We start from the raw sequence: 226,058 nt of genomic DNA, 5'->3' as shown, positions 1-226,058 counted from the left end.
CTGCTCGACCGGTTCGGCCTGACCGTGGAGGTCGCCGCGCCGCGCGACCCCTGGACGCGGGTCGAGGTCGTCCGCCGCCGCCTGGCGTTCGAGGAGGACCCGGAGGCGTTCGCCGCCCGGTTCGCCCCGGCCGAGCGGGAGCTGACCCGCCGGATCGCCGGGGCGCGGGAGCTGCTGGCGAAGGTCGAGCTCGGCGACGCGGCGCTGTTCAAGATCGCCGAGGTGTGCGCGGCGTTCGAGGTGGACGGCATGCGCGCCGACCTGGTCACGGCCCGCGCCGCCGCCGCCCACGCCGCCTGGCGCGGGCGGACGTCCGTCACCCGCGCCGACATCCGGGCCGCCGCCCGGCTGTCGCTCCCCCACCGGCGCCGCCGCAACCCGTTCGACGCCCCCGGCCTGGACGAGGAGCTGCTCGACCGGATCCTCGGCTCGGACGAACTCCCCCCGGAGCCGCCCGCGCCGCCGTCCCCGCGCGATTCGCCCGAGGACGGGCAGGGCGAGCAGGGCGGGCAGGCCCCCGACGCCGATCCGACGGCATCGCCGCCGGAGGGACGGGACGCGGCTCCCGACGGCGGGCCGGACACGTCGCGGGAGGGCGGGGCCCACGCCGAGAACGGACCGCGCGGCACGGCACCCGACGGCGGGCCGGACGCGACGCGGGAGGACGGGGCCCGGAACGGGCCGCGGGACGCGGACGGAGCGCAAGAGAACGCCGCGCCGCAGGACACCGGGTCTTCGCAGGACGGCGCCGCCCCGTCCGACGACGGTGCTTCCGCCGACGTCGTCGCGCCCGAGGCCCCGTACCGGCCGAAGACCTTCCGTGTCGCCGGTGTCGGGACGGGCGAGGCCGGACGCCGCTCCCCCGCCTTCACCCGCACCGGCCGCCGCGTCGGCGCCCGCAAGCCGGACGGGAGCGCCGGGTCGCTCCACCTGCTGGAGACGCTCCGCGCCGCCGCCCCGCACCAGCGGGCCCGCGGCCGGGAGGGCACACCGCTGGTGCTGCGCGCCGAGGACGTGCGGCTCGCCGTCGTCCAGGGCCGCGAGGCGAACCTCATCCTGTTCTGTGTGGACGCCTCGGGCTCCATGGCGGCCCGCCGCCGCATGGCCCAGGTCAAGACCGCGATCCTCTCGCTCCTCCTCGACGCCTACCGCCGCCGCGACAAGGTCGGCCTGGTGACGTTCCGCCGGTCCGGCGCGCGGGTCGTGCTCCCCCCGACGTCGTCGCTCGACATCGCCGCCACCCTCCTGCGCGACCTGCCCGCGGGCGGCCGCACGCCGCTGGCCGAAGGCCTGCTCGCCGCCGCCGGCGTGCTGCGCGTGGAGCGCCTGCGCGACCCGCGGCGGCGGCCGCTGCTCGTCGTCGTCACCGACGGCCGCGCCACCTCCGGCCCGGACGCCGTCGCCCGCTCCCGCCGCGCCGACGCGCTGCTGGCCGAGGCGAACGTCACCACCCTGGTCGTCGACTGCGAGACCGGCCGCTTCCGGCTCGGCCTGGCCCGTGAGCTCAGCACCGTGCTCCGCGCCGAACACCTGCCCCTGGGCGAGGTGGCCGCCGACGCCCTGACCGACACCGTCCGCCGACGCGTCGCCTGACACCGCGCGACCCGGCCGCCGGTGCCCCGCGGCCGTCGGTGCCACGGCCACCTGTGCCCCACGGCCACCGGCGCCCTGCGGTCACCCGCGTCCTCCGCCGGAGACGGCCCGCGCGCCCGCCGGGACTCCGGCAGACGTGTCCGCCCCGAAACGTCCGTACCCACCTGAAGGAGAGCCGCCCGATGCCGCAAGGACAACCGACGAACGTGCCCGTGGACGGGCTGACCACGAGGCAGCGGCGGAACCGGCCGCTGCTGATGGTGCACACCGGGGAGGGGAAGGGGAAGTCGACGGCCGCGTTCGGGCTGGCCATGCGCGGATGGAACCAGGGCTGGAACATCGGGGTGTTCCAGTTCGTGAAGTCCGCGAAGTGGCGCATCGGCGAGCAGACGGTGCTGGAGCGGCTCGGGCGGCTGCACGCCGAGACGGGCGAGGGCGGGCCCGTGGAGTGGCACAAGATGGGTTCGGGCTGGTCGTGGTCGCGCAAGCAGGGGGACGAGGCCGACCACGCGGCCGACGCCGCCGAGGGCTGGGCGGAGGTCAAGCGCCGCCTGGCCGCCGAGGCGCACGACCTGTACCTGCTCGACGAGTTCACCTACCCGATCGCCTGGGGGTGGGTGGACGCCGCGGACGTCGCCGAGACGCTGCGGAACCGGCCCGGCCACCAGCACGTGGTGGTGACGGGGCGGCGGGCCCACCCCCTCCTGCTGGAGGCCGCCGACCTGGTGACCGAGATGACGAAGGTCAAGCACCCGATGGACGAGGGGCAGAAGGGCCAGCGGGGCATCGAATGGTAGAGCTGCCCCGGCTCGTCATCGCCGCTCCCGCCTCCGGACACGGCAAGACCACCGTGGCGACCGGGCTCATGGCGGCGCTGCGGGCGGCCGGCCACACCGTCTCGGGGCACAAGGTCGGGCCCGACTACATCGACCCCGGCTACCACGCGCTGGCGACGGGACGGCCGGGACGCAACCTCGACCCCCACCTCGTCGGCGAGGACCTGCTCGCCCCCCTGCTCCTGGCCGGGGCGCGGGGTGCGGGCATCGCCGTCGTCGAAGGCGTCATGGGCCTGTACGACGGGCGGATCGGCGGCGACGGGTTCGCCTCCACCGCCCACGTCGCCGCCGCCACCGGCTCCCCCGTCCTGCTCGTCGTCGACGTCTCGCACGCCTCCCGCACGATCGCGGCGGTCGTGCAGGGGATGGTGGCCTACGGTCCCGAGCTCGACGTCGCCGGGGTGGTCCTGAACAAGGCGGGTTCGGAGCGGCACGCCGGGGAGGTGCGCCGGGCGCTGGAGCCGACGGGCGTCCCGGTCCTGGGCGTGCTGTACCGGGACGACGAGATCTCGGCCCCGTCCCGGCATCTCGGGCTCGTCCCGGCCGCCGAACGGCCGGACGCCGTCCGCGCCCTGGACCGGCTCGCGTCCCGGGTCGCCGAGCGCATCGACCTGCGGCGCCTCGTCGCCCTGGCCCGCCAGGCCCCGCCGCTGCCCGCCGCCCCGTGGTCGCCCGAACGGCAGGTCACTCCCCGACAGGGCGCGTCCCGGCCGGACGAACGACGGGACGCGTCCCGGCCGGGAGAGCGGCCGGTCGTCGCGGTCGCGGGCGGGCGGGCTTTCACCTTCCGGTACGCCGAGACCGAGGAGCTGCTCCGGGCGGCCGGGTGCGAGGTCGCCCACTTCGATCCCCTCACCGATCCGGGGCTGCCCGACGGGACGGCCGGGCTGTATCTCGGAGGGGGCTTCCCCGAGGTGCACGCCGGGGACCTCGCCGCGAACTCCGCGCTGCTGACGGCGTTGAGGCGGGCGGTGAACGGCGGCGTCCCCACGGTCGCCGAGTGCGCCGGGCTGCTCTACCTGTGCCGGACGCTGGACGGCGCGCCGATGGTGGGGGCGCTGGAGGCCCAGGCGCGGATGTCACCGCGCCTGACGCTGGGCTACCGCGACGCCGTCGCGCCGCGGGACACCCTGCTGGCCGCGGCGGGCGAGCGCGCCACGGGGCACGAGTTCCACCGGACGGTGGTGGAGCCGCGCGCGGGCGATACGGCGGTCTGGGAGTTCGGCGGCTCGCCGGAGGGCTTCGGCGCCGACCCGGCCCGCACCGGCTTCCCGACCGTGCACGCCTCCTACCTGCACACGCACTGGGCGGGGCACCCCGGCATGGCCCGGCGCTTCGCCGCGGCGGCGCGCCGCTTCGCCGCGGCGCGCCGCTCCCGGTGACCTCCCGGGTGCCGGCGGACGGCGCGGCTCACGGTCCGGTCCTCCGCTGCGCGCCGCCGAGCAGGAGTTCGACGACCATGTGGGTGAAGTCCTTCTCGGCCACGCGGCCGTCCAGGACGGACCAGGAGCAGGAGACGACGAGGCCGAGGACGCCGGCGCAGAGCCAGGCGGGGGTGAGGTCGATGCGGAACTCGCCCCGCTCCTGGCCCCGCCGGAAGAGGGCTTCGACGCGGTTCTCCAGGCGGGTCCAGCCCTCGTTGAGCTCGTCGCCCTCGAAGAGCTGGTTCTCGGAGTAGAGGAAGGCGAGCAGTTCGGCGGATCCCCGTATCTCGGCGACCAGCCGGCGGACCGCCTCGGCGGCGGGGCCTTCGGTGAGGGCGGCGCGGTCGAGGGCGGCGTCCAGCTCGCGGATGCCGAGGTCCTCCAGGGCGCGGACGAGCGCGTCGCGGCCCGCGAAGTGGCGGTGCAGCGTCGCGCGGCCGATGCCCGCCGCCGCGGCGACCTCGCCCATGGTCGCCGTCGACCTGCGGGAGAGCAGGGCGGCGGCGGCACGGAGTACCCGGTCGCGATCAGTGGCCATAACGCCATACTACCTCTTTTGAGACAATAGAGTCTCACACCCGAGGCGCCGGCGCTTTTTCGAGAGGCCACCGCGATCAATTACCCGGGAGAAAACACACTCCCGAGATATTGACCCGAATATCGCGTAGCATGTAACGTTTTTGCTAACCGTCCGCGAGGAAGTCGGTGGGATTCCGACGCAGTCGCGCTACTGTGACGCCGTTTCACGGCGGAGCCAGACCCTTCGGGCGGGGTTCTCATCCAACGGGACGCCGCATCCCCTGACGGAGGTTCTCATGTCGCATGTTTCCGTGTCCGAGCCCGGACTCGACGTTCCCGCGCTCCCCCTCTCCCAGCTCGCCCCCTGGGCCTTCTTCGGCGTGCTCCTCGCCGCCGTCGCCGTCTTCTTCGTCGGCGCCGAGCAGGGCGCCTTCTCCCTCTTCACCGGGACCGCCGTCCACGAGTGGGTGCACGACGCGCGCCACCTGCTCGGCTACCCCTGCCACTGAGCCGCGGGCCGGACGGCCCTTAGCCCCCCTTTCTCCACCAGCGCCCAGAAGCGCTTTTTCATCCTGCCCCCGGGCACGCGGGAGTCAAGACATGAGTCCTCGGGCTTTTCTCATCAATGGCCTGATCGCAGGCCTGATCGCGGGATTGTTCGCCTTCGGCGCCGCTTATTTCATCGGCGAACCGCATATCGACACCGCCATCGCCCTCGAAGAGGGCGGCTCCCATTCCCACGGCGACGACCATTCCCACGGGGACGGCCGAGCGCACGCCGAAGAGGCCGCCCCCGCCGAGGAGGAAGAGGGCGGCATCAGCCGGGACCGGCAGTCGACCTTCGGGCTCGCCACCGGCACGGTCGTCATCGGCCTCGCCCTGGGCGGAATCGTCGGCGTCGCCGCCGCCTTCGCCCTCGGCCGCCTCGGACGGCTGCGCCCCGCCGCCTCCACCGCGCTGATCGCCGGTGTCGGCTTCGTCGCGTTCGCCCTCGCCGCCTGGGTGAAGTACCCGCCGAACCCGCCCGCCGTGGGCAGCGGCGACACCATCGGCGCCCGCACCGCCGCCTACTTCGGCTTCCAGGGCCTGTCGGTGCTCCTGGCCGTCGCGGCGGTCGTCCTGGCCGCCCGCCTCGCCTCCCGCGGCGACGGATGGCTCGCCACGGCCGTCCCGGTCGTCGGCTGGGCCGTCCTCATCACGGCCGCCGGCCTGGCGCTCCCGGCGGCGGACCCGGTCCCCGCCGAGTTCCCCGCCGAACCCCTGTGGGGCTTCCGCCTCTCCTCCCTGGTCACCCAGGCCGTCCTGTGGGGCGTCCTCGCCCTCGTCCTCAGCGGCCTCGTCCACCGCACCGCCCGCGCCGAGGAGGCCCGCCGCTCCCTCGCCGCCGGCGTCCGCGCCTGACCCGGAACGCGCCCGGCCCTCCCGTCCTTCACTCGGGAGGGCCGTTCCCGTCTCCAGGACCTCGCCCCGGACCGGAGAACGTCCTCCGCCCCGTCCCGGAGGACGGGGGAACGCCCCGGGTCAGGCCAGGCCGCGGGCGGTGAGCCAGGCCGCGGTGGTGCGGGGATCGGGCTGGACCTCGACGGCGGAGGGGCGGCCGGCGCGGCGGATGACGACGACGGGGACGCCGAGTTCGGCGGCCGCGGCCATCTTGGGCCAGGTGTGGGCGCCGCCGGAGTCCTTGGTGACCAGGACGTCGCAGGCGTGGCGGCGCAGGAGGGCGCGTTCGCCGTCCAGGGTGTAGGGGCCGCGGCTGGTCAGGAGGGTCCAGGGGGCGGGGAGCGCGACGTCGGGCGGGTCGACGACGCGGACGAGCACGGTGTGCTCGGCCAGGGGCTCCAGGAAGTGCGCGAGCGACTGGCGGCCCGTGGTCAGGAACGGGGCGCGGCCCAGGCGGGCGGCGGCCGCGGCGGCCTCGGCGTGGGAGCCGACCCAGGTCCAGGCGTCGCTGCCGGGGGCGGCCTCCCAGCCGGGGCGCTCCAGGCGGACCAGGGGCGTGCCCGTCGCGGCGCAGGCGGCGGCGGCGTTGCGGGAGATGCCCGTGGCGAACGGGTGGGTGGCGTCGACGACGGCGGTGACGCCGTGCTCGCGGAGATGGGCCGCGAGGCCCTCGGCACCGCCGAAACCGCCGACGCGCACCTCGCCCACGGGGAGCCGGGGGCGTGCCACGCGGCCGGCCAGGGACGACGTGAAGGACGCGCCGCGCTCCTGGAGCAGCAGGGCGAGCTCACGCGCCTCGGCCGTCCCGCCGAGGATCAATACCGTCATCGCGACATTCCGTTCATCGGGACGATGGTATTTCCCCTGCCCTCCCGACCGCGCTCCCGCCCCGCCAGGCGAACGCGCCGGGCAGGACCGGGAGCCAGAAGGACAGGACGCGGTGGACGACGACCGCCACGACCGTCTCCGTGACGCCGCCGCCCAGAGCCACGAGGACGAGCACCAGAACGGGCTCGACCAGGCCGATACCGGCGGGCAGCGGGCCCAGGAGGCGCAGCGGGATCGCCGCGAGGAAGGCCGCGGCCAGCGCGCCGGGGCCGACCGCCACGCCGAGGGCCTGCGCGGTGGCCAGGAAGGCCAGCACGGAACTGGCGGTGACGGCCGTGCTCCCGGCCAGCAGGGCGGCCGCGCGCAGCGGCTTGCGCAGCCCGCCGGACAGCGACGGGAAGGCGGCGCGCAGCCTGCCGGGGAAGGAGCGCTGGGCTCTGAGCTGGAGCAGCAGGCCCACCACGGCCAGGGCGCCCGCGGCGGCCGGCAGGAGCGGCCATTCCGGGAAGGCGAGCGGGCGGGGGTTCTCGACGAGCGCCGCGGCGACCGCCAGGACGAAGGCGGCGGCGTGCACGAGGGCGCCGACCAGCCGGGTGGTCGCGACGGCGTCCTCGGCTCTGTTCCTGGACGCTCCCGACGCCTGGAGGTAGTCGGCCAGGACGGCTCCCGAGCCCAGGCCCGGCAGGTGCTGGCGGGAGGAGTAGGCGGCGGCCAGCTGCTCGCGGCAGGTCCGCAGGAACGGCAGGCGCCGCCCGTAAGCGCCCATGAGCGCGGCGGCGCCCGCCGCGTACGAGACGGCGATCAGCACGACGGCGGTCACCAGCCAGCGCGCGTCGGCGTCCTCGAGTACGTCGAAAAAGTTGTGCATCTCCGGCAGGCCGGACAGTCCGACGGCCGTCACGACCGTGCCGAGCAGCGCCAGGAGCAGCACCCACGCGCGGGACGGCAGCCGGGAGAGCCGGATCTCCTCGGGCTCCTCGGCCCCGGTGGTCCGCTTGATCTCGTCCTTCAGCTCGTCCAGGAGGTCGGGGTGCTCGCGCAGGGCCTTGCGGGTCGCGCTGCCGAACGCCAAAGGCTGCAGGAGCGGGATCGCGGCGGCCAGCTCTTCCGGTTCCAGGACGTTCGCAGCGGCGCGTACCGTCCGTTCCGGGCCGGTGAGCATGGCGGTGGAGCACAGCAGCTCGGCGACGTCTTGGGCGAGTTTGCGGTCGCTGGCACCGTCTTCGGCGAACCCGAAGTCGACGAGGACGGGTCGGTCTTCGGCATCGACAAGGATGTTCGCGGCCCGCAGGTCGCGGTGGGCGATCCGCGTCCGGTGGAGTTTGCGGGCTTCTTCCCATAGAGCGCGCAGGAAGTCATCGGTGAGTTCGGGCAGGTCGGTGAGCTCCCGCGCGTCCTCGATCGCCTCTTCGGCCAGCAGATAGGTGCCTCCTCCGCACGGGGCCAGGCCTGCGAACGCCGGGACGCGTACGCCCGCGCCCTGCGCGCGCATCACCAGGCATGCCTCGTGCTGGAGCTGGCGGCGCGGGGTGGCGAAGGGGCTCTCGTCCTCGACGCCGCGCAGGGTCAGCAGCCGGGCGAACTTGAACAGCAGGTCGGCGTCCCGGTGGTCGCGGCTGACGGCCTTGATGAACAGGCCCTTGCCGTCGCGTTCGCGTTCGGCCAGGTAGGGAACGGAGCCGCGCGCGTCCGCGTGCAGTTTCCGAACATTGGTGACGTTCCCGACGGCCAGGCGCAGCCCGCGGGAGATGTCCTCGTCGGAGGGCAGGATCGAGGGCGTGCCCCACAGCAGGTGGAAGGCGCCGCCGATGACCAGGCCCAGTCCCAGGCCCGCGACGACGTCCAGCGGGAAGTGCGCGCCGACGTACACGCGGCTGACGGCCACGACCACCGCCCACGCCCAGAAGACGCGGCGGAGCCTGCGCGGCACGTGGGCGGAGGCGATGGTGGCGAGGGTCGCGGCGACGGCGGCGTGGCCGGAGATGAAGCCGAGGCCGTTCTCGTGGGCTCCGCGCAGGACGACTTCTTCCAGGAGCGCTCCGGGGCGTCCCCGGTCGGTCATCTCCTTGAGGAACTTCGCCAGGAACCAGGCGAGCGTCCCGCCGGCGGCGAGTTCGGCGGCGAGCCGGAAGCGGCGGAAGACCAGTGCCACGGCGGCGGCCCCGCCCACGGCGCCGAGGGCTCCGGCCTGCATGAGGATCACCAGCGGCCAGGAGAACCAGTCCGGAAGGCTGTTGACCAGCCGGAAGGTGTTGCTCTCGGCGGACAGCAGGAATCCGTCGGCGGCGTAAAGGGCCAGGAACGTCACCAGGAACAGGCCGACGATGATGCGGACGACGTCTCCGGGGTGGCGTGCGGTGTGCGGGCCCGTCCTGTTCCAGCGCCTCTTGCGCTTCGGCAGGGTGAAGTCCGGCTCGCCGGCGCGTTCCCGTGCGGCTTTGGCGCGTTCGTCGCCGACGAGTTCCGCAGTGACGGCCTGCAGCTGGTCGCGGTCCAGCTGCAACGCCTTGGCGGGGGCTTGGGAGCGGGCTCGGCCGAAGCCCGTCAGGTACGGGAGTCCTTCGGCGTCGATGATGATGTTCTCGACGTTCAGCTCTCTGTGCGCGATACGGGCTTCGCCCAGCACTCCGAGCTGCACCCACAGCTCGTCCAAGAGCTCGTCGCTGATGTTGTTGTGCAGGGAGATCGCGTTCCCGTCGATGAGTTCCATCGCCAGGAAGCAGTCACCGGACGGCTTGCCCACGAAGCGTTCGACGTTCGGTACGCGTACGCCCCAGTGCTTGGCGAGTTGCAGAACGTACTCTTCGTGCTCCAGCTGCCGTCTCGCCGTGGTGAAGGGCGCGCCCGGACTTTCGCGCAAGGAGCGCACGCGGTCGAAGAAGTCGGCGTCGCGCTGGTCGCGGCCTATCGCCTTGAAGAACAGTTTCCGGGCTTGGGCGCGGTAGACGACGGCGCGGCGAATGTCGGTGCGTAGCGGTTCCAGGGCGACGGAAGGCGGGAGCAGGTCGGGGAAGACGGCTCGTAGGCGCGGGATTCCGGGGATGTGCGCCGGGGTTCCGTAGGCGAAGAGGACCGCCGAGCCGACGCCCCAGCCGAACGCGAGGCCGCCGACGACGTCCAAAGGCAGATGCGCGCCGACGTACACGCGGGCGAAAGCGACCGCGATGACCAGCCCCCACAGTGTCCGGCGGTAGGCGCGCGGAAGGTACGCGGACAAGACGGTGGCCAGCGCAGCGGCGACAGAAGCGTGTCCGGCGATGAAGCCGACGCCTTCGGCATGGACGTCCCCGCGCAGGTGCACCTGTTCCAGGATCGCTCCCGGACGTTCGCGGCCGGCCATCCACTTGACGACCTTGGCCAGTCCCCAGGCCGCGCCGCCCGCCGTCACCAGTGCGAGGGCGAGTGCTCTGCGGTGTGCGAGCAGTGCCAGAACGCCGCTGAGGACGACGGTCCCGATCCATCCGGCCTGCATGACCACCCACACGGGCGCGAACAGGACGTCCGGGAGGTCGTTCGCGAGCCGGAACAGGCTTGTCTCAAGGCTTCCGGGAGCATGCACGGCGAAGATCGCGCAGACGCCCGTCAGCGCGAGGGCGAACAGCGCCCGGACGCCGTCGCCGGGGTGGCGGAAGACCGTGGGCTGCTCCTGGTCCTCCTTGTTGACCGCCCACTGCCACCACACCCACATCACCGCGCCCGCCGGAAGGTAGAGCAGGAAGGTGAAGAAGCGGAACAGGAGGACGCCCGCGGCCAGCTTCGGCAGCTCGCCTCCGGTCAGTCCGAGCCCGCCGATGAGGGCGAGCTCGATGACGCCGGCGCTGCCCGGGGTGAGCGGGATGGCCGTCACCTGCCGGGCCACCGCGTAAACCGCGAACGTCTCGATGACGCCCGCCTCGGTGACCCCCACGGCCAGCAGCGACAGGTACAGGATGCCGAACGTCGCCAGGTGGTAGAGGAGCGTCGTCACCGTCAGCGAACCCCAGCGCGACTTGACGACCTCCCGCACCTCGGCCCGGAAGACCTGCAGCTTCTCGGCTTTGACCTCGGGCTTCTTGGGCAGGATCCGTGCCGCCTTCGTGAGGAGGCGCGCCAGTTTCTCCGCCGGGAACGTCCCCCAGAACAGCCACGCGGTGAGTCCGAGGATCACGACGGCCAGACCGAGTCCGAGCACCCCCGCCCCGCGCACCCCCGAAGGCACCTCGGAGACCGTGAGCGCCACCCCGAGCGCCGTCAACGGCAGCACGAGCCGCGCCACGAGGTTCCACACGCCCGTCGCGAGCGCCTGCGTGGCGATCTCCTGCAGGGAGAAGCCGACCTTGCGCTGCATGGTGATGTTCAGCGCCGCTCCCGCCGCGCCTCCCGCGGGCAGCCCGTACGAGACCGCGGTCGTCACGACGTTCACCGCGCACGCGTCACGGAACCTCAGGCCCGGCAGCCCCGCCATCAGCGCCCCCGCGGAGGCCGCGACGGACGCCAGCGTCAGCACCACCAGCCCGGCCATCTCCACCGCGCTGACCTTGCCGCCGAGGATCTCCCCGACCTCCCGCAGGTCCACCAGCCGGGGCAGCACCGCGCCGAACAGCACACCCGCGAGCACGATGCCCAGCACCGCGCTGACCACCCGCCGCGAGGGCAGTTTCCAGGCGAAGCCACGACTTCGGGGTTTTTCAGCCGTCTCGGGATGCATCGTCGTGGCTCTTCTCTGCCGGGGGGTGTTTTCACGAGCTCCCTCAAGATTTCCGTTGCGGCCGCCACCAAACAGTCACCACCACGTGGCAAAGGTCCCACTGTCCGCGACAGGCAAGCACCCGTTGACAATCACGAAAAGGCAATCAAAACTTGCCTCATGGCTCTTCCCGACCTGGACGAACTGATCGCGGAGGTCGACCGGACCTGCGCCCGCGCCCACCGCCCCGACCGGCCGCAGCCCGACTGGCTGGAGCTGCTCCGCACCGGCGCCGACCTGGCCGAACGGCTCCGGGGCCTGGCCGACGACCTCGTGGAGGACTACGTCGAGCACTGCCGCCTGCACGGCGTCTCCTGGTCCGACATCGGCACCGCCCTGGGCGTCACCCGCCAGGCCGCCCAGCAGCGCTTCCTCGCCCCGCACGTCAAGTACGAGCAGTCGGAGTTCGCCGAGGAGCTCCGCACCGCGATGGCCCACATGAAGAAGGCGGCCGTCCAGCACCGCAACAACTACATCGGCACCGAGCACGTCCTGTGGGGGCTGCTCGCCGAGGACAACACCGCCACCCGGCTCCTGCGCCACCTGGGGCTCTCCCCCGGCGCCCTGCGCCGCGACCTGGAGCCGCGCCTCACGCCGGGCGCCTCCCAGGCCGCCGAGCGCATCGCCTGGACCCCCTACACCCGCCGCGCCCTGGCCGCCGCCCGCGACCTCGCCCGCGCCGAAGGGCTCGCCGAGATCGGCTGCGACCACCTCCTCGCCGGGCTCGCCTCCGTGGCCCGGGGCGTCGCCGCCGACGTCCTCGGACCGCTGGACGTCGACGGGGAGACGGTCGCCGCCGCTCGCGACCGGAAAGGTGAGAACATGGGGAGCCGTCCCGGGGACGGGTGAAAGGAGTGATCTTTCCTGCTTCCGGGGGAGACCATGGGAGGCGGGCCGATCCGCCATCGTTCGACGCCGGGAGTGCCATGACGCACGAGGAAGTGCTGAAGGAATGCAGGAGGGTCCTGGAGGAGGGACGGGTCACCGCTCCGCTCCGTCCCACCCCCGCACTCGGGACATTTCCCCTGAATTGTGACATCGCGGAGGACATCGCGGTCGTCACGTTCCTCACCTCGATGCCCGACGAGAAGAGCTACTGCAGCGAGCAGTACGTCTTCGAACTGGCCGACGGCGTCTGGGAGTACCTGGGCGGCGGCTCGGCCTCGATGGACTCGCCGTGCCCGGTCCGGCTGCCCCGGACGGGGCTGGGCGGCGCGCACCTGAGGCTGACCGGGCACGGGCTGACGCGGAGGCGCAGCCCCGGACCGTACCCGGAGCGGCGCTGGATCGTGACGGCCGAGCTCCAGCTCTGCGACGAGGCCGAGACCCTCCTCCTGGACGAGCGGCCCGTGGCCGTCCCCGACCACGGGATCGTCTCGGCCGTCTGGCCCACCCTGCGGCCCGCCACGGCCACCGCCCTCGCCGCCGACGGGCGCACCCTGTCCTCCCTCCTCCTGGAGCCGCGCACCTGGTTCCACGCCCCGGAGTGACTCCGGGCCGGCTCAGGCCGGCGCGTCCGGCCTGCGGCCCCAGCAGGAGACGGTGGCGGAGGCGAAGCCGGAGAAAGCGGGGTCGTCGAGCGCGCGCAGGGCTTCGTCCAAGGCCTCGGGGGCGGCCAGGCCCAGTTCGAGGATGCGGGGGCGCATCTGCGCGAGGGTCAGGGACCAGCACCGGGTGGAGGCGTTGCGGCCGCCGGTGGCCGGGACGTGCGCCTCGGCTCCGACGCCGGTCAGGCCCCGGGCCGCCAGGGGGGCGGGGAAGGTCCAGGGCCAGTCGGTGTCGGTGCCGATCGTGCGGGCGAGGGTGCCCATCAGGGCGTCCATGGCCGCGCGGAGCGCCGGGTCCTGCCCCGGGACGGGCAGGCGGGCGAACGCCTCGACGACGAGCAGGCCGCCCGGGGCGAGCCAGGAGACCATGCGGTCCAGCACGTCCTCCCGCTCCCGCAGGTGCTCCAGGACGAACCTCGCGTGCACGAGGTCGAACGCGGCCTCCGGCAGCGGGTCGCACGCCGCGTCGTGCCGGAGCACGGCCAGGTTCGGGGACTCCAGGCCCTCCAGGTAGCGCGGGTCGAGGTCCGTGGCCGTCACGTGCCCGGCGCGTCCGGCCAGCCACGCGGCGACCGTCCCGCCGCCCGCGCCGACCTCCAGGCACCGCCACGAGGCGTCGAGCCCGAGCCGTTCGAGCAGGGCGAACGTCCCCGGATCGCTCACCTCGGCCATCGCGGCGAGCCGCTCGCCCTCCTCGCCCCACGCGGGGCTGAGCAGTCTCTGCCCGTACCGTTCCATGCGGGCCATGATCGTCACTGCGGGCGCCGGGGGAAAGTTGTGGATTCCACAAGAAATCCGTACCGCTCTTGTCGCCGACGCGATCCGGGGATCTTCCCATTTCCCGGGGATATAGCGTTGTCCGTTATGAAAGTGCTCGTGGCGGGGTTCGCGGTGGGGGTGGGCGTCGCCTGCGTCGGGGGCGGGGTCCTGGCGGTCCAGCGGGGAGGCAGCGGAGGCTGGCTCTTCTTCCTCGGCCTGTGGTTCCTGCTGGGGACGGCGGGCGCGTTCCTGCTGCGGCGGCTCGCGTTCCCGCGGGAGCGCCGGGCGGGCTGGCCCGGTTTCCGGAGGATGGGACGCTTCCTCGGGATGTTCGTCGTGGCGCTCCTGCTGGGAGAGGCCATCGGGTACGGCGCCTACGCGATGCTGCGGGGCGAGCTCCTGAAGACGGCGTGGACGCTGCCCGCCGACAGCGTGGAGCCGAAGGCGTTCTGGGGGACCGCCGACGCGCTCGTGCGGGTGCGTTCGGACGGGGTCGCCTCGTACGGGACGCGGGATGGGAAACCGCTCTGGTCCCGCGGCCTCTCCGTGTGCCGGGCGAGCCGGAACGCCGGCGAAGGGGTGGGGCTCGTCTCCTTCTCCTCCGCCGGAAAGGCCTGCGACCGGCTGACGGCACTCGATCTGAGCACCGGGCAATCGTTGTGGACGGCGAAGACGGGCGCGGCCGGCCGCTCCTTCGGCTGGGAGACGGGGTCCGGAATCGCGGTCCGGCCGTCCCGCGCCGGGCTGAAGGTCTTCGACCTGCGGACCGGCGCTCCCCGGCGCGCCCCGCGCCCGCCCGCGAAGTGCGTGTTCAACGCGCGTTCCTCCGTCCAGGCCGACGGCGGCCGCCTGGCCGCGACCGCCTTCTGCAAGAACGGCTCCACCCGTCTCGTCATGGCCGACCCCGAGGGCAGGACCCTCTGGACGGCCCCGCTGAAGACCGAGCGGCCCACCGTCCTGTCCGCCGCCCCTCCGGTGCTCCGGCGCGAACGTGAACTCCTCGTCTTCGACCCGCACGACGGCACGCCCACCGGCACGATCCCCGCGCCTTCCCCGGCGGACGCCCCCATCCTGATCGGCAACGGCCGGATCCACGTCATGGACGGCAAGTCCACCATCCGCACCCACGCGCCGAACGGCGACCTCCTGTGGTCGGCCACCGTCGGCTCCCCGCTCCGCGGCGTCCACCTCGCCGATTCCACCCTCTACGCCGTCTACGACTCCGGCTTCTCCGCCCCGACCACCCTCACCGCCCTCGACGCCCGCTCCGGCGCCAAGACCCAGGAGGCCACCGTCCCCTACCCGGCCGAGAACTCCCCGGCCCTCCACACCACCCCGGACCGCGTGCTCTTCCTCCCCCGGTCCCAGCCGGACAAGAGCACCCCCGCCGTACACGCATTCATCCGCTGACATCCGATCCCGGCGGCGTCACGGTCTACATTTCGTTCCCCCGGCGGCACCACGTGCGGATGGAGTGTTTGTAGCCCTCGGGCATGGTGAGGGAGTCGATTTCCTCGGGTGGGAAGAGGGCTATTTCCTGGTGTTCGTGGCTGAGTCGGGGAGGGGGGCTGTTCTCGGGGAGGCGGCAGCCGTAGGTCACGATGAGCACCTTGGCGCCGGGGAGGGGTTCGTAGACCCAGGTGTCCAGGAGGGGGCCGGCTTCGGCGGTCCAGCCGGACTCCTCGGAGATCTCGCGGACGACGCACTGCTCGGGGGTCTCCGTCTCCTCCAGACGGCCGCCGGGGAGTTCCCATTCCCGGCGTTCGTTCCGGAGGAGCAGGACGCGCTTCTCGGCGTCGAGGACGACGCCTTTGACGGAGACCGGCCAGAGCTTGCCCATCACCCACCCCGTTTCGGGTCCTCGCCTTCGGTGCCGGAACCATGGTGGCCGACGGCCGTCACGGGGCGGTCACGGCGGTTCCGTGGTTCCGGCGGCGGCGAGGGGCGGGTCAGGCGGGGTTCTCCTGTTCGGCTTCCACGGCGGCGTTCCATTCGGTCTTGCTGGCCTGCCAGCCGTCCTCGTCGTGGCCCAGGCGCCAGTATCCGGAGACGGAGAGGAGTTCGCGCGGGACGCCGTGGTCGACGCGCAGCCAGCGGCGCAGGTCCTTGACGAAGCCGGCCTCGCCGTGCACGAAGGCGTGGGGGGTTCCGGCCGGGAAGTCCATGCCGCGGACCGTCTCGGTCAGCGCCTCGCCGGGACGGCGGCCGTTCCGGTGGATCCAGGTGACGTTCCCGATGCCGGACTGCTCCTCGTCGGGGCCCGCGACCTCGACGAACGCCCGGACGTCGGCGTTCTCGGGCATGCGCTCCAGGGCCGCGGAGATCGCGGGGAGCGCCGACTCGTCGCCCGCCAGCAGGTGCCAGTCCGCGTCGGGGGACGGCGCGTAGGCGCCGCCGGGGCCCACGAAGTGGATCACGTCGCCCGGTTCGGCCGCGGCGGCCCACGGGCCCGCGATCCCCTCGGTGCCGTGCACGACGAAGTCGACGGTCAGCTCACCGGCTTCGGCGTCCCAGCGCCGCACCGTGTACGTCCGGGTGACCGGCCAGTCCTCCCGGGGCAGTTCCTCCCGGATGCGCCCCATGTCGAAGGGCTCCGGATAGGCCACGCCCTCCCGCGGAAAGAGGATCTTGATGTAGTGGTCGGTCCACTCCCCCGCCGGGAATCCCGCCAGTCCGTCACCGCCCAGCACGACGCGGCGCATCCCGGGCGTCACCCACTCGCCGCGGACCACCACACCCCGCCGGGCCTGCTGTACCCGTCGTTCCCGCCGTGCTTCCGCCATAGGTCACTCCTCCGAGCACACCGACCGCATCCCCCCTTGAGGACACGTCTTTCTCGCCAGTCTGCCAGCCCGAAAACCGAAACCGTTCCATCGAACCGCGAAACAGAAGGAAACGAACACTCGTCATCATTCACCAGAGCCGAGGATCTCCATCCACGTAGATTTCCTTTGAAATCGGCAGCCGCCCCCGGAGTCGCGCGGACCCTCAGACGCGCATGCCCAGGGAGCGCCTCAGCTCTTCGGGAACGGGATAGACCCTCTCCGGAGGAAGGAGCGCACGGGCCTTGTCGGCCCTCCCCTGGCGCAGCAGGTCATGGATCTTCCGGACGGTGGGCGTCAGATCGGTGATGTCCACCGTCCAATCGTCGGCGTACTCGTCGATGATGCGGCGGCCGAGTCCCACCTGGATGCTGCGGGCGTCGAGGTGCGCGCCTTTCAGGGTGCGCTCCGGATCCCACTGGACGCGCACGGGCGCGGTCCTCATGCGTTCGCGCCAGACGGAGCCGTCGGCGTACACGCGGCGGTCCGGACTGGTGAGGACCGCCTCGCGCAGCGCCTTCTCCCAGCCTTCACGGGTGATGCGGACGGCCAGCACCATCTCCTGGCCCGGCTTCCGCGCCCAGCCGCTGCGGCCCATCAGCCACAGGAACGAAGGCTTGATCCAGGTCATCCTGTCGCGGGAGAACGGAGGCACGAACCGGCCCGCGGCCACGGCGGGCTCCCCTATCGCCCGGCCGTACGCCTGGTAGACGACGATGCCGTCCCGGTCGTAGTCGGCCCGGATCTCGAAGATCTCCATCCCGGCACGCTCCCGTACCGCCCCCTTCCCGAACAACCGGATTTTTCAGGGAGGCATCGAATGCGTCAGTTGCGACATCAGGCCCGGACCGGGACGGCCAGGGCCGCGCGACCTGGACTTCGACGCCGGGGAAGGGCGGGTCAGGTGTCGAGGAGGTGGGGGCGGCCCGCCTTGTAGCGCTGGGCGTCCAGGCGTTTGAGGCCGTCGAGTTCGGGGGGCTGGTAGAGCTTCCAGGTCGCGGCGGGGGCGGCGGGCGAGTCGGCGGCCTCCAGGAGGGCGTTGGCGGCGGCGCGGGCCGACTCGTTCGCCGACTCCATGGTGGCCAGGTCGGTGTCGGTCTGGACGTAGTCGCCCGCGACGAAGAGGTTGGGGATGCCCGTCCGGGGAGCGGGGCGTTTGCTCCAGGTGCCGACGGTGTTGACGGTGAGGGGTTCGTCGTTGGTGTTGCGGCCCTGCTCGGAGTGCCAGGTGATCGCGGGGTCCAGGAACCAGGAGTGCAGGACCGCGTCGGGCAGGACCGAGGCGCCGGTGTCCTCCAGGTGGGCCTTCATCTGGGCCCAGCACTCCCGGGCGATCTGTGCGGGTGAGCAGTGCCTGGCGGGCCTGCCGTAGAGGATGCCGGGGGTGTCCCAGTCGGAGATGTCCAGGGACAGGCAGTCCGCCACCTCTCCGTCGCCGTAGTCGCGGGCGAAGTCGCGGTTCCAGATGCCGCTCTGCAGGACGGCGGTGAGCTGCCACTGCGAGTCCATGAAGCTCAGCAGCTCGCCCAGGCCGTGCGGGGTCTCGCGCAGGTAGAACTGGAGGCCGTTCATCCAGTCGGTGTGCAGGTCCCTGGTGCCGGCCAGTTCCGGGGCGTGGGCCAGGACGTCGCGGGACCACAGCCGGACGGCGCGGTCGGGCGGGACGGCGCAGACGAACCAGTCGGCGTCGATCCGGTGGCGTTCTCCGGCGGCGTCGACGGTGCGGGCCGCGTCGATCCTGCCGTTCTTCACGTCCAGGTGCTCCACGGTCTGCCCCAGGTGTCGATGAGGTTGTCGCGCACCGCGATGTCGCGGCGGGGCGCGGCAAAGGCGGGCAGGGCAGCAGCGCGGGGGTGAGCACGAGGGCCGGCCCGGCCAGCACGCTGCGGCGCGAAGGGCGTTGAACTGTTGATCGGTTGAGTGTTCGCGAGTGGCCATGAGGTTCCTGTGGCATGGGATGGGATGCGGGGTTTCCCGGCCAAGCGCACCACCCGAAGAGTAGTGTTCCGATCACAACCGGCGACCACAGGCTGGTGGGAGAGGGACGGTATGTCGAAGAGTATGGCTGCCGCCCGGATCCCGGACCGGCCGGGCATAGTGGCTGGAGCGGGAAAACCGCTGCGACGGCTTGCTACGCCGTTCGTGGCCGCCCAGCCGCAGGGCGTGTCGATCCGTACCCGTCTCAAGGGCCTCACCCTGCGGGATGAGGAAGTACTGCGACGGGTGGGCGGGCATCTGGGGTCACTGGCGGGCCGTGATCTGGCCGCCCGGTGTGCCGATGGCCTGGCCCACTCCTCCCGGCGATGGGCCGAGCGCAAACGCGAGTTGACGGCGGAGTGTTCGGCGCGGTGGGCGGGCTCGATCACCAGGGCCACGCATGATCAGTGGGCGTTGTCCCGGCGTTCCCAGGCCGCGCATCTCCAGAGCCTGGATGCGGCCGTCGGGGCGATCGGGCACCGTCTGTCCCTGCCGGTGGGTGCCAAGGGCGGCCGGGGTGCCTCGGGTGGGTACCGCTCCCGGGCCGAGTGGTTCGCCAAGTCCCGCCGCCTGGCCGCGCTGGAAGAACGGCGCCGGAGGGTCACCGCCGACTTCACAGCGGGCAGGGTGCGGGTGGTGCGCAGCGGACGCACTCTCGCCCGCACTCGTCACCATCTGAGTGAAGCGGGTCTGTCCCTGCAACAGTGGCGCCAGCGGTGGGAGGCCGCCCGCTGGTTCCTGACCGCCGGTGGAGAGTCGGGCAAGCGGTACGGCAACGAGACCATCCGCATCGCCCCTGACGGGCAGGTGAGCATCAAGCTCCCCGCACCGTTGGCGGGGTTGGCGAATGCTCCGCATGGCCGCTATGTGCTGGCCTCGAGAGTGTCCTTCGCTCACCGGGGGCAGGAGTGGGCGGATCGGGTGGAGGCGAACAGAGCGACGGCCTACCGCCTGCACCTGGATACCGAGCGGGGACGTTGGTATGTGGATGCGGCCTGGCAACGCCCGCCCGTGCACGTCTTGCCGTTGGAGGCGGCGTGTGCGAGCGGGGTGGTGGCGGTGGACACCAACGCCGACCACCTCGCCGCCTGGCGGCTGGACACCAGCGGCAACCCTGTAGGCCGACCCGTCCGCTTCGACTACGACCTGACCGGAACCGCCGAGCATCGGGACGCGCAGCTGCGGCATGCTCTGACCCGGCTGCTGCACTACACCCGCCGCACCGGCGCCAAGGCGATCGCGGTGGAGGACCTGGACTTCACCGACTCCACCACCCGCGAGAAACACGGCCGCAACCGGCGCTTCCGCCAGCTCATCTCCGGTATCCCCACCAGCCGTCTCAAAGCTCGTCTGGCGTCGATGGCCGTCGAGCACGGTCTGGCGCTGGTGGCGGTGGATCCGGCCTACACCAGCCGGTGGGGCGGCCAGCACTGGCAGCAGCCCACCAGCACACCCACCCGCAAGACCAGCCGACACGAGGCCGCCAGCATCGTGATCGGCAGACGCGCCCTGGGCCTGGGTGCCCGGCGACGGACGGCACCGCCCCCACACCACCGGAGCGATGGTGCGGGGCATCGGACCGCCCAGGCCCGGCACCACGGCCCGGGGCGTGAGGGAACCCGCCCCACCCGAACGGCCCCACGGACGCGATCCGTGCGGCCGCCGGATGAGTGAAAGCAGGGGACCAGCCTGTCCAGGACCGTTCGGGACAGGCGCACTGATCACAGGGGGCTCCTCCTGGACAGTGTCAAGGAACGGTCCATGACGTGCGCGTACCACCACCCAGCCCACGAGCCGGGGTGCGGCCCCTCCTCGTCGGACGGCTCGGCTAACTTGCCGGGCACGAGCGTCAGGTCGGAGCGCTTGATGTCGGTGAGCGAAAGTCCGTCGCGTGCGGCGGCGGGGCGGCCAGCAGGGCTGCCAGCGCGGTCGCCGTGCAGGCGAGGGCGGCGAGACGCCGCCGTCGCCTGGTGGCGCGGCGACCACTCCACCGGCCTGGACGAGGAGCGCCGGGCTGGCACCGTCGGCCCCGGCCTGGACTCCCCCACCACCGCGGCCCTGCTCACCTGGATGGTCGAGCGCACCATCTCCATGCACTGCCGCGACGACGACACCTCCGGCGACGCCCAGGTGGCGCGCTCGGTGGGGCGCGCCGTCTGGCTCGCCGTCTACGGCGACGCCCCGTCCGGAAGCTGAGCCGGACGGGGCGCGCGTTCAGGACCGGTCCTCGATCCAGTCCGGCGGCTTCTCCTCGCCGGTGATCCGGGCGTACCGGACGGCGAAGGCGTCGGGGTCCGCGGCGCGGGCCTCCCGCAGGATGCCGACGAAGGCCGGGGTGAGCTCGTCGCGGAGGTGGCCGGGCAGCGCCTCGGTGAGGTCGAGCCCTTCGAGCAGGGGCTCGACGGCCTCGCTGACCTGGCCGCCGACGACCCGGGCGTAGCCCGCCGCCGCCAGGCTGCGGACGAACGTCGGCAGGTAGGCCTCGCGGTCGGCGCGGACGAGTTCGCGGTAGGCGTTGACGGCCTCCTCGGAGACGAAGAGCGCGTCCGCCGGGCGGTCCAGCTCCGCGAGGATCTGGCCCTGGTTGTTCAGCGACATCGCCAGGTACGGGAGGTAGGTGCCGCGGTCGTCCGCCGTGAGCTCGCGGGCGAAGAGCAGCGCCTCCTCCGAGGCGTCGATCGCCTCGGAGCGCAGGCCGCCCTCGGCCAGCCGCACCGAGTGGTTGATCAGGGTGATCATCAGGTCGGGGAGGTAGGTGGCGCGGTCGATCTGCACGAGTTCGCGGTAGAGCGCGATCACCTCGCGCGAGACCGCCAGCGCCTCCTCGTCCCGGCCCCCCTCGGCCAGCCAGAGCACCTGGTTGGTCAGCGTCATCGCCAGATCGGGGAGGTAGGTGTCGCGGTCGACGCCGATGAGCTCCCGGCAGAGCGAGACCGCCTCCTCCGACACCGGCAGCGCCTCGTCCCGGTGCCCGGTCTCGGCCAGCAGCACCGCGTGGTTGTGCAGCGTGGCCGCCAGGTCCAGGAGGTGGGAGTCGCGGTCCTGCTCGGTGAGCTCCCTGCGCAGGCCGACCGCCTTCTCCGAGATCGGGAGCGCCTCGTCCAGCCTCCCCTCCTCCACCAGCCGGTTCGCCTCGTCCCCCAGCGACACCGCCGTGCGCAGCGCCTGCGCCGGGTCGGGATGTGCGTGCTGTGATCCCACCGGCGTCCCCCTTCTCCGCCGGACCGCCGTCGCGGTCCACCTCGCTACAGGCGTGTCCAGCGCCCTCCGCGAGAAACACGAATCGCTACATATCTGGATAAAAGGGGTGAATCACCCCCATCGGGTCGATCCTCCTTGGACCACGCGCGGCCCGGGTTTGACGGACGGGCTCACCCCGCCCGCAGCAGCCCCTCTCCCCGGGGTGACACCTCTTCCTTGTCCGTGGCTTTTGTCCGGATGGTCCATTCACCATGAGGGCATGAGCGCCAGCCCCCAGCCGACCCCCCGCATGAAACGCGGCATGCGCCTGTGCGAGCAGGAGGCCGCGCTGCGCCGGAGGGGGCCCGGCCCCGGGCGACGGGAGCAGCCCGAGACCGTGCGCGCCGCCCTCGACCGGATCTCCGTCGAACGCGAACGCCTCCTCGCCCAGATCGAAGCCGAACTCCTCCCCCTCCGCGCCCGGCAGGCGGAGTACGACCGCGCCCGCGCCGCTTCCAAAGCCCCGCCGCGCCTCAAGCGGATCCAGGTGAGCAAGGCGGAGCAGAGGCTCCGCAGACGCATGGCGGCCCTCCAGCGCGAACGCGCCTACGTCGACGGCACCGTCTACCGCGACCGCGAGTCCGCCGGCCGGTGACGCCGGCTCGCGGGGAGCCCTTCAAAAGCACCCGGGAGGTCTGCGCCGCGTCCCGCCGTTTCTCGAAGGACCGAACCGGGCCGCCATTCCCGCAGGTCCGTCCGACGGAGCCGGAGAGCAGCGGTGCCGAACCCGTCATCGCCTCCGTCCGGCGCCTCGGACAGATCCGGATAGGGCCAGGGAGACAATTTCCGTATTAAGAGCCCCGAGATCTTGTATTTATGGTCCGCCGCCGTGCTGAATTTCCGATGATTTCCCGCGTTCCGGGAACTGGAGGACCGATTCTCGCCATCGAAGGCGAAGGCGACAGGAGAGGTGATGCCGGTGAAGAACGTGGGGGTAATGTGATCGATCTCGGAGCGATCGTGTCCGGACTCCTGGGCGGGTTCGGATCGCAGATCGTCGAGCTCCTCGGGGTGGAGCTCGAGACGCGCGGCGCCCTCAGGGTCGCGCGGGAGAAGGCGCGGCTCGACGAGATCGCCGACGAGCGGCGCGCGGCCACCGCACGCGCGCGCGACGCCGAGCGGCTCCGGCACCGCGTCCTGGTCGAGCGGCACCGGCAGCACGGGCGGTTCTATCCGCTGGGCGTGGTCGGGCGGCTCGCCGAGCAGGTGCGCGGGACGGCTCCCGCGATCCTGGTGTCCCCGGTCGGCGGCGACGGGGAGTTCAGCGGGGAGCGGATCCCCGGGCTGGTCCACGAGGCGCTCCGCACGGTCCCCGGGTTCGACCGGTACGCCGAGCTCATGACCGGCGCGTTCGTGCGGGACGCCGACGGCCGGACGCGCACGATCGCGGGAAGGGTCTCCGCGCGGGAGGTCTGCTCGCTGGAGTTCTCCCGAGTCCCGGCGATCGTCGTCTACTTCGAGGTCGGCGGCGACCACGTGAACGTCTTCGCGCTGCTCGACGCGATGTTCCCCACCACGCGCGGAGAGACCGCCTTCCCCCTGCAGATCGCCCGGTTCGCCAGGGACGGCGGCCGGAGCCCCCACCGGGCCGCGGCGGGCGACCTGCCCACCTGGCAGCACATCGACCTCGACGGCGTGCCGGACGCCGCCGACCAGACCGTGGCGGCGGTGATCGCCTGGTTCCTCCTGTCCTGCCTCGACCTGCACTGGCGGCTGCGCGGGACGGCCCAGGTGAACCTGCGCGGCTCCCTGAGCGGGCTGCCGGCGGGGGCGCTCGCGCCCCTGTCCGGCCCGGAGCCCGACCGGAGCGACGTCTTCGCCTACCGGCTGGAGCGGGAGCTGCGGGAGCTCGCCGAGCTGGGGATGACGCCCGAGGTCACGGGCTTCGGCGACGACCGGATCGCGCTGATCGTCACCACCCGGATCGGCGAGGTCTCCCTGATCGTGGACGCCGCCTACCCGGCGTCGCCGCCGCTGCTCATCGTCCCCGGCCCCGACGGGCCGGTCCCGGTGCCCGTGGACGCCGCCTCCTGGGATCCCCGGCGCACCCTCCGAGAGATCGTGGAGAGCCTCTGACGATGTCCGACACCTACAAGATCCGGATCTTCGAATCGGAACTCGAGACCATCTGCGACGAGACGCACGGATTCCCCGACATCGAGACGGGGGGCGGCCTCTTCGGGCTGTTCAGCCACGGCGCCTCGCCGGTGGTCATGCTGGCCACCCGCCCCCCGGACGGCACCCTGCGGCGCGCCGCCTCGATGTCGCTGGAGCCCGGGGCGTCCACCCTTCTGGAGCGCGGCCTGTGGCACGCCTTCGGCATCCAGAGCCTCGGCATCTGGCACTCCCACCACTGGATCGGGCTCTACGAGCCGAGCGGGGGCGACCTCGACCGCACCCGGCGCTACGCCGAGGGGCACAAGCGTCCTAAATACACCGAGATCCTCGCCAATTTCGAAGGGCGCCGGCCGACCGGCCGCGGCGGGAAGCAGCCCCGCGAGGCGCCGGCCGTCCGCCTCACGCCCTTCCACTACACCGACGCCACGGTGCCGGTGCGGGCGGGAGCCGAGTTCGAGGTCATCCCCGGCGACAGCCCGATCCGCGCCGCCCTCACCGCCTTCGACGTCCCGCCGGCCTGCGCGCCCATGCTGGTGCCGGGCCGGACCGGGCTCCGCCGGAGCTACCGGCTCGCCGCGTCCCGGGAGGCGGCCTTCTCCCTCCCCGCCGCGGCCCCCGAGCCCCCGGCGGCCGTCGCCGCACCGCCCGTACCGGACGAGGAAGAGCCGAGCACCTTCTTCGACGAGCACATCCTCCCGCTGCTGTCCCACATCGGAGAGGGGTTCTCCGTGGTGACCACCGACGACAGCACCGCTCCGGGGCCCGTCGAGCTGGTGATCCAGTTCGACGGAGGGGACGCGGCGCTGTTCAGGCTCGACGCGGGCTGGGACGGCAGGCACCCGGTCGTCCGCAGCGCGAAGATCATCATGGGTGAGCGCGTGAAGTCCACCTGGAGGCCCCGCTTCACCAAGCGCCACGACCTCCGGGCGGCGCTCGACTGGGGCATGAAGCAACTGCGGAGCGAGGCGCGATGACCTGGGACAGGGAGCAACGGATCAGGCTCGGCATGGAGAAGCACGTGCTGAGTCAGGAGTACCCCGGATTCAAGTTCCACGACCCGCTCGGCGAGACCCACGTCCGCGGCTGGTGGACCGCCCAGAGCGGACGCGGCTACGAAGTGGCCGTCTATCCGACCGCCGGTTTCCCCGACGAATGCCCCGAGGTCTACATCACCAGCCCCGCCCCCCTTCGCGGCTACTACAGGGCGATGACGGAGTACGGGAACAGCCACGCCATGCACGTCCTGGAATCCGACAGGCCCGGCTGGACGAAGGTCTGCGTCTACCACGCCGAGAAATGGCACCCGAAGGTCAGCCTCTCCGAAGTCCTGATCAAGACGCTTCTCTGGTTGTGGGCCTTCGACATCCATCGCGACACCGGCGATTCCATCGACGACATCCTCACGGGCAAGAAATAGGAGGAGCTTTGAGCAACGACCGCGAAGAAATGCGCAGGTTCCTGAAGGACTACGCCGAGGGGAAGAAGCCGGGCGGCGAGCGCGGCATGGTCTACAACCACAAGACCAAGCAGTGGGAGATGCGGACCGTCGGCGCGGAGCAGGACGGCGACCAGATCTACGACCTGAAGCAGAGCGACATCGACGTCTTCGGGAGGTCCGGTGGCTGAGCCGGGGCCCCGGCACGTGGTCATCCGCCCCGCCGCCCACACGATGCTCCTGGCCGCGGACCGGCCGCTGCGGCTGGGCTGCGTCCTGCACGACCACGGCGACCTGGCGGTGATCGACGGAAGCCCCGGCCGGGAGGCGGTGCTCCTGCCTCCCGGCTCCCGGGCCGACCTCCGCGCCGAGGACACCTTCCTGGTGTGCGCGTGGGACGGGAGGAGGTTCAGCGCGCACACCCTGGTGGACGGCGAGCCCGGCGCCGAGGTGGACGTCACCGTCGTCCCGGACGGCTCCGACGCGTTCGAACGGGTCAGGGGCATCTTCGAGACCGACCTGCTCGAGGACCGCGCGGTCGCGGTCTTCGGCGTCGGCTCCGGCGGGAGCTTCATCGTCCGCGAACTCGCCAAGGCCGGGGTCGGACGCTTCCTGCTGGTCGACCACGACCGCCTGGAGGTCGGCAACATCTCCCGGCACGAGTGCGGCATGCCCGACGTCGGCAGGCTGAAGGTGAACGCCGTGCGCGACCTGATCCACCGGCACAATCCCGGCGCGCAGGTCGTCACCTGCGCCGAGCGGCTGACCGGAGACTCCCGCGCGCGGATGCGCGGCCTCGTGCGCCGGACGGGCGCGGACCTCCTCATCGGCGCCACCGACACCCGGGAGAGCCGTCTCCTGCTCAACCGGATCGCGCTCCGGGAGAACCTGCCGCTCATCCTCGGCGGCATGCACAGGCGCGCCTACGGGGGCATCGTCCAGCGCGTGGTCCCCGGGCTCACCGCCTGCTACCAGTGCTTCGTCCAGACCCTGCCGCAGGAGGCGGCCGACAACGAGATCAGCAGCGAGGCGGACGCCGCCGCGGCGGGCTACACCGACCGCCTCGTGGCGCCGCAGCCCGGCCTGTCCACCGACATCGTCCCGGTGGCGCTGCACATCGCCAAACTGGCGGTCCTCGACCTCCTCGACGGCGCGTCCCCGGCACTGCGCTCTTTGGACGCCGACCTGGTCGCCAACTTCTACCGCTGGGCCAACCGCCGGGAGGAGATCTACGCGGGCCTGCGGCCCATGCGCGACACCGTGGACGGCATGACGGTGCTGCGCTGGTACGGCGGCGTCCTTCCCCGGCAGGACGACTGCGCGGTCTGCTCACCCGGCGACGACTCCTTCGACGACGGCACCTTCGGAACCGGCTGAGGACGTCCCGTCGCCTGGTCCACCGTACGGGGGCGGGCTATTCTCCACTCGCATGTGCGTATCGATCCTCCCACTGCGATCGCAGGTGAGAGTGCCATCGCCTTTATCACCTCGCATTTGCGTCTGTATGGTGAGGGGCTGCAGCGATGGTTCGCATTCGGTGAAGGAGACCCCCTGGTGTTCAAGCGCATGGTGCGGTGGGCCGCGGTGGCGCCGCTGCTGGCGGTGCTGGTCACGGGCTGCGGCTCGGACGGAGGCTCGCGGGACGGCGAGAGGAAGCTGACGGTGTTCGCCGCGGCGTCGTTGACCGAGACGTTCACCGAGCTCGGGCAGGCCTTCGAGAAGGAGAACTCCGGGGTGAAGGTGGTGTTCAACTTCGGGTCGAGCGCGACCCTGGCGCAGCAGATCACCCAGGGCGCGCCCGCCGACGTCTTCGCCGCGGCCAGTCCGGCGACGATGAAGACCGCCACCGACGCGAAGCCGGCGGACTCCCCCGTGGTGTTCGCGCGCAACAAGCTGCGGATCGCGGTGCCCGCCGGCAACCCCGCGAAGATCGACGCGCTGGGGGACCTGGCCGACGCGAAGGTGAAGGTCGCCCTGTGCGCCGAGCAGGTCCCCTGCGGGGCCGCGGCCGTCAAGGCGCTGGAGGCGGCCGGGGTGAAGGTCACCCCGGTCACCCTGGAGCAGGACGTCAAGGCCACGCTGACGAAGGTCCGGCTCGGCGAGGTCGACGCCGCCCTGGTGTACGCCACCGACGTGCTGTCCGCCGGCGACGAGGTCGAGGGCATCGCCTTCCCGGAGGCCGACGAGGCCGTCAACGACTACCTCATCGCCCCCCTGGGCGAGGCCGTCCTCCCCGCCGAGGCCCGGAAGTTCGTCGACCTGGTCCTCTCCGACCAGGGCCGCGAGACGTTCACCAGGACGGGCTTCCTGGCCCCCTGACGCGTCAGAAGTCCTCGTCGAAGGAGACGGTGCCCTCGACGGCCACTTGGTAGGCGGAGACGCGGCGTTCGAAGAAGTTGGAGAGTTCCTGGACGTCCTGGAGCTCCATGAAGGGGAACGGGTTGGCGGTGCCGTAGCGGCGGGGGAAGCCGAGGCGGGCGAGGCGCTGGTCGGCCACGTACTCCAGGTAGGAGCGCATGTCGGTGGCGCTCATGCCGGGGAGCCCCTCGCCGCAGAGGTCGTGGGCGAAGGCCAGTTCGGCGGCCACGGCCTCTTCCAGCATCTCGGTGACCTGGACGGTGAGCTCGTCGTCGAAGAGGGAGGGTTCTTCGGCCCGGACGGTGTCCACGACGCTGAAGGCGAACTCCATGTGCATGGACTCGTCGCGGAAGACCCAGTTGGTGCCGGAGGCGAGGCCGTTGAGGAGGCCGCGGTCGCGGAGCCAGTAGACGTAGGCGAACGCGCCGTAGAAGAACAGGCCTTCGATGCAGGCGGCGAAGCAGATGAGGTTGAGCAGGAAGGCACGGCGGTCGGCGGCCGTCCGCAGCTCGTCCAGGGACGAGATCGAGCCGATCCACTTGAAGCAGAATTCGCCCTTGGCGCGGATGCTGGGGATGTGCTCGATCGCGGCGAACGCCTGGCGGCGCTCGTCGTCGTCCTGGAGGTAGGTGTCCAGGAGCGTCAGGTAGAACTGGACGTGGACGGCCTCCTCGAAGAGCTGCCGGGACAGGTAGAGGCGGGCCTCCGGAGAGTTCACGTGCTTGTAGAGGTTGAGCACGAGGTTGTTGGCGACGATGGAGTCGCCGGTGGCGAAGAACGCGACGAGGCGTTTGACCAGGTGCAGCTCCTCGGATGTCAGCTTCGCCAGGTCGGCCAGGTCCGAGGCGAGGTCGACCTCCTCGACCGTCCAGGTGTTGCGGATGGCCGCCTTGTAGCGCTCGTAGAAGTCGGGGTAGCGCATGGGCCGCAGGGTCAGGTCCATGCCGGGGTCCAGCAGGGTCCCCTGCTCAACGGTGGTGGTCACTGGCAGGCCTCGCAGATCTCGGGGTTCTCCAGGGAGCAGGCGACCGCGTCGTCGTCGGCGGTCGGCAGGCTCTCGCCCCGGGTGGGGACGGTGGTCTGGGCGATGCGCGTCGCGGGGCGCGAGCGCAGGTAGTAGGTGGTCTTCAGGCCGGCCTTCCACGCGTAGGCGTACATCGACGAGAGCTTGCCGATGGTCGGGGTGGCCATGAAGAGGTTCAGCGACTGGGACTGGTCGATGAACGGGGTGCGGGCGGCGGCCAGGTCGATGAGCGCCTTCTGCGGGATCTCCCACGCGGTGCGGTAGAGCAGCTTGAGGTCGTCGTCGAGGACCGGGATGTCCTGGACGGAGCCTTCGGCGCGCTTGACGGCGTCGCGGATCTCGGGAATCCACAGGCCGCGTTCCCGGAGGTCGGCGACGAGGTACTTGTTGACCTGGAGGAACTCACCGGAGAGGGTCTCGCGCTTGAAGACGTTGGAGACCTGCGGCTCGATGCACTCGTAGCAGCCCGCGATGGAGGCGATGGTCGCGGTCGGGGCGATCGCGGTGAGCAGCGAGTTGCGCAGACCGGTGCGGGCGACGCGCTCGCGCAGCGCGTCCCACTCGGCCTTCCTGGCGTCGCCGATGGTGAAGTGGTCGGGGTGCAGGACGCCGCGGGCGGCGCGCGTCCGGTCGTAGGCGGGGTGGGCGCCGAGCTCTTCGGCGAGGTCGGCGGAGGCCGCGTACGCGGTGAGGGCGATCTCCTCGGCGATGTCGGTGGAGAGCCGCAGCGCCTCCGGGGAGTCGAACGGCAGCCGCAGGGTGAAGAACACGTCGGCCAGACCCATCACGCCCAGGCCGATCGGGCGCCACTTCTTGTTGGCGGCCTCCGCCTCGGGCGTGGGGTAGAAGCCGCGGTCGATCGTGCGGTCGAGGAAGCGCACGGCCGTGCGCACGGTCTCGCGCAGGCGGGCGAAGTCGAAGCCGTCGGTGGTGGCGTGGCGGGCCAGGTTGATCGAGCCGAGGTTGCACACGGCCGTCTCGGCCTGGTTGGTCACCTGGAGGATCTCAGTGCACAGGTTCGACAGGTGGACGACGTTGCCGGGCTCGGCCGTCTGGTTGCAGGTGCGGTTGGAGATGTCCTTGAACGTCATCCAGCCGTTGCCCGTCTGGGCGAGCGTGCGCATCATCCGGCCGTAGATCTGGCGTGCGGGGACCTGCTTGGTGTACTTCCCGGCGGCTTCGGCGGCCCGGTACGCGGCGTCGAACTCCTCTCCCCACAGGTCCACCAGCTCGGGGACCTCCTTGGGGTCGAACAGCGACCACACCGCGTCGGCCTCGACCCGGCGCATGAACTCGTCGGGGATCCAGTTCGCCAGGTTCAGGTTGTGGGTGCGGCGCTGCTCCTCACCGGTGTTGTCGCGCAGCTCCAGGAACTCCTCGACGTCGGCGTGCCACGGCTCCAGGTAGACGCAGGCCGCGCCCTTGCGCCGCCCGCCCTGGTTGACGGCCGCCACGGAGGAGTCGAGGGTGCGCAGCCACGGCACGATCCCGTTGGAGTGGCCGTTCGTCCCGCGGATCAGCGAGCCGCGCGAACGGATCCGCGACCAGGAGATCCCGATGCCTCCGGCGTACTTCGACAGCCGCGCGACCTGCCCGTACCGCTCGTAGATGGACTCCAGCTCGTCCTTCGGCGAGTCCAGCAGGAAGCAGGACGACAGCTGCGCGCGGCGTGCGCCGGAGTTGAACAGCGTCGGCGACGACGGGAGGTACTCCAGCCGCGACATCATCCCGTACAGCTCCGCGGCCTCGGCGACCGTCGCGGCGAGCCCGCACGCGACGCGCAGCATGAAGTACTGCGGGCGTTCGATCACCTTGCGGGTGCGCGGGTGGCGCAGCAGGTACCGGTCGTAGACGGTGCGCAGGCCGAAGTACTCGAACCTGTCATCGGCTCCGTCGTCGGCGAGCGCGTCCAGCTCGGCCGCGTGCGCGGCGACGAACGCGGCGGTGGTGTCGTTCAGCAGCCCCTCGGCGTGCGCGAGGGCGATCGAGCCGGAGAACGAGGCGACTCCTTCGCCCGCGGCCTCGTCGCGGATCAGCTCGGCGAGCAGCCCCGCGGCGACGCGCGACTGCGCCGGGTCGGCACCGACCTTCGCAGCCGCCTCCCGGATGAGGAGCTCCCGGTCGGGTGTGGCGGGTGCGGTGACGGTCATCGGCTCTCCCTCGTGTTCCCGCCTTCCGGGCGCACGGAAGACAGCACACGGGACCCGACGGCACCGCGCCTGCCCACCGGCCTTCCCTCGAGGCTTCATGGACGTCTCGGCGCGCGGGCAGGTCTTCGGACTCAGGGGCGCACGGCACACGCCTACCGGCCGTCGCTTCCCGGGTCCCGCGGGACCCAGTGCTTCGTTGACGGCTTTCGTTCCCCATCACCGCTGCGGGGCAGTCCCGGATTCCCACCGGGTTCCCTCTTGCGCCGCTTCGACCCTGACGGGCCGGAGCGGACCAGCGCTGCGGAAGACTCTACATCTAGTGGCGGCGGCGAATGAACAACCCAGATGTTGTAGGCGTGTTCATCGTGACGCTGACGACGCCGGATCGCGCCACGCCCCGGGGCGGGGAGGTCTCACTCCAGAGACGATCAGGGCATGTGCCATGATGGCGGACGAAAAGGCGAGCGCGGACGAGGAAGCCGGTGCGAATCCGGCGCGGTACCGCCACTGTCATCGGCGAGCGGATCCCGACTGAAGCCACTGCCCCCTCCGGGGCGGGAAGGCCGGGACGAGCGTTCGAGCCGAGAGCCAGGAGACTCACGCGTCTCGCCTCCTCGATGTGACTGGGGCGGATCTCCCCGGAGAGGAAGTGCGTGGCGTGCCCATGGAGCGTGCCCGAAAAGCGCCGTGCCAGGTCACGGTGTGCCGTGGCTGTTGCTGCGGCGGCCCGAAGGTCACCGGTGTGGACCATGGCGAGCAGCTCGCACGGCTGAGGCGGGAGGCGCCCGTCCTGGTGTCGGACTGCCTGGGCGTCTGCGAGCGCGCGAACGTCGTCGTGGTCCGGCCCTCGGCGGCGGGACGCGCCGCCGGAGCCCGGCCCGTCTGGCTCGGCCTGGTCAACGGCCCGGACGCGACCGAGGACGTCGCCGGCTGGATCAGGGCGGGCGGGCCCGTCGTAGTGCCGATCCCCGACATCCTGGACCTTCATGTCTTCGCTCCGCCACGCCGTCCTCCGGCGGTCCGCCCCTCGAAGGTTCGCGGAACACCGCGTGAGAGGAAGACCCCATGACGGGCAGACGCCCTTTGTCCCTGCTGCCGGCGCTGGTCTGCGCCGCGCTGGTCTCGGCCTGCGGCGGCGGCTCCGCCGGGGAGACCGGAACCGAGGCGCCCGCCGCGCGCGGCTTCCCGGTCACCGTGTCGAACTGCGGGGTCACCACAACCTATGAACGGGCTCCGCGGCGGGCCGTGACGATGAACCAGCACGTCACCGAAGTACTGCTGGCGCTGGGTCTGGAGAAGTCGATGGTCGGCACGGCCTTCCTCGACGACGCGATCCTGCCGGAGTACAAGGCGGCCTACGACGGCGTCAAGGCGATCGCCGACGAGTACCCCTCCTACGAGACGCTGCTGGCGGCCGAACCCGACTTCGTCTACGGCGGGTTCACCAGCGCCTTCGACGAGAAGGAGGGCCGCGGCCGGGAGCGGCTGTCCGAAACGGGCATCGACAGCTACCTCGACGTCGAGAGCTGCCCGTCGGGACCGGTGACCATGGCGACCCTGGAGCAGGAGATCCGCAACGTCGCCGGGATCTTCGGTGTCCGGGAGCGGGGCGAGCGGGAGCTGGAGCGCCTGCACGGCGTCCTGGACTCGGTCGCCGGGAGGCTGGAGGGCGTGGATCCGGCCAGGGTCTTCGTCTACGACAGCGGCGACAAGACCGCCTTCACCGCGGGCGGCGCGGGCATCGGCAACGAGATGATCGAACTGGCGGGAGGGGAGAACCTCTTCGCCGACGTCGACAAGGCGTTCGCCGACGTGTCGTTCGAGCAGGTCGCCGAACGCGCCCCCGAGGTCATCGTCATCTACGACTACGGCGGCCAGAGCGTCGAGGACAAGAAGAGGTTCCTGCTGGCCGACCCCGTCCTGAAGGACGTTCCCGCGATCAGGGAACAGCGGTTCGCGGTGCTGCCGCTGTCGTCGGCCGTCCTGGGGGTGAGGGCGCCCGCCGGAGTGGACTCGCTGGCCCGCCAGATCCACCCGGACCGCTTCAGGTGACCGGCGCCGCCCGCGAGGCCGGGGCGGACGCCGCCGCTCCGGCCTCCCCCGCCGTGCCGCGCAGGCTCCCCTACGGGCTGGTGCTGCTGCTGTCCGGCGCGTTCCTGCTCGCCGCCGCGACGGCCGGGGTCGCGGTCGGGTCGATCACCATTCCGGCCGGGCAGGTGTGGGAGATCCTGCTGCACCGGGCGCACCCGGCCCTGGCCGAACCCGCCTGGCCCGCCGTCCGCGAGACCATCGTCATGGACGCCCGGCTGCCCCGGGTGCTGCTGTGCGCGGTGGTCGGAGCCGGGCTGGCGGTGTGCGGCATGGCGCTGCAGGCCGTGGTCCGCAACCCGCTCGCCGACCCGATGCTGCTGGGGGTGTCCTCCGGCGCGACCGTCGGCGCGGTCGTCGTCGTGGTGTTCGGGGTGGCCTGGTTCGGGGTGTTCACCCTGCCCTTTTCGGCGTTCCTCGGGGCGCTCGCGGCACTCGTCGCGGTGTTCCTCCTGGCGCGTTCCGGCGGGCGGATGACCACGGTGCGGCTGGTGCTGGCGGGCGTGGCCACGGCCGAGGTGCTGTCGGCGATCGCCGGTTTCGTCGTCGTCACCTCCGACGACCCGCACGCCGCGCAGTCCGCGCTGCGCTGGATGCTCGGCGGCCTCGCCGGGACCACCTGGGAGATGTTCTGGATCCCGGCGGCCGCGGTGCTGGTGGGCACTCTCGTGCTGCTGGGGGTGTCGCGGCCGCTGAACCTGCTGCTGGCCGGGGAGGAGGCCGCCGCGGCGCTCGGCCTGGACGTGCACCGCTTCCGCGCCGCCCTGTTCGTGCTCGTGGCGATGATGACCGGCACGATCGTGGCGGTCAGCGGCGCGATCGGCTTCGTCGGGCTGATCATGCCGCACGTGGTGCGGCTGCTGGTCGGCGCCGACCACCGGCGCGCGCTGCCCGCCGCGGCACTGCTGGGCGCGGGCTTCCTCATCGCCGCCGACCTGGCCGCCCGCACCCTGGTCAGCCCCGAGGAGATCCCCGTGGGGATTCTGACGGCGCTGGTGGGCGGCCCCTTCTTCCTGTGGCTGATGCGGCGAAAGGCGGCACGGTGACCCGGACCGCTCCCGGAACCCTCTCGGTCCAGCGGGTGTCGGTGGCCGTGGACCGCCGGACCCTGGTGGACGCGGTGTCCCTGGACGTCGCGCCCCGCGAGGTCGTGGGGCTCGTCGGACCCAACGGCGCGGGGAAATCCACCCTTCTGCGCACCCTCTACCGGGCGGTGCGCCCCACGTCGGGGCGGATCCTCCTGGACGGCGACGACGTGTGGCGGATGCCCGGCAGGCGGCTCGCCCGGCGGCTGGCCTGCGTCCTGCAGGAGGCCTCCGGGGAGTTCGAGCTGAGCGTCCACGACGTCGTCGCGATGGGCCGCACCCCGCACAAGCGCGCCTTCGACGGCGACGGCCGCGCCGACCGCGAGATCATCGCGTCCTCGCTGGGCGAGCTCGACGTCGCCCACCTGGCCCGGGCGCCGTTCGAGCGGCTGTCGGGCGGGGAGAAGCAGCGGGTCCTCATCGCCCGCGCGCTCGCCCAGCGCGCGGGAACGATGGTCCTGGACGAGCCGACCAACCACCTCGACCTGCGCCACCGGCTCGACGCACTGCGCCTGGTCCGCCGCCTCGGCGTCACCGCCGTCATCGCCCTGCACGACCTCGACCTGGCCGCCATGTTCTGCGACCGCGTCTGCGTCCTGCACGGCGGCCGCGTCGTCGCGCTCGGGACGCCCGCCGAGGTCCTCACGCCCGAGCTGCTGGCCGAGGTGTACCGCGTCGCCGCCGAGGTGGACGTGAACCCGCATACCGGGACGCCTCGGCTCACCCTGCTCCCCGGCTCCGGTCCCCGGGAAGAAGCGCCTTTCACCTGAGCGGGCCTTCACGGGCTCCGGCCGCGGCTCCGGGGCTCCCCTCACCGGTCCGAGGTTTTTTACGAGACGAGACGGTCCGTCTTGACACAGGGGCCGTCGCCCCGCATACTTCCCTTTATCGAGACGGACCGTCTCGTCTCGATGGACACGACCGAGCGTGCGGAGACCTTCCGCTCGCGCCGACGAAGAGGAGGTGGGGCGCTCTGCGTACCCCCGCGCAACTGACCCTCGACCAGATCACCAAGCGCTACGGGACCCGCGTCGTCCTGGACCGGGTGTCGCTCACCGTCCGGCCCGGCGACCGGATCGGCGTCATCGGCGACAACGGGTCGGGCAAGTCGACGCTGCTCAGGCTCATGGCGGGCGTCGAGCGGCCGGACAACGGCGAGCTCGCGGCCGTCGCGCCCGGCGGCGTCGGACACCTGCCGCAGACGCTCGCGCTGCCGCCGCACGCCACCGTCGCCGACGCCGTCGACCTGGCGCTGGCCGACCTGCGCGAGCTCGAGATCCGGATCCGGGCGGCCGAGCTCTCACTCGACGCGGCGGGCGCGGACCTGGACCGCTACGCGGAGCTCGTGGCGGAGTTCGAGGCGCGGGGCGGCTACGAGGCCGACGTCCGGGTGGAGGTCGCGCTGCACGGCCTGGGGCTGCCCGGACTCGACCGGAACCGCCCGCTGGGCACGCTCTCCGGCGGCGAGCGCGCCAGGCTCGCCCTGGCCGCCACGCTGGCCTCCTCCCCCGAGCTGCTCCTGCTCGACGAGCCGACCAACGACCTCGACGACCAGGCCACGGCCTGGCTCGAGCAGCGCCTGCTCGCCCACCGGGGCACGGTCGTGGCGATCACGCACGACCGGATGTTCCTGGAGCGCGTGACCACCGCCGTCCTGGAGGTCGCCGAGGGCCGGGTGCGCCGCTACGGCGACGGATACTCCGGCTACCTCACCGCCAAGGCCGCCGAACGCGCCGCGCAGGCGCGGGCCCACGAGGAATGGAAGGGGGAGCTGGACCGGCATGCCGCGCTGGTCTCGGCCAACGCGGGCCGGTTGGCCACAATCCCCCGCAAGATGGACAAAGCAGGCATGGGCACCGGCGCCTGGCGGGCGCGCTCCCGCACCCACGGCGCCGCCGGCCGCATCCGCCAGTCCCAGCAGCGCCTCCAATGGCTCACCGCCCACCCCTCGCCGCCCCCGCCCGAGCCCCTGCGCTTCACCACCGTCCCCGCCACCGCGGGCACCGCCCCCGGCGACGACATCGCCGTCCTCGACGACGTGGCGGTCGCGGGCCGGCTCCACCTGGAGTCCCTGACCGTCCGCGCCGGTGAACGCCTGCTCATCACCGGCCCCAACGGCGCGGGCAAGACCACCTTGATGCGCGTCCTCGCCGGAGAACTCCAGCCGGACACCGGCGAGATCCGCCGAACCGGCCGCATCGGATACTTCCGCCAGGACGACCCCGACACCGACCCCGGCAGCCCGCGAGATGCACTCCCCGCCGCCGCTCCCCGGCAGAGCGGCGCGGCACACCGGACCGTGCTGCAGGCATACGCGCACGGAAGGCCGGGAAGCCCGGATGAGCACGCGGACGCGCTACTCGCCCTCGGCCTGTTCCAGCCGTCCGACCTGAGCCTGCACGTCGGAGAACTGTCCTACGGCCAGCGGCGCCGGATCGAGCTGGCCCGGCTGGTGAGCGAGCCCGTGGACCTCCTCCTGCTCGACGAGCCGACCAACCACCTGTCACCCATGCTCGCGGAGCAACTGGAGGAGGCCCTGGCCTCCTACCACGGCGCCCTGGTCGTCGTCACCCACGACCGCCGCCTTCGCGCCACGTTCACCGGCACCCGCCTCGAACTGGCCGAAGGCACGGCCACCGCGTCCTCCAGCCCTGGAGCGGATCACGTTCGTCCGAAGGAACGACACGGCCGCGTCAGCGTTTGTCCAGGTTCTTCGCCATCGCTCGGTTGACAGAAGGGTCTCGGCCCTGCAGATACGGCGGAATCGGCTGGTACCCGCTCTTGCGGTAGAGCTGGAGGGCTTCCTTGTTGCGCGCACCGGTTTCCAGGACGATGCGTCGCGCGCCATGCGCGGCGACGTCCTCTTCCAGTCGGGCGAGCAGCCGTCGTCCCACGCCGAGACCGCGCAGGGAAGGTGCTACGTACATGCGTTTCAGTTCGGCGACGAGGCCGTTGCCGAGAGCGCGCCAACCTCCGCAGGCGACTGGAGAGCCGTTCTCGTGATAGCCCAAGAAGAACGCACCTCGCGGTTCCCGGAACTCATCGACGGCAACGCGGTCGATGAATTCGCCGTCCTCGTCGTCATAGAGGCCATCGTATTCCGCGAGCAGCACGGTGATCAATTTCTGAGCGTCGGGGTGGTCCATCGCCCGGGCGACGAAGACAACGGTTCCCTCGGTCACGCGTACAGATCCGCCTTCTCCCCCAAATTCGGCTGGCGCGAGCGACCGTATCCGTTCCCGGATCTGCGCCGCGCGAGGATCCTGCAGATCATCGAAGATCTCCAGGGCCTCCCGGTAGCACTCTACGGCACGCCGCGAGGCGCTTTCCTCGAGCAGCAACACGGCCCCTAGCCGACACAGGTCCATGGCGGTTCCGTGCCGCTGTCCCAGGGCTCGCCGGATGAGCAGAGCCTCTTCGTAGCAGCGCAGCGCCTCGGCCCTCTCCTCCAGATCGAGGTGGACATCGCCCAGGTGTCCCAACGTGATGGCCGTGCCGTTCTCGTTTCCCACCTCACGTCTGATCTCCAGGGCCGCCCGCAGCACCGAGAGCGCCTTCTGGAACCGCCCCGCACCCTGGTGGGCGACACCCGTGTAGGTGAGCGCCATGCCTTCGCCGTTCAGCGCCCCTTCCGCTCGCCAGATCTCGAGCGAATTCGTGTAGCACGCGATCGCCTCCTCGAACCGGCCGAGTCCGAGATGGCATTCACCCAGATTGTTGAGAGTGGCCGCCTCGCCGAGCGCGTTCCCCAATTCCCGACACAGTGCGAGGGCACGCTGGTGGCAGCCGATCGCCTCCCGGTACTGGCCGGTCTCGCGGAAGGCGTCGCCGAGCCCGTTCAGCGCCCAGCTCTCGCCGTCCGCGCTCCCCGACTCCCGGCTGGCGGACACGCTCGTGGAGTACAGGGATATCCAGTCGATCCAGTGCTTGGAGGTGTCGAAGAAGGCCCACAGCGCCAGGGGAAGACGCCAGGCGATCTCCGGGAACCCCTTTCGCGCCGCCGCCTCGGTGACGGCCGCGATGTTCTGCCGCTCGGTTTCACACCAGCGCAGGGCGGTGCCGCGATCGGGGAAGTCCAGGGGTGGCGGGCCAGGCGGGACGCCGGGCGGCAGACGGCGCCGATGCGGGGAGAGGACGGTGTCGGCGGCGTCCGCCGTGTACAGGTACCACGTGAAAAGACGTTCCAGACAGGTCTTCCGATCGGCGTCGGTCTCTTCGACGGCCGCGCGCTCGGTCGCGTAATGGCGCAGGAGGTCGTGCATGCGATAGCGCTCGTGCCCCACCTGTTCGACCAGGTGCATATCGGTCAATTCGCGCAGCACCCGCGCCGTTCCGGGGTACGTCGCCCCAACCAGGACACCGACCGCGTGGACGTCCATGTCGGCACCCGGGTGGAGGCTCATCCGGCGGAACGCCTCCTGCGCCTCGGCGGAGAGTCCCTCGTAAGACCAGGAGAAGACCGGACGAATACCGCCTTCGTCATCCGAGGCGTCCAGGGCCTCCAAGGGCTGTGCGGCCAGGTCCCGCACCAGCGAGCGCAGCGGGACGCGGTGCTCCCCGGCCGCCACCCGTTCGCCGCCGAGGCAGAGCGCGAGCGGTAGATGCGAGCACAACCGTGCGAGTTCCGCCGCGCTGTCCCCGTCCAGGCGCTCAGAACCGATGAACTTCTCCAGCAGCGCCCGCGACTCTCCGTCGGAGAAGGGGGGCAGGACGATCCGGTGCGCCCCGTACCGCGTCACCAGCCCACCGAGGCTGTTCCTGCCGGTCACCAGGACGGAACACGACGCCGATCCGGGAAGCAGCGGAACGATCTGCTCGACGTATCGCGCGTTGTCCAGAATGACGAGGACACGCCGCTCGTGCAATGTCGTCCGGTAAAGCGCGGACAATTCGTCGAGCTCGGTGGGAATGCTCTCCTTCGCCACGCCAAGCGCGCGCAGGAACGCGTTCAGAACGCCTTCCGGTTCGGCCGTGGGCCGATCGTCATAGCCGTGCAGATCGATGTAGAGCCGTCCGTCGGGAAACCGGTCCCGCTGCCGGTGCGCCCAGTGGACCGCGAGGGTCGTCTTGCCCACGCCCGCCATGCCGATGATGACCGCCACGGATACCGCGTTCGAACCCTCTCCCGCCTCCAGCAGCGCGTCCAGTTCCGCAAGGTGCTTCCTTCTGCCCGTGAAATGGGCGATGTTCCCCGGCAGTTGCTGTGGTCTGGGCGGCTCGCCCCGCCCGCCGATGATCAGTCCCCCGTGAACGTCACGTATCTGAACGACATTTCTCGCATCCCCCGAGAAGTCGTTCCGCATCTCTCCCCCTCGCCGACCCCGCCGGAAAATACTCTCTATTATGGAGCATAATCATCGTGCCGACCAGCCCGAGGACGCCATTTCCCTGCAGGAGCGATCACGACCGATGGCTCGAGTATTTTTCGGTGCGCGATCACGCGAGGGGGAGTCGTCCGAACGACGGGAAGTGCATACCCGTCCGGCGGGTCATGGGGGCCACTGGTCGCAGTATTCGATGTGGATCTCGCGGGCTGCGCCGAGGATGCCGTCGTTGGCGTGGAGTTCGGTGCAGAAGTGCGGATAGTTCGGGTGGATGGGGATGTAGCCGGGGCCGTGGCGGGCGACATCGAGGAAGTGCCGGGTGGTCTCTCTGAAGACTTTCGCGCTGCCGGTCATGAACAGGGTTTCGGCGTGGAGGTGCTGGTGGAAGAGGTCGCGGTTCTCTCGGTGGTGGCGGGCTTCGGAGGGGATCACGGCACCGTCGGGGCGGGGTTCGTCGGGCAGCTTGACGGCCTGCGGGCGACCCGGGCCCAGGCGGCTGCGGACCTCCTTCCAGCGTGCGGGTGCGAACTGGAGGGAGTGGTGCAGCAGGACGAGGTCGAGGCGGCGGGTGCCGACTTCGGACGGGGCGTGGGGCGGGGGCGGGTTGGTGCGCAGGGGCAGGTGGATGAGTGAGCGCGGGGAGGAGGCGGCGAGTTCCCACAGGCCGCCGATGCGCTGTGCGGCGTCCTGGTCGAGGTAGGCGTCGAGGTGCCGGTCGTGGTCGAGGAGCACGGCACGGGTCAGCGGGCGCGCCGGGCGGATCACGGTGAACTCCGCGGGGCCGAGGCGCGCCCGGTGGCGGGTGATGGCGAGGGGCATCGGTCAGGTGAGGTGTTCCAGGATCCAGAGGTGGTGGTCCCAGCCGAGTTCTCGGGAGTCCATGAGGTGCAGGCCCGCCTTTTCGGCGAGGGCGGTGATGTCGGGGACGGGGCGGCGGGCGCTGCCGAAGGCGCAGCGGAGCTGGAGCTGGACCAGGGGGTCGGGGGCGTCGGCGGGGAGGATCTCCTCCACCAGGAGGAGGCGGCCGCCGGCGGGGAGGAGGGCGGCCGTGTCGGCGAGGACCTGCCGGGCGTCCTCGTCGGGGAGCCGGTCGAGCTGGTGGGTGAGCAGGAGGGTGGACTCGCCCGCGGGGGGCAGGAGCGTGCTGGCCGGGAGGAGCTCCACGCGGGGCAGGACGTCGGTGTCGAGGACGGTGTCGCGCAGGGTTCGCAGGCCCGAGGGCAGGGAGGAGATGCGGATGCGGAGCTCGGGGAAGGCCTTGAGGAGGGCGTTGGCGAAGGAGCCCGTGCCGTTGCCCGCGGCGCCGAGGGACGTGACCGAGGACCAGTCGTAGGAGCTCAGCAGGGTGGGGGCGACCCACAGGGCGAGGTCCTCGGCGGCGGCGCGGGCCGAGCCGGCCAGGTGCTCGTCCTCGCGTACGGCGGCGGCCACGGGCAGGCCCGCGGTGGTGCGGTAGGCGGGGCGGCCGGTGCGGAGCGTCTCGTCCAGGCGGGAGAGCGAGAGGTCGAGGGCGGCCTGGATGCCGCTCAGGTGGAACTCCTCGGCGGAGTGTTCGTCCTGGGCCAGCTCCTGGCCGACGGGGGCGAGGGTGTAGCGGCCCTCGGCGGACTCCAGGATCTCGATCCGGGCCAGGTAGTCCAGCAGGGGTTCCAGGACGGACGGGTCGGCTCCGGAGCGCAGGGCCAGCTCGGCGGGGGTGTCGACGCCCTGGTTCAGGAGCTCGATGAGGCCGGCGGTGACGGCGGCGCGGATGGCGAGGCCGGGGCCCAGGTCGGCGAGCTCGTGGAGGCGCTCGTGGGCGATCTCCTCCTCGTCGGACCAGTCGGGGGCCTCGGGCTCGGTGCGGCGCCAGTAGCCGGTGAAGTCGAGGTGGGTCTTGGGGACGCCGCGGTCGCCGACGAGGTGGCGGCGGATCGGCTTGAGGGTGAGGGCCTCGCCGGCCGCCCACACGAAGACGTCGCCGGGGAGCCACTCGAGGCCGCGGACCGCGTCCTCCAGCAGGGTGGTCGTGCCGGCGGGCGCACCGCCGCGCAGCAGCCACACGATGTCGGCGTCGGCCTCGGTGGGCAGGGGGAGGCGGTCGGCCTCGCCGGAGACCTCGACGAACACCTTCGCCCTGGTGCCCGCGGGCATCTCCGACAGCCAGCGGCCGATGGAGGGCAGGGCGGTCTCGTCGCCGAGGACCAGCAGCCAGTCGACGCCCTCGGGGTGGCTGGACGACATCTTCGGGCCGGCGATCCACGCGGACCGCCCCGGCACGGCGTCCATGGCCCAGGCGGAGGCGCGGCCCCCCTCGTGGCGGACGAAGTCGAAGTCGACCTCGCCGGCCTCGGGGTCGAAGCGGTGCGGCGTGTAGTCCTTGGAGATGGGGCGCTCGTCCTCGGGCCATTCGAGGCTGCTGATGTTCTGGCCGGGCAGCACGGGGCGGTCGGCGCCCTCGGCGGGGAAGAAGAACTTGACGTGGTCGTCGAAGCCCTCGGTGGCGAACGCGGGCAGGTCCAGACCGTCGCGGGTGAAGGCGCGCAGCTGCTCGCCGCCCAGGGTGATGCGGCGCAGGTTCGGGGTCACGTCCGTCACGCGCAGGATGGTCAGCTCCCGCAGCACGATGGGGAAGGTGGCGACCTGACGGGGGCTACGGGTGGTCACTCGACCGCTCCTTCTGTTCGGTTTCCCTCGCCCCCGACCCTAGCGGGTTAGGTTAACCTTGCCTAACTTTCGTCGGCGCGGCGGCGGCACGCCCCCGGCCGCGCCTCCGGCGGAAACCGCGACCGGGTATTTGCTTCTTTTGCTAAGCAACAGCGAAAAATTGCACTAATTGGCTAATTGGTGCCCTTCCTGGGGTCCGGCGGTTCGTGTGACGGTCGCGGTATCCGAGCACGAGGAGCACTGCCGTGATCACGAAGTTGCTGGTGGCCAACCGCGGTGAGATAGCCGTGCGCGCCTTCCGCGCCGCGTACGAGCTGGGCATCGCGAGCGTCGCCGTCTACGCCCACGAGGACCGGTTCTCGCTGCACCGGCAGAAGGCCGACGAGGCCTACCTGATCGGCGAGGTCGGGCACCCGGTCCGCGCCTACCTGGACGTCGAGGAGATCGTCCGGACGGCGCTGCGGGTCGGGGCCGACGCCGTCTACCCCGGGTACGGGTTCCTCTCGGAGAGCCCGGAGCTGGCCGAGGCGTGCGAGCGCAACGGGATCGTCTTCGTGGGGCCGCCCTCCCAGGTGCTCCGGCTCGCCGGCAACAAGATCGAGGCGGTCGAGGCGGCGCGCCGCGCGGGGCTGCCCGTCCTGCGTTCGGTGACCCCCCGACCCGGCCGGGAGCTGGAGGCCGCCGACGAGGTGGGGCTGCCGCTCTTCGTCAAGGCCGCGGCGGGCGGAGGCGGACGCGGGCTGCGCCGGGTGGACCGGCGCGAGGACCTCCTCGCCGCGGTCGAAACGGCTCGCCGCGAGGCCGAGAGCGCCTTCGGCGACCCCACCGTCTTCCTGGAGCAGGCCGTCGACCGGCCCCGCCACATCGAGGTGCAGGTCCTCGCCGACGGGGCCGGGCACACCGTCCACCTGCGGGAGCGCGACTGCTCGGTGCAGCGCCGGCACCAGAAGGTCGTGGAGATCGCGCCCGCGCCCCGGCTGGACCCGCTGGTCGTCCAGCGGCTGTGCGCGGACGCGGTGGCGTTCGCCCGGGAGGTCGGCTACGCGGGCGCCGGGACCGTGGAGTTCCTCGTCGACGAGCGCGGCGAGCACGTCTTCATCGAGATGAACCCGCGGATTCAGGTCGAGCACACCGTGACCGAGGAGGTCACCGGGATCGACCTCGTCCAGTCGCAGCTGCGCATCGCGGGCGGGCAGACGCTCGAGGACCTCGGCATCTCCCAGGAGAACGTCACGGTCTCCGGGTTCGCCGTGCAGTGCCGCATCACCACCGAGGACCCCGCGCAGGACTTCCGGCCCGACACCGGGCGCATCTCCGCCTACCGCTCCCCCGGCGGCGCGGGCATCCGGCTCGACACCGGCACCGCCTACGCGGGGGCCGAGGTGTCCCCGCACTTCGACTCGCTGCTGGTGAAGCTGACGACCCGGGGGCGGACCTTCGAGGACGCCGTGCGCCGGGCACGGCGTGCCGTCGCGGAGTTCCGCATCCGCGGGGTCGCCAGCAACATCCCGTTCCTGCGGGCCCTGCTCGATGAGGCGGACTTCCGCGCCGGCGGCGTCACCACCGCCTACATCGCCGAGCACCCGGAGCTGATGACCGCCCGTTCCAGTGGCGACCGCGCCACCCGGCTGGTGCGCTACCTGGCCGACGTGACGGTCAACAAGCCGCACGGGAACGCCCCCACCGAGCTGGACCCGGCCGAGAAGCTGCCGCCGCTGCCCGAGGGGCCGCTCCCCGAGGGCTCCCGCGACCTCCTGCTCGCCCTCGGTCCGCGCGCCTTCGCCGAACGGCTGCGGACCCAGAACGCGCTGGCCGTCACCGACACCACGTTCCGCGACGCCCACCAGTCGCTGCTGGCCACCCGCGTGCGCACGTTCGACCTGCTGCGGGCGGCGCCTCACGTGGCGCAGACCCTGCCGGAGCTGCTGTCCATCGAGGCGTGGGGCGGCGCGACCTACGACGTGGCGCTGCGCTTCCTCGGCGAATCGCCCTGGGACAGGCTCGCCGCGCTGCGCGAGGCCGCCCCGAACACGTGCATCCAGATGCTGCTGCGCGGACGCAACACCGTCGGCTACACGCCCTACCCCGACTCCGTCGCCAAGGCGTTCGTCGCGGAGGCCGCGCGGACCGGCGTGGACGTCTTCCGGATCTTCGACGCGCTCAACGACGTGGAGCGCATGCGCCCGGCCATCGACGCCGTCCTGCACACCCACGCGATCGCCGAGGGCACGCTGTGCTACACCGGCGACCTGTCCTCGCCCGGGGAGCGGCTCTACACCCTCGACTACTACCTGCGCCTGGCCGAGCAGCTCGTCGGGGCAGGCGTGCACGTCCTGTGCGTCAAGGACATGGCGGGGCTGCTGCGGGCGCCCGCCGCGCGGACCCTCGTCACCGCGCTGCGCGAACGCTTCGACCTGCCCGTCCACCTGCACACCCACGACACCGCGGGCGGGCAGCTCGCCACCTACCTCGCCGCGATCGAGGCGGGCGTGGACGCCGTGGACGGCGCGTCCTCGCCGCTGGCGGGCACCACCAGCCAGCCGCCCCTGCAGGCGATCGTCGCGCACACCGACCACACCGAACGGGCCACCGGCCTCGACCTGGACGCCGTCACCGCGCTGGAGCCCTACTGGGAGGCCGTGCGGCGGCTGTACGCGCCGTTCGAGATGGGACTGCCCGCGCCGACCGGCCGGGTGTACCGGCACGAGATCCCCGGCGGGCAGCTGTCGAACCTGCGCCAGCAGGCCGTGGCGCTCGGCCTCGGCGACCGGTTCGAGGAGATCGAACGGCTCTACGAGGCAGCCGACGGCATCCTCGGCAGGCTCGTCAAGGTGACGCCGTCCAGCAAGGTCGTCGGCGACCTCGCGCTGCACCTGGTGGCGGCCGGGGCCGACCCGGCGGAGTTCGCCGCCGAACCCGGCAGGTTCGACATCCCCGACAGCGTCATCGGCTTCCTCTCCGGAGAGCTCGGCGACCCGCCCGGCGGCTGGCCCGAACCCTTCCGGAGCGACGCGCTGCACGCCCGCTCCCACACCCCGCCGCAGGCCGAGCTGTCGGAGGAGGAGGAGAAGGCGCTCGCCGGGCCCGACGTGCGCGCCGTCCTCGACCGGCTCCTCTTCCCCGCCCCCGCCAAGGCCTACGCCGAGTCCCGCGCCTCCTACGGCGACCTGTCGGTGCTGCCCACCGAGGCGTTCCTGTACGGGCTGCGCCATGGCCGCGAGGTCGCCTTCGACCTGGAACCGGGCGTACGGGTGCTCGCCGCGCTGGAGGCCGTCGGCGAGATCGACGAGGCGGGCTGCCGCCAGGTCATCTGCACCGTCAACGGCCAGATGCGCACCCTGGCCGTCCGCGACCGCTCCGTGGCCCTGGACACGCCTCCCGTCGAGCGCGCCGACCCCGCCGACTCCCGTCACGTCGCCGCGCCCTTCTCCGGCACCGTGACCGCCCGCGTCGCCCCCGGCGACCCCGTCGAACCCGGCGACGTCGTCGCCACCATCGAGGCCATGAAGATGGAGGCGTCCATCACCGCCCCCGTCGCCGGCACCGTCCTGCGCGTCCCCGTCCCGGGCCCCGCCCAGGTGGAGGCCGGCGACCTCCTCGTCCTCCTCACCTGACCCTCCTCAACCCCTCCCCTTCCATGCCCCTCCTCCCGGCCGCTCGCCTCCTTCCGCCCCCGGAGGCGAGCGGCCTCACTCCTGCGGTGCTTCGGGGACCTGCCCCCGGGGGCGGGCCGCAGACCGTTACTCCAGGCGACCATGTCGTCACTTCGGCGTGAGGGGGAGCGCCCTGTGGGGGCAGTGTGTCCTCTCGGGCGTGCGGGGACGATCCGGGGCATGGCGAGTTCTTTCCAGCGGGACAAGGTGCGGCTGGTCTTCGACGCGATGGACGGCGACGGCGACGGGACGCTTCGGGAGGCGGACTTCGAGGCTTTGGCCCTGCGCTGGGCGGCGGTCCGGACGGCGGGTGACGAGGAGCGGCTGCTGGCGGTCATGCGCGGCTGGTGGGACACCCTCGCCGCGCACTCCCGCACGGCGGACGCCGTCGCGATCGGCGACGTCCTGGCCGTCGTCGACCTGCTCGCCAGCATGCCCGACGCGGTCACCGCGACCGCCGACGCGATGTTCGAGGCCGTGGACGAGAACCGGGACGGCCGCATCTCCCCCGCCGAGTACCGCCGCATGATCGAGGCCTGGAACGGCGCGCCCGCCGAAACCGGCGAGGCCTTCGCCCTCCTGGACCTCGACGGCGACGGCGCCATCTCCCGTGAGGAGTTCGCCGCCCACTGGTACGAGTTCTGGGCCGGCGACGACCCCGCCGCCCCCGGCAGCCGCATCTTCGGCCGCGCCCCCGGCTGACCGCTCCCGGAGACTCCAGCGCCGTCCGCCCGGTCCCTTGGACCGGGCGGCCGGCGCGTCAACCCGAAGGCCGGACGGCGCGTCACCCGAAGGCCGGGCGTCCAGGGCGCGGTCAGTCCAGGGGCGGGGCGTCCAGGGCGCAGTGGTGGCGGGCGGGGGTGCGGGGGCAGGGGGTGGCGGTGCGGAGGGTGGCGGCGGAGAGGAGGCCGGCGGCGATGCAGAGGGCGGCGGCGATGAGGGAGGCGGTGTGGAAGCCCGCGGAGAAGAGTTCGGGGTGGAGGTAGGCGTCGCCGCTGATGCCGGCGAGGGCGGGGAAGACGGCGACGGCGATGAGGGAGGCGGCGCGTGCCACGTCGTTGTTGACGGCCGAGGCGATTCCGGCGTGGCGGGCGGGGACCGCGGCCAGGACCGTCGCGGTCAGCGGGGCCACGGTGATGGCCAGGCCGAGGCCGAAGACGGAGACGGCCGGGAGCACCTCGGTCAGGTAGGTGCCGGACTCGTCCACGCGGGTGAGCAGGGCGAAGCCGAGGCCGACGACGACCGGGCCGACGCTCATCTGGAGGCGGGGGCCGATCCTCGCGGCCAGCGCGCCGGAGCGCGACGACAGCAGCAGCATGATGACGGTGACGGGGAGCAGCGCGATGCCCGCTTCCAGGGCGGAGTACCCGGAGACCTGCTGGAGCTGGAGCGGGAGCAGGAACAGCGCGCCGCCCAGGGCGCCGTACACGATGAACGTGACGATGTTCGTCACGCTGAACGCGACGGAGCGGAACATGCCCAGCGGGAGCAGCGGGCTCTGCACCCGGCGCTCCCACCAGACGAAGGCGACCAGGAGCAGGCCGAGCGCGGCGACGGGCGTCAGGCCGCGCGCGGGGCCCTCGATCAGGGCGTAGGTCAGGCCGATGAGCCCGCCGGTCACCAGCACCCCGCCGACGACGTCGACGCGGCCGGTCGCCTCGGCGTCCCGGGACTCCGGGACGTGCCGCCAGGTCATCGCGAAGACGAGCGCGGCGAGCGGCAGGTTGATCACGAAGATCAGCCGCCAGGACACGGCGTCCACCAGCCAGCCGCCCAGGAACGGCCCGATCGCCGAGGCCACCCCGCCCAGCCCGGACCAGGCGCCGATCGCCTTGCCCCGGTCGTCGGGATGGAAGGTCGCCTGCAGGATGGCGAGGCTGCCCGGCGTCAGCAGCGCCGCCCCCACCCCCTGGAGCGCCCGCGACCAGATCAGCATCCCGGGCCCGGTCGCGACGGCGCACAGCACGGACGCCGCCGCGAACCACACCACGCCGATCTGGAAGACGAGCCGCCGCCCGTACCGGTCGCCCAGCGCGCCCGCCACCAGCAGCAGCCCGGCGAGCGTCAGCGTGTAGGCGGTCACCACCCACTGCAGGCTCTCCAGGTCGGTGCCGAACTCCCGCCCGATGGCCGGCAGCGCGATCCCCACCACCGTCGCGTCGATCGCCGCGAGCGCCGAACCCAGCACCATCGCGGCCACCACCCACCGCCCGGCCGCACTGCCGTACCGCAAGTCCCCCACCCCGTCCCTCTTCCCCGCCCGCGCGGGTCCAGACCGCCCGACGGACGGAAACCCGGCGGCCCGAAGGGCGCAAGGCCCTTCCCCGCGTCCGGGACGCGGGGAAGGGCCTGCGGTACCGCGGGCCGGAGGTACGGCCGGTCATGCGGGCCGGAGGTACGGCCGGTGCGGGTCGGGTGCGGGGGTCAGGAGGTGAAGCCGGCCTCCACGCGGGGGAGCCAGTCGCGGAGGGAGGCCTCCACGCAGTTGCCGTTGGCGTGGACGCCGGTGCAGCCGGTGCCCCAGGCGGAGCCGTTGCCGTAGTTGACGTAGCGGTAGGTGATGCCTTCGGCGTCGAGGGCGGCCTTGAAGTTGGTGTTGAGGACCGTGGCGCCCTGCTCGATGATGTCGGCGTTGCCGTGGTAGAGGCCGAGGTTGACGTCGGTGAGCTGGTCGGCGTGGAAGGTCGGGTTCTCCTGGTGCCAGATGCCGGGGTCGGGGAACGGGATGAGCGGGCCGAAGATCACGTTGTCGGGCAGGGTCGGGCCGTAGGAGCCGTCGCAGCCGACGACGGCGCTGCACCAGTCCCCGAGGTTGCGCAGGCCGTTCATGACGGCGAGGCGGCCGAGGGTGTCGGCGATGTCGACGGGCCCGGACATCGAGGCCGCGTGCGCGAACAGGTCGGGGTGCTTGAAGGCGTAGTGCATCGCGCCGAAGCCGCCCATCGAGTAGCCGGTGATGGCGCGCTTGTCCCGTGTCGCGAGGGTCCGCAGGTTCGCGTCGATGAACGGGATGACCTGGCCGATATGGAAGGTCTCCCACTTGGCGGCGCCCGCCGCGCTGTTCTGGACCCGCCAGTCGGTGTACCAGCCTCGGTTGCCGCCGTCGACGATGACCGTGATCATCGCCGAGCGGGCGGAGGCGTCGAGGAACGCCGGGAAGGCCCAGCCGGGCTCGCCGCCGCTCGCGGTCGGGTGCGCGCCGTGCAGGAAGTAGTTGACGGGGTAGCGCTTCGCCGGGTTCGCGTCGTAGTCGGCGGGCAGGATGATCCGCATCGTGCGTTCGCCCGCGACGTTCGGCGTCGTCACCTTGAAGGTGAAGTTCGTGTCGGTGCCGGCGGGCGCGCCGGTCACGGTCAGGCCCGCGGCGTCCGTCAGCGCGGGCGGCGCGGCGTGCGCCGGCGCCGACCAGGGCAGGGCCAGCGCCGCGACCATGAAGGCCGCCGCGGTGGTGAACCACTTCTTCACGCGTTCTCCTCTTTCGGGGGGACTGCCGAACGGCCCGGGCGGCGGGGCGGGCCTGTGAGGGTCCGGGGCCGGAGGGCGTTCGGGTCAGAAGGCGTTCGGGTCAGAAGGCGTTCAGGGGTCAGAGGTCGCAGTAGGCGGAGGTGGCGCCGGTCCCCAGGTGGTTCTGGCCGGGGGTGCCGCCGAGGAGGTGGTTCTCGTTGGCGGCGACGGCGACCTGCTTGGAGCCGTTGTCACTGGTGAAGGTGAGGGTGTAGTAGCCGGGCACCGAGCCGTTGTGCCACCACACGTCGCCGCAGCCGACGTCGCTCTTCGCCAGGCCCAGGCCGTAGGAGCCGCCGATCTCGGGGGCCGGGACCGTGGTCTTCAGCTCGGCCAGCTGGGCGGGCGGCAGGAGGGTGCCGTCCAGGAGGGCGCGCTCGAAGGTGTTGACGTCCTCGAGCGTGGAGACGATCGCCCCGGCCGTCCAGGTGGCGGAGACCTTCTGGGTGGTGACGCTCATGTACGTGATCGGGGTCGTGAGGAAGTAGCCCCGCAGGTGCGTGCCCGTCATGGTGTTGGCCGAGGGCAGGCTCGTGTCGGTGAGTCCGAGCGGGGTGAAGATGCGGTCCTGCATGGCCTGGGCCGCGCTGGTGCCGGTGGCCGCCTCGATCACCATGCCGGCGAGGACGTAGTTGGCGTTGGAGTAGTGCCAGGTCTGCCCCGGCGCCCCGATGGGCGTCTTCTTCGTGGCGCCGTTCACGAGCTGCTGCGGGGTCCACTCGGCGCCCCACAGGAAGCCGTCGATGTTCATCGTGTACTGGGGCAGGCCGGAGGTCTGGTTGAGCAGGTGCCGCAGCTTGATCTGCGTCGCGTCGTACCCGGTGCCGCTGACGACGCCGGGCAGCCACTGCTCGACGCTGTCGTCGAGGTCGAGCAGTCCCTCGGCCTCCAGCAGCAGGATCGTCGCCGCCGTGAACGACTTGCTGACACTCCCGATCCGGAACCTGGCCGCGGGGTCGGCCGCGGCGTTCGTCGACCTGTCCCCGACGCCGACGTGCAGGGACTGCTCCTGCCCGCCGTCGCGGACCATCCCGATCACACCCGGATACCCGGCCGCCTGGCCCTGCTGCATCCCGCTCAGCAGGGTCTGCGCGGCGTCCGGGACCGCCGCTTCGGCGGGTGCCGCGACTCCGAGCAGGCCGAGCCCGCACAGAGCCGCGATCGCGGAGAAACGCTTGGCTTTCATGACACTCCTTGAGTCAGGGGTGACTTGACCAAGCGGCAGCCTAACTTTCAAAAAGACATTTTTGGCTTTTCGTAATTGAGGGATGGATCACACCGGACCGTCCCGATGATCATAGATACCGGCCCTCCCCCACCGCGCCCGGGGGGTGAGCAGGACCGGGAGGCAGGAGGCGAGGTAGCCGAAGGCGCAGACCAGGAGGGTGGTCCGGGCCGTGGCGGCCTCGGTGAGGAGGCCGCCGAGGAGGGCTCCGGCGGGCATGACGCCCCAGTTGACGAAGCGGGCGGTGGCGTTGACGCGGCCGAGCAGGCCGGCCGGGGTCAGGACCTGGCGGAGGCTGACCGACGCGACCGCCCACGAGGCGACGAAGAAGCCGTCGACGGCCAGGCCCGCGGCGGCGAGGCCGAGCCGCCAGCCCGGTTCGGCGAACGGTACGAGCAGGAGCGCCAGCCCGGCGAGCACCGCGTTCGCCCAGAGCAGCCGCGCACCGCCGATCACCCGCTGCTGCGCCTCGGTGGTCATCGCGCCGATCACCCCGCCGACGCTCCCCGCCGCCAGGACCATCCCGTACGTACCGAAGTCGACGCCCGTCTCCTGGACGAGGAAGACGGGGAGCATCGCCATCATCGCGGTGCCGAAGAGGTTCGCGACCGCCGAGGAGGCGACCAGCGCGCGCAGGACGTCGTGGCGGGCGAGGAACACCAGGCCCTCGCGCATCTCCGTCCACAGCCCGCGGCGCTCGGCGGCGGGAGCGGGTTCGTCCGCCCTGATCCCCAGGAGGAGCAGGGCGGAGCCGAGGAAGCTGAAGGCGTCCAGGACGATCGCGGCGGGTGCTCCGACGAGGCGCGTCAGCCATCCGCCCAGTCCCGGCCCGGCGACCTCCGCCGCCGTGCCGAGCGTCTGGAGCCGGGTGTTGCCCTCCACCATCCGGTCGGGGGCAATGAGGACCGGAAGGTAGGACTGGTAGGCGACCTGGAAGAACACCGTCGCCAGGCCCGTCACGAGCGCGACGGCGTACAGCTGCGGCAGCCCCAGCCCGCCGAGCAGGTGGGCGACCGGCAGCGACCCGAGCGCGACGGCTCGCACCACGTCGCACACGATCAGGACGGGTTTCTTGGCCATCCGGTCGACCCAGACCCCCGAGGGCAGTCCGACCAGCAGGAATCCGGCGGTCTCGGCGGCGGTGAGCAGGCCGAGCTGCGCGGGCGAGGCGTCCAGGACCGTCAGCGCCAGGAGCGGCAGCGCGACGAGGCTGATCTGGCTGCCGACCTGGCTGACGGCGTGCGCCGAGGCCAGCAGCGCGAACGCGCGGTGCCGCCACAGGCTCGGCCGAGGGGGAGGGGAAGAGGACGGGGGAACGGTGCGCACGGCGCATCCTCCAGCGATGACAGAGGCTCTCATGGGCGGGCGGGAACAGCGCGCGGCCGCGGCGGAGCGATGCTGCGACGCCGCTGGACCGCGGGGTCCACTACCCGAGGAGAGTCGTCATGACGGGAGATCCTAGGGGAAGCGCTCGCGCGCGGCAAAGCCCGGAGTCAGGGGAGGATGCCGCGGCGGCGGGCCGAGACGACGGCCTCGTGGCGGGTGTGGGCGTCCAGTTTGCGCATGGCGCTGCGGAGGTAGGCCTTGACGGTCTCGGGGTGGAGGGAGAGGCGGTCCGCGGCCTCGGCGTTGGTGCAGCCGAGGGCCACCTGGGAGAGGACGTCCAGCTCCCGCGGGGAGAGGGGGTTGGGGGGCGGGGGGTCCTGGGGGGAGGTCAGAGTGGTCAGGCGGCGGGCGGCCGACTGGAGGCGGGCGCGCAGGGCGGGGTCCGCCGCGTCCTGGGCGATGCCCCTCAGTTCGGCGTGGAGGGCGCGGAGCTCTTCGGTGAGCCGGGGATCGGCGGGGGCGGCGGGAAGGGTGCGGGCCAGGCGGAGGCGGCGGTCGACCTCGTCGCGGACGGACAGTTCGGCGGCGAGGCGGTGGGCGGTGTCCGCCAGGAGGCTCTGGGCGCGGCCGCCCAGCGGGTCGGGGCCGCGGTCGGCGGCGTAGAGGACGCCGCGCACCGCGCCCTGGACGGTCACCGGGACGGCGGTGACGGCGCGGATGCCCTCGGCCAGGACGGGGGTGTCGTAGTCGTGGGTGATCGAACCGGCGGTGCCGTAGTCGTTGAGGGTCATGGGGCGGGCGGCGGCCAGGACGCGGCCGCCGAGGCCGGTGCCGGGGGCGACGCGGAGGCCGCGGAGGCCGGACGTGCGGACGCCGAGGAACTGGGCGAGCGTCAAGTTTCCGTCAAGGACCTGGCCGCCGAAGATCACGGGGAGGCCGGAGCGGTCGCGCAGGAGGCGCAGCGCCTGGCGGTAGGCGTCGCCGTCGTCCGGCCGCAGCAGGCCGTCCGGGGCGGAGAGCATGGTGTTCACCCCTTTCCGGGGGTAGTCCCTTCCTGAACTCTCCTCACAAGATAGACGAACGTCACACACCGGCTACAAAAGCCGCCGTGCCCGGGAAAGCGAGGGATCTTCATGGACCGCGTCGAGGAATTGCTCGCCCGCTACGGCTCTCCGCAGGCGTGCGCCGCGGAGCTGCTGTGCGACCGCCACCCGGCCGATCATGTCGCGTTCACCGTCGTCAACGCCGACCTCTCCGCCGAGGACCTCACCTACGGGCGGCTGCGGCGGGACTCGGCGCGGTTCGCGGCGGCGCTGGCCGGGCTGGGCGTGGAGCCGGGCGACGCCGTGGCCACCCTCATGGGCAAGTCCGCCGACCTCGTGGTGGCGCTGCTGGGCATCTGGCGGCGGGGCGCGGTGCACATCCCGCTGTTCACCGCGTTCGCGCCGTCGGCCATCGCGCTGCGGCTGAACGCCGGCGAGGCCAAGATCGTGGTCTCCGACGCCGGGCAGCTGCACAAGCTCGCCCCGGGCGAGGACTTCCCCGCCGAGGCGCCCTGGGAGACGATCGTCGTCGGGGCGGACGCCGCCGGCGGCTTCTCCTTCCACCGGCTGCTCGAGCTCTACAGCGACGACGATCCCGCGGCCGCGCCCGCCGTCATGGGCGGCGACGCCCCGCTCGTGCAGCTGTTCACCTCCGGCACCACCGGCACGCCCAAGGGCGTCCCCGTGCCGGTCAAGGCGCTGGCGTCCTTCCAGGTCTACCTGGAGTGCGGGCTCGACGTGCGGGCCGACGACGTGTTCTGGAACGCCGCCGACCCCGGCTGGGCCTACGGCCTGTACTACGGCATCCTCGCCCCGCTCGTCGCGGGCCGGCGCAACCTGCTGCTGAGCGCCGGGTTCAGCCCGGAGCTCACCTGGCAGGTCCTCCAGCGGTTCGGCGTCACCAACTTCACCTCCGCCCCGACCGTCTACCGCAGCCTGCGCGCCTCCGACGTCCCCGCGCCCGAGGGGATCCGGCTGCGCCGCGCCTCCTCGGCCGGGGAGCCGCTCACCCCCGAGGTCAACGCCTGGTCCCGCGAGGTGCTCGGCACCGCCGTCCGCGACCACTACGGCCAGACCGAGCACGGCATGGTGATCGTGGACGCCTGGGCGGACGGCCTGCGCACCGAGGTCCCTGCGGGCTCGATGGGCAGGGCCCTGCCCGGCTGGTCCGCGGAGGTCCTGCACGACGACCGCGACGAGCCCGCCGGCCCCGGCGTCCTCGGCCGTGTCGCGCTGAACGTCGCGGAGAGCCCGCTGATGTGGTTCCACGGCTACGTCGACGCCCCCGAGAAGACCGCCGAGCGCTTCACCGCCGACGGCCGCTGGTACCTCACCGGCGACTCCGGCACCAGGGACGAGGACGGCTTCTTCCGCTTCTCCTCCCGTGACGACGACGTCATCATCATGGCCGGCTACCGCATCGGCCCCTTCGACGTCGAGAGCGTGCTCGTCCAGCACGAAAGCGTCGCCGAGGCCGCCGCCATCGGCGTCCCCGACCAGCTGCGCGGGGAGGTCCTGGAGGCCTACGTCGTCCTCTTCCCCGGCGTCGCGGAGAGCGACGAACTCGCCGAGGAGCTCCAGCACCTCGTCAAGACGAAGTTCGCCGCCCACGCCTACCCCCGCACCGTCCACTTCGTGGCGGACCTTCCCAAGACCCCCAGCGGCAAGGTCCAGCGCTTCGTCCTCCGCAGGCGGCGCTCCTCGGAGATGCGCACCTCCTGACTCACCGGGCGGCGGGCTCCTCGGCCTTCTGGCGGGAGACCACGAGCCAGCTCGCCCAGCCGATGGGCTGCAGCAGCCAGAAGCTGAAGATCCGGTACAGGAGGGTGGCGGCGATCGCGGGGCCCGTCGGCATGCCGTACAGGACGAGGAGCGCGGCCATGCTCGCCTCGATGACGCCCAGGCTGCCGGGGGTCAGCCGCAGGCTGCCGGGGATCTGGGCGAGCGAGAAGGCCAGCAGCAGCCCGTGCCAGGGCGGGTCGATGTCCATCGCCCACATGCAGGCGAGCAGGCAGGCGACGTCGAAGAGCCAGTTCAGCAGGGCGAGCCCCAGCGGGGGCAGCCACGGCCGGACGCCCGGCTCCAGGCCCCGCACCTGGCTCACCGTGTGCGCCAGGCCCTTCTGGAGCCGTTCGATCCGGCCGTTCCGCCGTCCCAGCCCCGTCCAGGACCGCCGGACCCGGTCGCGCACGGCCGGGGACCGCACGAGAAGGAGGCCCGCTGAAACCGACAGGAAGAGCGCGATCAGCACGCCCGCCACGGGGTGGACGAGGGCGGCGGTCCCCTTCGCGCCGGCGGTGAACAGGCCCAGCACCATCAGGACGCCCAGACTCGCCACCGACAGCAGCCCGGCGACGGCCAGCACGGCAGCCGCGAGGGACCCCTCCACGCCCCTCCGGCGCAGCTGCTCGTAGTTCCAGGCGGTGGCCATGGCCGCCCCGCCGGGAATCGCCCCGGCCATGGCGTTGGCGCCCAGCATGATCGCCGTCCAGCGCCGCAGGCTCCAGCGCGTCCCGCCCGCCAGCAGCAGCCGGCGCTGCACGGCGGCGAGGCAGAGGAGCGACACCGCCTCGCACACCGCGGCGACCGCCAGCCGGGACGGGTCCGCCCTGGCGATGAGGTGCAGCGCCTCCTCCAGCTCCCGCCGCTGGGAGAAGACGAGGAAGACCGTGAGCACCGCGACGAGGACGGTGAGCAGCCACCACGCCCAGCGCGGCCATCGGAAACGGTGCTTTCCGTTCTTCCGGGCTCCCGGCTGCTGGGACATGAACGATCACCGTGCGCGGGCGGCCGGCGGCCGGCGGATCGGGACGGTGTTCTCCACGGTCCTCTTCCTGCCCGCATCACCGCCCGTCGGCACATCGTCACCCCGAGGAGTCGCCCGCGGCTCCCGTGGCGGTTCCCCATTCCTCGGCGAGGAGCTCGAAGGAGCGCAGCCGGTCGGCGTGGTCGTGGGTGATGGTGGTGACGAGGAGCTCGTCGGCACCGGTGACGTGCTGGAGGACCCGCAGGCGCTCGGCGACGGTGTGCGGCGAGCCGACGAACCGGGTGTCGACGCGGTCTGCGACGAGGGCGAGGTCGAGGATGGACAAGGGGATCGTGCCGGGGCCGCTCATGAGGCGGTGGCGTAGCGGTTGGCGGGGCGGGGCAGGCCGAGGCGGGCGCGCAGGGCGGTCTCGGCGTACCGGTCGCGGAAGGCGCCGCGGGACTGGAGTTCGGGGACGAGGGAGCGGGTGATGGCCTTCAGGTCGCGGGGCAGGGCTCCGGGGCGGAGGCGGAAGCCGTCGAGGCCGGCGGAGTGCCGGTCGAGGAGGAGGTCGGCCAGGCGCCGCGGCTCGCCGACGAAGACCTCCGCGTCGAAGGCCGGTTCGGCGCCGTCCAGCTCGTCGAGGATCTGCTTGCGGCCCTTGGCGTCGGGGCCGAGGAAGACGACGAGGTCGGCGAAGACCTTCAAGGGGGCGCCGGTGCGGCCGACCCGGGACTCGGCGTCGCGGACCTGGGCGATGACCTCGGCGGTCTCCTGCCGCGAGTGCGGGGTGATGTACACGACGTCGGCGGAGCGGGCGGCGAACTCGTACGGGAGCACGTCGTGGGCCAGTGCCGTCACGAGCGGCTGCCCCTGCGGCGGGCGGGGGGTGATGGACGGGCCGCGGACGGTGAAGTGCTCGCCCTCGAAGTCGATGTGGTGGAGTTTGCCGCGGTCGATGAAACGGCCGGTCGCGGCGTCGCGGATCTCCGCGTCGTCCTCCCAGCTGTCCCACAGCCGCCGGACGACCTCGACGGCGTCGTTCGCCTCGTCGAACAGCTCCCTGACGAACTCCCTGCCTTCGGGCGCCTCGGAGAAGGCGCGGGTGAAATCGGGGAACTCCCGGCGGCCGAAGTGCCCGGCGTCCGGCCTCCGGCCGGAGACCTGGGGGCGCCAGCCCGCCCGGCCCCCGGTGGCGTGGTCGAGGGAGGCGATGCCGATCGCGACGTGGAACGGCTCGGTGTGCGTCGTGCCGGCCGTCGGGACGAGGCCGAGGTGCGAGGTCGCGGCGGCCAGCCGGGCGGCGACGAGCACCGCGTCAAGGCGGCCGCGCACCTGGTCGGTGCGGTCGTCGGGTCCTTCGGACCGCGACGACTGGAGCGCGAAGGCGTCCTCCAGCGTCACGAAGTCCAGCAGGCCGCGTTCGGCCTCGACGGCCAGGTCGGTCCAGTAGCGGGCGGAGAACAGCTCGTCGGGCCGGGCGAGGAGGTCGCGCCAGGAGGCGGGGTGCCAGCCCGTCCCCTCCAGGGCGACGGCGAGGTGCAGAGCGGTCATCGGGCTTCCTTCCCGAGGGGGCGGGGGGTGGTGAGGCCGAGGTGGTCGCGCAGGGTCGGGCCGGTGTAGTCGGTGCGGAAGACGCCCTTCTCCTGGAGGAGGGGGACGACGTGGTCCACGAAGTCGTCGAGACCGCCGGGGGTGAGATGCGGGACGAGGATGAACCCGTCGGAGCCGTCGTTCTGCACGAACGCGTCGATCTCGTCGGCGACCGAGCGCGGCGTGCCGATGAAGGACTGCCGCCCGGTGACCTCGATGACCAGTTCGCGCAGGCTGAGGCCCTTCTCCTCGGCGATCCGCCGCCACTCGCGGACGACCGCGCCCCGGTCGCCGCGGAACTGCGCACGGCCCCGCGAGACGCCCTCGCCGAGGTCGGGTTCGAGGTCGGGCAGCGGCCCGTCGGGGTCGTGGTCCGACAGGTCGCGGCCCCAGAGGCCTTCGGCGAACGCGATCGCCGTCTGCGGGCCCACCTGTGCCCGGCGGATGCGCGCCGCCCTCTCCGCGGCCTCCTCCTCGGTGCCGCCGAGCACGTACGTCGCCGCCGGGAGGATCTTGAGGTCCTCGGGCCGCCTGCCGTACCTGGCGAGCCGGTCCTTGACGTCCTTGTAGAAGACGCGCGCCTCCTCGAACCCGCTGTACCGGCTGAAGACGACGTCGGCGTCGGAAGCGGCGAACTCCCGCCCCTCGTCGGAGTCGCCCGCCTGGATGATCACCGGGTGCCCCTGCGGGCCGCGCGGGGTGGTGAACCCGCCGGAGATGTCGAAGTGCCGGTCGGCGTAGCGGAATCCGCCCTGGCCGGGACGGACGAACTCGCCCGACGCGCGGTCGGCGAGGATCGCGTCGTCGTCCCAGGAGTCCCACAGCTCGCGCGCCGCCCGCAGCATCGCCTTCGCCCGCTCGTAGCGGTCGGACTCGGCGAGGTAGCCGCCGCGCCGGAAGTTCTCGCCGGTGAAGGCGTCCCAGCTCGTCACCACGTTCCAGGCGGCCCGGCCGTCGCTGAGGTGATCGAGGGTGGCCAGGCGGCGGGCCAGCTCGTAGGGCTCGTTGAAGGTGGAGTTGACGGTCGCCGCCAGCCCGAGGCGGGAGGTGACGCCGGCCAGCGCGGACAGGTAGGTCAGGGACTCGGGTCTGCCGACCACGTCGAGGTCGTGGATCCTTCCCTTGAGCTCGCGCAGCCGCAGCCCTTCGGCGAGGAAGAAGAAGTCGAATCTGCCGCGTTCGGCGGTCCGGGCGAGGTGGACGAACGACGCGAAGTCGATCTGGCTCCGGGATTCGGGGTCGGACCACACGGTGGTGTTGTTGACGCCGGGGAAATGCGCGGCCAGGTGGATCTGCTTGGGCATCAGGTGTCTCCCGGGACGAGGGCGGGAAGGGCGTCGGTGCGGGCTGCGTGCATGGGGGGTCGTGCCTTTCCGGAGGGCGCTCCCATTAACCCACTTAAAAGGTAGGAAAATCAGGTTTGACTGTCAACGGCCTCCGGCGGCCATGGCGCAATGCTTACCGGGACCGGCCGGTCGCTTCAGGCACCGGGGGAAGGAGCCTCAGGGGCGCCGCTGCGGCGTCCGGACGCTCGAAGGGATGTTGGGACATGGAGACGTGGGACGCCGTCCGCGCACGCCGCAACGTGCGCGATTACACCGATCAGCCGATCGCCCGCGAGGCTCTCGAACGCATCCTGGAGGCCGGACGGCGGGCGCCGTCGTCGAAGAACTGGCAGCCCTGGAACTTCGTGGTCGTCACCGAACGCGAGCGGCTCGTCGAACTGGCCAAGGCGTGGGAGCCGGGCGGGAAACACATAGCGCGCTCGGCCGCCACGATCGCGCTGGTCGGCGAGGAGCCCGAGGACGCCCGGCACCGCGACTGGCTGATGTACGACTTCGGCCAGGCGACCGCGAACATGATGCTCACCGCCGTCGACCTCGGCATCGGGTCCGGCCACTCGGCCGTCGCCGACCAGCGGCAGGCGCAGCGCGTGCTGGGCTTCCCCGACGGGTACTTCGCCGCGTTCCTCATCGGTCTGGGCCACCCCGCCGGCCGTCCGCTGCGCCCGATCGACCGGCCCGACCGCCGGCCCTTCGACGACGTCGTGCACTGGGGCGGGTGGTGAGCGCTCCCCCGGCATGCGCGAGGGGCGCGACCGTCAGGTCCGCGCCCCGGGGGGTGAGGTGATGCAGTGTGCCGCCGTCAGCCGTTGGTGATGGCCTTCAGGTCGCCGGTGACGGCATCGACGCCCACGGCGATCGACTTGTCGGTGCCGGGGATGGCGCGCATCCGGTAGAGGGCCCTGGGCAGTCCGGGGACCGTCTCCCACTTGCCGCCCTCGTAGCGGACCAGCTTTCCGCTCGTCTCCAGGAAGGGGACGTACGCGTACGCGATGCCCCAGATCCGTCCTGCAGTGTCGGTCATCACCTGCTTGCCGGGGGTGTTCTGCGGCAGGTCCGAGGTGATCTCCCAGTCGGATCCGGTCCACCGGACCCAGCCCTCCTTGGAGTCGTCCCTCAGATAGATCCAGTAACCGCCGGAGGCGGTGACAGTGCGCGCGTTCTGGTATTCGGCGGGGAACGGGGTCTCCTGCCAGGCGCCGTCCCTCCAGACCGCCAGCCCGGTCCCGGTGGTCACCCAGGCCCCGTCCGTGTCGTTCACTTGCAGGTAGGCCAGGGAGGCGCCGGCGGGAAGCGCCACCTGGCTCCAGGCGGAGCCGTCCCACCGGTGCAGGGAGTCCTGCGTCCGCAGCCACGCCTCGCCGGACGGGAGGGAGTCGAAGGTGATCACCCGCTTGCCGAGGTCGAGGTGGGGTGTCCAGGTCGCCCCCTCCCGCCGGAAGACCCTGCCGTTCGCCTCCGCGAGCCAGAGCCCGTCCCCGTCGGCCGCCAGGTGGCGCAGCCGCTGGCTGCCCTGGTTCACCGGCGGGGCCTCGACCTCGGTCCAGGCGGTGCCGTCCCAGTGGCCCAGGTAGGTGTCGGTCAGCCCGGTCTCGTCGTCCTCCTCGCGGACCCCGGCCACCCAGACGTCGTTCGGGCCGGCCGCGCTCAGGTCGAACAGCTGGCCCTCGGTCCCGATGCCCTTGGGGTTGTACGCCCGCCAGTTCTCGCCGTTCCACCGCTGCAGAATCGGGAAGTAGGCGGACTCCGAGGTGTACTGGTAACCGGCTATCCAGACCTCCTCGGCGCTGACCGCCTCGACGTCGCGGAGGTCGCGCTTCGGCAGGGTGACGACCGGCCGGATGACGCGCCACTCGTCCCCTTCGGCCCCCTGTGCCGCCCCTCCGGGCACGGCCACGGTCGTCGCGGCGATCGCCGCCGCCATGATGATGTGCTTCTTTCTCATGCGTCTCGCTATCGGTCGTGCGGCTGCGCCCGCTCAACGGCGGGAGCAACCGGTTCCAGAGCGGTCTTCCGGACGGATGTGCGCGAGAGGAGCGGCTCGTGGTGCCGCACCCCCGTCAGCCGTTGGTGATGGCCTTCAGGTCGCCGGTGATGCCGTCGACGCCCACGCCGATCGTCTTGTCGGTGCCGGGGATGGCGCGCAGGATGTAGTTGGCCCTGGGCAGGCCGGAGACCGTCTCCCACTCGCCGTCGCGGTAGCGGATCAGCTTGCCGCTGTGCAACCTGGTCTGCTGCGGGTCGAAGGGGACGGCGACGGAGACGCCGTCGACACCCCAGACCCGGCCTGCGGAGTCGGCCGTCACCTCGCGGCTCGCGCCGCTGGCCCGGTCCGCGACGAACCAGCCGGAGCCGGTCCACCGGAGCCAGCTCCACTCACCGCCTCCGCCCAGGCGGATCCAGTGCCCCGCGGAGAGGCCGGTGACGCTCCGGTTCTGATACCCGTCGGGGAACGGCGTCTCCTGCCAGGAGCCGTTGCCCCAGACCAGCAGACCGGCCGGGGTGGGCACCCAGGCCCCGTCCTGCTCGGTGATCTGCACCTGGTAGACCAAGGCGCCTTCGGGGAGCGCCACCTGGCTCCAGGCGGTGCCGTCCCAGTGGTGCACGGCGCTCTCCGTCCGCAGCCACGCGTCGCCGGACGCGAAGGACTCCAGCGCGTACACCGGCTCGCCGAGGTCGAGGTGGGTGGTCCAGGACGTCCCGTCCCACCGGGAGACCCGCCCCCCGGCGTCCGCGAGCCAGACCCCGCCCCCGTCGGCCGCCACGCGGCGGACCGAGCCGCCGGCCTCGTTCGCCGGCGGGGCGTCGACCATGCTCCACGCGGAGCCGTCCCAGTGCCCCAGATAGGTCTCGGTCAGGCCGGTCTCGTCGTCCTCCTCACGGACCCCGGCCACCCAGACGTCGTTCGGGCCGACCGCGCTCAGGTCGTACAGCCGCCCCTCGAAACCGATGCCCTTGGGGTCGTACGCCCGCCAGTTCCTCCCGTTCCAGCGCTGCAGGATCGGAAAGTAGGCCGAAGCCGAGCTGTACTGGTAGCCCGCGATCCACACTTCCGTGGCGCTGACCGCTTCGACGTCGCGGAGATCGCGCTCGGGCAGGGTGACGATCGGCCGGATGGCGCGCCATTCGTCCCCGTCCGCGGCCTGCGCCACCCCGCCGGGAACGACAACGGCCGTCGCGGCGACCACTCCCGCCATGATGATCTGCTGCTTTCTCATGCGGCCCACTATCGGCAGCCGGTCATGCGCCCTCAACGGCGAGAACAACGAATTCCAGAGTTTCCGTTGTGGAAATCTCTTGATGATTTTCGTTTTCTGTAAAGCGGCCGGGGGCGGGCGCTCCTTCCCTGGGAGGAGCGCCCGCGGGTCAGACGAGGCGGACGGCGGTGCGGCCGTCGGCGGTGACGCGGACCTCGTCGAAGTGGCCGGGGAGCTCGGCCAGCCAGACGCGGCCGGCCAGGGTGAGGGGGTCGGCCTCGCAGGTGCGGGCCGAGCGCCAGGGGCGGTGGCGCAGGAAGGACGGCTCGGCGCGGCCGCCGGCGGTCACGCCGTAGGCCAGGGTGACCGTGTCGATCGCCGCGGGGCCGAAGGCGCGGCCGAGCCTGATGTGGTGGGCTCTGAGCAGGAGCTGCTCCGGCACCGCCGGCCGGAGCAGCGAGTAGCTCAGGAGGGAGCCGCCGCCGGGGTCCAGCACCAGGCGGGCGGGGTGGCCGTCGTGGTGGTGGAGGTGGGCGGTCCAGCCGGTGAGCGGCAGCACCACCCGGCCGAGGAGGTTCCGGTTCGTCACGTCGTCGCCGGTCAGGTCAAGAGGCATCGTGTCACTCCACTCGCTTGCTGGGACCACGTCGGCGGCGCCGGGCCAACACTGGCCCGGCGCCGCCGAGGTGATCCGGAGCGTCCGTCCGCTCCATGTGTTCAGGGGTGGCCCGCCGCGTGGCGCGCGGCATGGGCGGCAGTCGTCGAAACAGACCCCTTCCGGCCCGGTGACCGGGCTCTTCGTCGTCTCTTCTCCCAGGATCGGCCGTTCCCCGGGCCACCACCATCCGGCCTGACACCCATTTTTCGGAAATCCACCATGTATCTCGCCGTACGGGTCATGCCTCCCGGAAGGCGAGCACCGCCCGTACGGACTCGGGGGCGAGGCAGAGGCGGGCCAGGCCGCGGATGGTGGCGCGGGCCGGGTCGGGCGCGATGCGCACGTCCACGGCCAGCCGGTCGGCGAGCCCGCCCGGCAGGGACGGCAGCAGGGCGCCGCCGCCGGTCAGCAGCAGGCCCCGCGCGCGTGCCCGGTTCCGCAGCCGGGCCGGCAGGTCGTCCAGCATCTGCTGGAGCTCGTCGGCCAGCCTGCCGTGCACGTGCTGCGGCAGCCGCGGGCTCGCGCTGCCGGGCGACCGCTCCAGCAGGTACTGGACGGAACGCGCGTGGTCGACCGCCCCTTCGACGATCACCGCCATCTCGGCGAGGCCCGCGCCGATGTCCAGCACCAGCCGGGGGCTCCTGTCGCCGAACGCGCGGCCCGCGCCGATCACCGCGGCCAGCGGCGCCTCCATGGTGCGCACCGGGCAGTCGGCCGCCACCTGCACGGCCGTCACGGCACGCCGCTGGTCCACGTCGGTGGCGGCGCTGGGCAGGGCCAGCAGGATCTCCTTCGGAGCGAGCGCGGCGGCCTCCCGCAGGACGCCGCCGGCCAGCCGGGCGCAGTCGCGGGTGTCGGTCACCATGCCGTGCCGGATGGGCCGCACCCACCCCGGAGGCGTCGTCCGCGTGTCGACCCACGCGTCCTTGTCGACGCCCCGCCTGCGGCGCGGCCTGGTCGCCTACTACGCGGCGGCCGCGGCGGGCACCGACGAGGGGCGGTCGACCATCACCTCGCGGGCGGGAACACTGACCCGGATGCGGCTGCTGCCCAGATCGACGGCGGCGCGCGGACCGCGCCGCGACCGGGACGCCGGGACGCCCCGGGCAGGACTCGACCGCATGCAGATCACCTCGGTGGACGGGGGCCGGTGCCCGCTCCCACGGGGGTCGGGAGCGGGCACGGCCGCCGGAACGACATTCCGGCGGCTCCTAGGCCAGGATCGGCCATCCCCTCCCCCGGCGCCATCGGGCCTACCACCCAATTTCCCGTGATCGCATGCTGTATCCGCCGCGTCCCGAAGCAGGCCTCGCTGCCTTCCGCCCTCACGCACCAGCCGGAAATCCCCCCTTTTCCGAGCCGCGGGCGGCGTCACCGTGGTCCCGGATGTACCTGCAGCAGCGGACGAAGTCTCCGACGACGGGATCGTCGTCCTCGGCCGTGTCCCAGGCGACTCCGATCCGGCTGGGGCTGACGCCGGTGAGGGGACGGTAGGCGATGCCGGGGCGCGCGTAGTAGCGGGCGGCGGATTCGGGGGCGAGCGCGATGCCGTAGCCGTTGGCGATGGCGCTGAGCCAGTCGTCGGGCTGGTCGGTGACCGCGCCGATGCGGACGGGGCGGCCTTCGCGTTCGTCGGCGGCCAGCCAGTGGTCCCGCCAGGACCCGGTCTCGGCGGGAGCGGCGACGAACGGCTCGTCCCAGAGCTCCGGGAAGGCGATCACTTCACGGCCGGCCAGCGGATGCGCCTCGGGCAGTGCGGCCCAGCGGGGTTCGGCGAAGAGCTCTTCCACCCGCAGGACGTCCTGGCCGGGAAAGGGAAGCCGGACCAAGGCGACGTCCACGTTCCCGGCGGCGAGCCCGGCGGTCGGGTCGGACCACGAGGCCTGCAGCATCTGCGCCCGCCAGCCGGGCCGGCGGCGGGCGAACTCCGCGATGATGCGCTGGGTCTCCTCATTGGCGGCGCTGGCCAGATAGCCGACGCGCAGCACGCGTTCCGCGCCTTCGGCCGCTCTCCTGACCCGCCGCACCGCCGAGTTCCAGTCGGCCAGCAGAGAGGGAGCCCGCTCGGCCAGGACGCGTCCGGCCTCGGTGAGCGCCATCCCGGCCCGCGAACGGTGGAACAACCGCGCACCGAGCAGCGTCTCGAGCTGCTTGATCTGCTTGGTGAGCGCCGGCTGCGACACGTACAGCCGCTCTGCCGCCCGCGTCAGGTTCCCCTCCTCCGCGACGGCGACGAAGTACCGCAACAACCGGATGTCGAGATCCATGCCGACAGGTTATAGATGCAGGTATTGGACGCCTGGATCGGCTCTCGAAAGGCTGGGCGCGCAGACGGGCGGCAGCCCGTCCACCCGAGATCACCCCCTGACCGAAGGCCTGTCGCATGTTCCTCACCTATGTCGTGGTCACCGCTCTCACCATCGCGGCCAACGCCTCCATCGCCGTCGCCGACTTCGCACGCGCGAAGTTCGTCCTCGCCAACTCGGCCGAGGTGGGCCTACCCCCGTCCTGGCTCCCCTGGCTCGGCGCCCTGAAGGCGGCAGGCGCCCTCGGGCTCCTCCTGGGGCTTCTGGGCGCACGGTTCATCGGCGTGGCCGCCGCCACCGGGCTCGTCCTGTTCTTCCTCGGCGCCGTGGCGGCCCACGTCCGCGCCCGCGTCTTCCACAACATCGCCTTCCCCGCCGCCTACCTGGTCCTCGCCCTCGGCTCCCTGGCCCTCGCCGTCACCCGCTAGGCGCGGGTCCCCCGGCCCATGCCGATGATCGCCGCGAGGGAGGGTCAGGGGGACCAGGTGGCGAGGGAGACCCCGGGGACCTTGGTCGTGGTGCCCTGGCGGGTGATGGTGAGGGTGGCGGGCGGGGTGGCGTCGGAGAGGCGGGCTTCGCTGCCGTCCGCGGCGAAGCGGGGGACGGCGGGGCCTCGGCCGGCGGGGGTCCAGGTGCCGGAGCGGAGTGCGAAGCGGGCCGGGCCCCGGGGGACGGCGGGGTCGGCGTCGGGGCATGCGGCGTCCTGGGGGAGGAAGGACGCGGTGAGGGCGCCGGAGGCGTCGTACCAGGTGGCGCGGACGGAGACGTAGCCGGTGGGCATGTCGGGCTCGGTGACCCGGCCGGTGGCCAGGTCGGCCAGGCGGACGCTTTCGTGGTGGTCGCAGTAGCCGCCTCGGCGGGCGCCCACGTAGACGAGGGAGCGGCGGTCGGGGGTGAGGGAGAGGGAGTGGGGTCCCACGTTGCTTCGGCCGTCGTCGGTGAAGATCTGGGTGGCCTGGCCGGACGCGGAGACCCGGTAGTAGGCGACGGGGCCTCCGTAGGCGCTGGTGCCCACGCCGTAGTAGAGGATCGTCTCGGTCCCGGTGCCGTCCACCAGGACGGGGCCGACCGCGGGGAAGTCGGGGTAGGGGTTTTCGGGGAGGCCGGTGATGGGGAGGGCGGCCGGGGTGCCGCCTTCGGACGGGTAGAGGGTCAGGCGGAGGGAGCGGCCTCCGGTGATCAGCTGGTCTCCGCGGAAGACGGCGGCACCGCAGTAGGTGTCCGGGCAGTCCCAGGTGTGGGTCCTGCCGTCGGCCGTGGACGCCAGGTGGATTTTGTCGGCGGAGGCGGTCTTGCGCGCGGCTGTCGTCCAGGCGAGGTGGCGGCCGTCGGCGGACCAGGCCAGTGAGTCTCCGGGTGCCCTGCCCGACAGGGAGGCGATCTTCCTGGTCTTGCCGTCGGGGCCGTTGACCATGACGGCGTTGTTCGTCATGTAGGCCAGGGAGGGCGCGGTCGGGGCGGTGGCCGCTGTGACGGGGCGTGCAGGCGACTCGTCTCCGATGAGTTTCGGCACCGCGTAGACGCTCACCCCTGCCGTGACGATGACGCCGAGGGAGGCCGCGGCGATCGTCAGGGAGGTCCCGCCGAGGACGGTGGAGCCCAGGCCCGTTCCCGTCGTGGTGGTCGCCGCGGTCGTGGCGGTCGTTCCCGCCGTGGCGATCAGTGCGGCGCCGCCGAGCATTCCGGCCGCCATTCCGCCGAGTACGGCGCGGCCGCGGGACTCCCAGTCCGGGCCGTAGGCGGTGGCGGCGGCCGCTTCCAGCTCGGTGACGAAGCTCTGCGCGGACGGAGGGCGTTCGGATGCCTCCTTGGCCATGCCGCGGGAGATCAGGGCCCGCAGGGGGACGGGAACGTCTTCCACGGGGAGCGGGGCTTGGCGGTGCAGGTCGGAGAGGTCGCCGTCATGGAACGGGAGATGGCCCGTGACGCACTCGAAGAAGACGCATGTGGCGGCGTATACGTCCGTCGCGGGGGTGGCGGCACCGCGCATCCACTGCTCGGGGGACATGTAGGCGGGTGTTCCCGAGCCGCCGCGGCTGCCTGCGAACACCGCCACGCCGAAGTCGATGAGCTTGCTCTGGCCTTCGGCCGTCACGATCACGTTGGCGGGCTTGTAGTCGCGGTGCACGATGCCGAGCCGGTGCGCGGATTCGAGTCCGAGGAGTGAGCCTTTGAGGACGGTCAGGGCCGCTTCGGGGGTCAGCGTCCTGTGCGTGTCCAGGACGGCGCGCAGTGAGGTGCCTTCTACCGCTTCCATGACGATCGCGGCGCCGCCCGGGAACTCGCGGAACTCGTACAGGGCCGCCACGTGGGGGCTTTCGACGCGCTGGAGCAGCACGGCCTCGTCCCGGAACCGTGCGATGGCCGCGGGCTCCGCGCCGTGCAGGTACTTGATGGCGGCGACGCGGCCGGACGGTTCGTGCCGGGCGAGCACCACACGGCCCTGGTTTCCGGCACCCAGCTCGCGCAGCTCCAGATATCCCGGAAGATCGCTCATGCCAGCAAATCTAGCGACATCGGGCGGAGCGGGGCGGGAAGAGCGGAGGTCCCGGCCCGAGGGCCGGGACCTCCTGGCTCAGGCGGCCTCCGGGGGCCGCCAGGTGTGGCGGATGAGGGTGTGTTCGGCGGCCGTGAGGTGGATGGACGAGGCCAGCCAGGCGGTCGCGAAGTGGCGGGGGTCGGTGTCGGCGAGGCGGCCGAAGGAGTCGCGGGTGTGGCGGGCGGCCTCGGTGGTGAGCGCGGTGGTCAGGGCGGCGGCGTGGTGGAAGCCGGTGCGGTCGAGGAGGGACGGGACGCCGGCTTCGCCCCGCGCCGACTCGGCCACGGCGCGGCGGCCTCCGGCGGTGGCCAGCTCCACCAGGCGGCGGACCCGCCAGAGCGGCGAGTCGACCAGGGGGTCGGGCGCCGTGCCGACGGGGAGCGCCGGGGGGAGGTCCGGCGGGAAGTGCATGCCCTGGAGGTGGTCGTAGCCGAGGTCGGCGTGGCCCTTCCACTCGGCGGGGAGGCGCAGGGTGCGCGGGTCTCCCGGAAGGGGGGCGATGGCCAGCGGGGTGAGGGTGGCCGCCCGGGACGGGTCGACGCGGGCCACCACGCGGACGCGGACGCCGGGACGGGCGGCCAGCTGGCGGAGGTTGGCGGTGTGCGCCAGGTCGGGGTGGCGGTGGGCCGGGACCAGGCGGATCAGGGTGGGCTGCGGTTCGCCGGTGGCGGGGTGGAGCTCGCGGGCCAGGACGTGGTCGCCCGAGGGGCCGAGGATCTCCAGGTCGCAGCCGAGGGGGCGGCGGAGGTGGAGTTCGACCTGGACGGGGTCGGCGCCCGGGTCCACGGCGAGGCGTTCGGCGGCGGTCTCCGCCAGGAGGCGGCCGAACAGGAAGGGGGCGGCGGACCAGTCCAGGCCGGGGGCCGTCAGGGCGCGGACGCCCTTGCCCGCGCCCAGCCGCCCGTCCGGGGAGACGGTCGTGCCGACGACCGTCAGGCCGGAGCGGGCGAGGCCGGAGTGGTCCAGGGGCAGGCCGCCCAGGGCGACGGGCGCGGTGGCGGCGCCCCGCGCGCGGGAGGGGCCGCCCGGCTTGACGTCGGCGACGGAGTACCAGTCTCCGGCCTCGGAGACGAGGTGGGTGACGACGCCGCCGTAGCCCGTCGCGCTGATCACCGGTTCGCGGAAGACGCCCTGCACGCGCAGGCTGCTGCCCTGCCGGTAGTCGCGGCGGGCCGTGCCGACGAGCCGGCCGTCGGGGCGGCCCGACGCCAGGAGGGACGCCGTCAGCAGGAGGTCGCGCAGCGCGGCGGAGAGGTCGGCCAGGCGGTGGCTCTCGTAGCGGGCCCTGGCCCCCCGCACCCCGCGTACGACGCGCAGCGCGGCGGCCTCGGCCCGGTAGAGGCCGGCGAGGCGCGCGGTGTGCGCGGCGCGGAGCAGCTCGGCCTGCAGGACGGAGCCCGTCGCCTGGGCGCCCACCGCCAGGATGTCGGCGGCGGCTTTCCACAGGCTCTCCGCGGCGCGGACCTGCGCGGCCGTGAGCTTCTTCACGGACGGCGCTTCGGGTTCGCCCGGCCCACCGGCCGAAGCCGCGGCTGCCGCGTCCGCTCCGGTCCCGGCACCCGGTGTGCCGGACGGGGCGGCCTTGTCGGCCGGCGAGGCGCCCGGGTCGGCTCCGGGCGCCTCGCCGGCCGGGGCCGCGGGCTCGGAGACGGGGTCGGCGATGGGGCAGGCCGTGAGGACGGCGGCGCGGTGGAGGCAGCGGGGTGTCAGAAGGCAGCTGCACACCGCCTGCTCCGCCGTGCCGACCGCGCCGGACGGTCCGGGGGTGAGGGTGACGGTGGTGTCCTCGCCGCAGACGATCGTCAGGGAGCCGTCGTCGCCCGCGGTGACGGGGAGCGCCGCGTACTGCTCGACGGCGGCGTCCAGCTTCTTGCGCAGCCGGGAGGTGAGGCTCTCCACGGCGGCGGCCGTCACGTCGGGGACGACCGGCGGAAGGGTGCTCGTAGAAGTGGTCATCGGGAATCTCCGCGGAGGCGGGCGCCGACCCAGCGGGCCAGGGCCTGGGGGCTGAGGGACGCGACCGGCATGCCGGCGGCCGCCAGTTGGGTGGCTATGGGCTTGGAGTAGCGGGGGGCGCCGGTGTCGTCGAGGGCGGCGCAGCCCAGGAGGTGGACGCCGGAGGAGACGAGGGCGCGGACCTCGGCGAGGAGGCCGCCGACGCCGTAGCCCTCCTCGAAGTCGCTGACGACCACGACCAGGGTGCGGCTGGGCACCTTCACCAGGGAGCGGGCGTGGGCCAGGCCGCGGGCGATGTGCGTGCCGCCGCCCACGCGCACCTCCAGGAGGAGGGAGAGGGGGTCGGTGACGCGTTCCGTCAGGTCGATGACCTCGGTGGAGAACGTCAGGAAGTGGGTGGAGAGGGTGGGGACGCCGCCGAGGACGGCCGCGGTGAGGGCCGACCAGACGACGGACGCCTCCATCGAGCCGGACACGTCGACGACGAGGATCAGCCGCCAGTCGGACTCCAGGCTGGCGCGCGTGGTGAAGACCGGGCGTTCGGGCACCACGACGAGCCGTCCGTCGTCGAGCTCGCGGGTGTGGGCGAGGTTCGCGCGCAGGGTGCGCGGCAGGTCCAGCTTCCCGCCGGGCCGGCGGGTGGGCCGGGGGGTGGCGAGGCCGGTGAGGGAGGGGCGCATCTGGGACGCCAGCTCCTTGGCGAGCTCGTCCACGAGGCGCTTCACCAGCGGGCGCAGCTTGGCGAGCTGGTGCTCGGGCATGCCGCCCGCCAGGGACAGCACGGTCGTCAGCAGCCCGATGGACGGCCGCACGAGGTCGGGGTTCAGCTCGGTGAGCACGTCGGTGCGGCCGGAGTCGGCGGCCTGCGCCAGGACCTCCTCGCACACCTCGGCGCCGAACAGCGCCTCGAGCTCCTCGGCCCACTCGCGGGCCGTGGGGAAGGAGTCCTCCCGTCCCCCGCCGTTCGCGGAGGCGCCGCCGGGCCCGAAGTCCGCGGCGCCTTCACCCCGGCCCGCCCCGTACAGCTCGTCGAGCGCCTGCCCGTAGCGGCTTGCCCCCGCCGAGAGCTTCTCGCTCTCCCGCCCGAGCAGCAGCCGCCACCGGTCGGCCGCCCCGAGCCGCTGCTCGCCGACCTCCTCCGAGATCCCTGACGGCGGAGCCGGAGCGGTCCCCGGCAGGGGCGCGTCCGCGGACCGCGCGGGTGCGGTGGGTCGACCGGTCGAGTCGGTCTTCAGCGGCGGCGGGGTGTCGAAGGCGGGGAGGTCGAGGAGCTGGAGGGCCTGATGGGCCTCGTTGTCGGTGGTGGTCCACAGGGCCAGGAGGGGGGCCGGGACGTCGAGGGTGAGGTCGGGGCGGTCGCCCAGGCGGGCGGTGATCGTCTCCAGGAAGCGGGAGCGGGCGGCGGGCGTGAGGATGTTGAAGCCGCCGCGCAGCGCGGGCAGGCGGACGAGGAACGCCTGGTCGGAAAGGGTCTCGACCCGGGTGACGAGGGGTTCGAGGGCCGCCGGCGCGTTCTCCAGGAGGGGGCCCGCGGCGGTGAGGAGGCCGGAGAGGCGGCGGTGCAGGCGGGTGCGGATCTCGGGGGTGGTGGCGGCGTCGACCCAGCCCGCGACGCGCGAGCCCAGGGAGGCGGCGTCGTCCAGGTCCAGGAGGACGCGGACGGCGCGGGCCGTGCCGCTCATCATCGGGGAGCCGGTGCGGGCGAGCTCGTCGAGGGCGTCGTCGAGGCGGAGGCCGAGGCGGTGCTCGCCCGCGCGGGTGGCGAGGTCGACCAGGGCGGTGGCGTCCTGGGCGTCGTCGCTTCCGGCGAGGCCGGGCAGGGCGCGGACGGCCGCCTCCAGCAGGACGACCGACAGGTCGGCCGCCCCCTCGCGCAGCTCGGGGGTGGTTCCGGGGAGGTGCTCGCGGCGCAGCGCCTCCAGCAGGTCCAGGCCCCTGATCAGTTCGGGGAGGGTGCCGGTCGACGGCAGCACCGCGGCGGCGTCGGCGAGGCGGGCGGCGACGAGGTCCGGCAGGTCGCAGCGGGCCGCCGTCTCCAGGCCGGCGAGGAGCTGGGCGCAGGTGGGCCCGCCCTCGGCCGCCTCGTGCCGGAACCTTTCGCTGAGGGTGCCGGCCGCGGCCTGGGCGGCGGTGACGCCGCGGACGCCGATGAGGTCGAGCCTGGCCGGCACGGACGGGGTCCAGCGCACCCGCCAGCGGGTGCTGAGGGCCGCGCCGTCGCCGACGACCGCGACGCCGACCGGGTCGCCGTATCCGACGCCGCACACCTCGAGCCGCTGGAGCAGGGTCTCGCGGCGGCGGTCCAGGGCGGACCGCAGCGGGTCGAGCCGCAGCTCCTTGGACTCGGGGGCGTCGGGGCAGGGCAGCCGCAGCTCCGCCAGCTCCTTCTCCACGGACGGGCCGAGGCCCGAGCGCGGCGTGCCGGGCGCGAGCCGGCCCCGGGTCGTCCCGACGAGGACCTGCTCGAGCGCCTTGGCGACGGCGCGTCCCCGGCCGAGGGGCTCGCCCTGGCCGAGCACGCTGGTCACCGCTTCGACCAGTTCGCCGCGGCCCGGCGCGGGCAGCCCGCGCAGCAGCGCCAGGTCGCCGGCGACCCGCAGCGTCTCGGCGGCCTCGCCCGTGCCCGCCGTGTGCCCGGCGCTCCGCATGGCCCGGCAGATCTCGGTGATGGTGCGCGCCGCGGCCTCCCGCAGCGCCGCGGGGTCTCCTCCGGAGCGGAACACCTCCTGCTGCCAGCGCGGGTCCCGGATTCCCGCCGGGTAGCCCGACCGCGAGTCCAGCAGGTCGAACGCGTACGGCACCAGCGAGGTCACCGACACCTCGTCGAGCGCCTCGGGGAGTTCCACGGTGTCCCCGGCGACCAGCGCGGGCGCGTGGAAGGAGCCCACGACGGCCGCGACGCGGCTTCCGTCGGCCGCGGCCCGTGCCAGGACGCTCCGCATGTAGGCCTCGCGCGCCAGGTCGACGGCGGCCACTCCGGTTCCGCGTTCGGCGTCCTGCCGCAGCGCCCAGCCGACGCCGAGCGCCGCGCGCCGCACGGCCTCGGGGCTGCACCCGGGCGCCAGCACCTCGACGGCGCGGTCCCACAGGTCATCCCCCTCGCGTCCGGTTCCCGAGGCCGCCAGCGCTCCCGCGAAGACCGCCTCTCCCGGACCGGAGCCCCGCTCCCCCGCCCAGCCGGAGTCGCTCAGAGGCAGGTCGCAGCACACCACCGGCACGCCGCGCGCCTGCGCCCACCGGATGGCCGCGAGCTCCGGGGAGAAGTCCGCGAACGGGTAGAACCCCAGCCCTCCGTCCCGCTGCGTCCCCGCGAGCGCGATGGGAGCCACCGTCCCGGCGCCTCCCAGATGCGGGATCCACTGCTGGAAGTCGGCGGGCAGCTCGACGCACACCACCTCGGCCTCGGCCGCCTCCAGCAGCGCCGGCACGACGGCCGCCACCGCCGGACTGTGGTGGCGCACTCCCACCAGGAACGGTTTCCCGCACTCGGCGAGCAGCCCCACGGCCTCCCGCGGTCCCACGGCTTCCACGGCACTCATCACCGCAACTCCTCCAGACTTCCTCTACCTGTCCCATTCGGACGACCCCGGGTCCCGTGAGAACGGCACCCGCTGCACCACAGACGACCGGCCCGCGTCCCGCCGTCCGGCCCGGCGGGCCGGGACGGCTCGGGGCCCGGTGTCAGCGGACGGTCTCGCGCAGGTCCCAGAGGCGGCGCCAGGTGGCGGAGCCGTCCTCGGCGCGGCGGCGGACGGGCCCGTCCCAGTAGCCGAGGAGGCGGGCGTGGTCGGCCGCGTCGTCCTTGCGGACGACGCCGAGGAGGTGGCCGGGGACGAGGTCGAGGGGTTCGCCCGCGGAGAGGTAGGCGGTGGAGATGGCCAGGGAGGCGGCGACCTGGACGGCCTCGGCGGTGGACATGACGGTGCTGGGGCGCTCCACGTCCCAGCCCTCGGCGGAGCGGCCGGAGCGCAGGTCGCGGAAGACGGTGACGAGGGTGTCCAGGACGGCGTCGTCGACGGAGAAGGGGGCGCCGGCGCGCTCCACGGCGGCGGTGGCCTGGCGGCGGATCAGCTCGGTCTCGGCGGCGGCGTCGGCGATGGGCGCGACGGTCTCGAAGTTGAAGCGCCGCTTGAGGGCCGCCGACATCTCCGAGACGCCGCGGTCGCGGAGGTTGGCGGTCGCGATGACGGTGAAGCCGGGGACGGCCGAGAGCGTCGCCTCGTCGGTGCCCGCCAGTTCCGGCACGCTCAGCCGCCGGTCGGACAGGATCGACACCAGGGCGTCCTGCACCTCGGGGAGGCAGCGGGTGATCTCCTCGACGCGGGCGACGCGGCCGCTGCGCATCGCGGTGAGGACGGGCGAGGGCACGAGCGCCTGCGGGGTGGGGCCCTGGGCCAGCAGGAGCGCGTAGTTCCAGCCGTAGCGGAAGGCGTCCTCGGTGGTCCCGGCGGTGCCCTGGACGGTCAGCGCGCTGGTGCCGCTGACGGCGGCGGCGAGCAGCTCCGAGAGCATCGACTTGGCGGTGCCGGGCTCGCCGACGAGCAGCAGGCCGCGCTCACCGGCGAGGGTCACCACGCACCGCTCGACGAGGGAGCGCTCCCCGACGAACTTGGGGGCCACGGTGAGCTCGCCGGGCACGCCCTTCACCGGCTCCGGGAGGCTCAGCGGCTCGTCGCCGGAACCGCAGATGAAGGTGACGGCCGCCTTCGGGGTCAGCGCCCAGCCGGGCGGGCGGGGGCCGGAGTCGTAGGCGGCGAGGAACGCCAGCTCCTCGGCGTACCGCTCCTCGGCGGGGAGCACCTGGCGGGCGGGGGCTTCCGTCACGGTGGAGGTCATCAGGACTTCCTTTTCTTCTCGTTCACAGGCGTGGGGACGGATGAACGGCTCCCGGAGGACGCCGTTCACCCGTTTCACAGGTCCAGGAATGCCGGACTCGGGGGAATCGGAATTCCACGAAGCGCGATCCAGCGATCAAGAACTTAGTGGGGACCACCGACAAATCAGTGCGAATCCCGAAATCATCTGCTGAGTCACCGAATCCGGAGCTCCGCGAAGCGCGGCCCGTCGTCTTCGGTGACGCGCCGCCAGGCTCTGCGGTACAGGTCCGCGGCGGGCTCGGTAGGAACGGCGGCGCCGAGTGGCGACGACGCGTCCCGGGGGCTCACCAGGGGGAAGAGCGGGAGCTTCCATTCCTCCAGCGACGGCAGAGGGGCGGGGAGCCTGCTCCAGCCGCCGGGGAGGAACAGGGAGCGCCCGGCTCCGGTGCGGTCGGCTTCGACGACGAGGGACGTCTTCGCCAGCTCGGCGCGGGCCGCCTTGAGGCGGGCGGGCTTCCAGCCCGTCCACCGTGCCGTGTTCTGGTCGGTGGGGTCGGGCATCGCCAGCAGCATCAGGTACACGGCCGCGGCGTCCGCGCCCAGCCCGTGGCGCGAGGCGGCCTCGGCGACGAGGTCCGGCACGGAGCGGGCCGGATCCTGCGGCCACCACGTGCCGTCCGCGGAGCGCTCCCCCGCCGCCGGGTCGCCCGGGTCCGCGAGCAGCGCCGCGAAACGTTCGTCCCGGACGAGGAGCACCATCGGCTCGAGCGCGCGGAGATCGGGGATCTCGTCGCGCAGGATCTCCAGGTAGAGGCCGTTTCCGGGCTCGTCCAGCAGCGACGGCCGGACGGCGGGGTGGACCCGCCTGGAACCGGCGGGCATCACGAGCGCGCCGTACCGCTGGTATCCGGCGCCGTCCTCGGTGGGCGGTCCCGCCTTCTCGCGGAACCCGGCCAGATCCACGCGCTCGCCGAATCCGAGTGTCAGGCCGGGGTCGGCGAGCCTGGCGCGTACCGCTTCGAGAGCCGCGGGGAGCCGTTCGCGCAGTGCGTCTCCCGCCGGGAGCCGGTGGGCGAGCCAGGCCGTCATCGCGACGGCGCCGAGAAGCGTCTCGCCGGTGAGCCCGACGGCGTCCCCGTCCTCGGGGGCCACGTGGTCGTTCCGCACGGTCCACTTCACGTCCCGGCTCAGCCGGGGTTCGGAGGCCGGGTCGAGCACGGCGGCCAGGCAGTGAGTGCTCTCCCAGCCGGCCCAGGACATCCGGTTCGCCTCGGTCGTGATCGCCTGGGGCACCGCGACCCGCCTGCCGACCTCCGTGTTCCACAGCTCGGCCGCCGCGGCGACGTCGGGGCCTTCGGTCCACAGCCGGGCCGGGTCGGCGGGGAGCAGCGCACCGACCAGAGCCCGCCGGAAGCGGGGGGTCGACGCGCGCAGCTCGTCCCGGGCGGCGGCGGCGTCGGCGGCTTTCAGACCGAGCGCGGCCCGCGTCCCCGGCGGCAGGAAGTTCCGGTCCTCCCGGTCGACCCAGGGCAGTCCCGCGACCACGAGCCGGGCCGTGGCCTCGGTGACCCCGGTGAGGCGGGCGAACTCCGCGGCGGCCTCGGTCGACCACGGCACCGGACCGCGCCCGGCGGCTTCGGCCAGGAACCCGGCCGGGCCGACGGAATTCGCGGGAGGGGCGAGCGGTTCCGACGAGCGCACCGTGTAGTGGGCGGGGACATCGAACCGGCCGGCCGGGTCGTGGAACAGCACGGACATGTCGGCGTCGCGGCCGGTCGAGTAGCGGAGGAGCCGGATCAACAGGAAGGCGCCGTCTCCCAGAGGGAGCAGGCTCCACTGGTCTCCCCAGCCGTATCCTTCGACGGGCGGGTGGAGGGTCTTCATGTCGAGGTGCAGGTGGAACCGGCGCCAGCGGGACGCCCCCTCCGGGGTCAGCCCCAGTTCGTCGAGTGCTCTCAGCAGCGCCCGCAGTGCCTCCCGGTGCTCGGGATCGGTGATCTCCGACACCGCTCGATAAGCCATGGCGGGGCGGCTTTCGAGCAGGGAGTCCTGCCAGAGGTCGCTGCCGTGCAGCTTGACGCCGTCCTTGGGGAGAGCGGGCCGCCCTTCGGGGGCCGGGACCGCGAAGACGCCGGACGCGGCCCGCGTGAGCGCCTGCAGATCCACGAAGAGCCGGGGTTCACCGTCCCAGTGCGCTTCGTACACCTGGTGGCCCAGACCATTGAGCGCCCGCTTGACCAGCAGCTCAGCCGGACCGGCGGCCCCCTCCTCCGGCACGGCCTCCTGGGCGACCGCCTCCTCCATGCGTTCCGCTGTCGCGCCCAGCGCCCGCTGCTGGGCGGCGGCGTGCCGCACGACCCCGGCCACTCCGGCTATCAGTGCCTCGTGGGTGACGTCGGGCAGCAGCCCGCGGACGGCCTCGGACAGGTCGCCGCCGCCCATCGCGGCCTGGATCAGGGAGGCGGCGGCCTCCTCGTCGATCCCGCGCAGCGCCGCCGAACCGCGAGGGTCGCGGGGGCGCATGCAGTGCCAGTACCGCGCCGGAGGCAGGAGCGCGGTGCCTTCCGCGAACGCTCCCGGGGCCCCGTCCGTCTTCACGGCGGACATGATGACCCCGTCCGTGTCGAACAGCTCGAGCTCGCGGCGGTTCCTGTTCGTCACCGCCCGGGGCCGGTCGTCGCCGGGCAGGAACAGGACGCCGAACGGCGCGAAGAACATCGGCGCCGTGACGGTGTTCCCGGCAAGGTCCTCACCCCGGTAGACGTCTTCGGGCAGCCGCACGACCCGCAGGCCGAGCAGCCCGTTCACGGGGGTGCCGGCCGGAGTGGCCCCGATGCCGGGGACGGGCAGCAACGAGCCGGTGAAGAAGGAGCCGCCGGGCACGTCGCGGGCGGCATCGGCGAAGAAGCCCGGCATGCTCTCGCGGCCGGACTCCCCGCTCGCCGCGTCGTACTCGTGCCAGCCCAGCCCGCCTTCGGCTCTGCCCTTCCACACCCAGTACGACGTCCCGTCGCTGATGACCGGCCGGCTTTCGGGCAGCACGGTGTCCCCCCTGCGCAGTGTCCCGGCACCGGTGGCGCGGCCGCCGCCGGGCAGCGGCAGGCCGACCCCGTTCTCCTCCTTGCGCCGGGCCAGGGTCTGCGCCGGGGAGATGCGGCCTTCCAGGGGCAGGTGCCGGTCGGCTTCGGTATGCCAGTAACCGAGGAACCCGTCACCGCTCCGCCTGGACCGCCAGTGGACGAGCAGTTCCCCGTCCACGTACTGGAAGCCCAGGTCGTTGCGGGGATCGCCGTGGGGAATGCGCAGGTCGTGGACGAGGACGGTGCCCTCCGCGCCGATCACCCTGGCCCGGGTCCGGTCGGCGACGATCAGGTGCGGCCAGGCATCGGCGACCAGGACGTCGGCGGGCTTCCCGACGTCCGCCAGCTCTTCGAGCGCCTTCTCCCAGGCGGGCCAGCCGAGCTCGTCGAGGAGCCCGGCCCGCAGGGTTCGCCGCAGGGACGGTGCCAGGCCCTCGGCGGCGGCCGCGCGCACCGCGTCCTCGGCCAGCGCCAGCACCTCGACGGGCAGCCGCCCGAGGTGGTTCACCGCACGGGGTGTGTCCGGCAGTCCTGCGGCGGTCGTCCGGCGGGCGACCTCGGCCGCCCAGTCGGCGATCAGCGGACGTCCGCCCGGTGTGGCGAGCAGGACGCGCAGGGCGTGCAGTCCGGCCTCGTCGTCGCGCAGCTCGTCGGCGGCCCGGTGGAAGTCCGCGCGGAATCGCGGGTCCGCCGCCGCGGCCAGCAGGTCGCGCCGGTCCTCCCCCCGTGCCCAGTCGTCCAGGCGCTGCCGGGCGTACCAGGGCGGGACGGCCACCGGTATGCCCAGGGCGAGCATCAGGTCCAGCAGATCCAGGTGGTGGAGGGTGTCGAATTCCGCGCCGCTCGCGCTGAGCTCGGCCCGCAGTCGGCCCGCCATGCTCTCGACCAGCGGGAACAGCGCGGGCAGGCGGTCCCGGTATCCCTGCCGTCCCCAGAGCCCCAGGAAACGCTCCAGCCAGCACGTACTTCCGTCCTTCGGCCGCGCCTCCTCAGGTGCGCCGTCGGGATCGCTGAGCACGGCGAAGGCCCCCGCCGCCTTCAGAAGCTCCAGCCACACGGCCGCCGTGCCCTCCTCGGACACCGGCATCATGTTCAGCAGCGCTCCGAGGAACTCCGGCCGTCGCTCGGCCAGGGAGGCCAGGGCCGGGCGGTGCGTCTTCCACCACCCCATGGCCGCCCGTTTCGTCGCGGGGAGAGCGAGCAGTTCGGTGAGGTAGGCGTGTTCGACGGCTTCGGCGTTCTCGCCCGCCGCCTTGGCCAGACGCCGCAGGTCCGCGGCCGTCGACCCCGACGGCGTCAGCCCGCTCTCGGTGCGCCGCACGCACAGGAGGGTGAAGCGGCGCAGCGCCTCGTCGGCGGGCACGCGGGCGGCCAGCCCCTTGGCGTATCCGGAGATGGCCTTCACGGGCAGCGCTCCGGAGAGCATGAACTCCAGGAAGACGGCGTCGAGCCGCTCCTCGTCGATCGGCAGGCCGTGCTCGGCTTCGGCGTCCCGGGCGCTGTTGAACAGCTGCGCGGCGTAGACGGCGTTCCCGATCTCGAGGAACTCCCGGGCGGCCCGCTCGTAGTAGGTCGGCAGCAGGTGGGGGGCCGAGGAGGCCAGTCGCCCGGCCAGCTCGTGGAAGGCGTCCAGCGCGGCCTTCGGTCTGGTCTTCGCGCGCTGGGTGATGCGCTCCAGCTCGGGCACGACGGCCAGTGCGTGGTGCCCGTCCTGGGGACGGTGCGCGAGCACCCATTCGGGGAAGCCCAGCGCGGCGCGCTGCCCGATACCGACCATCCTGGGCTCGCCGAGGCGTTCCATGCCGAGGAAGCCGGCGGCCTGGTCCTCCCCCTCCCCCAGCTCGACGGGCGCCAGCCGCACCACCACCCGGCCGTCCAGCGCCGGATGCCGGTACCTCCGGGCGGCCAGCGGAACCGCCTGCTCTCCGGCGCCTTCGCTGCCGAGCGGAAGCACGGCGCCCGCCGCCAGCAGTTCCGAAGCGTCGCTCATGTGCGTTCTCCTTGTCTCTCCACACGGCTCCCGGGGCGCCGCCGGTGAAAGGCGCCCCGGGAGCACACGGGTCAGCGGCGTCGGCCTTGCGGGATCTCCACGTCCACGAAGCGCGGCCCGTCGCCTTCGGTGGCGCGCCGCCAAGCCTCCCGGTACAGGTCCGCGACGGGCGCCGTGGGGGCTACGACGCCGAGGGGCGCCTTCGCCTTCGCCGTGCCCGCCAAGGGGAAGGACGAAAGCTTCCATTCCTCCAGGGGAACGTGCGGGGAGGGAAGCTCCATCCAGCCGCACGGCAGGAACAAGGAACGGCCCGCCCGGGAACGCTTGGCCTCGACCACCAGATCCGTCACCGCCAGTTCCGCTCGGGCCGCTTTGAGACGCGCCGGCTTCCAGCCCGTCCACCGCACGGTGTCGCGGTCGGTCGGGTCGGGCATCGCCAGCAGCATCAGATACACGGCGGCGGCGTCCGCACTCAGCCCGTACCGCTCGGCCGCCCCGGCGACGAGATCCGGCACGGAACGGGTCGGATCCTGCGGCCACCACGTGCCGTCAGCGGCCCGCTCCCCCGCCGCCGGATCGCCCGGGTCGGCCAGCAGCGCCGCGAACCGCTCGTCGCGGACGGCACGCACCGCCAGTTCGGCGGCGAGCAACTCGGCCGAGACGCCGTGCAGCAAAGCCGCGTACGGGTCGTTCCCGGTCTCGCCCAGCAGCTTCGGATCGATGGCGGGACGGATCTCCTCGTCCCAGCCCGTAGGCACGACGACCGCCCCGTACCGTTCGTGGTCGTCGTGCACCTCCGTGGGAGGCCCCGTCATCCTGCGAAGCCTGCCGAGGTGGATGTCCTTGCCGGTGGGGAGCATCAGGCCGGGGTGCGCGAGACGGTCCCGGACCGCGGCGAGGGCCGCGGGAAGCCGCTCCCGCAGCAGGTCCCCGGCGGGGAGCCGATGGGCGAGCCAGGCCGTCAGCGCGACGGCGCCGAAAAGCGTCCGCGTGGTGAAACCGGCCTCCTTCTCGTCCTTGGGGGAGACACTGCTGCTCCGCACGACCCATTCCAGGTCACGGTTCAGCTCGGGAGCGGACGGGGGGTCGAGCAGCGCGGCCATCGCCAGGCCGTGATGCCAGTCGATCCGCACGTCCTTGACCGCCTCGGCCATGAGCCCCTCGGGCACCGGGACGCGCCGGCCCACCCTGGTGTTCCACACTTCGGCGGCGGCGGCGACGTCGGGGCCGTCGGTCCACAGCCGGGACGGCTCCGCGGGCACGAGGGCGTCGACGAGGGCCCGCCGGACCCCGGCGCCCAGCGCGAGCAGCTCCTCCTTGGCCGCGGCGGCGTCGGCGACCTTCAACCCGAGGATGTCGCGCACTTCAGGCGGCAGGAAGTCACGCTCCCATTCCTTGACGTTCGGCATGCCGGCGACCACCAGCTTCGCCATGGCCGGGACGACTCCGGTGAGCCGGGCGAACTCCTCGGCCGCCTCGGGGAACCACGGCGCGGGGCCGCGTTCGGCGGCTTCGGCCAGCAGCCTCGGCGCCAGGAGGGCGTCCTCCAGCTCCGAGGCCGAATCGGACGAGAACACCTCGTAGGCGTCGGGGAGTTCGAACCGGCCCGACGGGTCGTAGAAGAGGCCGGTGAACTTGTCGTAGTACGGGATGTGGTGGTCCGTGACGACCAGGAACGCGCTGTCCTTCATGGCCAGCAGCCCGTTCCCGTTGCTCGTGCGCGTCTTCCCGTAGGGTTCGACCGTGCCCCTGTCCAGGTGCAGCACGAACCGGCGCCATCGGCCGTGCCGCTCCGCGTCTCCGATCAGGCCGAGCTCGCCGAACGCCTCCAGCAGCGTCGCCAGCGCCTCCCGGTCCTCCGCGGGGTTGAGCGCCGACACCGCCCGGTAGGCGACGTTCCTGATGCCGCCGACCATGTCGGCTATCGCCACTGTGGTCTCGGGAAGCTCGGGTCCGTCCAGGTGGAGGGCGGGCAGCGGGTCCTCTTCCGGGTCTCCGGCGGCCGTGAAGCGAGCCGTTCCACGAAGCGCTTGGAGGGCTCCGGCCCGCTCGTCACCGCGGATGTAGACCTTGCCGTACCCGAGCCCTTCGACCGCCATGTTGATCCGCTTGTCGGAGGGGTCGACGGCCTTCTTCTCCTGGGGAGGAGCCGCTGGGGGAGGAGCCGCTTGCCGCTCCTCCTTCCGCTCCTGGGGAAGAGCGTCCTCCAGGCGCCGCGCCACCTTGTCCAGGGTCCTCTGCTGTCCGGCGGCGAACCGCACGACCCCGGCGATCCCCGCGATCAGCGCCTCGTGAGTCACGTCCGGGACCAGCCTGCGGACGGCCTCGGCGATGTCCTCCCCGTCCACGGCCGTCTTCAGCAGGGACGCGGCGGTCTCCCGGTCGATCCGGCGCAGCGCCTGCGAACCGCGCGGATCGCGGGGGCGCATGCAGTGCCAGTAGTGCACCGGGGGAAGGAGCTCGGTGCCTGCCGCGAACGGCTCTGCAACCTTGTTCGCGTCCACCTTGGCCGTGACGACGCCGTCCGGGTCGAGCAGCTCGAACCGGTACTCGTCCCTCACCAGCACGCGGGGCTCATCGGCGCCGGGCAGGAAGAGGGTGTGGAACGGAAGGCGGCGTTCAGGGACGGTGACGGTGTTCCCGGCGAGATCCTCGCCTCGGTAGGAGCCGTCGGGCAGTTTCACGACGCGCCAGCCGAGCACCCCGTCCACCGGGGCGCCGAAGGGGGTGGCCTCCGCCGACGCCAGGGGCAGCATCCTGCCGTCGGCAAGGGTGCTCCCGTCGGACAGGCCTCGGGTGGCTTCGGCGAGGAAAGGCGGCATGCCCCGTTGACCATCGGTCCCGTTCGCGGGGTCGTACTCGTACCAGGGCTCGTCTTCGCCCTCGGACTTCACCCAGTACGACGTCCCGTCGCTGATGACGTACCGGGACGGCGGCAGCACCGTGTCGCCGCGGCGCAGCACACCGGCGCCGGTGGTGAGGCCCCCCTCCGGCATCGGCAGGCCGAGCGGGGACGTCCTTCTGTACCAGTACATGGTCTGGGACTCGGCGGCGTGCCCCGAGATCGGGCCGCACCGGTCGGGCGCGGTGTGCCAGTACCCGATGCGATCGTTCTCCCAGGCGACGGGAAGCCAGTGGACGAGCAGTTCACCGTCCACGTAGGAGAAGCCCGGATCCGCGTACATGTCCGGGGAAGGGGTCTGCACGTCGTGGACGAGCACGGCGCCCTCCGCGCCGATCACCCTGACCTGCCTCCCGCCGGAGACGATCAGGTACGGCCAGGCGTCGGCGACCCGCACGTCGACGAATCTCCCGTCGCCCACCAGCTCTTCGAGGGCCTCTTCCCATGCGGGCCAGCCCAGTTCGTCGAAAAGGCCCGCGCGAAGGGTGCGCACGAGGACGGAGGCCAGGTCGGTGGTGACGGTCTCCCGCACCGCGTCCTCCGCCAGCGCCAGTACCTCGCCGGACAGCCGGCCCAGCTGTTCCAGCGCGTCGGGCAGGCCCGGCAGTCCCGGCACGATCGACTCGCGGGCGGTCGAATCCATCCAGCCCGCCAGCAGCCGGCCGCCTCCCGGAGAGACGGCCAGCCGGTGGAGGACGTACGTCTCGTCCCACCACAGGCAGTCGGCGTTGTAGTGGAAGCACTCGAGGAAACGCGGGTCGGCGGCCAGCGCCGACAGATCCCGGCGCTCCTCGGCGTCGGCCCACCTCTTCAGGTGCAGCGAGTGCCCCGGATCCGGGTCCTCCACCGGCACGCCCAGCTCGAGCAGCAGGTCCAGCAGGTCGAGGTGGGGTGGTGGCGCGAGTTTCCCGCCACGGACGCCGAGCTCGACCTTCAACTGATCCGCCATGCGTTCGACCAGCGAGAGCAGGCCGGGCACCGGGGCGCCCTGGTGCATCCAGAAGCAGTCTACGAGCCGGTTCAGCCAGTCGATGCTGCCGCCTTCCGGGCGTGCTTCCTCCAGCACGCTCTTCGGGTCGATGAGCGCGGCGACCGCGCCGGACTCCTCCAGCAGCTCCATCCACAGGCCAGGCAGTTCCTTGTCCGCCGGTTCCATGTTCAGCAGCGTTCCGCGTATCTCCGGCCGCTCCTTGGCCAGCGCGACCAAGGCCTTGCGGTGGGCCTTCCACCAGCCCGCCGCGGCACGGGCGGTCACCGGGCAGGCGAGCATCTCCGCGAGGTAGTCCCCCTCGGCCGCCTGGACGTCGGCGCCCGCGGCCTTGGCGAGCCGCCGCAGCTCGGTCGCGGTCTGCAGCGACGGCTCCAGCCCGGCCGCCGTGCGTTGGACGCACAGTGCGGTGAACCTGCGCAGTGCCTCATCGGCGGGCACCCGGTGGGACAGCTCCTTGCCGTAGGCGCAGATCGCCTTCACCTGGAGGGCTCCGGCGAGCGCGAACTCCAGGAAGACCGCGTCGAGCCGCTCCTCGTCGATCGGCAGAGCGTGCTCGACCTCCGCTTTGCGGGCGTGGTTGAACATCTGCGCGGCGTACGCGAGGTTCTCGGCGGCGAGGAAGGCGCGGGCCGCCCGCTCGTAGAAGGTCGGCAGCAGGTGCGGAACCGAGGACGCCAGGCGTCCGGCGAGTTCCTGGAAGGCGTCCAGTGCCGCTTTCGGCTTGACCGTCGCGCGCTGGGCGATGCGTTCCATCTCCGGGACGATGTCCAGGGCGTGGTGGCCGTCCTCCGGGCGGTGTACCAGCACCCATTCGGGAAAGCCCAGCGAGCCGCGCCGTCCGAGGCCGACGGTCACGGGATCCTTCGCGGTCTCCAGTCCGAGGAACTCCGCGGCCGAGTCCTCGCCCCGTCCGAGGCCTGCGTCCACCAGCCGCACCACCACGCGGTCGTCCAGCGCGGGATGCCGGTACCTGCGGGCGGTCAGCGGTACCGCTTCCTCGCCCGCGTCCTCCGTGCCGACGGGGAGGATCGCGCCCGCCGCCAGCAGTTCGCGTACGCCGTTCATGAGATCTCTCACCTTTCACCGGTCCGGCCCGCGTACAGGGCCGCGGCCATGCGCATGCCCTCCGACCAGGACACCGCGTCCACCTTGTCGAGCGGCAGGTGGCGTCCTCCCGAGCTCCAGCTCAGGCCGCCGGTCACGCTGTCGTCCTCGCGATGCGGTTCACCGATCCACACACGTGCTTCGACCATCCGGCCGCCGCTCCTGATGCGGTGGACGGCGTAGCCGCCCGAGACGCGGTAGCCGAGGGATTCGGCGCGGGCGGCGAGGGCGAAGCGCGAGGGGTACCGCCCGCCAGCGAACTCACTCGTGGCGCTGGACCGCTGGTTCGGATCCGACGGCTTGTCCCAGGTCGGGCGGTAGATCTGCTCGACCTTCTGGGCCACCCCCAGCTCGACGGCGAAATCCCGCAGCTCCGCCAGGTCGGGCAGCAGCACCGGGTGCGGGAACGTCACCGTCTCGGCGGACATCCGCACCGTCTCGCCGTCCAGGTTCACCACCCGCAGCTCGCCGTCCTCGGACACGTCCCGCAGGAAACCGGTCGCATCCGGGCCCTCACCGACCGCGCCGACGACCACGAGGTCGCGCAGCGCCGCCTGCCATGCCTCGTCGGCCCACACCTCGCCCAGCACCGCGGACGGCACGGGCAGTGCCGAGACCATCCACGCGTCGACCTGGGCGACGCAGGACGCGGCGTGCCGGTCGAGCCAGTCGGCGAACCGCCGCAGCCTCTCCACCTCGGGGTGGTCGCGCAGCGCCTTCGGCAGCGTCTTCAGCTGCTTGCCCGCCGACCGCCCCGAAGTGGAGCGCGCCGCGACCTTCCCGTCCACCAGGGCTATCTCATAGCCCTCACCCGCCGCCAGCCAACCCACCGGGCAGCACCTCCACAAGTCCGCGATCCGGAGGCCGCGCACCCGGGGGCGCCACGGTTCCGGAGATGGTAAAGAACACAGGAGTCCGATTTGTCCTCGCTGCAGTGATGATCACGAACTTAGCGGGACTCTCCGACAGATCGGCCAAAATTGAAGAGACGGCGGCGTGCCCGCCGAGAGCCGGTCCCGGCGGGCACGCGAGGAGAAGCAGCCGTCGTCAGCGGCGGCCCCGGCGGGCCTCCAGGTCCGCGAAGCGCGGCACGTCACCCTCGACGATCCGCCGCCACGCCCTGAGGTACAGGTCCGCGACGGGCTCGAACGGGACGATGACGCCGTGCGAAGCCTTGAGGGCCGCGTCGGCGGCCGGGTCGTACAGCGGGAGCTTCCACTCCTCCTGCGGCAGGTGCGGAGCGCGCAGCGCGTTCCAGGCTCCGGGAAGGAACAGGGAACGGCTCGCCCGCGCACGGCGCGCCTCGACCACCAGATCGGTGGCCGCCAACTCGGCACGGGTCGCCTTCAACCGGGCGGGTTTCCACCCCGTCCACCGCGCCGTGTTGCGGTCGGTCGGGTCGGGCATCGCCAGCAGCATCAGATACACGGCCGCCGCGTCCGGGCTCAGGCCGTACTTCTCCGCCGCCTCGGCCACGGGTCCGGGCACGGAACGGGACGGGTCCTGCGGCCACCACGTGCCGTCGGCGTCCCGCTCCCCGGCCGCCGGGTCGCCCGGGTCGGCCAGCAGCGCGGCGAACCGCTCGTCCCGGACGAGGCGCAGCGCCGCCTCCAGGTCGGCGGAGACCCCGTCCTCGCGCAGCAGGGGCAGGTACGGGTCCTGGCCCCCCTCGTCGAGCAGCGCCGTCCTGACCGCGGGGAAGGGAAGGTCATCGGCGGTGGCCATGATGACCGCCCCGTACCGCTCGTATCCGTCCCGCACCTCGGTGGGGGCGCCCGCCGCCCTGCGGAATGCGGTGAGGTCGACGTACCGGTCGAGGCCGAGCAGCAGGCCGGGGTTGGCGAGCCGGTCGCGGACGGCCGCGAGGGCGGCGGGAAGGCGGGCGCGCAGCGGGTCACCGGCGGGGAGGCGGTGGGCGAGCCAGGCGGCCGCCGCGACGACTTCGACGAGGACCGACGAGACGAATCCCTTCTCGTTCGGGCTCTCGGGAACGGCGCGGTCCCCTCTCACCGTCCATTTCAGGTCCCGGCTCAGCTCGGGCGCGGACGCCGGATCGAACAGGACGGGCAGCACCTCGTCGGCGCGGCCGAGGCGCAGCGCCTCGGCCGCCTCGGCCGCGAGCTCTTCGGGAATCGCCATGCGCCTTTCGAACCTCGCGTTCCACAGCTCGGCCGCCGCGGCCGGATCGGGGCCGCCGGTCCACAGCCGGGCCGGGTCGGCGGGCAGGAGCGCGCCGACGAGGGCGCATCTGAACGCCTCGTCCAGCCCGCGGAGTCCGTCCCTGGCCACGGCGGCCTCGACGACCTTCACCTTGAGCGCGGTCCGCGTCCCGGCGGGCAGGAAGTTCCGCTCCTCGCGGTCGGTCCCCGGCAGACCCGCGATGATCAGCTTCGCCGTGGTGAGAGTGGTGCCGGTGAGCCGGGCGAACTCCTCGGCCGCTTCGGGGAACCACGGAACGGGTCCGCGCACGGCCGCCTCGGCCGGCAGCGCGCCCGAGGAGGAGCCGTCCTCCGGTGCGGTGAGCGGCTCGGACGAGACCGTCCGGTAGGCGGAGGGGACCTCGAACCGGCCCTCGGGATCGTGGAAGAGCACAGGGAATTCGACGTCCCCGGCGACGTGGGCGTAGTCCACGAAGGCCAGGAACGCGCCGCCTTCCAGCGGAAGCAGCGCCCTCCGGCGGCTCTTCTTCTGCTTCCAGGCCTCCGTCTGGTCCATGCGCAGTCGAAGCAGCCTCCACCGGGACCGCGTCTCGGCGTCCCCGGTCATGCCCAGCTCGCCGAAAGCCTTCAGCAGCTCGCCGAGCACCGCCCTGTCCTCGGGCGGGGTGAGCGCCGACACCGCGCGGTAGGCGATGGCCGCGTGGCGGGAGAGCAGGAGGTCCATCCGCAGGGGCGTGTAGGGGAGCCTGATCCCGTCCAGGTGGGTTTCGCACTGCTCGCCGCTGTACCGTCCGGCCCGGGCGCGGCGCATGTGCTCGATGAGGGTGAAGAGAACGGGACGGTCGCCGCCGTGGCCCCCTCCTTCGCCGATGCCGTCGAGCGCGCGCTGGATCGCCGCGTCGTCCGGCCCTTCGATCTTCTCCACCGGTTGGGGAGGAAGAGCGGCGCTCTTCAGCTTCCGACCGATCCGGTCGAGGGTCTGCCGCCGGTTGGCGGCGGTCCGCACGACCACGCCGACCTCCTTGATCAGGCTCTCGTGGGCGAGCTCCGGGATCAGGGCGCGGACGGCGTCGGCCGGTTCCTCCCCCTCCCGTACGGCCTTGATCAGTGCGGCCGCGGTCTCCCCGTCGATGCGGCGCAGCGCCGCCGAGCCCCGCGGGTCGCGGGGGCGCATGGCGTGCCAGTACTGCACCGGCGGCAGGAGCGCGGTGACCCGGCCGGCCAGTCCGTCCGTCCTGGTGGAGACGGTGACGACGCCGTCGGGGTCGACCAGTTCCAGCTGGAAGGAGTCCCGTACCAGCGCGCGGGGCCTGTCGTCCCCCGGCAGGAACACCACGCCCGCCGGGGGAAGGGATCCCCGGGTGGTGACGGTGTTCCCGGCGCGGTCCTCACCGCGGTACGAGCCGTCGGGCAGCCGCACGACCCGCCAGCCGTCCGTCCCGCCCACCGGAGCTCCGCCCGGCCCGGCCGCCTCGGAGACGGCGGGGAGCAGGATGCCGCTCTCGAAGGTGCTTCCCTCGGGAAGACCGCGGGTGGCCTCCGTGAAGAAGGCGGGCATGCTCCGCCGCCCGGTCTCCCCGCTCACCGGGTCGTATGCGTGCCAGGCGCTTCCACCGTCCGCGGTCCGCGGCACCCAGTACGAGGCGCCGTCGCCGATGACGCGCCCTGCCCCGGGCAGCGCGGTGTCCCCCGGGCGCAGCACTCCCGCGCCGGTGGTGCGGCCGCCGCCGGGAAGCCGCAGGTTGTAGAACCCGTCCTGGTCCCAGGGCATGCGGGCGCCATCGCCGACGGCGCCCGACATCGGCTGCCACCGGTCGGCCGAGGTGTGCCAGTATCCGAGCCACTCGCCGTTCCGCTGCCGGGAGGACCAGGCGACGAGCAACTCCCCGTCCACGTAGTGGAAGCGCGGTCTGTCGAGCACGTCCTCGGCGGGAACGCGCAGGCCGTGCACCAGGACGGTGCCTTCGGCGCCGATCACCCTGGCCTGGCTCCGGTTGGCGACGATCAGATGCGGCCAGGCGTCGGTGACGCGCAACCGGGACGGCCTGCCGCCCAGCCGGGCCAGCGCCTCTTCCCAGGCGGGCCAGCCCAGTTCGTCCAGGAGCCCGCCCCGGAGGTTGCGGGCGAGGATCCGGGCGAGGTCGGTGGCCACGACCTCGCGCACCTCCTCCGCGGCGAGCGCCAGCACCTCGCCGGGCAGCCGCTCCAACCTCTCCAGCGGCCCGGCGAGCCGGAGCAGGCTCGGCCTGACCGTCTCGCGGGCGGTCTTCGCCATCCAGTCGGTGAGCACCGGGCGGCCGCCGGGGGCGGCTATCAGCTGCTGGAAGACCCGCGCGCCGTGACCGGTGTTCGACCGTCCGATGCCGCGGTGGAGCGAGACACGGAAGCGGTCGTCGGCGGTGAGCGCCAGCAGGTCCCGCTGCTCCGGGGCCTCGGCCCAGTCCTTCAGCCTCAGCGAGTGGCCGCGCGGCGGATCGGCCACCGGGACGCCCAGGGCGAGCAGCAGATCCAGCAGGTCGACCTGCTGGAAGGCGGGCAGCCCTTCACCGGTGGCGGCGAGTTCCGCCTTCAGCCGGTCGGCCATGCGCTCGACCAGCGGGTACAGGGCGGACAGGCGGGCATCCTGCCGCGTCTTCACCACGAACTCGTGGAACCGCTTCAGCCAGCCGACACTTCCGTCTTCCGGCCTTGCCGCCTCGGGCACGCCGTCGGGCTCGCAGAGCGCGACGGTGGCGCCGGACTCCTCCAGAATCCCCAACCACAGGGCGGGCAGCTCGCCGTCGTGCTCGACGTCTTCCGGGAACAGGTTCAGCAGCCTCCCGCAGACCTCCGGGCGTTCCCTGGCCAACGAGATCAGTGCCCGGCGGTGCGCCTTCCACCAGCCTCCGACGGCGTGCGCGGTCGCGGGCAGGTCCAGCATCTCGGCGAGGTGGTCGTGCTCGACGGCCTTCGCGTCCACGCCCGCGGCCTTGGCGAGCCGCCGCAGATCGGTGGCCATGCGCGCCGACGGCGGTACCCCGCCCGCCGTACGCCTCACGCACAACCGGCTGAAGCGGCGCAGCGCCTCGTCCGCGGGCACCCGCCCGGCCAAGCCGGTGGCGTAGGAGGAGAGCGTCTTGACCTGGAGGGCTCCGGCGAGCGTGAACTCCAGGAACACCGCGTCCAAACGCTCTTCGTCGATCGGCAGCCCGTGCTCGGCCTCGGCGGTGCGGGCGCGGGTGAACATCTGCGCGGCGTAGGGGAGGTTCTCGACGGCGAGGAATTCGCGTGCCACCCGCTCATAGAAGGTCGGCAGCAGATGCGGTGCCGAGGAGGCCAACCGGGCGGCCAGTTCCTGGAACGCCGTCAGCGCCGCTTTCGGCTTGGACCTCGCCCGCCGGGCGATGCGCTCCAGCTCCGGGACGACGGCCAGCGCGTGGTGGCCGTCCTCGGGGTGGTACGCCAGCACCCACTCGGGGAAGCCCAGCGCGGTGCGCGGCCCCAGGGCGACGGTCTCGGGCTCGCCGAAGCCCTCCAGGCCCAGGAACCCGGCGGCCAGGTCCTCTCCCTCGATCCGATCGGCGGGCACCAGCCGCACCACCACCCTGCCGTCCAGGGCGGGGTGCCGGTAGCCGCGGGCGGCCAGCGGCACCATCCGCTCCCCCGCGCCCTCGGCGTCCGGCGGAAGGACCGCCCCCGCCGGCAGTTCCGCCCATTCGACCAGCTCGACCCCATCGCTCATGATCGCGAATCTAGTGGGGAGCCCCGACAAATCAGCTGGAAATCAAAACGTGCCCGCCGGGGGTCCCGGCGGGCACGTACGAGCGGCGGCACCGGTCAGCGGCGGCGGCCCCGGCGGATCTCCAGATCCGCGAAGCGGGGGACGTCGCCCTCGGTGATGCGCCGCCACGCCCTGCGGTACAGGTCCGCGACGGGTTCGACCGGAACGAGGGCGCCCCGGAGCGTCCGGGAGTCGACATCTCCGGCCAGACCGTAGAGCGGGAGCTTCCACTCCTCCTGCGGCAGATGCGGAGCGCGCAGCGCGTTCCACCCTCCGGGCAGGAACAGGGAACGGCCCGCCCGCGCACGACGCGCTTCGACCACCAGGTCGGTGGCGGCCAACTCGGCGCGGGCGGCCTTCAGCCGGGCCGGCTTCCAACCCGTCCACCGCGCGGTGTTCTTGTCCGTGGGATCGGGCATCGCCAGCAGCATCAGATACACCACCGCCGCGTCCGGGCCCAGGTCGTACCGCGAGGCGGCCTCGGCGACCAGCCCCGGCACCGACCGGGACGGATCCTGCGGCCACCACGTGCCGTCGGCGTCCCGCTCCCCCGCCACCGGGTCGCCCGGGTCGGCCAGCAGCGCCGCGAACCGCTCGTCCAGGGCCATGCCCAGCGCCGTCTCCACCCTGGCGGGTACGTCGCCCGCGCGCAAGACGGGCAGGTACGGGTCCTCTCCCCTCTCGTCGAGCAGCGCCACCTTGATGCCGGGGAACGCGTAGGGGTCGGCGGTGGGCAGGACGACCGCCCCGTACCGTTCGTACCCGTCCCCCGTTTCGGTGGGGTTGCCCGCCACCTTGCGGAAGTCCTGGAGGTAGGCGTACCGGTCGAGGCGGAGGATCAGATCGGGGTTGGCGAGCCGCTCGCGCACCGCCGCGAGGGCGGCGGGAAGCCGGGCGCGCAGCGGGTCGCCGGCGGGGAGGCGGTGGGCGAGCCAGACCGCCGTCATGACGGAGCCGACGAGGGTCTGCTCGTCGAACCCCGTTCCCTGCCCGGTCTCGGGGGCGATGTTCCTGCCGTTCACCACCCACCTCAGGTCCCGGCTCAGCTCCGGCGCGGACACCGGATCGAGCAGGGCCTGCAGCACCCGGCCGGTGGGCCGGCCGACGCGCACCGCCTTGAGCACCTCGGACAGGAGCTCCTCCGGCACCGTCACGCGCCGGCCGAGCCCGGCGTTCCACACCTCGGCGGCCGCGGCCGCGTCGGGGCCGTCGGTCCACAGCCGGGACGGGTCGGCGGGCACGAGCGCGCCGAGGAGGGCGCGCCTGAACGACGAGCCCAGCTTCTTGAGCTCGTCCTTGGCCACGGCCGCCTCGGCGACCTTCACCTTGAGCGCGGTCCGCGTCTCGGCGGGCAGGAAGTTCCGCTCCCAGTGGTCGATCCCCGGCAGGCCCGCGAGGACCAGCTTCGCCAGGGTGACGGTGACCCCGGTGCGCCGGGCGAACTCCTCGGCCGCCTCGGGGAACCAGGGGGCGGGGCCCCGCACGGCCGCCTCGGCCAGCACCCCGTCCGGAGAGAACGCGCCCTCCGGCGCGGGCAGCGGCTCCGACGAGAGGACCTGGTAGCGGGAGGGGACCTCGAACCGGCCCGCCGGATCGTAGAAGATCGCGGGGAAGTCGACGCCGTCCGCTCCCTTGTCGACGAAGTTCAAGACCGCCAGGAACGCGCCGCCTTCCAGCGGGAGCAGTGCCCTCCGGGTGCCCTTCTTCCCCGTGTCGGACTGGGCCGTCGCCGCGTCCAGACGCAGCTGGAACATCCGCCACCGGGCCCGCGCGCCGTCGTCTCCGAGCATGCCCAGGTCGCTGAGCGTTCTCAGCAGCGTGCTGAGCACCTCCCTGTCCTTGGACGGGGTGAACTCCGACACCGCCAGGTGGGTCAGGGCCGCGGCGGCCGGGAGCAGGCCGTCGAACCGCAGGGCGGTGTAGGGCAGCCCGATGCCCTCCAGGTGGGTCTCGCGCCGCTCCCCGGCGTACCGTCCCGCCATGGCGCGGCGCATGTGCTCGACCAGGGTGAACAGGCAGGGGCCCGCACCGCTCCGGCCCTGGAAGACCGCCTTGACCGCCTTCTCGATCGCCGTGTCGCTCGGCCCCTCGAAGACCTCCGCCGCCACGGCGGGGGCGAGCGCCTGGTCCAGCTTCTGCGCGATGCCGTCCAGGGTGGCCTGCCGGTGGGCGGCGAACCGCACGACCTCGCCGACCTCCGCGATCAGGTCCTCGTGGGTGAGCTCCGGGATCAGCGCGCGGACGGAGTCGAGGAGTTCTCCCTCGCCCTGGGCCGCCTTGAGCAGCGCGGCCGCGGTCTCCCCGTCGATCCGGCGCAGCGCCTTCGACCCCCGCGGGTCGCGGGGGCGCATGCCCTGCCAGTACTGCGCCGGCGGCAGGGGCGTGAGGGTGACGCGCCCGAACCGCCGGTCCGTCCGGACACGGGAGGTGATGACCCCGTCGGGGTCGGCCAGCTCGAGCTGGTGATCCCCCTGGATCAGCGCCCGCGGCCCGTCGTCGCCGGGCAGGAACAGCGCGCCGACCGGTTGGCGGCCCGCCGGTACGGTGACGGCGTTCCCGGCGAGGTCCTCGCCCCGCACGGAGCCGTCCGGCAGCCGGACGACCCGCCAGCCGTCCATCCCGCCCACCGAGGCGCCGTCCGGTCCCGCCGCGTCGAAGGCGGGAGGCAGCAGCATGCCGCGCGTGAAGACGCTTCCTTCGGGAAGGCCGCTGGTGGCCTCGGCGAAGAAGGCGGGCATGTCCTGCTGCCCGACCTCTCCGCTCAGCGGGTCGTACGCGTACCAGTACCCGAGATCGTCGCCGTCCGTGGAAAGCCACACCCAGTACGACGTCCCGTCGCTGATGACGTGCCGGGAGGGGGGCAGGGCGGTGTCCCCCCGGTGCAGCACTCCCAGACCGGTGGTGCGTCCGCCCCCCGGCAGCGGCACGCTGCAGATCTCGGGCTGGTACCGGGACAGGCGGACGCTGCGGGCGGCGGCGCCCGTCATCGGCTGCTGCCGGTCGGCGGCGGTGTGCCAGTACCCGAGCTTCCCGCCGTTGCGCTGCCGGGACGACCAGTGGACGAGCAGGTCTCCGTCCACGTAGCGAAAGCCCGGCTCGCCGAACATGTCACCGGCGGGGACGCGCAGGTCGTGGACGAGGACGGTGCCCTCGGCGCCGATCACCCTGACCTGGGCGTGTCCCGCGACGATCAGGTACGGCCAGGCTTCGGCGACGCGCACCTCGTAGGGGTTCCTGCCGCCCAGGTGCTCCAGCGCCTCCTCCCAGGCGGGCCAGCCCAGCTCGTCGAAGAGCCCGGCCCGCAGGCTGCGGGCGAGGATCGGGGCGAGGTCGGTGGCCGCGACCGCGCGCACCTCCTTCTCGGCGAGCGCCAGGACGGGGCCTTGCAGCCACGACAGCCCCTCCAGCCGTGCGGGGAGGTCGGGAAGGCCCGGTACGACCGCCTCGCGGGCGAGCTCCGTCACCCATTCCGCGAGCACCGGGCGGCCGCCGGGGGAGTCGAGGAGCTTCTGGAAGGCGCGCGTGCTGTTGGAGCCGCGGCCCGACCTCCCGATGTTGTGGCGGAGGACGGCGCGGAAGCGGTGGTCGGCGGCGAGCGCCAGCAGGCTCCGCTGCTTCTCGCCTCCGGCCCAGTCGTTCAGGTTCAGGACCTGGCCGGGCCGCGGGTCGGCCACCGGGACGCCCAGTTCGAGCAGCAGGTCCAGCAGGTCGGGCTGCGGGAAGGCGGTCATCCCCTCGCCCGCGGCGGTGAGCTCGGCCTTCAGCCGGCCGGCCATGCGCTCGACCAGCGGGTACAGGAAGGGCAGGTAGGCGCCCCGCTTCTTCCTCGCGCAGAACCAGTGGAAGCGCTTCAGCCAGCCGGCGCTCCCGTCCTCGGGCCGCGCCTCCTCGGGTGCGCCGTCGGGGTCGCAGAGGACGGCGGTGGCGCCGGACTCCTCCAGCATCTCCAACCACAGGACAGGCAGCCTGCTGCCGTATTCGGGGTCCTGCGGGACCAGGTTCAGCAGCTTCCCGCAGACCTCGGGGCGCTCCTTGGCCAGGGAGACGAGCGCCTGGCGGTGCGCCTTCCACCAGCCCTCGGCGGCGCGGGCGGTCGCGGGCAGGTCCAGCACCTCGGCGAGGTAGGCGTGCTCGACCGCCTTCGCGTCCTCGCCCGCGGCCTTGGCGAGCCGCCTCAGGTCGGTGGCCATCCGCGACGACGGTGCCACCCCGCCCGCGGTGCGCCGGACGCACAGCCGGGTGAAGCGGCGCAGCGCCTCGTCGGCGGGCACGCGCTGGGACAGGTCGGCGGCGTAGGCCGAGAGCGTCTTGATCTGGAGGGCTCCGGCGAGCGCGAACTCCAGGAAGACCGCGTCGGTCCGCTCCTCGTCGATCGGCAGCCCGTGCTCGGTCTCGGCGGTGCGGGCGCGCGTGAACACCTGCGCGGCGATGGTGAGGTTCTCGACCGCGAGGAACTCGCGCGCCACCCGCTCGTAGAAGGTCGGCAGCAGATGCGGCAGCGAGGACGCCAGCCGGCCGGCCAGCTCCTGGAACGCCGTCAGCGCGGCCTTCGGCTTGCTCTTGGCGCGCTGGGCGATGCGCTCCAGCTCGGGGACGAGGGCCAGCGCGTGCTGGCCGTCCGCCGGGTGGTGCACCAGCACCCACTCGGGGAAGTTGAGCGAGTCGCGCCTCCCGACGCCGACGACCTCCGGTTCGGCCGCGGTCTCCAGGCCGAGGAATCCCGCGGCGAGGTCCTCGCCCTCCCCGAGCCCGGAGTCCACCAGCCGGACCACCACGCGTCCGTCCAGGGCGGGATGCCGGTACGTCCGCGCCGTCAGCGGGACGGCGTTCTCCCCCGCGTCCCCGGTGCCGGGCGGCAGCACGGCACCGGCCTCCAGCAGCCCTTCCACGTCGCTCACGCGGGTCATCCGTTCTCGACCGTGCGGCCCGCGTACAGCGCCGCGGCCATCCGCATGCCCTCCGACCAGGCGACGGGGCCGACCTCGCGGAGCGCGATGCCGCGCCCGTTCTCGTCCTGCCAGTTCAGGGAGCCGGTCTCGCTCTGGCCGTCCCAGTAGGGCTCGCCGATCCACATCGCGGCCTCGGCGGTCCGGCCCCCGTCGCGCACGCGGCAGGTGGCGTAGCCGCCCGAGACGCGGTAGCCGAGGGACTCGGCGCGGGCGGCGATCCGGAAGCGCGAGGCGTACCTGCCGCCGGAGAACTCCTGCACGGCGGTGGCCTTGGGCGCCAGCTCCGCCTCGGCCGGCTTGACCCAGGTGGCGCGGTACACCTGCTCGACCCGCTGGGTCAGCTCCAGCTCGGCGGCGAACTCGCGCAGGTCCTCCAGGTCGGGCAGCAGCACCGGGTGCGGGAACGTCACCGTCTCGGCGGACAGCTTCACCGTCTCTCCGTCCAGGTTCACCACGCGCAGCTCGCCGGACTCCGAGACGTCCCGCAGGAAGCCGGGCTCGTCGGGGTCGTCGCCGACCACCACGAGGTCGCGCAGCGCGATCTGCCACGCCTCGTCGGCCCACACCCGGCCGAGGAGCCCCGCGGGCACCGGCAGGGACGAGACCATCCAGGCGTCGACCTGGGCGACGCACGCGGCGGCGTGCCGGTCCAGCCATTCGGCGAACCGCCGCAGCCGCTCCACCTCGGGGTGCTCGCGCAGCGCCTTGGGCAGCGTCTTCAGCTGCTTTCCGCGCGTGCGGACCGACCGCGCCGCCACCTTGCCGTCCACCAGCGAGATCTCGTATCCCTCGCCTGCCGCCAACCAACCCACCTGGACCTCCAAGAGCGCGTACCGGAGAACATCTCGCGGTTTCCGGGAACGGTGGAGAACGCGGAAGCAGTTCCGCGTCCTCCACCGTGAATGATCACGAACCTAACGGGCACCGCCGACAAATTAATCGAAGTGCCGAAACCTCTTTCAGCGCCGGGACTTCAGGTTCCCGAAGCGGGGGACGTCGCCCTCGGTGATGCGCCGCCACGCCCTGCGGTACAGGTCCGCGACGGGCTCGGCCGGAACGAGGACGCCCAGCGGCGCCTTGGGGCCGGCTCCTTCGAGCAGGTCGTAGAGCGGCAGCTTCCACTCCTCCTGCGGCGGGTGCGGAGCGCGCAGCGCGTTCCAGCCGCACGGGAGGAACAGGGAGCGGCTCGCCCGCGGACGACGCGCCTCGACCACCAGGTCGGTGGCGGCCAGCTCGGCGCGGGCGGCCTTCAACCGGGCCGGCTTCCAACCCGTCCACCGCGCGGTGTTCTTGTCCGTGGGATCGGGCATCGCCAGCAGCATCAGATACACCACCGCCGCGTCCGGGCCCAGGTCGTACCGCGAGGCGGCCTCGGCGACCAACCCCGGCACCGACCGCGACGGATCCTGCGGCCACCACGTGCCGTCGGCGTCCCGCTCCCCCGCCGCCGGGTCGCCCGGATCGGCCAGCAGCGCCGCGAACCGCTCGTCCCGCACCAGGCCCAGCGACAGCTCGACGGCGAGAAGGCCGTCGTACTCGCCGCGCAGCACGGGCAGGTACGGGTCGCCGCCGGTCTCGTCCAGCAGCGCCGTCTTGATGGCCGGGTAGGGCAGGTCGTCGTGGGTGGCCATCACGACCGCCCCGTACCGCTCGAACCCCGGCCCGGTCTCGGTGGGGTTGCCCGCCACCTTGCGGAAGCTCGGGAGATTGACGTACCGGTTGAAACCGAGCATCAGGTCGGGGTTGGCGAGCCGCTCGCGCACCGCCGTGAGAGCGGCGGGAAGCCGGGCGCGCAGCGGGTCGCCGGCGGGGAGCCGGTGGGCCAGCCAGGCGGCCATCGCGACGGAGCCGGTGAGCGTGGCCGCGGTGAAGCCGTCGGCGCTCCCCTCCTCGGGCCTGACCTTGTCCCCCTGCACGGTCCACTTCAGGTCGCGGGTCAGCCGCGGTTCGGACGCCGGGTCGAGCAGCGCGGGCAGCGCGTCGGCGGACTCCCAGTCCCCCCGCACCGCCTTGGCCGCCTCCGCCGCGATCGCCTCGGGCACCGCCACCCGCACGCCGACCTCCCGGTTCCACACGCGGACCGCCTCGGCGACGTCGGGGCCGTCGGTCCACAGCCGGGCCGGGTCCTCGGGCAGCAGCGCGGCGAGCACGGCCCGCCGGACGGCGGACGCCGGACGGCCGGCCTCGGTCCGCGCGAAGGCGGCGTCGGCCACCTTCACCCCGAGCGCGGCGCGCGTCTCGGCGGACAGGAAGTTCCGCTCCCAGGTCCCCACTCCCAGCATGCCGCCGATCACCAGTTTGGCCACGGTCTCGGTGACGCCGGTGAGCTCCGCGAACTCCGCCGCCGCCCCGGGGAACCACGGCGCCGCGCCCCGCTCGGCGCAGGCCGCCAGGTACGCGCCCGCACGGCCCGCGTACCGCGCGTCCGTGACCGGCTTCGACGACAGCACCTCGTACGGGGCGGGGACCTCGAACCGGCCCGCCGGGTCGTGGAGCAGGGCGGTGAACTCGGCGTGGTCCTGCGATCTGGTGAAGTCCACGGCGGTCAGGAACGCGCCTTCCGGCAGCGGGAGGATCCCGTACCAGTGGCCTTCGCGCCAGCCCCCGTCAGGTCCGGTGAGCAGCGGCTCGGCCAGCCTCACCTTGACCCGGCGCCAGCGGAGCGCGTGGTCCTCGGCGGTCAGCCCCAGCTCGTCGCACCGCCTCAGGAACGCCAGCACCGCCTCCCGGCCCTCCTCGCCGGTGAACGGCGAAGCCGCCAGGTAGGCCACCGCCCCGATGTTCTCGAGCAGGCCGGTCAGGGAGAGCCCGGAGAAGGGGATCCCGGTCCCGTCCAGGTGGATGCCGGGCCGCTCGCCGTCCGCGGCGCCGGCGGCCATGGCCCGCTCCACGGCCTGCAGCTGGGTGAAGAGCTCGGGCCCCCGGCTGTAGGACCTCCGCTCCCCGGCGTCGACCATCACCTGGAGCGGCTTGCCGATCGACTCGTCTCCCGGGCCTTCGACCAGGTTGTTCTGCTCGGGCTCCCCGGTCAGGACGCGCTCCAGCCGCTCCGCCGCCGCGTTCAGCGTCCCCTGCTGGGCGGCGGCGTACCGCACCACGCCCGCCACGCCCGCCACCAGCCGGTCCTCGGTGAGATCGGGCAGCAGCTCGCGGACCGCCGCGGCCATCCTCTCGGCGGCCTCGTCCGCCTCGGCGGCCTTGTTCGCCTCGGCGGTCCCGATCACCTCGGCGGCCTTGAGCAGGCTCTCCGCGGTCTCCTGGCCGAGGCGCCGCAGCGCCGCCGAGCCCTCGGGGTCGCGGGGGACCATGCAGTGCCAGTACCGCATCGGCGGCAGGAGCGCGGTGCCCTCCGTGAACGGCCCCGGTGCCTTGTCGCTGCACGCGAAGGAGGTGACGACGCCGTCCGGGTCGACCAGCCTCGTCTGGTAGCTGCCGTGCAGCACGCCCCGGGGCCTGTCGTCGCCGGGCAGGAACAGCGGGCCGAGGAGCTGGCCGCCCCTGGGCGCCGTGACGGTGTTCCCGGCGAGGTCCTCACCGCGCACGGTGCCGTCCGGCAGGCGGACGACCCGCCAGCCGAGCAGCCCGTCCACCGGAGTGCCGGCCGGGGTGGCCCCGGCTCCGGGCAGGGGGAACATCCAGCCGCTCGCGAAGGACGACTCCTCCGGCAGGCCCCGGAGGGCGTCGGCGAAGAAGTCCGGCGCGCTCCGGTCGCCCTGCTCTCCGCTCGCCGGGTCGTACTCGTACCAGCCTTGGCCCTCGTCGCCCTCCCGGGAGGACCACACCCAGTAGCGCGTGCCGTCGCTGACGATCTCCCGGTCCCCGGGCAGCACGGTGTCCCCGGCGTGCAGCGGCCCGGCGCCGGTGGTGCGCCCGCCGCCGGGCAGCGGCAGGCTGACCTGGTCCTTCTGGTACCAGTACATGCTCGTGCGCCGGGGGCCGTGCCCTTCCAGGGACAGCTGCCGGTCGGGGGCGGTGTGCCAGTAGCCGGTGAGGCGGCCGTTGTGCTGCCGGGAGTTCCACTGGACGAGCAGCTCGCCGTCCACGTAGTGGAAGCCGACGTCGTCGCCGTCCCCGGCGGGGATGCGCAGGTCGTGGGCGAGGACGGTGCCCTCGGCGCCGATGACCCTGGCGTGCGCGCGGCCGCCGACCACCAGGTGCGGCCAGGCGTCGGCGACGTGCACCGAGCGGGCCTGGGCCGAGTCGGTGAGCGCGGCGACCGCCTCGTCCCAGGCGGGCCAGCCCAGCTCGTCGAGGAGCCCGGCCCGCAGGGTTCGGGTGAGGGCCTGGCCGACGCCCGTGCCGACCGCCCGCCGCACCGCGTCCTCGGCGAGCGCCAGCACCTCGACGGGCAGCATGCTCAACCGGCGCAGCGCGTCGGGCAGGTCGGGCAGCCCCGCCGCGGTCGAGCGGCGGGCGACCCCGTCCACCCACTCGGCCATCATCGGGCGGCCGCCCGGCGAGGCGGCCAGCAGGACCATGGCGCGCCGGTCGGGGTCGCCGCCGCCCAGGCGGTCCGCGCCGTGCAGGAAGGAGGGGCGGAAGCGGGGGTCCGCCTCGATCGCGGTCAGGTCGCGGCGGTCCTCTCCCGCGGCCCACGCCTCCAGGAACAGGCTGTGGCCCTGGGGGGGCTCGACCGGGATCCCCAGCGTGAGCATCAGGTCCAGCAGGTCGGCGTGCTGCGGGGCGGGGAAGGCCTCGGCGCCGGCGAGCTCGGCCTTCAGCCGGTCCGCCATGCGCTCGGTCAGGGCGAGCAGGGCGGGCGGAGGAGTCCGGTACGAGCCGCTGAAGAAGGTCTTCAGGAAGCGCTTCAGCCAGTCCGCGGCGCTGTCCTGTGCGTCCTCTCCTCCGGGCTCTCCGGCGGGGCCGCAGAGGAAGGCGAGGGCGCCGGACTCCTCCATGATCTCCAGCCACAGGCCCGCCATCTCGTCCGCGTCGGCCGACGGCATCATGCCGAGCAGCATCCCGCGGACCTCCGGCCGCCGCCGGGCCAGCGCGGCCAGGGACGCGCGGTGCGCCTTCCACCAGCCCGCGGCGGCCCGCACGGTCGAGGGGAGGGCGAGCACCTCCTCCAGGTAGGCGTGCTCGACGGCGTCGGCGTCGGAGCCCGCCGCCCTGGCCAGGCGGCGCAGGTCGGTGGCCATCTGCGCGGACGGCGGCATCCCGCCCGCGGTGCGGCGGACGCACAGGCGGGTGAAGCGGCGCAGCGCCTCGTCGGCGGGCACCCGGGCGGCCAGCTCCTTGGCGTAGCCGGAGAGCGTCTTGACGGGCAGGGCGCCGGCGAGCGCGAACTCCAGGAACACCGCGTCGAGGCGGTCCTCGTCGATCTCCAGCCCGTACTCGGCCTCGGACCTGCGGGCGCGGGAGAACATCTGCGCGGCGTAGACGGCGTTCTCGACGGCGAGGAACTCCCGGCCGGCCCGCTCGTAGTAGGTGGGCAGCAGGTGGGGCACCGCCGCGGCCAGCCGGTCGGCCAGGGCGTGGAAGGCGTCCAGCGCGGCCTTCGGCTTGGTCTTCGCCCGCCGGGTGATGCGGTCCATCTCCGGCACGACGGCCAGCGCGTGGTGGCCGTCCTCGGGGTGGTGCGCCAGCACCCACTCGGGGAAGCCCAGCGTGGCGCGCAGGCCGACGCCGACCACCTCCGGCTCGCCCTCGGGCTCCAGGCCGAGGAATCCGGCGGCCAGGTCCTCGGCGGCGCTCAGCCCGGCGTCCACCAGCCGCACCACCGTGCGGCCCTCCAGTGCCGGGTGCCGGTAGGTCCGGGCGGCCAGCGGCACGGCGCGGTCTCCGCCGCCCCCGGTCCCGGGCGGGAGCACGGCGCCCGCATCCAGCAGTTCCTCGACGTGGTTCATACGCCCTGTCCCCTCGAATGTCCCTTGCAGATCCCGCGCACGGCGCGGCCGCCCGCGTCCACGCCGTACGAGGCGGCGGTCGGCACCGGTCGCCCCGGGCCCGCGAGTGATCAGGAACCTAGCAAGGACAGCCGACAGAACCGGCAGAAAGCACAAATCTCCTGGCAGGAGGTCATCAGCGGGACGGGGCGCGGCCGCCGAGTTCGGCGGTGACGGCGGCCGCGGCCTCGGCGAGGGCGGCCCCCCGGCCGGCGATCTCGGCACCGGTGAGCGGGGCGCCGACCTGGAGGGCGAGGACGAGCTCCTGGGCGCCGTCGGCGTCGTGGACGGGGGCGGCGATGAGGTGGACGGGGTGGCTGGTCCCCGGGCTGAGCTCGGCCTCGAGGTAGACGCGCTCCCCCAGGTTGGACAGGAGGTCGCCCATCAGGGCGCGGGCGTCCGGCGGAAGGTCGCGGGCGGCGGCGTCGTTCAGCAGGGAGTACAGGCGCATGCCCGCCGGGGTGAGGCTCTCCACCAGGTAGCCGGCCGCGCGGCAGCGGGCCGTGATGGTGCGCAGGCGGTCGCGGTCCAGGGTGACCGGGAGGGTCGGCTCCCTGGCCAGCCACGCCTCGAAGTCGGCGTCGTGCCCCCACAGGACGTACATCAGGCCGCTGGGCGGGGCGAACGGGTAGCGCTCCCCCACGCGGGCGGGGGTGAGGCCGGGGGCGGCCAGCGCGTCGAGGACCATCACCTCGTCGCCGACGACGGCCGAGACCGTGGCGGCCGTGCGGTGGCGGGCGACCAGCGGCTCGAGGCGGCGGCGCGCGGCCTGGACGGAGGCGAAGCCGCGCTGGGCGGCGCGGCCCGCGGCGATGAGCGCGGCGCCCGGCCCGTAGGTGAGGGTGCGCGGGTCGCGGTCCAGGTACCCGGCGGCGGTCAGCTCGGTGAGGATGCCCAGGCAGGTGGGCTTGCTGATCCCCAGGTCGCGGGCGAGCTCCGACAGGCCGAAGCGGCGGCCGCCCGCGGTGGTGAGGCGGTCGAGCACGGCGACCACCCGCGCGGTCGGCGGCGAGCGCCGGGCTCCGCCCATTGACCCCTCCTCGGAACACGTTCTACTGTCACGTCAGCAGAAATCTACCGTATCGGTTCATATTTGTACCGCAAGGAGCGACACGTGGCCACAGAGTCCTTCGCCGAGGCGATCGCCGAGGCCGAGCGCATCATCCGCGAGGCGCCGCACATCCGCACCGAGCAGGACCTGGCCGAGGGGCTGGACTACCTCGCCGGGAGCATCAAGGCGTCGCTGCACCTGGCGTGGGCCTACGAGCGCGAATACCCCTACTTCGTCGCCTCCACCGGGCCGTACAGCAAGCTCGGGCTCGACAACCCCGACACGCTCTACTTCCACTCCTACATCCGCGACGACGCCGAGTACGTCGTCACCGGGCGCCGCGGCAGCACCGCCGACCTGAGCTTCCAGGTCATGAACGGCGACTACAGCCCCGCCAGCTCCCCCGACAGCCTCACCGCGTTCGACGACCGCGAGCTCGAGATCGCCCCCGACGGCACGTACGAGGTGCGGTTCGGGCCCGCCAAGGCCGACGCGGGACCCAACTACTTCACGCTCGCGCCCGGCGCGGCGATGCTCATCGCCCGGGAGGTCTACAGCGACTGGGCGAACGAGAAGCGCGGCGAGATCCGCATCCACCGCGCCGACACCCTCGGCACCGCGCCCCCGGCGGCCACCGAGCGGCTGAGCGCCAAGCGCTTCCGCACCGCGGGCCGCATCCTGGTCTCCCGGATCAAGACGTTCCTGGCCTTCCCCGAGTGGCACTACCTGGACCTGCCGGTCAACACGCTGACCGAGCCGCGCTCCACCCCCGGCGGCCTCACCACGCAGTTCTCCTCCGTGGGGCACTACGACCTCGCCGACGACCAGGCCATGGTCATCACGGTGCCGGCCCCCGCCAAGGACGTCGCGCCCTACTTCGGCTTCCAGCTCGGCAGCCTCTGGTACGTCTCCCTGGACTACATCAACCACCAGACGAGCCTCACCGCCGACCAGGCGCGCGTCGACCCCGACGGGATGATCCGCTACGTCGTCAGCGAGCGCGACCCCGGCCTGGCCAACTGGATCGAGTGCACCGGGCACCGGCGCGGCTTCCTGCAGTTCCGCTGGCAGCGGCTCTCCCGGGCGCTCTCCCCCGAGGAAGGCCCCCGCGCCGAGGTCGTGCCGTTCGACGAGCTGCCCAAGCTGCTGCCCCACCACGAGGGCCAGCAGGTGACACCGCAGGAGTGGGCCGACCGGATCGCCGTGCGCCAGACGGCCGTCGCGCGAAGGATGCTGGGCTGATGCTGCTCCAGGACAAGGTCGTCATCATCTCCGGGATCGGTCCGGGCCTCGGCCGGAGCCTGGCGCTGCGGTGCGCCGCCGCGGGCGCGGACGTCGTTCTCGCCGCGCGCACGCCCTCCCGGCTGGAGGAGGTCGCCGAGGAGGTGGCCGCGCTGGGCCGCCGCGCGGTGGCCGTCCGGACCGACATCACCGACGAGGCCTCCTGCCGGAGGCTCATCGACACCGCGCTGGCCGAGTGCGGGCGGCTGGACGGGCTGGTCAACAACGCGTTCTCGATCCCGCCGCTGGCCGACCTGGCCGACACCGACCCCGACGGGATCCGCGCCTCCATCGAGACCAACGTGCTGGCCGCGCTGCGGCTGACGACGCTGGCCGCCCCGGCGCTCGCCGAGCACGGCGGCTCCGTCGTCATGGTCAACTCCACGGTGCTGCGGCACTCGCGGCGCACGTTCGGCGCGTACAAGATGTCCAAGGCGGCGCTGCTGGCCCTGGCGCAGAGCCTCGCCACCGAGCTCGGGCCGAGCGGCGTGCGGGTCAACACGATCGCGCCCGGCTACATCTGGGCCGACAACCTGAAGTTCTACTTCAAGCACCTCGCCAAGGAGCGCGGCGTCCCCACCCGGCAGGTGTACGAGGAGACCGCCGCCGACATCGACCTGCGCCGGCTCCCCGAGCCCGACGAGATCGCCGACACCGCGGTGTTCCTGCTCTCCCCGCTCGCCCGGGCGGTCACCGGGCAGTGCCTCGACGTCAACTGCGGCGAGTTCCACCACTGATCCCCCTTGCGGAGGCCCACCCCATGAGCACCGTCGGCACCGCCGAGGACCTCCACGCCTCGGCCACCAAGATCACCGGCCTGTCCGACTTCGGCGAGGACGACTACCGCGACGGCCTCGCCGTCCTCCTGGAGTCCTGCGAGAAGGAGGCCGCCCTCACCCCGCTCGGCGTCAAGGCGACCCGCGCCATGCTGCGCGGCGCGCTGGGCGCCCGCCTCCTGGCCGAGCAGTCGTGGCGGCGGCACCCCGAGTACGCGGACGTCCCCGTCGAACGCCCCGTCTTCGTCACCGGCCTGCCCCGCACCGGCACGACCGCGCTGCACCGGCTCCTCACCGCCGACCCCGCCCACCAGGGCCTGGAGGTGTGGCTCGCCGAGATGCCCCAGCCCCGTCCGCCCCGCGAGACCTGGGCGGACGACCCGCTCTTCCAGGCCATCCAGGCCGGGTACCAGCGGCACCACATCAAGCACCCCGAGTTCATGGGCGTGCACTACATCTCGGCCGACATGGTGGAGGAGTGCTGGCAGCTGCTCCGCCAGTCGTTCCGCTCGGTCTCCTTCGAGTGCCTGGCGCACCTGCCGACGTACTCCGCCTGGCTCGCCGAGCAGGACTGGCTGCCCGCCTACCGCAGGCACCGGCGCAACCTCCAGCTGATCGGCATGCCCGACGCGAACCGCCGCTGGGTCCTGAAGAACCCCAGCCACCTCTTCGCCCTGGACGCCCTCCTGGAGGTCTACCCCGACGCGCTGATCATCCAGACCCACCGCTCCCCCCGCACCTCGATGGCCTCGATGTGCAGCCTCGCCGCCCACAGCTCCTCCGGCTGGTCCACGGCCTTCGAAGGCGAGGTCATCGGCCGCTCCCAGCTCGACCTGTGGGGCCGCGGCCTGGACCTCTTCCGCGCCGAACGCGCCAAGCACGACCCGTCGCGCTTCCACGACGTGGACTACGACGCGTTCGTCCGCGACCCCCTCGGCACCGTCGAGGAGATCTACACCCACTTCGGCCTCCCCTTCACCGAGGAGGCCCGCACCGCCATGGCCGCCCTCCAGACCGGCGCCGGCCCGAGCGAAGCCCGCCCCGCCCACTCCTACTCCCTCGCCGACTTCGGCCTCACCCCCGAGGAGGTCGACGAACGCTTCTCCTGACCGCCGCTCAGAGCAGCCCTCGCAGCAGGGCCTGAGCGTAGGCGTTGACGGTGAAGCCGTCAGTGATCCCACCCGTGCGGATCAGCTCCGCCAGGATGGCCGGCGCGACCGCGACGGTGCCGCCGATGCCCTCTTCCTCCCCCGTGTCGCGGAACTCCTCGATCTCGGCGTAGTAGAGGGCGGCGGCGGTGGACATCTGGCCGGTGTCCGGGTGGACGACGCCGAGCGGAACCAGGGCGGTGGCGAGCGCTCCCAGTTCCTCGAGGAGCTCCCGACGCGCGTCGTCGTCCGCCACCGCCCCCGGCGTCCCGTAGCCCCGGGGCAGTTCCAGGTGCCATTGCCGGGTGCTGTGGCGGAAATGGCGGAGCAGGACGACCTCCCCGGAGCACACCGGAAGGATCACGACACCAGGGGCGTTTCCGGGATTGAGCCGCCGGGTGTAGGTGCCGAGGGAACCGTCCGGCCTGCGGACCGCGTCCCGCAAGGTCATGCCGTAGGGGTCCTCGTACACGACGCCGACCCGCCCCCAGGACGCGGGCAGGCCCCGCCGGGCGAGGTCCTCCCCCAGCTCCGCCTCGATCGCGTCCAGCCGGGCCGGGTCGTCGATGATCTCGAAGGGCGCCCCCTCCGGATTGACAAACAGTTCCGGCATCTCGCTACGAATATCGAGGTACCGCCTATGTCTTGATTCTTCTGACATGGACCTTCCGTAATTTCTCTCGGAAAAAGAACGAACTCGGGTACCTTGTTCCCCGTCGATCCTCCGGCTTCAGGACGGTGCGAGCATGTCCGACGAGTACGACGAGATCACTACATGGGCCGATCCCCAACGGGTCAAGGACATCATCCGTCACTACGACGCCGATTTCGACGTTCCCTTCCGCCACGGTCTCGCGCTCGGGATCTTCCGCATCGCGGACGCCTACGCCTCGGACGAGGCCGCCGTCAGGCTCGGCGCGTACTGGTGCGACATCGTCCGCGCGGACGTCGAGTACGACCTGCTGGACGGCCTGCGGCTGAAGGACCTGTCCCTCGGGGACGCCGAACGGCTCCGGGACGCCTGCAGGAGCGGCGGGATCCCGCGTGGCGACACCTTCACCCCTTACGTGACGGCACGGTGGTTCAACGCCACCGGCAAGATCCTCTATCGGCTGGGCAGCTACGGCAGGGCCTGGATCAACCTCGAGACCGCCTACTCCCTGGCCCGGGACCACGGCCTGTGGTGGTGCCTGCCGGACCTGCAGAGCGACTTCCTGCGCGCCGACTTCGAGGAGCGGCACCAGACCTCCGGCGCCGAACTCGCCCGCCGCTCCCTGCTCGACCTGATCGGCGAACTGGAGAAAGCCGGAAAGGAGACGCTCGAGGAGGCCCGGCGGCGCGGCATCGCCTTCGGCGAACCCGCGCCCGAGGAGGCGCAGGACCGGGAGTTCATGCGGGGATACTCCAACCTGCTGCACAACCTCGCCATCACGCTCAATCAGGCGGGAGACGACGAAGCGTCGCTGCGGAGCTCCAGCGAGTCGATCGCGGTCTCCCGTGCCCTCGGGGACGGCTATCGCATCGGGCAGTCGTTGACCCACAAGGCCCGGCTTCTGCCTCCGGAGGAGAAGGAGCAGGAGCGCAAGCTGTTCGAGGAGCTGAGCGAAGGCGCGTGGAGGCGCGGACGGCGCATCGCCCGGCAACAGCTGGCCCGGTTGACCAGTGGTCTCGACGGCATCCGGAAACTGCGCGCCCTCCTGTCGGAGCTGGACGGCGAGACCGTCACGGGCGGCACCGGCATGGACATCGGCTTCTACGACTACGCCGTGCAGATCTACACCGGCATGGTGCGGGGAGTAGCGGACGAGGTGCCGCCGGAGGAGTACGCCGAACTCCAGGAGGACGTGGCGCGGCGGCGGCTGGCCATGGCCCGGTCGGTCCGCAGCGTGGTCGCGATCCCCGCCTACAAACGCGCGTACACCAGGGCCGTCCGCCCCGCCTACCTCGAACGCATAGCCGCCCTGCTCCAGGAGGAGACGACCGCGTCCGGTGTCCGGCATGTCCAGGAGGAGGCATTCGGGCTGGTCGAGGAGACCTCCGCCCGGGAGCTGCTCGATCTCCTGTCCTCCTCGTCCCTGCCGCTGCTCGGCCCCCCGGACTCCCCTCCCCCGCCTCCTCCGGCCGCCTCCCCGCCTTCCCGCAGACCGGTCGGCGGGATCCGGCGACGCGGGGCGCTCCGCAGAACCGCTCCGGAGGAGGAAGAGCAGTTCCGCAAGACGCTGAGCAGCCGCGAAGCCGAGTTCGAGTCGCAGTTCCTGCGGCGGCCGCTGGAAACGGCTCCGCACGACCCCGAGATCGCGCATCAGGTGCGCATGTACACGGTGAACAACCCCGGCACCTGCGTAGTGCGCTACTTCCTCCAGGGCCAGGCCGGAGATCCCCGGCTCGGCGCGTTCGTCTTCCGCGGCGGCGACCGGCTGGACCGTGTGGACGTCGCCTCTTACAGAGAGGTCGAGGAGTTCGCCCGTGCCTTCTCGCTGCGGCTGGAGAACGCCGAAGAGGACGAGCAGGCGCCCACCGAGGAGGAGAGCGTGCTGCTGTGGGAGCTGCTCATCGCCCCGGTCTGGGACAGGGCCGTGGCGAAGGGCCTCCCCGAGCACCTGGTGCTGATCCCGGTGGACGAGATGTTCTCCCTTCCCCTGCACGTCGCCGCGCCCGCGGGCGAAGGGCTCCGGCCGCTGGCGGTCCGGGTCCCGATGTCCCAGTCCGTCAGCGCGACCGCCTTCGTCAGCCGGGGGCGCCACCTGCTCCGGCGGCAGCCCGTCGAGGCGGACGACGACCTGGCGGCCGTCATCGCCTCCGGCCCCGGCGACGAGGACATGGAACTCGGCCAGGAACTGGTCGGCACCGGATGGGGATCGGACCACGTCCTGGTGGCGGGCACGCCTCCTCCGGGCCTGACGGGTGCACGGGTGCACGCGGCGGACTGGGCGGGCATCGCCGCTCTCAGCGAGACCCGGCCGGAGTTCTTCGTCTACGCCGGGCATGGCGAGTACCAGTCGTCCTATGGAGAGCTCGGCCCCTTCCTCCGCCTGCCCGAGGACATCCTCACCTCGTACGACGTGGCGCTGAGGCTGCGGCTCCCCCGCAACAAGCTGAGCGTCATCGGCGCCTGCCTGGCCGGGCAGGGCGCGCAGCGCGGAGGTGACGTCTCGGGTTTCCTCCGGGCGTTCATCGCCGCGGGAGCGGGCGCCATCGGCCTTCCCCTGTGGAGCGTCCAGGACCCGGCGATGGTCGCGACGACCCGTTCGCTGCTGGCCGCCAGCCGCGCGGCCCTCGCCGAGCCCGGCAGCGCCTTCGACGTCGTTCAGGCGCTCCACCGGATCTACCGGAGGGAGGCCCGCGCCTCCAGCGACTTCACCGGCCTCGTGGAGAAACTCACGCTCAGCCTCTACCTCTGAAGGAGAAGTGATGGACCGGCGACCGCGGAATCTGGCCCAGGCGCTCCGCCTCCTGCGGGAGACCACCTGGCCGGAGACCAGGTGGAAGCGTGCGGACTTCCTCCTCACCGTCCTGCTCGAGACCCGTGCGGCACACGACGCGGACCGCTTCGCCGGCGCCGAGCGGGACCTCCTCCACCTCTTCGGCCGCCGCAGAGTCCAGCGCAGGGCCAATCTGCCCGGGGAGGAGCGACCCATCGACGGCACCACTCTGGACCTGGTCGACCGGGTCTCCCACAGCCTCGATCCCGATGACGGCTCCGAGGACGGTGCTGATGACGGCGCCCGTTCTTAGGCCGGCGCGGCTCTTCCACGCCTTTCTCAGCGCCGGCCACGTGCTCGGCTCCGGGGATCGCACTCCCGCCCGGGACGCGGCCGAGGCGCTGTGGCGCCGCACCGCCTCACTGGCGGGCGGAGAGGGGTCCGCCGAACTGCGGCTCGCCGGAAACGACACGTTCGGCTTCGACGTCCTGGGCAGGCGTGAGCGGACGCTTCCGCTGGGTTTCCACGAGGCCCTGGCCTACCGGCTCCACGGCGTCGTCGGCATCAGCGTGATGGAGGCTCCCAACGACGACTCCTTCTCCTGGGAGGCGCTGAACGAGCCCTGGCAGAGCGACCTCGAGAAGATGCCCGAAGGCGTCTTCGGCTCGGCGCAGATCCATCTGGGCCTGATCGGGGCCGAGGACTGGCACCGGTTCCTGGAGGCGGACGGCGGGGCGGAGGCGTTGGGCCGGGAGCTGTACGACGGCGTTCCCGACGCCGGGGAGCCGGGATGGACGCGGTCATGGTTCCAGCCCTTCGAAGGCGCGCTCGTGTGGGAGCTGCCGCCCTTCGCTCCCGGCGTTCCGGCGGACCGGCTGCCGCACGCCCGCCGGTTCCTCGCCGTCGCCCGCGAGAGCCACGAGGAGGCGTTGGACACCTGGCTTTGGAGTCCCGTCGTACCGGGTCTCGCCCCCTTCACCCGGTACCTTCTGCACGCCGCCAAACTGCGCTACCAGAGCACCGTCCTGCGCTCCGCGCTGCCCGGCCTCCGCACCGCCGTCGAGGGGATCGACCTCAGATGCGCGGCCCTGGCCGAGCTGACGGCGGAGCGCACGGCCTCGGTCAAGGAGCTCGTCGAGGCCGACCAGGCCATCAGCCGGCTCCAGACCGACCAGAACGGACTGATCGAGCGGCTCACCCGGATCCGCGACCTGGCCGCGTCGGTGCGGGCGGCGCAGCGGAACATGACCGCGGCGCTGGACGACGGCCTCGCCGAGTCCCCGGGCGGCCCCCTGGCCCTTGACCAGGAGACGGCCGGATGGACGTTGGAGCAGCTCCAGATCGAGGAGACCTACCTCGCCTCGGCGCAGACGAAGACCGCCGAGACGGCCAGGGTCACCGCCCTGGTCGTCTCGGCCCGCCTGCAGCGGCTCCGGGAGAACCTCGTCCTCTTCCACGCCACCCTGCTGGGCGCTCTGGTGACCGTGCTCACCGCGGTGCAGAGCCTGGAGTACGACCCGCCGCTCCCCCAGCGACTGGAAGCGCCCCTCATCGCCCTGCTGGGCGCGGTCGCCCTGCTGCTGCCCCCGGCCGTGGTGCGCTGGCCTCGCGGCGGTCCGGGCGGTGTCGACCGCTGGGCCCGGCTCGACCACGTCCTCGCCGGCCTTCCGGGCGCGGCGCTCGGCTGGCTCGCCATCAGCGCGATGTCCCTCGCCTGGTCCGCGAAGGGGGCTTCTCCCGGGCAGTCCGCGGGCGCCGCCGTGCTGGGGGCGCTCCTGGCGATCGGAGCCGGGCGTCTCCTCTTCCAGCGGTCCCACCTCTCTGCGGTGGACCGGCGGAGGCAGGACGGGGGTCGCCGGGGGAATTTATTTCACGGGTAAAACACTTGTAATCTAGATGTCCGTGAGTGTTCTCGATGGCGGCTGGTCGCTGCGTCCCCGGTTCCCCCTCGCGGGGGTCTTCGGCGTGGGCGCGCGGGATGAGATCTGGTGGAAGCGGGCGGTGAGCGCGGTGGTCGCGCTGGCCGTGCCGGACTTCGCGCTGCTCGCGCTGGGGCGGCTCGACCTGGCGGTCTACACCTCGGCGGGGGCGATGTGCGCGCTGTACGCGCATGCGCTGCCCTACCGGGCGCGGGCCCGGATGACGGCGTGGATCGGGCTGGTGATGACCGGCACCGTGGCCGTGGCGATCACCGCGGCGGGCCTGACGGGCTCGGCGGTGCTGCTGGTCGCGGTGGGGGCGCTGCTGGCCGCGGGGCACAAGGTCTTCGTCGAGGCGCTGCGGGCCGGGGCGCCGGGGAACGTCGTCCTGACGTTCATCGGGGCGGCGTGCGCGTTCGTCCCGCACCGGCTCGGGGAGGTGCCGGGGCACGTGGCGCTGACCGCGCTGGGCGCGGTGTTCGCCTGGGCGGTGGTCATGGCGCCCGCCCTGCGCCGGCCGCACGGGCCCGAGCGGCGGGCCGTCGCCCGGGCGCTGGAGGCCGCGGCGGCGGTCGACGGGCCCGCCGGACGGCAGCGGGCCGCGGCCGCCGTCAACGCCGCGTGGCAGGCGGTCCTGGCCGCCCGCCCTTCGGGTCTGGAACGGCTGGTCGTGCAGGCCGAGGAGGCACTCGTCCGGACGCCGGACGCCGACCGGCTGCGGGCATGGGCGCGCGCCCTGCGCGAGACGGGCACCGTCCCGGACGTGGGGCTGTCCGGCGAGCAGCACGAGGAACTCGTCGGGCTGGCCGTGGAGCGCACCGCCGCGCGGCCCGCGAAGGTGCTTCCGGGGCTCGTCCCCGTCGTGCTCCGGACGCTGCTTGCGACACTGCTGGCGGGCTGGATCTCCCTCCTGCTCGGCGTCGGACACCCGTACTGGGCGCTGGTGACGGCCGCGGCGGTGTGCCAGGCGAACGCCGTGCTCTCCTGGAAGCGGGGGCTCCAGCGGGCCCTGGGGAACTTCGCGGGCCTCGCGGTCTTCACCCTCCTGCTGCCGGTCAGCCGGACGGGCGCCGTCGTGCTGGTCCTGCTGATCCTGATCTGCCAGTTCGTCACCGAGTCGCTCATCACCCGCAACTACTGGCTCGGCACCGTCTTCGTCACCCCGATGGCCCTGCTCATGACGGAGTTCGCCGCCGCCGAGCCCGGTTTCGTGCTCGTCACCGACCGGTGGCTGGACACCTGCGTCGGAGTCGCGACCGGCCTGCTGGCCTGCCTGCTGATCGTCGACCGGCGCGCCGCCCACCGCGTCGGCCTGTCCCTGGCGCGGCTGGAGCGCGCCCGCGAGTCCGCCCGCGCCGCCGCGCCCGTCCCGGCGGCGACCGCCCTGGCCTCGGCGCTGACCGAGCTCCGGGAGGCCGTCGAGGGCGCCGACGGGGAGTGGTGGCGGCGAGGCCTGCCCGAGGAGCGCATCGTGCGGGCCGAGCGCGACGGCCACCGCGAGCTGGCCCGGCTACAGTCGCTCCCGTGAAGGACACCGAAGACGTCGTCGCACGGGTGATGCGCCAGTGGGAGGAGGCCATGCCCGGCGTGGACGCCTCCCCCATCGCGGTCTTCGGCAGGCTGGTCCGCTGCCACCTGCTGCTCCAGCAGGCCGAGCACACCCCGCTGGCCCGGCACGGCCTGACCCGCCCCGAGTTCGAGATCCTCGCCGCGCTGCGCCGCGTCGGCGGCGAGCTCACCCCCGGCCGCCTGGCCCGCGAGACCTTCGCCTCGGGCGCCGCCGTCACCAAGCGCCTGCGCGCCCTGGAGGCCCGCGGCCTGGTCTCCCGCCGCACCGACGAACGCGACCGCCGCGTCACCCACCTCTGCCTCACCGGCGAGGGCGGCTCCCTCATCGACGAGGTCTTCCCCGACCAGCTCGCCCACGAGGCGGCCCTCCTCTCCGGCCTCGACGAGCCCACCCGCGCCGAGCTCGCCGCCCGCCTCGCCGAACTCCTCCTCCTTCTCGAAGGCCGCCTCGGCGGCCGATGACCGAACGCGCCCGCCCGATCACCCCCGCGCGCCGCTCGGCGGGAAATTCGTTGGACGCGGGGTCGCGGGGGCGGCGATCATCGGCGGCATGTCCAGTCCGCACCCGCCTTCCGCCGGGCCACAGGTCTCCTGGGTGATGAGCGTCGATGACGCGGATTCCACCCGGGACGTCATCGACGCGTTGGCGCTGCAGCCGTTCATCACCGGGGAGCAGCCCTTCTCCAGGGCGATGCGGCTCGAACGGGTGCGGGCGCAGGCCCTGCTGCGGCCGGAGGGCGCGACCGTCCTGCGGGTCGTCGAAGAGGAGAACGGCGAGACGCTGCTGGCCGCCGGGGACGGGTACACGCTGCGCGCCAACCGGTGGCGGGGCAGGTCGGCGCGGGTCGAGGTGACCGCGGTGAGCGCGGAGCTCGCCGGATCCATGCTGGAGGAGGCGGTCCGGGACGCCGTCGACCCCCTTCCCGAGGACGGGACCCGGGTGGAGATGGGGTTCTGGCACGCCGGGTCGCACAATCCCGTGCGGCGGAAGCGGTCCATCTCCACGCCGAGCTGGGACGAGATCCGCGGGAACTACCCGTCGGCGGCGATGCCGGCGCTGGACCGGCTCGCGGGGCTGACGGCCGACGGGCTCTCCGGGCGCCTTCTGCTGCTGCACGGGCCGCCGGGGACCGGCAAGACCACCCTGCTGCGGGCGCTGGCGCGGGAGTGGGCCCCCTGGTGCCAGGTGGACTGCCTGCTCGATCCGGAGCAGCTGTTCTCCGACCCCCGCTACCTCATGGAGGTCGCCGTCGGGACGGACGAGGACGAGCAGTCGCGGTGGCGGATGCTCGTGCTGGAGGACTGCGACGAACTGATCCGGGCGGAGGCCAAGCAGAACACCGGGCAGGGCCTGTCGCGGCTGCTGAACCTGACGGACGGGATGCTCGGGCAGGGCCGGGACGTGCTGGTGGCGATCACCACGAACGAGGACGTCTCGCGGCTGCATCCGGCGGTCGTCCGGCCGGGCCGGTGCCTGGCGCAGCTGGAGATCGGGCGGCTTCCCCTGGACGAGGCGGCCGCGTGGCTGGAGCGCCGGAACGACGGCACCCGGCCGGGCGTCCTGCCGCCGAAGGGGGGCGCGACGCTCGCGGAGCTCATCGCCCTGGCGAACGCCGACCGGCAGATCACCACGGAGCCCGCCGGCCCCGCCGCCTCCGAGGGGACGGGCAACTACCTGTGACATGCGGGGAGGCCCCGCCTTCCGTCTCCGGAAGCGGGGCCTCGTCCGCAGGCTCGGCGGGTGCCCTCAGGCGTCTCCGCTGACCTCGCATCAGTAGCGGCCGCGGTGGTGGGTGCGGTTGCCGCGGCCCATCAGGGAGGCGGTGACGCCGACACCCACGGCGGCCAGGACGACCTGGAAGGCCAGCTCGATCCAGTCGACGCCGTCGGTGGTGGCGACGCCGACCTGCTGGGCGAGCAGGGTGCCGATGATGGCGGCGACGATACCGACGCCCACCGTCAGCAGGACGCCGATCGACTGCTTGCCGGGCAGGATCAGGCGGCCGAGCATACCGACGATGGCGCCGATGATGATGGCGGTGATGATTCCGGTGACGGTCATGAGTGCCTCTCCTGAAGGGGGTTGGAGTTTCGGTGTGACTTTCAGAGAATTGCCCGGGATTCAGCGCTTGATGCAAAATTTATGTGAAAGAGATCTATGTCACTTGACCCCGGCGAAGGGTTTAGTGATCGGCGAAACCGGTGATCCCGCGCCCCTCGCAGCGGCTCGGAGCTGCGGCGAAGCCCGGCGCGCCCCCGCACGCCCCGCCCCGGGGACCGGATGCATTTCCATGCGGGTCGGCGAAGGCCTGTGCATCTGGCGTGGTGTGAAAGGTCACGATTAACCTGGGAGATGCCTTTATATCGAGAGGTTCTGAACGGTTCGCGGGACCACCGGTCGAGGGGATTGTCGAGATGCATGTGATCGCATTGGCCCGTGCCGGCTCGAAGACGGTCGAGCTCGCCGGGGGCAAGGCCGCCGGACTCGGCGAGCTGATCGCGGCGGGCGAGCGGGTGCCCGCGGGATTCTGCGTCACGACCGAGGCCCATGAGGCCGTGCGCGGGTCGCCGGAGGACGGCCCGGCCCGGCTGCGCGCGGAGATCGTCGGCGCCTACGAGCGGCTGGGCGCGGGTCCCGTGGCCGTGCGGTCCAGCGCCACCGCGGAGGACCTGCCCGAGGCCAGCTTCGCCGGGCAGCAGGAGAGCTTCCTCGACGTGCGCGGCGCGGACGCGGTGGTCGACGCCGTCCGGCGCTGCTGGGACTCGCTGTGGACCGAGCGCGCGATCGCCTACCGCGAGGCGAACGGCATCGGCCACGCGTCCGTCCGGATGGCGGTGGTCGTGCAGCGCATGATCCATCCGAGGGCGGCGGGAGTGCTCTTCACCGCGAATCCCGTGACCGGCTGCCGCGACGAGATGACCGTCGACGCGGCCCGGGGGCCGGGCGCGGCCGTCGTCGGCGGCACCGTCGTCCCCGACCACTACGTGATGCGCGAGGGAGAGCCCGCCGTGTCCGGCGGCGGATGCCTTGAGACGGCGCAGCTGGCGGAGCTGCGCGCGGCCGGGCGACGGATCCAGCGGCATTTCGGCTCGCCCCAGGACATCGAGTGGGCGATCGACCACGACGGTGTGCTCTGGATTCTGCAGTCCCGCCCGGTCACCGGTCTGTTCCCGGTGCCGCCCTTCACCGGCGAGCCCCGGGTGTACCTCAACTTCAGCCCCGCCCAGGGCATGCACGGGCCGTTCACCCCGATGGGCATGTCCGTCATGAAGATGGCGGCGGCCCGCTGGTGGAACGCCTTCGGGATCGCCCTCCGCCCTGGCGGACCTGCGGAGATCGCCGACATAGGCGGCCGCCTGTTCTTCGATGCCACCCGCTACGTGCGCAGCAGGACGGCCCGCAAGCGCCTCGTCGAGGTGATGCGGATCCAGGGGCCGACGGTCTCCGCGGCTCTCGGGAGAGTCCTGCGGGATCCGCGGTTCCGCCCGAAGACCCGGCTTCCCTTCGGCGCCCGCGCCCTGGCCCGGTTCGCCCTCCGCGTCCTCCCCTCCCTGACGGCGGGGATCCTGCGGACGCTCGCCCGTCCGGACGCCGCCCGGGCCAGGGCGTTTCGCACCTCGGAGCGGATGAGGGCCGGTTCCCCTCCCCCGCCGGAACCCGCCACCGACGCCGAGCGGCTCCGGTACGTGGAGCAGGCGCACGGGCCGTTCCTGACCCGGACCCTGGTCGCGGATCTCGTCTGGCCCGTCTACGCGGGCATCCTCGCCGGCGGGGCACCCGTACGGCTGCTCAGGGGCATCGCCGCCGAAAGCGAGGTGAAGACGGTGCTGCACGGCATGCCCCACAACGTCACGACCGGGATGGACCTGGAGCTGTGGCGGCTGGCCTCGGACGCACGCGCGCACCGCGACCTCCTGACGGGCACGCCGCCTTCCGAGCTGGCCGCGCTGTACCGCGAGGGGCGGCTGCCCGGCATCGGCCTGGAGGCGTTCCTCGACTCCTACGGCGAACGCGCGGCCGCCGAGGTCGACGTCGGCAGGCCCCGCTGGATCGAAGACCCGGAGCCGGTGTTCGCCGCGATCGCGAACTACCTGCGGGTCACCGACCCTTCCCAGGCCCCCGACCGCCGTTTCGCCGCGGCGGCGCGCACCGCCGAGGAGAAGATCGACGAACTGGTCCGCCGGGCGCGCCGCGAACGCCCCGTACGGGCTGCGCTCGCGGGCTTCCTGCTGCGGCGGGCCCGTGCCGTGAGCGGGCTGAGGGAGCTTCCCAAGTTCACCTGGATCCACCTGCTGTACGAGACGAGGCGCCAACTCCTGCTGATCGGGGCCTCCCTGGCCGGACGCGGGCTTCTCGACCGCCCCGACGACATCATGTTCCTGGATCTGCGTGAGGCGCGGGAGGCCGTGGCGGGCACGGCGATGCGGGAGACGGCGGCCGCGCGGCGCGCGGCATACGAGCGCGAGAGGCGCCGACGCCACGTTCCCGACGTCCTGCTGTCCGACGGGACCGATGTGGGGGCGCTGCTCCCGCCCCGGGAGGGCGCGCTCACGGGGATGCCCGGCGCGGCCGGCACCGTGACCGGGCCCGCGCGGGTCCTCCTCGACCCGTCGAGCGCGCGGCTGGAACCCGGCGAGATCCTCGTGGCGCCTTCCACCGATCCCGGCTGGACGCCGCTGTTCATGACCGCGGGAGGTCTGGTCACCGAGACCGGCGGGCCCAACTCCCACGGCCCCACCGTCGCCAGGGAGTACGGCATCCCCGCCGTGATCGGCGTGGCCCACGCCACCCGGGAGATCCGCACCGGCCAGCGGATCACTCTCGACGGCGCCGCGGGCACCGTCCTTCCCGAACCGCCTCCGGGAGGGGAAAACCGTTCGGAACCCGGTCCTGAGGAGTGTTAGCGTGCTGAGGCCGGCCGCGGGACTCCGGTGCGATTTCCGTAACTCGTTCTTGAAAACGTTGATTCGTCATTCGTGCCCCCTCTCCCCGGCCGGCGCCCCCCGAACCGGAGGACGCTGGTGGAAGAGAACGCCGCCGATCTCATCGCGGCCGAGGACGTACTGCTGTTCGTGAACGCGGCCATCACCTCCACCCGGCAGCGGGAATTCCATTCATCCGACGGCGAGCAGGGAATTTCGCTGCGTTTCCTGCACGAGTACATGCTGGTCAACTACCGGCAGTTGTACGCGGCGGCCCTCGCGCTGGACGTCAACGACCACAACGCGGCGCTCATCGTCCGCAACCTCCTCCTCACCTCCACCGACGTGGGCGTCGAGGAACGCCGGAGCGAAGGGCGGCTCATCGCGCGGCGGCTCCAGACGCTGCCGCCGCAGCGCGTCTACCGGCTGTTCCGGGACCTGCGGCGGGCGAAGGCCAACAACCGGCGGATCAGGGCGATCATGCGGGACTGGCTGGCGGCGCGGCCCGACCCTGCTTTCGACGCCGTCAAATACCGCAGCGGGGTCAAGAACACCGTCCGGCACGCCCATCTGCGGCTGGACGAGGAGATCAGGGCCTTCCTGTTCCAGCCCCTCCGCCAGAAGGGGTACAGGACGCCGATCCTGGAGGCCTGGCGGCGGGCGCATTTCGAGAAGAGATCCATCTACGAACTGCCGTACACGGTGGCAGAGCATTTCGCGGCCAAGCACGGCGTGAAGCGCAAGGCGTTCCTGGAGCAGATAGCGCCCCGCCTCACCCGGCTGGAGCGGCTCCGGCTCCAGGAAGCGGGAAAGGCGGCCGAAGCCGCCGCCGTCGAAGCCGACCTTTCGGTGATGCCGTTGACGCGGCTCGCCTCCTACGTGCTCTCCCTCGACCTGGACGAGCGCGCACGACGCCATGACGAACTGACCCGGGCACTGCGTACGGCGGCGCGGAGAAGCGCGGGGAAGTCGGCGGGAGGCTGGGGCGCCGTCACCGCCGTCCTGGACGACAGCTTCTCCTCCTACGGTTCCGTGCAGAAGCGGCGCCGTCCACTGGCCGTGGCGTTGGCGTGCCACTACCTGCTGCAGGCGCTCGCGACCCGGTATACGGGACTGTGGCTGTCGGGGCGCAAGGACGCGCTCATGGTCCGCCCGTACGGGGCCACGCCGCTGGGCGAGCGCGTCATCGACGCCCTGGAGACGGAACCGGAGCGGCTCGTCATCGTCTCCGACGGGTGGGACAACTCCCCTCCCGGCCTGGCGGGCGAGGTGCTCCGCGTCTGGCGTACGCGACTCGACCCCGGGCGCGGGTGCGCCGTCGTCCACCTCAATCCCGTGTACGACGCCGGCGGTCTCGACGTCCGCCGCCTCGCCCCGACCGTCCCGACGGCCGGTATCCGGCAGGCCGAGAACCTTCCGGCGCTGGTGGAGCTGGCGGGTTTCGCCGAGGGACGGACCGGGCTGCCCGAGCTGCGCGCCCACCTGGACCGCCGGATCGCCGACTTCCTGCGGGAGGAGAGGTGAGCGGCCTCGACCTGAAGGGGCTCTCGACCCGTCCGGCGCAGGTGTGGGGCGGCGTCCGGCTCGTGCCGCTGGTCCGCGACGAACCGATCACGGACCTTCGCCTGGACGCGCGCATCTACGGCGGCCACGGTCTCGTCGAGGTCGACGAGCGCACCGAGTACTTCTCCTACATCCCGCACGGCTTCGTCGCCTCGTGGGGGTACAGCGACTCTCCCACCGCCGCGTACGGCACCCAGTTGCGCGCCGTAGGTGAGCCCGACCGGCCGTTCGACTGCATTCCGGTGCGCGCCCACCGCCGCATGGCCCGCCGTGCGGGCACGAAGCGGCTGCGTTTCCTGCCGCTGCACCTGGCGCTGGAGGGCTACCTCGCCCTGCACTTCGGCGGTCCGGAGATCGTGTGGGAGGAGTGGTCGTACCGCGCCGTCGCGCAAGGCCTCTCCCCCCGCGTGGAGGAGGCGTACGTCGGCGCCGCCGTCAACGGCCTGGCGGAGGCCCTGCAGGTCTTCGAGATTCACCACGGCCAGTGCGGCGTCCTCGTCTACGTGGCGGACACCCTCGCCGCCGCGTTCGCCGTCCCCCACCCCGCCGACTACCGCGCCCTGCACACCACGCTCGTCAACGACCTCTACGGTGAGCTGATCTACCACTACGGGGTCCTCAGCATGCCCCTCCAGGACTTCGAGGCCGCGCTGGACGGCACCCGCGTCCGCTCCCTGGCCGACCTGCGCGCCCAGGCCCGCGAGCAGCACGACGCCTGGGTCCGCTTCCACGACGGCGTCATGGCGGACCACCTCCTGGACGGCCGCTACACGCACGAGACCGTCTACGACCTCGGCCCCTACCGCCTGTCCCGCCTTCTCCCGTCCTTCGAACTCCGCCGCGAGAACCACCTCGCCGAGACCATCACCGACGCCTCCGGCACCCTCGCCTACCTGAAGACCTTCCGCCTCTCGTCGAACCAGGTACGCCGCGGCCGCCTCCTGACCGCCCTGGCCGCCTCCTCCTGGAACCTCACCGACACCGCCGCCGCCCTGAGCCTCTCCCTCCCCCGCCTCGTCGCCCGCCTCGAATCCGCGGGCTTCGGCCATCTCCTCCGCCAGGACGTCCTCGACCACTACCGGTCCCGCGCCCGCCGGGAGTCGGCCGGAGGCTGACCCGGCGTCTTCCTCCCGTCCCGGCGCGGCGGGAGGGGGGCGCCCGCGAAGAAGCGGGTGAGGAGGGGGCCGGTGAGGGCCAGGAGGAGGACGTAGGCCGAGACCAAAGGCACGAGGCGGGGGTCCTGGGAGGCGGCGAGGCCGACGATGATGATGGAGAACTCGCCGCGGATCATCAGGACGGTGCCGGCCCGGAGGCGGCCCCGGCGGGCCACCCCGTCGCGGGATGCGGCGTACCAGCCGGTCGCGATCTTGGTGGCGGCGGTGACGGCGGCCAGGGCCGCCGCGGCGGGGAGCAGCGGGAGCATCGCCGACAGGGTGACGGACAGGCCGATGGCCACGAAGAAGACGGCGGCGAAGAGGTCGCGCAGCGGCTCCATCACGGCGCGGGCGCGGTCGGCGGCCTCGCCGGTGAGGGTGAGGCCGACCAGGAAGGCGCCCACCGCGGCCGAGACGTGCACGGCTTCCGCGAGCGCCGCGACGACCAGGGTGAGGCCCAGGACCCGCAGCATCGACTGCTCGGCCTCCGGATGGACCACGGCCCTGCTCACCTGGCGCCCCCAGCGGTAGGAGCCCGTGAACGCGGCCGCCAGCGCCACGACCGCCACCAGCGTCCCCAGCGCCGCCTGCCACCGGGCGCCGCCCGCGGCCAGGACGGCCAGCGGCGGCAGGTAGGCGGCCATCGCGAAGTCCTCCAGCACCAGCACCGCCAGGACCGCCGGGGTCTCCCGGTTGCCCAGCCGCCTCAGGTCGTTCAGCAGGCGGGCGACGATGCCGGAGGAGGAGATGTAGGTGGCCCCGGCGAGGGCCAGGACCCCGACGCCGTTCAGGCCCAGCAGCCAGCCGGCCGCCGCGCCCGGCAGCGCGTTCAGCAGGGCGTCCACGCCGGCCGAGGGCACATGCCTGCGCATGCTGGCGGCGAACTCGGCGACGGAGAACTCCAGGCCCAGCGCCAGCAGCAGGAGCACCACCCCGATGGACGCGCCGACCACGACGAACTCCTCCGCCTCCGGGACCTGCGCGAAGCCGCCGTCTCCCAGCGCCAGGCCGGTGAGGAGGTACAGCGGAACCGGCGAGAAAGTCCAGCGCCGCGCCCATGACCCCAGCACGCTCAGCACGACCAGGATCAGGCCCAGCTCCAGCAGGAACGCGACCGAGATGTCCAAGCCGCTCAACCCTGGAAGAGCCGTTCCACCCCGATGATGCCCTCGGCGGTGCCGATGGCCACCAGGACGTCACCCGCGTGCAGCATGCGCTCCGGGCCCGGTGAGGCGATCACTTCCTCTCCCCGTACGACCGCCACGATCGACGCGCCCGTCAGGGTGCGGGCCCGGCTGTCCCCCAGCGGCCGCCCCGCGTACGGGCTGCCCGGCAGCACCTCGATCTGGCCCGCGTTCAGCCCCGGGACCTCCCGTGTCAGGTCGGCGAAGCGCTCGGCGATGCGCGGCGCTCCGAGGATCTGGGAGAGCGTCTCGGCCTCGTCCCCCGTCAGCCGGAACACCGGCCGCGCCTCGTCGGGATCGCCCTCGCCGTAGAGGACCACCTCGAAGTCGCCCGTCCGCCGCGCGACCACGCCGATGCGGTCTCCGTCCTCGTTGACGAACTCGTACCGCAGCCCCACGCCCGGCAAGAGCACCTCGTTCACGTCCATGCGGCTCCTCCCGCCCGTGACCCACCACCCCCACAATGACACGGAAGGTGACGGCCCGGTTTCACCCTGTGGATGGCGGGGATGCCTGTGGCGGAACGAAAACGGGGGCGGTCATGTACGTGGATCTGCAGGGGCGGAACGCACTGGTGACGGGGGCGGCTCGGGGGCTGGGGGCGGCCATCGCGCGGCGGCTCGCCGAGGCGGGGGCCATGGTGTGGGTGGCGGACGTGCGGGAGAAGGAGCTCAAGGAGCTGGCCCGGGAGCTGGCGGAGGAGGGGAGGTCGGTGCAGCCGCTGCTGCTCGACATCCGGGACAGGGGGCAGGTCGCGGCGGCGGTCGAGGACGTGTGGCGGGCGTCGGGGAGCCTGGAGATCCTGGTGAACAACGCGGCGGTCGATGTGAGCAAGCCGATCGAGCACCTCTCGGCCGAGGAGGCCGACCTCGTCATCTCCACGAACCTGCTGGGGCCGATCCACCTTTGCCTGGAGAACTACCGGCGGATGATCCGGCAGGGCGGCGGGCACATCATCAACATCCTGTCCACGGCGGCCAACCGGACCTGGACGGAGGCCGGGCCGTACGCGGCGAGCAAGACGGGGCTGCGGGCGTTCACGCACACGCTCTTCAAGGAGGCGCAGCGCGACTGCCTCGGCATCGGGGTGACCGGCATCATCGCGGGGGGCATGGAGACGCGCTTCATCCTCGAACGCTTTCCGGACGCCGACACCGCCAAGCTCCAGGACCCGGCCATCGTCGCCGACACCGTGATGTACGCGCTGTCCGTCCCCGCCGGGAGCGTCGTCGGCGAACTCGTCATCGTCCCCCGCAACGAGCCGTCCTGGCCCTGACGCGGATCAGGCGCCGCGCCCAGCGGCTGCGCGACGTGCGAGGATGTCGCGCCGCGTACCCGTCAGGCGTCGAAACGGCCGCGTGCGCTCTCGATGTGACCGAGGTGCTGCTGGGTCCAGCCGCATATGACGTCGACCGCGGTGCGCAGGGCCCGGCCCGGATCGGTGAGGGTGTACTCGACTCGCGGCGGCACGGTGGGGTGCGCCTTCCGGTCGACCAGGCCGTTGCGCTCCAGCATGCGCAGGTTCTGGGTGAGCATCTTGTGGCTGACGCCCTCGACCTCGTTCCGCAGCTCGCTGAAGCGCAGGGTGCGCTCGCCGAGCGCCTCGATGATCAGGAGCGCCCACTTGTTGGCGACGTCCGAGAAGATCTCCCGGGCCAGGGAGTCCGCCCGCCGCAGGTCGGCGTCCTCGGGCAGGTCCTTGAGCAGTTGCTTGGTCACCATCGGGTTCCTCGGTTGCAAAAAAGGTGCGTTCTTCCAGGTCAACCGCCACTCTCCTACAGTTCCCAAGTAACCGCAAGAGAGTGAACCGGCAGGGCGGGCGCGGCTCATCGCGGAGCTCCTCACGGCTCGCCCTGCCGGCGGGCCGGGGCGCACCACCGCTCCCCGGAGGCTCCTGAGACGCACCGGTTTCACGCCGGTCACTTCGGGGAGGCCTTCGACGGAGCGCATCCGAGCAGGAGGTCCGACATGCAGCCCGCGACCGCGCCCGTGTCCGAAGCCCGCTACGACCGGATCGCGATCATCACCGGCGCGGATTCGGGCATCGGCAAGGCCACCGCCGTGCTGCTCGCCGAGCAGGGCTTCGACGTCGGCTTCACCTACCATTCCGACCGGCTCGGCGCCGAGCAGACGGCCCGCGAGATCGCCGCGCACGGCCGCCGCGCCGCCGTCCGCCGCCACGACCTGACCGACCCCGCCATCGCCTCGGCCGCCGTCGACGAGCTCGCCGACGAACTGGGCGGCGTGGGCGTCCTGGTGAACAACGCCGGCACCGGCAGCAGCCGCCCCGTGCTGGAGATGACCTTCCAGGAATGGCGTTCCGTGCTGTCCGTCGACCTGGACGGCCCGTTCCTGTGCTCCCAGCGCGCCGCCCTCCGCATGGTCCGGCGGGGCGCGGGCGGCCGCATCATCAACGTGACGAGCGTCCACGAGGAGTACCCGCGCGTCGGCTCGGGCCCCTACTGCGCGGCGAAGGGCGGCCTGCGCCTGTTCTCCCGCGTGCTGGCCCTGGAGCTGTCCGCGCACGGCATCACCGTCAACACCGTCGCCCCCGGCGAGATCGCCACCCCCATGACCGGCCAGCACAACGAGCCCCCGCGGCCCGACACCCGCCCCGGCTATCCGCTGGCCCGCCCCGGCGACGCCCGCGAGGTCGCCTCGGCCATCGCCTTCCTCGCCTCCCCCGCCGCCTCCTACATCACCGGCGCCTCCCTGTTCGTCGACGGCGCCCTCGGCCTGATGGGCCCCCAGGCGGCCGGCGCCCTCACCTCCCCGGACTGGCGCGAAGGCTGACCTGCGGGCGTTTTGTCCTTGTTGACTCGGTTAACAAGGACTGCTTGGCTATGGTCCCGTCACACCCTCACCCCTTCCCCGAGTGAAAGAGGGAGCGCTGATGCGCGGTTACGCCGTGGTCGACGTGGAGACGACCGGTTTCACCCCCGCCCGCGGCGAGATCGCCGAGGTCGCCGTCGTGCACGTGGACGAGAAGGGCGGCGTCACCGGGACCTGGGACACCCTGGTCCGCCCGCACGGCCCGATGGCGGGGACGAACGTGCACCGGATCACCGCGGCCATGGTCCGTTCGGCCCCGACGTTCGACGAGATCGCCCACGAGCTGCGGGACCACCTGTCCGACCGCGTCGTCGTGGCGCACAACCTGCCCTTCGACGCCCGGTTCCTCACCGCCCAGCTCGACCGCGCCGGCCTGCCCGCCCCGCAGATCTCCGCGGGCGTCTGCACCCTCCGCCTGGCCCGCCGCGCCCTGCGCGGCCCGTCGTTCAAGCTCCCCGACTGCTGCGAAGAGCTCGGCATCCCCCTCTCCGGCGCGCACGCCGCCCTCGCCGACACCCTCGCCACCGCCGCCCTCTTCCAACACCTCCTGACCGCGGACGGCCCGCCCGCGGGCCGGCTCGTCCCGGCCCTCCCCGTCCCCCGCCCCCGCCTCCCCGTCCGCCGCCTCTCGCGCGCCTGACCCACGGGCCCCCTTCCCCGCGTCCCGGCATCCGCAAGTGGTGCTGAGCTGCCGCGACGGACTCCGGTAGACCGGTGTTCCCCGTGTGTAATCCACGTCACAATCCGGCCACCCGCCGTTCCCCGGGTGCGGTTGACCTACCGCAGCGCTGTCCTTAACGTCAATTTCTAGAACACGTTTCATCGACAGGGGAAAGGAGAGCAAGGAACACCTCTACGCATGAATCGGCTGACCCGACAGCAGCCGAACTGCGTATTCACGATTCCTTCACCGCCCGGACAATGAAGGCGGAAGGATAACTCGGCGTTCCCTCCAGCAAAGTGGAACCCGTTTCATGCCATCGCACGGCATCTTCCCACGGCGCCCCCGCGCCCGGTCCTCTGAGGAGACGACCATGTCCAGCATCCGCAGAATCGTCCTGACCACCGCCGCGGCCGCGACCCTCGCGGCCGGCCTCGCCTCCCCGGCCTCCGCCTTCCCCAGCGGCAACTACGTCGCGACGCTCACCTCCGCCGACCTCGTCGTCAAGGTCTTCGGCATCACCGTGGCCACCTGCACCGACTCCACCCTGTCGGGCGCCTTCTCCGGCGGCGGCTACTCGGTGACCAGCGCCACCATCTCCGGCTGCGGTGTCGCGGTCACGCCCTCCAACACCCCCTGGACCGGCACCACCCCGGCGGCGCCCACCAAGGCGACCCTGTCCAACTTCCAGGTCAGCACGAGCACCCCCGCCTGCACCTACGGCGGCCCCGGCGCCGCGCTCGAGGGCCTCGTGGTGGACAGCGACACCATCTCCTTCAACGACAGCGTCTCCAAGACCGGCGGCGGCCTCTCCTGCCCCGGCTCCGTCCAGGTGATCGCCTCCTACGACTACGCCCCCGCCTGATCCCCCGCCCCACCTGCCGCGACCGTACGAACGCCCGCCGGCCGCGGACCGGGGACGACGTCCTCCCGGTCCGCGGTCGGCGGGGCTTTCCTCATCGGCTCCGGACGGTGGGGGCGGTGCAGGCGCCGGAGGGTTTGAAGGGCTCGGCCAGCTGGGCGAGGTAGGCGGCGGGGTAGTGGGGTTTGGCGGCCATACCCAGGTCGTCCGAGGTGAAGCGGCGGGCCGGGTCGTAGGAGTAGGTGCGCAGGGCGTGGTCCCACAGGAGGGTGAACAGGCCGAAGTTGACGTCGCCGACGCCGGCCCGTTTGAGGTGGTGGAAGCGGTGGCCTTCGTTGAGGGCCAGGACGTGTTTGAGCGGGCCGACGCGGTAGTCGACGTTGGAGTGCTGCAGCAGCAGCTGGACGGCGACGGCCGGCGCCAGCGCGGTGGCCACGTCCAAGGGCAGGCCGAGGAGCAGGAGCGGTGCGACGCCAGCGGCGGTCTCCAGGGCCTGGTGCAGGGGGTGTTTCATCAGGCCGTTGAAGCCGTAGCAGCGCCTGACGCTGTGGTGGACGGCGTGCAGCCGCCACAGCCAGCCGATCTTGTGGCTGGCGTAGTGGACCAGGGTGATCCCCGCGTCGGCCACCAGGATCGCGATCAGGACCTGCACCGCGAACGGCAGGCTCGAAGGCCAGATGCCGCCGCCGGGCACCAGTGCGGCCAGCAGCGGCAACGACGCGACACCGCCCAGGGTCAGGGATTCGTTGACGATGGCGTGGACGGTGTCGCGGCGGTCGTCGCGGTGCTCGCCGGGCAGCGGGCTGTTCCAGTCGGCCTCATAGGGCAGCAGGCGTTCGGCGGCGAACGAGCAACCTACCGCGACCGCCAGAACGCCCGGTAGCCAGAGCTTGCCCGGACCGTCGGCGGCGCCGGAGGCGATGAGCGCGATGGCGGTGCCGTTGAGGCCGATCAGCATGAACGGCACGTAGGCGTACCGGACCAGCGGCCGCAGCACGGACCTGGCCATCGGCCCGACGGCAGAAGAGGTGTGGGTCATGGGCACCAGCCTGGTCGCGGCGCCCGGCGGCGGCCTTGCACGGAGCGGCTGGCCTTCGCCGCGTCCCGGTCGGGGTCAGCACCAGTGCAGGTGGCGGGCCGCGGCCGAAGGGGCCAGGCCGAACATGGCGTGGAAGACGCGGGTCAGGTGGGCGCTGTCGGTGAACCCGGCGGCGTGCGCGGCCGCGGTCAGGGTGCCGCCGTCCCGCACGACCGCCATGGCGGCCTGCAGGCGGGCCCACCGCACGCACGCGGTGAACGGCAGCCCCATCCGCTCGGTGAACAGGTGCCGCAACCGGTCGGCCGACAGCCCCGCGTCGGACGCGACGGCGGCCAGCCGGATCGGTTCACCGGTGGCGGCCCGCTCGGCCAGCACCTCCAGCGCCCGGTGCAGCGCGCTGCCGGGCGCCGGAACCACCGGAGCGGCGCCCGCGGCCGGTCCGGCCAGCAGCGCCACCGCCCGCTCCCCCGCCTCCATCCCGGCCCGGTCCGCGACGGCCGGCATGCCGGCGGCCGGTAGCGCGGCGGCCCGCCAGACGGCGACCTGCCGGACGGCCGCCTGCGGCCCGGCGGCATGCCGGACGGCGGCCTGCGGCCCGGCGAGCTGCCGGACGGCGGCCTGCGATGCGGGGCTCTGCCGGGTGGTGTCCTGCGGTGCGGTGCTCTGCCGGACGGCGGCCTGCGGTGCGGACGCGGTGCGGACGGTGTGCTCCAGCCGGGCGGTCAGTGCGCGGGCCGCCCGTCCGGCGGGATCGAGGTAGACCATGACGCCGGTGGCGTCATCGGCGTGCAGGGTGTGTTCGGCGCCGGCGGGGATCACCGCGGCCCGCACCGCCAGGCTCCGGCCGCCCGCGTCGGTCAGCAGGACGCGGCCGGAGGCGACCAGCAGCACCTGCACCGCGGCGTGCGCGTGGGCGTGTGCCGCGCCCAGCCGCCCGGCGAAGACCAACCGGCCCGGCTCCATCCGCGCCGCCACCGCCCATGCCCGGCCGCCGTCGGCCGTGTCGCCCCTCATCCGTCCACTGTTCGCCTAGAGCCTCGGTAGCGGTTCATGTCAATGACTTCATTCCCTCCGGAGGAACGGGAGCCCGCGGCCGTGACGAGCGGGCGACGGGTCATCCCGACGTGGCCGGTGGTGGCGTGGCCGGGGTCGTCGCGGTGAGGGCGGTGTGGAACCAGGTGAGTTCGCGGCGGGGGTGGGTGGGCGGGGACCAGCCGTTGATGGTGGAGAGGAGTTCGAGGTAGCGCTCGCGGCGGGGGTCGTTGGCGGCGGTCAGGTAGGCGGCGAGGTCGTGGCGGAGGGCGGGGGTGTCCTGGCGGTTCCGGGCGGCGGCGTGGGCGGCGGCGATCTTCGCGACGGTCCGGGCCGCTCGGGGGGAGGCGGGGGCGACGTCCGCGGCGAGGAGCGGGGGGACGGTCTCGGCGATCAGGGCGACGGTGTGCTTGCGGGGCGGGGCCGTGGGGGCGCCGCGTTCGGCGGTGTGGAGGGTGAAGAGGGAGCGCATCAGGGTGCGGAAGGAAGGGTCCTGGGTGAGTTCGGCCAGTTCCACCCAGGCTTCCAGCTGGGCGGAGCCTGGGTCGTCGGGGAGTTCGGGGGTGAGGGAGCGGTGGACCACCTGGGAGAGGGGGTCGGCGGTCGGGGCGCCGAAGGCGCTGTCGAGGAAGTCGGCGACGAGGGCGTCGCGTTCGGCGGTGGAGAGTCGGGCGAGGCGGTGCATGAGGTCGATCTCCTCGGGGGTGGAGCCGCGGCGGGCGGCGGCCGTCAGGACCGCGTGGCGGTGCCGGAGCAGGCGCAGCTGCACGGACACGGCCTCGGCGTGGACGGCGGCGGCCTCGGCGGCGGAGACCTCGCGGTCGATGACCTTGCCGATGGTGGCGAGGTCGATGCCCAGCTCGCGCAGGGTGCGGACGAGTCCCAGGCGCATCGGCGCCTCGGCCCCGTACCGGCGGTGGCCGGAGGCCGTCCTGCCCGCCTCCGGCACGAGGCCGCGGTCGGAGTAGAAGCGCACGGCCTTCACCGTGACGCCGCCCAGCCGTGCGAGCTCGCCGATCGAGTAGTAGCCCTCGCCGTCCATGCCCTCACCCTGGCACCTCCCCTCGGGGGAGGTTCAACCGCGGAGGCGGCCCGGTTCAGCCGTGTTCTTTGAGGCGGCGGCTCAACCGGGCGAACTGCTCGCGGGTCATCGCGAGGTGCCCGGCTTCGGGGTTCTTGGAGTCGCGGACGCCGACGCCGGCGGGAAAGCGAGCCAGTTCGACGCAGGTCTCGTCCTGGACGCCGCCGGTGTAGGAGCTCTTACGCCACTGGACCGTCAATCTAGCGCCTCCATCTTCTGGATCATCAAGGCTCTCGATTCATGGTCGGAGTGCCCCGTCTGGCTGATGAAATCCCAATCTAGGTTCACCTCACGGACTTCACCAGGGGACTCGACCAGGCGTCCACCGCGCTGCGCGCCCAGAAAGGCCGCTTCCCGGTCGGACAGGATCGCCAGTCGAATGGGGCCGTCCGTGCCGAGGTGGGCTCCAGCGCTCCGAGGAATGACCCGGATTCCGATGTTCGGACGAAAGCTCAGCTCATGGAGATATTCGAGTTGAGCACGCAGCGTTTTGGGCCCTCCTGTCAGCTGCTCCAGCACCGCTTCATCCAGAAGCGCCCAGATATAAGGCGGGTCTTCCCGGTGAAGAATCGCCTCCTGCCGCGCGAGCCGAGCCTCCACCGACCTCTCCAGATCCTTGACGGTGCGCGCCGCCGAAAGCTGCGCCCGAACGGTTTCCTCGGTCTGGAAGGGAACCGGGACGAGCTGCCCGTGGTAGATCTTGAGGCTCAGCGCCTCCAGTTCGTATCCCGTGAAAGTCCGGTGCCAGTCGGGGTCGTGGCTCATGCGCGCGTAGAAGGCGATGGTCTGGATGAGTTCGCCGGTTCCGTAGTGCCCGTCGAGGACGCGCGCGTAGTCGTCGCCGAGTTTGCGGCGGCCCGCCTCGAAGTTGGAAACAGTTCCCCGGGTCACGTCGAGGATTCTGCCGACCTGGGTGAGCGAGAGCCCGTGCTGTTCGCGGAGCAGCCTTATGGCGTAGGCGAGGAAATGCCAGTGGGAGAGCCTCGGGTCGAGCTGGTCGCGGACATGAACCGGCATCGGCTTCGATCTCCTGTATTCATCTGACAGGGAGACAACCGAGCGTAATCCATCGGTGCTATTCTCGGGGAGGAAATCAGAAAGCCCGTTGACCTGGGAGGACTCGGTGAGCGTGATGACGAGGGACGACCTGCACCTGGACCTGCTCGGCTCGCCCGCCGCCGCGGGACTCGCCCGCACCCTGCTCGGGCAGCGGCTGCGCAGGTGGGAATACACCGCGCTCCTCGACGACGTCCTGCTCGTGGCGAGCGAGCTGCTCACCAACGCCGCCGAGGCCACCCCGAACGAACGGATCCGCCTTCGCCTCGGCCGTGACGCACGGGGCGTCTTCCTCGGCGTGTGGGACTCCTCTCCCCTCCGCCCCCACGCGAAGCCCGTCGTCTTCCTCACCGGCGAGGACCTCGACGCCACCGACGAGACCTTCGACAGCGGCGGCGGCTGGGGCCTGTCGATCGTGGAGGCGCTCTCCACCTCCTGCGGAATCCAGGAGGACGGCCGGGGCGGCAAGTGGGTCTGGGCGACGTTCGCCGCCCGGAGATGAGCACGAGGGGCTTTTGCCGGAACGGCAAGATTTCTTGCACCTGAGGGTGCGGGGGCGCACTCTTCTGGCATGAACGATGACAACCGTGACCAGTACGTCGCTGATGAGGCCGCGCGGTTCTGGGAGGAGCGGTACCGGGGCCAGGGCAGGCGGTGGAAGGGCACGCCCAACGTGGTGCTCGCCGGGACCGTGGCGGAGATGACGCCCGGACGGGCGCTGGACCTGGGCTGCGGGGAGGGGGGCGACGCCGCGTGGCTGGCCGCCCGGGGGTGGCGGGTCACCGCCGTCGACATCGCGCCCGCGGCGCTGGAGCTCACCATGGAGCACGCGGCCAAGGCGGGGGTCGCGGATCGGGTCACCGCCGAGGTGCACGACCTCGCCGACGGGTTCCCCGCGGGGGAGTTCGAGCTGGTCTCCGCGCAGTATCTGCAGACGCCGTTCGAGCTGCCGCGGGCCCGGGTGCTGCGCGCCGCCGCGCACGCGCTCGTTCCGGGCGGGCTTCTGCTCGTCGTCGAGCACGGTTCGCTGCATCCCTGGTCGAACGCCGACCCGGACACCCGCTTCCCCTCCCCGGAGGAGATCTACGCCGAACTCGGCCTCGACCCCGCCGGGTGGACGCCCGAGCGGCTCGGCACTCCCCGGCGGGAGGCCACCGGGCCCGGCGGGCAGAAGGCCCTCGTCACCGACACCGTCGTCGCCGTCCGCCGCGCCGCCTGACCCGGGGAGGTCAGGACAGGGCGGAGAGGCGGGACCTCAGGAGGGTCCGGGTGGCGGACGGCGGGAGGGCGGACTCGCCTTCGATCGTCCGCCAGGTCTCGTGGAGGTCGGTGGGGCAGAAGTCGGTGCCGAGGATGGTGTGGGCGAGGCTGATGCGGTCGCCGACGCCGGGGAAGTCGAGGATGTCGAAGGGGTGGGCGCGCAGTTCGGTGAAGGCGGCGGCCTCGGGGATGACGCGGATGGTGGTGTGGGGGTCCTCGGCGAGGTCCAGGAGGTGGCGGAGCTGGCCGGCCATGACGGCGGGGTCGATGTGGAGGGTGAGGGCGCGTTCGTCGACGATGACGTCGAGGACGCGGGGACGGGCCGCGAGGCGGTGGGTCTGGCGGTGGCGGAGGAGGTCCCACTCCTCGTCGACGTCGTGGTCGGGGTGGAGTCCGGGCTCCAGGAGGCGGAAGTACGCCTCGGAGCGGGCCAGGGCGGGGACCGTCCGGACGCCGTAGGAGCGGACGGAGCGGGCCTCGGACTCGGAGATGAGGACGTCGCGGGTGGAGGCCTTCATGCGGGCGGCGTGGCGGGCCAGCCAGGGCGGCCCGTCGGGGCGGGACGCCAGGTCGATCATGATGTCGGCGACCTTGGCCTCGCGGACGCCGTACCGGTCGAGGAGGTGCTCCACCTCGTCGGGCGTGGGCCGCGCGAAGCCCGTCTCCACCCGGATCAGCCAGTCGGCGTCGCAGCGCGCGACGAACGCCGCCTCGTCGTACGTCAGCTCCAGGAACTCGCGTGCTCGCTGGAGGTACAGGCCGAGGCGGCGGGCGTTGATGTTGGGCGCGCGGTAGTCGACGGGCACGGCACCCATCATCGCCGTTACGGAGCCCTCACGCCCCGTGATTCCGTGAAATGGGCGCGTCCCGTGTCCGGGCGGCGGGAGGGCCGCCGCCCGGACACCGTTCAGCGGCGCGTGTAGTAGAACTGCGACGCCATCGCCCCGTCGGCGCCGTCGGCCTCCATCAGGAGGGTCATCGTCTTGGACGTGCAGGTGAACTGCGCGAAGAGCGGGATGAACGGGTCGGTCTCACCGCTGCGGTGGTACTTGGCGATCTTCGTGGTGCCCATGGGAGCGCCGTTCAGGACGGTGGTGAAGGTCGCCCCGCCGGTGGCGGACTTGGGCTTCAGCGTCAGGCTGCCCTTCTTCTTCCCGCTCAGCGCGGACTTGAAGGTCACGCTCTTCTTGTAGACGTCGACCATCCGGTACGCCTTGCCGCCGGCGAACTTGCCCTTGGTGACGACCCGCTCCGAGTCCGTGAAGTCGAACTTCACCGTCTTCTTGGTGATGGTCAGCTTGGTGCCGCCGCCGCCCTGCGCGGCCATCACCTCGCCCTTCACGTTGCTGTCCATCTTGTACTTGGCCAGCTTCCACTTGCCCACCAGGCACGGCTTCGGGGCCGCCGAGACCGCGGCGGGCACGGCGAGGGCCCCGCCGGCCGCCACCGCGGCGGCCAGCATCAGACGGGCAGGGGTCGAGAACACGGGTACCTCCGTTGAGAAGAAAGATCGACTCAAGGTACAGCTCCCGAGCGGGCGGGGGAATCACTACTTGACGAATCAGAGCAAGTACTTGCTATCGTTCGTCAAGTGAGTACGCGAGAGCATGTCGCGCTGGTCCGGGAGCTGGTCGGGCTGGTCGAGCGGCGGATCGTCGATCCGCTGGAGATCCTGTTCGGTTCGGACGAGCAGGTGGGGCCGGTCCGGGAGCGGCTGCGGATCGAGGCCGAGGTGTGGGCGGCGCAGCTGCTGGGACCCGACGAGGCGCTCGCCGTCCGCATGGCGGCGCGGCTGATCGCGGCGGCGTTCCCGGGAGACGGGCCGTTCGACCCGCCCGACGAGTGGTGGCGCACGGCCTTCGGCCGGGCCGTCGCCCGGCGGGTGGGGCACCCCGGCAGGGACGCGGTGCCGTTCGCCACGGCGGGAGCGATGCTCGGCATCACCCGCCAGGGCGTCCACGACCTCGTCAAACGCGCGAAGCTCGACCGCCACCCCGACGGCGGGGTGACGACGCGATCCGTCCACGAACGGTTGAACCGACCCAGGGAGCGTCATGCCACCTGAAGTGACCATCACCGACCACGAGATCCCCCTCGCCGTCCGGGACTCCGGCGGAGACGGCGCGCCCGTGCTCCTCCTCCACGGGCTCGGCGGCACCCTGGAGGCCTGGGACGCGCTCGGCCTCGGCGGCCGCCGGACCGCGGCCATGGACCTGCGGGGGCACGGCCGCTCCGGCGACGGGCCCTGGGAGTGGGAGCGCGTCCTGGACGACGTCGAGGCCGTCGTGAAGCACCTCGGCCTCGAGGACCCGGTGGTCGTCGGGCACTCGCTGGGCGGGATGCTCGCCGTGCTGTGGGCGCTGCGCCACCCCGGATGCCCCGGCATCGTCGACCTGGACGGGCTGCGCTCCGCCGAGAGCGACCCGGGGAACTACCCGGGCATGGACCCCGCCGCACGGGACGGGGAGCTCGCGAAGCTCAAGGCCGCCTTCGACGCGCAGGCCGCGGCCATGGGGCAGCCGCTCCCCGCCGGGCTCCAGGCGATGTTCCCCCTGCGGGCCCTCGTGGAAAGGGACGGGCGGACGTATGCGCGGCCCGCCGCGGAACTCCTCGCGGCGATCCGGTACACGCCCGAGTTCCGCGACACGATCCCGCTGCTGCGGCGGGTCGCCTGCCCCGCGCTGGTGGTGATCCCGACGCAGGATCCGCCGGGAATGCCGGGCGGAGAGCTGATGGAGGCGTTCCGGAGAGGCGTCCGCCGCGACCTCGCCGGGCTGCCGCCCCACATCCGGGTCGAGGAGCTGGAGGCGAGCCACGGCATGCTCACCGAGCGGCCGCAGGCCGTCGCCGCGCTCATCACGGACTTCCTCGAAGGCCTTACGGCCGCGTGACGCGAAGAGCACCATCGCGGAAGCAACGCAGAAGAGGCCTGCCAACGTCATGAGGAGCATGAGGCTCTTTGCGGGTGCGCTCCTTCTGTCGTTGGTCGCGGCCTGCGGATCGGAGACGGCTGCCATGTCCGAATCCGATCCGCGCTATACGGCGACGGGGACGGTGCTGGAGAACGAAAGCCACGGCCCTGAGTTCTGCAGTTACGTCCAATCGTCGTTGCCGCCGCAGTGCAGCGGCACCGCCCTCGTGGGCTGGGACTGGGACGCCGTGCGGCATGAGTCCCGCAACGGCGTGAAGTGGGGCGAGTACACGGTGGTCGGCACATGGGACGGCACACGGCTCACGCTGACCGAGCCCCCGAAGGCCCCGCAGCCCGTCGCCGTCGACGTTGACGGGCCGGACACCACCTCACCGTGCTCGGCTCCGGAGGGCGGCTGGAGACCGGTCGATCCGGCGAAGGCGACCGAGGAAGCGTTGCAGGCCGCGATGCGGATCGCCCGGAAGTCACCCCGGTACGCGGGCACCTGGGTCGACCAGAGCTATCTCGGCGACGGCCCCATCAAGGAGTCCGAGGCCAACGACCCCGAGAGGCTCGTGCTCAACTTCATGTTCACCGGCGACCTCGAAGGCCATGAGCGGCAGTTGCGGAAGGTCTGGGGCGGTGCGCTCTGCGTCTCCCCCGCCGAGCGCACAGAAGCCGAACTCAATCGCGTCCAGAAGAAAGTGGACAAGGAGATCTCCGGACTCCAAAGCAGCAGCGTCGACACCCTCAAGAACCGGGTGGACGTGACCGTGTTCGTCGCCACCAGGGAACTGCAGCAGGAGCTCGACTCCCGCTACGGCCCCGGGACGGTCCACGCCTCCGGCGTCTTCAACCCCGTCACCGGCTGACGTCCGCGTCGAACGCGGGGACGCCCGCCGGGGCGCCCGCCCCCCTCCCGGCGGTGGCCCTGCGGATGCGGGACTCCGGTCCCATGCGGTGCGGCCGTTCCGGCACGAGCATGGCGTGATGCGCATGTTCTCCGCAGTCGTCCTCGCGGCGCCGCTGGACAAGGTCCCGGACGATCAGCTCGGGTTCTGGGCCGCCTTCATGAGCCTCCTGCTGGGCGGGCTCGGCGTGTTCCTGCTCTGGGTCGGGATCGTTGATCTGCGTCGTCTGGTGCGCGGCCTCTCCGCCCGGGACATGGCCTTCGGCGAGCTCAAGGAGACTAGGCACGGCAAGCGCGTACGGGTACGCGGCGTGGCCGAGGCGGGGCCCGGCGGGGTGCTGCGCGCACCGGTCACGGACCTGCCCTGCGTGTGGTGGGAGGTCGTCTCCTACGAGACCAAGGAAGGCGACACCGGGCTTCCCGACCATGAATCCGCCTTCTCCGACGCTTTGATCACCGTCCGGGACGCGACGGAAAGCGTCGTCGTCGGCCCGCATGAGGTTCGCATCTGGGGGGCGAAGCAGTCGAAACACGAGTTCCACCCGTCCGACCGGCCCGGCGTCACCGTCCACAAGAGCGAGCTCATCCTCCTCGAAGGCACCGAGGTCGTCCTTTCCGGCCGTGCGGTGCTCGCGGACGACGGCGCTCTGACCATGGCCGAGCCCCTTCTTCGCACCGCCGTCGGCGCCCCTACGGCGGGTTCTCCCCTCCCCATGATGCTCATCGGCCTCATCGGAGGATCCGCCTCTCTCGGAGTCTCCGTTCTCCTGCTCACCGAGCTGATCGCCCCGCTCTGACACCGCCTTCTCTGAAGCGGGGCCGCCGGGGTCACACCCTTCGGACGGTGATGCCGAGGTCGGCCAGGGCCGCCGTCTCCTCTTCGGGGGCGTCGGTGTCGGTGACGAGGGTGTGGAAGGCGGTGGCGGGTGCCACGACGGCGAGGGCGGTGCGGGAGAGCTTGGCGGAGTCGGTGACGGCCATGACGCGGCGGGACGAGGCGATCGCGGCGCGTTTGACGGCGGCGTCGGCGGGGTCGTAGGCGGTCAGGCCGTCCGCGGCGGTGAGGCCGCAGCAGCCGATGATCGCGGTGTCGAAGCGGAGGGACGCCAGGGAGGCCTCGGTCAGGGGGCCGGTCAGCGCCAGCTCGCCGGGGCGGGGTTCGCCGCCCGGGAGGATCAGGCGGAGGCCGGGGGCGCCGGTGAGGGCGTTGGCGGCGTGCAGGGACAGCGGCATGACGGTCAGGCGCCGGTGGCGGAGGGCGTGGGCGACCTCCAGGCAGGTGGTGCCGCTGTCGATGACGACGGACTCGCCGTCGGAGACCAGCGCGGCGGCCGCGGCGGCGATGCGGCGCTTGGCCTCCAGGCCGTCCTCCGCCCGCAGCGCGAAAGGCGGTTCCTCACCGCGCAGCAGGAGGCTCCTGGCGCCGCCGCGGTAGCGCTCCAGGACGCCCTGGCCGGCGAGGACCTCCAGGTCGCGGCGGATGGTCATCTCCGACGCGCCGGTGAGCTCCGCCAGCTCCGCGACGCTCGCGCCGCCCGTGCCGCGCACCGCCTCGGCGATCTTCTTCCGCCGTTCCGCACTGCCCATGCGCCCTATTGAACACTGCATCTGATCGAAATACTACTTTGCGAACATTGTCAGTGTTCGTTAACTTCGTCGGCATGAGCAGTTCCCTGCGCGCCGCCCGCCTGGCGACCTTCGCGTACTTCGTCCTCGCGGGCTTCGTCCTGGGCATGTGGATCGTCCACATCCCCGCCGTCGAGGAGCGGGCGGGCCTCGACCACGCCACGCTCGGCTGGCTCCTGCTGCTGCTGGGCGCCGGGGCGTTCGCGGGCATGCGGATCGTCGGGCCGCTCACCGACCGCTTCGGCCCCCGCCGCGTCGTGCCCGCGAGCGCGGTGCTGTGCGGCGGCGCGCTGGTGCTGCCGGGACTGGCCGTCGACGCCTGGACGCTGGGCGCGGCACTGCTGGTGTTCGGCCTGGCCAACGGCTGCCTCGACGTCAGCATGAACACCCATGCCGTCCAGGTCGAGCGCGGTTACGGCCGCCCCGTCATGTCCGCCTTCCACGCGACCTTCTCCATCGGAGGCGTGTTCGCCGCGCTGATCGGAGCGGTGATCCTCGGCCGCGGCTGGCCCCCGGCCGCCACCCTGGCCGTGGTGGCGGTGCTCGCCTTCGCCGCCGCGCTCCTGGCCGCGACCGCCCTCCTGCCGCCCGAGGCCGCGCCCGCCGCCGACGACGACGCCACCGACGACGCGCAGCCCGCGTCACGGGGCCGCGCGAACACCCGCATCCGGATCCTGGCCGCGCTCGCCTTCATGCTCATGCTCTGCGAAGGCGTGGCCAACGACTGGAGCGTCCTGCACCTGGAGGACGTCCTGGGCGCGCCCGCCTCCACCGCCGCCCTCGCCTACGGCGCCTTCGCCACCACGATGACCATCGGACGGTTCCTCGCCGACCGGGTGGCCGGACGCCTGGGCCCCGTCGCCGTCCTGCGCTACGGCTCCGCCATAGCGGCCGTCGGCCTGACGGCCGCCGCGCTCTCCCCCTCCGCCCCCCTGGCGCTGGCGGGCTGGGCCGTCCTCGGCGTCGGCCTGTCCGGATGCGTCCCCCAGCTCTTCAGCGCCGCGGGCCACGCCGACCCGGCCGCCGCCGGAGCCAACGTCTCCCGCGTGGCCGGCCTCGGCTACCTCGGCGTACTCGCGGGCCCCGCCGTGATCGGCCCCATGACCCACCTCGTCCCCCTCAACACCGCCTTCTTCCTCCCCGTGGCCTTCTGCGTCATCGCCGCCTTCACCTCCGGCGTCCTCACCACCGCCGAGAAGAAGACGCTTCCCGAGCCCGCCTGACCCGGCACTCGCCTTACGGACGGGTGTCGAGGAGGAGTTCGGCCAGGGCTCGGGCGGCCAGGGCGGGGTGGGCGTCGGGGCGGGTGACGGCGTGGGCGAGGACGCCGTCGATGAGGACGAGGAGCTGGTCGGCGGCGAAGCCGGGGTCCGGGTGGCCGTGGCGGGACAGCTCGCCGGCGAAGAGGCGGTGGAGGTCGTCCTTGTAGGCGCGGGTCTCGGCGTGGGCGGGGTGGGCCGGGTCGGCGAAGGCGAGGTCGGCGGCGGTGTGGCGGCAGCCGTGGAAGGACGGGCGGGTGGTGATCTCCTCCAGCTCGTCGAAGACGGCGAGGACGCGCACGCGGGGGTCGTCGCCGGCCTCGTCCATGGCCCGGCGGTAGCGGTCGGCGGTGCCCGAGGTGCGCAGGACCTCGGTGATCAGGCCGTCCTTGCCGCCGAAGTGCTGGTAGAGGGAGCGGCGGGCGACGTCGGCGTGTTTGAGGATCGCGTCCACGCCGACGTGCACGCCCTGGGTGTAGGTGAGCTCGCGGGCGGCGTCGAGCAGCCGCTCGCGGGGGCCCGGTCGCGTCGCCATGCCCTGATTCTGGCACGGCATTGACAGTAGACCAACCGTTCTATCTAATGATCTCCCGCGTATACCGAACGTTCTATCTACAGGAGCTGCCATGGTTCGCGCGGGAACCCTCCCCGTCGTGCTGACCGGCGTGTTCATCACGATCCTCGACTTCTTCATCGTCAACGTCGCCGTTCCCCCCATCCAGAGCGACCTGCACGCGAGCGCCTCCGCCGTCCAGTGGACCGTCGCCGGGTACGGGCTGGCGTACGGCTCGCTCCTCATCCTGGGCGGGCGGCTCGGCGACGTCTTCGGCCGCCGCCGGATGTTCGCGCTCGGGCTGGGCCTGTTCACGCTCGCCTCGGCCGTGTGCGGCCTGAGCCCCGACGCGGCGACGCTGGTCGCCGCCCGTGTCGTCCAGGGCGCGGCGGCCGCCCTGCTGGCCCCGCAGGTGCTGGCCGTCCTGCGCACCTCCTACAGCGGCGCCGCCCAGGTCAGGGCCGTCAACCTCTACGCGCTGACGATGGGCATGGCCGCGGTGTTCGGCCAGCTCATCGGCGGCCTGCTCATCCGCGCCGACCTGTTCGGGGCGGGCTGGCGCGCCTGCTTCCTGGTCAATCTGCCGATCGGCGCGATCGCCCTGGCGCTGACCCGGCGCATGGTCCCCGAGAGCCGGCAGGACGGCGCCGCGCGCCTGGACCTCGGCGGCGCCGTCCTGGTCACCCTCGCCCTGACCGCGGCCCTCCTGCCCCTGATCGAGGGCCGCGAGCAGGGCTGGCCGTGGTGGACGTGGGCGTCGTTCGCCGCGGCGGCCGCGCTCCTCCTCGGCTACGCCCGGCGGCGCCACACCTCGCCGCTGATCGACCTGTCCCTGTTCCGCGAGCGCGCGTTCACCGTCGGCCTGCTCACCCAGCTCGCCTTCACCATGGGCATGGCCGCCTACTTCCTGGTCTTCGCCCTCTACGTCCAGGAGGGCCGCGGCCTGGACGCCCTCCAGGCCGGACTGGTCTTCACGCCGATCGGGATCGGCTACCTGGCGGCCTCGTCGCTCGCGCCCCGGCTCGCCGCGCGCCTCGGCCGCCAGGCCATCGCGCTCGGCGGGCTGACCCGGGCCGCCGGGCTGGGCCTCGTCCTGCTCGCCGTCCACCTGGACGCGCCGCTCGGCTGGCTGGTCCCCGCACTGGCCCTCGACGGCGTCGGCATGGGCCTGGCCCTCTCCCCGATCATGGGCACCGTCCTGGCCAGGGTCTCCCCCCGGCACGCCGGAGCCGCCGCGGGCATGCTCACCGCGACCCAGCAGGTGGGCGGGGCGCTCGGCGTGGGCATCGTGGGCATCGTCTTCTACGGCGCCCTGCCCGGCGGCGTCCCCCACGCCTTCCAGCACGGGCTGGTCTACCTCATCGCCGCCGCCCTCGTCCTCGCCTGCCTCGTCCAGCTGCTCCCGCGCACCACCGCCGCGCCCCTGGCCGCCGCCACGTGACGGAACGGCCCGAGCGGCACCGCAGCCGGCCGGCCGGGGCGGACCGGGTCTGGACGGACCCGGTCCGCCCGGGACGGGTCAGCTCGCCGTCCGGCCGTCGAGCGTCTCGCGGAGGATGTCGGCGTGCCCGGCGTGCTGGGCGGTCTCGGCGATGAGGTGCAGGAGCACGCCGCGCACGCTGCGCACCGCTCCCGGCTCGTGCCAGGGGGCCTCCGGCAGCGGGTGGGCCGCCGACAGGTCGGGGACGGCGGCGATGACCTCCGCGCTGCGGGCGGCGATCCGCTCGTAGCGCTCGACGACCTGGGCCAGGGTCTCACCGGGTTCCATCCGGAAGCCGTTCTGGTGGTCGATCGCCCACTGCGGGAACTCGCGGGCGGTACCGGCCGCGAAGTCCTCCCAGGTGACGCCTTCGGGCAGGTCGTGGGGCATCGCCGAGGGGCCCTCGACCACGAAGCGCATCCACTGCTCCTCCATGGAGGCCACGTGCTTGACCAGGCCGCCCGGGCACAGCGCGCTGGCCGTGGGGCGCGCGGCGGCCTGCTCGTCGTCGAGACCGCGCACGGCGGCGGTCAGCGCCGACCGCGCGGTCGCGAGCGCGGCGAGCAGCTCGGCGCGCTCGGTGTCGAGGGTGGAAGGGGAAAGGGGCATGGCGGTCGTTTCCTTTCGATCGTTCGCGTCGTCGGACACGGGAAGACAGTCGCAGGTGAAGAGGCCAGGTAGTGTCCGCTTCTCAGGGCAATATCGGAGGCATGCCGAAGACCTCAGCGCGACTGCTGTCGCTGCTCTCCCTGCTCCAGGCGCGCCGTGACTGGCCGGGGTCGCTGCTGGCCGAACGGCTCGACGTCAGCCCGCGCACCGTGCGCCGCGACGTCGAGCGCCTGCGCGAGCTCGGCTACCGCGTCCTGGCCGTCAAAGGACCCGACGGCGGATACCGGCTCGACGCCGGCGCGGAACTGCCTCCGCTGCTGTTCGACGACGACCAGGCGGTCGCCCTCGCCATCGCGCTCCAGACCGTCGCCGCCACCGGCGCCGGCGTCGAGGAGGGCGCGGCACGCGCGCTGCACACCATCCGGCAGGTCATGCCCGCGCGGCTGCGCCACCGCGTCGACGCCCTCCGGGTCACCGCCGTCGAGCGGCCCGCCTCCCCGACGGGCCCGCGCGTCGACGGCGGCGTGCTCATGGCGCTCAGCGCCGCCGTCCACGCCCGCGAAGTGCTGCGCTTCGACTACGCGGGAGCCGACGGCGCCCCCGCGCAGGCACCTCCGCGCCGGGTGCAGCCCCACCACCTCGTCACCTGGGGCGGACGCTGGTACCTCGTCGCCTGGGACCTCGACCGCGACGACTGGCGCATCTTCCGCGCCGACCGGATCGCCCCCCGCGTTCCCACGGGCCCCCGCTTCACCCCGCGGCAACCGCCTGGAGGCGACGTCGCCGCCTTCATCACCGGCAGGTTCCAGGGCTCCGGCGCATCCGGCGGCCGGCCCTGCCGAGGCGAGGTGATCCTCGACCTCCCCGCGTCCACCGTCCTCCGCTACACCCGCGAGGGCCTCGTCGAGGAACTCGGCCCGAACCGCTCCCGCCTCGTCCTGGGCTCCTGGTCGTGGACCGCCCTCGCCGCCGACGTCGGCAGGTTCGACGCCGACATCGAGGTCGTCGGACCACCCGAACTCGCGGCCGCCTTCGCCCGCCTCGCCCGCCGCTACACCGCCGCGGCCACGCCACCGGCGCGGATGCGTCGTCCCGAATGAGGAGTCAGGACCGGGCGTCGCCGCGGAGGCGGGGCACCTAACGAGCCACCTCGTCATCCGATGCCACCAAGTGCATCGTGTGCTCCTTGGGTATGCTCCGCCCATGGCCGAGCGCATGTGGACCCGCCACGCCCACGCCCTCGCCGCGGCCGTCGGGACGGTCTTCGACATCCTCGTCCACGGCCGGCGGCCGTCCGCCGCGCGATGAGCGACGATCCTCCGTCCGAGGACTGGACCCTGGCCGACCTGGAGCTGATCCGGCTGGAGATCTCCATGGACCCCCGCCTCGGCCGCCTGACGGCGACGCTCTCCCCCGAGGGCCTGGCCGACTGGGAGGAGCAGGCCCGCCGCCGCGCGCCCGGGGAGCTGCCCGTGGCCGAGGACGACCTGGCCCCCTCCGAGCGCGTCCCCGCGATGGCCGAGGAGATCCTCGCGGAGCTGACCCGCGACGCGAGGACGCTGCGCGCCCTGGCCGGCTCGCGCTACCAGAACACCCTGGTGGCCGTGGCCGCCAACCCCGCCTGCCCCGCCGCCGTCAGGTCCCGGCTGGCCGCGCACCACTCCCCGGCCGTCCGCCGCGCCGCGCTCACCGCGTCCGGACGAGACCCCAGCTGACCGGCCTCCGCCGGGGCCGGACCGGGCGGAGGGCCTCCTCCCGGACCGGCGCGGCCAGGACGCCGGTGTCGCCCCCGACGACCGTCCGGCCGCGGACGCCGGCGAACGTGCGCGCCACCTCCAGGGCGCCTTCGACGCGGACCTCGCTGCCCGCGGTGGCGAAGCCGCCCGCCCGGACGTCGCCGCGCACCCACAGGAACGGGCCGGAGTCGCGTTCGGCGTTGATGATCCAGCCCGAGACGGCGAGGTCACCGTAGACGGCCACGCCCAGGACCGCGCCCGGCCCCGCCTTCGGCACCCCCGTCGCCCTCGCCCAGACCTCGAGCGCGGCGAAGTCCAGCGGCAGATGCTCCAGCCCGGTGTCGCCCACGCAGACGATGACCTGGGCGCCGTCGCCGGCTCCGGCCAGGGAGAACAGCGACCGCAGACCGAAGTCCCGGTCGGCGTCGCGCAGGGCTATGGCTCTGATGTCGTTCATCGGATACCGGCACTCCTCTCATCGGTGGCCGTCAGTCCCACCAGCGGGACAGACGGAAGACGGCTCCCGTGCGCCGCACCTCGACGACGGCGCACGCGCCGTTCTCGGCGCGGGCCTGCAGCCGGTACAGGCGTGCCCCGCCGGGGGCCTGCCAGATGTCCAGGACGCGCACGCGGTAGCGGCGGCCCCTGCGGATGATGCTCTTCGGAGCCCCGGACGGGTCGGTCTCCGCGACGATCGGTTCATCTCTCAGCACGTCCCGTAACCTACCCAACAGACTCGATCACATGTTCGAATCACGAAGGACATGGCGTGCCGTTGCCGGTTTCTTGCCCCGCCTTGGCGGTCCGGGCGGCGGAGGCGGCCGGTTGCGGCGAAGGGCGCGGAGGTCTAGGGTCCCGGTCATGCGTCTTCGTGGACTCCTTCTTCTCGACCGCCGCGGCGGGGCCTGAAACGACCGGCACCCCTCCGCGGGGTTCGGTGCTGCGCCGGTCGTCCGGCTTGCGAAGAAGGAAACACGAAGCATGTCTTTCAGCGGTATGTCCGCGCCCAGCCACCGCGCGTCGAAGATCCGCACCCCGTCCGGCCCCGTGCCCGCCGACGCCCCCTCCTGGAACCCTCAGCGGCACAGCGCGATGCCGAGCCACCGGTACCGCGCCGTGCACGAGCGGGTAGAGCTGCCCCTGGCCGAGCGGGACTGGCCGCGGCGGCGGCTGGAGCGGGCGCCCCTGTGGGTGCCGGTCGACCTGCGGGACGGCAACCAGGCACTGGTGGAGCCCATGGACACCCCGCGCAAGCGGCGGATGTTCGACCTGATGACGGCCATGGGCTACAAGGAGATCGAGGTCGGCTACCCGTCGGCCAGCCAGACGGACTTCGACTTCGTCCGGCACCTGGCCGCCTCCGACGACCTGCCGGAGGACCTGACGGTCTCGGTGTTCACCCCCGCGCGGGCCGACCTCATCGAGCGGACCTTCGCCTCCATCGAGGGGCTGCCCCGCGCGCTGGTGCACCTGTACACCGCGACGGCGCCGACCTGGCGGGACGTGGTGCTCGGGCAGAGCCGCGCCGAGGTCCACCGGATGGTCCGCGAGGCCGCCGAGCTGGTGGCGCGGCTCGGCGAGGGGCGGCCCGTGCGGTTCGAGTTCTCGCCCGAGGTGTTCAACCTGACCGAGCCGGACTTCGTGCTGGAGGTCTGCAACGGGCTCAGCGGGCTGTGGGACGCCTGCCCCGACCGGCCCGTCGTGCACAACCTCCCGGCGACCGTCGAGATCGCCTCGCCCAACGTCTACGCCGACCAGATCGAGTACATGGACCGCCACCTGGAGCGGCGCGACGGGGTGATCCTGTCGGTGCACCCGCACAACGACCGCGGCACCGGCGTGGCCTGCGCGGAGCTGGCCGTCCTGGCGGGCGCGCAGCGCGTCGAGGGCTGCCTGTTCGGCAACGGGGAGCGCACGGGCAACGTCGACCTGGTCACCCTCGCCCTCAACCTGCACGCCCAGGGCGTCGACCCGATGATCGACTTCTCGGACGTCGACGAGATCCGGCGGACGGTCGAGCACTGCAACCGGCTGCCCGTCCACCCGCGCCACCCGTACGCGGGCGAACTGGTCTACACGGCGTTCTCCGGCACCCACCAGGACGCCATCAAGAAGGGCTTCGCCCACCACGCCGCCCGCGCCGCCGAGCTGGGCGTCCCCGAGGACCAGGCCCCGTGGGCGGTCCCGTACCTGCCGATCGACCCGGCGGACGTGGGCCGCGACTACGAGGCCGTCATCCGCGTCAACAGCCAGTCCGGCAAGGGCGGCGTCGCCTACCTGCTGCACACCCACCACGGCCTGGACCTGCCGCGCGGCCTGCAGATCGACTTCTCCCGCGAGGTGCAGCGCCTCACCGACGGCACCGGCGCCGAGGCCACCCCCGACGACCTGTGGAACCTGTTCCGCGCCACCTACCTCTCCCCCGCGGCCGACGGCCCGTGGACCCTGGGCGACTGGCGGACCGGTGAGCCGTCCCCCGGCGAACACGAATTCCACTGTGTTCTCCGGACCCAGGACGGTCTGCACGCGGCGGACGGCACCGAGCACAAGCTCACCGGCACCGGCAACGGCCCCCTCGCCGCCTTCACCGACGCCCTGGCCGCGGTGGGCGTGACCGTCGACGTCCTCGACTACGCCGAGCACGCCGTCCGCTCCGGCCCCGACAGCCCGGCCGTCGCCTACGCCCGCTGCGAGGTCGACGGCGCCGTCCGCTGGGGCGCCGGCCGGGACACCTCGCTCCTGACCGCCTCGGTCCACGCCGTCCTCGCCGCCGTGAACCGCGCCCGCTGACCCGCGCCCCGGGTGCCGCCGTCAGGAACCGGCGGCGGTACCCGGACCGTGCGGACGGGATCCATCAGCGGCACGGCGCAGCCTCTCCGCGACCTCGAGGAGCACCGGGACCAGCTCCGGCGGGTCGAGCACCTCGAAGTCGAAGCCCTTGGCCGCGACGTGGACGGCGATCTCCCGCAGGGAGTCCGAGCCCGCGTGGAACACGCAGCTGTGCCCGTCGACGGCCTCCAGACGGCCCGCGGTCGGCGAGGTGTGCGGGGCGACCTCCGCCAGGGGCGCGTGGAAGAGGATGCGCGCCCGATGGGCGTAGGGAGCCACGCTGATCGACGTGGAGACGTAGGCCGCGGCGTCCTCGTGCGGCAGCGGACGCGGGGTGAAGCGGGCCCCCGGCTGCCCGAGCGGGGACATGATCCGGTCGGCGCGGAACGTCCGCCAGTCCTCTCTGCCCGTGTCCCACGCCAGGAGGTACCAGCGGTGCGGGGTGTGCACCAGCCGGTACGGCTCCACCTCGCGGACCTGCTCCTGCTCCCCCCGCCGGTGGCGCAGCCGGATCCGGCGGTGGTCCCGGCAGGCCGCGGCGATCGCGGCGGGCAGGGCGGCGTCCACGGTCTCGGCGGCCGCTCCGGTGAGCGGCACGACCGATGACCGGAACGCGGTGACCCGGTGCCGCAGCCGGGAGGGCAGCACCTGCTGGAGCTTGGCCAACGCCCGCAGCGCCGGCTCCCCCAGCCCGGTGACGCTGCCCGTGGCCGCCGTGCGCAGGCTGATCGTCACCGCCACCGCCTCCTCGTCGTCGAGCAGCAGAGGCGGCAGGGCCGTGCCGGAGCCGAGCCGGTATCCGCCCGCCGCCCCGGGGGCCGCGTCGACCGGGTAGCCCAGTTCGCGCAGCCGGCCGACGTCACGGCGCACCGTGCGCAGTCCGACGCCCAGCCGCTCGGCGAGCTCCGCGCCGGTCCAGTCCGCGCGGGACTGCAGGAGGGAGAGCAGGCGGAGCAGCCGGGCGGAGGTGTCCAACACGGGATTCATTATGTGCCGCCATTGGTGCCAGGAGCTGACACCGATCGTCGTTAGCGTCCGGGACATGAGCGATAACGCCACTTCCTCGATCACACCGTTCCGCATCGAGATCCCCCAGCAGGACCTCGACGATCTTCGCGATCGGCTGCGCCGCACCCGCTGGGCCCCGGAGCTTCCCGGAACCGGCTGGGAGCGCGGCGTTCCGACCGGCTACCTGCGCGAACTCGCCTGCTACTGGGCCGACGGCTTCGATTGGCGTGCACGGGAGAAGGAACTCAACGAACTCCCCCAGTTCACCACCACGGCCGGCGGCACCCGCCTCCACTTCCTGCACGTGCGTTCCGCCGAGCCGGGGGCCGTCCCCCTCCTGCTCCTGCACGGCTGGCCCGGATCATTCGCCGGGTTCCTCGAACTGGTCGGCCCGCTCACCGACCCCGCGGCGCACGGCGGCGACCCCGCCGACGCCTTTCATCTGGTGATCCCGTCCCTGCCCGGTTACGGCTTCTCCGGCCCGCCCCCCTCCGCCGGCTGGACCGACGGCAGCACCGCGGCGGCGCTCGCCGAGCTGATGCCGCGCCTCGGCTACGAGCGCTACGGCGTGCACGGCGGTGACGTCGGAGCGCTCATCGCGCCGCTGATGGGACGGATCGCTCCGGAGCGCGTCATCGGCGTCCACGTCAACGCCCTGCTCACCTTCCCCGAGGACGATCCCGCCGTGATGGGTTCGTTGAACGAGCGGGAACGCGGCCGGCTCGCCGCGATGAAGCGGTGGCAGGAGGATCAGAGCGCGTACATGCGGCTCCAGGGCACCCGGCCGCAGACCATCGCCGCCGCGCTGCACGACAGCCCCTCCGGCCAGCTCGCCTGGATCGTGGAGAAGTTCAAGGAGTGGACGGACCCCGCCGTCGCACTGCCCCATGAGGCGGCGGACCGGGACGACATCCTCACCGACGTGAGCGTCTACTGGTTCACCGGCACGGCGGGCCCCGCCGCGCACACCTACTTCGAGCGGTTCAACGACCCCGGGATGTGGGCGCCGAAGCCGCGCGGCTCGGTGCCGACCGCGGTCGCGGTGTTCCCCACCGATTTCTCGGTCCGCCCCCTGGCCGAGAGATCACACCACGTGGTGCGCTGGACCGAGTTCGAACGGGGCGGCCACTTCCCGGCCCTGGAGGCCCCGGACCTGCTGGCCGGGGACCTCCGGGAATTCTTCGGGGAACGGTGACCGGGACCGTCGTGGCCTCGCCGTGGCGGCGGCGTTCGGCGGATCAGGATCGGTCGAGGCGGGTGGTGAGGGGCGTGTCGGTCAGGGAATGTCCGGTGTGGAGGACGTGGTCGCCGGGAGCGGGGACCCAGGCGCCGTCCTGCCAGACGCAGAAGGCGCGTTCGGGGAGGGGCAGGGTGACGGTGACGGACTCGCCGGGGGCGGCTTCGGCCACGGCGAAGGCGGCCAGCCAACGGGAAGGGCGGGTCTCGTCCGGGGACGCGGGGGCCAGGTAGGTCTGGACGACCTCGCGGCCGGGGCGGGGGCCGGTGTTGCGCAGGGTCACGTGCAGCACGCCCTCCTCGTGGACGGCCTTCTCGTACGTCCAGGTGGTGTAGCCCAGGCCGGAGCCGAACTCGTAGGCCGGGACGGCGCCGGAGCGCTGCCAGGCGCGGTAGCCGATGAAGACGCCCTCGTCGTAGCGCATGGTGCCGTCGACGGGGGTGACGTCGGTGACGGGGCAGTCCTCCAAGACGGCGGGCCAGGTGGTGGGGAGGCGGCCGCCGGGCTCGGCGCGGCCGGTGAGGACGTCGGCGAGGGCGTGCCCGGCCTCCTGGCCGGGGAACCAGGTGAGCAGGACGGCGGCGGCGTCATGGCGCCAGGGCATCTCGACGGGGGAGCCGGCGTTGACCACGACGATCGTGCGGGGGTTGGCGGCGGCGACCCGGCGGACCAGCTCGTCCTGGCGGCCGGGCAGCCGCAGCGAGGTGCGGTCGAAGCCCTCGCTCTCGACCTCCTTGGACGTGCCGACGACCACGACCGCGAGGTCGGAGGCAGCGGCGGCGGGCTCCGCCTCGGCCAGCAGGGTGTCGGGGTCGGCGGTGGGGTCGCGGTGCACCAGGGCGAAGCCGACGAACGGCACGGGCATCTCGCCCCGCGCGATCCGGTGCACCAGCTCGATCTCCACCTCCACGCCCTCCTGGAGCGGCACGGAGAACACCTTCTGCGGGGCGAAGAAGAACGCGGCGAACGGGTCGTCGCTCTCGGGGGCGATGGTGCCGTCGAACAGGACGTCACCGCCGACCGCGAGGCGGAAGGCCCCGACGCCCTCGATCGCGATCAGGTGGTCGCCGCTCTCGTCGGGGGTGAAGGCGCCGCGCATGGCGACGGAGCCGAGCACGGTGTGGTCGACGCCTTCGGGCATCTGGCCGACCCACTGCAGCGAGCCGTCCGGCTGGGGGAACTCGCCCAGGACCGTCCCGTCCTCGGCGTAGGCGGTGGTCAGCAGAGGGAAAGAGGCGGGGTTGAGCCGCGTGCTCGGGTCGGCGCCGCGCGCGTACACCACGTCGAGCCCGGCGCTTCGCAGCCCTTCCAGCGGGGAGACGACGTGCGAGGGGAAGACCTGCGCGCTGCCGCCGCCCATGACGCGCGCCTCCTTGGCGAGCCCGCCGATCAGCGCGACGCGCGGGGAGCCCTCGAGCGGCAGGACGCCCTCGTTGCGCAGCAGGGTGAACGAGCGGGCGGCGATCTCGCGGGCGAGGGCCTGCCCGTCCACCTCGGGGAGGTCCGCATCGACGGACGTGCGCCGTGCCAGTTCCAGCACCCGCTGGACGTGCTCGTCGAGCACCTCCTCGGGCACCTCCCCGGCGCGCACGGCCTCGGCCAGCGCGGGCCCGTACACCGTGTCGGGGCCGGGCATCGCGACGTCCAGGCCGCCGAGCGCGGCCCGGACGGTGTCGCGCGCGCCGAACCAGTCGGACACCACGAATCCGTCGAAGCCCCATTCGCCGCGCAGCACTCCGTTGACGAGCTCGCCGTGCTCGCTCATGGTGGTGCCGTTGACGCCGTTGTAGGCCGTCATGATCCCGTACGGGGACGCCTTGCGGACGACGATCTCGAACGGCAGCAGGTACAGCTCGCGCAGCGCCCGTTCGGACACCACGACGTCGGCCGTCATGCGCTCGGTCTCGAAGTCGTTGGCCACGAAGTGCTTGACGGTCACCGCGACCCCGCCGGACTGCACGCCCTGGACGAAGCCGGCGGCCAGTTCGCCGGTGAGCAGCGGGTCCTCGGAGAAGCATTCGAAGTGCCGTCCGCCCAGCGGTGAGCGGTGCAGGTTGACGGTCGGGGCCAGCAGCACCCGCACCCCCTTGCGCCGCGCCTCCGCGGCGAGGAGCCCGCCCGCCCGGCGGACGAGGGCGGTGTCCCAGGTGGCGGCCAGCGCGGTGGGGCTGGGCAGCGCGATCGACGGGTCGGCGGCCGACCACCGGGTGCCGCGCACGCCGATGGGCCCGTCGGACATGACGAGGCCGTCGAAGCCGAGTTCCGGCACGGCGGGCAGGCTCCACATGTCCCGTCCGGCCAGCAGCCGCGCCCTGGCCTCCACCGGGATCTGGTCGTGGGGGTGCATGAGCGGCTCCTCAGTGACGGTTGCGCGATATGTCGGAATAGTAAGCCCACCTACCGAGCAACAGGTAGCTCATGTTATTTTTTCGTTACCCGATTAGGATGCCGGACATGAACCGTCGCGAGGAGATCCTGCTGGCGGCGCTGGAGGTCTTCGCCGAGCGCGGCTACACCGGCGCCTCGATCGCGGCCGTCGCCGAGCGCGTCGGGCTCACCCAGCAGGGCGTGCTCCACTACTTCCCCAGCAAGGACAGGCTGCTCGCCGAGGTCCTGCGGCTGCGGGACGAGCGCAACCTCGACCTCATCACGCTGCCCGGCGAGAGCGGCCGCATCACCCTCGACACCGTCGCCGCGATCGTCGAGTACAACGAGCAGCGCCGCGGCATCGTCCAGTCCTTCACCGTGCTGTCCGCCGAGAGCGTCCTGGACGGCCACCCCGCCGCCGCGTTCTTCCGCGAACGCTACGGCGGCTCCCGCGCCTGGATGACGCAGGTGATCCGCGCCGAGCTCGGCGACTCCCTCCCCGGCGGCGTCACCCCCGAGCAGGCGGCCCCCCTGCTCTTCGCCGTCATGGACGGCCTGCAGCTCCAGTGGCTCCTGTCCCCCGACGAGATCGACATGTCCGGCCTCTTCCAGGCCTTCCTCGCCCTCCTCCGCTCCGGCGGGTGACGGCACGGCGCGGGCCCCGCCGCGGTGCCGCGGCGGGGCCCGTCCGGACGGTGCGGTCCGTCAGGGCTGGAGGGGCAGCTTCCAGCACTGGGAGGACGCCGACCTGCCCGCGAGGCGGTCGGCCAGCCAGCCCACCGCGCTGCTCTGGTCGGTGATGAGCGGTGTCACGTGGTTGGTGAGGATCTTGTCTCCGAGGTTCGGCAGGACGACCGGCACGTAGGTGACGTTCGCGCCCTTGCGGCACCAGTCCACGGCGAGCCGGCGGGACTGCGCGTGCGGCACGATGTCGTCCTGGGTGCCGCTGGCCACCCGCACCGGGACCGCGGGCTTGAGGTCCCCGATGCGCTGCGCGTCCAGGACGGCCTGCGCCTCGGGCTCGGCCGCGATGACGGCGGCGAGGGACTCGCCGCTGGTGGTCCACCGCTTGCTCGACTGGAAGGCGTAACCGAGGATCGCGTCGCCGACGCACATGGTGGACAGGTCCTCGAGCGCGGCCCGCCCGGCGGCGTTGGTGTTGGCCTCGACGATCCCGCCCAGGGCGGGCGACGCCTGGACGAAGCCGTTGATCGACCAGCCGAGCGCGCCGGCCAGGGCGCTGCCGTCGATGCCCTTCATGACCGCGGTCAGGTCGGCGGGCGGCGCGCCGGAGTAGGCGCCGGCCAGCTTGACGTCCGGCGCGTAGGAGGGCTGGAGTTCGGCGGCCGCGGCGGTGGCGCCGCCGCCCTGGCTGTAGCCGTACAGGCCGACGCGGGAGGCGGAGGTGACCGAAGCCCCGGGCACGGCGCGCGCCGCGCGGGCGGCGTCCAGCAGGGCGTGCGCCCCGTCGAGGCGGTTGACGTAGGTGTGGAGCCGGTCGGTCGCGCCCAGGCCCACATAGTCGGTGACGACGACCGCCGCACCGGTCGACAGGAGGCGGTAGATGGCCAGGTCCTCGTAGGCGACCGAGATGGTGTCGCCCGTCAGCGTCGCCGGGTGCTGGAGGGCGAACGAGGGCGCGCACTGGTCGCCCTGCCCCATGGTGCCCGAGGCCACCGCCACCAGCGGGCGGGGACCTCCGCCCGGCCAGGCCGCCGACGGCTCGATGTAGGCGCCGGTCACCGCCACGGGCAGCCCGTTGGAGTCGGTGGACCTGTACATCAGCCGCGTCGCCGTGCCGGGCAGCGGACGTCCGTCCAGCCCCGGCAGGCTCAGGCCGAGGGGCAGCGGCTCGGTGCGGATCAGCGCGCCGTTGGCGGACGGCAGCTCGGCGGGCGGGTCGTAGAAGACGGGGACGGCCACTCCTCGGGACACCACGGGCTCCGCTTCCGGAGCCGAGGCGAAAGCCGTCCCGACGAGGGCCGTGGAGGCGAGGGCGACGGCCGGCGCCGATCGCGCGAGGGATCCAGCGAGTCTCATGCTCACTCCAGGGGGGATGGTCGGCGCCTCCCACACTGGCCACAGGCCGCCCGCCGGTCTATGCGCGAAGGACACATCTCCCTGCCCCTCACCCATCCCCTGGTGATAAGCACGTTCTCACATCAAACAATGACATTCTGGGCGATATGCCGACAGGCGTCGGGGTCGGCGGAGCGGATTCAGGAACGCCACAGGCGGACCGCGCCCTCGCCGATCCCCGTGCCGGTGGCCAGCAGCCCTCCGGTCGGGCTGAAGGCCACGGCCTCCACGGTGCCGGAGTGGGCGAGCGGCTTCCCCAGCCGTTCACCGGTGGCCACGTCCCATAGCCACAGCACGTTGTCGCTGCTGCCCGCGGCGAGGGTCCCACCGTCCGGGCTGAACGCGACGGAGGCGATGTACTCGTACTTGGCGGCGCCCTTGAAGGGAAGCTTCAGCCGGGTGCGGGAGGCCACGTCCCACACCATCATGGTCCCGCTCTCCCCGCTGCCTCCAGCGGCCAGCAGCCTGCCGTCGGGGCTGAACGCCAACTGCCCGATCACCCCTTCGGCCTTCAGGGTCCGGGTGGCGCCGGTGCCCAGGTCCCACAGCCGCACGACCTCCTCGCTTCCCACCGCGAGAAGGTCGTCCTTCGGGCTGAACGCCACCGCGGTGATCTCGAGGTGCCGGAACCGCGGGTCGAGGGTGCGGACGACCTGATAGGTGGTCAGGTCCCACAACCGCACCAGCTTGTCCTTGCCGACGGTGGCCAGGAGCCCGCCGTCCGGGCCGAACGCGATGTCCCTGACCGTTCCGGCGTGCTCGAGCGGCATCCCGAACTCCGTGCGGGACCTCATGTCCCACATCCGTACCGTTCCCTCCAGGTCCGCGGCGGCGAGGATCCGGCCGTCCCGGCTGAAGGCCAGCCTGAGGATCTGGCCGTCGGCGCTGGCTCGGTCGTCGGAGGCGTTGGCGAACTCGCTCTGCATGGTGCGGGCGGCCACGTCCCACAGCTGCACGCTGTCGCCTCGCGGGGTGTCGGTCGCCACGGCGAGGAGCCGGCCGTCGGGGCTGAAGACCACGGACGAGACGTCTCCGGACCTGGTCAGGGGCTTTCCGTCCCGTGCAGGGGATCTCCAGGACGACGGCGGGGCGCTCGGCGTCGACGCTGGCGCAGGGGCGCCCGTCTTGCGGGACGGCGCCTCCTCGTCGAAGGCGTAGTAGGCGGCCGGGAGGGCGACGGCCGCGCCGGCGGCTCCCAGGGCGATCAGCAGACGGCGGCGGGTGAGCGGGGACCGTCCGGCGGAAGGAGGCGCGCCCGGCACGGTCGGAAGGAGGGACCTGTCGGGGGCGGAGAGCCTGGCCGCCGCCTCTGCCGCGGTGGGCCGGTGGGCGGGGTCCTTGGACATCAGGCTGCGCAGGACCGGTTCGAGCGGGCCGGCGTGGACCATGGGCGCGGGGACGCCGCGGTGGACCGCCAGAAGGGTCACGGCCATGTTGGGGCCCTGGAAGGCCTGTTGCCCTTCGACCGCGTGGTAGAGGGTGGCGCCGAGCGACCACAGGTCGGAGGCGGGGGTGCCGCGGTCTCCGTTGACCTGCTCCGGCGACATGTAGGCGGGGGTTCCCATGAGGCTGCCCTCGGCGGTGAGCGTGGTGGCCCCCTCGAAGGCGGCGATGCCGAAGTCGGTGAGGACCGTCCGGTCCCCGTCCAGCAGGATGTTGGCGGGTTTGATGTCGCGGTGGACGACGCCCGCCGCGTGTGCCGCGGCCAGGGCGTCCGCGATCTGCGCGCCGATCCGGGCGGTCCGCTCGGGTGAGAGCCTCCCGCCGTCTCCGATGACCTGGGCGAGGGACCGGCCGGGGACGTACTCCATGACGATCCAGGGCGTGCCCTTCGCGTCGGTGAACTGGTCGTGGACGGTGACGATGCCCCGGTGCCGCAGCACGCCCGCGGCCCGTGCCTCGCGTTCCATCCGGGCGATCCGGTGCGCGGACTCCGTCCTGCCGAACTCCGGCGGCACCCGCAGCCGTTTGACCGCCACGTCCCGGTCCAGCTGCTCGTCCCGGGCGCGCCAGACCTCCCCCATGCCGCCCTCGCCCAACAGCGCCGTCAGCCGGTACCGGCCAACGACAAGATCATCCGAATCAATCACCCCGTCACATAACCACACACAACCCTTGGATGTCGGGAGTTGCCGCCGAGCCGCCGTCCCTTCGTGACACCCTGGAGTCGTGGCAGGGAGAGGGAGCGGCGGGCGGCAGCCGGTCATGGGCAGACCGAAGGCGACGTCGCGGGCGGAACTGGAGCGGCTGGCCTTCGAGCTGTTCGCGCGGCAGGGCTTCGACGAGACCACGGTCGACGACATCGCGGGGGCCGCGGGGATCGGGCGAAGGACGTTCTTCCGCTACTTCGCCTCCAAGAACGACCTGGTGTGGGGGGACTTCGAGGCGCACCTGCAGCGGCTGCGGGAGCTGCTGGCCGAGGCGGACCCGGGCCGGCCGATGATGACCGCGCTGCGCGAGGCCGTCGTGGAGTTCAACCGCTTCGACACCGAGGACGTGCCCTGGCACCGCCAGCGCATGGAGCTCATCCTGCGGGTGCCGACGCTGCAGGCGGACGCGACGCTGCGCTACAACTCGTGGCGGCGGATCGTCCAGGGCTTCGTGGCCGAGCGGTCCGGGCTGCCGCCGTCCGCGATGTTCCCCAGGCTCGCCGGGCACACCGTGCTGGCCGCCGCGATCGCCGCGTACGAGCACTGGCTGGCCGCCGATCCGGAGGCGGAGCTCTCCGCGCTGGTCGACGAGGCCATCCGCCGCACCGGCGAGGGACTGGCCTCAGCCGGCGCCGCGGAGCACGGCAGCGGCGACGATCTCCCCGATGAGGACGGCGGTGGCGGCGGGGCCCCGTAGGGGGGCGGCGGGCAGGATCGAGGTGTCGGCGACGCGCAGCCCGCGCACGCCGTGCACCCGCCCCTGGCCGTCCACGGCCCCGCCCATCGGGACGGTGCCGCAGGTGTGCTGGGAGGTGCCGATCCGGGAGCGGATCCAGGCGTCGAGGGCCCGGTCGTCGCCGAGGACGGCGGGGCCCGGCTCCAGCAGGCCCGAGGAGAGCTCGGCGAAGACGGGCGAGGCGATCAGCGCGGCCGTCGTCCGTACCGCTTCGCGGAGCCGCCGCCGGTCGTCCTCGGCCTCCAGGTAGCCGTAGTCGATGCGCGGCGCGACGTCCGGGTCCGCCGATTCCGTGCGCAGCCCGCCGCGGACGCGCGGCGCCTGGTCCGAGACGAGGAAGGCCAGCGGGGCGCCGGGGGCCGCCGTCCCCCCGATCAGCGCGGTCAGCGGCACGAGGGACTGCAGGATCTCCAGGTCGCCCGGGTGCTCGCCGCCGGAGGACGTCGTGTGCAGCGCTCCGCCGATCCAGGTGCCGACCGGAGCCGCCATCGGGCGGCGCGGCGTCCACTCCAGCACCACCTGCGGGTGGTCGCCGAGCACGGCCCCGACGGCGGGAAGGTCCTGGACGACGGGGACGCCCAGCCGCGCGAGGTCCTCCGCCGGGCCGATCCCCGACAGGTGCAGCAGGTGCGGGGAACCGAAGGCGCCCGCGCAGAGGATGACCTCCCCGGCCTCCACCGCGCTCCTCCGCCCGGCGTGCTCGACCACCACTCCCGTCGCGCGGCCGCCGGAGACCAGCACCGCGCGCACCGCGTGGTCGCCCAGCACGGTGAGATTGGGGCGGCCCGCCGCCGCGGCCAGGTAGGACAGGCCGGTGTTGATCCGCCGCCCGCCGACGGAGTTCGAGGGGACGGGCCCGAAGCCGGGGGCGTCCTGGGCGTTCTTGTCGAGCTCCTCGGGGAAGCCGAGCTCCTTGGCGGCGGCGCGGAAGGCCTCGGCGGCGGGGTGGCTCAGGTCGGTGCGGGCGACCCGGACCGGCCCCCGGTCGCCGTGCAGCGGCCCGGCTCCCAGGTCGAGGTCGTGTTCCAGGCCGCGCAGGAGCGGCAGCACCCGCTCGTACGACCAGCGCGGGTCGCCGGCGGCCGCCGCCCAGCGGTCGAAGTCCTCGCGCCGGGCCCGGATGAAGTAGCCGCCGTTCACGGTGGTGGAGCCGCCGAGGATCCGGCCCCGGGGCGCCGCGTACGGCCGGTCGGGGGTGAGGTGCGCGGGGTGGTGGCGGACGAACTCGCTGCCGGGCTGCGCGCCGGGGACGACCCGCGCGTCCAGTAGTTCCGGGGGGAGCTCCGGGGGCACCGGCCCCTCCTCCAGGACGAGCACCGTGCGGCCGGGGTCCTCGCTGAGCCGTGCCGCCAGCACCGCCCCGCTCCCGCCCGCGCCGACCACCAGGATGTCGGGGTGCCCCATGGCCGGCCTTCCTTTTCGACACTCGATGCATTTAGTATGCCTCCGAGCCGCGCCGGTGTGAAGCGCATCTCACGGTCCGGCGGTGAACACGAGAGGAGACACCATGAACGAGGCGCACGCCCCCCTGGAGAACGAGGACGCCGTCGTCGAGTCGCTGATCGAGGAGGTCTCGATCGACGGCATGTGCGGCGTCTACTAAGACCGCCCGGTATGTCAAAGATCGACTTGGATCGCGCCTGGGACCTGCACCCGCAGGTCTCGGTGCGGCCCGAACCCTTCGGGGCGCTGCTGTACCACTTCGGCACCCGCAAGCTGTCGTTCCTCAAGGACCGGACGCTGCTGGAGGTCGTGAACGGCCTGCGCGACGCCCCCTCGGCCCGCGCCGCCTGCGCGGCGGCGGGCGTCACCGACCCGGACCTGCCCCGCTACAACGCAGCGCTGTCGGCGCTCGTCCAGTCGTCCATGGTCGTCGAAAGGACCGCCCCATGACCGTCGCGCCCGACCGGAGCCCCCGGCTGGTCGACCTGTTCGAGTACGGGCTGAACTCCCCCATCTGCCTGACCTGGGAGCTGACCTACGCCTGCAACCTGGCGTGCGAGCACTGCCTGTCCAGCTCCGGCCGCCGCGACCCGCGCGAGCTGTCCACCGACGAGTGCAAGGCCGTCATCGACGAGCTCCAGGCGATGCAGGTCTTCTACGTCAACATCGGCGGCGGCGAGCCGACCGTGCGCCCGGACTTCTGGGAGCTGCTGGACTACGCCACCTCGCACAGCGTGGGCGTGAAGTTCTCCACCAACGGCGTGCGCATCACCCCCGAGGCCGCCCGCCGCCTGGCCGCCAACGACTACGTCGACGTCCAGATCTCCCTCGACGGCGCGACGCCCGAGGTCAACGACGCCGTCCGCGGCCCCGGCTCCTACGACACCGCGATCCGCGCCATGCAGAACCTGCACGACGCGGGCATGAAGAACTTCAAGCTGTCGGTCGTGTGCACCCGCCACAACATCCCGCAGATGGACGAGTTCAAGGCGATCGCCGACAGGTACGGAGCCCAGCTGCGGCTGACCCGGCTGCGCCCGTCCGGCCGCGGCGCCGACGTGTGGGACGAGCTGCACCCGCTGCCCGCCCAGCAGCGCGAGCTCTACGACTGGCTGATGGCCAACGGCGACCAGGTGCTGACCGGCGACTCCTTCTTCCACCTGTCGGCGTACGGCCAGGCCCTGCCGGGCCTGAACCTGTGCGGCGCCGGGCGGGTCGTCTGCCTGATCGACCCCGTCGGCGACGTGTACGCCTGCCCGTTCGCCATCCACGACGAGTTCCTCGCCGGGAACGTGCGGGAGACCGGGGGCTTCGCCGGGGTCTGGCGCGAGTCGGAGCTGTTCCGCGACCTGCGCGAGCCGCAGACGGGCGGCGCCTGCTCGTCCTGCTCCTTCTACGACACCTGCAAGGGCGGCTGCATGGCCGCGAAGTTCTTCACCGGCATCCCCCTGGACGGCCCCGACCCCGAGTGCGTCCAGGGCCACGGCGAGACGCTGCTCGCCCAGCGCCCCGAGGACCGCGCGAACATCCCCAAGCCGTCCGCCGACCACTCCCGCCGCACGACCCGCAAGCCGCGGCCGGTGCCCGTCACCCTCAGCACCCGCCGCCCCGAGCGCCCGCCGGTGAGCGCCTGCGAGGAGAACCCCCTCGCCGGGCTGAGTCTTTCCTGACCCCTCCCCCGTGAAGAGAGTCCCATGAGCAACACCTGGTTCGAGACCGTCGCCGAGGCCCAGAGGCGGGCCAAGAAGCGACTGCCCGGCATGGTCTACGGCGCGCTGGTCGCCGGGTCCGAGCGCGGACGCACGATCAGCGACAACACCAAGGCCTTCGCCGACCTGGGCTTCGCGCCGCGGGTCGTGGGCCACCACGCCGAGCGCGACCTGGCCACCACGATCATGGGGGTGGAGTCGTCCTTCCCCGTGCTGATCTCGCCGACCGGCGTGCAGGCCGTGGACCCCGAGGGCGAGGTCGCGGTGGCCCGCGCCGCCGCGAACCGGGGTGTGATCATGGGGCTCAGCTCGTTCGCGAGCCGGTCGGTGGAGGACGTCTGCGCCGCCAACCCCAACGTCTTCTACCAGATGTACTGGACGGGCTCCCGCGAGGCGATGACCCAGCGCATGGAGCGGGCGAAGAAGGCCGGCGCCAAGGCGCTCATCGCCACCCTGGACTGGTCGTTCTCCAACGGCCGCGACTGGGGCAGCCCCGCCATCCCCGAGAAGGTCGACCTCAAGACCATGGTGAAGCTGGCGCCCAAGGTCGCGACGCGGCCGGGCTGGCTGTGGCGGTTCGGCAGGACCGGCAAGATCCCGGACCTGACCGCGCCCAACCTCCAGCCGCCCGGCGGCGAGGCCCCCACGTTCTTCGGCGCCTACTACGAGTGGATGCAGACCCCTCCCCCCACCTGGGAGGACGTCAAGTGGCTGCGTGAGGAGTGGGGCGGGCCCTTCCTGCTCAAGGGCGTCACCCGCGTCGACGACGCCAAGCGCGCCGTCGACATCGGCGTCACCGCGCTGTCGGTGTCCAACCACGGCGGCAACAACCTCGACACCACCCCGGCCACCATCCGCCTCCTGCCCGCGATCGCCGAGGCCGTCGGCGACCAGGTGGAGGTGCTGCTGGACGGCGGCGTGCGGCGCGGCGGCGACGTCGCCAAGGCCCTCGCGCTGGGCGCCCGCGCCGTCCTCATCGGCCGCGCCTACCTGTGGGGCCTCGCCGCCAACGGGCAGGCCGGCGTGGAGAACGTGCTGGACATCATGCGCGGCGGCCTCGACTCGGCCGTCCTGGGCCTCGGCCACTCCAGCGTGCGCGACCTCTCCCCCGCCGACCTCCACATCCCGCGCGACTTCAAGGTCACGCTGGGCGGCGGAGCGGTCGAAGACGCGCCGGCGAGCTGACGTGGCACCACTCGGGGAGAGCGGGGAGTCCGCCGTACGGCTGGCGGGGTCGGTCTGGCCGTCGGTGCCGGTGGGCGGGCTGGTGCTCGTTCCGGTCGGTGCGACCGAGCAGCACGGGCCCCACCTCCCGCTCTCCACCGACACGGTGATCGCGCGCGCCGTCGCCGAACGGACGGCCGCCGCCCTGGCCCCGGAGACGGCCGGGCCGGTGCTGGTGGCGCCCGCCGTCGAGTACGGGGCCAGCGGCGAGCACGGCGGCTTCCCCGGGACGATCTCCATCGGGCACGAGGCGCTGCACGTGGTCCTCGTCGAGATGGTGCGTTCGCTCACCCCGTGGGCCTGGCGGGTGGTCTTCGTCAACGGGCACGGCGGGAACGTGCGCGCGCTCGGCTCGGCCGTCGGGCAGCTGCGCGGCGAGGGCCACGACGTCGGGTGGCTCTCCTGCGAGGCGCCGGGAGGCGACGCCCACGCCGGGTTCACCGAGACTTCGGTGATGCTGCACCTGGCGCCCGAGCTGGTGCGCACGGCCGCGGCCGTGCCCGGTGACACCCGGCCGCTCGCCGCGCTCATGCCGGAGCTGATCGCCCGCGGCGTGCGCGGCGTCTCCCCGTCGGGGGTGCTCGGAGATCCGACCGGCGCCACCGCGGAGCGGGGGCGCGAGCTCGTGGAGGCGATGGTCGCGGACGTCGTCCGGCGGATCACCGAGAACCGCGCAGACACCCGCGGCCGGCTTCTGCAGCCTGCGGGGCACCGGTGAAGCGTTCTTTCGCGCTGCCGGAGGGCTTCCGCGTGGCGCTGGACTCCGGGACGTCCTTCTGGGGCGACGGCCTGGTGGCCACGGGCGGTGCTCCTTGGAAGGTCGTGCGGCTCAAGGAGGCCGCCCGGCCGTACCTGCGGGAGTGGCGGCGCGCGGGAGGCGAGGGGGTGGCCGTCTCGTCCGCCATGGGACGGGCGCTGGGGCGGCAGCTCCTCGACCTCGGCTTCGCGCACCCGGTCCCTTCACCCCGGCCTGGACCGCACGAGGTGACGGTCGTCGTTCCCGCTTTCGGCAGGGCGGACGAGCTGGAGCGCTGCCTGGCCGCGGTCAAGGGTGTACCGGTGGTCGTCGTGGACGACGGCTCGCCCGACCCGGCGCCGCTGCGGCGTGTGGCGGAGGCGCACGGGGCGCGGTTGGAGCGGCACGCGGTCAACCGGGGCCCGGCCGCCGCGCGCAACACGGGGCTGCGGCTGGCGCGGACGCCTTTCGTCGCGTTCGTGGACTCCGACTGCCGTCCGGAGGCCGGGTGGCTGGACGTGCTCATGCCGCATTTCGACGATCCCAAGGTGGCGGCGGTCGCGCCCCGGGTCGTGCCGGAAGGCGGGGGCGCGGGTGTCATGGCGCGGTACGAGGCGGTGCGGTCGGCTCTCGACATGGGGACGCGGCCCGCGCTGGTCCGGCCGGGGGCGAAACTCGGGTTCGTGCCCACCGCGACGCTGATCGTGCGGGTGGAGGCGGTGGCGGACCTGCCCTTCGCCGAGGACATGCGGCTCGGCGAGGACGTCGACTTCGTCTGGCGGCTCGCCGACCGGGGCCTGAACGTGCGCTACCAGCCGGAGGCCCGCGTCGCCCACACTCCCCGGCTCGCTCCGGCGGCGTGGGCGCGGCGCCGCCACGAGTACGGGACGTCGGCCTCCGCGCTCGCCGAGCGCCATCCCGGACGGCTGGTCCCGGCGCACCTGTCGGGCTGGAATCTGCTCACGCTGGGCTGCCTGGCCCTCGGCCGCCCGCTGCCCGCCGCCGCCTCCACCGTTCTCACCGCGGCCCTGCTCGACCGGAGCCTGTCCGGGATGCCGGGAAGCCGGACGCTGAGCGCGTCGGTCGTCGGCAAGGGCGTCGTGGCCGACGCCGCGGCTCTGGGCCACGCGCTGCGCCGCGAGTGGTGGCCGCTGGGCCTGGTGTGCCTGGCGGCCGGCGGGCGCACCCGCCTGGCCCGGGGCGCGGCCGCCGCCATGCTCGCCCCGATCGCCCTGGAGTGGCTCACCCGGAGGCCCGCACTCGATCCCGTCCGCTACACGGCTCTGCGGCTCGCTGAAGACGTCGCCTACGGCTCCGGGGTCACCGCCTCCGCCCTGCGCCACCGCTCCTTCCGGACACTGCTGCCCTCCGTCCGCCTCCCCCGGCCGGGCAAGCGCGGCTGAGGCGGACGCGCGAAGGGCCGGGAAGCCTCCTCCACGACGGCTTCCCGGCCCCTTCCCGTAGGTCAGGCGCTCTTGGAGTGGTAGAACGTGTCCCCGCTCTGGAAGACCTCTTCGACCTCGTCGGCCCCGGAGGCGGCCGCGGCGACGAGCGCCTGGGCCTTGAAGGCGCGGGCGGCGGCGCTCAGCCGGTGGCGGAAGGCGCCGGGGCCGGCGGACTCCGTCCGGCGGTCGCCGCAGATCCGGATCTCGGAGTCGGCGTCCTCCAGCGCCCGCGCGAAGCGGCCGCGGACGCGCGGGTCGGTGTCGTACAGTCCGGCCTCGATGGCGATGGTCTGGGGGCGGCGGCCGTTGAACCGGTAGTCCAGCGCGGCCTCCAGGTCGATGGGGCGGGCGCCCAGGATCTGCAGGGGGCGGGGGTCTCCGCCCTCCATGGTGAGGACGACGACGTCCCAGCCCGCCGTCACCCGGTCGAACATCAGGCCGCCCGCGAAGCGCACCGCTTCGGCGTTGCTGGAGGCCGCCACCACCATCCGCGGCCGCAGGAATCCCTTGGGGGCCAGGTCGGCCGGGTTGGTCGCCCGGCTCCTCCGGCCGACGATATCGATGGATCGCGTAGCCATACCGCCCCTATCCCGTCCAAAAACAACGAGTTCGTCCGTGACCGACCGAACACACATTAAGTCGACGTCAACTGCCGTGACAAGCATCACATACCCATCAATTTATCCCTTGCTGAGCGGTCGCCCAGAAAACGCGGGCCTCCCGGTCGTCACCCGACCGGGAGGCCCGCCCCGCACCCGCCCGGCGGGAGCGCCTTACCAGCCCAGGCGCCCCTGGCCCGAGACCAGCGCCTTGGCGATGACCAGGCGCTGGACGTCGTTGGTGCCCTCACCGATGGCCATGAGCGGCGCGTCCCGGTACAGGCGCTCGACGACGAACTCCGCCGAGTACCCGTAGCCGCCGTGGATGCGCATCGACTCCAGGGAGCACTTGATCGCGACCTCGGAGGCGTACATCTTGGCCATGCCCGCCTCCATGTCCACGCGGCCGCCCGAGGAGTCGGACTTCGCGGCCGCCCAGTACGTCAGCAGCCGCGCCGCCTGGATCTCGGTGGCCATGTCCGCGAGCTTCAGCTGGATCGCCTGGAAGCCCGAGATCGGCTTGCCGAAGGCCTCCCGTTCCCGCGAATAGCCCAGCGCGGCGTCGTAGGCGGCCTGCGCCACACCGACCGCGCGGGCCGCGATGTTGATACGGCCGATCTCCAGCCCGCCCAGCACCTGCTGGAGGCCGCGGCCTTCCACGCCGCCCAGGAGGTTCTCCACCGGCACCCGCACCTGGTCCAGGACGAGCTCGCTGCTCTCCGGGCCCTTGTAACCCATCTTGGGCAGGTCGCGGGTGACGGTGAAGCCCGGCGAGGAGGTGTCCACGAGCAGCACCGACATCGCCTCGTGCCCGCCGTCCACCTTTCCGGTCTTGACCAGGACGGGGAACATGCCGGCGACCCGCGCGTTGGTGATCCACGTCTTGCCGCCCGACACCACGTAGTGGTCGCCGTCCCGGACCGCCGTCGTGCGGATGCCCTGCAGGTCGGTGCCGGCGCCCGGCTCGGTCAGGCAGATGCCCGAACGCACCTCGCCGGTCGCCATCCGGGGCAGCCACCGCTCCTTCTGCTCCGGGGTGCCGTTGCGCGCCACCAGCCAGCAGGCCACCGAGTGCGGCCCGAACAGGCCGGCCGCGCCCAGCCAGGCGCGGGCGATCTCCTCGAACGCCAGCGCGTAGGAGACGCGGTCGGCGGCGAGCCCGCCGTACTCCTCGGGCACGTTCAGGCCGTACAGCCCGAACTCCTTGAAGCTCTCGACGAGCTCCGCGGGGTACCGGCCGGTCCGCTCCCACTCGGGCGCGACCGGCATGATCTCCTTCTCGGCGAAGTCCCTGAGCGTCTGCCGGAACAGCCGCTGCTCTTCGTTCAGCTCGAAATCCATCAGCGGATCACCTTCCCGTCCATACCGGCGGCCGGCGTTCGGCGAACGCCCGCGCCCCCTCCGCCGCGTCCGCGCTCCTGAAGACCTCGTCGACCTCCGCGGGCGTGCACCACCGCCGCTCCCGCATCAGCTTCTTGGTCATGGCGACGCCGAGCGGACCGTTCTCCGCGATCCGCTCGGCCAGCCCCACGGCCTCGGCCAGCACCCGATCGGCCGGGACCACCCGGTTCACCAGGCCCATCTCGCGGGCCCGCTCCGCGGTGACCGGGTCGCCGGTCAGCCCCAGCTCCAGCGCCTGGGCCATGGGCACGCGGGCGGAGAGCGCGGTGCCGCCCCCCGCCGCGAACAGGCCGCGCCTGACCTCGGTGATGCCCAGCTTCGCCCCCTCGGCCGCCACGACCAGGTCGCAGGCGAGCATCAGCTCGAAGCCGCCGCCCAGCGCGGCGCCGTTCAGCGCCGCGACGACCGGGGTGGCGACGCTGCGGTGGAAGAACCACACCAGCGTCTTGATGCTCGCCCCGGCCGCGAACGCCTTCAGGTCGAGCCCCGCGCAGAAGACCGTCCCCGCGCCGGTCAGCACGATCGCCCGCACCTCGGTGTCGGCCTCGGCGGCGCGCAGCACCGCCGAGAGCTCCTCCATCAGCGCGGTGTCGAGGGCGTTGCGCGCCTCGGGCCGGTTCAGGGTCACCACCAGCACATTGCCGACCTGCCCGGTCAGCACGACATCGCTCACTTAGCGGCCTTCGTGGCGGCCCTGGCCCGCTGCCGGAAACCTTCGAGCTTCTCCTCGGGGGCGATGATGCGGTGGCTGCGGGACCGGATGGACACGTCGTGGTCGGCGGACGCCGCCCGCAGCGCCCCGACGGTGGCCTGTTCGCGCGGGACGTGGGCGAACGGGTCGAAGGAGTACCAGCGCATCGCGTTCTCGTGCGTCATCTTGTCGATGTCCTCGTCGGGCACCTCGTAGCGCTCCAGGACCTCGTGCAGCTCCTCCGGGGCGCCCGGCCACATCGAGTCGCTGTGCGGGTAGTCGGCCTCCCAGCAGATGTTGTCGATGCCGATCTCGTGGCGCAGCCGCACGCCCAGCGGGTCGGAGATGAAGCAGGTCAGGAAGTGCTCGCGGAAGACCTCCGAGGGCAGCTTCCCGCCGAAGTCCTGGAGCGTCCAGGTGGCGTGCATCTCGAAGGTGCGGTCGACCCGCTCCAGGAAGTAGGGGATCCATCCGGTCCCGCCCTCCGACAGGGCGATCTTGATGGACGGGTACTCCTTGATGACCCGCGACCACAGGAGGTCGGCGGCGGCCGAGACGATGTTCATCGGCTGGAGGGTGATCATCACGTCCGGCGGGCAGTCCACCGCCGGGATCGTGAGCCGGCCCGACGAGCCGATGTGCACGTTGAGGATCGTGCCGGTGTCGGTCAGGGCGCGCCACAGCGGGTCCCAGTGCTCGCTGTGGAAGCTCGGGTAGCCCAGCGCGGCCGGGTTCTCGGTGAAGGTCAGCGAACGGCAGCCCTTGTCCGCCACCCGCCGCACCTCGGCGGCGCACAGCTCGGCGTCCCAGATCGCCGGAAGCGCCATCGGGATGAACCGGCCCGGATAGGCCCCGCACCACTCGTCGATGTGCCAGTCGTTGTAGGCGCGCACCAGCGCCAGCGAGAAGTCCACGTCCTCGGTCGCGAACAGGCGCGCGGCGAAACCCGGGAAGGACGGGAAGTTCATCGACGCCAGGATCCCCCCGGCGTTCATGTCCTTCACCCGCTCGTGCACGTCGTAGCAGCCCGGACGGATCTCGTCCAGGCCCTGCGGCTCCAGGCCGTACTCCTCCTTCGGCCGACCCGCCACCGCGTTCAGCGCCGCGTTGGGGATGACCGTGTCGCGGAACTGCCACACGTCCGTGCCGTCGTCGCGGTGCACCAGGCGGGGGGCGTCGTCCTTGTACTTGGCGGGCAGGTGGTTCACGAACATGTCAGGCGGCTCGATGATGTGGTCATCGACGCTGATCAGGATCATGTCTTCCTTGCGCATGGCGTCTCCTGTCAGTCCGAGGCGGGCAGCGGCTTGGCCGCCTTGAGGGTCATCGGGGTTCCGTCGCAGCTGAGCTCCCCCGCTCCGGAGGAGGTGCAGAGCACTTCGACCGTGTCGTCGGCGTTCACGTAGCGCTTGCCGATGAGCGTGGCGGCGCCCCCGCCGGAGGCGGGGGCGGGCGGCGCGGAGGCGGCGGAGACCATCGGCTTCCCGCCGCAGGCGAGCTCCGCGCCACCGCCCGCGGGGGCGCGCACGACGACCACCCGCGTGGTGCAGGTGGCGCTGGCGAGCTGCTCCCCCGCGCGTAGGGACGGTGCGGTCATTGCAGTTTCTCCTTTTCCAGCAGACGGTCGGCCAGGACCGACAGGTCGTGGGACTGGCGGGCCATCCAGAAGCGCAGGAAGCCCGTCAGCGAGTAGCGCAGGAACAGCGCCGAGCCGGCCACCGCCGTGCTCACCCCGGCCAGGCCGAGGGCCAGGGCGTCGCGCTGGGCCAGCGGGTCGGTGGTGCCGTGGGCCAGGAGGTAGGCGGCGAACCCGAGCACCACGCCCGCGGCCATCCCGGCCGCGCCCAGGCGCAGCCACAGCGCCGGCCGCCCGGCCGCCGGGTCGGCGATCCGCAGGTCCGCCAGTTCGCGGACGAAGCGGTCCGCACGCGTCTCGGTCGAGGTCATCGTGCACTCCCCAGGTAAAGGTCGGAAAGCTCGGCGCGCAGCTCCGCGTCGGGGTCGCCCCGCCGTTCGACGCGGCCGCGCACCAGCACCGCGGCGTGGTCGGCGATGTCGAGGACGGCCGCCGCGAACTGCTCGACGACCAGGACCGCCACGCCCTGCCGGGCGATCTCGGCGACCTGCTCGTACAGCTCGGCGACGACCAGCGGCGCCAGGCCCATGGACAGCTCGTCCAGCAGCAGCACCGCCGGATCGGTGGCCAGGCCGCGGGCGAGCGCGAGCATCTGCTGCTCGCCGCCGGACATGGTCCCGGCCGCCTGCCCGGCGCGCCGGGCGAGGACGGGGAACCGCGTGAACGCGATCTCCTCGACCTCCGCGCGGCCGCGCCCGGTGAAGGTCATCATCAGGAGGTTCTCGCGGACGGTCAGGTTGGGGAAGACGCCGCGGCCCTCGGGGATCAGGCAGACCCCCGCCCGCGCCAGGTCGCGGGAGTCCGCGCCGGTGGCGTCCCGGCCGCCCAGCAGCAGCCGGCCGGAGTCGGCCGGATGCACGCCCGCGGCGACCTTCAGCGTCGTGGTCTTGCCCGCCCCGTTGGGGCCCAGCAGCGCCACCACCTGCCCGGCGGCGACTCTCAGGTCCACGCCGTGCAGGGCGGTGATGCCGCCGTAGGAGGCGCGGACCCCGCGCAGTTCCAGCAGCGCGCTCATGACTCCTCCACCGGCGTCTCGCCCAGGTAGGCGGCGAGGACCCGCGCGTCCCGCCGCACCTCCTCCGGCGGACCGGAAGCGATGATCTTTCCGAGGTCGAGCACGTGCAGCCGGTCGCACACGCTCATGACCAGGCCCATGTCGTGCTCGACCAGGACGACGGTCGTACCGTCGTCGGCCAGCGAGCGCAGCAGCGCCGCGAACCGCTCGGTCTCCTCGCCGTCCTGCCCTGCCGCGGGCTCGTCCAGCAGCAGGAGCTTGGGCCGCACCGCCATCGCCCGGCCGACCTCCACCAGGCGCGCCGCCCCGGTGGACAGCTCGTCGGCGCAGGTGTCGGCGAGGTGGTGCAGGCCGATCCGGTCGAGGATCCCCGTCACGGCGTGCCCGGCCAGCCGCCGGTCGGGGCCCATCTCCGCGGCGACCAGCAGGTTGTCCCGCACGGTCAGCCTGCCGAAGAGCTCCAGCCGCTGGAACGTGCGGGCCAGCCCGCGCCTGGCCCGGCGGGCCGGCCCGAGCCGGGTGACGTCGCGGCCGTCGAGCACCACCCGCCCCGAGGAGGGGCGGCGCAGCCCGGACACCACGTCGAACAGGGTGCTCTTGCCCGCCCCGTTGGGCCCGATCAGGCCGGTGACCTGGCCGGGCTCGGCGGTCATGCCGACGCCGTCCAGCGCGCGGTGGCCGCCGAAGACGACGCTCACCCCGCTAACCTCGAGCGATCCCACGGGCCAGCACCTCCTCGTCCTCCGCGCGCCAGGGGCGGCGCACGCCCCACCACTCGACCGGGACCTCCGGCGCGACGACGGCCGCCGTCTCCTTCGACCGCGCCCAGGTGCGCAGCGCGAGCGCCAGGACCGCGGTGCCCAGGAGCAGCACGGCGTTGCCGACGACGTCGCCGATCCGCAGCAGCCACAGCACCGCGAACCCGCCGAGCAGGGCGGCCAGCGCGGTGCGGTCGCGCCCCAGCGGCTCCCAGCTGCGGCGCAGCCCCGGCACGATGCCCTCGGGGTGCCGGGCGAAGCCCAGCCCCGCCAGGGCGGGCAGCAGCTGGACGATGTTGTGCGTCCAGGGGGCCACCGCGTTCAGCAGGTGGACGGGTCCCAGGTAGGCGGTGCCGGTGAACAGGCCGTTGCCCACCGCGCCGAGCCCGCCGATCACCGCGATCAGGAAGACCGGGAGGCCCGCCACGAAGTTGAACTGCTCGGCGGTGACCGACTGCAGCTGCATCCCGTACAGCACCCCGCCGACCCCCGCGATCCCGGCGCTCAGCGCGAACACCAGGACCCGGGCGAACAGCAGGCTGCCGCCGAGCGTCGCGTAGGCCGCCTCGCTGTCGCGCAGCGCGATCAGCCTGCGCCCGAACCTGCTCAGCCGCAGCGCCGCCACCCCGAGGGAGCCCAGGGCGAGGCAGACCGCGGCGAAGACCATCAGCTCGGCCGCCTCGTCCAGCCGGAATCCGAAGAGGTCGAGCCCGGCCATCTCCACCGAGCTCTGGTTGAACACCGAGATCTGCACGCCCAGCACCTCGAACGAGGGCAGGGTGAAGATCCACCGGTCGAGGACGACGGCGAAGGCGGCGGTCGCCAGCGCCAGGTAGACGCCCGACAGGCGCAGCGCGGGCACCGCGATCAGCGCGCCGACCAGCGCGGAGACCGCGAACGCGGCGAGCAGCGCCCACGGCTGGCCGTCCGGCGCCAGCTGGCCCCAGACGACCGCGCCGACGCCGGCGATGCTCAGCTGGCACAACGAGATCTGGCCCGCGTACCCCGCCAGCGGCACGAACGACAGCGCCACCACGCCGAGCGCGAACATCGGCCCGTAGGAGATGGCCTGCGCCTCGTCCAGCACGGTCGCCAGCACCACCGCGAAGAGGACGATCGCGCCGGCGAAGACGAACGTGCCGCGCATGGTCGGCGTCGGGACGGGGCGCAGCCTGCGGTCGCGGCCGCGCAGCCGGCCGTGCGGGAACAGCAGCAGGGCCAGGAACAGCAGCAGGGCGGGCGCGGCCAGCCGCAGCCCCGGCAGGTAGGGGTTCTGCGGCAGGTAGCCGGTCAGGTAGCTCTCCAGGCAGCCGACGACCACCGCGCCGAGGAAGGTCAGCGGCAGGCTCCGCAGCCGGCCGAAGATCGCGGCGGTGTAGGCGCTGACGATCAGCAGGGAGAGCTGGGCGGCGTCCAGGGCGACGGTCGGCGCGATGAGGATGCCGCCGACCGCCGCGAGCTGGGTGCCCAGCACCCACGCCACGCGGTTGGCCCGGACCGGGTCGGCGCCGGTGAGCCCGACCAGGGCGCGGTCGTCGACGGTCGCGCGCATCTCCGTGCCGGTGCGGGTGCGGTTGAGCACGAACCACAGGACCAGCGCGGCCAGCACCGCGACGGCCATGGTCAGCGCCTGGTGCCAGGTGATCGTCACCGGGCCCAGGTGAAAAGGTTCGCGGTCGGCGAAGAAGGTGGTCAGCGGCCGGGGGAGGTTGGGGTCCCAGATCCACCGGGCGGCGGCGATGAGGCCGCTCAGCAGGGCGACCGTCATCACCAGCCGTTCGGCCTCGCCCAGGTTCTGGACCGGCCGCAGCACCACCTTCTCGACCAGCAGCCCGAAGGCCGGGGCCAGGACGAGGAGCACCGCGGCCAGCGCCAGCGGAACCGGCCATCCCCACCCGACGGCGAGCTGCCAGTAGGCGAATGCCGACAGCATGCCCGCCGCCCCGTGCGCGAAGTTGAACACGCCGGTCGTGGTGTAGGTGAGCACCAGCCCGCTGCCGATGATCGCGTAGATGGCTGCGGTGCTCAGTCCTACGACCCCGAAGATGAGGAACTGTTCCATTACTTGAAGTCGCTCATGCTCTTGCCGACGTCGGCGAGGGTCATGGGCTTGCCGTAGTCGCCCTTGAACTTGTAGGCGGGGGCGTCACAGCGGTAGGCGCCGGTGTCCGGCTTGAAGTCCGCGGGCTTCCAGCCGCCGGGGGTCGCCTGCACGATGTTGAAGCACTTGGCGGGGGCGTCCGGCTGCGACAGGTCGAGCGGCGCCTGCAGGCCGCCTCCCGTCCATGCGGTCTCCTCCTGCGCCGCCTCGAAGACGCACTTGCGGGTGAGGTCGTCGCCGCAGCTCGCCGCCGACTTGGCGAACAGCGTCCAGGCCACGAAGGCGCGCACCACCTGCAGGGTCACCGGCTTGTCCGGCGCGTACTTCTTGAACAGGTCGACGACCTGCTGGGTCGCCGGGTTGTTCGCCGCGTCCTCCAGCGGGTGGACGCCGCCCAGGTCGGCCAGGTTGTTCTGGCCGGCGATGGCCGGGCCCGCGAGCTGCAGGAAGGCCGGGCCGTAGGAGTTGCTGTTGGCGTCGATCCAGTCGAGCTTGTGGTCGATGCTGGTCAGCACCTGCTCGAGCTTGGAGAGGCTGTTGAAGTCGCCGAGGAAGATCAGGCCCTTGACGCCCTTGCTCTTGATGGCCTGGGCGTAGGGGGTCCAGTCCGAGACGCCCTGCGCCGGGTACAGCTCGTTGTAGGAGATCGTCCCGCCGGCCGCCTGGATCATCTCCTTGGTCTGGCCCTCCAGGACCTTGGTGACCGGGGAGTCGCCGGAGATGAGGCCGACGTCCTTGGCGGAGCCGGGGTGGCCCTCCTTCAGCAGCCAGGTGTAGTAGCCGGCGTAGGGGCTGTAGAACGCGCCGCCCGCGACCGTCTCGATCTGCAGGTCGGAGCCGGTGTTCTGCATCTGGCTCGCCTGCGCGGGGAAGGCCGGCAGCAGGCAGGACAGCCGGTCCTTGACGCCCAGGCCGTCCAGTCCGGAGCCGCCGCCGACGATGAAGAAGTCGTCGCGGCAGGACTCGATCATCCGCTGGCGGACCTCCATGAACTTGGCGTCGCGGGTGTTGGGGACGAGCTTGCGGCCGTTGATGCCGCCCGCCTCGTTGCACCACTTGCTGAACACCTCGGCCGCGTCCACGAACTCGGTCTTCTTGGTGAAGCCCACGTCGGTGAAGACGCCGAGCTTGATCTCCGTGTCGACGCCCTGAGCGGACCTGCTCTTGGCGTCGCCGGCCTGGCACAGGTTCTTCAGGTCGCCGAAGTCGCCCGAGACGGCCTGTGTCGCGGTGCCGTCCGTCGTCTCCTCGGTGCCGGAGCCATCGCGGCCGCACCCGGCGGCCAGAAGCGCGACCGCCGCGAGAACGGCCACGCTGTTCTTCAGTTTCATTGGGGGGGTCCTCCTCAGTCCTGTCCCCCGACCGGTGGGGCATCCGTGCTCGCCGTCGTCGTGAGCTGGGGTTTTCCCGCTCACCTGGCCCGGTTGGCATCCTGTACCCGGTGAGAGGAAACTAGCTTCTCGCTAGCTGAGAATCAACCATCCGCCTGAAGGAAGAGAGATAACCGGGCAGTGCCGGGCCGGCGGCGTTGACGGAACCCCCCTCCTCATGAAAACCTTCGATTCATAAATGAGAATGACATTCTCTTGAGCGAGAAGGGAGCCGTATGAGCAGGCGGTACCCAGGTGAGGGGAGCGCGTGATGCGGGTACCCCCGCTGCCCGGCGACCTGTGGGGCGAGAAGGAGAACACCGCGCTCCGGGGACTGCTGCCCCGCGGCCGCCGCAACCCGGAGGGGGCGGGCGTCGCTCTGAGCACGCTGATCCGCCACCCCGACCTGACCGAGGCCTTCCTCGGCTTCAACGTGTACCTCCTGTTCCGCTCCACGCTGCCGCCCCGCCTGCGCGAGCTCGCGATCCTGCGGGTCGCCAGGCGCTGCGACTGCGCCTACGAGTGGACCCACCACGCGCAGATGGCCGTCCAGCAGATGGGCCTGACCGAGGCGGAGGTCGAGGCGGCCGGCGAGGGCAGGGCCGACGGCGCGCTCGAGCAGGCCGTCCTGCGCGCCGTCGACGAGCTCGGCGACGGCGCCGACCTGTCCGACGCCACCTGGGCCGCGCTCAGCGAGCACCTCGACGAGCGCCAGCGGATGGACCTGGTCTTCACGATCGGCGCCTACACGATGCTCGCCTCGGCCTTCAACGCCTTCGGCGTCCGGCCCGAACACGAGCCCCTCGCACACGAGACCTTCGGCGCCCAGCCAGAACACGAAAGGTAGAACCGTGCCCCATTTCGCGAAGCCTCCGGCGGGCAGCTGGACCGAGCAGTACCCCGAGCTCGGCACCGCCCCCGTCGACTACACCGACTCCATCGACCCGGCCCACTACGAGGCCGAGCGCGAGGCCATCTTCAAGAAGACCTGGCTCAACGTCGGCCGGGTGGAGCTGCTGCCCAAGACCGGCAGCTACTTCACCAAGGAGCTCCCGGTCGCGGACACCTCCCTGATCCTGGTCAGGGGCAAGGACAAGGTCGTCCGCGCCTTCCACAACGTCTGCCGCCACCGCGGCAACAAGCTGGTGTGGAACGACTACCCCCAGGAGGAGGTCAAGGGCACCTGCCGGCAGTTCACCTGCAAGTACCACGCCTGGCGCTACGACCTCGAGGGCAAGCTCACCTTCGTCCAGCAGGAGAACGAGTTCTTCGACCTCGACAAGGCCGACTACGGGCTGAAGGACGTGCGCTGCGAGGTCTGGGAAGGCTTCATCTTCGTCAACCTCGACCCGGACGCGGCTCCTCTGAAGGAGTACCTGGGTGAGATGGCCGAGGGGCTGGAGGGCTACCCCTTCCACGAGATGACCGAGGTCTACACCTACAAGGCCGAGATCGGCAGCAACTGGAAGCTGTTCATCGACGCGTTCACGGAGTTCTACCACGCGCCGGTGCTGCACCAGAAGCAGGCGGTGAAGGAGGAGGCCGACAAGCTCATGGGCTACGGCTTCGAGGCGCTGCACTACCAGCTCTTCGGACGGCACTCCATGATCTCCTCCTGGGGCGGCATGGCTCCGCCGAAGGACCCGAACATGGTCAAGCCCATCGAGCGGGTGCTGCGCAGCGGCCTCTTCGGCCCGTGGGACCGGCCCGACGTCCAGGGCCTGGCACCGGAGGACCTCCCGCCCGCCATCAACCCCTCGCGGCACAGGTCATGGGGCACGGACTCCTTCGAGTTCTTCCCCAACTTCACCCTGCTGTTCTGGGCTCCGGGCTGGTACCTGACCTACCACTACTGGCCCACCGCCGTGAACAAGCACATCTTCGAGGCCAACCTCTACTTCGTGCCCCCGAAGAACGCCCGCGAGCGCCTGGCCCAGGAGCTGGCCGCGGTGACGTTCAAGGAGTACGCGCTCCAGGACGCCAACACCCTGGAGGCCACCCAGACCATGGTCAACTCCCGGGCGGTCACCGACTTCCCCCTGTGCGACCAGGAGCTCCTCCTGCGCCACCTGCACCACACCGCCGCCGAGTACGTCAAGAAGCACAAGGAGCGCACCGATGTCGCTGCCCACTGAGTTCGCCGCCCTCGAGCCCTACCTGGAGTGGGACCTGGCCACCGAGGCCGAGCGCTACGCCAGGCGCCTCGCCTCCTCCATGGCCGAGATGCAGGCCTTCTACGACGTCGCCTTCCCGCTGCTGGAGGACGCCATCGCCTACTGCGACAAGTTCCCGCTCAGCGATCTGCCGGACGACGCCAGGACGCTCATGCACCTGATGCAGTCGCTCGTCATGGTCTCCTTCCCCGTCGAGGTCTGGAAGCAGGCACGCGTCCCCGACAGCGGCGCCGCCCAGATCGGCCTCCTCGTCGAACCCGTGATCTGACGATGCCGACGCTCAAGGCGGCCGGACTGCTCGACCTCGACACGGGGGAGATCGTCCGGCCGGGCATCCTGCGCATCGAGGGCGACCGGATCGTCGGGGTCGGCGGCCCGCCGGAAGGCGAGGTCATCGACCTGGGCGACCTCATCCTGCTGCCCGGTCTGATGGACATGGAGGTCAACCTGCTGATGGGCGGGCGCGGCGAGACCGCCGCCTACTCGCCCGTCCAGGACGACCCGGCGCTGCGCATGCTGCGTGCGGTGGGCAACGCCCGCCGCACGCTGCGGGCGGGCTTCACCACCGTCCGCAACCTCGGCCTGTTCGTGAAGACCGGCGGCTACCTGCTGGACGTGGCGCTGGCCAAGGCCATCGACGCCGGGTGGATCGACGGGCCCCGCGTCGTCCCGGCCGGGCACGCCATCACCCCGACCGGCGGCCACCTCGACCCGACGATGTTCGCGGCGTTCGCGCCCGGCGTGCTCCCCCTGACGCTGGAGGAGGGCATCGCCAACGGCGTCGACGAGGTGCGCAAGGCCGTCCGGTACCAGATCAAGCACGGCGCGCAGCTGATCAAGGTGTGCTGCTCGGGCGGGGTCATGTCGCACACCGGCCTGCCCGGCGCGCAGCACTACTCCGACGAGGAGCTGTGCGCCATCGTGGACGAGGCGCACCGGCGCGGCCTGAAGGTCGCGGCGCACACCCACGGCGCCGACGCGGTGAAGGCCGCCGTCCGGGCGGGCATCGACTGCATCGAGCACGGCTTCCTCATCGACGACGAGACCATCGAGCTGATGCTCAAGCACGAGACGTGGCTGGTGCCGACGACCTTCCTGGCCGACGGCATGGACGTCTCCAAGGCGGCGCCCGAGCTCAAGGCCAAGGCGGCCGAGATGTTCCCGCGCGCCCGCGAGTCGGTGCGCAGGGCCATCGAGGCGGGGGTGAAGATCGCGGTCGGCACCGACGCCCCGGCCATCCCGCACGGCAGGAACGCCGCCGAGCTGGTCGCGCTCGCCGGGCGCGGCATGGCGCCGCTGGAGGTGCTGCGCGCGGCGACCGTCCGCGCCGCGGAGCTGATCAGCGTCACCGACCGGGGGCGGCTCGCCGAGGGGCTGCTCGCCGACGTCATCGGCGTGCCCGGCGACCCCCTCCAGGACATCACCGTCACGCAGAACGTGCGGTTCGTGATGAAAGGCGGCAAGGTCTTCCATGGCTAGTATCGACGACCTGGTGGAGATCCAGCAGCTGCTCGCCAAGTACGCGGTGACCATCACCCGGGGGGACATCGAGGGGCTGGTCTCGGTCTTCACCCCCGACGGCACCTACAGCGCCTTCGGCGACACCTACCCGCTGGACGAGTTCCCCGAGCTGGTCGCGGCGGCGCCCAAGGGGCTGTTCATGACGGGCACCCCGCTCGTGGAGCTGTCCGGCGACACCGCGTCCGGCACCCAGCCGCTGTGCTTCGTCGACCAGACCGACCACCACATGCGCATCGGCTACTACAGCGACACCTACGTGCGCACCGGCGACGGCTGGCGGCTGCGCACGCGGTCCATGACGTTCCTGCGGCGCAGCGGGGCCCACGACTCGGGCATTCCGCACGCCCACAAGCAGGCCTGAGCCGTCATGGACGTCGCTGACTTCCGGGCGGACGTTCAGGCCTGGCTCGCCGAGAACGACCTCTCCCCCGGCCCCGACCACTCGCTCGACGGGCAGGTCGCCCAGCTGGCGCGGGTGCGGCGCGCCCTGTACGACGCGGGCTGGATGCGCTACGGCTGGCCCGCCGGGGTCGGCGGCCTCGGCGGGCCGGCCGTCCTGCGGGCGGTGCTCGGCGAGGAGGTCGCCACCCGCGACCTCGCCGAACCCGGCATCTACTCGATGGTCGAGGTCCTCGCCCCCACGATGATCTCCTACGCCCGTCCCGAGCTCGCCGCGGAGATGGTCCCGCGGCTGCTCAGCGGGCGGGAGCAGTGGTGCCAGGGATTCTCCGAGCCCGGCTCCGGCAGCGACCTCGCCTCGCTGGGCACCCGGGCGACGCCCCGCTCGGACGGCGCCTGGTCGGTCGACGGCCAGAAGGTGTGGACGAGCCTCGCCCAGTACGCCGAACGCTGCGTCCTGCTCACCCGCACCGCGCCCGGCCACGACGGGATCACCGCGTTCTTCGTCGACATGGACACCCCCGGCGTCACCGTCCGGCCGCTGCGCACCATGCACGGCGTCGACGAGTTCGCCGAGGTGTTCTTCGACGACGTGGTGGTGCCCGCGGACCGGATGCTGGGCGGTCCCGGGGACGGCTGGCGCCTGGCGATGGACCTGCTCCCCCATGAGCGCTCCACCTGCTTCTGGCACCGCATCGCCTACCTGTTCGCGCGGCTCGACCGGCTCGTGGCCGAGACCGGCGTCCCCGATGACGCCGCGCTCGGCTCGGCCTACCTGGCCCTGCACACCGCCCGCTGCCGCTCCCACGGCACCCAGCGGCGGCTGGCCGCCGGGGAGCGGCTCGGCCCCGAGACGTCGGTCGACAAGGTGCTGCTGGCCACCGCCGAGCAGCAGCTGTTCGACACCGCGCGCGACCTCCTGCCGGGCGTCCTGGAGCTCACCGGCTCGCCGTGGCGCACGGAGTACCTCTACTCGCGGGCCGCGACCATCTACGGCGGCACCGCCGAGATCCAGCGCAACATCATCGCCCGCCGCCTCCTCGACCTGGGAAGGGAGTGACGACCGTGACGGACGACGCATCCGCCGTGGAGCTGGACGCCGCGGACCGGGAGCTGCTCGCCGAGGCCCTGCGCAAGGCGATGGCCTGTGCCACCGGCCGCGAGCTCGACGCGGCCCTGGACGGGCTGGGCTGGCCCGACCTGCTCGCCGAGGCGCCGGGCACCGCCGTCCCGCTGGTGTTCGGGCTGCTCGGGGAGACCGGGGCGCACGCCTCGGTCCTCAACGACGTGCTCCTGGCGGCCTCGGGCCGTCCCCTCGGCGGCGTCCTGCCGCTCCCCTACGCGGGCGGCTCGTCCGTCGTCTGGGAGCGGGACGGCGCGGGGAGCGGGATGCTCCTCGACGCCGACCTGCCGCTGCGCACCACCGACACCGGCGGGCCTCCCGGTTCCCCGGCCCTGGCCGCGGGCCGCCGGGCCCTGGGCTGGTGGCTGGCGGGCACCGGCCGCGCCATGCTCGCGCTGGCCCGCGCCCACGCCCTGGACCGCGTCCAGTTCGGCAGGCCGATCGCCTCGTTCCAGGCGGTCCGCCACCGCCTCGCCGAGACCCTCGTCGCCCTGGAGGGCGCCGAGGCGACACTGCTGGCCGCCCAGCGCGACACCGGCGACGACCTGTCCGCCCTGCTGGCCAAGGCGGCGGCCGGCCAGGCGGCGCTGACCGCGGCCCGCCACTGCCAGCAGGTCCTCGGCGGCATCGGGTTCACCGCCGAACACGCCCTGCACCGGCACGTCCGGCGGGCCCTCGTGCTGGACGGGCTGCTCGGCGCCTCGCGGGAGCTGACCCGCGAGGCGGGGGCGCTGCTGCGGGAGCGCGGCGCGGCGCCCCGGCTCGTCCACCTCTGAACCGGGAACGTGAAGAGGGAGGGCCCCCGCGGGGTCCGGCCTCTTCACGTTCCGCGGCTACTTGAGCCTGGCCTTCATCTCGTCGAGCTTGACGAGGATGGGGTAGCCGCTGACGCTGAGGGCGTTGCCGTGGCCGGTCTGGTGGATGTCGAAGACCGACTGGAGTGCGGCGTAGAAGCCCTGCACGTCCTGGGTCTGGTTCACCGCGCGCTTGGCCTGGCGCAGGCCGAAGGCGGGCATCTCCGCGATCTGGGCCGCCAGTTCGCGGGCCTGGGCGTCCAGGTCGGCGCGGGGGACGACGCGGTTGACCATGCCGACCTTCTCCGCCTCGTCGGCGGTCAGGGGGCGGCCGGTGAAGAGGATCTCCTTGGCCTTGCGGGGGCCGAGCTCCCAGGTGTGGCCGTGGTACTCCACCCCGCCGATGCCCATGTGCACCACGGGGTCGGAGAACTGGGCGTCGTCCGCGGCCACGATGAGGTCGCACGGCCAGCACAGCATGAGGCCGGCGGCGATGCACTTGCCCTGGACGGCGGCGATCGAGGGCTTGGGGACGTTGCGCCAGCGCAGGGAGTAGTCCAGGTAGCGGCGCGTCTCGGCGTCGTAGATCCACTCCAGGGTGATCTTGTCGGGGGCGGGCCAGCCGCCGTCGTTGAGGTCGTGGCCGGCGGAGAAGTGCCTGCCCTCGGCCCGCAGCAGGATGACCTTGGCGTCCTCGTCCCGGGCCGCCTCCGTCCAGGCGGCGTCGAGCTCGTCGAGGAGCTCCATGTTCTGGGCGTTGGCCGCCTCCGGCCGGTTCAGGGTGATGGTCGCGATGCCGTCGGCGACCTCGTAGTCGATGTACAAGACGGGCTCCTCAGCTTCGGGGCAGGCCGAGCACCCGCTCGGCGATGATGGTGCGCTGGATGTCGGAGGCGCCGCCGGCGATCGTGCCGGAGAAGCTCCGGGCGTAGCGCTCGAACCAGCCGGCGTAGAAGTCCTCCAGCGTCATGGGGTTGAACGGCGCGGTCCGCGCGGGGTGGGCGAGCGCCGCGGGGCCCGCCGCGTCCAGCGCCTGCTCCGTGGCGTTCTGCACGGCCTCGGAGCCGAACAGCTTGAGCACCGACAGGGCGGCGACGTCCTGCTCGCCGCGGGCGGCCCGGGCCAGGGCCGTCGAGCCCATGAGGCGCAGGGCGTGCAGGTCCATGACGAGCGTGGCGTACCGGTCGCGGGCGAGCACGGTGCTCGGGCGGAAGTCCTGGGTGAGGTCCTCCAGGCGCTCGGCGAAGCTCAGCCACAGCAGGGTGCGCTCGTGGCCGAGGGAGCCGTTGGCCACCGTCCAGCCCTGGTTCAGCTCCCCGACGAGGTTCTCGGCGGGGACCTCGACGTTCTCGAAGAACACCTCGTTGAAGTCCAGGTCGCCGCGGCCGATGAGCGAGCCGAACGGGCGGCGCGTCACGCCGGGCAGGTCCGTGGGGACGATCAGGACGCTGATGCCCTTGTGCTTGGGGGCGTCGGGGTCGGTGCGCACGAACGTGAGGATGAAGTCGGCGTCGTGGGCGCCGGACGTCCACACCTTCTGGCCGTTCACCACGAAGCGGTCGCCCCGCGGTTCCGCCCGGGTGCGCAAAGAGGCCAGGTCGGAGCCGGCCCCGGGCTCGCTCATGCCCAGGGCGGCGGTCTTCTCGGCGCGCAGCACGGGGACGGCCCAGCGGTGCTTCTGCTCCTCGGTGCCGAAGGACAGCAGCGAGGCCGCGATGATGCCCAGGCCCTGGGGGTTGAAGCTGTGGTAGATCCGGCGGCGTGCCAGCTCCTCCAGGTGCACGTACTGCTGGAGGAGGCTCGCGTCGCGGCCGCCGAACTCCGGGGGGTTGCCCGGCAGCAGCCAGCCCTCGTCGAACAGGAGCCGCTGCCAGCGGCGCGCCCACTCGGGGATGTGGGCGGTGGAGCGGGGGCGTTCGAGCTCCTCCGCCCCCTCGGGCAGGTGCGCGTCGAGGAAGGCGGCGAACTCGGCGCGGAAGGCCTCGACGGCGGGATCGAACGTCAGCCGCACGGCACTCCTCGGCCGGTGTCGGGCTCCCAGCTCATCCGGTCCTCCTTCATCAACGGGTTTCGCCATGCGGCTTCGAGAGAATATCATTCTCAAGAATTGAAAGTAAGAGTCTCCCCAGGGACGGCCGACACATGACCAGGGACACAGTCCTCCTGCTTGTACCGTGCAGTAAGGTTTACCTATGGCGCAGAAGACGGATCCGCCCGTGAGTACGGTGAGCGAAGAGCCGGCCTGGAAGCAGCGCGCGATAGAGCGCTCCACCAAGGCCGCCAAGCTCCGCGCCGAGCAGCGGGTGGAGCGGTTCCTGGACGCCGCCCAGGCGATCATCACGGAGAAGGGCACCACCGACTTCACCGTGCAGGAGGTCGTCGACCGCTCCCGCCAGTCGCTGCGCAGCTTCTACCAGCACTTCGACGGCAAGCACGAGCTGCTGCTCGCCCTCTTCGAGGACGCGCTGCGCCGGTCGGCCGACCAGATCCGCGCCGCCGCGGACGGCCAGACCGACCCGCTGGAGCAGCTCAGGGTCGCCGTCCACCTCCTGTTCGAGCTCTGCCGCCCCGACCCCGCCGCCCAGCGCCCGCTGTTCACCGACTTCGCGCCGCAGCTGCTGCTCTCCCACCCGGCCGAGGTGAAGGTCGCGCACTCGCCGATGCTCTCGCTCTTCACCGAGCTGATCACCGGCGCCGAGGCCGCGGGCGAGCTGCGCTCCGGCCTCACGCCCCGCCGCCTGGCCGCGCTGACCATGCAGACGGTGATGTTCAACGCCCAGTCCAGCGGCCCGGCCGACGCCGAGGGCGCCAACTCCCTCACCGCCGACGAGGTGTGGGAGTTCTGCTCCCACGGCTTCGCCGGAAAGTAGCCGACCAGGCGAGAAGGTCGTTCTCATTTTTCGATAACACCCATATCATTCGGGTATGTCCATCGATCTGTGGAACGACCTTCTGGCCTGCCTGGAGCCCGCCCCCCTCCCGTCGCCCGGCGACGGCACCCTCGCCTACGAGGGCCGCAACCAGCGGCTGACCTACCACCGCCTGTTCGGCGGCCAGCTCCTCGCCCAGTTCGTCCGCGCCGCCGCCCTCTCCTGCCCCGGCAAGGACGTCAAGTCCCTGCACGTGCTGTTCCCTCGCGCCGGCAGCGCCGACGAACCCGTCCGCTACGAGGTCGAACGCCACCACGAGGGCGGCACCTTCGCCACCCTGGCCATCACCGCCCGCCAGAGCCGCGGCGCCATCGCCACCGCCTCGGTCTCCCTGCACAAGGCCGAGCCCGGCCGCGACCACCAGACCACCGCCCCCGTCCCCCCGCTGCCCGGCGAGGAGCACCGCGTCGCCCTCGACCTCATCCCCTGGGAGACCCGCACCACGGCCGACCTGGACTCCCCCAAGCCCGACTCCCCCGACCTGGAGCTGTGGCTGCGCACCCCCGCCTTCGACCGCGCCGAGGAACTGGCCCCCGCCCTCACCGCCTACGCCACCGACCTCACCCTCATCGGCACCGCCCTACGCCCCCTCGACGGCATCTCCCAACGCGACGCCGGCACCGCCTTCACCTCCGCCGTCACCTCCCACACCCTCTGGTTCCACCGCCCCTTCCGCCCCGACACCTGGCTCCTCCTCCGCCAGCACAGCCCCCTCCTGGCCCACTCCCGCTCCTTCGGCCGCGGCGACGTCCTCACCGCCGACGGCGCCCTCGTGGCCTCCTACGCCCAGGAGTCCCTCCTCCGCTTCAACGGATGAGCGCTGATCGGTCTCGGGGTCAGAGGTGTTCCAGGGCGTGGGTTTCGTCCTCGGGGCCGACTTCTTTCTTGTCGTAGCAGGGGGTCTGTGTGCCTCGGCCGGGGCCTTGGGCGAGGATGCGGGCGCCTGTTCCTTCGGCGGCTTCGATGCCGAAGTCGGGGGTGAAGCGGCCGTCGTAGCGGATGGCCCAGTGGACGTGGTGGAGGAAGACCAGTTCGTTCGTGGTCTTCTTGTGGGCTACGAGCCATGACCAGAACTCCTTGGTGCCGCCGCAGGTGAGGGGGATCCAGTTCGGGAGTTCCGGGTGGAGCTCGTTCGGGTCGTTCGGATGCCAGACGCCGATGTTCGGGTCGTCGTCCATGGCGGCATCGGCCCACTCGTTCCGGGTCAGGGCGGTGGGGTCGTCGTACCAGATCGTCTTTTTCAGGCCGTCGCGTTTGGCGGTGGCGAGCGCGGTGACCAGCTTGGTGCGGGTTCCGTCGTCCTGGGGAGGGCGGTAGACGACCCAGGAACTACCGGGGAGGACCGTCTGGATCCAGCCGAGCGCCCAGCCGTCCTCGTCCAGGAGGGTGCGCGCGGACGCCGAGAAGCCGACCTGCCGGCACGGGACCTGGAAGGGGGCGTCGCCGCGGCCGTCGTAGAACTGGCCGGTGACGTACAGGCCGGGCTCGGCGTGGAGGATCATGGAGTCGGGCCGCACCTCGAAGCGGCCTCCGTTCTCCCGTTCCACGATCGGGAAGGACGCGGGGGCGCCGGGGCCCGCTGGAGGCTGGAGGGGGACGTTCGGCTGGAACGGCTGGTCTGTCATGCGCGGGTCTCCACGGTGTCGCCGGTCGGGACCATTCATGCCACCACGTGGGTGAAACGTGCGACAGAACCACATGCGACACATTCGTGTGGAGTCATCCGATCTTCTTGCCTCCGGCGGTCGTCTGAAGGACCGGTGCCCCCGCCAACGCACACCTCGAAGGAGTAACGACTTGTCCACCACCCCTCTCCGGCTGCTGTCGGCCGTCGCCCTGACCGCCGGACTGGCCCTCACCGTTCCCGCGGCGGCCTCCGCGGCACCGGGCTCCTGCGCCGTCGGCACCTGGCAGCTCACCAAGTACCGGCTGAAGAGCCACATCGACGAGGCCACCGCCAACGCCAAGGGCGGCGAGGGCACCCGGCTGACCATCACCAGGAAGTCGGCCTCCTATGACTTCTCCCGCGCCAAGAAGGTCTTCACCAAGGGCGTCGTGGAAGGCGACTCCTACACGGAGACCGACACCTTCCGGAAGAAGCTGGCCTTCAAGTCATCCCTCACCGGGAAGAAGATGGGCAGCCTGACCCTCAAGCGCAAGTCGGCGACCGGCAACGCCACCATCTCCAGCATCGTCGGCGGCCAGCCCACGGGCTCCGCCAAGCTCGCCAAGAACTACCGAGCCGGGCTGGAGGACCCGTTCATCCCGGTCTTCGTCCAGTACACCTGCACGTCCAAGACGCTGAAGCTCGTGCTGGAGGCCGACGGTCCCATGACCACCATCACCTCCGTGCACCAGTACCGGCGCGTCTGACCTCCCGCGGCCGGAGGCCTTCGCCTGCCTCCGGCCGCTCACGCGCGGGTCTGCGGGACCGGGACGCCCAGGACGGACAGGAAGGCCGCGGCCGCAGGGGACGGCCTGAAGCGGCTCCAGATGAGGTACTCCACGCGGGCCGGGGCGTCGTGGAGGCGGATGGCGGACAGGTCCGGGAACTCCGGGGCGTAGGCGGCGGGCAGCATCCCTATGCACAGGCCCTGGCGGATCAGGCGGGCCATGAAGTCGGGTGTCGTGATCTCGAAGGCGACCTCGCGGTGGACTCCGGCCGCCGCGAACGCCGCGTCCGACTGGATCCGGCCCGCGGTGCCCGCGGGGAAGTCCACGAAAGGCTCGTCCGCCAGCCGGTGCAGGGACGTCTGCTCCTCCCCCGCCAGAGGGTGTCCGGGCGGGACCATGGCCACCAGATGGCCTCGCGCCAGCTCGTGGCCGCTGACGCCCTTGGGGCGCGCGTCCGGCGGCAGGCCCAGGAAGGCGACGTCCAGGGCGCCCTGCTGCACGTGCTCGACGAGTTCCTCGCTCGCGCCCGAGCGGAAGACGATCCGCACCTGCCCGTGGCGCAGGTGGAACCGCTTCAGCGCCGCCGAGAGGTCGACCGCGGTGACGGTGGGGATGGCGCCGACGGCCAGGCGTCCGCGGATCTCGCCCGTGGCGGCCGCCACCTCGGCGCGGGCGCGTTCGGCGGCCTCGAGCGCCTGGCGGGCCGCGGGAAGGAACGCCTCGCCGGCGGGGGTCAGGCGCACGCGGCGGCTGGTGCGGTCGAACAGCCTGGTGCCCAGTTCGCGCTCCAGCCGGGCGATCTGGTGGCTCAGCGCGGACTGGACGACGCGGCACCGCTCGGCGGCGCGCGTGAAGTTGCGCGTCTCCGCGACGGCGACGACGTAGCGCATCTGCTGGAGCTCCATCGATCCATCGTGATGGGAGATCGCTGGGATGACAAGCATGTGTTGGACTCATTGATCTTTTCATCCGAAACTGTGTCCATGACGACGAAACCCCCTGCGCAAGGCCTGTCGCGCGGGCTGCTCCTGCTCATGTCGGTGGCGACCGGGCTGGCGGTCTCGGGCAACTACTTCGCACAACCGCTGCTCGACCTGATCGGCCGGGAGTTCGGGATCGGGCCCTCGTCGGCGGCGCTGCTGGTGACGGCCGCGCAGGGCGGGTACGCGCTGGGGCTGATCCTGCTGGTGCCGCTCGGCGACCTGGTGGACCGGCGGCGGCTGGCGGTGACCCTCTACGCGGCGACCGCCGTGCTCCTGCTGGTGTCGGCCGCCGCCCCCAACGCCGCGGTGCTCCTGGCCAGCACGGCCCTGACCGCGCTGACCTCGGTGGGAGCGCAGGTCGTGGTGCCGTTCGCCGCGACGCTGGCGGCGCCCGAGGAGCGCGGCCGCGTCGTCGGCACGGTGATGACGGGACTGATGCTCGGCCTGCTCCTGGCGCGGACCGCGTCCGGAGCGCTGTCGGAGCTGGGCGGCTGGCGGACCGTCTACTGGGCGGGCGCGGCCCTGATGGCGCTGATGGCCGTGCTGCTGCGCGTCTTCCTGCCCCGGCTCGGCAACGACGGCGAACGCATGACCTACCCCGGGCTGCTCCTCTCGACGGTGGCGATGTTCCGGTACGAGCCGCTGCTGCGGTGGCGTGCGGCGATCGTCGCGCTGAGCCTCGCCTCGTTCAGCGTGTTGTGGACGGCGCTGACCTTCCTGCTGGCGGGCCCGTCGTACGGCTGGACGGAGTCGGCCATCGGGCTCTTCGGACTGGTCGGCGCCGTGGGCGCGCTGACCGCCACAGTGGCGGGACGGCTGGCCGACCGCGGATACGTCCAGACCGTGACCGGCGCCGGGACGGTCCTGCTGGTCGCGTCCTGGGCCGCCATCGCCGGCGGGGCTCACTCGCTGTTCTGGCTGCTCCTCGGCGTGGTCGTGCTGGACCTGGCGCACCAGGCCGTGCTCAACAGCAGCCAGAACGTCGTCTACGCCCTCCGCCCCGAGGCCCGCAACCGCATCAACTCCGCCTTCATGACCGCCTTCTTCATCGGCGGCGCCGTGGGCTCCGCCCTGACCTCGGCGGTCTGGGCCGGCAGCGGCTGGACCGGCGTCTGCGTCCTGGGCGCCGTGCTCTCCGCCGGAACCGCCCTCCTCTGGGCCCTGGAACGCGCCGCCGTCCGCCGCGCGGCGGACGAGCCCCTGGTCCACGCCCCGAACCTCTGATCCAAGGAGCCGCACATGCCACGCACCGTACTGGTCACCGGAGCCACCGGAACCGTCTCCACCGCGCTGATGAACGCGCTGGCGGGCGCCGACGTCGACCTCCGCGCCCTCGTCCGCGACGCGTCCAGGGCGGACGGCCTGCCCGCCGAGGTCTTCGTCGGCGACCTCGACGACGCCCGGACGCTGCCGCCCGCCTTCGAAGGCGTGCAGGACGTATGGCTCCTCACCCCGAACGGCCCCCGCTCCCCCGAGAACAACATGAACGCCGTGTGGGCCGCCCGCCAGGCCGGCGCCGAACGCATCGTCCGCCTCTCCGCCGTCGGCGCGGCCCACGACGCCCCGACCCGCAGCGGCCGGCTGCACGCCCTGTCCGACCACGAAACCCAGCAGAGCGGCCTGCGCTGGACGATCCTGCGCCCTCACTGGTTCATGCAGAACCTGCTGAACGAGGCGTCCGACATCTCCGCCAGCGGCACGTTCTCCCTGAACACGGCCTCGGGCCGCATCGGCATGATCGACGCCCGCGACATCGCCGAGTGCGCCGCCCGCGTCCTCCTCGACGGGCCCGACCGCCACCACGGCAGGACGTACACCCTCACCGGTCCGCACTCCCTGTCCTTCGACGAGACGGCCGACCGGCTGGGAAGCGTTCTCGGACGCCCCATCACGTACCTGCCGGTCGGCGACGACGCCAAGCGCAAGACCCTGCTCGGCTACGGCGTCCCCGCGTGGATCGTCGACATGCTCGAGGAGTACGCCCAGGCGTACGCCTCCGGCTGGGGCGACTTCACCACCGACACGGCCGCCGCCCTCCTCGGCCGTCCCCCACGCGACGTCTCCGACTTCGTCCGCGACCACGCCGCGGCCTTCGCCCCGGCCCCGCCGGGCGGTGTGTGAGCCGCTTCACAAGGCGGTCCTGTCAGGGTTCGGGCGGCTGTCTCGCTCAAGAGGCAAGCGAACAGACAGGAGCAGGAACATGAGGCACCGCATCGTCGTCCTCGGCGCCGGTTACGCCGGGGCCTACTCGGCCGGGGTCCTGGCCCGCCGCCTCGACCCCGCCGACACCGAGATCACCGTCGTCAACGCCGCACCCGACTTCGTCGAGCGGCTGCGCCTCCACCAGCTCGCGGCCGGGCAGGACCTCAAGCGGCTCCCGCTCGCCGACATGTTCGCCGGCACCGGGGTGCGGCTGCGCGTGGCGCGGGTCGAAGCGGTCGACGCCGCGAGCAGGACCGTCACTCTGGACGACGGCGAACTCGCCTACGACACCCTCCTCTACGCGCTCGGCAGCACCGTCGCCGACCACGGTGTCCCCGGCGTCGCCGAGCACGCCTTCCACGTCACCGACCGGGCCGCGGCGCTGCGGCTGCGCGAGCGCCTGGACGGTCTGGGCGGGGGAGGCCGCGTGCTGGTGGTGGGCGAGGGCCTGACCGGCATCGAGACCGCCACCGAGATCGCCGAGTCACGGCCCGGACTGAAGGTGGCGCTGGCCGCCCGCGGCGAACCGGGCGACTGGCTCTCCCCCGCCGCCCGCCGCCACCTGCGCCGCGCCTTCGACCGCCTCGGCATCACCGTCCACGCGCACACGTCCGTCGAACGCGTCGAGCCGACGGGGGTGATGGGCGCCAACGGCACCGTCCTCGCGTCCGAGGCGACCGTGTGGTGCGGCGGGTTCGCCGTCCATCCCATCGCGGCCGACAGCGGCCTCGAGGTCACCGACACCGGCCGGATCGTCGTCGACCGCACCATGCGCTCGGTCTCGCACCCCGACGTCTACGCCGCCGGCGACAGCGTCCACACCATCGGCGAGAACGGCCTGCCGCTGCCGATGTCGTGCGCCTCGGCCGGTTTCACGGCCATGCAGGCGATCGACGCGATCGTCGGACGCCTGACCGGCCGCGAAATCTCCTCCACCGCGTTGAAGTACTACGGCAACCACATCAGCCTGGGGCGGCGCGACGCCATCTTCCAGCTGGTCGACGGCCGTGCCCAGGCCACGTCCTGGTGCCTGCGGGGCCGCCCGGCGTCGCTCGTCAAGAACGGCATCCTCCGGGGCGCCGCCTGGAGCACGGGCCATCCGACCTTCGGCATGCCGACACGCAGGCGCCGCCTGGCCGCCTCGCCCGCGCGCTCCGCCGAAACGGCCCTCGCCTAGGATCGGCCGCGTGGACGCCCTCGCCATCGAGCAGTTCGAGGCCGGCCGGTCCCGGCTGGCCTCGCTCGCGTACCGCCTGCTCGGCTCGGCCGCCGACGCCGAGGACGCCGTGCAGGACGCGTTCCTGCGCTGGCAGGCGGCCGACCGCGACCGGATCGAGGTGCCGGAGGCGTGGCTGACCAGGATCGTCACGAACCTGTGCCTCGACCGGCTCCGCTCCGCGCACGCGAGGCGCGAGCGCGCGGTCGGCGCGTGGCTGCCCGAACCGCTCCTCCAAGGCGACCCGATGCTCGGCCCCGCCGACACCTTCGAGCAGCGCGAGTCGGTGTCCCTGGCCGTGCTGATCCTCATGGAGCGCCTCTCCCCCCACGAACGCGCCGTCTACGTGCTGCGCGAGGCGTTCTCCCACAGCCACGCCGAGATCGCCGACATCCTCGGCATCACCGAGGCCGCCAGCCAGCAGCACCTCCACCGGGCCCGGCGACGTCTCGCCGCCGCCCCCCGCGACGACGTTCCCGACGGCGCCGACGCGCGCCGGATCGTCGAGGCGCTCCTCGACGCCGCCTCCTCGGGACGGACCGAGCGGCTGATCGCGCTGCTCACCGAGGACGCGACCGCCGTCACGGACGGAGCCGGACTCGGCGAGAGGCTGCTGCGCCTCTCCACCCCGGAGCGGGTGGCCGCCACGCTGCGGGGCGCGCTCAAGCCGAGCGAGAGCAAACGGCGCCTGGTCGGCGGCTCCCCGGCCCTGCACGCCGGCGTCGTCAACGGCTCCCCCGCCCTGATCGCCGTGCTCGACGACCGCGTGGTGGGCCTCGTGGTGTTCCAGACCCGCGAGGGCAGGATCGCGACCGTCCACGGCATGGCCTCGCCGAAACGGCTCGGCCGCCTCACCGCGGCCTGGTCGGCGCGGGAGCGCACCGCTCCCCTCGTCGAGTCCTGGTGACCGGATCCCCGCCCGCCGGCCTGCGCCGAGGCGCCGTTCGACGGGCACTAGGGTGGCTGCCATGCCCGTTCGCCAGGGAAAGCCACGAGAGCCCGCCGCGCCGAAGATCCCCGCTTCGCTCGGCCCGGGCGGCGATCTCGAGGAGGACGGCGTCTACCTTTCCGCCGACTTCAGCGATCTCGACCTGTCCGGATCGCAGGCCGACGGAGTGGAGGTCGAGCGGGCCAGGTTCACCGGAACCCGCCTTTCGGGGTCCCTCCTCACCAAGGCCCGGCTGAGCGACGCCGTCTTCGAGAACGCCGACATGGCGAACCTCTCCCTGCCCAGCGGCCTGATCTTCAACACCCTGGTGGACAGGTGCCGCCTCACCGGCGCCGACCTGCGGGACTGCAGCCTGCGCGACGTCCTCTTCCAGGGCTGCCGCGCCGACCTGGCCTCGATCCGGTTCGCCGCCCTCCGGGACGTGGTCTTCCGCGACTGCAATCTGAGCGAAGCCAATTTCCAGGGCACCAGATTCCAGAACGTCCGCTTCGAAGGCTGCCGGCTGAACGGCGCGCAGTTCAGCGGAACCCAGATCGCCGGAACACGCTTCTCCCACTGCGACCTCTCCGGCATCGCCGGAGTGGAATCGCTACGCGGCATCATCGTCTCCAGCGCAGACGCCCAAAGCCTCCTCTACACCCTGACCTCAGCCCTGGGAATCCACGTAGAGGATTGACCACCCGCCGCACAGGAACCTCTCCACCCCTGCACTGAGCACCATCAGCAGTCGGCGGTGAACCACACGGTGTCGCCGGGCAGCTCCCGCTCCGCCAGCTCAAGGCGAAACGCCGACCCAGGCCGCAACGGCATCCACCCACGCGTCAGCGCCGTACGAACGGCCAACGAGACGAGCACCGGCCGCACGGCCATCGACCGTCCGCCCATCCAGCTCCGCGGGTGCTCACAAGGCAGCCGAACCACCAGAACACTGCCCGTCCCCTCGGCATGCTCCACGGCGAAAGTGAACGGCACCCACCCTTGACCCTGGTCGTAGGTCATCTTCCTACGCACCGTCCAGCGATACCGAGCCCCATCGACCGTAATGCCCCGCGAGCCCTTCTTCACAAGAGCCATCTCTCCCCTTCCTTGCGCACGCCACGAGCATGGGACTTCCGGAGAGAAAATCCAACGCATTTCTTCTGGCGAAGCCTCGGCTCGCCGCCCGCCACAAACCGGTTCAGTCCCCGCGATGGCGGCGTGTGCCTCGTTCCGTTCGCTCGAGCGCGATGCCGAGCCGCCGCCTTCGGGAAGGACGGACGCCCAGGTGCCGGGCCACTTCCAGCGTGCAGGCACGGTTGCGCTTTCCGATGGAGGTCAGGGGAGCAGAGGAATCCGCGAAAAAGACGAGTGGAGTGGAGCGCTTCTCGCCCTGATCGGAGACCCACTTGATCGTGGGAACGAACGGCCCATCCGGTTCCACGTGGGTGACGGCACGGCGCGGGATCGTACGAGTCCACCACAGGCTGCGGACGACAGCTGCTTCCTGGTCGAGGGTCACACCGGCTCGTGCGCCTCTGAGGCCGGTGACCAGTGCGAGGATTACCAGGACCATGGTCACCCGCCACTCTGCGAACTCACCGATCCTCGTTCCCAGAGCCGTGATCAGGAGCATCGCGGCGGGAACGCCTCGAGAGACCGGGTGGGGTCGGATCGTGGTGGGCTCGTGCATGGTCGGTCACGGACTCCGCAAGAAAACGGATCCTGTCGGTGGATCGCGGTTGCGAAAGAATGACAGACGCTCACGCGAAGCAGCCGAGCGGGGTGGCGCGGGGTTGTTCAGGTACTGGCTGTGAGGGCTTGGGACAGGGCGTTGTTGCCTTTTGGGGTTGGTGGTTCGGTCAGGAGGACGGGGGCCTGGGACATGAACCTTGGCTCGTGGCCTCGGTGTTCGTCGGCGGCGTGGACGGTGAAGGGGTGCACCAGGTACATGTCGCCTGGGCGGCCTGTTGCGTGGGCGAGGGGGCGGTGGGAGCTGGCGGCGTCCACCAGCGGGCCGGCTTCGAACGGGTCGAGGACGCGGTCCGCCATCACCGCGGCCGTGTCACGGTGCGAACCGATCCGGATGCGGGTCGGGGCGTCGTCGGGGCCGACGTCCGACAGGAGGGTCAGCAGCAGCATCGTCTCCGGCTTTCCGCTGCACAGGTAGCCGCCGTCGGGCTGCGCGGCGTTGGCGTCGATATGCCAGCCTCGGTCGTCGGCGGGCTCCGGATGCGGGAAACGGATGGGCACCATGCCGAGTGCGCCGCGAGGGATCCAGCCGCCGGGGCCGCAGATCTCGTCCAGCGCCTCGGCCAGCCGGGCGCTTCGCAGGATCTCTCCGAAGGGGCCTTCGCCGGTGAGGTCCGCGGCCCACACCACCGGCTTCTTCCAACCCGAGGGGTCCTGGGGCGACAGACCGATCTGCCGCCACAGCAGTGTTCTGGCCGCGGCACCGACTTCAGGTGGCACGGCTCTCTCCAGCTTGACGAACCCGTCGGCGATGAACCGGTCGACATCGATGACGCCCATACCGATGACGCTAACCATCGTGTCCACTCGTTTTTCGGGACGTCTGCGGCCGGTTCCTTTGGTGCAGGTCGCGCTATCGCCCGTTGTGGATGAGGCCGTAGAGGCGGGTGGCCTTGATGTGGACGACCATGCGGTGGGTCCTGATCATCTTGTGGTCGAAGGCGGGGCGGGGGGATTCGCCGTTGAAGGCGGAGTGGATTTCGTGGAGGTCGTTGGTGGCGGGGTCGCCGGGGGTGGTGGCGGGGGCCAGGGTGAGGGTGCCTTCTACGACGGTGAAGTTGAAGAAGTCGGGGCCGGGGACGTGGAGGACGGCGCGGGGGTCGCGGAGGAGGTTGCGGCCTTTGCGGCGGGTGGTCGTGGTGGAGATGCGGATGGTGCGGGTGGCCGGGTCCGCCAGGTAGTGGACGTTCGACAGGTGGGGGAGGCCGTCGGGGGTGAGGGTGGCGAGGATGCCCTGGTGGTTGCCGGTCACCGTTTTCCACAGATCCTGCTGGGAGGGGGGCATGGTCATGGGGTCCCGGTAGAAAGGGCTTTGAGGAGGAGGTCGGTGGCGGTGTAGGGGTCGTGGCGGCCTTCGGACACGGCGGTGGCCAGTTCTTCCAGGGCGGGATGGCCGCGGAGGCGGGACTGGGCCAGGGAGAGGAGCTGGGCGTGGGCTCGTGCCTTGCGGCGGGCGGGGGTGTCGGCGCGGTGGTGGGCTTCGATGGCGTCGACGAGGGCGGGGACGCCCTCCGCCTTGGCGGCGACGGCGGTGAGGATGGGGGCGTCGGTCTCCATGTGGAGGTCGCGGACGGTCTGCTCGGCGCCTTCGCGGTCCGCCTTGTTGACGACCAGGAGGTCGGCCACCTCCAGGAGGCCCGCCTTGGCCGCCTGGACGGCGTCGCCCGCGCCGGGGGTGAGGACGACGACGACCGGGTCGGCGACGGCGGCGATCTCGATTTCGGACTGGCCTACGCCCACGGTCTCGACCAGGACCAGGTCGTAGGAGAGGTGGGCCAGGACGCGGACGGCGGCGGGGACGGCGGCGGCGAGGCCGCCCAGGTGGCCCCGGGTGGCCAGGGAGCGGATGAGGACGCCGGGGTCCGCGGTGTGGGCGGCCATGCGGATGCGGTCGCCCAGGAGGGCGCCGCCGCTGTAGGGGGAGGACGGGTCCACGGCCAGGACCGCGACGCGCAGGCCGCGGTCGCGGTAGGCGGTGACCAGGGCGGCCGCGGTCGTCGACTTCCCCGCGCCGGGCGGGCCCGTCAGGCCGACGACCCGAAGGGCGCCCGGGTCGGGGAGCCCGTCCAGGGCCGTCAGCACCTCCCCCCTGCCCGTGCCTTCGATGAGGCTCAGCAGCCGCCCCGTGGCGCGCAGGGACCCGCCGCGGGCGGCGGCGAGGAGCTCATGCACGTTCACGGGGCCTCATCGAGCGGCCGGACCGGATGCCAGGGTCCGGCGTCGAGCGACCGGACCGGGCGCCGGGACCCTACGTCGAGCGACCAGACCGGATGCCAGGGCCCGACTTCGGGCGACCGAACCGCGTGCCAGGGCCCGACTTCGGGCAACCGGACCGGATACCGGGGCCCGGTGTCGAGCAACCAGACTGGGCGTCGGGACCCGGCTTCGGGCGGCCAGACCGGATGCCAGGGTCCGGCGTCGAGCGACCGGACCGGGCGCCGGGACCCGACGTCAAGCGACCGGACCGGATGCCAGGGTCCGGCGTCGGGCAGTCGGGCCGGGGGTCGGGGCGGGGTGGTCCCGGCGCGGTTGGGTGGAGGGGGCGGGGTCATGGGGCGGGGACCTCGATGACGGTGGCGGAGCCCATGCCGCCGCCCGCGCACATGGCGGCGACGCCGAGGCCGCCGCCGCGGCGGCGCAGCTCGTGGACGAGGGTGGTGAGCATGCGGGCGCCGGTGGCGGCGACGGGGTGGCCGAGGGAGCAGCCGCTGCCGTTGACGTTCACCTTCTCGGGGTCGATGCCGAGCATGCCGACGGTGGCGACGCACATCGCGGCGAACGCCTCGTTGATCTCGAAGAGGTCGACGTCGGACAGGGACAGGCCGGCGCGGGCGAGGGCCTTGGGGATGGCCTTCACGGGGGCGAGGCCGGTCTCGGCGGGGTCGACGCCGACGGACGCCCAGGAGCGGACGGTCGCCAGGGCGGGCAGGCCCAGCCGGTCGCTCGCCACGACCAGGGCCGCGGCGGCGTCGTTGGCGCCGGCGGCGTTGCCCGCGGTGATGCTGAAGCCCTCGATCTCGGGGTGGAGGGGCCTGAGGGAGGCGAGCTTCTCCAGGCTGGTCTCGCGGCGCGGGTGCTCGTCGACGGAGAACAGGCCGTAGGGGGTGTCGATCGGGACGATCTCCTCCTTGAAGCGGCCCTCGTCGATGGCGCGGACGGCGTTGCGGTGCGAGCGCAGCGCCCAGGCGTCCATCTCCTCGCGGGTCACGCCGGCCCGGACCGCGGCGTTCCAGCCCACGGTGATCGACATGTCGAGGTTGGGGGCGTCGGGGCGGTTCGGGTGGGTGGGCGGGTACCAGGGGTCGATCCACTCCTCCCCCGACCGGAACCGGAACTTCGGCGAGGTCGAGGAGGAGTTCACCCCGCCCGCGACGACCAGCTCGTCCATGCCGGCGCGGATGCTCGCCGCGGCGCTCTGCACGGCCGTCAGGCTCGCGGCGCAGTGCCGGTTCTGCGCCTGTCCCGCCGCCGAGGTGAGGCCCGCGGTGATCGCGGCGTGCCGTGCCACGACGCCGCCGCCGTACAGGCCCTCGCCGAGGATCACGTCGTCGACCAGCGCCGTGTCGAGCCCGGCGGAGGCGGCGGTGAGGATGTGGTGGGCCAGGTCGTAGGCGGTGGTGTCGCGCAGCGTGCCCTTGAAGGCGGTGCCGACGGGGGTGCGCAGCGCGGAAACGATGACTGCCTCAGGCATGGGTCTTCTCCATCTCGGCCAGAAGGGTGCGGCGGAGCAGCTTGCCGGTGTCGGTCTTGGGCAGGTCGGCGCGGAAGACGATGGCGTCGGGCGTCTTGGAGGAGCGCAGCCTCTCCTTCACCCACCGCTTGAGCTCCGCCTCATCAGGAGCGGCGTCCACCCCACCGGAGGCAGGGGCTGCCGCGCCGGGAGCGGCGCCCGCCGCCCCGGGAGCGGCGCCTGCCGTGCCGGAGCCGGGAGCGGCACTCGCCGTATCGGAGCCAGGAGCGGCGCCTGCCGCACCGGAGCCAGGAGCAGCACTCGCCGTATCGGAGCCAGGAGCGGCGCCTGCCGTGCCGGAGCCGGGAGCGGCACTCGCCGTATCGGAAGCAGCGCCCGCCATGCCGGAGGTAGCGCCTGCCGCACCGGAAACGGCATCCGCCGTGCTGGGAGCGGTAGTGCTCGCGGCGCTCACCACGAAGGCGACGATGCGCTGCCCCCATTCGGTGTCGGGGACGCCGACCACCACGGCCTCGCCGACGCCCGGGTGGGCGAGGAGGACGTCTTCGATCTCGGCGGGGGCTATGTTCTCGCCGCCTCGGATGATGGTGTCGTCGGCGCGGCCCTCGATGAAGACGTAGCCGTCGGGGTCGAGGCGGCCGCGGTCGCGGGTGGGGAACCAGCCTTCGGCGTCCAGGACGCTCCGGCCGCTGTACTCGCCGGAGATCTGCTCGCCGCGCACGTGGACCAGGCCGGTCTCGTCCGTGCCGAGCACCTCGCCGTCCTCGGAGCGGATCTGGAACTCCACGCCGGGCACCGGGCGTCCCACCGAGCCGAGGCGGGCCCGTACGGCCGGGTCGTCCGACGACAGGGCCTTGCGGTGGTCGCCGGGTCCGAGGACGGCGATCGAGGAGGCGGTCTCGGTCAGGCCGTAGGCGTTGACGAAACCCGTGCCGGGGAAGACCTTCAACGCCTTCTCCAGGACGGGCAGCGGGGTCCGTGAACCGCCGTACGCGAGGCTGGCCAGGGTCGGCGTCCCGGCGTCGCCGCCTTCCACGGCGTCGACGATGCGCGCCAGCATCGTGGGGACGACGAGCGCGTGCGTGACGCTCTCCCGCCGGACGGTCTCCAGCCACTCCTCGGGCTTGAACGCCGCCAGGTAGACGACGCGGCGTCCGGTGTAGAGGTTGGTCAGCAGGTTCGCCAGCCCGGCGATGTGGTACGGCGGGACCGCGACGAGGGCGGCGGCGGCCTCGTCGGCCGAGCCGAACTCCAGGGTGTTCATCACGTAGGCGAGCAGGTGCCGGTGGCGCAGCACGGCCGCCTTGGGCTCCGACGTCGTGCCGCTGGTGTAGAGCAGGACCGCCACGCCGTCCGGGTCCGTCGGCGCCTCGGCCCGCGACGGGGCGCCCGCGGGCGCGAGCAGCCCGTCGAGGTCCTCCTGGCGCAGGACGAGGGCGCCGGGATGGCGGGCCTGCAGAGCGGTCAGCTGGTGGTCGCCGAGCCGGTAGTTCAGGGGCACGAACGGCACGCCCGCGATGGCCGCGCCGAAGAGCGCGACGGGGTAGGCGAGGTGGTTCGTGCCCAGGTAGAGGACGGCCGGGTGATCCCGGAACCGGTCGGCGGCGGAGCGCGCGAGGCTCAGGAGCTCGGAGGCGGTCACCGTGCGGCCGTCGGCCGTCACCGCCGGCCGGTCGCCGGCCGACGCCGCCATGTCAAGGATCAGGGTGATATTCATGAGAATGCTATTCTCGCAAACCAAGAGCTTCGGTTGCAAGGGAGGGAAATGCCAATGCAGATCAGCGGATCTTCGGCACTGGTGGTGGGCGGCACGGGCGGCCTGGGCGAGGCGACCGTCCGGCGGCTGCACGCCGCCGGCGCCAAGGTGGTCGTCGCCGACGTCAACGACGAGAAGGGCAAGGCTCTGGAGCAGGAGCTCGGCGTCCGCTACCTGCGCACCGACGCCGGCAGCGAGGACGACGTCCGCGCCGCCATCGCCGCCGCGGAGGCCGAGGGGCCCTTCCGCGTCTCGGTGGACACCCACGGCGGCCCGGCCGGAGGCGGCCGCCTCGTCGGCAGGGACGGCGAGCCGATGCCGCTGGACGCCTTCCGCACGACCCTGGAGTCCTACCTCGTCAGCGTCTTCAACGTCATGCGCCTGACCGCCGCCGCGATGGGCCGCCAGGAGGTCTCCGACGACGGCGACCGCGGCGTCATCGTCAACACCGCCTCCATCGCCGCCTACGAGGGCCAGATCGGCCAGCTCCCCTACTCCGCGGCCAAGGGCGGCGTCGTCGGCATGACCCTGGTGGCCGCCCGCGACCTCTCCCCCCTGGCCATCCGCGTCGTCACCATCGCCCCCGGCACCTTCAACACCCCCGCCTACGGCCAGCACGCCGACCGGCTGGAGGCCCACTGGGGCCCCCAGGTCCCCCACCCCCGCCGCATGGGCCGCTCCGCCGAGTACGCCGCCCTCGCCTGCCACATCGTGGAGAACACCTACCTCAACGGCGAGGTCATCCGCCTGGACGGCGCCCTCCGCTTCCCCCCGAAATAAGCGCCGGCCCCTCCGGGGGCGGGCCGGAGGGGCGCCGGGTCAGCGGGTCTGGGAGGTCGGCATCGCTGCGATGATGCGGTCCACCGTGCTCTCCAGGTGGGCGCGCAGGGCCGCGGCGGCGGCCTCGGGGTCGTGGGCGGCGCAGGCGTCCAGGATGGCCCGGTGCTCCAGGTGGCTCAGCCGGCGGCGCTCGGCGTCGGGCACCGCGAAGCGGTAGCGCTCGCTGTTCTGCCACACCGGCTCGATCGCCCGGGGCAGCCACAGGGAGCCGGAGGCGTGGTAGATGCCGAAGTGGAAGTCGGTGTGCGCCTTGCGCGCGCTGTCCACGTCGCCCGCCTCCAGCAGCCGCTGGTGGCGCTCCAGCGCCTCGGCGGCGCGCTCCAGCGCCTCGGGGGTGATGTGGAGCGCGGCCCTGGCCGTGGCCAGGGACTCCAACTCGACGCGCACCTCGTAGGTGTCGCGCAGGTCGTCCTCGGTGAGCTCGCGGACCCGCGCCCCCTTGTGCGGGATGATCTCGACGAGCCCGAGCGCCTCCATGCGGCGCATGGCGTCGCGGACCGGCATGGGGCTCATCTCCAGCTGCGCGGCCAGGTCGGTCAGGCGCAGCGGCGATCCCGCCGGGAGCTCGCCGGACAGGATCATCCGGTGCAGTTCGGAGGCCGCGGTGTCGGCCAGGGTCCTGCCCTTGCGGGCCGGGGTGAGGGCGGAGGGCCCGTCCATGCGGCTCACCGCTGGTCCTCGACCCACGGGAGCAGGATCCGCTCCAGTGCGCTCAGCCCGTAGAAGAGCACGATGCTGATCACGCCGAGCAGCGCCATGGACGCGAACGCCAGGGCGGTGTCGGCGCTGGCGCCCGACTGGACGATGACGAAGCCGAGGCCCGCGTCGGCGCCGACGAACTCGGCGATGACGGCGCCGATGACCGCGAGGGAGATCGCCGTCTTGAGGCCGACCATCACCTGGGGAAGCGCGTTGGGGAAGCGCACTTTGAAGAATGCCTGGAGCCGGGTGGACCCCAGGGACTTCACCAGGTCGGCCAGTTCGGCCGGTGTGGATTTCAGCCCCGCCGCGGTAGAGATCACAATGGGGAAGAAGCATAGCAGGAAGACCATGACGATCTTCGGTGCCTGTCCGAACCCCATCCAGACCACCAGGATCGGCGCGATGGCCACCTTCGGCACCGAGTTCACGATGAGCAGCAGCGGGTAGACGATCTGCTCCAGCACTTTGGACATCGCGATGACCACGGCGATGGGGATGCCGACGGCCACCGCGAGCAGGAAGCCCTCGACCGTCTCCACCAGCGTCACCCACGACTGCTCCAGCAGGTAGCCGGGCTGGGCGGTGAAGGAGGCCAGGACGTCGGCGGGCGAGGGGACGAGGAACGGGTCGATGGCGAAGACGACGGTCGCCGCCCACCACACCAGCACCGTGCCGATCATGCCCAGGACCGGCATGCTCCAGGACATCAGCCGGTCGCGGCGCACGGACGGCCCGGAGCCGCGGCCGCCTTTCGTCAGGGTCTCTGCGGTCATCGGTGGCCTCCGGCGGGGGCGGGCATCAGCAGTTCGTGCAGTTCGGCGCTGACGGCGGTGACGCGGTCGGCGTGGGCGTTGTGGCCCAGGGTGCGGGGCCGGGGGATGTCGACCTCGATGATCTGCCGGAGCCGGCCGGGCCGCGGGCTGAGCACCACGACCCGGTCGGCCAGCAGGACCGCCTCCTCGATGGAGTGGGTGACGAACACGATCGTCGTCTCCTGCTCCATCTTGATCCGCTGGAGCTCCACCGAGAGCTCCTCCCGGGTGAGGGCGTCCAGCGCGGAGAACGGCTCGTCCATGAGGAGGACGTCGGGGTTCTGGATGAGCGAGCGGCACAACGACACGCGCTGCTGCATGCCGCCCGAGAGCTCACGCGGAAGGCGCTTCTCGAAACCGGCCAGGCCGACCAGTTCCAGCAGCTCGTGCGCCCTCCGCCGGTGGGCGTCCTTGTCCAGGCGCAGGATCTCCACCGGCAGCATCACGTTGTCGAGCACCGTGCGCCAGGGCAGCAGCGCCGCCTTCTGGAACATGAAGCTGACGTCCTGCCGGGGCTTCTCGACGGCCTTGCCGCCGACCGTCACCGTGCCCGAGGTCGGCTTCTGCAGCCCCGCGACCATCCGCAGCAGCGTGGACTTGCCGCAACCGGAGCGGCCGACGAGGGTGACGAACTCGTTGCGGCCGACCGTCAGGCTGACGTCGTCCAGCGCGTGGACGCGGCCTTCCCTGGTCTCGAAGATCTGTGAGATGTGCCTGAGCTCGATCATGCGTGGCCTCCGCTACTCCGCAGCCTGGATCGCGACGTCGAAGTCGACGAGCTGTCCGGGCGTCACGCCGGACGGGATCGCGCCCGCCTCGGTGAGGATGTCGATGTTCTTCTGGACCCTGTCCTGGTCGACGGCGCCGACGGCGGCGCCCTCCGGCCGGACGTAGCCGGCCATGGCCTGCATCTCGGCGGCGGCGATCGCCGCGTCCTGCGTCGGCTGGCGCTTCTTGAGGATCTCGCCGGTCTCCTCGGGGTGCGCGATGGCGTACTCCAGGCCCTTCAGCAGCGCGCCGGTGAACTTCTCCACCAGCTCGGGCTTCTCGTCGGCGAGCTTCGTGGAGGTCATCAGCGAGTTGCCGTACAGGTCCGGCAGGTGGTCGCCGTAAGGGAGCAGCACCGCCTTCTTGCCCGCGGCGGCCTTCTCCACCAGGGGCGCGCCGACCATGAACTGCCCGATGGCGTCCACCTTGCCGCCCGCCAGGAGCTGGGGCAGCGCGGGCGGGGCGGACGACACGAACTTCACCTTGGCCGCGTCGACGCCCGCCGCCTTGGCGTAGACGGGGAAGGTCACCTCGTTGGTCGAGCCGGGCTGGTCGGCGATCGACCTGCCCTCCAGGTCCTCGGGCGCGGCGATGCCGTTGCCCTCCAGGGAGATGATCCCGGCCATCGTCTTCTGGTGGATCATCGCGACGGACGTGACGGGCAGCTTCTCCTTGGCGATGGTGATGCTCGCCGCGGTGAAGTCGCCCGGCCCGAAGTCGGCGCGGCCGCTGGCCAGCAGCTTCATGACGTCGACGGTCCCCGAACCCGGCTTGATGTCCACGTCCAGGCCGGCTTCCTTGAAGTAGCCCTTCTCGTCGGCGACGTACACGTAGGCGTCGCGGCCGAAGGTGTTGAACGAGGTCAGGTAGTTGACCTTCTCCGGGGAGTCGCCGCCGTCTCCGGAGCCGCCGCCGCAGGCGGTGAGGCCCAGCACGAGTGCTCCGACGATGCCCGCGAACCGGGCCGAGGTGCGCTTCATGGTTCTTCCTTCATTCCGTGGGGGGTTGGAGCAGTGTTCTGGCGTTGTCTTCACTGATCCGGCGGACGAGGTCGGGGTCCAGGTGGGCGACGAGGGACGCGGGGTCGTCGCTGCCCATCGGGAACGGCCAGTCGCTGCCGAGGACGATCCGGTCCGCGCCGAACCTCGCGAGGGCGAGGTCGACGACGGCGGGGTCGTGGGCGAGGCAGTCGGCGTAGAAGCCGCCGATCGTCTCGGTGAGGGGGGCGGACAGGTCGGGAAGGCCGGGGCGTCCGGTGTCGAGCCCGCGCTGCCAGCGGCCGAGCACCGCGGGGACGACGCCGCCGCAGTGCACGAGCAGGAAGCGCGCGCCGGGGAACCGGCCGGGCACGTCACCGAAGAGCAGTTCGGCGACGGCGACGCCCGTCTCGTAGGGGTTTCCGAGCAGGTTGGCCAGGTAGAAGGCGCCCAGCCGGGTGTCCGGGCTGGCGCCGGGGTGCAGCAGCAGCGGCCGTCCGTCGGCGGACAGGCGCTCCCACAGCGGGTCCAGGCGGGCGTCGGCCAGGCTGACCGAGCCGCCGCCCGCCGAGGCGGCGAACCCGGACCAGCCCTCCTCGGCCAGCACCCGGTCCAGTTCGGCGACCGCCGCCTCCGGCTGGTCCAGCGGCAGGTAGGCCAGCGGCAGCAGCGGTGCGCGGCCGTCGGTGGCACGGCGGACGCCGTCGTTGAGGGCGCGCGCCCACACGGCGGCGTCCGCGCGCCCCAGGTGCTGGCGGAAGAAGGGCGGAGGCGCGGAGACCGCGCCCGCCGCCAGGCCGCGCGAGGCGAGCCATTCCTCCAGTGCCTCCGGCTGGTAGAGACGGGGCAGGCCCACACGCGCGCCGTCCACGACGAGCCGTCCGCCGTCCTGCTCGACGCCGGGGAGCGCCGAGACATCGGTCAGGACGGGAGCGAGGTGGGTATGCAGGTCGATGCCGGCCATGGGAGGCGGATTCTCCTTCTTGCGGAACGGGTCGTGGTGGACGGGAGGGCGCCGGTCAGGACAGGCGGGTACGGACCACGCGGTTGCGCAGCTCGCCCAGCCCCTTGACGCGGGTGACGAGCTCGTCGCCCTCCTTGAGGAAGATCTGCGGCTCGCGGGCGTTGCCGATGCCGTGCGGGGTGCCGGTGAGGACCACGTCACCGGCGCGCAGCGTCATGCCCCAGCTCAGCTCGGCGATCACCCGGGCGAAGGTGAACGCGGTGAGCGCGGTCGTGGCGTCCTGGAGGCGGACGCCGTTGAGGTCGAACGTGATCGCCAGGTCGTGCGGGTCGGCGATCTCGTCCGGCGTGGTGATCCACGGGCCCAGCGGCATGGTGCGGTCGATGCTCTTGCCCTTGAGCCACTGGCCGCCGTGGGCGCGCTGGAGGTCGCGCTGGGAGACGTCGTTGGCCACGAGGTAGCCGGCCACGTGGTCCAGCGCCTTCTCCTCGGGGATCGACCGGCCCGTGCGGCCGATGACGAGCGCGACCTCGGCCTCGTAGTCCCACTTGGCGGAGATCTCCGGGTCGAAGGCGATGTCGTCGTACGGGCCGATCACCGTGTCGGGGCCCTTGGTGAAGAACGTCGGGTGCGCGGGGCGCTCCTTGGGGTCCTGGCCTTCACGCTTGCCCTGCGACTCCTCGAAGTGCTCCCAGTAGTTCCAGCCGGTGCACAGGATGTCGCGGTTGAACCGGGTGAGCGGGGCGCACAGGTCGAGGTCCGCCAAGGGCAGCCGCTCGGCGCCCCGCGCCGCGGCGCGCAGGCTCTCCAGGGCCTGCGCGTCGCGTACGGCGTCGTCGGGCGTGGGCGAGCCGGGCGGCAGGACCGCCGCCTCCTCGCCCTCGATGACGGCGGTGCGGCGCGCGCCGTCGACGAGGACCGCTCCGAACCGCATCGTCACTCACCCACCACGGCGATGGCGTTGATCTCGATGAGGTAGTCCTTGTTCACGAACTTGGAGACCTCGACCATCGTGGAGGCGGGAGCCACGCCGGTGAAGTACTGGCGGCGGACCTCGTGGATGGCCTTGAAGTCCTCCATGTTGCGCACGTAGACGTCCACGCGCGCGATGTCGTCGAGCGTGCCGCCCGCGGCCTCGACCGCGGCCTTGAGGTTCTGGCACACCTGGTGGGTCTGGGCGGCGACGTCGCCGACGCCGGTCACTCCGCCGGAGGCGTTCCGGGCGGTCATCCCCGAGATGAAGACGAGCCGGCCCGCGGCCTTGGCGACGGTCGCCTGCGCGAAGTGGCCGTTCGGGACGGCGAGTTCGGGGCTGATGACTTCCTGCTTGGGCATTTCTTCTCCTTGGAATCCGCTGCGCGGTGTCAGCGGGCGTCTTCTTCGCTGCTGTACCAGTCGGGCTGCGTGGGGTAGTGCGGCCCGTCGTAGATCTCCAGCAGGACGGTGTCCTCGTCGGCGCGGGTCGGGCCGTGCAGGCTGCCCTTGGGGTTCCAGTAGAAGGAGCCCGGCGTGAGGGTCAGCCCGGTCGGCACGTAGGTGTAGCTGCCGGACAGGCAGAACATGAACTGGTTGGAGGCGTGCGAGTGGCGGGACGGGATGCCCGAGCCCTTCTTGAACCGCACGAGGGAGATCGACGCGCCGGTCGTCTCGTTGCGCCACAGCGGCTTGTGCGACAGTCCTTCGAGGGTCTTGTCGAGCCAGTCGAGGTCCTGGGTCTGGAGCAGGATCTCGCGGAAGCGGCCCAGGACCTCGCCGTCGGGGCCGGCGACGTCCTGCTCGCGGGAGCGCTCGGGCGCCTCGCCTCCGTAGTCGGCAGGCTCTGACAGGTTCTCGGCCCACTCGTGCTCGGAGATGCCCTCGGGGCGCTGGAGGCGGACGGGTTCAGCCACGGTTCTCTCCCAGGAACTTCAACTCGATCAGGCGGCTGACGTAGCGGGTGTCGCCGCGGTTGGTGAGCATGTGGACCTCGCCCGGCTCGCGGTAGATCACGCCGCCCTTGGGCTCGTGCACCAGGCGCGGGTCGCCGCCGATCAGGGCGTCGATGCGGTTGTCGGCGGCCTCGATCGCCACCACGAGGTAGGGGTTGACGTGCTGGTGCCACGGCTGCTTCTGGCCGGGCCTCAGGTCGATCTCCCACACCCGGACGAACTCGTTCTCCAGGACGATGAGCTGGCCGACGCTCCCGAGCGTGACCGGCTTCCCGTCGGGGCCGATGACGTGGGTGTTGTCGTGCGCGGCGGCGCTGATCGGCTCGCCGTCCGGGCCGACGAGCCCGGAGTCGTTGTTCTCGGTCATGCCTTCTCCTCGGAGGTGGCGGGCGCGCGGCCGGTGACGCGCGCGTAGGCCTCGGCCGCGGCGTCCGTCGGCGCGGCGGGGTCGAACGGGAGGATCGCCGCGACGTGCCCGTCGGGGCGCAGGAGGACGACGGTGTCGTCCGGGACGCCGAAGCGGCGGCGCACCCGCTCAGCGGGGTCGAACAGGGCGCGGTCGCGCAGGCCCGAGTCGTGCGGGGCGTCCCAGCGCGAGACCGCGAACCGCCGCAGCGCCGGGCCGTCCTGCGCCGGGATGGCCGGGCGGCGGCGCGTGTCGGTGAAGTACAGGGCGACGAAGGCGTCCGCCGTCAGGTCGTGCAGGTGGACGCGGCCGCCGTCGGGGCCGAAGACCGGCAGGTCGGGGGCGCGGTCGCCGGGGCCGACGGGGAGCGGGGCGTCGCCGGTCTTCACCATCGACCAGTCGCCGGTGCCGTCCACGTCGAGCGTCACGCCGAGCATCGCGCGGGTGAAGGCGTTGCCCCAGTTGCCGTCGGTCATGGCGTCCAGCGCCTCGCCCTGGCGGCTCATGTACCGGCGCGCGGCCTCGGCCATCTGCCCCGAGCCCTTGACCGCGACGGGCGCCTGCTCGACCTCGTAGCCGTCCAGCAGCCCCTCGTCGGCCCAGCCGCGCAGCACCCAGGCCAGGCGCCACGGCAGGTTGGAGGCGTCCAGCACGCCGGTGTTGAGGCCGAGCGCCCACATCGGGGTGATGAGGTGGGCGGCGTCGCCGAGCAGGAACACCCGGCCGTCGCGCCACTTGCGGGCGACGCGGTGGTGCACGTTGTAGACGTTGGTGCCGAGCACCTCCACCTCGTCGACCTCGCCGATGAACCGCGCGGTCTTCTCGCGCAGCTCCTCGAGGGTCGGCTCGGCGGCGTCCTTGGGCAGCGGGTACAGGAACCGCCAGCAGTGCGGCTGGCGGACCAGGATCATCCACTCGTCCGGGTCGGAGAAGTAGGCGAGGTAGGGGTAGTCGCGCGGGTTGGCGACGTCGAGGTCGGCCTTGATGTCGACGAGCATGTAGCGCTCCTCGAGCGTCATGCCCTCGACGGTGATGCCCAGGTGCTCGCGGATCGTGGAGCGGCCGCCGTCGCAGCCCAGCAGGTAGCGGGCCTTGACCGTCGTCTCCCCCTCGGGCGACTTCAGGTGCAGCTCGACGTGGTCGTCGTGCTGGGTGAAGCCCTCCAGGCGGTGCGACATGCGCAGCGCGCCGGGCGCCTTGGCCTCGAAGGCGTCGCGCAGCACCGGCTCCAGGTGGTGCTGGGGGATGTTGATGACGAACGGGAAGCGCGTGTCCTCGGTCAGCTCGCCGGTGCGCACGCTCAGGGTCGGCTCGTTGGTGACGCGGTCGATCTCGCCGATCTCGTCGATGCGCAGGGAGGCGCGCAGCACCGGGTCCAGGGCGCCGTACCGGTGCAGCACCTCCAGGGTGCGGGTGAGGACGGTGCCGGCCTTGGTGTCCAGGGACAGGCTGCCGTCCTCCTCGAACACCACGACGGGGATGCCGTGGTGGACGAGGCCGAGGGCGGTGATGAGCCCGACGGGGCCGCCTCCGGCGATCGCGACGGGGAGGTCTTCGGTGGCGGGCATGGTCACTCCTTCGGGTACGCGCGGTCGCGGCTGAGCTGGGAGCCGGTCATCGTCGCGGCGTCCGACAGCAGGAAGAGCAGGGGGCCCACGACGTCCTCGGGGGTGCCGATGCCGGTGGTCTTGGCCCAGTGCTCGCGTTCGCCGCCTTCGGGGTTGGCGGCCTGGAACTGGGGGGTGTCGATGACGCCGGGGGCCAGCACGTTCACGCGCACGCGGTGCTCGGCGACCTCTGCGGCCAGCGACTTGGCGAAGGGGATGAGCGCGCCCTTGCTCGCCGCGTACGCCGACGCCTCGGCGCGGCCCATGTGCGCCAGGCCGGAGGTGAACACCACGATGGAGCCGGAGCGGCGCTCGATCATCGAGGGGAGCACCGCCTGGCAGGCCCACACGACGCCGTCGAGGTTCACGCCCAGGGTGCGGCTCCATTCGGCGGCCGGCATTCCTGCGACGGCCGTGCGCGGCTGGATCGCGGCGCCGGCCACCAGGCCGTCGACGTGGCCGTGCCGGGCGACGACGTCGGCGACGGCGGCGTGCACGGCGTCGCGGTCGGACACGTCGACCCGGGCGTACTCGACGCCGTCCAGGGCGGGGCCGTCCGCGACGTCCAGGACCACGGCGGTGCCGCCCCGGGCGGCGATCCCCCGGGCCAGGCCCGCGCCGATGCCGTTGGCCCCTCCGGTGATGACGACGACCTCGCCGGTCGCGTCGAAGACGGTGCGGATCACGACCGGGCCTCCGGCAGTTCCGCGCCGACCTTGGCGGCGGTCTCGCGCAGCGCCTTCAGGACGCTGGCCTCGATCCTCACGCCATGGGCGGCCGCGGCGTCCCTGCGCTCGGCCTCGATCTGGCCGGGCAGGTAGATCCGCTCCACGCCGGGGGCGGTGGGCGAGCCGGTGACCTCGGCGGTGAGCGCGGCCAGGCGCTCGGCGAAGCCGTCGGCGTCGCCGAAGGCCGCGACGTCCAGGGCCAGGAAGAAGTGGGCGCAGTCGTTGGGCACGGTGACGTCGGCGTACAGCGGCTTGACCGCGGCGCCCGCCGAGCCGCCGGCCAGCACGCCGGTGAGCATGTCGACGATGAGGGCGAGGCCGAAGCCCTTGTGCCCGGCGGCGGGGAGCAGCATGCCCCGCAGCGCCTCCTCCGGGTCGGTCGTCGGGGTGCCGTCGGCGTCGGTCGCCCAGGTCGAGGGGATGGGGCGGCCCTCGGACGCGGCGATGCGGATCTTGCCGAGCGCCGCCTCCGACAGCGCCATGTCCAGCACGACCGGGTGCCCGTCGCGGCTCGGGACGCCGAACGCGAGCGGGTTGTTGCCGACCGCCGGGCGGGCGCCGCCGACGGCGGGCATGAGGGGGCGCGTGTTGGACGCGGCGACGCCGATGCAGCCCTGCGCGGCGGCGGCCTGCACGTAGCGGAACGCTCCGCCGAAGTGGAACGCGCGCCGCACCGCGACCGCGCCCACCCCGTACCGCTTGGCCTTCGCCACGGCCAGGGCCATCGCCTGGTCGGACGTCACCTGCCCGAGGGCGTGCCCGGCGTCCAGCACGGCGACCGCGCCCAGGTCCGCGACGACCTCGGCGGCCTCCTTCCGCGACACCGAGCCGGCCAGCACCCGGTCCACGTACATCGGCACGAGCATGACCCCGTGCGAGGACACCCCCCGCAGGTCCGCCTCGACGAGCGACTCGGCCACGACCGAGGCCGCCTCCGCGCCGAAGCCGACCGCCCGGAACACCCGCACCACCGAGTCCAGCAACCAGTCGGCTTCCACGGTCCCGTCGGGGTTCTCCTGAACCACCGTCACGCCTCTCACCTCAACTCCTCGAGCGATGCGGCGATTTTGCTGATATCTCGTATCAAATGTCAACTATCACCGAGATGTTAACTAGTTGATCAAGAACCGCCTCAGCGCACGGAACCCTTACGGCACAGGGCTTTCCGCCACTCCGAGGACCTGCGGGAAATCCTTCGACGAGGCGGAAAATTCCTCACCGCGGCCGCCTCTCCCGCCGGCGCGCAACACACCCGACATCTACTTTCCGGAATCAGGCCGACACCCAGGGAGATATGCGGGCCTGGAACTGCAACTTTCAAAACGCCTAAAAGATGACAAATCACCCGCACATCGCCGTGGCGAACTCCCTCGGAAAGCGAGAAACCGCCGGTGGCTCAGGCGTCGAGATAGTGCAGGATGGCCAGGACTCGGCGGCTGTAGTCGGGGTCGCGCGGAAGTTCCAGCTTGTCCATGAGGGCGTTGATGTGTTTTTCGACGGTGCTCAGCGACACGTACAGGCGGGCGGCGATGGCGGCGTTGGCGTAGCCCTGGGCGAGGTGCCGCAGCACCTCCGACTCGCGGGGGCTCAGCCTGCTCAGGGGGTCCGCGCGGGTGGTGCGCAGGAGCAGCTGGCGGACCACTTCGGGGTCGAAGGCCGTGCCGCCCGCGTGGATGCGCTCCAGGGCGTCGAGGAAGTCGGCCACTTCCGAGACGCGGTCCTTGAGCAGGTAGCCCAGGCCCTGGGCGTCGCCTGCGAGGAGCCGGGCGGCATAGGTCTTCTCCACGTACTGCGACAGCACGAGGACGCCGACGCCCGGATGGCTCTCGCGGACGGCCAGCGCCGCGCGCAGCCCTTCGTCCGTGTGCGTCGGCGGCATGCGCACATCGATCACCGCGACGTCCGGCGGCCGCTCGCCGACCGCCTCGAGCAGCGCACGCCCGTCGCCGACGGCCGCGGTGACCTCGTGCCCGGCGTCGGCGAGCAGCCGGGTCAGGCCCTCGCGGAGCAGCACCGAGTCGTCGGCCAGGATCAGCCGCACGGGACCTCCTTGGGCAGCACGGCCGCGATCCGGGTGGGGCCGCCCGGCGGGCTGTCGACGGTGAGCGCCCCGTCCAGCGCCCGGACGCGCCGGGCGAGCCCGGACAGCCCGCCCCCGCCGGGGTCGGCGCCGCCCGTCCCGTCGTCGGTGACGGCCACCCGCACCGTCGGCCCGTCCTCCTCCACCACGACCCGGACGGCGCTCGCGCCCGCGTGCTTGACCGCGTTGGTGATCGCCTCGCGGACGATGAAGTACAGGGCGGTCTCGATCGGGGAGGCGGGCCGCCCGGACAGCCCGTAGCGCACGGTCACCGGCACGCCGGACCGTTCGGCGATGCCCGCGAGCGCGGCGGGCAGCCCCAGCTCGTCGAGCGCGGTCGGGTAGATCCGCCAGGCGACGCTGCGCAGCTCGTCCAGGAGCCGGCGCGACTCGGCGCAGGCCTGGGCGACGAGTTCGCGGGTCCTGGCCGGGTCGGCGCTGTGCTCGGCGCGGCCGAGCAGCATGGCCAGCGCCACCCCCCGCTGCTGGACGCCGTCGTGCAGGTCGCGCTCGATCCTGCGCCGCTCGTCGTCCACGGCGCGGACGATGTCCGACCGGGTCGAGGTCAGCTCGGCGATGCGCCGGCGCATCCGCTCCGGGCTGCCCGGCCCCAGGAGCCGGTCGGCCAGCCTGCGCTCCGCGGCACCGATGGCCAGCGCTCCCGCCAGGCTCAGCACGAGCAGGAATCCGCCCACCAGCACCGCCATGACGCCGATGTTGCTGGTGACCTTCACGCCCGGCAGGTCGAACGGCACGGATCGGCTCCCGCCGACGAAGAGGTCGCGCAGCCCGCCGGACAGGAGAAGGACGCCGAGGAGCAGCCCGGAGAGCACGACGTATCCCGCCGCGAGTCCCGCGATGGCGCGCACCGCGAGAAAGCCGTACCCGCCGCCTTCGGCCGTCCGGTGCCCCAGCCAGGTGGCGAGCCGGGCGCGTTCGAGTGCCAGCAGCCGTTCCGCGGCCCGGTCGCAGGCGGGCCGCGCCGCCGGGACCAGCCGGGCGGGCCAGGCCGCGCAGAGGAACACCAGCTCGACGACGCCGAGGATCGCGCCCGCCGGCACTCCCACCAGAGCTCGCATTCCACGTCGACCTGCCACGATCCGCAGTCTAGGCAGCGCGTCGCCCGCGCGGACATGGCGGTTTTCCGTAACGAACGCGGCGAATTCCCGCCATGGTGCCGGGCCGCGGCCGGTCATTAGCTTCGGCGAATGCTCAGAACCGCTCTCGCCGCACTCGCCCTCGCCCTGGTCCCCGGTGCCTCCGCGCCGGTCCCCCCGCCGGCTCCCGCGTCGGTCGACGCCTACGTGGAGCGGTACCGGGAGGCCACGGGACTGCCGGGCGTCGCGGTAACGATCACCAAGGGGACCGAGGTCGTCCACTCCGCCGGATACGGCAGGACCGCCACCGGTGATCCCGTCACGGCCGGCACTCCCATGGCGGTGGCCTCGGTCAGCAAGTCCTTCACCTCCCTGGCCGTGATGCAGCTGGTCGAGCGGGGACGGGTGGACCTCGACCAGCCGGTGCGCCGCTACCTGCCCGAGTTCACGATGGCCGACCCCCGGGCCGCGAGGATCACCGTGCGGCAGCTGCTCCACCAGACCTCGGGCATGGCCGACTCGGCCTTCCGCGAGAAGAGCGAGCCCCAGCCGCAAACGCTCCGGGGCGCGGTGGCCAGGCTCCGGACGGCGAAGCTCGCCGCCGATCCCGGCACCGTCTTCAGCTACCACAACACCAACTACCAGGTCGCCGCGCGGCTCGTCGAGGTGGTCGCCGGACGGCCGTTCGCCGCCTACCTGGACGCGCACGTGTTCGAGCCCCTCGGCATGCGCGACAGCATGACGATCGACACCGACCGCGATCTGCCCGCCAGCGCACGCGGCCACCTGTACGTCCTCGGACAGCCCGTCGCGCTGCCGGAGCCCACCGGTTTCGGCAACGGCTCCGGCGGGGTCATCACCACCGCCGACGACATGGCCCGGTGGCTGATCGCGCAGCACTCCGGCGTCCTGTCCCCGCAGGGCGTCGAGGAGATGCGCACCCCCTCCGAGCAGAACACCGGGTACGCGCTCGGCTGGGACCTCTCGAAGACCGAGGGCGGCACCCCCGTGCTCCAGCACGGCGGCGACCTGTTCACCTCCACCGCCTACCAGCTGCTGATGCCCGGCTCGGGATACGGCATCGCCGTCATGGCCAACACCGGCATGTTCTTCTCCGACGCGAGCTCCCTCATGGACGGCCTGGTCGCCCTCGTCGAGGGCCGCACCCCTCCCCCGCCTCCCTCCTCGGCGTCCCTCCTCCTCACCGACCTGTTCTTCGTGCTGCTGACCCTGGTGACCGCCGGGCTCGCGGTCCGGGGCGTGCTCCGCTCCCGGCTCCGGACCGAGCGCCTTAGGGTGTGGCGGCTGGTCCCCTACTTCGCCCCGCTCGCGTTGTGCCTGACGCTCGTCCCGATCCACCGCGTGCTGGCGCGCGGCCGCGACGCCATGTGGATCCAGCTGGCCTACCTCTACCCGACCTTCACGATCTGGCTGGTGACGGCCTCGGCCGCGTGCCTGGCGGTCGTGGCCGCGCGCCTCTGGGGAGCCGCGCGGGGCGTCAGCTCCTGCCCGCGGTGAGTTCGTCGATGATGGCGGCGAAGTCGTCGGTCTGGAACGACTGGTGCTCGGCCGTCAGCGCGAAGTCGAGGGTGGCCAGGACGGCGCGTTCCAGGTGGAGGTTGAGGAGGCGCTTGGTGCTCTCGACGGCCTGGCGCGGGAGCTCGGCGATCCGCTGGGCGCACTCCGTCGCCTCGGACAGGGGGTCGGCGGACACGTGGTTGGCCAGGCCCATCTGGACGGCGCGGTCGGCGGGGATGCGGGCGCCGGTGAGGGCGTACTCCTTGGCCAGGAGCAGGCTGGTGTGCAGGGGCCAGGTGAGGGGGCCGCCGTCGGCGGCGACCAGGCCGACCTGGACGTGCGGGTCGGCGAGGTAGGCGGCCTCGGACATGTAGACGACGTCGCTGAGGGCGACGAGGCTGCAGCCCAGGCCCACGGCGGGGCCGTTGACGGCCGCGACCACCGGGACGCGGCAGCGGGCCATGCCCAGGACCAGGTCGCGGCCGTGCGCGATGGTGGAGGCGCGCAGCTCGGGGTCGTCGCGCAGCTCCTTGAGATAGGCGAAGTCGCCGCCCGCCGAGAAGGCCTTGCCCGCGCCGGTGAGGACGGCGGCGCGGGCGGCGCGGTCCTCGCTGAGCTGGGGCCACAGGCGGGCCAGGCCGGTGTGCAGGGCGTCGTTGACGGCGTTGAGGGCCTCGGGGCGGTTCAGGGTGATGATCCGCAGCGGGCCTTCCTCGCGGACTTCGATCTCCTTGGGCACGTCGTACATGTCAGGCTCCCAATCCGAGGATGCGCGAGGCGATGATGTTCTTCTGGATCTGCGAGGTGCCGCCCATGACGCTCTGCGCGCGGCTGTAGAGGTAGGTGCCGAGCAGCTCGGGGTCGCGGGTGCCGGCGACGGCCAGGGCCGCGTGCCCGACGGACTGCTCGGTCCACGTCATGAGCAGCTTGTCCAGGGAGCCGTCGGGGCCGTGCTCGACGCCGTCGAGCCGCTCCGACAGGCGCCGCCGCACGTGCAGGCGCAGCATCTCGGTCTCCACCGCCGCCCACGCCAGCTCCTCGGGCACCTCCCCCTCCCCCACCCGGTCCAGCAGTTGGCGGACGGTCTTGCCGTAGCGGGCGGAGTAGCCCAGTTCGGCGGGCTCGCGCTCGTGCCCGACGATGGTCATCGCCAGCTTCCAGCCCTCGCCGGGCGCGCCGACCATCCGGTCCGCGGGGACGCGCACGCCGTCGAAGAGGACCTGGCCGAACTCGGTGGTCACCCCGTTCATCATCTGCAGCGGGCGCTGCTCGATGCCGGGCTGGTCCATCGAGACGACGAAGCCGGACAGGCCCTTGTGGCGGGGCGCGTCCGGGTCGGTGCGGGCCAGCAGCAGGCACCAGTCGGCGACGTCGGAGTAGCTCGTCCAGATCTTGTGCCCGTGGACGACGTACTCGTCGCCGTCGCGGACGGCCGTCGTGGTCAAAGACGCCAGGTCCGAGCCCGCGCCGGGCTCGCTGAAGCCCTGGCACCAGCGCTCGGTCCCATCGATCATGCCGGGGAGGAAGCGGCTCCGCAGCTCCGGTGAGCCGTGCCGGCCCAGGCCCTGCATGAGGTAGCCGAGACTGGGCCGGGGCGGGGCCCCGGCGCGGGCCAGCTCCTCGTCGAGGATGACGTCGTAGACGGGCGGCAGCTCGTGCCCGCCGTACTCCTTCGGCCACGACAGGCCGAAGAACCCGGCGGAGTACAGCGCCTGGTGCCATTCGCCCTGTCTGCGCCAGTACTCGTCTCCCGACGTGGGGAAGTCCCCGGCGGTCTCCGCGAGCCAGGACCGCAGCCGCTCCCGGAAGTCCGCCTCCTCGGGCGAGTCACGAAAGTCCACGGCTGATCTCCTTCAGGCTCACGGGGAACAGGTCGGTGGAGGTCAGCGCCCGCCGCAGGTGGACGTGGGCCAGGCACTCCCAGGTGTTGCCGATGCCGCCGTGCACCTGCACGGACGTCTCGCAGATGGTCCGCGCGGCGCGGGCGCAGTAGGCCTTGGCGATCCGCGCGGCGTGCAGCGCCTCGGCGGGCTCCAGCTCGTCGACGGCCCAGGCGGCGTGCCGCAGCACGCTCACCGACCCCTCGATCAGCGCGAGGGACTCGGCGAGCAGGTGGGCGACCGCCTGGTAGGAGCCGATCGTCTTCCCGTACTGCTCGCGGACCTTGGCGTAGTCGCAGGCGAGCGCGTGCGCGCCGCGCGACGTGCCCACCAGGTCGGCGGCGGTGACGACCAGCGCCAGCGCCCGCCACCGGTCCGCGTCGTCCGGGGCCAGCTCGCCGGCGGGTTCGAGCGGGCCGACGACCTCGGCGGTCCGGCGGGTCAGGTCGGCTCCGGGCGTGCGGGTGCCGACGCGCCCGGCCAGCAGGCGGACGCCCTCCAGGGTGAGCACCCGTTCGGCGCCCCGCGCGTCCAGCGCCTCGGCGCCGACCGCGACGGTCCACGGCCCGCCGCCGACGCCGGCGCGCCTGCGCAGGTCGTCGGCGAGCACCGGGCCCAGGAAGGGCGCGTCGACGAGGCCGCGGCCGAACTCCTCGGCGACGAGCGCGACCTCGACCCCGGAGGCCCCGTCGGAGCGGAGGGTGCGCCAGCCCGTGGCGGCGACGGCCTTCTCCAGCCGCGCCGCCCGCTCGGCGTCGTCCAGGTCGTGGACGGAGCCGGGCCCCAGGTCGGCGGCGAGCCGGGCGGCGGCGTCCCGCAGCTCCCGCTGCTCAGTGGTCAGACGTGCGTCCATGACGCTCCTTCAGCACTCGGCGCAGCACCTTGCCGGAGGGCAGGCGCGGGATCTCGGCCACGAGCACCACCTCGCGCGGCCGTTTGTAGGAGGCGAGCCGCTCGCCGACCAGCGCGATGAGCTCGGCCGGGTCGACAGCCCCCTCGGGCGCGACGGCCGCCACGATCGCCTCGCCGTTCGCGGCGTCGGGAACGCCGTACACCGCGCAGTCGGCGACGGACGGGTGCCCGTGCAGGACGGCCTCGACCTCGGCGGGCGCCACCTGGAAGCCGCGCACCTTGATCATCTCCTTGGAGCGGTCGGTGAGCCGCACCCAGCCGTCCGCGTCCACGCTGCCGACGTCGCCGGTGCGGTACCAGCCGCCGTCGAACGCGCCGGGCGTGGCCTCCTCGGGCAGGTATCCGGCCATCAGCGACGCCGCGCGCGCCTGGATCTCCCCGGTCTCGCCGGGGGCGACCGGCTCGCCCGTCTCCAGCGACACCACGCGCAGCTCCACGCCGGGCGCGGCGCGGCCCGCGCTGTCCAGCCGCGCGCCCTCGACGGGGTTGCAGGCGATGACGGGCAGCTCACTGGCCCCGTAGGCGGGCATCCAGCCCACGCCGGTCCGCCGGGTGACGGCCTCGGCGACGCTCGGTGTCACCGGCGTCGCGCCCCACATGATGTAGCGCAGCGACGAGAAGTCGTAGGACTCCAGCTTCGGGTGGGAGGCCAGGGCCAGCGCGATCGGCGCGACCGCCATCTCCACGGTGATCCGGTCGCTCCCGATGCACTCCAGCATCCGCTCCAGGTCGAACCGGCGGTGCAGCCGCAGCCAGGCGCCGGTCTCCAGCGCGGTGACGATGTTGAGGATGCCCAGGATGTGCGAGGGCGGCGTGGTCACCTGGATCCGGTCGTGCTCCGTCAGCTCCAGCACCCGCCGCCAGTGCTCGACGGCGGCGCCGAACGAGGCGTGGGTGTGCCGCACGGCCTTGGGCATGCCGGTCGTGCCGGAGCTGAACACCAGCAGGGCGTCCGAGCCGGGCTCGTGGCCGGGGAACGGGCCGCGGCCGGGTTCGAGCGGCTCGTCCAGGTGCAGCATCGGCATCAGCTCGGCCAGCACCGGATGGTCGCCCACCGCGTGCGACGGCCGGGTGACCGCGACGGCGTGCTCGGCCTCGGCCCGCTTCCACGCCGGGCTGAACAGCACGACCGCCGCGCCCAGCCGCCAGACCGCCTGCACCGCCGTCACGAACTCGGGCCGGTTGGACGACATGAGCGCGACCCGGCCCCCCGGACGCACCCCCCGCCGCGCCAGTTCCCCGGCGAGGGCGTCGGCCATCGCGTCCAGCCGGGAAAGGGTGTACTCCTCGCCGTCGAAGGCGAGCGCGATCCGTTCGCTCATGCCGCGTCCTTCCCGCTCGGCAGGCCCCCGTGCTCGCCCAGCCGGGGCGGGGGGCGGTAGTCGGGTTCGTGGCCGGAGACCCGGACGGAGCCGCCGACCAGGCGGAAGCCGCCGGCCTCCACGACCATCTCCGGGGTGGCCTCCAGGGCTTCGGGCAGTGTGCGGACGGCGGCCGCGGGCACTCCCGACGGGCGGAGGCGGGCTTCCCAGGAGGCGGCGGTGTCCGTGGCCAGCGCCTTCGTCACGACGTCCAGCACCTCTTCGCGCCGTGCCGCGCGTTCGGCCATCGTGGTGAAGCCCTCGATGCCGGCCTCGGCCGCGAACGACCTCCAGAAGCCGTCGTGGGTGACGAACAGGGCCAGGTGGCCTTCGGCCGTCGGGAAGAGCTGGGCCGGGACGTAGTAGGAGTGCGCGCCGTTGGGCAGGCGGCGCGGCTCCGTCCCCTCGTTGAGGTAGGCGGACGCGCGGTAGTTGAGCTGGGAGAGCATCACGTCCCGCAGCGACACCTCGACCTGGCCGCCGCGCCCGGAGACGATCTGGGCGAGCAGCCCGATCGCGGCGGTCAGGCCGGAGGAGTTGTCGGCCGAGGAGTAGCCGGGCAGCGTCGGCGGCCCGTCCGGGTCCCCGGTGAGGGAGGCGACGCCGGTGGAGGCCTGGACGACGTAGTCGAAGGCCGGGTCGTCGCCCGCGTCCATGCCGAAGCCGGTGAGCGCCACGCACACGATGCGCTCGTTCCAGCGCCTGAGGTCCTCGTAGGTCAGGCCCAGCCGGCGGATCGCCGACGGCTTCAGGTTCACCAGCAGCGCGTGGGACTCCGCCACGAGTTCGCCCAGGCGCTCCCGGCCCGCCTCGGAGTTCAGGTCGAGGCACACGCTGCGCTTGCCCCGGTTGAGGCTGGCGAAGTAGGCGTCGCCGACCTGCCGGGAGATGTCCCCGCCGGGCGGCTCGATCTTGGTGACCTCGGCGCCGAGGTCGGCGAGCACCATCGTCGCGTACGGCCCGGCCAGCATGTGGCCGACCTCCAGGATCCGGATGCCCGCCAGCGGTCCCGCGCTCACCGGAATCCCTTCGCGAGCTCGGAGATCATCTCCCGGGTCCGGTACTTGGAGGCGACCAGCTCGTCACGGGTGTCGCCGATCGGCAGCAGGCGCACCGACAGGTCGGTGACGCCCGCGTCGGCGAACCGCCGGAAGCGCGCCGCGATCGCTTTCTCGTCACCGGCGGCGCACAGGCCGCCCACGTCCTTGATGTCGCCGTACTCCAGCAGCCGCTGGTAGTTCGGCGAGATCTCCGCCTCGCCCAGGATCCGGTTGGCGCGTTCGCGCGCCTCGTCGACGCGGGAGGGCTCGCACAGGCAGACGGGGATGCCCGCGACGATACGGGGCGCCGGGCGCCCGGCCTCCTCGGCCGCGCTCGTGATGCGCGGCACGACGTGGTCGGCGACCGCCCTCTCGTCGGCCATCCACAGCACCGTGCCGTCGGCGTGCGCGCCCGCCAGCTTCAACATGACCGGGCCGAGCGCGGCGACCAGCACCGGCATCGGCGACACCGGGCCGAGGTCCAGCGGGTTGTGCACCAGGAACGTCTCGTTCTCCACGTCCACCGGGCCCGGCCCGTTCAGCGCCGCGCGCAGGACCTCCAGGTAGTCGCGCGTGTAGGCCGCGGGACGCTCGTAGGGCAGGCCGAGCATGTCCCGGACGATCCAGTGGTGGGACGGCCCGACGCCCAACGCCAGCCGTCCGCCGGCCGCGGCCTGCGCGGACAGCGCCTGCCGGGCCAGCGCGATCGGGTGCTGGGCCTGCAGCGGCACGACCGCCGTCCCCAGTTCGATGCGCGAGGTCCGCGCGCCCATCAGGGCCACCGCGGTCAGCGCGTCGAAGTCCGTCGGGACCTGCGGGATCCACGCGCTGTCCATCCCCGCGGCCTCGGCCCACTCTATGTCGGCGAGCAGCCTGGCGACCTTGCGGGCGCCGTCCCCCCGCTCCGCCCCGATCATCACACCGATCCGCACGTCTCCTCCTTCTTGTCGAAACCGGTCGCTCAGGGCGAGGCGGGCGCGGCGGTCAGCGCGCGCACCCGTTCCACCAGGACGTCCAGGGGCGTGCCGGTCGGGAAGACGGCGGCGGCTCCCGCCTCCTCCAGCTTCGGCACGTCGCCCGCGGGGATGGTCCCGCCGACGATGACCGCGATGTCCGAGGCGCCGGCGGCGCGCAGCGCCTCGACGGTCCGCGCGGTCAGCGCGACGTGCGCGCCGGACAGGATGCTGAGGCCGACGACGGCCACGTCCTCCTGCAGGGCGATCGCCACGATGTCGTCGACCTTCTGCCGGATGCCGGTGAAGACGACTTCGAAGCCGGCGTCCCGCAGCGTGCGGGCGACGATCTTGGCGCCGCGATCGTGGCCGTCCAGGCCGGGCTTGGCGACGAGGACTCTGGTCGGCATCAGAACACCACCGGTTGCTGGAATTCGCCCCAGACGCCCTTGAGGGCGGCGACCATCTCGCCGACCGTGCAGTAGGCGCCGGCGCAGTCGATCAGGGGACCCATGAGGTTGTCGGTGCCCTCCGCGGCACGGGAGAGCGCGGAGAGCGCGGCGCGGACGGCCGCGGGATCGCGTTCGGCCTTGACCTTGGCCAGCCGCTTGAGCTGGCGTTCGCGGCCCTCGGCGTCGAGCTCGTAGGTGGCCAGGTCCGGCGCGGGCTCGTCGGAGGTGAAGCGGTTGACGCCCACGACCGGGCGCTCGCCGCCCTCGACCTGCTGGTGGATCTTGTAGGCCTCATCGGCGATGAGGCCCTGGAGGTAGCCGTCCTCGATGGCGCGGACCATGCCGCCGTGCCGTTCGAGGTCGGCCATGATCTCGACGATCCGCTCCTCGGTGGCGTCGGTGAGCGCCTCGACGAAGTAGGAGCCGCCGAGCGGGTCCACCACGCGGGTCACGCCGGTCTCGTAGGCGAGGATCTGCTGGGTGCGCAGCGCGAGCGTCGCCGACTCCTCGCTCGGCAGCGCGAACGGCTCGTCCCAGGCGGCGGTGAACATCGACTGGACGCCGCCCAGCACCGAGGCGAGCGACTCGTAGGCCACCCGGACGATGTTGTTCTGCGCCTGGGGCGCGTACAGGGAGGCGCCGCCGGAGACGCAGCCGAAGCGGAACATCGACGCCTTGTCCGAGGACGCCCCGTAGCGCTCCCGGACGATCGTCGCCCAGCGACGGCGGCCCGCCCGGTACTTGGCGACCTCCTCGAAGAAATCGCCGTGCGTGTAGAAGAAGAAGGAGACCTGCGGCGCGAACTGCTCGATCGTCATCCGGCCGCGCTCGATGACGGTGTCGCAGTAGGTGACGCCGTCGGCGAGGGTGAAGGCCATCTCCTGCACGGCGTTGGCGCCCGCGTCGCGGAAGTGCGCCCCGGCCACGGAGATGGCGTTGAAGCGCGGCACCTCCGCGGCGCAGAACTCGATGGTGTCGGCGATCAGCCGCAGGGACGGCTCGGGCGGCCAGATCCAGGTGCCGCGCGAGGCGTACTCCTTGAGGATGTCGTTCTGGATCGTGCCGGTGAGCTTGGCCCGGGGCACTCCCTTCTTCTCCGCGGCGGCCACGTAGAACGCCAGCAGGATCGCGGCGGTGCCGTTGATGGTGAAGCTCGTGCTGATCTCGTCCAGCGGGATGCCGTCGAAGAGGACCTCGGCGTCGGCGAGGGTGTCGATGGCGACGCCGACCCGGCCGACCTCCTCGCTCACCTCGGGGTCGTCGGAGTCGTAGCCGCACTGCGTGGGCAGGTCCAGCGCCACCGACAGGCCGGTGCCGCCCTGGGCCAGCAGGTAGCGGTAGCGCTCGTTGGACTCCTCGGCGGTGCCGAAGCCGGAGTACTGGCGGAACGTCCACATCTTCTTGCGGTAGCCGGCGGCGAAGTTGCCGCGGGTGAAGGGGAAGGAGCCGGGGCCGGGCGGGTCGGCGCGCCGGTCCTCCGGGCCGTACACCGGTTTCAGGGGGATGCCGGACGAGGTCCGGTCGAAGTCGTTCATGGGGGTGTCACTCTCCGTGCGAGGCGCTGAACCGCAGCGTCCGCATCTCCGGGGCCGGGTTCGCCCGCACCGAGTCCGACAGGGTGAACCCGCCGCCCGCGGCGAACTCGAACATCCCGTTGACGACGGCGTCCAGGTCCGCGCCCTCGATCTCGTACAGGGCCACGTAGGGGTCGCCCGCCTTGAGCGGGGCGTAGCGCCGGGCGCTGACGAAGCCCGGCAGCGCGCACACCTCGGGCATGTGCACCTTCTCGTACCAGGTGTTGAACTCCGCCTCCCGCTCCGGCGACGCCGGATGGCTGGCGACGTAGAAAATTCCTCGTTCCATGTGTCACTCCCTGTCGGCGGGGCCTGCTGCTGCTTGCGGCGCGGAGCCCAGCGCGCCGGCGAGGGAGGCCAGCCCGGCCTCCAGCGCGCCGAGGTCGCCGCCGAGCTCCGCGGAGATCTTCTTGACGTGCGCCACGTCCTTGCCGAGGAACTCGGCCGTGCTCGCGGTGAACCGCGCGACCGAGCCGCGGGAGGCGACGCCCGCCAGCGCGCGGCTCGTGGAGCTGCCGTGCGGCAGCGCCCGCAGGAGCGCCTCCTCCGGCAGGCCCCACTGGGCGGCCAGCCCGACCGTGTCGGCCAGCAGCCCGAGCTGGGCGGCGAACAGCGCGTTGTTGAGGAGCTTCACCCGCTGCCCCGAGCCCAGCGGGCCGACGTGCAGGACGGGGTCGCCGTAGGCGTCCAGCGCGGGCCGCATCCGCTCCACCGCGTCGGCCGGGCCGCCCGCGAAGAGCGTCAGCCGTCCGGCGGCGACGTCGTGCGGCCCGCCGCTGACCGGGACGTCGAGCACCTCGATCCCCCGGGGCGCGGCCTCGGCCGCGACGGCCTCGGCCGTGGCGGGGCTGCCGGTGGTGTGCACGACGAGCACGGACCCGGACGGCATCGCGTCGAGCAGCCCGCCGCCCAGGCACGCTTCGCGCACCTGCTCGTCGGTGAAGACGCACACCAGGACGGCGTCCGCGTCCGCTCCGGCCTCCGCGAGGCCGTCCGCGGCGCGCAGGCCCTCCTCTTCCAGGGACCGGCGTGCCGGCTCCGAACGTGCCAGTACCCGCACGTCATGGCCCGCTTCGGCGAGCCTGCGCGCCATGGGGCGGCCCATCCGCCCGGCGCCGATGAATCCGAGGCGCATCTCCACTCCTGTCCTCAGCGGTGCTCTGATCCGGAATCGGAGCGGGGCGCGGCCGCCACCCGCCGCCGCACCTGCTTGATCAGGCGGGTGAGCTCGTAGGCGACGAGCCCCGCGTTCCCGCCGGCGTCGGCCAGCACGGCCAGGCAGCTTCCCTGGCCCGCGGGCATCACGAAGAACAGCCGGTCGTCCAGCTCCACGAAGGCCTGGCGCACCCGCTCACCGCCGAAGTGCTCGCGCGCGCCGTTGGACAGGCTGTGGAAACCCGACGCCAGCGCCGCGAGGAACTCCGCGCCGCGCGGCGCGATGTTCCCCGACGCGCCCATCACCAGCCCGTCCCGGGACAGCAGGACCGCCTGGTGGATCTCGCCGACCCGGTCGACCAGGTCGTCGAGCAGCCAGTCGAACTCGTGCGCGTTCCGTCCCGCGTTCATCGCCGCCTCCTCGTCTCGTCCGGGTCGTCCAGTTCGTCGTCCGGGCCGTCGTCCTCGCGCGCCTGCAGCCAGCCGGACTGCAGCGAGGACATCAGGCTGCGGCTGTGCTCGGGATCCGGCTCGTCGAAGGCCGCCTCGGCCGGCTCCTCCACCGTCTTCCAGGAGGGCGAGGAGCGGTCGCGCAGCTGGGGCGCCAGGTTCTCCTGCCGCCTCCGCCGCGGAAGCCGTCCCGGCTCCCCTCCCGAGGACGCCGCCGCTCCGGGAGGCGTCGACTGAGCAGGAGGCGGAGCGGGAGCCGGGGCGGGCGGCGGAGGCGGGGCGAGGGCGGAGGGCGCCGCACGCCTCGCCTCGCGCACGGGCGGAGCGGGCGGAGCCGTGTGCCGCGCCGGAGCCTGGGGGCGCCGGGCGGCGGACAGCGCCGGATGCCGCTCCCCTTCGGCGACCGCCTTCCCGTGCGCCCTGTCCCCGGCCACCACCAGGGGCCGCGGGACCAGCACGATCGCGGTGGTGCCCCCGTAGGCGGAGGGCTGGAGCCGCACCTTGATCTCGTGCAGCGCCGCCAGCCGCGCCACGACGAAGAGCCCGAGCCGGTCGGTGTCGGCGAGGTCGAACTCCACCGGTTCGGCCAGCCGCTGGTTCAGCTCCGCCAGCTCCTCGGCGTCCAGGCCCAGGCCGCGGTCGATCACCTCGATCACCAGCCCGTTGGCCACCAGGTCCGCCTTCACCGTCACCTCGGTGGTCTTCGGGGAGAAGGACGTGGCGTTCTCGATCAGCTCGGCCAGCAGGTGGATCACGTCGGTGACGACGTCGCCGTCCACCGAGGACGCGTCCGCCGAAGGCGTGGCCTCCACCTCCACCCGGACGTAGTCCTCCACCTCGGCGACGGCCGCGCGCATCAGGTCCTCGACCGGGGCGGGGCGGTCCCAGGCGCGCGTCGTCTGCGCGCCCGACAGGATGACCAGGCCCTCGGCGTGGCGGCGCATGCGGGTGGTGAGGTGGTCGAGCCGGAACAGCGCCTCCAGCTCCTCGGGGCTGGAGGCCCTGCGCTCCATCTCGTCCAGCAGCCGCAGCTGGCGGTGGAGCAGCGACTGGCTGCGCCAGGACAGGTTGACGAAGACGCGGTTGATGCTGGAGCGCAGCTCGGCCTCGCCGACCGCGGTGCCGACCGCCGTCCGCTGCACCGTCGCGAACGCGTCGGCGACCAGGGCGACCTCCCGCGTCCGGCCCGCCGGGGGCCGCGGCGCCTCGGCCTCCACGTCCACCTTCTCGCCGCGGCGCAGACGCGCCACCACCCGGGGCAGCCGCTCGTGGGCGAGCTCCTGCGCCATGCTCTGCAGTGCGCGCAGCTCGCGGGCGAGCCGTCCGGCGAACAGCAGCGAGACCGCGACCGAGACGGCCACCGCCAGCAGGCCGACCCCGCCGGCCAGGTAGAACCGCGTCATGATCTCCGCGCGGACCGGTTCGAGCTGCTGCTTCTCCAGCACCTTGCTCGCCTGGTCGTTGGTACCCAGCCAGGCCGGGGTCAGCTGCGCCAGCGCGGCCTTCCACTCGCCCTGCCGGGGCACGGCGCCGCGCCGCACCAGGCCGTCCTCCAGCGCGCGGTAGGAGGTGTAAGGCGCCGACGCCGCGAACCGCTGCAGGATCAGGGAGATCTTCCCCTCCACCCCGGCGCGCGCGAGCCCGAAGAACTCCTCCTGGCTCCCGGCCCAGCGGGCGAACGCCATGCGGTGGTCCAGGCCCGCGGTCCTGGACCTGGCGGTCGCCAGCAGCGCGTCCTGGCGCAGGACGAAGTCGTACGACCAGTAGAGGTAGAGCAGCGAGTTGCTGTGCCGGTAGACCCCGACGTCGTCGACGCTCGCCAGGGTCGTCATCAGGTGGATCGAGCCGTCGATGAGCTCGCTGTAGCCGTCGATGGCCCGTAGCGGGGTGGTCCGCTTCGCCTCGATCTCGGAGCGCAGCGCGCCGAGGCCGTCGTAGGAGTCGTTGAGCGCCGTCAGCCGCTGCGCCACCGCGCCCGTGACGACCCTTCCCACCTCCGGGGACAGCGCCGCTCTGCGGAAGACGGCCAGCTGGGCATCGGTCACGGCCGCCTTCTCCCGGAACACCCGGGCGTTCTTCTCCCCGGGGAAGGCCAGCAGGAGCGCCGCGGCCGCCCGCTCCTCCTGGACGTTGTGCATGAGGAGCCCGGAGGGCACGCCGATCTTGTCGTAGACGGTGGAGAAGTCGCCGCGCGCCAGCGCGTCGGAGAGCGTCGAGGCGGTGGAGAAGATCCACAGCCCCACCAGCGAGGCCAGCGGGATCACCAGGAGGATCCCGATCCTGCGCCGGATCGGCAGCGTGCGCAGCCGCTTGCGGGAGCTCATTGCAGGCGGTCCTTCATCACCTTTCCGGTGGCGTTGAGGGGGAGCTCCTCACGGAACACCACGGAGCGGGGCGCCTTGTAGCCCGCCATGCGCTCCCTGCTCCAGGCGATCAGCTCCTCCTCGGCCACCGGCTCGCGCGGCACGACGAAGGCCTTGCAGACCTGGCCGAGCCGCTCGTCGGGAACGCCGATGACGGCGGCCTGGGCGACGGCCGGGTGCTCCATCAGGAAGTCCTCGACCTCGGCGGGGTAGACGTTGAAGCCGCCGACGATGAACATGTCCTTCTTGCGGCCGATGATCTTCAGCCTGCCGCCGTCGTCCAGCGAGCCGAGGTCGCCGGTGCGCAGCCAGCCGTCGGCGTCGACCGCCTCGGCCGTGGCCTCCGGGTCGTCGAGGTAGCCGCGCATCACGCTGTAGCCGCGCACGAGCACCTCGCCGTCGTCGGCGATGCGCACCTCGACGCCGTCGCAGGGGGTGCCGACGGTGGTGGCGATGTGCTCGAAGGAGTCGCCGGGCCGGGAGGCGGTGGCCGTCCCCGCCTCGGTCAGGCCGTAGCCGGTCATGATCGAGGTGAAGGGCAGTTCGGTGCTGACCCGGCGGATGAGCTCGACCGGGATGTCGGCGGCGCCGGTCACGGCCACCCGCAGCGAGGAGATGTCGCGCCCCGCCCGGACGCCGCGGTCGCCGGGGACGGCCAGCAGCGAGTGGTAGACCGTGGGCGCGCCGGGCAGCACCGTCACCTTCTCGCGCTCCACCAGGTCCAGGACCTGGTCGACGTCGAAGACCGGCACCGGCAGGATGGTCATGCCCCGGATGAGGGACGCGACGCAGCCCGCCTTGTAGCCGAAGGTGTGGAAGAACGGGTTGACGATGAGGTAGCGGTCGCCTTCGCGCGTCCCGGCCAGGTCGCACCACTCGGCGTACAGCCGGAGCGTCTGGCGGTGGCTCATCATGACGCCCTTGGGGCGGCCGGTCGTCCCGGAGGTGAAGATGACGTCGGCGATGTCGTCGCCGCTCACCTTCCGTTCGAAGGGCGAGCCGCTGGACAAGAAGTCCGACTTCAGGTCGATCACCGGGACGCCGTCCGGCGCGGTGTACTCCTGGTCGAGGAAGCCCTGCTGCACCAGGACGAGCTTGGCGCCGCTGCGGCGGACGACGTCGCCGGCCTCCTCGGCCTTGAACCGGGTGTTGACCGGCACCAGCACGCCGCCGGCGGTCACCAGGCCGAACGCCGCGATGATCCACTCGGCCGAGTTGGGCGCCCAGACCGCCGCCCGGTCGCCCTTGCCGATCCCCGCCTCGGCGAACGCGCCGGCCGCCGTGCGGACCCGTTCGGCCAGTTCGGTGAAGGTGAGCCGGAGCGGCCCGTCCACGACCGCTTCGGCGTCGCCGAAGCGGTCGGACGAGCTGAGCACCATCTCGGGGATGGTGTCCCACTTCATCGCGCGATCAACCTGGCGAGGTTGCCGCCCATGACCTTGGCCTTGTCGTCCTCGGTCATGCCGACGAGGTTGTCGACGTGGGTGATGGGGTCGGCCTTGCCCTCGGGGTGGGGGTAGTCCGAGCCGAACAGCACGCGGTCGATGCCCAGCAGGTCGCCCAGCGCGGACATGTCGTCCTCGATGAACGGGCTGACGTGGATCAGGCGGCGCATCTGCTCCACCGGGTTCTCCTCGAAGCCGTGCGGCATCTTCTTGAAGGTGTCCTTCAGGTTCGCCATCAGCGGCGCCACCCAGGACGACCCTGCCTCCACGATCGCGATCTTCAGGTCGGGGAAGCGCGACAGGGCGCCGTGGCAGACCAGCGAGCCCACCGCGTCCTCGATCGGCCGCCACTGCCCCAGGTGGCGGAAGGGCTGCGGCTTGAACGGCAGGTACTCCCGGCCCAGGCCCTCCCAGTCGTTGACGTAGCGCGCGTAGCCGCTGTCGGAGGAGTGGAAGGCCACCAGCGTGCCGGACTCCTGGACCAGCTTCCAGAAGGGGTCGAACTCCGGCAGCGCGAACGACCGGGGGCCGCGCAGCCCGAAGGCCGGGGCGGGGCGGATCAGGATGGCGCGGGCGCCGCGCTCCAGGACCCACTCCAGCTCCTCGATCGCCTTCTCCACGATCGGGAGGGTGATCACCGGGGTGGTGTAGATGCGGTCCTTGTAGTTGAAGGACCACACCTCGTCCAGCCACTGGTTGAGCGAGTGGACGACCGCGTGGGTCAGGTCCGGGTCGTCGCGCATGCGCTCCTCGAGGAGGCTCGCCAGCGTCGGGAACATCAGGGTGCGCTGGACGCCCTGCTCGTCCATCAGCTCCAGGCGCGGGCCCGGCTCCCGGAACGCCGGAATCGCCTTCATCGGCTCGCCGACGAGCTCCCGGTAGGACTTGCCCTCGGGGTTGCCGTACTTGAAGTAGTCCTCCTGCGCGCCCGGACGGGCCACCACCTCGAACGTCGGGTTCGGGATGTACTCGCTGATCTGGCCGCGGATCGCGATCTTCGTCCGCTTCCCGACCTTCACGTACTGGATGGCGCCCTTGTACTCCTGGGGCAGGTACCGCGTGAACGCGTCCTCGGGTTCGTACAGGTGGTTGTCCGCATCGAAGACCGGATAGGGCAACTCGCGCGAGGCCATGGAATCCTCCTTTGCTGAATGCGAGAATCCTATTCTCATCTAGAGCGTACTGCAATGTCCCCCAGGCTCCGCCTGAGGACGAACTTCTGGACCTTGCCGCTGGCGGTGCGCGGGAAGTCGGCGACCTCGTGCAGCTCCTCCGGCCACTTCTGCCGGGCCAGGCCGACACCCTCCAGGTGGGCGCGCAGCTCTTCGAGGGTGGGCATCGACCGTCCGGGACGGACCCGCACGAAGGCCGCGGCGTGCTCGCCGAGCCGCGCGTCGGGGGCGGAGACCACCGCCGCCTCCGCGACCGCGGGCATGCCGAGGAGCGCCTCCTCGACCTCCAGCGCGCTGATGTTCTCGCCGCCGCGGATGATGACGTCGGACTTGCGGTCGGTGATCGTCAGGTAGCCGTCCCCGTCGACCACCCCGATGTCGCCGGTGCGGTACCAGCCCTCGGCGTCGAAGGCCCGCTCGGTGAGCGCCGGGTCGGTGTAGCCCAGGCACAGGTCGGGACCGCGGCTGAGGATCTCGCCGTCCTCGGCCAGCCGCAGCTCCACGCCGGGCAGCACGTCCCCGTCGGTGTGCAGCCGCTTGTCCACGGGCGCGGTGTGCCGCGAGCCCGTGATCGACGGATGCTCGGTGCTGCCGTAGGAGCGGAACACCGTGATGCCCATGCCCTCCAGGCGGGTGGTGACCGCCGACGGCACCGAGGAGCCGCCGAGGCCCGCGTACTTCATGTACGGCAGGTGCTCGGGCGTGAAGTCGGGGTGGTCGAGCAGGCTCGTCATGTAGTAGGTCGCGCCGCCTCCCACGGTGAGGCCGTCGCTCTTCATCAGCGCCAGCGCCTGCGCCGGGTCCCAGACGTCGGCGAGGTTGACCGGGGTGCCGTCCAGCACCGGGATGAGGAAGGCGTTCACCATGCCGATGAAGTGGCCCACGGGCGCCGCGGTGAGCTGCTCGCTGCGGTCGTCCGGGTAGAGGCCGGCGAGCTGGCGCGTCTCGTGGCCCAGCGTCTGGTGGCTGTGCACGACGCCCTTGGGGTCGCTGGTGGTGCCGGAGGTGAACGCGATCAGGCAGGGCGCCGCCGGGTCCGCGGCCAGCACGCCCGCCATCGGCTCGTCGGCCAGCAGGTCGTCGAAGTCGCGCCCCACCACGCCGACGACGGGCACGTCGGCGACGAGGTCCGCCTGGTGCTCCAGCCTGCCGAAGCGCTCGGGGCCGACGAAGACCTTGGGCTTGACCGTCTCCAGGATGTAGCCGACCTCCTTGCGCCCGTAGAAGTGCACGACGGGCACCACGACCGCGCCGAGGAAGGACGAGGCCCAGAAGACCGCGGCCGCCTCCATCCAGTTGGGGAGCTGGAAGACGACCGTGTCGCCGGGGCCCACGCCCCGGTCCCGCAGCCCCGCGGCGAGCCTGCGGGCCACCAGCTCGACGTCGCGGAAGGTGCCCGACCAGGGGCGTACGGCCGAGTGCACGCGGAACCGGGTGTCGGGCGCCTCGCGCAGACCGCGGGCGAGCAGGCCGCCGAGGGTCTCCCGGGTCCACCAGCCCTCCGCCTCGTAGCGCCGGACCAGCTCAGGGGGGATCGTTCGCATGATGCGCGCTCCGTTCGTAGACGGGAGAATTGTAATCTCACTACAGGAGAAGATAAATTCCAGACATGGCACGAGACCACGGCTTCCACCCGATCCGCGTCAAGCGGGTCATCCAGGAGACGGCGGACACGCGGACGTACGTACTGGACGCGCCTTTCGACTACGAGGCCGGTCAGTTCATGACGTTCAGGGTGTGCGGCACGCTCCGCAGCTACTCGATGTCCAGTTCACCGGCGACCGACACCGAGCTGATGACGACCGTCAAACGGGTACCCGGCGGCCTGGTCTCGAACTGGATGCACGACCACCTCTCCCCCGGCGACCTCGTCGAGGCCACCCGGCCCGCCGGCGTCTTCCGCCTGCGGGAGGGCGGCGCCCCGCTGGTGGCGTTCTGCGGCGGCAGCGGCGTCACCCCGGTCCTGTCCCTGGTCAAGACCGCGCTGGCCACGACCGACCGGCGGGTGCGGCTGCTGACGGCCGACCGGGACGCCGCGTCCGTCATCTTCGGGCCCGTGCTGGACGAGCTGGCCGAACGGCACCCCGGCCGCTTCGAGCTGCGCCGCCACCTGGACACCGGCGGCGGCTTCCTCACGGAGCCGCAGATACGGGAGTTCACCGCGGACACCCCGGGAGCGGACTTCTACATCTGCGGCCCTGACCCGTTCATGGACCTGGTGGAACGGGTCCTGCTGGACGGGGGCGCCGCCGCCGAGCAGATCTTCATCGAGCGCTTCGGCACGGCCGCCGCCGCGCCTGAGTCTCCGGCGGAGGCCGGGGCCTCCGGGGAGGCCGAGGGCACCATCACCATCGTCCTGGCGGGCAAGAAGCACACCGTCCCGCAGCACTCCGGCGAGACCCTGCTGCAGAGCGCGCGCCGGGCGGGCCTCGCCCCGCCCTTCTCCTGCGAGGCGGGCAACTGCGCCACCTGCATCGCCCAGGTCACCGAGGGCGCGGCGCGGATGCAGATCAACAACGCGCTCGAGGACGACGAGATCGCCGACGGCTGGGTGCTCACCTGCCAGGGCGAGCCGACGACCCCCAGCATCACCGTCGTCTACGAGGACTGACGGCCCCCAACGAGCCTGGAGACACACGTGGCAGAGGTAGAACTCGCCTTCGACGGCGGCTTGGCGGTCATCACCATCAACCGCCCGCACGCCCGCAACGCCATCGCCCCGTCCACCATGGACGAACTGGAGAAGGCGCTCACCGAGGCGGCCGACGCGCAGGCGCTGGCCATCACCGGCGCGGGCGACCGCGCCTTCGTCTCGGGCGGCGACCTGAAGGAGCTGGCGAAGCTGCGCACCGAGGAGCAGGCCATGGACATGGCCCTGCGCATGCGCGGCGTCTGCGACCGGATCGCCGCCTTCC

196 protein-coding genes and 3 riboswitches (2 of these 199 running past the window's edge) are annotated in these 226,058 nt (G+C 72.7%); of the genes, 82 read left to right on the top strand and 114 right to left on the bottom strand.

Annotated elements, in window-relative coordinates; translation table 11 throughout:
- From ABD140_RS02275 to ABD140_RS02265, 3 genes are all read left to right on the top strand, one after another.
- Positions 1-1,593 carry the 3' portion of a VWA domain-containing protein gene (locus ABD140_RS02275; RefSeq protein WP_344236110.1) on the top strand. The gene continues 573 nt to the left of window position 1, outside the view, so only the last 1,593 of its 2,166 coding nucleotides appear in the window; the start codon falls outside the window, past its left edge; its stop codon occupies positions 1,591-1,593.
- Between the two features lie 182 nt (positions 1,594-1,775).
- Positions 1,776-2,390, top strand: a complete 615-nt coding sequence (gene cobO, locus ABD140_RS02270) for a cob(I)yrinic acid a,c-diamide adenosyltransferase (RefSeq protein ID WP_344236108.1) — start codon at positions 1,776-1,778, stop codon at positions 2,388-2,390.
- Positions 2,384-3,811, top strand: a complete 1,428-nt coding sequence (locus ABD140_RS02265) for a cobyrinic acid a,c-diamide synthase CobB (protein WP_344236106.1) — start codon at positions 2,384-2,386, stop codon at positions 3,809-3,811. The genes cobO and ABD140_RS02265 overlap by 7 nt, the downstream gene beginning before the upstream one ends.
- Before the next feature lie 28 nt (positions 3,812-3,839).
- Here the strand turns inward: ABD140_RS02265 and ABD140_RS02260 are convergent, their stop codons facing one another.
- Entirely contained in the window at positions 3,840-4,391 is a 552-nt protein-coding gene (locus tag ABD140_RS02260) for a TetR/AcrR family transcriptional regulator (protein WP_344236104.1), read from the bottom strand.
- A gap of 134 nt (positions 4,392-4,525) precedes the next feature.
- Positions 4,526-4,666, top strand: a riboswitch (adenosylcobalamin (AdoCbl) riboswitch).
- A 17-nt stretch (positions 4,667-4,683) separates the two neighbouring features.
- Between ABD140_RS02260 and ABD140_RS02255 the strand changes: the two genes are divergently transcribed.
- Both ABD140_RS02255 and ABD140_RS02250 read left to right on the top strand, forming a co-directional pair.
- Positions 4,684-4,881, top strand: a complete 198-nt coding sequence (locus tag ABD140_RS02255; protein WP_344236102.1) for a CbtB domain-containing protein — start codon at positions 4,684-4,686, stop codon at positions 4,879-4,881.
- 91 nt (positions 4,882-4,972) lie between these two features.
- On the top strand, positions 4,973-5,773 hold the full coding sequence (locus tag ABD140_RS02250; RefSeq protein ID WP_344236100.1) for a CbtA family protein: 801 nt from the start codon (positions 4,973-4,975) through the stop codon (positions 5,771-5,773).
- Between the two features lie 120 nt (positions 5,774-5,893).
- On the opposite strand, the gene ABD140_RS02245 is transcribed toward ABD140_RS02250, so the two are convergent.
- A complete protein-coding gene (locus ABD140_RS02245; RefSeq protein ID WP_344236098.1) occupies positions 5,894-6,640 on the bottom strand; it encodes a cobalt-precorrin-6A reductase in 747 nt (248 codons plus the stop codon).
- A gap of 13 nt (positions 6,641-6,653) precedes the next feature.
- Entirely contained in the window at positions 6,654-11,327 is a 4,674-nt protein-coding gene (locus tag ABD140_RS02240) for a lysylphosphatidylglycerol synthase domain-containing protein (RefSeq protein WP_344236096.1), read from the bottom strand.
- A gap of 159 nt (positions 11,328-11,486) precedes the next feature.
- On the opposite strand from ABD140_RS02240, the gene ABD140_RS02235 reads away from it, so the two are divergent.
- Together ABD140_RS02235 and ABD140_RS02230 are read left to right on the top strand one after the other, a co-directional pair.
- Positions 11,487-12,215: a Clp protease N-terminal domain-containing protein gene (locus ABD140_RS02235; RefSeq protein ID WP_344236094.1), complete on the top strand. Its 729-nt coding sequence runs from the start codon at positions 11,487-11,489 to the stop codon at positions 12,213-12,215.
- A 77-nt stretch (positions 12,216-12,292) separates the two neighbouring features.
- Positions 12,293-12,856, top strand: a complete 564-nt coding sequence (locus ABD140_RS02230) for a hypothetical protein (RefSeq protein ID WP_344236092.1) — start codon at positions 12,293-12,295, stop codon at positions 12,854-12,856.
- Between the two features lie 12 nt (positions 12,857-12,868).
- On the opposite strand, the gene ABD140_RS02225 is transcribed toward ABD140_RS02230, so the two are convergent.
- Positions 12,869-13,651, bottom strand: coding sequence for a class I SAM-dependent methyltransferase (locus tag ABD140_RS02225; RefSeq protein ID WP_344236090.1), 783 nt, complete (start codon positions 13,649-13,651; stop codon positions 12,869-12,871).
- Positions 13,652-13,777: 126 nt separating this feature from the next.
- Here ABD140_RS02225 and ABD140_RS02220 point away from each other — a divergent pair, with 126 nt between their 5' ends.
- The gene (locus ABD140_RS02220) at positions 13,778-15,082 is read left to right on the top strand and encodes an outer membrane protein assembly factor BamB family protein (protein ID WP_344236089.1); all 1,305 of its coding nucleotides are present in this window, start codon (positions 13,778-13,780) and stop codon (positions 15,080-15,082) included.
- Between the two features lie 25 nt (positions 15,083-15,107).
- On the opposite strand, the gene ABD140_RS02215 is transcribed toward ABD140_RS02220, so the two are convergent.
- The 4 genes from ABD140_RS02215 to ABD140_RS02200 all read right to left on the bottom strand — a co-directional run bounded on the left by ABD140_RS02215 (position 15,108) and on the right by ABD140_RS02200 (position 18,261).
- Entirely contained in the window at positions 15,108-15,512 is a 405-nt protein-coding gene (locus tag ABD140_RS02215; protein ID WP_344236088.1) for an NUDIX hydrolase, read from the bottom strand.
- Positions 15,513-15,621: 109 nt separating this feature from the next.
- Positions 15,622-16,455 (bottom strand): siderophore-interacting protein, encoded by an 834-nt coding sequence (locus ABD140_RS02210; RefSeq protein ID WP_344236086.1) that lies wholly within the window; start codon positions 16,453-16,455, stop codon positions 15,622-15,624.
- 205 nt (positions 16,456-16,660) lie between these two features.
- Entirely contained in the window at positions 16,661-17,254 is a 594-nt protein-coding gene (locus tag ABD140_RS02205) for a DUF4291 domain-containing protein (RefSeq protein ID WP_344236084.1), read from the bottom strand.
- A gap of 140 nt (positions 17,255-17,394) precedes the next feature.
- On the bottom strand, positions 17,395-18,261 hold the full coding sequence (locus ABD140_RS02200; protein WP_344236082.1) for an FAD-dependent oxidoreductase: 867 nt from the start codon (positions 18,259-18,261) through the stop codon (positions 17,395-17,397).
- A 396-nt stretch (positions 18,262-18,657) separates the two neighbouring features.
- On the opposite strand from ABD140_RS02200, the gene ABD140_RS02195 reads away from it, so the two are divergent.
- Together ABD140_RS02195 and ABD140_RS02190 are read left to right on the top strand one after the other, a co-directional pair.
- Complete coding sequence (locus ABD140_RS02195; protein WP_344236080.1) at positions 18,658-20,145, top strand: IS200/IS605 family accessory protein TnpB-related protein; 1,488 nt, start codon at positions 18,658-18,660, stop codon at positions 20,143-20,145.
- A gap of 192 nt (positions 20,146-20,337) precedes the next feature.
- Positions 20,338-20,667: a hypothetical protein gene (locus ABD140_RS02190; protein WP_344236078.1), complete on the top strand. Its 330-nt coding sequence runs from the start codon at positions 20,338-20,340 to the stop codon at positions 20,665-20,667.
- An 18-nt stretch (positions 20,668-20,685) separates the two neighbouring features.
- On the opposite strand, the gene ABD140_RS02185 is transcribed toward ABD140_RS02190, so the two are convergent.
- Complete coding sequence (locus tag ABD140_RS02185) at positions 20,686-21,672, bottom strand: tetratricopeptide repeat protein (RefSeq protein WP_344236076.1); 987 nt, start codon at positions 21,670-21,672, stop codon at positions 20,686-20,688.
- A 259-nt stretch (positions 21,673-21,931) separates the two neighbouring features.
- Here ABD140_RS02185 and ABD140_RS02180 point away from each other — a divergent pair, with 259 nt between their 5' ends.
- The 7 genes from ABD140_RS02180 to modA all read left to right on the top strand — a co-directional run bounded on the left by ABD140_RS02180 (position 21,932) and on the right by modA (position 27,583).
- A complete protein-coding gene (locus ABD140_RS02180; RefSeq protein WP_344236074.1) occupies positions 21,932-22,306 on the top strand; it encodes a hypothetical protein in 375 nt (124 codons plus the stop codon).
- Positions 22,307-22,671: 365 nt separating this feature from the next.
- Positions 22,672-23,787: a hypothetical protein gene (locus ABD140_RS02175; protein ID WP_344236072.1), complete on the top strand. Its 1,116-nt coding sequence runs from the start codon at positions 22,672-22,674 to the stop codon at positions 23,785-23,787.
- A gap of 2 nt (positions 23,788-23,789) precedes the next feature.
- Complete coding sequence (locus tag ABD140_RS02170) at positions 23,790-24,803, top strand: hypothetical protein (protein ID WP_344236070.1); 1,014 nt, start codon at positions 23,790-23,792, stop codon at positions 24,801-24,803.
- Positions 24,800-25,246 (top strand): hypothetical protein, encoded by a 447-nt coding sequence (locus ABD140_RS02165; protein WP_344236068.1) that lies wholly within the window; start codon positions 24,800-24,802, stop codon positions 25,244-25,246. Before ABD140_RS02170 ends, ABD140_RS02165 begins: the two co-directional genes overlap by 4 nt.
- An 8-nt stretch (positions 25,247-25,254) precedes the next feature.
- Positions 25,255-25,455: a hypothetical protein gene (locus ABD140_RS02160; RefSeq protein WP_344236066.1), complete on the top strand. Its 201-nt coding sequence runs from the start codon at positions 25,255-25,257 to the stop codon at positions 25,453-25,455.
- On the top strand, positions 25,448-26,641 hold the full coding sequence (locus ABD140_RS02155) for a HesA/MoeB/ThiF family protein (protein WP_344236064.1): 1,194 nt from the start codon (positions 25,448-25,450) through the stop codon (positions 26,639-26,641). The genes ABD140_RS02160 and ABD140_RS02155 overlap by 8 nt, the downstream gene beginning before the upstream one ends.
- Before the next feature lie 177 nt (positions 26,642-26,818).
- The gene (modA, locus tag ABD140_RS02150) at positions 26,819-27,583 is read left to right on the top strand and encodes a molybdate ABC transporter substrate-binding protein (RefSeq protein ID WP_344236062.1); all 765 of its coding nucleotides are present in this window, start codon (positions 26,819-26,821) and stop codon (positions 27,581-27,583) included.
- A 4-nt stretch (positions 27,584-27,587) separates the two neighbouring features.
- Here the strand turns inward: modA and ABD140_RS02145 are convergent, their stop codons facing one another.
- Together ABD140_RS02145 and ABD140_RS02140 are read right to left on the bottom strand one after the other, a co-directional pair.
- Entirely contained in the window at positions 27,588-28,607 is a 1,020-nt protein-coding gene (locus ABD140_RS02145; RefSeq protein WP_344236060.1) for a ribonucleotide-diphosphate reductase subunit beta, read from the bottom strand.
- Entirely contained in the window at positions 28,604-30,796 is a 2,193-nt protein-coding gene (locus ABD140_RS02140) for a ribonucleoside-diphosphate reductase subunit alpha (protein WP_344236058.1), read from the bottom strand. The genes ABD140_RS02145 and ABD140_RS02140 overlap by 4 nt, the downstream gene beginning before the upstream one ends.
- A gap of 99 nt (positions 30,797-30,895) precedes the next feature.
- A riboswitch (cobalamin riboswitch) is annotated at positions 30,896-31,108 on the bottom strand.
- 160 nt (positions 31,109-31,268) lie between these two features.
- Positions 31,269-31,395, top strand: a riboswitch (cobalamin riboswitch).
- A gap of 143 nt (positions 31,396-31,538) precedes the next feature.
- Here ABD140_RS02140 and ABD140_RS02135 point away from each other — a divergent pair.
- From ABD140_RS02135 to abc-f, 5 genes are all read left to right on the top strand, one after another.
- Positions 31,539-31,865, top strand: coding sequence for a (2Fe-2S) ferredoxin domain-containing protein (locus tag ABD140_RS02135; RefSeq protein WP_344236056.1), 327 nt, complete (start codon positions 31,539-31,541; stop codon positions 31,863-31,865).
- Positions 31,862-32,848: an ABC transporter substrate-binding protein gene (locus tag ABD140_RS02130; RefSeq protein ID WP_344236055.1), complete on the top strand. Its 987-nt coding sequence runs from the start codon at positions 31,862-31,864 to the stop codon at positions 32,846-32,848. The genes ABD140_RS02135 and ABD140_RS02130 overlap by 4 nt, the downstream gene beginning before the upstream one ends.
- Positions 32,845-33,930, top strand: a complete 1,086-nt coding sequence (locus tag ABD140_RS02125) for a FecCD family ABC transporter permease (RefSeq protein ID WP_344236053.1) — start codon at positions 32,845-32,847, stop codon at positions 33,928-33,930. The genes ABD140_RS02130 and ABD140_RS02125 overlap by 4 nt, the downstream gene beginning before the upstream one ends.
- Positions 33,927-34,739, top strand: a complete 813-nt coding sequence (locus ABD140_RS02120; RefSeq protein ID WP_344236051.1) for an ABC transporter ATP-binding protein — start codon at positions 33,927-33,929, stop codon at positions 34,737-34,739. Before ABD140_RS02125 ends, ABD140_RS02120 begins: the two co-directional genes overlap by 4 nt.
- 203 nt (positions 34,740-34,942) lie before the next feature.
- Positions 34,943-36,700, top strand: coding sequence for a ribosomal protection-like ABC-F family protein (abc-f, locus tag ABD140_RS02115; protein WP_344236425.1), 1,758 nt, complete (start codon positions 34,943-34,945; stop codon positions 36,698-36,700).
- On the opposite strand, the gene ABD140_RS02110 is transcribed toward abc-f, so the two are convergent.
- From ABD140_RS02110 to ABD140_RS02100, 3 genes are all read right to left on the bottom strand, one after another.
- Positions 36,663-39,272, bottom strand: a complete 2,610-nt coding sequence (locus ABD140_RS02110) for an ATP-binding protein (RefSeq protein WP_344236049.1) — start codon at positions 39,270-39,272, stop codon at positions 36,663-36,665. The genes abc-f and ABD140_RS02110 overlap by 38 nt on opposite strands.
- 186 nt (positions 39,273-39,458) lie before the next feature.
- Positions 39,459-40,112, bottom strand: coding sequence for a hypothetical protein (locus tag ABD140_RS02105; protein ID WP_344236047.1), 654 nt, complete (start codon positions 40,110-40,112; stop codon positions 39,459-39,461).
- Positions 40,113-40,115: 3 nt separating this feature from the next.
- Positions 40,116-41,939 (bottom strand): SIP domain-containing protein, encoded by a 1,824-nt coding sequence (locus ABD140_RS02100; protein WP_344236046.1) that lies wholly within the window; start codon positions 41,937-41,939, stop codon positions 40,116-40,118.
- 245 nt (positions 41,940-42,184) lie between these two features.
- Here ABD140_RS02100 and ABD140_RS02095 point away from each other — a divergent pair, with 245 nt between their 5' ends.
- Together ABD140_RS02095 and ABD140_RS02090 are read left to right on the top strand one after the other, a co-directional pair.
- Positions 42,185-45,553, top strand: coding sequence for a pyruvate carboxylase (locus ABD140_RS02095; RefSeq protein ID WP_344236044.1), 3,369 nt, complete (start codon positions 42,185-42,187; stop codon positions 45,551-45,553).
- Between the two features lie 219 nt (positions 45,554-45,772).
- Positions 45,773-46,294 (top strand): EF-hand domain-containing protein, encoded by a 522-nt coding sequence (locus ABD140_RS02090; protein ID WP_344236042.1) that lies wholly within the window; start codon positions 45,773-45,775, stop codon positions 46,292-46,294.
- Between the two features lie 112 nt (positions 46,295-46,406).
- On the opposite strand, the gene ABD140_RS02085 is transcribed toward ABD140_RS02090, so the two are convergent.
- The 5 genes from ABD140_RS02085 to ABD140_RS02065 all read right to left on the bottom strand — a co-directional run bounded on the left by ABD140_RS02085 (position 46,407) and on the right by ABD140_RS02065 (position 52,669).
- Positions 46,407-47,834, bottom strand: coding sequence for an MFS transporter (locus tag ABD140_RS02085; RefSeq protein WP_425544071.1), 1,428 nt, complete (start codon positions 47,832-47,834; stop codon positions 46,407-46,409).
- A gap of 182 nt (positions 47,835-48,016) precedes the next feature.
- On the bottom strand, positions 48,017-49,057 hold the full coding sequence (locus ABD140_RS02080) for an alpha/beta hydrolase (protein ID WP_344236038.1): 1,041 nt from the start codon (positions 49,055-49,057) through the stop codon (positions 48,017-48,019).
- A 118-nt stretch (positions 49,058-49,175) separates the two neighbouring features.
- Positions 49,176-50,282 carry a serine hydrolase domain-containing protein gene (locus ABD140_RS02075; protein WP_344236036.1) on the bottom strand — a complete coding sequence of 369 codons (1,107 nt, stop codon included), beginning with the start codon at positions 50,280-50,282 and terminating at the stop codon, positions 49,176-49,178.
- 87 nt (positions 50,283-50,369) lie between these two features.
- Positions 50,370-51,647, bottom strand: coding sequence for an MFS transporter (locus tag ABD140_RS02070; protein ID WP_344236034.1), 1,278 nt, complete (start codon positions 51,645-51,647; stop codon positions 50,370-50,372).
- A gap of 167 nt (positions 51,648-51,814) precedes the next feature.
- Positions 51,815-52,669 carry a LuxR C-terminal-related transcriptional regulator gene (locus ABD140_RS02065; RefSeq protein ID WP_344236032.1) on the bottom strand — a complete coding sequence of 285 codons (855 nt, stop codon included), beginning with the start codon at positions 52,667-52,669 and terminating at the stop codon, positions 51,815-51,817.
- A 111-nt stretch (positions 52,670-52,780) separates the two neighbouring features.
- On the opposite strand from ABD140_RS02065, the gene ABD140_RS02060 reads away from it, so the two are divergent.
- Complete coding sequence (locus ABD140_RS02060) at positions 52,781-54,412, top strand: AMP-binding protein (protein ID WP_344236030.1); 1,632 nt, start codon at positions 52,781-52,783, stop codon at positions 54,410-54,412.
- Position 54,413: 1 nt separating this feature from the next.
- Here the strand turns inward: ABD140_RS02060 and ABD140_RS02055 are convergent, their stop codons facing one another.
- The 4 genes from ABD140_RS02055 to ABD140_RS02040 all read right to left on the bottom strand — a co-directional run bounded on the left by ABD140_RS02055 (position 54,414) and on the right by ABD140_RS02040 (position 58,333).
- Positions 54,414-55,457 carry a lysylphosphatidylglycerol synthase transmembrane domain-containing protein gene (locus ABD140_RS02055; protein ID WP_344236028.1) on the bottom strand — a complete coding sequence of 348 codons (1,044 nt, stop codon included), beginning with the start codon at positions 55,455-55,457 and terminating at the stop codon, positions 54,414-54,416.
- A 97-nt stretch (positions 55,458-55,554) separates the two neighbouring features.
- Positions 55,555-55,806 carry a hypothetical protein gene (locus ABD140_RS02050; protein ID WP_344236026.1) on the bottom strand — a complete coding sequence of 84 codons (252 nt, stop codon included), beginning with the start codon at positions 55,804-55,806 and terminating at the stop codon, positions 55,555-55,557.
- Positions 55,803-56,990 (bottom strand): LLM class flavin-dependent oxidoreductase, encoded by a 1,188-nt coding sequence (locus ABD140_RS02045; RefSeq protein ID WP_344236024.1) that lies wholly within the window; start codon positions 56,988-56,990, stop codon positions 55,803-55,805. The genes ABD140_RS02050 and ABD140_RS02045 overlap by 4 nt, the downstream gene beginning before the upstream one ends.
- Positions 56,987-58,333 (bottom strand): NtaA/DmoA family FMN-dependent monooxygenase, encoded by a 1,347-nt coding sequence (locus ABD140_RS02040; RefSeq protein ID WP_344236022.1) that lies wholly within the window; start codon positions 58,331-58,333, stop codon positions 56,987-56,989. Before ABD140_RS02040 ends, ABD140_RS02045 begins: the two co-directional genes overlap by 4 nt.
- Before the next feature lie 245 nt (positions 58,334-58,578).
- On the opposite strand from ABD140_RS02040, the gene ABD140_RS02035 reads away from it, so the two are divergent.
- Positions 58,579-59,097 (top strand): nitroreductase family protein, encoded by a 519-nt coding sequence (locus ABD140_RS02035; protein ID WP_344236020.1) that lies wholly within the window; start codon positions 58,579-58,581, stop codon positions 59,095-59,097.
- 77 nt (positions 59,098-59,174) lie between these two features.
- Here ABD140_RS02035 and ABD140_RS02030 read toward each other — a convergent pair whose 3' ends face one another.
- The 6 genes from ABD140_RS02030 to ABD140_RS02005 all read right to left on the bottom strand — a co-directional run bounded on the left by ABD140_RS02030 (position 59,175) and on the right by ABD140_RS02005 (position 64,494).
- Positions 59,175-60,317, bottom strand: coding sequence for a ligand-binding sensor domain-containing protein (locus ABD140_RS02030; protein WP_344236018.1), 1,143 nt, complete (start codon positions 60,315-60,317; stop codon positions 59,175-59,177).
- A 115-nt stretch (positions 60,318-60,432) separates the two neighbouring features.
- Entirely contained in the window at positions 60,433-61,590 is a 1,158-nt protein-coding gene (locus tag ABD140_RS02025; protein ID WP_344236016.1) for a hypothetical protein, read from the bottom strand.
- Positions 61,591-61,738: 148 nt separating this feature from the next.
- The gene (locus ABD140_RS02020) at positions 61,739-62,185 is read right to left on the bottom strand and encodes a hypothetical protein (RefSeq protein WP_344236014.1); all 447 of its coding nucleotides are present in this window, start codon (positions 62,183-62,185) and stop codon (positions 61,739-61,741) included.
- 280 nt (positions 62,186-62,465) lie between these two features.
- Positions 62,466-63,113, bottom strand: a complete 648-nt coding sequence (locus tag ABD140_RS02015) for a rod shape-determining protein (RefSeq protein WP_344236012.1) — start codon at positions 63,111-63,113, stop codon at positions 62,466-62,468.
- 78 nt (positions 63,114-63,191) lie between these two features.
- Positions 63,192-63,350, bottom strand: coding sequence for a hypothetical protein (locus ABD140_RS02010; protein ID WP_344236010.1), 159 nt, complete (start codon positions 63,348-63,350; stop codon positions 63,192-63,194).
- Between the two features lie 202 nt (positions 63,351-63,552).
- Positions 63,553-64,494 carry a LysR family transcriptional regulator gene (locus tag ABD140_RS02005; protein ID WP_344236008.1) on the bottom strand — a complete coding sequence of 314 codons (942 nt, stop codon included), beginning with the start codon at positions 64,492-64,494 and terminating at the stop codon, positions 63,553-63,555.
- A 116-nt stretch (positions 64,495-64,610) separates the two neighbouring features.
- Between ABD140_RS02005 and ABD140_RS02000 the strand changes: the two genes are divergently transcribed.
- Positions 64,611-64,961 carry a DoxX family protein gene (locus ABD140_RS02000; RefSeq protein WP_344236006.1) on the top strand — a complete coding sequence of 117 codons (351 nt, stop codon included), beginning with the start codon at positions 64,611-64,613 and terminating at the stop codon, positions 64,959-64,961.
- Between the two features lie 44 nt (positions 64,962-65,005).
- Here the strand turns inward: ABD140_RS02000 and ABD140_RS01995 are convergent, their stop codons facing one another.
- The 12 genes from ABD140_RS01995 to ABD140_RS01940 all read right to left on the bottom strand — a co-directional run bounded on the left by ABD140_RS01995 (position 65,006) and on the right by ABD140_RS01940 (position 101,698).
- Complete coding sequence (locus ABD140_RS01995; RefSeq protein ID WP_344236004.1) at positions 65,006-67,030, bottom strand: protein kinase domain-containing protein; 2,025 nt, start codon at positions 67,028-67,030, stop codon at positions 65,006-65,008.
- 78 nt (positions 67,031-67,108) lie between these two features.
- Positions 67,109-69,028, bottom strand: coding sequence for a hypothetical protein (locus ABD140_RS01990; protein ID WP_344236003.1), 1,920 nt, complete (start codon positions 69,026-69,028; stop codon positions 67,109-67,111).
- The gene (locus ABD140_RS01985; RefSeq protein WP_344236002.1) at positions 69,025-72,567 is read right to left on the bottom strand and encodes a vWA domain-containing protein; all 3,543 of its coding nucleotides are present in this window, start codon (positions 72,565-72,567) and stop codon (positions 69,025-69,027) included. Before ABD140_RS01985 ends, ABD140_RS01990 begins: the two co-directional genes overlap by 4 nt.
- 142 nt (positions 72,568-72,709) lie before the next feature.
- Positions 72,710-73,864, bottom strand: coding sequence for an ATP-binding protein (locus ABD140_RS01980; RefSeq protein WP_344236001.1), 1,155 nt, complete (start codon positions 73,862-73,864; stop codon positions 72,710-72,712).
- A 194-nt stretch (positions 73,865-74,058) separates the two neighbouring features.
- Positions 74,059-78,915 (bottom strand): DNA-binding protein, encoded by a 4,857-nt coding sequence (locus ABD140_RS01975; RefSeq protein ID WP_344236000.1) that lies wholly within the window; start codon positions 78,913-78,915, stop codon positions 74,059-74,061.
- 71 nt (positions 78,916-78,986) lie between these two features.
- A complete protein-coding gene (locus tag ABD140_RS01970; RefSeq protein ID WP_344235999.1) occupies positions 78,987-83,873 on the bottom strand; it encodes a DNA-binding protein in 4,887 nt (1,628 codons plus the stop codon).
- Between the two features lie 8 nt (positions 83,874-83,881).
- The gene (locus tag ABD140_RS01965; RefSeq protein WP_344235998.1) at positions 83,882-84,742 is read right to left on the bottom strand and encodes a DUF4132 domain-containing protein; all 861 of its coding nucleotides are present in this window, start codon (positions 84,740-84,742) and stop codon (positions 83,882-83,884) included.
- A gap of 217 nt (positions 84,743-84,959) precedes the next feature.
- Positions 84,960-89,792 carry a DNA-binding protein gene (locus tag ABD140_RS01960; RefSeq protein WP_344235996.1) on the bottom strand — a complete coding sequence of 1,611 codons (4,833 nt, stop codon included), beginning with the start codon at positions 89,790-89,792 and terminating at the stop codon, positions 84,960-84,962.
- Between the two features lie 95 nt (positions 89,793-89,887).
- Positions 89,888-94,729, bottom strand: coding sequence for a DNA-binding protein (locus ABD140_RS01955; protein WP_344235994.1), 4,842 nt, complete (start codon positions 94,727-94,729; stop codon positions 89,888-89,890).
- A 5-nt stretch (positions 94,730-94,734) separates the two neighbouring features.
- A complete protein-coding gene (locus tag ABD140_RS01950; protein ID WP_344235992.1) occupies positions 94,735-95,592 on the bottom strand; it encodes a DUF4132 domain-containing protein in 858 nt (285 codons plus the stop codon).
- Between the two features lie 147 nt (positions 95,593-95,739).
- On the bottom strand, positions 95,740-100,629 hold the full coding sequence (locus ABD140_RS01945) for a DNA-binding protein (RefSeq protein ID WP_344235990.1): 4,890 nt from the start codon (positions 100,627-100,629) through the stop codon (positions 95,740-95,742).
- 175 nt (positions 100,630-100,804) lie between these two features.
- Complete coding sequence (locus ABD140_RS01940) at positions 100,805-101,698, bottom strand: helix-turn-helix domain-containing protein (RefSeq protein WP_344235988.1); 894 nt, start codon at positions 101,696-101,698, stop codon at positions 100,805-100,807.
- A gap of 84 nt (positions 101,699-101,782) precedes the next feature.
- Between ABD140_RS01940 and ABD140_RS01935 the strand changes: the two genes are divergently transcribed.
- Genes ABD140_RS01935 through ABD140_RS01925 form a run of 3 tightly spaced genes read left to right on the top strand, consistent with a single transcriptional unit; the run spans position 101,783 to position 104,885 of the window.
- The gene (locus ABD140_RS01935) at positions 101,783-102,961 is read left to right on the top strand and encodes a hypothetical protein (RefSeq protein ID WP_344235986.1); all 1,179 of its coding nucleotides are present in this window, start codon (positions 101,783-101,785) and stop codon (positions 102,959-102,961) included.
- The gene (locus ABD140_RS01930) at positions 102,961-103,737 is read left to right on the top strand and encodes an SDR family oxidoreductase (RefSeq protein ID WP_344235984.1); all 777 of its coding nucleotides are present in this window, start codon (positions 102,961-102,963) and stop codon (positions 103,735-103,737) included. The genes ABD140_RS01935 and ABD140_RS01930 overlap by 1 nt, the downstream gene beginning before the upstream one ends.
- A 23-nt stretch (positions 103,738-103,760) precedes the next feature.
- Positions 103,761-104,885 carry a sulfotransferase family protein gene (locus ABD140_RS01925; RefSeq protein ID WP_344235982.1) on the top strand — a complete coding sequence of 375 codons (1,125 nt, stop codon included), beginning with the start codon at positions 103,761-103,763 and terminating at the stop codon, positions 104,883-104,885.
- Between the two features lie 7 nt (positions 104,886-104,892).
- Here ABD140_RS01925 and ABD140_RS01920 read toward each other — a convergent pair whose 3' ends face one another.
- The gene (locus ABD140_RS01920; protein WP_344235980.1) at positions 104,893-105,537 is read right to left on the bottom strand and encodes an NUDIX hydrolase; all 645 of its coding nucleotides are present in this window, start codon (positions 105,535-105,537) and stop codon (positions 104,893-104,895) included.
- Positions 105,538-105,670: 133 nt separating this feature from the next.
- On the opposite strand from ABD140_RS01920, the gene ABD140_RS01915 reads away from it, so the two are divergent.
- From ABD140_RS01915 to ABD140_RS01890, 6 genes are all read left to right on the top strand, one after another.
- Complete coding sequence (locus ABD140_RS01915) at positions 105,671-108,325, top strand: CHAT domain-containing protein (RefSeq protein ID WP_344235978.1); 2,655 nt, start codon at positions 105,671-105,673, stop codon at positions 108,323-108,325.
- Between the two features lie 10 nt (positions 108,326-108,335).
- Positions 108,336-108,659, top strand: coding sequence for a hypothetical protein (locus tag ABD140_RS01910; RefSeq protein WP_344235976.1), 324 nt, complete (start codon positions 108,336-108,338; stop codon positions 108,657-108,659).
- The gene (locus tag ABD140_RS01905) at positions 108,616-110,226 is read left to right on the top strand and encodes a CATRA conflict system CASPASE/TPR repeat-associated protein (protein ID WP_344235974.1); all 1,611 of its coding nucleotides are present in this window, start codon (positions 108,616-108,618) and stop codon (positions 110,224-110,226) included. Before ABD140_RS01910 ends, ABD140_RS01905 begins: the two co-directional genes overlap by 44 nt.
- A 22-nt stretch (positions 110,227-110,248) precedes the next feature.
- Positions 110,249-111,793 (top strand): FUSC family protein, encoded by a 1,545-nt coding sequence (locus ABD140_RS01900; RefSeq protein WP_344235972.1) that lies wholly within the window; start codon positions 110,249-110,251, stop codon positions 111,791-111,793.
- Positions 111,790-112,296 (top strand): MarR family winged helix-turn-helix transcriptional regulator, encoded by a 507-nt coding sequence (locus ABD140_RS01895; protein WP_344235970.1) that lies wholly within the window; start codon positions 111,790-111,792, stop codon positions 112,294-112,296. Before ABD140_RS01900 ends, ABD140_RS01895 begins: the two co-directional genes overlap by 4 nt.
- A gap of 88 nt (positions 112,297-112,384) precedes the next feature.
- Positions 112,385-113,515 carry a DUF5925 domain-containing protein gene (locus ABD140_RS01890; RefSeq protein WP_344235968.1) on the top strand — a complete coding sequence of 377 codons (1,131 nt, stop codon included), beginning with the start codon at positions 112,385-112,387 and terminating at the stop codon, positions 113,513-113,515.
- A gap of 90 nt (positions 113,516-113,605) precedes the next feature.
- Here ABD140_RS01890 and ABD140_RS01885 read toward each other — a convergent pair whose 3' ends face one another.
- Positions 113,606-113,896 carry a GlsB/YeaQ/YmgE family stress response membrane protein gene (locus tag ABD140_RS01885; RefSeq protein WP_344235966.1) on the bottom strand — a complete coding sequence of 97 codons (291 nt, stop codon included), beginning with the start codon at positions 113,894-113,896 and terminating at the stop codon, positions 113,606-113,608.
- A 353-nt stretch (positions 113,897-114,249) separates the two neighbouring features.
- Here ABD140_RS01885 and ABD140_RS01880 point away from each other — a divergent pair, with 353 nt between their 5' ends.
- From ABD140_RS01880 to ABD140_RS01870, 3 genes are all read left to right on the top strand, one after another.
- Positions 114,250-116,739, top strand: a complete 2,490-nt coding sequence (locus ABD140_RS01880; protein ID WP_344235964.1) for a PEP/pyruvate-binding domain-containing protein — start codon at positions 114,250-114,252, stop codon at positions 116,737-116,739.
- Positions 116,740-116,856: 117 nt separating this feature from the next.
- Positions 116,857-118,281 (top strand): hypothetical protein, encoded by a 1,425-nt coding sequence (locus ABD140_RS01875; protein ID WP_344235963.1) that lies wholly within the window; start codon positions 116,857-116,859, stop codon positions 118,279-118,281.
- Entirely contained in the window at positions 118,278-119,435 is a 1,158-nt protein-coding gene (locus ABD140_RS01870; protein ID WP_344235961.1) for an ARPP-2 domain-containing protein, read from the top strand. The genes ABD140_RS01875 and ABD140_RS01870 overlap by 4 nt, the downstream gene beginning before the upstream one ends.
- Here the strand turns inward: ABD140_RS01870 and ABD140_RS01865 are convergent.
- On the bottom strand, positions 119,396-120,601 hold the full coding sequence (locus tag ABD140_RS01865; RefSeq protein WP_344235959.1) for a cation:proton antiporter: 1,206 nt from the start codon (positions 120,599-120,601) through the stop codon (positions 119,396-119,398). The two genes, ABD140_RS01870 and ABD140_RS01865, sit on opposite strands and share 40 nt — an antisense overlap.
- Positions 120,602-120,606: 5 nt before the next feature.
- Positions 120,607-121,086: a cation:proton antiporter regulatory subunit gene (locus ABD140_RS01860; protein WP_344235957.1), complete on the bottom strand. Its 480-nt coding sequence runs from the start codon at positions 121,084-121,086 to the stop codon at positions 120,607-120,609.
- A gap of 113 nt (positions 121,087-121,199) precedes the next feature.
- On the opposite strand from ABD140_RS01860, the gene ABD140_RS01855 reads away from it, so the two are divergent.
- The gene (locus ABD140_RS01855) at positions 121,200-121,934 is read left to right on the top strand and encodes an SDR family oxidoreductase (protein ID WP_344235955.1); all 735 of its coding nucleotides are present in this window, start codon (positions 121,200-121,202) and stop codon (positions 121,932-121,934) included.
- A 62-nt stretch (positions 121,935-121,996) separates the two neighbouring features.
- Here ABD140_RS01855 and ABD140_RS01850 read toward each other — a convergent pair whose 3' ends face one another.
- Positions 121,997-122,380 carry a winged helix-turn-helix transcriptional regulator gene (locus ABD140_RS01850; protein WP_344235953.1) on the bottom strand — a complete coding sequence of 128 codons (384 nt, stop codon included), beginning with the start codon at positions 122,378-122,380 and terminating at the stop codon, positions 121,997-121,999.
- A gap of 246 nt (positions 122,381-122,626) precedes the next feature.
- On the opposite strand from ABD140_RS01850, the gene ABD140_RS01845 reads away from it, so the two are divergent.
- The 3 genes from ABD140_RS01845 (at position 122,627) to ABD140_RS01835 (ending at position 125,016) form a co-directional block, all read left to right on the top strand.
- Positions 122,627-123,451: an SDR family oxidoreductase gene (locus ABD140_RS01845; RefSeq protein WP_344235951.1), complete on the top strand. Its 825-nt coding sequence runs from the start codon at positions 122,627-122,629 to the stop codon at positions 123,449-123,451.
- 100 nt (positions 123,452-123,551) lie between these two features.
- On the top strand, positions 123,552-124,130 hold the full coding sequence (locus ABD140_RS01840; RefSeq protein ID WP_344235949.1) for a 3'-5' exonuclease: 579 nt from the start codon (positions 123,552-123,554) through the stop codon (positions 124,128-124,130).
- Positions 124,131-124,524: 394 nt separating this feature from the next.
- A complete protein-coding gene (locus ABD140_RS01835) occupies positions 124,525-125,016 on the top strand; it encodes a hypothetical protein (RefSeq protein WP_344235947.1) in 492 nt (163 codons plus the stop codon).
- Positions 125,017-125,107: 91 nt separating this feature from the next.
- Here ABD140_RS01835 and ABD140_RS01830 read toward each other — a convergent pair whose 3' ends face one another.
- The 5 genes from ABD140_RS01830 to ABD140_RS01810 all read right to left on the bottom strand — a co-directional run bounded on the left by ABD140_RS01830 (position 125,108) and on the right by ABD140_RS01810 (position 129,182).
- On the bottom strand, positions 125,108-126,052 hold the full coding sequence (locus ABD140_RS01830; RefSeq protein ID WP_344235945.1) for a sterol desaturase family protein: 945 nt from the start codon (positions 126,050-126,052) through the stop codon (positions 125,108-125,110).
- 75 nt (positions 126,053-126,127) lie between these two features.
- Complete coding sequence (locus tag ABD140_RS01825; protein ID WP_344235943.1) at positions 126,128-127,066, bottom strand: helix-turn-helix transcriptional regulator; 939 nt, start codon at positions 127,064-127,066, stop codon at positions 126,128-126,130.
- A gap of 100 nt (positions 127,067-127,166) precedes the next feature.
- On the bottom strand, positions 127,167-128,126 hold the full coding sequence (locus tag ABD140_RS01820) for a MerR family transcriptional regulator (RefSeq protein WP_344235941.1): 960 nt from the start codon (positions 128,124-128,126) through the stop codon (positions 127,167-127,169).
- 55 nt (positions 128,127-128,181) lie between these two features.
- On the bottom strand, positions 128,182-128,364 hold the full coding sequence (locus ABD140_RS01815; RefSeq protein ID WP_344235939.1) for a DUF397 domain-containing protein: 183 nt from the start codon (positions 128,362-128,364) through the stop codon (positions 128,182-128,184).
- Complete coding sequence (locus tag ABD140_RS01810; protein ID WP_344235937.1) at positions 128,361-129,182, bottom strand: helix-turn-helix domain-containing protein; 822 nt, start codon at positions 129,180-129,182, stop codon at positions 128,361-128,363. The genes ABD140_RS01815 and ABD140_RS01810 overlap by 4 nt, the downstream gene beginning before the upstream one ends.
- Before the next feature lie 115 nt (positions 129,183-129,297).
- On the opposite strand from ABD140_RS01810, the gene ABD140_RS01805 reads away from it, so the two are divergent.
- Together ABD140_RS01805 and ABD140_RS01800 are read left to right on the top strand one after the other, a co-directional pair.
- A complete protein-coding gene (locus ABD140_RS01805; RefSeq protein WP_344236423.1) occupies positions 129,298-129,723 on the top strand; it encodes an ATP-binding protein in 426 nt (141 codons plus the stop codon).
- Positions 129,724-129,792: 69 nt separating this feature from the next.
- Positions 129,793-130,440 (top strand): class I SAM-dependent methyltransferase, encoded by a 648-nt coding sequence (locus ABD140_RS01800; RefSeq protein ID WP_344235935.1) that lies wholly within the window; start codon positions 129,793-129,795, stop codon positions 130,438-130,440.
- Positions 130,441-130,450: 10 nt separating this feature from the next.
- Here the strand turns inward: ABD140_RS01800 and ABD140_RS01795 are convergent, their stop codons facing one another.
- Positions 130,451-131,287, bottom strand: coding sequence for a helix-turn-helix domain-containing protein (locus ABD140_RS01795; RefSeq protein WP_344235933.1), 837 nt, complete (start codon positions 131,285-131,287; stop codon positions 130,451-130,453).
- A gap of 101 nt (positions 131,288-131,388) precedes the next feature.
- Positions 131,389-131,967 carry a hypothetical protein gene (locus ABD140_RS01790; RefSeq protein WP_344235931.1) on the bottom strand — a complete coding sequence of 193 codons (579 nt, stop codon included), beginning with the start codon at positions 131,965-131,967 and terminating at the stop codon, positions 131,389-131,391.
- A gap of 105 nt (positions 131,968-132,072) precedes the next feature.
- Between ABD140_RS01790 and ABD140_RS01785 the strand changes: the two genes are divergently transcribed.
- The 3 genes from ABD140_RS01785 (at position 132,073) to ABD140_RS01775 (ending at position 134,264) form a co-directional block, all read left to right on the top strand.
- The gene (locus tag ABD140_RS01785) at positions 132,073-132,546 is read left to right on the top strand and encodes a hypothetical protein (RefSeq protein WP_344235929.1); all 474 of its coding nucleotides are present in this window, start codon (positions 132,073-132,075) and stop codon (positions 132,544-132,546) included.
- The gene (locus ABD140_RS01780; protein ID WP_344235927.1) at positions 132,536-133,372 is read left to right on the top strand and encodes an alpha/beta fold hydrolase; all 837 of its coding nucleotides are present in this window, start codon (positions 132,536-132,538) and stop codon (positions 133,370-133,372) included. Before ABD140_RS01785 ends, ABD140_RS01780 begins: the two co-directional genes overlap by 11 nt.
- Before the next feature lie 124 nt (positions 133,373-133,496).
- On the top strand, positions 133,497-134,264 hold the full coding sequence (locus ABD140_RS01775; protein ID WP_344235925.1) for a hypothetical protein: 768 nt from the start codon (positions 133,497-133,499) through the stop codon (positions 134,262-134,264).
- On the opposite strand, the gene ABD140_RS01770 is transcribed toward ABD140_RS01775, so the two are convergent.
- Positions 134,254-134,376 (bottom strand): hypothetical protein, encoded by a 123-nt coding sequence (locus ABD140_RS01770; protein WP_344235923.1) that lies wholly within the window; start codon positions 134,374-134,376, stop codon positions 134,254-134,256. The genes ABD140_RS01775 and ABD140_RS01770 overlap by 11 nt on opposite strands.
- A gap of 6 nt (positions 134,377-134,382) precedes the next feature.
- On the opposite strand from ABD140_RS01770, the gene ABD140_RS01765 reads away from it, so the two are divergent.
- A complete protein-coding gene (locus tag ABD140_RS01765; protein WP_344235921.1) occupies positions 134,383-135,099 on the top strand; it encodes a hypothetical protein in 717 nt (238 codons plus the stop codon).
- Between the two features lie 31 nt (positions 135,100-135,130).
- Here the strand turns inward: ABD140_RS01765 and ABD140_RS01760 are convergent, their stop codons facing one another.
- Positions 135,131-135,889 carry a DeoR/GlpR family DNA-binding transcription regulator gene (locus ABD140_RS01760; protein ID WP_344235919.1) on the bottom strand — a complete coding sequence of 253 codons (759 nt, stop codon included), beginning with the start codon at positions 135,887-135,889 and terminating at the stop codon, positions 135,131-135,133.
- Positions 135,890-135,963: 74 nt separating this feature from the next.
- On the opposite strand from ABD140_RS01760, the gene ABD140_RS01755 reads away from it, so the two are divergent.
- Positions 135,964-137,151, top strand: coding sequence for an MFS transporter (locus tag ABD140_RS01755; protein WP_344235917.1), 1,188 nt, complete (start codon positions 135,964-135,966; stop codon positions 137,149-137,151).
- A gap of 13 nt (positions 137,152-137,164) precedes the next feature.
- Here the strand turns inward: ABD140_RS01755 and ABD140_RS01750 are convergent, their stop codons facing one another.
- Positions 137,165-137,722, bottom strand: coding sequence for a TetR/AcrR family transcriptional regulator (locus ABD140_RS01750; protein ID WP_344235915.1), 558 nt, complete (start codon positions 137,720-137,722; stop codon positions 137,165-137,167).
- A 91-nt stretch (positions 137,723-137,813) separates the two neighbouring features.
- On the opposite strand from ABD140_RS01750, the gene ABD140_RS01745 reads away from it, so the two are divergent.
- Positions 137,814-139,181 (top strand): MFS transporter, encoded by a 1,368-nt coding sequence (locus ABD140_RS01745; RefSeq protein ID WP_344235913.1) that lies wholly within the window; start codon positions 137,814-137,816, stop codon positions 139,179-139,181.
- 78 nt (positions 139,182-139,259) lie between these two features.
- Here the strand turns inward: ABD140_RS01745 and ABD140_RS01740 are convergent, their stop codons facing one another.
- Positions 139,260-139,829: a DinB family protein gene (locus tag ABD140_RS01740; RefSeq protein ID WP_344235911.1), complete on the bottom strand. Its 570-nt coding sequence runs from the start codon at positions 139,827-139,829 to the stop codon at positions 139,260-139,262.
- A gap of 101 nt (positions 139,830-139,930) precedes the next feature.
- On the opposite strand from ABD140_RS01740, the gene ABD140_RS01735 reads away from it, so the two are divergent.
- Together ABD140_RS01735 and ABD140_RS01730 are read left to right on the top strand one after the other, a co-directional pair.
- Positions 139,931-140,929, top strand: a complete 999-nt coding sequence (locus ABD140_RS01735; protein ID WP_344235909.1) for a helix-turn-helix transcriptional regulator — start codon at positions 139,931-139,933, stop codon at positions 140,927-140,929.
- A gap of 204 nt (positions 140,930-141,133) precedes the next feature.
- On the top strand, positions 141,134-141,544 hold the full coding sequence (locus ABD140_RS01730) for a hypothetical protein (protein ID WP_344235907.1): 411 nt from the start codon (positions 141,134-141,136) through the stop codon (positions 141,542-141,544).
- Here the strand turns inward: ABD140_RS01730 and ABD140_RS01725 are convergent.
- Both ABD140_RS01725 and ABD140_RS01720 read right to left on the bottom strand, forming a co-directional pair.
- The gene (locus ABD140_RS01725) at positions 141,516-142,022 is read right to left on the bottom strand and encodes a hypothetical protein (RefSeq protein WP_344235905.1); all 507 of its coding nucleotides are present in this window, start codon (positions 142,020-142,022) and stop codon (positions 141,516-141,518) included. The genes ABD140_RS01730 and ABD140_RS01725 overlap by 29 nt on opposite strands.
- Positions 142,023-142,053: 31 nt before the next feature.
- A complete protein-coding gene (locus tag ABD140_RS01720) occupies positions 142,054-142,278 on the bottom strand; it encodes a hypothetical protein (RefSeq protein ID WP_344235903.1) in 225 nt (74 codons plus the stop codon).
- Between the two features lie 379 nt (positions 142,279-142,657).
- On the opposite strand from ABD140_RS01720, the gene leuA reads away from it, so the two are divergent.
- Positions 142,658-144,355, top strand: a complete 1,698-nt coding sequence (gene leuA / locus ABD140_RS01715) for a 2-isopropylmalate synthase (RefSeq protein ID WP_344236421.1) — start codon at positions 142,658-142,660, stop codon at positions 144,353-144,355.
- A 21-nt stretch (positions 144,356-144,376) separates the two neighbouring features.
- Here leuA and ABD140_RS01710 read toward each other — a convergent pair whose 3' ends face one another.
- The gene (locus ABD140_RS01710) at positions 144,377-145,372 is read right to left on the bottom strand and encodes a helix-turn-helix transcriptional regulator (protein WP_344235901.1); all 996 of its coding nucleotides are present in this window, start codon (positions 145,370-145,372) and stop codon (positions 144,377-144,379) included.
- A gap of 64 nt (positions 145,373-145,436) precedes the next feature.
- Between ABD140_RS01710 and ABD140_RS01705 the strand changes: the two genes are divergently transcribed.
- On the top strand, positions 145,437-146,597 hold the full coding sequence (locus ABD140_RS01705; RefSeq protein ID WP_344235899.1) for an epoxide hydrolase family protein: 1,161 nt from the start codon (positions 145,437-145,439) through the stop codon (positions 146,595-146,597).
- Between the two features lie 43 nt (positions 146,598-146,640).
- Here ABD140_RS01705 and ABD140_RS01700 read toward each other — a convergent pair whose 3' ends face one another.
- Complete coding sequence (locus ABD140_RS01700; RefSeq protein WP_344235897.1) at positions 146,641-148,986, bottom strand: beta-glucosidase family protein; 2,346 nt, start codon at positions 148,984-148,986, stop codon at positions 146,641-146,643.
- Between the two features lie 107 nt (positions 148,987-149,093).
- Between ABD140_RS01700 and ABD140_RS01695 the strand changes: the two genes are divergently transcribed.
- Positions 149,094-149,651, top strand: a complete 558-nt coding sequence (locus ABD140_RS01695) for a TetR/AcrR family transcriptional regulator (RefSeq protein ID WP_344235895.1) — start codon at positions 149,094-149,096, stop codon at positions 149,649-149,651.
- A gap of 60 nt (positions 149,652-149,711) precedes the next feature.
- On the opposite strand, the gene ABD140_RS01690 is transcribed toward ABD140_RS01695, so the two are convergent.
- Complete coding sequence (locus tag ABD140_RS01690; protein WP_344235893.1) at positions 149,712-151,046, bottom strand: lipase family protein; 1,335 nt, start codon at positions 151,044-151,046, stop codon at positions 149,712-149,714.
- A gap of 179 nt (positions 151,047-151,225) precedes the next feature.
- On the bottom strand, positions 151,226-153,175 hold the full coding sequence (locus tag ABD140_RS01685; protein ID WP_344235891.1) for a WD40 repeat domain-containing serine/threonine protein kinase: 1,950 nt from the start codon (positions 153,173-153,175) through the stop codon (positions 151,226-151,228).
- A 115-nt stretch (positions 153,176-153,290) separates the two neighbouring features.
- On the opposite strand from ABD140_RS01685, the gene mftR reads away from it, so the two are divergent.
- A complete protein-coding gene (gene mftR / locus ABD140_RS01680) occupies positions 153,291-153,932 on the top strand; it encodes a mycofactocin system transcriptional regulator (RefSeq protein WP_344235889.1) in 642 nt (213 codons plus the stop codon).
- Here the strand turns inward: mftR and mftG are convergent.
- The gene (gene mftG, locus ABD140_RS01675; RefSeq protein WP_344235887.1) at positions 153,858-155,375 is read right to left on the bottom strand and encodes a mycofactocin dehydrogenase MftG; all 1,518 of its coding nucleotides are present in this window, start codon (positions 155,373-155,375) and stop codon (positions 153,858-153,860) included. The two genes, mftR and mftG, sit on opposite strands and share 75 nt — an antisense overlap.
- Positions 155,376-155,478: 103 nt before the next feature.
- Between mftG and mftA the strand changes: the two genes are divergently transcribed.
- From mftA to mftF, 6 genes are read left to right on the top strand one after another with little or no spacing between them, the layout of a single operon-like run.
- Positions 155,479-155,574 (top strand): mycofactocin precursor MftA, encoded by a 96-nt coding sequence (gene mftA, locus ABD140_RS01670; protein WP_344235885.1) that lies wholly within the window; start codon positions 155,479-155,481, stop codon positions 155,572-155,574.
- 11 nt (positions 155,575-155,585) lie between these two features.
- Positions 155,586-155,864 carry a mycofactocin biosynthesis chaperone MftB gene (mftB, locus tag ABD140_RS01665; RefSeq protein WP_344235883.1) on the top strand — a complete coding sequence of 93 codons (279 nt, stop codon included), beginning with the start codon at positions 155,586-155,588 and terminating at the stop codon, positions 155,862-155,864.
- A complete protein-coding gene (mftC, locus tag ABD140_RS01660) occupies positions 155,861-157,084 on the top strand; it encodes a mycofactocin radical SAM maturase (protein ID WP_344235881.1) in 1,224 nt (407 codons plus the stop codon). Before mftB ends, mftC begins: the two co-directional genes overlap by 4 nt.
- 24 nt (positions 157,085-157,108) lie before the next feature.
- Positions 157,109-158,308: a pre-mycofactocin synthase MftD gene (gene mftD, locus ABD140_RS01655; RefSeq protein ID WP_344235879.1), complete on the top strand. Its 1,200-nt coding sequence runs from the start codon at positions 157,109-157,111 to the stop codon at positions 158,306-158,308.
- 1 nt (position 158,309) lies between these two features.
- Positions 158,310-159,065: a mycofactocin biosynthesis peptidyl-dipeptidase MftE gene (gene mftE, locus ABD140_RS01650; RefSeq protein ID WP_344235877.1), complete on the top strand. Its 756-nt coding sequence runs from the start codon at positions 158,310-158,312 to the stop codon at positions 159,063-159,065.
- Positions 159,062-160,486, top strand: a complete 1,425-nt coding sequence (gene mftF, locus ABD140_RS01645; RefSeq protein ID WP_344235875.1) for a mycofactocin biosynthesis glycosyltransferase MftF — start codon at positions 159,062-159,064, stop codon at positions 160,484-160,486. Before mftE ends, mftF begins: the two co-directional genes overlap by 4 nt.
- A gap of 62 nt (positions 160,487-160,548) precedes the next feature.
- On the opposite strand, the gene ABD140_RS01640 is transcribed toward mftF, so the two are convergent.
- The 10 genes from ABD140_RS01640 to ABD140_RS01595 form a co-directional block, all read right to left on the bottom strand.
- On the bottom strand, positions 160,549-161,106 hold the full coding sequence (locus ABD140_RS01640; protein WP_344235873.1) for a hypothetical protein: 558 nt from the start codon (positions 161,104-161,106) through the stop codon (positions 160,549-160,551).
- A 195-nt stretch (positions 161,107-161,301) separates the two neighbouring features.
- Complete coding sequence (locus ABD140_RS01635; RefSeq protein WP_344235871.1) at positions 161,302-162,468, bottom strand: acyl-CoA dehydrogenase family protein; 1,167 nt, start codon at positions 162,466-162,468, stop codon at positions 161,302-161,304.
- A gap of 7 nt (positions 162,469-162,475) precedes the next feature.
- On the bottom strand, positions 162,476-163,201 hold the full coding sequence (locus ABD140_RS01630) for an enoyl-CoA hydratase-related protein (RefSeq protein ID WP_344235869.1): 726 nt from the start codon (positions 163,199-163,201) through the stop codon (positions 162,476-162,478).
- On the bottom strand, positions 163,198-164,493 hold the full coding sequence (locus ABD140_RS01625; protein WP_344235866.1) for an amidohydrolase family protein: 1,296 nt from the start codon (positions 164,491-164,493) through the stop codon (positions 163,198-163,200). Before ABD140_RS01625 ends, ABD140_RS01630 begins: the two co-directional genes overlap by 4 nt.
- A gap of 11 nt (positions 164,494-164,504) precedes the next feature.
- The gene (locus ABD140_RS01620) at positions 164,505-164,816 is read right to left on the bottom strand and encodes a hypothetical protein (RefSeq protein ID WP_344235864.1); all 312 of its coding nucleotides are present in this window, start codon (positions 164,814-164,816) and stop codon (positions 164,505-164,507) included.
- Complete coding sequence (locus ABD140_RS01615) at positions 164,813-165,166, bottom strand: hypothetical protein (protein WP_344235862.1); 354 nt, start codon at positions 165,164-165,166, stop codon at positions 164,813-164,815. The genes ABD140_RS01620 and ABD140_RS01615 overlap by 4 nt, the downstream gene beginning before the upstream one ends.
- A complete protein-coding gene (locus ABD140_RS01610; protein ID WP_344235860.1) occupies positions 165,163-165,870 on the bottom strand; it encodes an ABC transporter ATP-binding protein in 708 nt (235 codons plus the stop codon). Before ABD140_RS01610 ends, ABD140_RS01615 begins: the two co-directional genes overlap by 4 nt.
- A complete protein-coding gene (locus ABD140_RS01605; RefSeq protein WP_344235858.1) occupies positions 165,867-166,592 on the bottom strand; it encodes an ABC transporter ATP-binding protein in 726 nt (241 codons plus the stop codon). Before ABD140_RS01605 ends, ABD140_RS01610 begins: the two co-directional genes overlap by 4 nt.
- Entirely contained in the window at positions 166,573-168,690 is a 2,118-nt protein-coding gene (locus ABD140_RS01600) for a branched-chain amino acid ABC transporter permease (protein WP_344235856.1), read from the bottom strand. The genes ABD140_RS01605 and ABD140_RS01600 overlap by 20 nt, the downstream gene beginning before the upstream one ends.
- A complete protein-coding gene (locus ABD140_RS01595) occupies positions 168,690-170,060 on the bottom strand; it encodes an ABC transporter substrate-binding protein (protein WP_344235854.1) in 1,371 nt (456 codons plus the stop codon). The genes ABD140_RS01600 and ABD140_RS01595 overlap by 1 nt, the downstream gene beginning before the upstream one ends.
- Positions 170,061-170,370: 310 nt before the next feature.
- On the opposite strand from ABD140_RS01595, the gene ABD140_RS01590 reads away from it, so the two are divergent.
- From ABD140_RS01590 to ABD140_RS01560, 7 genes are read left to right on the top strand one after another with little or no spacing between them, the layout of a single operon-like run.
- Positions 170,371-170,946 (top strand): carboxymuconolactone decarboxylase family protein, encoded by a 576-nt coding sequence (locus ABD140_RS01590; protein WP_344235852.1) that lies wholly within the window; start codon positions 170,371-170,373, stop codon positions 170,944-170,946.
- 4 nt (positions 170,947-170,950) lie between these two features.
- Positions 170,951-172,234: an aromatic ring-hydroxylating oxygenase subunit alpha gene (locus tag ABD140_RS01585; RefSeq protein ID WP_344235850.1), complete on the top strand. Its 1,284-nt coding sequence runs from the start codon at positions 170,951-170,953 to the stop codon at positions 172,232-172,234.
- Positions 172,218-172,541, top strand: coding sequence for a hypothetical protein (locus ABD140_RS01580; RefSeq protein ID WP_344235848.1), 324 nt, complete (start codon positions 172,218-172,220; stop codon positions 172,539-172,541). The genes ABD140_RS01585 and ABD140_RS01580 overlap by 17 nt, the downstream gene beginning before the upstream one ends.
- A gap of 2 nt (positions 172,542-172,543) precedes the next feature.
- Entirely contained in the window at positions 172,544-173,752 is a 1,209-nt protein-coding gene (locus ABD140_RS01575; protein WP_344235846.1) for a metal-dependent hydrolase family protein, read from the top strand.
- The gene (locus ABD140_RS01570) at positions 173,745-174,155 is read left to right on the top strand and encodes a nuclear transport factor 2 family protein (protein WP_344235844.1); all 411 of its coding nucleotides are present in this window, start codon (positions 173,745-173,747) and stop codon (positions 174,153-174,155) included. Before ABD140_RS01575 ends, ABD140_RS01570 begins: the two co-directional genes overlap by 8 nt.
- A gap of 6 nt (positions 174,156-174,161) precedes the next feature.
- A complete protein-coding gene (locus ABD140_RS01565) occupies positions 174,162-175,253 on the top strand; it encodes an acyl-CoA dehydrogenase family protein (protein WP_344235841.1) in 1,092 nt (363 codons plus the stop codon).
- A 5-nt stretch (positions 175,254-175,258) separates the two neighbouring features.
- Complete coding sequence (locus ABD140_RS01560; protein WP_344235839.1) at positions 175,259-176,092, top strand: acyl-CoA dehydrogenase family protein; 834 nt, start codon at positions 175,259-175,261, stop codon at positions 176,090-176,092.
- A gap of 57 nt (positions 176,093-176,149) precedes the next feature.
- On the opposite strand, the gene ABD140_RS01555 is transcribed toward ABD140_RS01560, so the two are convergent.
- A complete protein-coding gene (locus tag ABD140_RS01555; RefSeq protein WP_344235837.1) occupies positions 176,150-176,935 on the bottom strand; it encodes an enoyl-CoA hydratase in 786 nt (261 codons plus the stop codon).
- A 10-nt stretch (positions 176,936-176,945) separates the two neighbouring features.
- Positions 176,946-178,121 (bottom strand): acyl-CoA dehydrogenase family protein, encoded by a 1,176-nt coding sequence (locus ABD140_RS01550; RefSeq protein WP_344235835.1) that lies wholly within the window; start codon positions 178,119-178,121, stop codon positions 176,946-176,948.
- Positions 178,122-178,326: 205 nt separating this feature from the next.
- Here ABD140_RS01550 and ABD140_RS01545 point away from each other — a divergent pair, with 205 nt between their 5' ends.
- Together ABD140_RS01545 and ABD140_RS01540 are read left to right on the top strand one after the other, a co-directional pair.
- Positions 178,327-178,980 carry a TetR/AcrR family transcriptional regulator gene (locus tag ABD140_RS01545; protein ID WP_344235833.1) on the top strand — a complete coding sequence of 218 codons (654 nt, stop codon included), beginning with the start codon at positions 178,327-178,329 and terminating at the stop codon, positions 178,978-178,980.
- Between the two features lie 55 nt (positions 178,981-179,035).
- Entirely contained in the window at positions 179,036-179,857 is an 822-nt protein-coding gene (locus ABD140_RS01540) for an acyl-CoA thioesterase (RefSeq protein ID WP_344235831.1), read from the top strand.
- A gap of 19 nt (positions 179,858-179,876) precedes the next feature.
- Here the strand turns inward: ABD140_RS01540 and ABD140_RS01535 are convergent, their stop codons facing one another.
- A complete protein-coding gene (locus ABD140_RS01535; RefSeq protein ID WP_344235829.1) occupies positions 179,877-180,665 on the bottom strand; it encodes a hypothetical protein in 789 nt (262 codons plus the stop codon).
- Between the two features lie 172 nt (positions 180,666-180,837).
- On the opposite strand from ABD140_RS01535, the gene ABD140_RS01530 reads away from it, so the two are divergent.
- Positions 180,838-181,413 carry a hypothetical protein gene (locus tag ABD140_RS01530; RefSeq protein ID WP_344235827.1) on the top strand — a complete coding sequence of 192 codons (576 nt, stop codon included), beginning with the start codon at positions 180,838-180,840 and terminating at the stop codon, positions 181,411-181,413.
- 38 nt (positions 181,414-181,451) lie between these two features.
- Here ABD140_RS01530 and ABD140_RS01525 read toward each other — a convergent pair whose 3' ends face one another.
- Entirely contained in the window at positions 181,452-182,339 is an 888-nt protein-coding gene (locus tag ABD140_RS01525; RefSeq protein ID WP_344235825.1) for a LysR family transcriptional regulator, read from the bottom strand.
- A gap of 78 nt (positions 182,340-182,417) precedes the next feature.
- Between ABD140_RS01525 and ABD140_RS01520 the strand changes: the two genes are divergently transcribed.
- The 5 genes from ABD140_RS01520 (at position 182,418) to ABD140_RS01500 (ending at position 187,460) form a co-directional block, all read left to right on the top strand.
- Entirely contained in the window at positions 182,418-183,641 is a 1,224-nt protein-coding gene (locus tag ABD140_RS01520) for an MFS transporter (RefSeq protein ID WP_344235823.1), read from the top strand.
- Between the two features lie 15 nt (positions 183,642-183,656).
- On the top strand, positions 183,657-184,538 hold the full coding sequence (locus ABD140_RS01515) for an SDR family oxidoreductase (protein WP_344235821.1): 882 nt from the start codon (positions 183,657-183,659) through the stop codon (positions 184,536-184,538).
- Positions 184,539-184,617: 79 nt separating this feature from the next.
- Positions 184,618-185,796, top strand: coding sequence for an NAD(P)/FAD-dependent oxidoreductase (locus ABD140_RS01510; protein WP_344235819.1), 1,179 nt, complete (start codon positions 184,618-184,620; stop codon positions 185,794-185,796).
- 10 nt (positions 185,797-185,806) lie between these two features.
- Positions 185,807-186,742, top strand: a complete 936-nt coding sequence (locus ABD140_RS01505; RefSeq protein ID WP_344235817.1) for a sigma-70 family RNA polymerase sigma factor — start codon at positions 185,807-185,809, stop codon at positions 186,740-186,742.
- A 61-nt stretch (positions 186,743-186,803) separates the two neighbouring features.
- On the top strand, positions 186,804-187,460 hold the full coding sequence (locus ABD140_RS01500) for a pentapeptide repeat-containing protein (RefSeq protein ID WP_344235815.1): 657 nt from the start codon (positions 186,804-186,806) through the stop codon (positions 187,458-187,460).
- Positions 187,461-187,504: 44 nt separating this feature from the next.
- On the opposite strand, the gene ABD140_RS01495 is transcribed toward ABD140_RS01500, so the two are convergent.
- The 7 genes from ABD140_RS01495 to ABD140_RS01465 form a co-directional block, all read right to left on the bottom strand.
- The gene (locus ABD140_RS01495) at positions 187,505-187,858 is read right to left on the bottom strand and encodes a hypothetical protein (protein WP_344235813.1); all 354 of its coding nucleotides are present in this window, start codon (positions 187,856-187,858) and stop codon (positions 187,505-187,507) included.
- Positions 187,859-187,961: 103 nt separating this feature from the next.
- Complete coding sequence (locus tag ABD140_RS01490) at positions 187,962-188,396, bottom strand: hypothetical protein (RefSeq protein WP_344235811.1); 435 nt, start codon at positions 188,394-188,396, stop codon at positions 187,962-187,964.
- Between the two features lie 164 nt (positions 188,397-188,560).
- Complete coding sequence (locus tag ABD140_RS01485) at positions 188,561-189,292, bottom strand: phytanoyl-CoA dioxygenase family protein (protein ID WP_344235809.1); 732 nt, start codon at positions 189,290-189,292, stop codon at positions 188,561-188,563.
- Between the two features lie 73 nt (positions 189,293-189,365).
- Complete coding sequence (locus ABD140_RS01480; RefSeq protein ID WP_344235807.1) at positions 189,366-189,803, bottom strand: TIGR03618 family F420-dependent PPOX class oxidoreductase; 438 nt, start codon at positions 189,801-189,803, stop codon at positions 189,366-189,368.
- Positions 189,800-190,690, bottom strand: a complete 891-nt coding sequence (meaB, locus tag ABD140_RS01475) for a methylmalonyl Co-A mutase-associated GTPase MeaB (RefSeq protein WP_344235805.1) — start codon at positions 190,688-190,690, stop codon at positions 189,800-189,802. Before meaB ends, ABD140_RS01480 begins: the two co-directional genes overlap by 4 nt.
- A gap of 370 nt (positions 190,691-191,060) precedes the next feature.
- The gene (locus tag ABD140_RS01470) at positions 191,061-192,203 is read right to left on the bottom strand and encodes a thiolase family protein (RefSeq protein WP_344235803.1); all 1,143 of its coding nucleotides are present in this window, start codon (positions 192,201-192,203) and stop codon (positions 191,061-191,063) included.
- On the bottom strand, positions 192,196-193,920 hold the full coding sequence (locus ABD140_RS01465; RefSeq protein ID WP_344235801.1) for a class I adenylate-forming enzyme family protein: 1,725 nt from the start codon (positions 193,918-193,920) through the stop codon (positions 192,196-192,198). Before ABD140_RS01465 ends, ABD140_RS01470 begins: the two co-directional genes overlap by 8 nt.
- A gap of 48 nt (positions 193,921-193,968) precedes the next feature.
- On the opposite strand from ABD140_RS01465, the gene ABD140_RS01460 reads away from it, so the two are divergent.
- The gene (locus tag ABD140_RS01460) at positions 193,969-194,739 is read left to right on the top strand and encodes an SDR family NAD(P)-dependent oxidoreductase (protein WP_344235799.1); all 771 of its coding nucleotides are present in this window, start codon (positions 193,969-193,971) and stop codon (positions 194,737-194,739) included.
- Positions 194,740-194,778: 39 nt separating this feature from the next.
- Here the strand turns inward: ABD140_RS01460 and ABD140_RS01455 are convergent, their stop codons facing one another.
- From ABD140_RS01455 to ABD140_RS01390, 14 genes are all read right to left on the bottom strand, one after another.
- Positions 194,779-195,459 carry a GntR family transcriptional regulator gene (locus tag ABD140_RS01455; protein ID WP_344236419.1) on the bottom strand — a complete coding sequence of 227 codons (681 nt, stop codon included), beginning with the start codon at positions 195,457-195,459 and terminating at the stop codon, positions 194,779-194,781.
- A 5-nt stretch (positions 195,460-195,464) separates the two neighbouring features.
- On the bottom strand, positions 195,465-196,274 hold the full coding sequence (locus ABD140_RS01450) for an ABC transporter permease (RefSeq protein ID WP_344235797.1): 810 nt from the start codon (positions 196,272-196,274) through the stop codon (positions 195,465-195,467).
- A complete protein-coding gene (locus tag ABD140_RS01445; protein ID WP_344235795.1) occupies positions 196,271-197,041 on the bottom strand; it encodes an ABC transporter ATP-binding protein in 771 nt (256 codons plus the stop codon). The genes ABD140_RS01450 and ABD140_RS01445 overlap by 4 nt, the downstream gene beginning before the upstream one ends.
- 12 nt (positions 197,042-197,053) lie before the next feature.
- Positions 197,054-198,061: an ABC transporter substrate-binding protein gene (locus tag ABD140_RS01440; RefSeq protein WP_344235793.1), complete on the bottom strand. Its 1,008-nt coding sequence runs from the start codon at positions 198,059-198,061 to the stop codon at positions 197,054-197,056.
- Positions 198,062-198,071: 10 nt separating this feature from the next.
- Positions 198,072-199,022 (bottom strand): amidohydrolase family protein, encoded by a 951-nt coding sequence (locus ABD140_RS01435; RefSeq protein ID WP_344235791.1) that lies wholly within the window; start codon positions 199,020-199,022, stop codon positions 198,072-198,074.
- A 55-nt stretch (positions 199,023-199,077) separates the two neighbouring features.
- Entirely contained in the window at positions 199,078-199,956 is an 879-nt protein-coding gene (locus ABD140_RS01430) for a fumarylacetoacetate hydrolase family protein (RefSeq protein WP_344236417.1), read from the bottom strand.
- A gap of 2 nt (positions 199,957-199,958) precedes the next feature.
- Entirely contained in the window at positions 199,959-200,357 is a 399-nt protein-coding gene (locus ABD140_RS01425; RefSeq protein WP_344235789.1) for a RidA family protein, read from the bottom strand.
- A gap of 29 nt (positions 200,358-200,386) precedes the next feature.
- A complete protein-coding gene (locus ABD140_RS01420; RefSeq protein ID WP_344235787.1) occupies positions 200,387-200,911 on the bottom strand; it encodes a cupin domain-containing protein in 525 nt (174 codons plus the stop codon).
- Positions 200,904-201,317 carry a cupin domain-containing protein gene (locus tag ABD140_RS01415; protein WP_344235785.1) on the bottom strand — a complete coding sequence of 138 codons (414 nt, stop codon included), beginning with the start codon at positions 201,315-201,317 and terminating at the stop codon, positions 200,904-200,906. Before ABD140_RS01415 ends, ABD140_RS01420 begins: the two co-directional genes overlap by 8 nt.
- Positions 201,314-202,924 carry an FAD-dependent monooxygenase gene (locus tag ABD140_RS01410; protein WP_344235783.1) on the bottom strand — a complete coding sequence of 537 codons (1,611 nt, stop codon included), beginning with the start codon at positions 202,922-202,924 and terminating at the stop codon, positions 201,314-201,316. The genes ABD140_RS01415 and ABD140_RS01410 overlap by 4 nt, the downstream gene beginning before the upstream one ends.
- A gap of 2 nt (positions 202,925-202,926) precedes the next feature.
- Positions 202,927-203,649 carry an SDR family NAD(P)-dependent oxidoreductase gene (locus ABD140_RS01405; protein ID WP_344235781.1) on the bottom strand — a complete coding sequence of 241 codons (723 nt, stop codon included), beginning with the start codon at positions 203,647-203,649 and terminating at the stop codon, positions 202,927-202,929.
- Positions 203,646-204,722, bottom strand: coding sequence for an Ldh family oxidoreductase (locus tag ABD140_RS01400; RefSeq protein ID WP_344235779.1), 1,077 nt, complete (start codon positions 204,720-204,722; stop codon positions 203,646-203,648). The genes ABD140_RS01405 and ABD140_RS01400 overlap by 4 nt, the downstream gene beginning before the upstream one ends.
- 365 nt (positions 204,723-205,087) lie before the next feature.
- On the bottom strand, positions 205,088-205,732 hold the full coding sequence (locus tag ABD140_RS01395) for a response regulator transcription factor (protein WP_344235777.1): 645 nt from the start codon (positions 205,730-205,732) through the stop codon (positions 205,088-205,090).
- Positions 205,723-206,868: a sensor histidine kinase gene (locus ABD140_RS01390; protein WP_344235775.1), complete on the bottom strand. Its 1,146-nt coding sequence runs from the start codon at positions 206,866-206,868 to the stop codon at positions 205,723-205,725. Before ABD140_RS01390 ends, ABD140_RS01395 begins: the two co-directional genes overlap by 10 nt.
- Positions 206,869-206,979: 111 nt before the next feature.
- On the opposite strand from ABD140_RS01390, the gene ABD140_RS01385 reads away from it, so the two are divergent.
- A complete protein-coding gene (locus ABD140_RS01385) occupies positions 206,980-208,386 on the top strand; it encodes a serine hydrolase domain-containing protein (RefSeq protein WP_344235773.1) in 1,407 nt (468 codons plus the stop codon).
- On the opposite strand, the gene ABD140_RS01380 is transcribed toward ABD140_RS01385, so the two are convergent.
- Genes ABD140_RS01380 through ABD140_RS01310 form a run of 15 tightly spaced genes read right to left on the bottom strand, consistent with a single transcriptional unit; the run spans position 208,367 to position 224,687 of the window.
- The gene (locus ABD140_RS01380) at positions 208,367-209,134 is read right to left on the bottom strand and encodes an enoyl-CoA hydratase/isomerase family protein (RefSeq protein ID WP_344235771.1); all 768 of its coding nucleotides are present in this window, start codon (positions 209,132-209,134) and stop codon (positions 208,367-208,369) included. The genes ABD140_RS01385 and ABD140_RS01380 overlap by 20 nt on opposite strands.
- 1 nt (position 209,135) lies before the next feature.
- Positions 209,136-210,227 carry an acyl-CoA dehydrogenase family protein gene (locus ABD140_RS01375; RefSeq protein ID WP_344235770.1) on the bottom strand — a complete coding sequence of 364 codons (1,092 nt, stop codon included), beginning with the start codon at positions 210,225-210,227 and terminating at the stop codon, positions 209,136-209,138.
- Positions 210,214-211,119 (bottom strand): acyl-CoA dehydrogenase family protein, encoded by a 906-nt coding sequence (locus ABD140_RS01370; protein ID WP_344235768.1) that lies wholly within the window; start codon positions 211,117-211,119, stop codon positions 210,214-210,216. Before ABD140_RS01370 ends, ABD140_RS01375 begins: the two co-directional genes overlap by 14 nt.
- Positions 211,097-212,500, bottom strand: a complete 1,404-nt coding sequence (locus ABD140_RS01365) for a class I adenylate-forming enzyme family protein (RefSeq protein ID WP_344235766.1) — start codon at positions 212,498-212,500, stop codon at positions 211,097-211,099. The genes ABD140_RS01370 and ABD140_RS01365 overlap by 23 nt, the downstream gene beginning before the upstream one ends.
- Positions 212,497-213,558: a CaiB/BaiF CoA transferase family protein gene (locus tag ABD140_RS01360; protein WP_344235764.1), complete on the bottom strand. Its 1,062-nt coding sequence runs from the start codon at positions 213,556-213,558 to the stop codon at positions 212,497-212,499. The genes ABD140_RS01365 and ABD140_RS01360 overlap by 4 nt, the downstream gene beginning before the upstream one ends.
- Complete coding sequence (locus ABD140_RS01355) at positions 213,555-214,511, bottom strand: LLM class F420-dependent oxidoreductase (RefSeq protein ID WP_344235762.1); 957 nt, start codon at positions 214,509-214,511, stop codon at positions 213,555-213,557. Before ABD140_RS01355 ends, ABD140_RS01360 begins: the two co-directional genes overlap by 4 nt.
- 29 nt (positions 214,512-214,540) lie before the next feature.
- On the bottom strand, positions 214,541-214,942 hold the full coding sequence (locus ABD140_RS01350) for a cobalamin B12-binding domain-containing protein (protein WP_344235760.1): 402 nt from the start codon (positions 214,940-214,942) through the stop codon (positions 214,541-214,543).
- Positions 214,942-216,519 carry a methylmalonyl-CoA mutase family protein gene (locus tag ABD140_RS01345; protein WP_344235758.1) on the bottom strand — a complete coding sequence of 526 codons (1,578 nt, stop codon included), beginning with the start codon at positions 216,517-216,519 and terminating at the stop codon, positions 214,942-214,944. Before ABD140_RS01345 ends, ABD140_RS01350 begins: the two co-directional genes overlap by 1 nt.
- 7 nt (positions 216,520-216,526) lie before the next feature.
- Positions 216,527-216,847 (bottom strand): hypothetical protein, encoded by a 321-nt coding sequence (locus tag ABD140_RS01340; protein ID WP_344235756.1) that lies wholly within the window; start codon positions 216,845-216,847, stop codon positions 216,527-216,529.
- A gap of 3 nt (positions 216,848-216,850) precedes the next feature.
- Positions 216,851-217,693 (bottom strand): NAD(P)-dependent oxidoreductase, encoded by an 843-nt coding sequence (locus ABD140_RS01335; protein WP_344235754.1) that lies wholly within the window; start codon positions 217,691-217,693, stop codon positions 216,851-216,853.
- Between the two features lie 14 nt (positions 217,694-217,707).
- Positions 217,708-218,124, bottom strand: coding sequence for a roadblock/LC7 domain-containing protein (locus ABD140_RS01330; RefSeq protein WP_344235752.1), 417 nt, complete (start codon positions 218,122-218,124; stop codon positions 217,708-217,710).
- The gene (locus tag ABD140_RS01325; RefSeq protein WP_344235751.1) at positions 218,121-220,487 is read right to left on the bottom strand and encodes a sensor histidine kinase; all 2,367 of its coding nucleotides are present in this window, start codon (positions 220,485-220,487) and stop codon (positions 218,121-218,123) included. Before ABD140_RS01325 ends, ABD140_RS01330 begins: the two co-directional genes overlap by 4 nt.
- On the bottom strand, positions 220,484-221,929 hold the full coding sequence (locus ABD140_RS01320) for a FadD3 family acyl-CoA ligase (RefSeq protein ID WP_344235749.1): 1,446 nt from the start codon (positions 221,927-221,929) through the stop codon (positions 220,484-220,486). The genes ABD140_RS01325 and ABD140_RS01320 overlap by 4 nt, the downstream gene beginning before the upstream one ends.
- A complete protein-coding gene (locus ABD140_RS01315; protein WP_344235747.1) occupies positions 221,926-223,104 on the bottom strand; it encodes an amidohydrolase family protein in 1,179 nt (392 codons plus the stop codon). The genes ABD140_RS01320 and ABD140_RS01315 overlap by 4 nt, the downstream gene beginning before the upstream one ends.
- Positions 223,105-223,139: 35 nt before the next feature.
- Positions 223,140-224,687 carry an AMP-binding protein gene (locus ABD140_RS01310; protein WP_344235745.1) on the bottom strand — a complete coding sequence of 516 codons (1,548 nt, stop codon included), beginning with the start codon at positions 224,685-224,687 and terminating at the stop codon, positions 223,140-223,142.
- 65 nt (positions 224,688-224,752) lie between these two features.
- Here ABD140_RS01310 and ABD140_RS01305 point away from each other — a divergent pair, with 65 nt between their 5' ends.
- Positions 224,753-225,754 (top strand): 2Fe-2S iron-sulfur cluster-binding protein, encoded by a 1,002-nt coding sequence (locus tag ABD140_RS01305; RefSeq protein WP_344235743.1) that lies wholly within the window; start codon positions 224,753-224,755, stop codon positions 225,752-225,754.
- Between the two features lie 27 nt (positions 225,755-225,781).
- On the top strand, positions 225,782-226,058 hold the start of the coding sequence (locus tag ABD140_RS01300) for an enoyl-CoA hydratase/isomerase family protein (protein ID WP_344235741.1). 446 nt of this gene lie beyond the right edge of the window; the window shows 277 of its 723 coding nt (coding positions 1-277); it begins with the start codon at positions 225,782-225,784; the stop codon falls past the right edge of the window.

The sequence above is a fragment of the Actinocorallia libanotica genome, from assembly GCF_039525175.1.
Taxonomy (GTDB): Bacteria; Actinomycetota; Actinomycetes; order Streptosporangiales; family Streptosporangiaceae; genus Actinocorallia; species Actinocorallia libanotica.
This window is presented reverse-complemented; position numbering and strand designations above follow the sequence as displayed.

What these genes read in the sequence shown, in the direction of transcription:
- cobO (WP_344236108.1), top strand. Translation starts at nt 1,776, where the DNA reads ATGCCGCAAGGACAACCGACGAACGTGCCCGTGGACGGGCTGACCACG.
- ABD140_RS02265 (WP_344236106.1), top strand. Translation starts at nt 2,384, where the DNA reads ATGGTAGAGCTGCCCCGGCTCGTCATCGCCGCTCCCGCCTCCGGACAC.
- ABD140_RS02260 (WP_344236104.1), bottom strand. Translation starts at nt 4,391, where the DNA reads ATGGCCACTGATCGCGACCGGGTACTCCGTGCCGCCGCCGCCCTGCTC.
- ABD140_RS02250 (WP_344236100.1), top strand. Translation starts at nt 4,973, where the DNA reads ATGAGTCCTCGGGCTTTTCTCATCAATGGCCTGATCGCAGGCCTGATC.
- ABD140_RS02245 (WP_344236098.1), bottom strand. Translation starts at nt 6,640, where the DNA reads ATGACGGTATTGATCCTCGGCGGGACGGCCGAGGCGCGTGAGCTCGCC.
- ABD140_RS02240 (WP_344236096.1), bottom strand. Translation starts at nt 11,327, where the DNA reads ATGCATCCCGAGACGGCTGAAAAACCCCGAAGTCGTGGCTTCGCCTGG.
- ABD140_RS02235 (WP_344236094.1), top strand. Translation starts at nt 11,487, where the DNA reads ATGGCTCTTCCCGACCTGGACGAACTGATCGCGGAGGTCGACCGGACC.
- ABD140_RS02230 (WP_344236092.1), top strand. Translation starts at nt 12,293, where the DNA reads ATGACGCACGAGGAAGTGCTGAAGGAATGCAGGAGGGTCCTGGAGGAG.
- ABD140_RS02225 (WP_344236090.1), bottom strand. Translation starts at nt 13,651, where the DNA reads ATGGAACGGTACGGGCAGAGACTGCTCAGCCCCGCGTGGGGCGAGGAG.
- ABD140_RS02220 (WP_344236089.1), top strand. Translation starts at nt 13,778, where the DNA reads ATGAAAGTGCTCGTGGCGGGGTTCGCGGTGGGGGTGGGCGTCGCCTGC.
- ABD140_RS02215 (WP_344236088.1), bottom strand. Translation starts at nt 15,512, where the DNA reads ATGGGCAAGCTCTGGCCGGTCTCCGTCAAAGGCGTCGTCCTCGACGCC.
- ABD140_RS02210 (WP_344236086.1), bottom strand. Translation starts at nt 16,455, where the DNA reads ATGGCGGAAGCACGGCGGGAACGACGGGTACAGCAGGCCCGGCGGGGT.
- ABD140_RS02205 (WP_344236084.1), bottom strand. Translation starts at nt 17,254, where the DNA reads ATGGAGATCTTCGAGATCCGGGCCGACTACGACCGGGACGGCATCGTC.
- ABD140_RS02190 (WP_344236078.1), top strand. Translation starts at nt 20,338, where the DNA reads ATGTCGGTGAGCGAAAGTCCGTCGCGTGCGGCGGCGGGGCGGCCAGCA.
- ABD140_RS02180 (WP_344236074.1), top strand. Translation starts at nt 21,932, where the DNA reads ATGAGCGCCAGCCCCCAGCCGACCCCCCGCATGAAACGCGGCATGCGC.
- ABD140_RS02170 (WP_344236070.1), top strand. Translation starts at nt 23,790, where the DNA reads ATGTCCGACACCTACAAGATCCGGATCTTCGAATCGGAACTCGAGACC.
- ABD140_RS02165 (WP_344236068.1), top strand. Translation starts at nt 24,800, where the DNA reads ATGACCTGGGACAGGGAGCAACGGATCAGGCTCGGCATGGAGAAGCAC.
- ABD140_RS02140 (WP_344236058.1), bottom strand. Translation starts at nt 30,796, where the DNA reads ATGACCGTCACCGCACCCGCCACACCCGACCGGGAGCTCCTCATCCGG.
- ABD140_RS02130 (WP_344236055.1), top strand. Translation starts at nt 31,862, where the DNA reads ATGACGGGCAGACGCCCTTTGTCCCTGCTGCCGGCGCTGGTCTGCGCC.
- ABD140_RS02110 (WP_344236049.1), bottom strand. Translation starts at nt 39,272, where the DNA reads ATGCGGAACGACTTCTCGGGGGATGCGAGAAATGTCGTTCAGATACGT.
- ABD140_RS02105 (WP_344236047.1), bottom strand. Translation starts at nt 40,112, where the DNA reads ATGCCCCTCGCCATCACCCGCCACCGGGCGCGCCTCGGCCCCGCGGAG.
- ABD140_RS02090 (WP_344236042.1), top strand. Translation starts at nt 45,773, where the DNA reads ATGGCGAGTTCTTTCCAGCGGGACAAGGTGCGGCTGGTCTTCGACGCG.
- ABD140_RS02075 (WP_344236036.1), bottom strand. Translation starts at nt 50,282, where the DNA reads ATGAAAGCCAAGCGTTTCTCCGCGATCGCGGCTCTGTGCGGGCTCGGC.
- ABD140_RS02065 (WP_344236032.1), bottom strand. Translation starts at nt 52,669, where the DNA reads ATGCTCTCCGCCCCGGACGGCCTGCTGCGGCCGGACGACGGCGACGCC.
- ABD140_RS02060 (WP_344236030.1), top strand. Translation starts at nt 52,781, where the DNA reads ATGGACCGCGTCGAGGAATTGCTCGCCCGCTACGGCTCTCCGCAGGCG.
- ABD140_RS02055 (WP_344236028.1), bottom strand. Translation starts at nt 55,457, where the DNA reads ATGTCCCAGCAGCCGGGAGCCCGGAAGAACGGAAAGCACCGTTTCCGA.
- ABD140_RS02050 (WP_344236026.1), bottom strand. Translation starts at nt 55,806, where the DNA reads ATGAGCGGCCCCGGCACGATCCCCTTGTCCATCCTCGACCTCGCCCTC.
- ABD140_RS02045 (WP_344236024.1), bottom strand. Translation starts at nt 56,990, where the DNA reads ATGACCGCTCTGCACCTCGCCGTCGCCCTGGAGGGGACGGGCTGGCAC.
- ABD140_RS02040 (WP_344236022.1), bottom strand. Translation starts at nt 58,333, where the DNA reads ATGCCCAAGCAGATCCACCTGGCCGCGCATTTCCCCGGCGTCAACAAC.
- ABD140_RS02035 (WP_344236020.1), top strand. Translation starts at nt 58,579, where the DNA reads ATGGAGACGTGGGACGCCGTCCGCGCACGCCGCAACGTGCGCGATTAC.
- ABD140_RS02030 (WP_344236018.1), bottom strand. Translation starts at nt 60,317, where the DNA reads ATGAGAAAGAAGCACATCATCATGGCGGCGGCGATCGCCGCGACGACC.
- ABD140_RS02025 (WP_344236016.1), bottom strand. Translation starts at nt 61,590, where the DNA reads ATGAGAAAGCAGCAGATCATCATGGCGGGAGTGGTCGCCGCGACGGCC.
- ABD140_RS02020 (WP_344236014.1), bottom strand. Translation starts at nt 62,185, where the DNA reads ATGCCTCTTGACCTGACCGGCGACGACGTGACGAACCGGAACCTCCTC.
- ABD140_RS02010 (WP_344236010.1), bottom strand. Translation starts at nt 63,350, where the DNA reads ATGCGGTCGAGTCCTGCCCGGGGCGTCCCGGCGTCCCGGTCGCGGCGC.
- ABD140_RS02005 (WP_344236008.1), bottom strand. Translation starts at nt 64,494, where the DNA reads ATGGATCTCGACATCCGGTTGTTGCGGTACTTCGTCGCCGTCGCGGAG.
- ABD140_RS02000 (WP_344236006.1), top strand. Translation starts at nt 64,611, where the DNA reads ATGTTCCTCACCTATGTCGTGGTCACCGCTCTCACCATCGCGGCCAAC.
- ABD140_RS01995 (WP_344236004.1), bottom strand. Translation starts at nt 67,030, where the DNA reads ATGAGCGATCTTCCGGGATATCTGGAGCTGCGCGAGCTGGGTGCCGGA.
- ABD140_RS01990 (WP_344236003.1), bottom strand. Translation starts at nt 69,028, where the DNA reads ATGACCACTTCTACGAGCACCCTTCCGCCGGTCGTCCCCGACGTGACG.
- ABD140_RS01985 (WP_344236002.1), bottom strand. Translation starts at nt 72,567, where the DNA reads ATGAGTGCCGTGGAAGCCGTGGGACCGCGGGAGGCCGTGGGGCTGCTC.
- ABD140_RS01980 (WP_344236001.1), bottom strand. Translation starts at nt 73,864, where the DNA reads ATGACCTCCACCGTGACGGAAGCCCCCGCCCGCCAGGTGCTCCCCGCC.
- ABD140_RS01975 (WP_344236000.1), bottom strand. Translation starts at nt 78,915, where the DNA reads ATGAGCGACGCTTCGGAACTGCTGGCGGCGGGCGCCGTGCTTCCGCTC.
- ABD140_RS01970 (WP_344235999.1), bottom strand. Translation starts at nt 83,873, where the DNA reads ATGAACGGCGTACGCGAACTGCTGGCGGCGGGCGCGATCCTCCCCGTC.
- ABD140_RS01960 (WP_344235996.1), bottom strand. Translation starts at nt 89,792, where the DNA reads ATGAGCGATGGGGTCGAGCTGGTCGAATGGGCGGAACTGCCGGCGGGG.
- ABD140_RS01945 (WP_344235990.1), bottom strand. Translation starts at nt 100,629, where the DNA reads ATGAACCACGTCGAGGAACTGCTGGATGCGGGCGCCGTGCTCCCGCCC.
- ABD140_RS01940 (WP_344235988.1), bottom strand. Translation starts at nt 101,698, where the DNA reads ATGGGCGGAGCCCGGCGCTCGCCGCCGACCGCGCGGGTGGTCGCCGTG.
- ABD140_RS01930 (WP_344235984.1), top strand. Translation starts at nt 102,961, where the DNA reads ATGCTGCTCCAGGACAAGGTCGTCATCATCTCCGGGATCGGTCCGGGC.
- ABD140_RS01925 (WP_344235982.1), top strand. Translation starts at nt 103,761, where the DNA reads ATGAGCACCGTCGGCACCGCCGAGGACCTCCACGCCTCGGCCACCAAG.
- ABD140_RS01920 (WP_344235980.1), bottom strand. Translation starts at nt 105,537, where the DNA reads ATGCCGGAACTGTTTGTCAATCCGGAGGGGGCGCCCTTCGAGATCATC.
- ABD140_RS01915 (WP_344235978.1), top strand. Translation starts at nt 105,671, where the DNA reads ATGTCCGACGAGTACGACGAGATCACTACATGGGCCGATCCCCAACGG.
- ABD140_RS01910 (WP_344235976.1), top strand. Translation starts at nt 108,336, where the DNA reads ATGGACCGGCGACCGCGGAATCTGGCCCAGGCGCTCCGCCTCCTGCGG.
- ABD140_RS01905 (WP_344235974.1), top strand. Translation starts at nt 108,616, where the DNA reads ATGACGGCTCCGAGGACGGTGCTGATGACGGCGCCCGTTCTTAGGCCG.
- ABD140_RS01890 (WP_344235968.1), top strand. Translation starts at nt 112,385, where the DNA reads ATGTCCAGTCCGCACCCGCCTTCCGCCGGGCCACAGGTCTCCTGGGTG.
- ABD140_RS01885 (WP_344235966.1), bottom strand. Translation starts at nt 113,896, where the DNA reads ATGACCGTCACCGGAATCATCACCGCCATCATCATCGGCGCCATCGTC.
- ABD140_RS01880 (WP_344235964.1), top strand. Translation starts at nt 114,250, where the DNA reads ATGCATGTGATCGCATTGGCCCGTGCCGGCTCGAAGACGGTCGAGCTC.
- ABD140_RS01860 (WP_344235957.1), bottom strand. Translation starts at nt 121,086, where the DNA reads ATGGACGTGAACGAGGTGCTCTTGCCGGGCGTGGGGCTGCGGTACGAG.
- ABD140_RS01855 (WP_344235955.1), top strand. Translation starts at nt 121,200, where the DNA reads ATGTACGTGGATCTGCAGGGGCGGAACGCACTGGTGACGGGGGCGGCT.
- ABD140_RS01850 (WP_344235953.1), bottom strand. Translation starts at nt 122,380, where the DNA reads ATGGTGACCAAGCAACTGCTCAAGGACCTGCCCGAGGACGCCGACCTG.
- ABD140_RS01845 (WP_344235951.1), top strand. Translation starts at nt 122,627, where the DNA reads ATGCAGCCCGCGACCGCGCCCGTGTCCGAAGCCCGCTACGACCGGATC.
- ABD140_RS01840 (WP_344235949.1), top strand. Translation starts at nt 123,552, where the DNA reads ATGCGCGGTTACGCCGTGGTCGACGTGGAGACGACCGGTTTCACCCCC.
- ABD140_RS01835 (WP_344235947.1), top strand. Translation starts at nt 124,525, where the DNA reads ATGTCCAGCATCCGCAGAATCGTCCTGACCACCGCCGCGGCCGCGACC.
- ABD140_RS01830 (WP_344235945.1), bottom strand. Translation starts at nt 126,052, where the DNA reads ATGACCCACACCTCTTCTGCCGTCGGGCCGATGGCCAGGTCCGTGCTG.
- ABD140_RS01825 (WP_344235943.1), bottom strand. Translation starts at nt 127,066, where the DNA reads ATGAGGGGCGACACGGCCGACGGCGGCCGGGCATGGGCGGTGGCGGCG.
- ABD140_RS01820 (WP_344235941.1), bottom strand. Translation starts at nt 128,126, where the DNA reads ATGGACGGCGAGGGCTACTACTCGATCGGCGAGCTCGCACGGCTGGGC.
- ABD140_RS01810 (WP_344235937.1), bottom strand. Translation starts at nt 129,182, where the DNA reads ATGCCGGTTCATGTCCGCGACCAGCTCGACCCGAGGCTCTCCCACTGG.
- ABD140_RS01805 (WP_344236423.1), top strand. Translation starts at nt 129,298, where the DNA reads ATGACGAGGGACGACCTGCACCTGGACCTGCTCGGCTCGCCCGCCGCC.
- ABD140_RS01800 (WP_344235935.1), top strand. Translation starts at nt 129,793, where the DNA reads ATGAACGATGACAACCGTGACCAGTACGTCGCTGATGAGGCCGCGCGG.
- ABD140_RS01780 (WP_344235927.1), top strand. Translation starts at nt 132,536, where the DNA reads ATGCCACCTGAAGTGACCATCACCGACCACGAGATCCCCCTCGCCGTC.
- ABD140_RS01775 (WP_344235925.1), top strand. Translation starts at nt 133,497, where the DNA reads ATGTCCGAATCCGATCCGCGCTATACGGCGACGGGGACGGTGCTGGAG.
- ABD140_RS01770 (WP_344235923.1), bottom strand. Translation starts at nt 134,376, where the DNA reads ATGCTCGTGCCGGAACGGCCGCACCGCATGGGACCGGAGTCCCGCATC.
- ABD140_RS01765 (WP_344235921.1), top strand. Translation starts at nt 134,383, where the DNA reads ATGCGCATGTTCTCCGCAGTCGTCCTCGCGGCGCCGCTGGACAAGGTC.
- ABD140_RS01760 (WP_344235919.1), bottom strand. Translation starts at nt 135,889, where the DNA reads ATGGGCAGTGCGGAACGGCGGAAGAAGATCGCCGAGGCGGTGCGCGGC.
- ABD140_RS01755 (WP_344235917.1), top strand. Translation starts at nt 135,964, where the DNA reads ATGAGCAGTTCCCTGCGCGCCGCCCGCCTGGCGACCTTCGCGTACTTC.
- ABD140_RS01750 (WP_344235915.1), bottom strand. Translation starts at nt 137,722, where the DNA reads ATGGCGACGCGACCGGGCCCCCGCGAGCGGCTGCTCGACGCCGCCCGC.
- ABD140_RS01745 (WP_344235913.1), top strand. Translation starts at nt 137,814, where the DNA reads ATGGTTCGCGCGGGAACCCTCCCCGTCGTGCTGACCGGCGTGTTCATC.
- ABD140_RS01740 (WP_344235911.1), bottom strand. Translation starts at nt 139,829, where the DNA reads ATGCCCCTTTCCCCTTCCACCCTCGACACCGAGCGCGCCGAGCTGCTC.
- ABD140_RS01735 (WP_344235909.1), top strand. Translation starts at nt 139,931, where the DNA reads ATGCCGAAGACCTCAGCGCGACTGCTGTCGCTGCTCTCCCTGCTCCAG.
- ABD140_RS01730 (WP_344235907.1), top strand. Translation starts at nt 141,134, where the DNA reads ATGAGCGACGATCCTCCGTCCGAGGACTGGACCCTGGCCGACCTGGAG.
- ABD140_RS01725 (WP_344235905.1), bottom strand. Translation starts at nt 142,022, where the DNA reads ATGAACGACATCAGAGCCATAGCCCTGCGCGACGCCGACCGGGACTTC.
- leuA (WP_344236421.1), top strand. Translation starts at nt 142,658, where the DNA reads ATGCCGAGCCACCGGTACCGCGCCGTGCACGAGCGGGTAGAGCTGCCC.
- ABD140_RS01705 (WP_344235899.1), top strand. Translation starts at nt 145,437, where the DNA reads ATGAGCGATAACGCCACTTCCTCGATCACACCGTTCCGCATCGAGATC.
- ABD140_RS01700 (WP_344235897.1), bottom strand. Translation starts at nt 148,986, where the DNA reads ATGCACCCCCACGACCAGATCCCGGTGGAGGCCAGGGCGCGGCTGCTG.
- ABD140_RS01695 (WP_344235895.1), top strand. Translation starts at nt 149,094, where the DNA reads ATGAACCGTCGCGAGGAGATCCTGCTGGCGGCGCTGGAGGTCTTCGCC.
- ABD140_RS01690 (WP_344235893.1), bottom strand. Translation starts at nt 151,046, where the DNA reads ATGAGACTCGCTGGATCCCTCGCGCGATCGGCGCCGGCCGTCGCCCTC.
- mftR (WP_344235889.1), top strand. Translation starts at nt 153,291, where the DNA reads ATGGGCAGACCGAAGGCGACGTCGCGGGCGGAACTGGAGCGGCTGGCC.
- mftG (WP_344235887.1), bottom strand. Translation starts at nt 155,375, where the DNA reads ATGGGGCACCCCGACATCCTGGTGGTCGGCGCGGGCGGGAGCGGGGCG.
- mftA (WP_344235885.1), top strand. Translation starts at nt 155,479, where the DNA reads ATGAACGAGGCGCACGCCCCCCTGGAGAACGAGGACGCCGTCGTCGAG.
- mftB (WP_344235883.1), top strand. Translation starts at nt 155,586, where the DNA reads ATGTCAAAGATCGACTTGGATCGCGCCTGGGACCTGCACCCGCAGGTC.
- mftC (WP_344235881.1), top strand. Translation starts at nt 155,861, where the DNA reads ATGACCGTCGCGCCCGACCGGAGCCCCCGGCTGGTCGACCTGTTCGAG.
- mftD (WP_344235879.1), top strand. Translation starts at nt 157,109, where the DNA reads ATGAGCAACACCTGGTTCGAGACCGTCGCCGAGGCCCAGAGGCGGGCC.
- ABD140_RS01640 (WP_344235873.1), bottom strand. Translation starts at nt 161,106, where the DNA reads ATGGCTACGCGATCCATCGATATCGTCGGCCGGAGGAGCCGGGCGACC.
- ABD140_RS01635 (WP_344235871.1), bottom strand. Translation starts at nt 162,468, where the DNA reads ATGGATTTCGAGCTGAACGAAGAGCAGCGGCTGTTCCGGCAGACGCTC.
- ABD140_RS01625 (WP_344235866.1), bottom strand. Translation starts at nt 164,493, where the DNA reads ATGCGCAAGGAAGACATGATCCTGATCAGCGTCGATGACCACATCATC.
- ABD140_RS01620 (WP_344235864.1), bottom strand. Translation starts at nt 164,816, where the DNA reads ATGACCGCACCGTCCCTACGCGCGGGGGAGCAGCTCGCCAGCGCCACC.
- ABD140_RS01615 (WP_344235862.1), bottom strand. Translation starts at nt 165,166, where the DNA reads ATGACCTCGACCGAGACGCGTGCGGACCGCTTCGTCCGCGAACTGGCG.
- ABD140_RS01610 (WP_344235860.1), bottom strand. Translation starts at nt 165,870, where the DNA reads ATGAGCGCGCTGCTGGAACTGCGCGGGGTCCGCGCCTCCTACGGCGGC.
- ABD140_RS01600 (WP_344235856.1), bottom strand. Translation starts at nt 168,690, where the DNA reads ATGGAACAGTTCCTCATCTTCGGGGTCGTAGGACTGAGCACCGCAGCC.
- ABD140_RS01595 (WP_344235854.1), bottom strand. Translation starts at nt 170,060, where the DNA reads ATGAAACTGAAGAACAGCGTGGCCGTTCTCGCGGCGGTCGCGCTTCTG.
- ABD140_RS01590 (WP_344235852.1), top strand. Translation starts at nt 170,371, where the DNA reads ATGCGGGTACCCCCGCTGCCCGGCGACCTGTGGGGCGAGAAGGAGAAC.
- ABD140_RS01580 (WP_344235848.1), top strand. Translation starts at nt 172,218, where the DNA reads ATGTCGCTGCCCACTGAGTTCGCCGCCCTCGAGCCCTACCTGGAGTGG.
- ABD140_RS01575 (WP_344235846.1), top strand. Translation starts at nt 172,544, where the DNA reads ATGCCGACGCTCAAGGCGGCCGGACTGCTCGACCTCGACACGGGGGAG.
- ABD140_RS01570 (WP_344235844.1), top strand. Translation starts at nt 173,745, where the DNA reads ATGGCTAGTATCGACGACCTGGTGGAGATCCAGCAGCTGCTCGCCAAG.
- ABD140_RS01565 (WP_344235841.1), top strand. Translation starts at nt 174,162, where the DNA reads ATGGACGTCGCTGACTTCCGGGCGGACGTTCAGGCCTGGCTCGCCGAG.
- ABD140_RS01540 (WP_344235831.1), top strand. Translation starts at nt 179,036, where the DNA reads ATGTCCATCGATCTGTGGAACGACCTTCTGGCCTGCCTGGAGCCCGCC.
- ABD140_RS01535 (WP_344235829.1), bottom strand. Translation starts at nt 180,665, where the DNA reads ATGACAGACCAGCCGTTCCAGCCGAACGTCCCCCTCCAGCCTCCAGCG.
- ABD140_RS01525 (WP_344235825.1), bottom strand. Translation starts at nt 182,339, where the DNA reads ATGGAGCTCCAGCAGATGCGCTACGTCGTCGCCGTCGCGGAGACGCGC.
- ABD140_RS01520 (WP_344235823.1), top strand. Translation starts at nt 182,418, where the DNA reads ATGACGACGAAACCCCCTGCGCAAGGCCTGTCGCGCGGGCTGCTCCTG.
- ABD140_RS01515 (WP_344235821.1), top strand. Translation starts at nt 183,657, where the DNA reads ATGCCACGCACCGTACTGGTCACCGGAGCCACCGGAACCGTCTCCACC.
- ABD140_RS01510 (WP_344235819.1), top strand. Translation starts at nt 184,618, where the DNA reads ATGAGGCACCGCATCGTCGTCCTCGGCGCCGGTTACGCCGGGGCCTAC.
- ABD140_RS01500 (WP_344235815.1), top strand. Translation starts at nt 186,804, where the DNA reads ATGCCCGTTCGCCAGGGAAAGCCACGAGAGCCCGCCGCGCCGAAGATC.
- ABD140_RS01495 (WP_344235813.1), bottom strand. Translation starts at nt 187,858, where the DNA reads ATGGCTCTTGTGAAGAAGGGCTCGCGGGGCATTACGGTCGATGGGGCT.
- ABD140_RS01490 (WP_344235811.1), bottom strand. Translation starts at nt 188,396, where the DNA reads ATGCTCCTGATCACGGCTCTGGGAACGAGGATCGGTGAGTTCGCAGAG.
- ABD140_RS01485 (WP_344235809.1), bottom strand. Translation starts at nt 189,292, where the DNA reads ATGGGCGTCATCGATGTCGACCGGTTCATCGCCGACGGGTTCGTCAAG.
- ABD140_RS01480 (WP_344235807.1), bottom strand. Translation starts at nt 189,803, where the DNA reads ATGACCATGCCCCCCTCCCAGCAGGATCTGTGGAAAACGGTGACCGGC.
- ABD140_RS01470 (WP_344235803.1), bottom strand. Translation starts at nt 192,203, where the DNA reads ATGCCTGAGGCAGTCATCGTTTCCGCGCTGCGCACCCCCGTCGGCACC.
- ABD140_RS01465 (WP_344235801.1), bottom strand. Translation starts at nt 193,920, where the DNA reads ATGAATATCACCCTGATCCTTGACATGGCGGCGTCGGCCGGCGACCGG.
- ABD140_RS01460 (WP_344235799.1), top strand. Translation starts at nt 193,969, where the DNA reads ATGCCAATGCAGATCAGCGGATCTTCGGCACTGGTGGTGGGCGGCACG.
- ABD140_RS01455 (WP_344236419.1), bottom strand. Translation starts at nt 195,459, where the DNA reads ATGGACGGGCCCTCCGCCCTCACCCCGGCCCGCAAGGGCAGGACCCTG.
- ABD140_RS01450 (WP_344235797.1), bottom strand. Translation starts at nt 196,274, where the DNA reads ATGACCGCAGAGACCCTGACGAAAGGCGGCCGCGGCTCCGGGCCGTCC.
- ABD140_RS01445 (WP_344235795.1), bottom strand. Translation starts at nt 197,041, where the DNA reads ATGATCGAGCTCAGGCACATCTCACAGATCTTCGAGACCAGGGAAGGC.
- ABD140_RS01440 (WP_344235793.1), bottom strand. Translation starts at nt 198,061, where the DNA reads ATGAAGCGCACCTCGGCCCGGTTCGCGGGCATCGTCGGAGCACTCGTG.
- ABD140_RS01435 (WP_344235791.1), bottom strand. Translation starts at nt 199,022, where the DNA reads ATGGCCGGCATCGACCTGCATACCCACCTCGCTCCCGTCCTGACCGAT.
- ABD140_RS01430 (WP_344236417.1), bottom strand. Translation starts at nt 199,956, where the DNA reads ATGCGGTTCGGAGCGGTCCTCGTCGACGGCGCGCGCCGCACCGCCGTC.
- ABD140_RS01425 (WP_344235789.1), bottom strand. Translation starts at nt 200,357, where the DNA reads ATGCCCAAGCAGGAAGTCATCAGCCCCGAACTCGCCGTCCCGAACGGC.
- ABD140_RS01415 (WP_344235785.1), bottom strand. Translation starts at nt 201,317, where the DNA reads ATGACCGAGAACAACGACTCCGGGCTCGTCGGCCCGGACGGCGAGCCG.
- ABD140_RS01410 (WP_344235783.1), bottom strand. Translation starts at nt 202,924, where the DNA reads ATGCCCGCCACCGAAGACCTCCCCGTCGCGATCGCCGGAGGCGGCCCC.
- ABD140_RS01385 (WP_344235773.1), top strand. Translation starts at nt 206,980, where the DNA reads ATGCTCAGAACCGCTCTCGCCGCACTCGCCCTCGCCCTGGTCCCCGGT.
- ABD140_RS01380 (WP_344235771.1), bottom strand. Translation starts at nt 209,134, where the DNA reads ATGTACGACGTGCCCAAGGAGATCGAAGTCCGCGAGGAAGGCCCGCTG.
- ABD140_RS01370 (WP_344235768.1), bottom strand. Translation starts at nt 211,119, where the DNA reads ATGGACGCACGTCTGACCACTGAGCAGCGGGAGCTGCGGGACGCCGCC.
- ABD140_RS01365 (WP_344235766.1), bottom strand. Translation starts at nt 212,500, where the DNA reads ATGAGCGAACGGATCGCGCTCGCCTTCGACGGCGAGGAGTACACCCTT.
- ABD140_RS01350 (WP_344235760.1), bottom strand. Translation starts at nt 214,942, where the DNA reads ATGCCGACCAGAGTCCTCGTCGCCAAGCCCGGCCTGGACGGCCACGAT.
- ABD140_RS01345 (WP_344235758.1), bottom strand. Translation starts at nt 216,519, where the DNA reads ATGAACGACTTCGACCGGACCTCGTCCGGCATCCCCCTGAAACCGGTG.
- ABD140_RS01340 (WP_344235756.1), bottom strand. Translation starts at nt 216,847, where the DNA reads ATGGAACGAGGAATTTTCTACGTCGCCAGCCATCCGGCGTCGCCGGAG.
- ABD140_RS01335 (WP_344235754.1), bottom strand. Translation starts at nt 217,693, where the DNA reads ATGCGCCTCGGATTCATCGGCGCCGGGCGGATGGGCCGCCCCATGGCG.
- ABD140_RS01330 (WP_344235752.1), bottom strand. Translation starts at nt 218,124, where the DNA reads ATGAACGCGGGACGGAACGCGCACGAGTTCGACTGGCTGCTCGACGAC.
- ABD140_RS01325 (WP_344235751.1), bottom strand. Translation starts at nt 220,487, where the DNA reads ATGAGCTCCCGCAAGCGGCTGCGCACGCTGCCGATCCGGCGCAGGATC.
- ABD140_RS01320 (WP_344235749.1), bottom strand. Translation starts at nt 221,929, where the DNA reads ATGAAGTGGGACACCATCCCCGAGATGGTGCTCAGCTCGTCCGACCGC.
- ABD140_RS01315 (WP_344235747.1), bottom strand. Translation starts at nt 223,104, where the DNA reads ATGGCCTCGCGCGAGTTGCCCTATCCGGTCTTCGATGCGGACAACCAC.
- ABD140_RS01310 (WP_344235745.1), bottom strand. Translation starts at nt 224,687, where the DNA reads ATGCGAACGATCCCCCCTGAGCTGGTCCGGCGCTACGAGGCGGAGGGC.
- ABD140_RS01305 (WP_344235743.1), top strand. Translation starts at nt 224,753, where the DNA reads ATGGCACGAGACCACGGCTTCCACCCGATCCGCGTCAAGCGGGTCATC.